Raw genomic sequence first — 230,686 nt, 5'->3', positions numbered from 1 at the left:
CTCTCACAGGATTGGGTGAAGATTTAGGAAGACTAGAAGCTTTAGTCAGTCAGAGTAGCCCAGTTGACACTCAAGTTAAAATAGTTACTTCTGTTCCTGTTTTGCAGGAAACCGTGAAAGCTCTCAATCTTAGAGATAGTTTAGGCAATCCCTTAAGGATTGAAGATTTAGCTGCGGCATTAAGCGTAGTCAGTGTTAAAGGCACAGACCTTTTGGAAATTTATTATGCAGATTCCGATCCTTTAATGGCAGCGCAAGTAGTTAATAAATTAGTTGAAATTTATATAAAGCAGAATATCCAAACTAACAGAGCAGAGGCAGTCTCAGCTCGGAAGTTTATGTGGGAACAAGTACCCAAAACTGAGCAAGCTGTCAAGCAAGCAGAGTCAAACCTACGCAAATTTAAAGAAGCAAACAAAATAGTAGTTCTACAACAAGAAGCTGCTGAAGCGGTTAGTACTATTTCTAAGTTAGAAGATAATATTGCCACAGCACAAGCTCAATTAGTTAACGTCACAGCGCAATCGCAAAAGTTAAAAGAGCAGATAGAAGTTGAATCCCAAAAAGCCATCACCTACGCTGAGTTGAGCCAAATACCTGGAACCCAGCAGTTACTCAGTCAGCTTCAAAAAACACAAGCAGATTTGGAGGTGGCACGAACTCGTTTTCAGCCTGAACATCCTCATATTGTCAATTTAGAAGAACAAGCTTCTGCTTTGGGCCAGGTATTGCAACAACGGGTAGAGCAAGTAGCTGGCAAAAACCAGCAAGTTTCTCTCAAGAATTTGCAAATTGGAGGGGTGCGACAAGCCTTGATTCAAGATTTGGCTAACACAGAAAAAGCACGTCTGGGTTTAGAGAAACAAATTGCTGATTTAAGCAATACTCTGTCTATCTATAAGGAACGAGCAAATATTTTGCCTAAGTTAGAAGAAACTCAGCGGGAGTTAGAACGAAAGGTAAAAGCAGCGCAAACCACCTATGAAAATCTCTTGACAAGAATACAAGAGGTAGATGTAGCAGAAAATCAAAATGTGGGTAATGCGAGTATTATCTCCCCAGCATTGATACCAGATCAACCGAGTGGCCCTCGTAAAACATTGATTATTGCTGCTGGGGGGATTTTAGGCATCTTGTTAGGAGTAGTTGCTGCCTTTAGCTTGGAATTGGTAGACCAATCTGTGAAAACACTTAAAGAAGCTAAGGAGTTGTTTCAATATACTCTGTTGGGAGTTATTCCTAATTTGAGTCGGTATGGCAAAACTTTGACAGGAAAGCTAGATCGACCAATACCCAGAGTGGTAGGTAGAGATATCCATCTGTTTGCGATTCGTGATGCATATCAAATGCTGCAAGCAAACTTAAGGTTCCTTTCAGATAAGCAACTAAAAGCGATCGCCGTCACCAGTTCTGTTGCTAAGGAAGGAAAGTCTGAGGTTTCTGCTAATCTAGCCATAGTCATGGCACAAGTTGGACGTAGAGTGCTGTTGGTAGATGCTGATATGCGTCGTCCATGCCAGCATCACATCTGGGGATTAACAAATGCTCAAGGTTTAAGTAATGCGATCGTTGACGACCAAATTCCCTTGAATACAGTAGTACAGGAAGTGATGCCTAACCTTCATGTACTTCCTTCTGGAGTTATACCTCCTAATCCACTCGCGCTACTAGATTCTCAACGCATGACAGCATTAGTCACTATCTTTGCAAGAAGCTATGATTGCGTCATTTTTGATACACCTCCTCTAGCAGGAACAGCAGATGTTTCGGTTCTAGGTAAGCTAGTTGATGGTCTTTTACTGGTAGTACGCCCAGGCATAGTTAACGCTGCTAATGCTAATGCCGCGAAAGAATTCTTGACACAGTCAGGTCAAAAAGTGTTGGGAATGGTAATTAATGGTGTGAATGTGAAAAACGAGCCTGACAGCTACTTCTACTACACTCAAGAATCGCCTGAATCATTTAGTATTTCTCAAAATTCTGCACGTGTTCGACAAAAACGAGAAAGGGATTTTGGATAAGTTAAGCAGCCCTTACTGAGGTGCGTACAGAAGAGGACAAGGAGAGGAGCCAGTTTTTCCTTGTCCCCTTGTCCTAATTTCCTTCTGCCAGGTTGGTGAGCGAAGTCGAACCACTGCCTTCTACTTAGCTTTACTGTTATAGCTTCAACTAATTAAAACTTCCTCTCATGCAATCATCTAAAGAATCATCAAATTTGCGACAAAAGGCAGTCAAAGGTGTAGTTTGGTCTGCAATTCAGAGTTGGGGTAGCCAAGTAATTTCCTTTGCTGTCTTTTCTTTACTTGCTCGCCTACTTAGCCCTCAAGATTTTGGATTAGTAGCAACAGCTGGTGTTGTTGTTACTTTCATGCAGATTTTTTTGGAGCAGGGATTTAGTGAGGCGATCGTGCAACGGGATAATCTAGAATCAGAACACCTAGACACTGCTTTTTGGACAATTCTTGGCATCGGCACATCACTAACAGTTATTGGCTTTTTAGTCGCAGACATCGTAGCTAATTTCTTCAATCAACCACAGCTAACATTAATTGTTCGTTGTTTATCTTTTAACTTCTTATTTAGTGCTCTAAATAGTGTTCAAGCGGCAATTCTCTCACGCCAACTTCATTTCAAAGCTTTGGCTATACGTTCGCTATTAGCTACGTTAGCCAGTGGTACGGTTGGTATTACAATGGCATTTCAAGGCTTGGGAGTATGGAGTCTTGTCTGTCAGCAATTAAGTTTTGGGTTTGTCGCAGTTATAACTTTATGGCGAGTTAGTGATTGGCGACCGGGATTTAATTTTTCTCAAAAGCACTTTCTGGAAATGTTTTCCTTTGGTGTCAATATTGTAGGTTTTAATTTCCTTAATTTTTTTAGTCGTCATGGTGATGACTTGTTAATTGGATATTTCCTTGGTGCGATCGCTTTAGGGTACTACAATGTCGCCTACCGCATATTATTGGTAATGACACAGCTTTTGGTTCGGATCTTGACTCAGGTTGCATTACCTACATTTTCAAGGTTAAAGCAAGAGCCAGAGAAATTAAGAAATGCATTTTATAGTGCTACTCAGCTATCAAGTTTAATCTCTTTTCCTATTTTTATTAGTGTAGCTGTATTAGCACCAGAAATAGTCAGAGTTGTTTTTGGAAATAAATGGGAATCAAGTATTCCTGTTATGCAGGCTTTATCCCTTGTCGGCCCTCTTCATTGCATTTTTTTCTTCAACGGTTCGTTGATGATAGCTATGGGTAAACCATCTTGGAGATTATGGGTAACTTTTATAAATAGTGTGAGTAACTTTCTTGCATTTTTTCTAGTAGTTAAATGGGGAATTTTAGCTGTGGCAATGGCATATGTAATTCGCAGTTACCTACTTGCACCAATACCATTATTGTTACTCCGTAAATTAATTAAACTTGATTTGATTATTTATTTGCGTCAATATTTAACACAAGTATGTGGTTGTCTGGCTATAGTCGCAATTGTCTTTACATTTAAATACTTTTTTGCGGCATCAATAAGTGCAAATATCATACTTGCCATTTGTATACCACTTGCTGCTTTAACGTATATAGCTGTAATTGCTTTATTAGACAAACAACTTTTTCAGAAACTAAGTGAATTAGCAAAGCTAGCTTTATACAAGCAACAAGGTATTCGGAAAAAAGGTGTGTAATCGGTACTGGCTATGTAGGTAATAGGACGTGTTTTCAAACTTTTATATTTCTCTAGCTCTTTAAAAATGGAGAAAGATTATCTCAGAGTTCAAAGTCTAAACTTGAGAATAAATAATAGTAATTTAAATAGGTAAAATATATGAAAATTGGAATCTTAACTTATCATCACACTCTCAATTATGGTGCAACTCTTCAGGCCTATGCTTTGTATAAAACACTTGAACAATTAGGACATGATGTTGAGATTATTGATTATCGTCCACGTGTAGCAATTAAGTTTTATGCAAAACAGTTGCACCCCATTTGGCGTTCAAGATATAGGTTTTACTTCAATCAACATTTTATACAAAATATAATCAAGTTTTGGAAAATGAGACAATTTTTATCTTCCAAAATGAAGTTAAGTAGTAACACATTTTATTCAAAAAAAGAGCTAAAAATATTTAATAATCAGTATAATGCTGTTGTATGTGGCAGTGATGAATTATGGAACCTCAACTCATTTCGTGGCTTTGATCCATCATTTTTTCTAGATTTTATCAATAGTAAAAATACTTTGAAATTAAGTTATGCAGCAAGTTTTGGTAATACTGAGTCATTAATGGAGCTTAGAAATTATATCTATCAATTGATTAATGACTTTGATGTAATTTCAGTTCGAGATTCAAACAGTCTACGTCTAGTTTCAGAATGCGATCGCCAAGCTGTAAAAGTCCTCGATCCAACCTTTCTGGCTAAATATAATGATATTCTAGTACCTCCAAATATCAAGAAAAAATACTTACTTATTTATGCTACTGACCTTTCAGTTAAGCAAGAAAATTTTGTTAAATCAGTAGCTAATGCTAAAAATTTAATACCAATCTCTATTGGTTATTACAATAAGGTGGCACACTACAATTTCATAGGAGTTAGTCCAGAAGAATGGCTGGGTTATTTTTCTCAAGCAGAGTATGTAGTTACGAGCTTTTATCATGGAACTATATTTTCTTTGATATTTAGAAAACCTTTTACTGTATTTACTAAAACATATAAAGCACATAAAGTTCAAGATTTGCTGAATAATCTAGGTTTAGAAAACCGAATTTTTACAGATACAGACAATGCAGAATTTAGAAAAGAATATTTATTTTCTAATATCTACTCCGATACATTTAACGATAAGCTACAAAAAGCTATAGCAGCGTCTAAAAGTTATTTATTTGAAGTTCTAAGTAATCAATCAACTCTATCTGTATAAATTGGAAAACAATCAAAATTTCGAGGTATCTAGCTGTCTATCCAAGAGAAGATAGACAGCAAAAATCAGAAATAGAGGTAATCATAGTAGCTTTAATGTGTCTCTAGTAATTTCATGTTTACGCAAATACAAAATCCTTTAGTCTCTGTTATAATTCCAGTTTTTAACGATTCTCAACGCCTAAAACTTTGTTTAGATGCTTTGGAAAAACAAACATACCCAAAACATTGCTATGAAGTGATAGTTGTTGATAATGCCTCTGAAGAAAATACTGAGAATGTAGTTAGTCAGTTCAGTCAAGCGACTGTTGCATATGAAAGTAATCCAGGTTCATATGCTGCCAGAAATAAAGGTATATCTCTTGCTAAGGGTGAAATTATTGCTTTTACAGATTCAGACTGTATTCCAGCCCAAAATTGGATTGAAAAAGGAGTAGCACGTCTACTTGAGGCACCTGAATGTGGATTAGTTGGTGGGAAAATACAGCTTTTTTTTAAAAGCCCAAATAAATTAACCCTAGTAGAACTGTATGAGAGTGTAGTTGCTTTTCCACAAAAGCAATATATTCAAGAAATTAGGTTTGCAGCTACAGCAAATCTCTTTACTTTTAAGAAGGTACTAGAAAAAGTAGGTTATTTTGATAGCAATCTTAAATCTAGAGGAGATTTAGAGTGGGGACAACGTGTTTTTCGTGCAGGTTATAAACAAATTTATGCAGATGACGTTTGTGTTATGCATCCTGCTAGATATACATTCTCTCAATTACATCAAAAGATTCAAAGGGTAGCTGGTGGAATTTATGATTTAAAAACAGAAAAGAGTTTATTTAAAAGTTTAAAAGAAGTTTATAGGGATTTAAGACCACCTATAAAATTTATTGTTAAATATTTTCCAGATGAGAAACTACGTGGAATAAATAAAAAAATGCAGTTTACTTTAGTGACTTTATCTATTCATTATCTTCGGGCTTGGGAAAATATGCAATTACGATTGGGTGCCAACTCTAAAAGATAATTTGTAATCATAATTAATGTATTTTAACTATGAAATCTCCTATAGCTTTTATCATTTTTAAGCGACCTCATACAACAGAAAAAGTATTTGAAATAATTCGCCAAGTAAAACCACCAAAGCTTTTTGTGATTGCAGATGGGCCACGTAGCGATCGCCCTAACGAAGCTGAAAAGTGCGAGGCTACTCGTACGATTATTGAGCAAGTTGACTGGGACTGTGAAGTATTAAAGGACTACTCTAATACAAACTTAGGATGTGCAAAACGTGTATCTAGCGGTCTAGATTGGGTTTTCAGTAATGTTGAAGAGGCAATTATTTTAGAGGATGATTGTATTCCTCATCCTAGCTTTTTTCCATTCTGTGAAGAATTACTAGAAAAATATAGATATGATACTAGGATTGGCTCAATTTCTGGGCAGAATGTACAATTTGGGCGTAGGCGAACTAATTACAGTTACTACTTTTCGCGCTACAATCACTGCTGGGGTTGGGCAACATGGAGAAGAGCTTGGCAGTACTTTGATTTTCAAATGAAACTATGGTCTGAAGTAAAAGAGAAAAACCTTTTAGAAGATATCTTACAAAGTACAGAGGCAGTTAACTATTGGCATAATATCCTACAATCGACCCATGAAGGAAAGATAGATAGTTGGGCGTTAAGATGGACACTTGCTTGCTGGTTACAAAGTAGTTTGTGCATAATTTCTAATATCAATTTAGTTTCAAACATTGGTTTTGGTGAAGAAGGAACTCATACTTTAAGCAAAAAAAGCAAGTTTGCTAACATACCAGCTGATGAAATGAGTTTTCCTCTCCAACATCCTCCTTTCTTGGTTCAAAATCGCCAAGCAGATATTTTTACACAGCGTACTTTATACAGTAAACCTCTAATCGTGTCTTTAAAAAAGAAAGTTAAGCAGATGATAAATGTAGGCTAATTATGAATGTTCTACATATTAATATATCTGACATTAATGGTGGTGCAGCTCGTGCCACGTATCGCTTACATAAAGGTTTAGAAAATATCGGTGTCAAATCACAATTACTGGTACAGGAAAAATACAGCGATGACAACATGGTAATTGCGCCAACAATTAAATTATCTCAAGGCATAGCAAGAGCAAAGCAGACAATTGATGCTTTACCACTAAAGTTTTATCACAAACGAATTGCAAGTACATTTTCGCCTCAATGGTTACCAGATAAAGTAGTTCCCAAGGTTGCTCAAATTGCTCCAGATATCATCAATATGCACTGGACTAATGGAGCATTTATGCAAATAGAAACCATTACCAAGCTAAAGCACCCTTTGGTTTGGACACTTCATGATATGTGGGCGTTGACTGGAGGCTGTCACTATAGTGGAGATTGCGATCGCTACACTTTATCCTGTGGTGCCTGCCCTCAACTCGGCAGTAGTCACAATTGGGATTTATCTCGTTGGATATGGCAGCGGAAAGCCAAAGCGTGGAAGAATCTCAATTTAACAATAGTTGCCCTCAGTTCCTGGATGGTTCAATGTATTAGCTCTAGTTCTCTGTTTAAGGAATCACGAATTGAGTTAATTCCCAATGGACTTGATATAGAAAAATACAAACCAATTAGTAAAAAATTAGCACGAGAGTTACTTCACTTACCTCAAGATAAGCAACTCATTCTATTTGGAGCATTAAAAGCAACTAGTGACAAAAGAAAAGGTTTTCATCTGTTGCAAACAGCACTGCAAGAATTAAGTAAATCAGAGTGGCGAGATTGCCTAGAGCTAGTTGTTTTCGGAGCTTCTCAACCTACAAGCTCTGTTGATTTTAGTTTTAAAACTCATTATCTAGGGCATTTACACGACGATATTTCATTAGCACTTGTCTATTCAGCAGCAGATGTCATGGTTATTCCCTCAATTCAAGAATCTTTTGGGCAAACTGCTTCTGAATCTCTTGCTTGCAGTAAACCAGTCGTTGCCTTCAATACAACTGGATTAAAAGATATTATTGAACATCAACGAAATGGCTACCTAGCTCAACCTTTTAAAATTGAAGATTTGGCTCAAGGAATAGCTTGGGTGCTTGAAAATCAAGAGCGGTATCAAAAATTGTCACATCGCGCCCGTGAAAAAGTAGAACAAGAATTTACTACAGAAATACAAGCTAATCGTTACTTGTCTCTTTATAACGAAATTATTGGTAGAGGCGATCGCCAAAAATATGGCTCTTGAATATAGTAGGGTACGTTATAGCGAAGCGCAACGCACAATTCATCAGAAATACGTTACAGCAAAAATATTTTTGTCACTATTTTATGTTATTCGACGCCGTCAAACATAGCAAAACATGAAAAATCAATCGTTTCTGCGTTTGGCAATTTATGTGGAAATATGGCTCACTGGATTATTACTTTTTTATTTCGTCAGTCCTAGTTTTTTTCCTCATACTCTAGCCAAGCTGTTTGATGTATTCAGTTATTTAATAGTTGCACTTTTAATTCTTTTACACTGGAAAAAATTTATTTATGTAGCGACAACAGATATAACCATACTCATTTTATTGGGAATGATTGCAATCTCTGGTTTATGGTCTGTTCTTCCAGATATAACCTCAATCACTTCCAAAGCTATGTTACGTACAATCTTATTTGGAATGTATTTAGCAACACGCTATAGCATTAGAGAGCAGATGAGGTTATTGGCGTGGGTATTTGGGACTGTAGCTATTCTCAGCTTGATACTTCCTATAGCTATCCCAGGTTTTGGTGTATACAGTAATGGTGCATGGAGAGGCATCTTCCCTTACAAAAATTATCTAGCTATCTACATGATTCTAGCAGCCATGCTTTTTCTGCTAGCTGCTCTCAACAACCGCAGGCTACATTGGATCGCTTGGGCTAAATTTGCTATTGCAACTACTCTTGTTTTTCTTAGTCAAGGTAAAGGAGGTTATGTAATCTTTGTTGCTTCATTGTGTTTGCTTCCCCTTCATAAGTTTGTCAAGCAGAATTATAAGTTGCGTTCTGTGCTTCTTACAGGTGCATTAATAATCAGCTGTGTTGTGGCTTTTCTAATTCTGATTAATGAAAAAACCATATTAGTTAATATCTTAGGAAAAGACACTACCTTTAACGGACGAGTACCAATCTGGACATTATGCATTGAGCAGGCATTAAAGCGTCCTTGGCTTGGTTACGGTATTTCGGGTTTTTGGGGTTCTAATGAATCTATTGTTATCCTACGTACTACATGGGCAAAAAATTCTTTATCAATAGACAATTTTCAACTCTTTAATTCCCATAACAGTTACATAGAAGTTCTTCTACAATTAGGATTTTTAGGTCTTTTACTATATATAGTCAACTTTTTATCTACCTTGAGTAGAATAATTTTTTTATGGATGTCAAATCCAGTAACAGAAAATTTTTGGATGTTACAAACCATCATAATTATGTTTTTATTTAACTTTACAGATAATGGTGGAATCATATCAAGAGGAACAATTTGGATAGCATACATCTCGATTTCCCTCTCATCTGCTGTGTCAATCAAGAGAATCAGAAGAAATCGTCCACTTAAAGTGACTGATTGTCATAATTTATTAAGCTCAATCTAAAAATTTTTGAGCTATATATTGATAATTTAGATTCAATTTCAATTCTGTTGAGGAAGTGATAAACATGCAAAATATCCAGGTAAATAAAAATAGCTTATTAAAATCTGATCGTTCAACAGAACTTCCATCTATTTCCATTATTGTACCCAACTATAATGGAGGTGCAACTATTGGAGCAACTCTACAAAGTCTAATCAATCAAAATTACCCAAAACTTGAAATCATTGTCATTGATGGAGGCTCAACAGACAACAGTATTGAGGTAATCAAGCAATTTGAACCATATATTGCTTGGTGGGTGAGTGAGAAGGATAGTGGGCAATCTCATGCTATTAATAAAGGTGTTGCTAAGTGCAATGGTGAGATAGTTAACTGGTTATGCAGCGATGATCTGCTCACACTAGGCGCTTTACATAAAGTTGGTAAAACATTTACAGATTCACCTGAAATTGATGTTCTTGTAGGCCGCTGCCACATGGAATTTATCACAGAGAACGTCAAGCAGCCATTAAAAGGAATCAATTTTTGGATGGTTTTGTTTAATCGGATTTTAGGGACAGGAGAGCGTTCAATTATTCAGGATGAAAGTAATAATCGAGTGTATGTTAAAGCTCCTACACTCAAACAAATTACCTTGATGCCTGCTCATAATCCAATCCCTCAACCGAGCTGCTTTTATCGACGTAGATTATTAGATAGAAACAAACCTGTAGATGAAAGCTACAAGTATGCAATGGATTTCGAGCTATGGAATTATTTTCTATTTCGTGGAGTATGCTGGAAAGTTATCGACGATGTTCTGAGTATCAATCCAATCAGCGGTGAAAATAAAACAAGTATTGCCGGTGTTGAAGCTACTTATGAAGTAGAAAGAATCTACAAAACCTATATCAAGGAATGGATTCCATTAACCTACTGGCACAGACACCTGCGTTACCCTCTAGAGCAATTTATTAAACTTCATCGCGGTGGTATTTGGCTATATATACTAGGGCCAATTTGGGTTGTAATCACATTAATTTTAGCTCCATTTTACGGACTGGAGAGAGTTTGGATTTTGAGGTGGACAAGATAATATTAAGTCAAAAATTAGAAATTTTAATTAACAAAAATAAAGGCAAAGTATGAGCAAAACTATGAGAGAAGTTGGGATATACCGAAAAAGATTTCCCCGTGTATCAGAGACATTTATAACAGAACCAGCTCTAAATTTATCTAAATACGATCCGATATTTATTGCATGTACTCTTTTAAAAGAAGTAGCTTTTCGCAATATTTCAATTAATCAAAGCGATTTTTTGAATATCAAACAATTAATTTATCTAATTACACGTTCTCCTCATCTATTTGGTCATTCTGGTTTACTCAATAATTTAGATCTAATTCATGCTCATTTTGGCCCTGATGGAGTTTATGCAATGGCACTAGCTGAAAAGCTTAAAATACCTTTAATTGTTTCGTTTTGGGGATATGATATTACAATTAATCGTAGAAAAATATGGAGCTATGGAGCTCCTTTATACTATCAACTTATTTTGCATGAAAAGGAACTAAAGGAAAAAGCATCTGCATTTCTTGTTCTCTCTAACTTCTTGCGTAAAAAGCTGATTGAACAAGGATACCCTGAAAAAAAAATAATTTTGTACAATCCTGGCATCAATATTAGAAAATTTTCACCTAGAACAGAAGAAGCTGACGAACGTTTTATTCTCTGTGTGGGTAGGCATACAGAAAAGAAAGGAATTGATACGCTTTTGCGAGCTTTTGCAAGAATTTACAAAAAGCATCCAAATGTCTCACTGATCCAGGTGGGTGCGGGTGATTTAACAGCAGAACTTCATGCATTAAGTCAAAAACTTGGTATTTCTCAATATGTGCGTTTTGTGGGAGCTAAACCTCACGATGAAGTACAAAAATTGATGCGGAATGCAGAAATATTCGCCTTACCTAGTCAGATGGCAGAAAACGGGGATTGTGAAGGTATGCCTTTTGCTATTCTAGAAGCTTGCGCTAGTGGTATTCCTGTTGTTTCTACCTGGCATAGTGGTATTCCTGAAGCAATTTTAGATGGTGAAACAGGGTTTTTGGTGTCAGAGAAAGATGATGTTGCATTGGCTGAAAAGCTTGATATTTTATTATCTGACCGTGCTTTAAGTAAACAAATGGGACAGCGTGGGCGAGAGTATGTTTGTGAGTTATTTGATATTCACAAACAGACTATTAAATTAGAAGCTATTTATGATTCTGTACTAGGAATAAAATAAAATTTTACAGGAATTTACATTTTTTGATTGAATGCTAATTCATAGCAGAAAAAATAGGGATTATTAAATTTAAAAATAGCCTCAATATTTGGGTATTTCTTGAATATCCAATCTGCCATAAAACAATAATCAAGATACCTGAATTATTCTTTAATACTCCCATCCATAATTTTTGATTTCAACCTCATTTCCTATGACTCGCGAGTACACTTACAAAAATTTACCCTGACACTTCATTTATCTAGAAAACGCTGTAATAAAAGTAATGAAAGCTCATAGTAAATTAGATAAAATCCTTATCATTGTCGAAAATCTTCCCATTCCTTTTGATCGACGAGTATGGATGGAAGCCACTACTCTACAAAAGGCAGGTTATCAAGTCTCTACTATTTCTCCAAAAGGAAACGGGTTTGAAAAGGATTACGAAGAAATCGAAGGAATTCATATCTATCGCCATCCTCTTCCCCCGGAAGAGAGTTCTGTTACTGGCTATCTTCGAGAATATGGCTGGGCTGTTTATTGGCAGTTTCGTCTGGCACAACGAGTCTGGCAAGAACAGGGCTTTGATGTGATTCATATTTGCAATCCTCCAGACTTACTCTTCTTGGTAGCAGGATGGTACAAAATTTTTCATGGCATAAAAGTCATCTTCGATCACCACGATCTCAGTCCGGAAATGTATATAGCTAAATACAATCGCCGAGATGTTTTCTACTATGGTTTACGCTTGGCTGAACGTTTGACTTATGCCACAGCAGATTTAGCGATCGCAACAAACGAGTCACACAGAAAGGTAGCTTTGACTAGGGGAGGTAAAAACCCAAAGCAAGTTTTTGTAGTTAGAAGTGCGCCCGACCTTTCACGCTTTCATTTCATATCTCCAAATCCCAGCTACCGCCAAGGTAAAAAATACTTGGTTGGCTATATGGGAGTGATGGGAGAACCAGAGGGAATTGACTATCTACTGAGAATAGTACGTTATCTAGTCACAGACAAGAAACGCAAAGATATTCACTTCATGCTAATTGGGAATGGGCCTGCTGCTGAAAAGCTTAAAGCCTTATCTAAAAAGTTAGAAGTGACTGAGTTCGTGGAATTTACAGGATTTAAAACAGGTAAGGAACTTTTAGAACGGTTGTCTAGCTGTGATGTTTGTGTAGAACCATCTCCCAAGTCTGCTTATAACGACAACTGCACTATGAACAAAATCCTAGAGTACATGGCACTAGGAAAACCTATTGTTCAGTTTGATCTACGAGAGGGAAGACGTTCGGCAGAGGGAGCATCTTTGTATGCTAGACCTAATGATGAGATAGAGTTCGCTCAGAAAATCATCGAACTACTTGATTCTCCTCAACTTCGAGAAAAAATGGGAGCTGAAGGACGAAACAGGATGAAAGACATTCTTGAATGGCGACATCAAGCTCCTAAATTGTTGGAGGCTTATGCCGAAGTTTTGCAATTTCTGTAGGTTCTAGTCAGGAAGATTTTTGACTAATTAGATAATTTAATCGAGGTTAAAACAACATATGCTCAGTCAAGTTATAGAAAAAATTTACGACAATCGTAGATCTGATTCCTTAGCAAGTGATTTAAGAAGAAAACGTTTTGCTTTATTCAACTCTCTAATTAAATCAACAAGAACTCCCTTGAAAATTCTCGATGTTGGAGGTAGACCTAGTTTTTGGGAAAATACAGGTCTTTTCAATCAAGAGAGTTTAGAGCTAGAAATTACTCTACTAAACATAGAGCAAATTAATCATCCAAAGTTTAAATGTGTTGTGGGTGATGCCAGAAAAATGTATCAGTTTAAAGATTTAGAATTTGACATAGTTTTTTCTAATTCTGTTATTGAGCATGTCGGAGATTATAACGAGCAACTTCAGATGGCTAATGAAGTAAAGCGAGTAGGAAAAAAATATTTTATTCAAACACCAAATCTCTATTTTCCCATTGAGCCTCATTTTGTTTTTCCATTCTTTCAATTTCTTCCCATTGTAGTAAGAGTTTGGTTATTAACTCACTTTAATTTAGGATGGAGAAAAAAGACACCTGATAAGCAACAAGCTCTCAGTTCAGTGACTTCAATTAAATTGTTGAGTAAGCAAAAATTGATGAATCTTTTTCCTGAAGGAAAACTTTACGAAGAAAAATTTGGGTACCTTACTAAGTCTTTTATAGTTTACGGCGGTTGGTAATAGTATTGTGATCAATTCTCAAAACTTTTATTCAACTACAGCTAAATACAATTTGTATTAGGTTTAAAATTTGATTAGTTAATTAAAATATGAAAATTCTATTTTTAACGACAATTCTTCTTAGTAAAAACTGTAATGGTGGTGAAGTTGCTTCACAGTGTTTTATTGATGCTCTCAAGTCTCTAGGTCATCAAGTTACAGTTGTTGGTTATCTTCGCAAAGGTGATAGATTTGAACATAATTCCAAGGAAACATTCGTAGTTGATGAGCGACATACAGAAACAAGAAAGTCAAAGTTTTATGCTTTGCTGTGGTTAGCTTTGAGCCTTTGGAAAAGTTTGCCATACTCATCAGCTAAATATTATTCTCATGCATACATTAATCTAATTAATAAAATTATCTTCAGTGAAAAGTATGACAGCATAATTATTGAACATGCTCAGATTGGTTGGATTGAGGCTTATATTCAAGATAAAAATCAAATAATTTTTATTAGTCAGAATGTTGAGCATGAAATGTATGAAGAACAATTTAAAAGAGCTAATAATTTGATATCAAAATTGCTTTACAAGCGAGAAGCTAGATTAATGAAATTGCAAGAAGCAAGGTTATCAAGTTTATCTCAACAAATTTGGACTTTAACAGACCATGATCATAAATCCTTTGCTCACCTTGCCAATGTAAATAGAATTAGAACGTTTGGGATAGCACCTAGTTTTAAAAATTTACAAGAAAAAATAGTTAAGAAGCACTTTGATATTGGTATTTTAGGTAGTTGGACATGGAAGCCAAATATAGAGGGACTGAAATGGTTTATTGAAAATGTTTATTCTTATTTACCAGTTGAACTTTCAATTCATGTAGCTGGTAAAGATGCTGATTGGCTCAATGGTAAATATCCAAATATTTATTATTGTGGTGTTGTACCTGATGCTCAAGAATTCATGGCTCAAGCAAAGGTGGTTGCTATTCCGACATTAAGTGGAGGTGGCATACAAATCAAAACTTTGGATGCGATCGCCTCTGGTTCTCTGATCGTAGCAACTCCAATTGCCTTACGAGGAATTACCCATCCACCATCAACGGTTAGAGTTGCTGAAACACCACAAGAGTTTGCCAATCTGATCATGTCAGCAGTGACTTCAACATCCACGTCAACCACTTTCGATAATGCTAAAAATTGGTATCGTAGCAGACGTGAACAATTTCTCAATGATCTCGCTAGTGCAGTTTCAAGCACGTAGGGAAAATAAAAATCGGTCAGTTTTAGTAGGGTAGGTAAAAAACGGTCAGATGTTCTGCCCACCGAACTTCAGAGCAGCGGAAGCCGCCGCTCTGGGTTCTCGTTTTATTACCGTTGTGTTACGGCTATGTAAAGATTTGAGAGTTTAAGAGAGTTAGAACTAGCCGTAACGCACCGCATGATTGGGGTGCGTTATACATTGCTTTAACACACCATACCATTTAGGGTTTATTGAGTTTAGTTATTGAAGAATAATTTAATAATAAAGAGATGAAAATATCTATTATTACTCCAGTATATAATGCAGTTAGTACAATTGAAAAAACAATACTAAGTGTTATTACACAAGCAATAAAGTCAGAATTAGAATACATCATTATTGATGGAGGCTCTAATGATGGAACTTTAGAGATAATTCATCGTTATGCAGATAAAATTGATATTTTAATTTCGGAAAAAGATAATAGTATTTATGATGCTATGAATAAAGGTATATCTCGTGCAAGCGGAGATATTATTGGTATTATCAATGCTGATGATTGGTATAATGATAAAGCTTTACAAATTATAGAAGATATTTTTTTAAGAGAGTCAAAAATTGATATTATTTATTCTTCTCTGTACAACTATTTTAATGGACAGTATTTAAATACATTCATTCCAGGAAATTTAGATAATTTATTATTTAAATTTACTCTAAATCATCCTAGCTGTTTTGTGAAAAGGGCAGTTTATGAAAAAATAGGATTATTTGATTTAAACTACTCCATAGCAGCTGACTATGATTTCATCTTTCGAGCTTATCTATATGGGTTTTGCTTCCATTATGTTGAAACACCTCTAGCTTCTTATTCACTCAACGGTTTTACCGGACAATCTTGGAATAAATTTATAGAAATTAGTGAAAGTTGGAGAGTAGCCTCTAGTTTTGCTAAACAAACATCCAAGGATTTAGTTAGTAAACGGCAACGATTTTACTTAGTTTGGATTACAAAAGAACTATTGACCTTTATACCTAAAAAATTTATTAAACCATCAATAGCTAAAGACATAAAAGATAAATTTAGAAAAGCAATTGGAAGTTTACCATCTGATCAGTATGGTGTATGGTAAATATTTATTAAATCATACTAATTAATTCAACATAAACAGATACTCAGCTTCTTAGAGAAGCTGAATATTTAATAAAATCTAATATTAAGGCATAAATAAAAGTCACTCATGAAAGAGTCTATGTTAGTGACTAATTAAAAACTTATGAGTTTAATAAGCAGTAAACAAGAATTTGACGAAATTATATTGTTAGGGATTAGATTCCACAAGCTAAAAGTCTATCAACTTATAGATTATATTATTGAGTCGGCAAAACTAAAAAAAAAACTATTGTGGGAAATGTGAATATTCGAGCTATTAATTTTGCATATGAATTGCCTTGGTATAGAAAATTCATTAATGAATCAGATTTAGTGTTTTGTGATGGTTTTGGTGTGTTATGGGGAGCAAAACTTTGTGGATATTGTCTTAAATCAGAATATCGTATGACTTGTCCAGATTATATAGAAAACTTGGCGCTAGCTTGTGAAAGAGAAAATGTATCCTTATTTCTTCTTGCAGGTAAGCCAGGTACAGTCGACAAAGCGATCGCTAAACTCAAAGCAATCGCACCAAATTTAAAAGTCAAAGGACATCACGGTTATTTTGAAAAAATTGGTGAAGAAAATGAAGCGATTATTAGTGAAATTAATAAATTTCGGCCAGATATTTTATATGTTGGTTTTGGTATGCCATTACAAGAACGTTGGATACTTGACAATTGGACTCGAATAAATGCAAAAGTTTTTTTACCTCTAGGAGCCTGCCTTGATTATTATACCGATGCTGTATGCAGAGGGCCGCATTGGATGACTGATCGCGGTTTTGAGTGGTTAACTAGATTAGTTATAGAACCCCAACGTTTATGGCAGCGCTATCTTCTTGGTAATCCGTTATTTTTCTACCGTATCTTTCGAGCATTGATAGCAAATTCTTTGAGAACTTTAGAATTTACTCACAAGTCACGGAAGAATAAAATTACAGAGGCGCAAAGCGCAAGGGGTAATAAGAGTTAGAGAAGTATTTTAAGTAAGTTCATGCAATTTTGCTGAGTAAAGTACCGATTTAAAATGTTTAATCACCAATCAATCGCTAGGCGGCATGCTATCAAACTGGGTTTAGCTGGTTTGCTAGGTATGACGACTGTGACAACAACAGAAGCAATCAATCGAGGAAGGCAAACTCCATTACGTTCTCATCCAAAAAGAGACTTTACAGTGGTTGGGCAAGCTTCTTTAAAACAGCGTGCCGCTGCTAAAGGGTTAATTTTTGGAGCTGCAACTGAGCAACGCATACTGCTGACAAACACCCAATTCGCAAATACTTTTGTTAAAGATTGTGGAATGTTGGTGGCAGAAAATGATTTGAAGTGGTTTACTATTCGCTCCAATCCCCATATCTTTGACTTTACCAAAGGTGATTGGTTAGCAAAGTTTGCTCGCACTCACGGTATGTTATTTCGAGGAACTCCTTTAGTTTGGGAGTTGGGATTGCCTAGATGGTTTAAGAAAAAGGTTAACCATAAAAATGCAGAGCGATTCTTAGTAGAACATATTACGAAAGTTGCCAAGCATTACGCTGGAATTGTTCATTCATGGGATGTTGTCAATGAGGCGATCGCTGTTTCACGTAGCAAGCGCTCAGATGGTTTAAGCCGCTCGCCTTGGTTGGAATTTCTTGGTGAGGGCTATATTGAGCTTGCTTTTCGCACGGCGGCAAAAGCAGATCCGAAGGCGATGCTCGTGTACAATGATCGCTGGCTAGACTATGACACTCCTGTTGGTAATGCTCAAAGAGCAGCTGTATTAAAGTTACTAGAACGTTTAAAGTCTAAAAAAATTCCTGTACACGCTCTTGGTATTCAAGCTCATTTAAAAGCAAGGGAAACTCGCTTTAATGCTGAGAAAATGAGAGGTTTTCTCAAAGATGTTGCCAGCCTTGGCTTAAAAATTCTAATTACCGAGTTGGATGTGCAGGATGAAGGATTACCTGCTGATAGTATGGTACGCGATCGCATTATTGCCGCTGCTTATGAAGACTATCTTTCAGTGGTATTAGATGAAAAAGCAGTAATTGCAGTATTAACTTGGGGATTAAGCGATCGCTACACTTGGCTTTCAAGAACTAGTAAACGTCCTTTATTGTATGACTCATATTTTCAACGCAAGCTAGCATGGAATGCTATTGCTAGAGCTTTTGAGCAAGCTCCTAAACGCTAAATATAAGTAAATTATTATTTGAGTAGGTCATATAAACTTACTTTATAAACAAATTTATTTCTATATCTTTCATTTTCGTCGTGTCAGTCTAGTCGAGTGGGTTAGCAATAGCGTAAACCACCTTTCTTCGAGAGTTGATGGTGCGTTATGACGATAGTCCGTAATGCACCCTAAAAATTGGAGATTTTTTTAATTGGAAGTCCTTAACTCAGATTTAATTAACAAGTCTTGATTCTTTTAAAATCATGAGTTCAAGAGAGAGAATAATTTGTCATGAAGTTCAACAATTATTCACTTTTATCTCATGTGAATGAATCTGTATAAATATCAGGAGCATCGAAATTATGACTGTTAAATCTATACCTGTTGTCAGCTTAAAGCCTGACTTGAGATCCGCTCAAGGTACAAGAGTACAAAAAGGAATAATTATCAGGTTTCTCAGGATAATCTCTCTTATACTCTTAGATATTACTTGTCTTATTTTAGCATGGAATCTAGCAATTATATATGGCGAAGAATCAGATTATCCTTGGGTAGGGAAAAAATCATTATTAGCACTAACTATTGCTTTACAAATAGGAATAATCGCTATCAAAGGTTTATATAAGGGAGGAATTAATCGTCGTAATTATTCAAGTTTATTCAAAGCAATCTCCACATCGCAAATCTTTCTATTAATTATTGCTTTCCTTTACGAATCAAATAACTATATTTCTCGTTCAAGTTTTATAATTTTCTGGTTGTTGTCTGTCATATTTTTATGTTTACAGCGGTATATATTTGACGTTGTTACTAAACATTTACGTAGAAAAGGAGTAATGCGTCATTCTGTATTTTTGATTACTGATCCAGCAGAAAAAGAGAATCACATTAAAATCATAGAACAAGAAAATTGCTACACTGTACAAGGAATTGCCGATTCTAGTTGTCTAGATTTACGTAACCGAGATAAAACCTTTGAATATCTTCGCCGACAGGGAATTGTAGAAGCTTTTGTTTCTTGGAGCGCAATCAAAAATCGTCTGTATCTATGCTGGCATTTCTACACAGCTGGTATTACCTTGCGAATACTGCCAATCAAAAGTGAACATTACCATCCAAAATCCACATTTTGGGTAATTGGTGGAGTTCCTTGTATGACAATTTCAGCACCATTTATTATTGGTACTGACTTTTTGGTAAAACGGGGTTTTGACCTTTGCTGTTCTATTATTTTATTATTGCTACTGTCTCCCATTTATTTATTAATTGCTCTATTAATTAAGTTTGACTCTTCTGGCCCAATCTTCTTTAGACAAGAAAGAATTGGTTTACACGGTCGAAAGTTCAAAATTTGGAAATTTCGTACTATGGTTGCCAATGCAGAGAAATTACAAGCTTCATTAGAAGCAAAAAATGAAATTAAAGATGGTGTTTTATTTAAAATGAAAGATGACCCTCGTGTCACTAGAATTGGCAAATTTTTGCGCCTTTATAGTCTAGATGAATTACCACAATTATTTAATGTTTTTTTGGGAGAAATGAGTCTTGTTGGGCCGCGTCCTCTTCCTCGCAGAGATGTAGAAAAGTTTACAACTCATCACTTTGTCAGACAAGAAGTTCTTCCGGGCATTACTGGATTATGGCAAGTTTCGGGACGCTCTAATATTGATAATTTTGAAGATGCTGTCAAACTAGATATTACTTACATTGAGAATTGGTCACTCTGGCTTGATCTAACAATTTTGCTTAAAACTGTGAGGGTTGTTTTGCAAAAAACAGGTGCATACTAAAAATATAAATTCTCGACATCTTTAAGAGGATGTCTGAAAATTTGTTGGTGTTGTATTCAATACTTTTTGCTCCCCATTATCCTCCTTCAAAAGGGGAAGCAATGCAATGGTAAGCCAGTACTGCCGGAGGGTAATACGAGCGTAGATGACTGGTGTAGACGCGAAGTGGCGTCACCTGCCGTAAACTTTGATTCTATTTCCCCTTTTCCAAGGGGGTTAAGGGGAATCTTACCGTTTAGCTATTATCTTGATTAAAACTGTTGCTCTTCTTCATAAAAGAAGAGTTCTGCTAAAAGTGCTAAACCAATAATCCAAAGAAAGCATAAAAATAACCAAAGTATTCCCATCATAGCGTTTACCTCTAACAAAATCTTTAGTTGACTTTGCCCGATCGCTTCAGAAAAACTTGTTAAATACAATAGTAATAACGGCTGCTAATTCTATAGCCAATAGTGCGCTGCATCTTAAAAAATATTAACTCTCTTGCTAACTGCAATTATTCGTTAATACCTAGTTGCACTTGCAATCCGTCATTGCCATTAATAGATTGAGCAGGTTGAAGGATAATTGGTGAAGTATTAGTCGGTAATAGTGGCTCATCAACTCTTTGTACTCTAACTTTGTTGCTGATTTGCCATATACCTAAGTAGGGATCTACTACATTTTCTCTATTTTCTCTAATGTTAGTACCAGCTTGATTTACGAGATTACTTTCTTTAATAAAAAAATTCGCAAAGTCTTCGTTGGCTGTTCTATTATTGATTCCCGTTAGCGACTCACCAGATAAAGTATATTGTTGTCTTGGATTGGAGATTGGAACTGAGGGTGACTGAGCTTGAACCCTGTTACTTAAGCCAGCGAGAACTGTCACGATAACCAGTGCAGCAACAGATTTGCCGTTCATTTTGATTATCCAAACTCTATAATATACTTGTAATGTAGCTATATTTACTATCGTTAAGCTTTCAACTTCTTTTTAGCTTATTCTAATACACTCTTCTCTAAAAAAAGTCTTTTAATATACGTATCTTAATTAAGTATTGATTCTCTGACCAAAATAATCATATGTTTATGTATGCAATTTCCACTGCCCAGACGCGACATATCTATCATGTCTCTATATCTGGATTCATTTCGCGATTCAGTCATACCCCCATTCATTATTTATTTGTCATTTAGATAACGAAAGAGAAAGGACAATTAACTAATGATGTTTATAAGGTAGACCAAGTTGTAGTTAGAAAAGAACTGCCATACTGAGCAATAAAGATTGCACTTAAGCATCTTAGTAAAAATTTATGGCCATATCCAAATTCACTCTTGGGTATTAGCCAAACTGCTCAGAATGACATGATTAGTCTCATACACGAGAAAATATCTTTTCAAGCTGCCCAGAGTTTGATTAAGGTACTTAGTTCTGCGGTGTTTCTGGAGTAGTTTGCTCAGGTACGGCAGGAGTCGTCTGAGTGTCTGGAGTAGTTTGCTCAGGTACGGCAGGAGTCGTCTGAGTGTCTGGAGTAGTTTGCCCAGGTACGGCAGGAGTCGTCTGAGTGTCTGGAGTAGTTTGCCCAGGTACGGCAGGAGTCGTCTGAGTGTCTGGAGTAGTTTGCTCAGGTGCTGTTTGGGTTGGCTGCTGTTCTAGTCGAGAGGCGATCGTTTGGCGCAACTCTGATGGAAGTAGTACACGATTGACTGCGTGGATGACTCCATTACTAGCCTCGATATTGGGTTCGACGACGCTGGCGTCATTTATAATCACTCGTTGAGGAGTAACACGAACTGCTAAACCACCACCAAGGGTTTTTACTGTTCCAGTTTTTAGCTGGTTAGAAGTTACTTCACGGGGTACAACATGATAAGTGAGAACTTGACGTAACAGATCCTTATTTTCTGGCTGGAGGAGAAATTCCACCGCACCAGCAGGTAAGGAGGTGCTGAAAGCTTGATCTGTGGGTGCAAAAAGTGTGTATTCTCCACTAGAGAGCTTGTCTGCTAATCCAGCTTCTTGTACTGCTTGTGTTAGGGTGCTGAAGGAACCGCTTGCTTGTGCAACTTCTACCAAATTACCTGTAGTAGCACCAGGAGATGGTGTAGCTTCTGGAGTTGGAGTAGTGGCTGGTGTTGTATTTTCGGGTGTTTGATTAGACTGAGCCATGATTGGAGCGCCAACAAAGGCACCTACACCAATAATGCCAGCAATCACAGCCACTTTTTTAGTGAATTTATTAAGGTGGTTAATGTTCATGACGAAATGTTTGCGAGCAATTTTGAATTATTTTTTAGCTTATTGAAGTTTTGTAAATATTCCCTCTTATCTAAGATATAAATATTCAGACATACAAAAAGTTATTGTCTCGCCAACATTATCTAGCCCATGCAATTTGATACTCATTTACTACCTCGAAACTGTGGTAAATCATTACGGGATTATGGTCAACAATATTACATGGATGACAAAGGGAATCGCTTTCCTAGCGTTACCACAATACTTAATGCCACCAAAGCACAAGTAGATCGTGAGAGACTATCAAATTGGAAAGCCCGTATTGGCACAGAAGCAGCAACTCGTATTTCCACAACTGCTAGTCGTAGGGGAACACAAACTCACAAACAAATTGAACGCTACTTACTTGGTGAAAATCCTGTTTGTTCTGAAGCAAGTCGCCCTTATTGGGAAAGTATCAAACCTGTTTTAGAAAAAATTGATGCAGTCAGACTTGTTGAGGGTTCTGTTTTTCACTATGATTTGAGCTATTCGGGAAAAGTTGATTGTGTTGCTAGCTATAAAGGTATTCCCTGTATATGCGAGTGGAAAACAGCAGATCAACCTAAAGGTACAGTAGAGCGTTTATATGAATATCCATTACAATTAACTGCCTACTTGGGTGCAGTGAATGAATACTATCGAGATTACAGTATTGATTTGAATCATGCTTTGTTGGTTATAGCAATACCAGAAACAGAAGCGGAGATATTTTGGTTTGAACCACAAGCGATGAATTCTTTTTGGCAAAAGTGGGAACAAAGAGTAACTGAGTATTGGAAGAGACGGTATCGAGGTTGGCATTGAAAATCTAAGCTTCTAATTCTGTGGGCGATCGCTGTTAGTAAACATGAAGCTCTATCTTAAGGTAAACTAACGCAACGATGAAAAGAGTGTAATTTAATTTTGTATATTTTATAGAGTATTTGTCTGAAAAACAGTCTGGAAAAATCTTTGGCAGATGTTTAAATTTGATTTTCAAGAGTTTTTCTTATCATTCTTCCAGTTTCTCAAAAAACTGCTCCTTGCTCACTGGGGTTCTCTAGTACTGTTATTAATCGGAGTATATTTACCTTTGCAAATCTTTGGGCTACTTGCATTACAACTCCGGGAAAATGAAGGCGGCTTCGCTTTTGATTTACCCATTTTGGTAACTATTCATACAACAGCCCATCCCTATCTTGATGCGATCGCGCTTCGATTAACTAAGCTGGGATCGGTTTGGACTGCATCGCCCATCGTAGCTACAGTTGCACTAATTTTACTATTCTTGAAACGATGGCGATCGCTTATTTATTTACTCATTACTACAATTGGCAGTGCGATCATCAACTTCACTGCCAAAGAAATTATGCATAGAGTGCGTCCTCAACTTTGGCTCTCACCTGCTCCAGAGTTTGATTATTCATTTCCTAGTGGTCACGCCATGACAAGTATGACGTTAGTAGCAGTTTTGGTAATTTTAACTTGGGGAAGTGTATGGAGTTGGATCGTAATGATTTTGGGAGGCTTGTTTGTGGTAGCTATTGCTTGGACGCGACTATACTTAGGAGTTCACTTTCCTAGCGATATTATTGCTGGCTGGTTGGTTTCAATTGCTTGGGCAATAGGCGTGAGTTTGATTATTAAACCTAATTTGACTAAGATAGTTCCCATTCCAGAAATTGTACCAATGGAAGAAACTTCGCTTCTTCCTGAAGAAACACAGTTAGTCGGTGAAGAGTGAAATAGCCCCTTCCATATCTGCGGGAAAGGGCTTATTTAGGAATTGTAAGCAATCAAAACAGATTGGGGAGAATATTTAGAGGCTAATAGCTAATGGCTGATTGCCTTTTGACTATAAACTATTAGCGCTCATCCGGTTTTCATATCTCCAATCGGACTATTGTACTCCTACTCAAAGCGCGATCGCTATTTTTGTGAAAGATTTAACACTAAAGAGTTTGATCCCGCTTATCAATAACTTCAACTACATTGGGATCTGTAGTGGTAGTGGTAGTAGTAGTTCTTTCTTGATACCTCTGTGTAGTACGATCAACACCTGAAGTAGAAGTACTAGCTACATTACCAGAGATATCGTAAATAGCCCAATTACGAATACCTTGATTACTTAAAATAGATGCAGCACGCTGAATTTCGTTATCGGTGCCATCTACAATTACCAAGAATTCTCCTTGGAATACCCGCTCACTATAGGCTCTGGCTTCTTCTTCTGGAATACCCAAACCAGTCAACGCTCCTACTAATCCACCTGTTGCTGCACCAATACCTGCTCCAGCTAAAGTGGTTGCGATCGTTCCGGCTGCAAGAAAAGGGCCCACTCCTGGGATGATTAAGGCTTCCAAACCTACGAGTAAGCCACCTATACCACCTAAAACAGTGCCTGTAACCGCACCAATTCCAGCACCTTCCTGAGCCTCGGTGTCACCGCGATCGCTTAGATCGGATCTATCTGTGACATTAGCTCCACCAATTTGCTCATTGCGATCTGCGTCTTTTGCCAATACAGAAACCCGATCCATGGGGAAACCCGAATCTCTTAGTCTATTTAGCGCATCTTCGGCTGCTTGACGGTTGGAGAATGTACCAACTGCCCGCTGATATCCTTGAATTGCCATTTTTCCCTCCTGGATAAACAACAAATGTGTTTACACATATGTACCTTCTAGTTTCTCTATTGGTATCTAGGTATTCATCAGCCAATAGGTTTAGCTAGTTATCCACCATAAGAGAGGAAAACTCTCTCGTTATCTTGAAAATACATCACAAAACTGCTTGTATAAGACAGTTATTTGATAAGTGGTTAGGCAAAATTAAAGTTATGGGTAGAGGCAAGGGAACAGGGAACAGCAAGAAAATGTGTAATTAATTTTGTTTAGATACTTATCTTGCACCCTTGTTGATCACTGGCGTTGAGCATTGCCCACCTTAGAGGTGGTTCGAAAAGTAGTTGGCTGTGAGTTTCGGCATTATTCTGAGAGCAGATTTTGCAATTTTTGTACTAAACGTTCGGCTGGCATTAAATTCTCGGTTCGCTCTTCCTCAATCCGCCCTATAAGTTGATCATTTTTAAATAGTAACATTGTTGGTAAAGGGTGAACTTGGAAGCGAGAAGCTAAATCAGAATCTTTTTCACTATCAATTCTGACAATCTTAAGTTGTTGTTTCATTTGAGTATTTACTTGCTTCAAAATTGTATCCATGAGATGAGAAGGGCCACACCAAGGAGCATCAAAAACTACTAATACTGGTAGTTCAGAGCTAGATAATAACTCTTCAAAGTTTTGAAAACGGTCTTTGACTAACATAAAGACTCCTGTGAAATATTAAGCGGAGATACAAACATTACTTTTAGTTGCTGATGATGGCATGAGCGCCACAATTAACTAATTTAAAATTTAAATCCAAGCTAATCTTTTTCTATGCTTTTTTGATCAAGAAAGTTGTTCTGTTCACCTCTAAGCTCCAAGAACAGCCAAGTAATCTTAATCTAATTAATTTTTAACCTCAGTATATCTAAGGTAGTAAATTGTGATTTTCTATTTACTAATTAAGTATAACGCTTTTTCTATATAGGGATGAAGTTTATATCTCGCCTGAAAATAGGGTGCTTAGGCACTTAGATTCGGGAAGAGAAGTTTTTACCATTAAATGTTAAATCTCAGAGAAATTTTTGTTCGTAGTTAGCGATTTATCGCTCTGTTGTAAGGTTTTAAAGGGCTAAAGCCCTGACTACGAACTTTTTATGTTGAGTCTTTCTACTTAGTCAAGCTTGGGTAGATGCGATCGCACTTAAGCGAGCAGCCAACAGTAAATTCTGCTTATGTCATCTCTGACTTTTCTTCAAAAAACTGGTTGTTTTGTTGTGCTGCTTTGTCACCTAAGGTTGTTAAAACAGATGGTGAGACTGAAGATGTACTATCTTTCCCTTGAGCGCGATCGCTGCCAATACCACCCGCCTCTGGTAAAAATCTGTTTACCCAACTGAGAATTATAGAAGTAAGTCCAGGAAATAGAGCGTGAAACTTAACACCAATCTGTGCTGGAATTGATAGCACAACTTCTGCATCTCCCCGTTTGATAGCTGAAATAATCTGTTTTGCGGCACTTTCAGCACTCATAGAAAGTATGGGCAGGGAATCACTAATACTAAACCAGGCATATTCTTGACGGTTCTTACCTTTAAAGTAAGCATTATACGCACTGCCTGTACGCATCAAACCAGGGCAGACGGTAGTGACAGCAATTCCATCTTTTGCCAATTCTGCTCGCATTCCTTCTGAGAGTCCTACCAAAGCAAACTTACTGGCACTGTAAGGTAATAGATGCGGTACACTGACCTTACCGCCAATTGAAGAAATATTGACGATACGTCCTTCACCACGTCGGCGCATTTGCGGCAAAACAGCAAAAGTTGTATATAACGGCGCCCAAAAATGAGTTTTGATGGCTTCTTCATAATCATCAAGAGTCATCTCTGCGATCGGCCCTACCTGGATAATACCTGCATTGTTGATCAGTACGTCAATTTCACCAAAGCGATCGCGTACTATCCGGATCGTTTGCTTGACTTCAAATTCATCAGTAACATCGCAAGGCACAGCCAGTACTTCTCCACCACGCTGTTCCAAATCCATACGCGCTTTTTGTAATTCTTCCGCGTCACGCGCACAAATTGCTAGCTTTGCTCCTTGCTTTACCAACTGGCGTGCCATGACTAAACCTAGTCCCCGTGAGCCACCTGTAATTAGTACTGTTTTACCGTTGAAACTATATTGCTGTTCACGCCACCATCGCCCGATTGCTTGAATGCCAAAAAATATACCTATAGTAATGACAGCTAGAACAAGTGGATTTTCATATTTAATATCCATAGTTACATCTCCTTTGATTAGCGATAAGGAACTAGACAGAGGCAGCAGATGTCCGTGGTGCTTCAGTTATACCCTTTGATGTCATCCATATTGATGACAAATTAAATTATTCGGAAAGCCGAGTGTAGAAGTAGTAATTGACAAGTCTGTCAAATCTAGACTTGTAGCATAGTGATAGGTTTGTATAGCTTCATCAAAGTTTTCAAAATATGGGTAGCGATCACGTTATTAGTATCCGAACTGGGCATGAACATCTGATTCAAAACAGACACAAGCTATTCAATTTTGGATGTTAGATTGGGTAATTCTTGTGTATGAATATCAATCTCAAACATCAAGAAAGTACAATCTAAAATTAGTAGCCAACTAAGATTAATCAGGGTTTATGAATAATTTTGACGAGATTTAGGCTTAAGTTTTTACTATATTGGGGTTTCTAGCACAACGATTGATACATGATTTATTCAGTCTCTAAAAATTAGTTATGATATAAAGCTATGTTAAAAATTTAAAAGTCTTTTCTCCTCTTTCTATGGTGGTGTTACTTTAATTACCTCCCTACCAAAAGGTTGAAACTATTCATACCACGAACGATAAGAACCCGAACTTCTTTAAAAAGTCAGGGTTCTGATTTCCTAGATTTTCTGAAATTAAGTATTGTAGTGACTTCCTTAACAATCAAGCGATCGCAGTGAAAATTTGTACACATTCAATTTTCACAGCTAAAAACTTTTGAACCTTAAATTAGCTAAGGATATAGAACTTACGCAAAATCCCTCTAAAATCCTCTTGACTCCGTGTCACGGACACTTGCTACAACGGAGGGAACCTCCGCAACACAGTGTCCTCCCCTGCGTTCTCTGCGGTTTATTATTCCATAACTCGTGCGTAAGTCCTGGGATATAAAGGTAACCAACACCTTTAAAGGTGTGGCTAATCAGACAAAGCCTACCTTTGCAGGCTTTAACCTGTAGACTCAAGTGAACCAAAGCACTGGCTATTCTGTCATTCGATTAGCAGTTACAGCAGTCAGTAAGGCATTCGTTTCTCCCAAATGGGATTGAGCAACAACAACGCGATCGCGCCCGGCTTTCTTGGCAAGGTATAGTGCGGCGTCAGCAGCTTCTATCACTGCTGCACCAGTCGAGCCATGAGCTGGGAACATTGCTACTCCCACTGATAAGGTGATATTGCCAAGTTTCTGATGTTGATGATGAACATCTAGATGCTTCACACATTGCCGTATGCGCTCGGCTCTTTCTTGACAAACTTCTAAGCCAGCTTCTGGCAGAATCAATAATAACTCTTCTCCCCCATAACGACAGGCAATATCAGCTTTACGAATATGTTTTCTTAAAAATATACCGAGTTCTCGCAACACAATATCGCCTGCTTCATGACCATAGGTATCATTGAAGCGTTTAAAGTGGTCTACATCAATCATGATAATCCCCACAGATTGTTGATTGCGTTCGGCTCGGCTGACTTCTCGTTCTAAAGACTCTTCTAAATAGCGGCGATTGAATAAACTAGTTAGGGGATCGCGGATACTTTGCTGTTGTAGGGCTTCATTTAGTCTTAAGTTTGCCAATGCGAGGGCAATGCGTTCGGCAACCGCAGAGGCTAGCCTTTGTTTGGTGATTGTCAATTGTTCTTTGTCTTGGGAATGCAAGTGCAGCATTCCTAAAGCTTCCCCTTGTGCCATCATCGGTACGCAAAGAGCTTCTCCTTTTTCCTCAATATGGCTACACTGCAAACCATGAGCATCAGCTACTGTAAAATGCGATCGCCCACGTCGTAATGCCCAGCATTGCTTAGGAGAAAATACTGTCTTAAAACCAGCATTGACATCACCCCAAGTTGTCACAGCTTCAACTAAGTGTTTTGATGCGCTGATAATAAACACTCCACCAGAAGTATTGGGAAATAAGGGTTGGACTAATTGAGCAATTACCTTATAGGCTTCTTCAACTGTTAAGCATGCTTGCAGGATATCGCTCATTTCACTCAGTAAGGCAATTTCACGATTGCGCTGTTCTAGTTCTTGCACCCACCCAGTCAATTGCTGATTTGCTTGTTGTAAAGCGGCTTCTGCTTGCTTACGTTCTGTAATATTGCGGTTAACCCCAATCGTCGCACTAGGTTGACCATGTTCATTATACAAGGGTACAACTACTGTTTCGCATACACCTTCTGTTCCATCTTTGCGGATAAAGTTAATTTCCCCACTCCACCGACCATTATTGAGCAACTCGTCTAATATTTGCTGGGTTAAGACAGTAGCTTGTTGCGGTTTGTGCAGAATCCCCAATTTTTTACCCAATACTTCTGCTTTACTATAACAAAACATTTTTTCTGCGGCTTTGTTCCAGTCTAGGATTTGACCTAATAAATCTGTTACAATCACGCCATCAGAGATATTTTCAAAAATACAAGCTTGTTGTTGTAGAGTTTTTTCTACCTCTTTACGCTCAGTAATATCTTGAATTTGGGCGATCCAGTACAACGGTTGACCGTGAGCATTACACACTAGCGATATACTCAACAATATCCAGACAACATGTCCAAACTTATGTATGTACCGCTTCTCTATGTGGTAACAACGAATCTCACCATTTAGCAGTTGGGATATATAGTTAAGGTCAATATCTCGGTCGTCTGGATGGGTGATTTCTTCACAAGTTATAGAGCGCAATTCTTGTTCTGAATAACCAACAATTTCGCATAAAGACTGGTTCACTTGCAGCCATTTGCCATCTAATCCCACTAATGCCATACCAATTGCAGCATAGTCAAAGGCATTATGGAAGCGTTCTTTACTTTCGCGTAATGCTTCTTCTGTAAAATGGCGTTCGGTAATTTCTAGTTCTAGTTGTTGATTGGCTTTTTTGAGTTCTGTAAGATTAGGAGTCGTGAGAATTTGAGGAAGCGATCGCATCAGTAATACAGCCGTACCCAATGAGCCAAAAGCTGTAATGGCTTTAATAGTCCCCAATAACCAAGAAACTGGATGCCAGAGCGTCCAAATTTCTACTATATGGAATGTTCCAGCGGCTATAATCCATACTGTAATTAACCGGAATATCCAGTTTAAGGGAAAATCTTGCCACTTACGAACAAAATAAACCAACACTATGGGAATTAAATAATAGGCGAGAGCGATCGCAGAGTCGGATAGAATATTTAGCCACACCAATTCTGGCTGACATTGATAACAATGTCCGTATTGCTGATACACCGAACGCACCTTTGTTTAGCTAGTAAGTGAAAACACGTAGAAAATTATCTATTTACTTGGATAGATGCGTAAATTTTATACCCAGTGTATCTACACAAACGAAATTTTAACTTTTTCTTTAGGCAGAATGTAGTACTTGCAACTTCAAAAATCAAGGATTAATGCTGATTCAGCGGATTAGGGATTGGGTATTAAGATTTTTTTATTCCTAGTCCCCTGTCCCTTGTAACCTGTAACCTATATACCCTATTTTCCGTATATTTAATAAACCATGAATCAGGGACAACAAACGGCAATTGCAGGCATATATGAAGTGTGTATTGGCGTACCAGAGCCGATTTGTGCAATTCAATATTGGAAGCAATTTGGCTATCTCCTTGGTCAAGAGGGAGAATTACCAATAGCTACAGCTAGACAATTATATGGTGTAGACTCATCTTTACGCTCGATTCGCCTTGAGCATCAAGATGCAGATCATGGTTTGATTAGGCTAATGATTTGGCAAAATCCCATGAATCAGGGATTGGGGATGGAGTCAATGAAGGTGAAAGGAAATCGCTGGGCAACAACATTAACAGCCGACATTTTAAATATCCTTAACCACGTAGAAGAAGCAAAAGCAGCTGATTGGGCGATCGCCTGTACTCATCCCCATTGGGAAGTTATCTATAACAAGGAGAGAAAAAATCGTCCGTTTGTTGATCCCACAGTAGGGGTGCGAGAGATGCTGTTATTGCAACCACTGACACGACAAGTTTTGTTTCAAAGGTTTGGCTATACACTTCCTGATTATGGAAAGATTAATAACAATTCTCTGCTGAGGACAAGCCAGTTTACCCATATGGGGATGGTAATTCAGGATGATAGCAAGGAAACGCTAAAATTTTATGACGAAGTGATGGGCTTGTTGCGAGTGCGTGATGATGTCGAGACTAGCTACGAATCATCACTTGCTGGGCGAGAAATTTTTGATCTCCAACCTGGTGAAAAGTTTTTTGTCACTGCCTTTGACGATCCGCGCTCTTCTACAACCAATTTGATGGCGGCACGCAGTGGTAGACTTTATATTATTCGCTTTCCTAGTTCTATAAATATAGAATCGCGATTTGAAGTAGCCAAACCAGGTAGTTTGGGAATGTGTTTGTACACCTATCGAGTGCAGCAACTTGATCAATTTTGCGATCGCATCAAAGCCAGTCGAGTACAAAAGTGTACAAATATCGTGGAAAATGAATTTGGAGAACCAAGTTTCTCTTTTGTGGCACCCGATGGATACTTTTGGACTTTAATTGGACAGTAACAAAGAATGTCATCTCTACAATAAAATCTATATTTTTCACATCAAGACTCCTACCAACTGCCATGATTAAAGTTGCCACTATCAACATCTTGTATGAAATGAACTTCTGGCAGCAACGGCGCGAGTTGCTAGTAGAAGGTTTAGCAGCAGTTGGGGCAGATTTGATTGGATTGCAAGAAACTAATTTGCAAGCAAACACTGGTTTGTGGTTGGCTGAACAGCTTGATATGCCCTATGTCCACTTAGTTGCTGCTCAAGAGCGATCCTATGTATTGAGAACCGAGTACGGAACAGCAATTCTCAGCCGCCATCCATTTATTCAACAAGCCGAACTTGATTTGCAATCTCAGGGGCGGATTGCACAATACGTACAAGTAAAAATAGGCGATCGCTCATTAGTATTTTGCAACGGACATTATTACTGCCAACCCGGTTCTTCTTCTTTGCGAATCAGACAACTACAGTCGTTAGTCAACTGGCTCAGTGCCTTACCTCCAAATCTCCCTGTAGTAGTTGTGGGAGATTTTAACGCTACGCCCGAAACTCCGGAGATCGCATTCATGCGGAAGCAATTTACTTCTGCATACGCCGCCCAGCATGGTTGCGAACCAGAGTATACTTGTCCTACACCCTTATTGCAAGCCCATAGCAAATTATGGCGTCCATTGGGGCTGCGATTGATTAATTTGTGGACTAATCGTACATTCACACCTTGGCGCGGCACACTTGACTACGTATTTGTTAACAAACACTTGAGCGTCTGTGATTGCCAGCTGATTCTGACGGAACCTGCGCCCGATCGCAAAAATATTTATCCATCAGATCATTTCGGCATCGCTGCTGAACTAGAGATAGCACAAGTATGAACCGAAGAGCGATCGCATTCACAAATGATGCCTGATGATGATATCATGCACCCACATGATTTCATCACACAACATTCTCTAGCCTAAGCGTCCCTAGCCCCTATTCTCAGGTGAGATGTCCCTGACGGGTAACATCATCATGCTGTGTAAACACACAATGGCTTGTCGTCAGCTCCCGTCTCCATCTGCCAAGAAGTTTCCTTCAGCATTTGAGTAATTATATCAACAGGAACAGGGCGACTAAAGTAAAATCCCTGCCCTTCGTGACACCCCCGTATTCGCAGATAGTCAAGCTGTTCTTGAGTTTCTACACCCTCTGCTGTGATCGTTAAACGCAAGCTTTGAGCTAGAGCAATGATGGCATTGGTTACAGCTGCACTATCAGGATTTGATGTGACATCCTGTACAAATGACCGATCTATTTTAAGCATATTAATTGGAAGGCGCTTGAAGTAGTTCAGTGAAGAATAGCCTGTACCAAAATCATCTAAAGCTAGGCAGATACCAAGTTCTCGTAATTGTTGGAGGATTTTCACTGAGCGCTGAATGTCACTCATCAAGAAGCTTTCTGTTACCTCTAGTTCCAAGTAAGATGGTTCTAGTTCTGTCCCCTCAAGGATCTGCTTCACAACTTCTACAAGATTTGGTTGTTCAAACTGTCGAGCTGACAAATTCACCGAAATCCGAATTGGGGGGCTGCCAGCCATTTGCCAGGCACGGTTTTGAGCGCAGGCTGTTCGCAAAACCCATTCACCAATTGACACAATTAAACCATTGGCTTCTGCAATTGGAATAAATGTTGCTGGAGAAATCAAACCCCGTGTGGGATGCTGCCAGCGAATTAGCGCTTCTAGAGCCACTACTTGTCTGGAGTGCAAATCAATTAAGGGTTGATAATAAATCAGTATTTCATTGCGTTCAACTGCCCCACGTAAATCATTTTCCAAAACCAGTCGCTCCTGCAACTGAGCATTGATCTCTGGTGAGTAAAATTGGTATTGGCTACGTCCTTGCTGTTTTGCTTGATAGAGCGCCATGTGAGCCTGTTGCAAGAGTTGCTCAACACCATCAGGGTGATCCAGTTCATTAATTGTGATGCCGATACTGGCTGTGATGTGAATGGTTTTACCTTCTAAAAAGAAAGGTTTTGTCAGTGCGCTGAGTATAAGTTGAGATAGCTTAATCACGCTTTCAAAAGAAGAAAAGTCTGTTCGGGCGATCGCAAATTCATCTCGACTCAAATGGGCAAGAATATCTGTTTGAGTAATGCAAGTTTTTAAACGTTGGGCAACTGCTCTTAGTAGTAACTTTTCTTGAGCAATCCAAAATGAGCCAGGAATGAGTAGAGGGAAAGTTTGCGATCGAGCTTCATAAATTCTGAAAAATTAAAAGTTAGCAATTTTAGTTATCAGGTATGTTGTACAGTCATGTTTTTGATTCATAATCCAATCGAATACATTCCATTGAAATATGACATGAGGTAATATATTACACTTACCACTATTGCTGTGTACAGGATAGATATTTCTATATAGATTCGATAAAAATTGCTTTTCAGTCGATTTAGCCAACAAAAATTTTTATCGTATATTTATTGAGTTAAATGTAAAATTTGTATTAATTGAATCTTACTCATTAGATAAACTTAGGTGAGTGAAGGCGATCGCTTTAGATTCAGAAAGGAAGGTGAGTCATACCAATTTTGGATTTTGGATTTTGGATTAAAACCATTGATTAATAAGTTAGTTCAGAATTTTGAAACAAGACTCCCGCTCGCCAACTTGGTATCATAGCGCTTTTCAGAAATAACTCTTCTATGGCAGCTAATAGTTTTAACTTTACCCGACGCCCTTTGACTAGTGCATCACCGCAGCTAATGCTCCTCATATCACACCTGTTAAAGCTCCTAAAGATTTGCCAACTTTCGCTTCTCCCGACGATCTAGTGCAGCCTTAATACAGGTTTCCAGCCAGCCATTACTTATAACTAGGTACTACTAATTGTCATGTATTAACCCATCCCAACAGCAGGGGATGGGTTTTGTTGTGCAAGCAATTAAGGTAGGTATGGTACACCCTACTATGATTTAAGAAGGAGTTTTACAGGAGACACTAATGTTTGGATTAGGATGGACGGAAGTTGGTGTAATCGCGATCGTTGCGCTGCTGATTTTTGGCCCAAAAAAAATTCCCGAACTGGGAAGCTCACTGGGCAAAACCTTGCGCGGTTTTAAAGAAGAATTGAATAAAAATTCTAGTGATGAGAATAGTCTGGAACACAAACAAGGAGAAGAAGAGATCAATAGTTAGGATAGGGGCGGATGAACCTAATCTACGATCAGCCGAGCTACATGGCTATCTCCCCTACACTCGGTAGGGGAGTAAGTTAAAACTTTTGACTTATAAAATTGTATTTACCGTATTTACTACAGAAGGAGTTACTCCTATCTGAGAGTCTACGGTGTTTGAGGTGGTAGTTTGTTGAGTAATCTCTTCTTTTACTACTCCACGTGTCCTAATCAATTGGATAGCACGGCTAACACTTTCTGGCAAAATTACCACCAGACTATGTTCGGGGGCGAGATCCAAGGCTTTATTAATCGCTAGTGTTTCATCCAGAATCGATTCATGTTTGTAGTTAGGATTTACTTCCTTAATACCTTGAATAATCAAATCTGCTGCTGATCCCCGCATTCGTCCGCGAGTATCATCATCTTCTTTGACAATTACATAGTCAAAAATCTCCGCTGCCAGTTTGCCCAATGCGATAAAATCTTGATCGCGGCGATCGCCAGGCCCACCAACCACACCAATGCGTTGTCCATTTGTCCAGTTGCGGACAAACGAACCTAAGGCTTCGTAACTGTGGGGGTTATGTGCATAGTCTACCAGAGCGTGGTAGTTGCCCAAATTAAACAAATTCATCCGTCCTGGCGTTTGGCTGACGGAAGCACGGAAGGTATTTAAGCCAATACGAATTTGTTCAATAGAAACGTTTTGGACAAAAGCCGCTAGTGAAGCTGCCAAAGCATTGGCAATCATAAATGGCGCACGTCCACCCATTGTCAGGGGAATGTTTTCGGCGCGTTCAATCCGGTGTGTCCAATCTCCCTTCAAAATAGACAGAAAACCATTTTCATATACTGCTGCCACTCCTCCCTTTTGGATGTGATTTCGCACCAATTCTGAATTTGGGTTCATGGTAAAGTAGGCAATATTGGCTTTTGTTCTCTCTGTCATTGCTGCCACGCGCGGATCGTCGGCATTGAGGACAGCGTAGCCATCAGGAAAAACAGCTTCAGCTACCACGCTCTTGAGATGTGCCAATTGGTCTATTGTATCAATATCACTAAGTCCCAAGTGATCAGCGGCAACATTTAATACTACACCAACATTTGCGGCTTCAAACGCTAACCCAGAACGGACAATTCCACCTCTAGCCGTTTCCAAAACTGCCACTTCTACCGTTGGATCTTGCAAGATTAATTGAGCACTTTGGGGGCCAGTGTTATCCCCTGCTTCTACCAAGTAATCTCCGATGTAAGTTCCATCAGTAGTTGTATAACCTATTACTTTGCCTGTCTGTTTAAAAATATGTGCTAATAGGCGGGTAGTTGTGGTTTTGCCGTTAGTACCTGTCACCGACAGGATCGGAATGCGGCTGGATTGTTCGTTAGGGAACATCATTTCAATCACAGCTCCAGCAACATTGCGGGAAGTACCTTGACTTGGGGCAACGTGCATTCGGAACCCTGGAGCTGCATTAACTTCTACAATTACACCATCAACTTCTCGTAAGGGACGACTAATATCTGATGTAACAACATCAATCCCCGCAATATCCAGACCTACGATTTTAACTATCCGTTGTGCCAACCAAACGTTTTCGGGGTGAATTTCGTCTGTACGGTCTACGGCAATGCCCCCTGTACTCAAATTTGCCGTTGCCCGCAGGTAACAAATTTCATCTTTAGATAGCACACTATCGAGAGTGTAACCTTGCCTTTCCAATAACTGGTAGCTAGTGCGATCTAACTCTATTTTGGTGAGGACGTTATCATGTCCATCACCGCGATTGGGGTCTTTATTGGTTTCCTCAATCAATTCGGCGATGCTGGATCTACCATCACCAATCACATGAGCTGGCACGCGTTCCGCCACCGCTACGACTTTACCATCTACAACCAGTACCCGATGGTCGCGCCCCTGATAGTACCGCTCGACAATAATTGACCGAGAAACCTGTCTGGCTGCATCATAAGCTGCTTCTGCTTCTTCCCAATTTTGGATATCAATGGTGATGCCACGTCCGTGATTGCCATCTAGGGGTTTAAGCACAATTGGATAGCCACCAACGTATTCTATTGCTTCTTCCAGATCATCCAAAAAGTTAATAACTGTACCTTTGGGAACTGGCACACCCGCATTAGCAAGGACGCGCTTTGTAGCTTCTTTATCACAAGCTAGTTCTACTCCCAAGATGCCAGTTCTGTCCGTCATGGTAGCTTGGATTCGCTTTTGGTTGACGCCATAGCCTAGCTGGATCAAGAAGCGTGCTCCGAGTTGCATCCAAGGGATACCTTTTTTTTCGGCTTCTTTGATGATTGACTCTGTAGAAGGGCCAAGCGCAGCATCACGCCATAAGTCTTTGAGGTCTTGTAAATCTTGCTCTAATTCGGCTTTTGGATAACGACCCCGATCAACAATACTTTGGCACAATCGCACCGCCGCCCTGCCAGCATAGCGTCCCGCTTCCTCATTCAAATACTCGAACACTACTTGATAAACACCCGACGTGGAAGTTTCGCGGGTGCGGCCAAAGCCGACATGCATTCCGACCAGTTCTTGCAGTTCTAAGGCTACGTGTTCCACAATATGACCCATCATGGTGCCTTCACGCACACGCATTAGAAAACCACCACGACAGCCAGGCGAGCAATAATGACCCTCCAGACTAGGCAGAGCCTCAACTAATCCTTCATAAAAGCCAGGGATCTCGTTTGAAGGCGTCTCGGCAAGGTTTTCTAAATCGAGGCGCATGACGATCAGTTTGTGGCGTCGAATGCTCCAGTAGTTGGGGCCGCGTAAGGTCTGGATCTTGAGGATTCTCATGGGAATAGGTAGATGGAGATTCGGAACCAAAATACTAGTTTCTTACTGTAATTGACCGCTAAACTGTTCCTAATGAACAGTTTTTATTCTTAAGTTCGTATTAATCGTACTTTTTGTGCTGCAACTTTAAGTTTAGCGGCCAAATCAGTGTAACTCCAGATACTTGATTGCGTCAGCTGGAAACACGGTAAACAGAAGGTAAAACCGTGCGCTGATAGAGGTGAAAGCGATCGCCGTGGCTGAGGATATGCAGGCGTAAATTGTGAAGATTTAAAGGTTCTGTAGCTCCCACATGAGGTTCGTTAGTATGGGTAACCTCAGTCGGATCGACAATTGTCACGGAACCTTTACCTAAAACTTGTAGCCAACCATCGCGTTCAAACAAGGCACAAGTATCTTCATCAATGCCAATTCCAAGGCGATCAGGATGAGAGGCGATCGCGCTCATCAGTCGTCCCATACGATTGCGATTGTTAAAATGTTGATCTACAATCACCTCCGGTATAAATCCCAAACCTGTTGCCATATCGACAAGGGAACGATTGGGAGACTCGCCACTACCACCCCCTGCAATCATGTGATGTCCCATTACAGCCGCTCCCGCACTAGTACCTGCCAAGGTTAGTTGCCCTGTCCTGACTCGCTGCCGAATGATATCCATCGTTGGTGTGTCTGCTAACACACCACACAATCTCAGCTGGTCGCCTCCCGTTAAAAAAACCCCTGTACAAGCTTCCAGGGTTTGTTGGTAATCGCGGTATTCACACTGCTCTCGTTCGCGAATATCTAAAATCTCAACCTTTTTAGCACCCATATCTTCAAAGATACGAATATACCGGCCACCGATAATTGAGGGTTCGCGAGAGGCAGAGGGAATAATGGCAATATGAGCATCGCTACCGCCAGCACGACCAAAAAAAGTTCGCAGAATTTCACGGCCGTGAACTTTGTCTTCTGCGCCTCCGATAACCAGAACAGCGGTTTTAGTTGCTTGGGGTGTCCTCATTTCCAGCGATTTAGCTTGTAATTCCGGCATTGTGTTTCTCCTGTCAACAACTTCAGGTGAAAATTACAAGGTCAGCAGCCTAATTGTTTTTGCGCTTCGCCTCTTTCAAGGACAGTACTTAACGCCCAATATGCCTCAGTTTGTGGAGTATACATTGCCGTTTCTCGAAGCTAGCACCTTGTTTTTCACCTGTCCCATTTTTCTGAATTGGCAAAATATCAATTGGGAACCAGTGAAAGACACTTGCAAGGTTTTTGTGCTATCCCTAGCATTGTGTCCGTGGTAATCTTTGCTTTTAGGAAACAGAAGCAAGTATTGACACATTTTTGTTTTGAGGCTGGCTTGATGCATCCTGGAAGTTGTTAACTCAGTCAAAATAATAAATTTAAATGTAGATGTGACAATATTTAAACATAAATTAAGTAATTAGAAAAATTTTTGTCTCACCCATAAAATCTACAATTTTCAGTACTCTTAGATAATTTTGAACAAGGGTATATGTGTTTTATGCAACATCGGCTGATTGTCAGTTAAACATTTCAAATTTAAGATTAGTGTTCTTCAATACGAATTACTGTGCGCTTTGATATAGTTACGCTATTTCCTGATTGTTTTACCTCTGTTCTCAGTTCAGGGCTGATTGGCAAAGCTCTGGCAAAACAGATTGCCCAAGTGAATTTAGTTAATCCACGAGATTTTACCACCGATAAACACCGAAAAGTTGATGATGAACCATACGGTGGTGGTGTGGGAATGCTGATGAAGCCAGAACCTATCTTTGCTGCTGTAGAGTCACTGCCTGTTTTGCCCAGAAGAGAGGTGATTTTGATGAGTCCCCAAGGTGAAACCATCAATCAACCTCTGCTGCGAGAATTGGCAAGCAATTATGACCAACTAGTAGTAATTTGCGGTCATTATGAAGGTGTGGATGAGAGAGTATTACATCTAGTTACTCGTGAAATATCTTTGGGTGACTTTATTCTGACTGGAGGAGAAATTCCGGCAATGGCTTTGATTAATGGTGTGGTGCGGCTGTTACCAGGAACTGTCGGAAAAGTCGAATCACTGACCCTAGAAAGTTTTGAGGAGGGTTTGTTGGATTATCCCCAGTACACTCGTCCAGCTAATTTTCGCGGTTGGAAGGTGCCGGATGTACTTTTGTCTGGCAATCATGCCGAAATTGCCAAGTGGCGTTTACAACAACAAATTAAAAGAACGCGCGATCGCCGTCCGGATTTGTTGCAAGCTTGGGAAGAAGCAAAGGGACACGGGGATAAGGAGACAAGGGGACAAGGGGACACCGGGAGTACTACTAACCACTAACTACTGTACGGGCGGGTTTAGAAGATAAATTATCTGTTGCAACCGTTCATATAATCAGCCAAACCCGCCCCCACTAACAAATGACTAATGACTAACCACTTGACTTTTGACCCCTAACCAATCACTAATGACTAATGACTGATGACTAATGACTAAAACATGAACCTTCGTATTGGTAACGGCTACGATATCCACCGACTGGTGAGCGATCGCCCTCTGATTTTGGGTGGTGTCAATATACCTCACTCTTTAGGTTTACTAGGGCATAGCGATGCTGATGTCCTTACGCACGCGATTATGGATGCCATGCTTGGGGCGCTATCTTTAGGCGATATCGGACATTATTTCCCTCCTAGCGATCCACAATGGGCAGGAGCCGATAGCTTAATCCTATTGAGTAAAGTACACCAACTGATTCAACAACAAGGCTGGCAAATTGGCAATATCGACTCGGTAATTGTGGCAGAACGCCCAAAATTAAAACCCCATATTGAGAAAATGCGGGAAAATATAGCGGCGGTTTTGCAATTATTGCCAAATCAGGTAGGAATTAAAGCTACTACCAATGAAAAATTAGGCCCCGTTGGCAGAGAAGAAGGTATATGTGCTTATGCTGTTGTCTTGCTAGTAACTTCCTAGTAACTTTTGTTTACTTGAGCGGGAAGCAATTTCACAATAGCTAGTATGGGATAAATAGGGAACAGCCAACCAACCTTAACATTAGAGCAAGAAAAGAAATATAATCAAGACTTTCTTCGCAGGTTAGACATCCAAAATTAATGAAGCACAAAGAGCTAAGAACTCATCAACTGCAAAATTATTGGGTTCATTGCTAGACCAATCCTGGATTGGTTTTTTTTTAGAGAGGATAAATGATATTAAAAGAAGCTTTTATGTTGCCTTTAACCAACTTACTAGTAAAGCAGAAATGATTACATTAAGTCCTGGCATATTTCAGGAGAGTTTAAATAGGACAATTTTAGAAAAACACGTTATAGACAAAGTAATTTTAGAGTGCATAATAAACCATGCACTCTTTCATCCCAATGATATTAAAGTATTTTTAAGTAACAATTCTAAGGAGTTTGCTCAACGAGAAGTTATAAAAATTTTGCAAGATGCTGGAATACAGTATTTCCAACAAACTCAAAACTTTCTTGGTTGCAAACTCAGTAAAATTAATTCACTATATAGATTTTAAAATGATGGCATTTGCTCGCACCTTTACCATAATTAAGCGTTTTCGCTTACCAGGAATTTTGGCTTTAATCACAGCATTAACTGTTGCTGCTTGCAACCCAGCTAGTTTTCAAACGCAAGCCGCTCAAGTACCGCAATTGGTAACTAGTGTTCTCAGCGATCCTAAAACTTTTAACTATGCTCTCAGTTCCGAAACTCCCAACGTTTTTGGTCTTATTTATGAGGGGTTAATTACTGAAAATCCTATAAGTGGTGAAGTTGAGCCTGCTTTAGCAGAATCTTGGCAAGTTTCTGATGATAAGTTGCGAATTGTGTTGACTCTGCGCAAGGGCTTAAAATGGTCTGATGGCAAACCTTTGACTATAGATGATGTCGTGTTTACCTACAATGACATTTACTTGAATGAAGCTATTCCTACAGATACCAGAGATATTCTGCGAATTGGTGAAAGCAGAAAACTACCTTCTGTACGAAAACTGGATGAGCATCGAGTTGAGTTTACAACGGCCGAACCTTTTAGACCATTTTTACGTGTTCTTGGACTGCCCATTCTTCCTGCCCATTCACTACAAGAATACATAAAACAAAAAGATGGTGAGGGGAAGCCAATCTTTTTACAAAAATTAGGTGTTGATACTCCGCCTGCGCAAATTATCGTTAATGGCCCCTACAAACTAGAACGCTATGATACTAGTCAACGTGTTATATTCCGACGTAATCCTTATTACTGGCGTAAAGATGCTCAAGGGAATTCTCAACCTTACATTGACCGCATAATTTGGCAAATTGTGGAATCGACAGATACTAATTTGCTACAATTTCGTTCTGGCGGCTTGGATTCTATTAGCATATCTCCAGACTATTTTTCTTTATTAAAACGGCAAGAAAAACAAGGTAATTTCAACACTTATAATGGTGGCCCGGCGGCAGGTACTTCGTTTGTTTTATTTAATCTTAATAAAGGTCAAAGGGACGGCAAGCCGCTCGTCAATCCAGTCAAATCACGTTGGTTTAATACAGTCGAATTTCGTCAGGCTGTAGCCTATGCAATCGACCGCCAAACGATGATTAACAATACTTTTCGTGGTTTAGGTCAACCGCAAGATTCACCTATTTCTGTACAAAGTCCCTATTATCTTTCACCGAAAGAAGGCTTAAAAGTTTATGACTATAATCCAGAAAAAGCAAGGCAACTACTGATCAAAGCGGGATTTAAGTATAATGATAGAGGTTTACTATTAGATTCTCAAGGCAATCACGTCCGCTTCACTTTACTGACTAATGCTGGTAACAAAATTCGCGAAGCAATGGGTTCTCAAATTAAACGAGACTTGAGCAAAATCGGTATGACAGTGGATTTTACTCCTATTGCTTGGAATACTTATACAGACAAGCTGTCGAACTCTTTAGATTGGGAAGCTGCTCTACTGGGTTTAACAGGTGGTGTAGAACCAAACGATGGCGCTAATGTTTGGTCTCCGGAAGGTGGATTGCATATGTTTAATCAGAAACCCCAACCAGGACAAAAACCGATTCAGGGTTGGCAGGTGGCTCCTTGGGAAGCACAAATTGGCGAACTTTACATTAAAGGCGCACAGGAATTTGATGAAGCCAAGGTGAAGGAGATTTATGCTAAAACTCAACGTTTAACTCAGGAATATTTACCTTTTATTTACCTGGTTAACCAATACTCAATGGCAGCAGTACGTGATCGCTTTGCAGGCATTCAATACTCTGCTCTTGGTGGTGCTTTCTGGAATATTCATGAAATCAAAGTCACGGATGAATGATTAGTTAGTGGATAGTGGATAGTGGCCAATAGTTAATAGCTAATGGTTAATTGCGATGAAAAATTAAAAATCAACTACTAACCACTAACTACTGTGCGGGCAAGTTTAGAAGATAAATTGTTGGTTTTAACCCAAAGTTAATCAACAAAACCTGCCCCTAATAACTACTAACTACCAACTACTAACCAAATAATGACTGATGAAACTTCTTTGCGATCGCTCTTAGAAAATGTTGCCAATGGTAATATTGCTCCAGATGCGGCTCTAGACAAACTCAAGCATTTCGCATATGAACCTGTAGGTGAGTTTGCCAAAATTGATAATCATCGTGCTTTAAGAACTGGTTTCCCTGAAGTAATTTGGAGTCCAGGCAAAACTCCCGATCAGATTGCTCAAATTATGGAGGTGATGCGCCTCCGGAACCCAGTGGTGATGGCAACTCGCGTTGAAGGGGCAGTATATGCGGCACTGCAATCTAGGGTTAGAGGTTTGCGGTATTACGAGTCGGCGCGAATTTGTGCGATTACACCTCCTGAAATCGAACCACATTATCCGGGTACAATAGGCATTATTTCTGCTGGTACTGCCGATTTACCCGTAGCTGAAGAAGCTGCTGTCACAGCAGAACTTTCTGGCTTTTATGTTCAGCGCCTCTGGGATGTAGGTGTTGCTGGTATTCACCGCTTGCTAAATAACCGTCATGTCCTTGCATCAGCATCGGTTTTAATTGTTGTGGCAGGTATGGAAGGCGCTCTACCTAGCGTAGTTGCCGGTTTGGCAGATTGTCCGGTGATTGCCGTTCCTACTAGCATTGGTTATGGTGCAAGCTTTGGAGGTTTAGCACCGCTATTGACAATGCTAAATTCTTGTGCAGCCGGAGTAGGCGTAGTAAATATTGATAATGGCTTTGGCGCGGCAATTTTAGCCGGACAAATTTTGCGAACAGCCGAGAAATTGCGGTTGGCATCTCCTAATTCTTAAGTTATGACGGTGATATTAATCTAATACGTAAGTAAACAATGAAATATTGGGTAATATTGGCTGCATTTGCTTTAAGTTTTTTACTGACAATTTGTATTTCGACATAAGAGATGGTTAACAGCTAATTATCCACAGCCATTAGCTATTACCTAACTGCTTTCTAAATATTGAGATTTATTAAAAAATATGAACTTTTTTAGCGATATGGCATCTCAGTTAACTGGACATTTACCTATTGATTGGGCAGTTTTGGCTCAAAACATTACCGATCCAGATATATTGGGTCAAATGCAAAGAGCCTTTACTCATTTTCTAAAGACAGGTCAAGCCTGGGCGCTATTGATTGGATTAGCAATTGGTTATATGATTCGGAGTCTGACAAGTTACGGCTAAAAAATGATGAATGATGAATAATGAATTATGAAAAATCTTATCATTCATAATTCATAATTTAGAATTCATCCTTTCCCGATTTATGACTAAACAGCAAACTTGGAGCCAGCGGTTTGAATCAGCACTGCATCCTGCGATCGCTCGCTTTAATGCGAGTATCAATTTTGATATTGAATTAATAGAATATGATTTGACTGGCTCTGTTGCTCATGCTCAAATGCTGAGTAAGTGCGGCATCATTTCTCCAGAAGAAGGGGAGCAATTAGTTGCTGGTTTAGAACAAATTCGCCAAGAATATCGGCAAGGCAAATTTAGCCCTGGTATCGACGCAGAAGATGTCCATTTTGCCGTCGAGCGCCGTCTTGTAGAGATTATCGGTGATGTAGGTAAAAAACTACACACTGCCCGTTCCCGAAATGACCAAGTGGGTACAGATACCAGATTGTATTTGCGCGATCAGATTAAACAAATTCAAAAGCAATTGCAAGAATTTCAAAGCGTTATTTTAGATATTGCCGAAAATAACGTTGAAACCTTAATTCCTGGCTATACTCACCTGCAACGCGCCCAACCCCTAAGTTTAGCCCATCACTTATTAGCATATTTTCAGATGGCACAACGCGACTGGGAACGCTTGAGCGATGTTTATCGCCGGGTAAATATTTCGCCTCTTGGTTGTGGTGCTTTAGCAGGAACTACTTTCCCGATTGACCGCCATTACACAGCCGAACTCTTGCATTTTGATGAAATTTATGCTAACAGTCTGGATGGAGTGAGCGATCGCGACTTTGCGATCGAATTTTTATGTGCTGCTAGTTTAATCATGGTTCACCTCAGCCGCCTTTCAGAAGAAATCATTCTTTGGGCATCGGAAGAATTTGCTTTTGTCACTCTTCAAGATAACTGTGCCACTGGCTCTAGCATCATGCCTCAAAAGAAAAATCCAGATGTACCAGAATTGGTGAGAGGTAAAACAGGTCGTGTCTTTGGTCATCTCCAAGCTTTATTGGTGATTATGAAGGGATTACCCTTGGCATACAATAAAGATCTACAAGAAGATAAAGAAGGCCTTTTTGACACTGTTAATACCGTCAAAGCCTGCTTAGAAGCAATGACAATTTTACTAGGGGAAGGCTTAAAGTTTCGCACTCAGCGTTTAGCACAAGCGGTGGCAGAAGACTTTTCCAATGCCACAGATGTAGCAGATTATCTAGCAGCACGAGGTGTACCTTTTCGAGAAGCCTATAACCTTGTAGGTAAAGCAGTCAAAACCAGCATTGCAGCTGGCAAACTACTTAAAGATTTGACTTTAGAGGAATGGAAACAACTTCATCCAGCTTTTGCAGCCGACATTTACGAAGCGATATCACCCCAGCAAGTAGTAGCTGCCCGTAACAGCTATGGTGGCACAGGCTTTAAGCAAGTTAGAAAAGAACTACTTGCTGCCCGTAGCCAACTTAATCGCTAAACTATTGAATCAAACACTCACAAGGACGATGAAGGCGTACTTTTTGTACGCCAACGCCATTAAAAAGCTTAAAGAGTGAGCATTTCAACAGGCAAACTATTCAGCATCAACAGCTGCTGCTCCCTCATCTTCTTCACTCTTCGGCGGTCTTTGTTGGAACCTTCTTTGGAAACGCCCTGTTGTAGTTCGTTTACGAAACTTTCTGGCATATGCCTGGTTCCGTAGCGCCTTTTCTTTTTTTGGATTGCGGCGCTTAGCCATGTTCACCTCATAAATAAACAACAAAAAGCTTTAGCTAGGCATAATATAGGCAATATCAGCTACCAATGTTTTTGATATGGTTTCAGCCTAGTTTTAGCTATGAACATATTTTAAACAGCAATCTAGATTATCGCATTCTCGTTTATTGTGTCAACGACAATTTAGTGTAGTTACTTGATTCGCTATTCCGTAAGTATAATTTCTAGGGTATATGTATTTATAGTTACTTTTACTTCCAGATGCATATATTTTACATTTTGGGGCAACACCACTGTTGAATCTTAACAATTGCAATTCAAAATACACATATTTATTATTTAGCTATCAAAAATAGATCTAAGCTAGATTTTTAGGTAATTAACCTTAATTTATTAAGTCTTAGGAAGTTTAACTCTTATTTAACAGGACACAAATACATAAGTTAGAATTAAACAGGAATACTTCTTATGGTTGTTGACAAAAATCATATACGCTTGTATCAAAAAACTAATTTGATGAATAATTGAGGAGATCTAAATAGAAATCTGCTTTAAAGTAAAGTAAAACGTACATATTTACTAAGATTAAAAGATTGAATATTCTAGCTTTTTTTACTGTGGCTATCCAATCCACACGTAACTTATGGCGATATGGACAAACTGTACTGGGGATTATTTTCCGTCATCCAATCCCTGGCACAAGCATTATTCCGATTTTGCCTGATGGGCGGATTGTATTGATCCGACGGCGAGACAATGGTCGTTGGGCATTACCAGGAGGCATGGTAGATTGGGGAGAAGATATACCTAATGCAGTTCGACGGGAGTTGATGGAGGAAACAGGGCTAGAGTTAGCGAAGATAAAGCGTTTAGTTGGAGTTTACTCCGCTCCAGATCGCGATCCTAGAATCCATTCGATTTGTATTGTTGTAGAAGCAGAAGTACAAGGAGAAATGGAAATTCAAGACACACTAGAAGTTCTGGAAATTCAGGCTTTTCATCTCAACTCTCTACCCCCAGAACAAATGTCTCACGATCATAGTCGCCAGTTAGAAGATTACTTGCAAGGCTTGACAACTTTGGCATAAGTTATATTGAATTAATTGTTTATTGCTATTAGCTATTAACTATTAACCATTACTAGATTTAAAAATTAATTACTCAACAGTATGAATAATTTATTTCGTAATTCCCGGAGAAAGACTTCTCAAGGGTTAATCTTCTGGTGTGAAGTCGGTGAGGGAATTCCCATAATTTTCCTACATGGTACTTGGAATGATAGTAGCCAATGGGTAGCAGCAATGAAATTACTCTCACAAGATTTTCATTGCTTGTCAGTAGATTTACTTGGATTTGGTGAATCAGATTATCCTAATATCCACTACTCAATAGATTTACAAGTCGAGTGTCTTGCTGAACTTCTGCAAGCTTTGAGGATAGGGAAAATTTACTTAATAGGACATTCGCTCGGAGGTTGGATTGCTGCTAGCTATGCTTTGAAGTATCCAGAACAAATTTATGGCTTGGTACTTTTAGCACCAGAGGGTGTAGAGGTTGAAGGATTAGAACAGTGTTGGCAGACAAAACAGAATTTGATGAAACGCCCTCTTTGGTTATTTAAAGTATTACGGCTATTTCGTCCATTAACTAAGAAACTACGTTTAAATTCTAAATTAGAAGAAGAGTGGCAACAACGACAAATTATGTTGCAGTACACTACAAGTAGTCAGTTATTATTCCTGCGTCAACTGCCAGAAATTCGTGCCGAGTTACTGCAAGATAAATTAAATTTTCTTATAGTTCCAGTGTTAATTTTGCAAGGTGAAAAAGATTCGCCAGATGCTTTAGCTAAAAGCAAAATTTATGCTAGAGAAGCTCCAAAAGCTGAGTTAAAAATTATTGACCACGCCAGAAATAATTTACCAGAAAATTGTACTAAGGTCGTGGTTGAAGATATTAAGGATTTTGTCAAAAGAGTTAGTGATTAATGGTTAGTGGTGAGCCAGCACTGGCTCCGCAACGCGCTGCCTCCCGTACAGTAGTTAGTAGGTAGAAACTTACCAACAACTAATGACCATTGACTAATGACTAATGACTATTTCCCGTATTCCCCAAAATACCAAATTTGGTTCTACCATCAAACCATTGGCAATTTCTGGAAATTGGGATTGAAGATAGTTTACTAACAAAGTGCGATTGCCACCAGTAATCGCAATCTTACTTTCAGGATATGAGCGCCACCATGCTTCTACAAAATCTTTGATTCCAGCTAATAGGGTGTAAATTACCCCGCTTTGCATTGCCTCTGGAGTAGTTAAAGCAAACCGTTGTGGAAGTTGCTGCGGTAAATCCACGTTTGGTAATTGCCCAGTTCTATTAGCAAGAGTTGCCAACTGTAAACCTAATCCCGGAAGAATTGCACCCCCGACAAGATTTCGGTTAGCATCTGCACCAGTAAAAGTCAATGCTGTGCCTGCATCTATTATCAACATAGGAAAACCCCAAGTTTTGCCCGCACCCCACAACGCTAAGGCGCGATCAATTCCCAGAGTCGGATACAATCCCTGGAGGGGTACTTGCTCTAAGGTGATAATCCGAACATTTGGATAAATTTGCCACAGTGCAGTTTGATTGGGAACTACTGAAGCTAAGACGAGAGGAGGGGAGGAAGAAGGGAGGGGGAGAGGGGGAGAGGGAGAGAGGTTTTTTAGTAAGTCGTCCAGCGTTTGATAATTAGCCAAATGATGTACAAAAGATTCAGGTAAGTGATTTGTATCCCAAGTGTGGCAAAGTGTTTTGCCTTCAAACCAACCCCAGTGCAACCGGGAATTGCCAATCGTTAAAGCTAACCACATTTTCGATATGTTGACGCAGCCAATTGCCAAAGATTAGAAAGAAAACAATAGCAATACTATCGTTGCTGGCGACACTCTGAATGTCGCTAAATCAATGCCAGAAGAATACAACTATACATCTGTTCTCTCTCAGCTTTCCCAATTAAGTGATGAACAACTGAAACGGGATTATCTTAATCATCTTCAATGGACAGAACCCATAGCTTTAATGTTGCCCTTATGTAGATGACAAAGCTCAAGCACTGCGGGTAGTGCGGTTGGCACTGGAAGTAGATTTAATTCTTGGTGCGAGGCTAGCAGGAGCAGTGAAGCCGGAATTACAGGAGCAAACCATCAGTTGGATTGCTGATTTGAAAATACCTGAAATACTTAAGGTTGAGTTGTTGGGAAAAACAAAATCAGAAGCGGCGATATCGTTTTTAGAAAGGGTACTCAAAAGTGAAGAGCGTTACATTCGTGCAATTGTTGCTTATGAGTTGTGGGCAAAAGGGGAAATAGATGAACAGCCAGATACAGAATTGTTAAATGAGGCTGAATACTATGAACGCTGTAGCGAGAGAGCCGCTCTTGCACTAGCTGAAATTGGTGGAAACTCACCATCACTACCCCATGTCTAATTCAGTTTTATACTTTTATTTTTTTTAACTTATCTATAGATTTTTTAATAATTATTTACAATTGACTCGTGTCACAATAAAGAAAGAGGAAGAAATACTCATTCGCTATGGAGGGGAGTAATGGTAGCACTCGCCGAAAATCCAAAAAAAAGACTAACTGTCCAGGTTGCTGAAATTGCATCAGAAACAACAACAATTCGTTCTCTAGATTGGGATCGCGATCGCTTCGACATTGAGTTCGGTTTGCAAAACGGTACTACCTACAACTCATTCATCATCCGCGGTGAGCAGACTGCGTTAATCGATACTTCCCATGAAAAGTTTCGTCAGTTATTTTTAGATACACTCAAAAATCAAATTAATCCAGTAGACATTGATTATTTAATTATCAGCCACACCGAGCCAGACCACAGTGGTTTAGTTAAAGACGTGCTGCAACTGGCTCCAGATGTTACCGTTGTTGGTTCTAAGGTGGCGATTCAGTTTTTGGAAGACTTAGTGCATCAGCCCTTCAAGCGGCGGATTGTCAAAAATGGCGATCGCCTAGATTTAGGCAACGGACACGAGCTAGAATTCGTGATTGCACCAAACTTACACTGGCCTGATACTATCTTTACCTACGACCACAAAACCCAAATCCTGTTTACCTGCGATGCATTTGGGTTGCACTATTGCTCGGATGCGACTTTTGATGAAGATTTAGAAGCAATATCACCAGATTTTCAGTTCTACTATGAATGCCTGATGGCTCCTAATGCCCGCTCGGTGCTGTCTGCGATGAAGCGCATGGATGAATTGGAAACAATCGGCATGATTGCTACAGGTCACGGGCCGCTATTATCCCACAATGTCGAAGAACTAACAGGGCGTTATCGGAAATGGAGCCAATCTCAAACCAAAGCAGAAACTGTGGTTGGCATATTTTACGTTTCAGAATACGGCTTTAGCGATCGCCTCGCCCAAAGCATCACTAACGGTATTGCCAAAACAGGTGTGGCAGTAGAATGGGTGGATCTCAAGTCAATAGATTTGCAAGAACTCCAAGAAATTGTCGGTAGGTGTACAGGAATTGTCGTGGGGACACCACCAACGTCTGATACTGCTGCCCAAACTGCTCTCAGTGCGGTTTTAGGTGCTGTCAAAGAAAAACAAGCAGTAGGCATATTTGAAACAGGCGGTGGTGATGATGAGCCAATCGATCCACTTTTAAGTAAATTCCGGGATTTAGGCTTAACACCAGCCTTTCCGGCAATTCGGATCAAAGAAACGCCCACAGACAATATTTATAAGCTGTGTGAAGAAGCAGGTACAGACTTAGGGCAGTGGGTGACACGCGATAAAAGCATCAAAGCGATGAAATCTCTTGGTGCTGATTTAGACAAAGCTTTAGGCAGACTTAGTGGTGGATTGTATATCATCACTGCCAAAAAAGGCGATGTCAAAAGTGCCATGCTTGCTTCTTGGGTAAGTCAAGCCAGCTTCAAGCCTATAGGAATATCAATTGCAGTGGCAAAAGACAGGGCGATTGAATCTCTCATGCAAGTAGGTGATAAATTTGTGCTTAACGTCCTCGAAGAAGGCAATTACCAAGGCTTAATGAAGCATTTCCTCAAGCGTTTTGCCCCTGGAGCTGATCGCTTTGAAGGAGTTAGAACCCAGGCAGCCGAAAATGGTGCGCCTATTCTCACCGATGCATTAGCTTACATGGAGTGTGAAGTCCTAAGCAGAATGGACGGTGGCGATCATTGGATTGTCTACAGCACAGTATATGCGGGACGGGTAAGTAAGCCAGATGCACTGACTGCTGTACATCATCGTAAAGTTGGAAATCATTATTAAGAGGGACTAGGGACTAGGAAGAGGAGGAGAGAGTTAGAGAAAATCCTTGTCTTTGCGTGCCTGTGTCCTTGTGTCCTCTTGTCACTCCTAGCTTCTAGCCCCTAGCCTCTAGCCCCTAACCCCTAGCCCCTATTTCAGCCATGACATCTACAAAACCCCGTGACGTTCAAGTTCTTCCCATTGCTACCGATACGACAATACTGCGATCGCGTAGTTGGACAAGACTACGATTTGAAATTGAATACGCCCTTGCTAAAGGCACAACCGCAAATTCTTATTTAATTAAAGGGGAGAAAATTGCCCTCATTGATCCTCCCGGAGAAACTTTTACGGAAATTTACTTAGACACATTACAGCAGCGGTTTGATTTAAAACAAATTGATTATGTGATTCTCGGTCATATCAATCCTAACCGTGCCGCGACTCTAAAAGTGTTATTAGAACGTGCGCCACAGATCACGTTTGTTTGTTCTAATCCTGGGGCAATCAATTTGCGGGGGGCATTAGAGAACCTAGATTTGCCTATTCTTGTTAAACGTGGCGAAGAAACCCTAGATTTAGGCAAAGGTCATCATTTACAATTCATTCCAACCCCTAACCCACGCTATCCCGATCAGCTTTGCACTTACGATCCGCAAACAGAAATTTTATACACAGATAAACTCTTTGGAGCACATATCTGTAGTGATCAAGTACTTGATGAAGGTTGGCAAATTTTTCTCGAAGACCGACGCTATTATTTTGAGTGTTTGATGGCTCCCCATGCCCGTCAAGTCGAAACTTCCCTGGAAAAGCTTGCTGATTTACAAGTCAGAATGTATGCACCCAATCACGGCCCTTTGGTACGCTATGGCTTAATTGAACTCACCAAAGCGTATCGGGAGTGGAGCCAACAACAAACCTCTCAGGATACGACAGTAGCATTAATTTATGCTTCTGCTTACGGAAATACCGCAACCTTAGCACAAGCGATCGCCCACGGTATTACTAAAGCTGGTATCAGTGTCGAATCTATTAATTGCGAAGTCGCCGCTCCTGAGGAAATTCAAACTGCTGTGGAAAAAGCAGCAGGTTTCATTCTTGGTTCTCCTACTCTCGGTGGTCATGCACCCACACCAGTGCAAACTGCTTTAGGTATTGTACTTTCCACTGCTGCCAAAAACAAACTCGCTGGTGTATTTGGTTCCTATGGTTGGAGTGGCGAGGCTGTTGATTTACTTGAAGGTAAACTCAAAGATGCTGGCTATCAATTTGGTTTTGACACCATCCGAGTCAAATTTAAACCAAATGATGCGACTCTGCAAATGTGCGAAGAAGCAGGAACCGACTTTGCTCAAGCTTTGAAAAAAGCCAAAAAAGTACGCACTCCCAGCCAGCCTGCGACTACGGTTGAACAAGCGGTTGGGCGAGTAGTTGGTTCTTTGTGCGTTCTCACTGCTAAACAGGGCGATGTCTCTAGTGCAATGTTGGCTTCTTGGGTATCGCAAGCCAGTTTTAGTCCTCCCGGTTTTACTGTTGCTGTTGCGAAAGACCGTGCAGTAGAACCACTGACTTATTCAGGTAACAAATTTGTCCTTAACGTCCTCAAAGAAGGCAATCATATAGGTTTGATGAAGCACTTTCTCAAGCCTTTTAGCCCGGCACAAGATCGTTTTGCTGGAGTAGCTACTCAAGAAGCCGGAAATGGTAGCCCTGTTCTTGCAGATGCTTTAGCATACTTAGAATGCACAGTACAAAGCCGAATGGAAGCTGGCGATCACTGGCTTGTGTATGCAACTGTAGATGATGGCAAAGTGCTAAATCCTGATGGTGTAACTGCCGTGCATCATCGCAAATCAGGGAATCATTATTAATTCATGGCTGAATGATTGGGCTGAAGCTATGAGGGTGAGTTGCCTTAGTCTTCGTTCTTTACGAATATCTCTTCTTCAGGCGATCGCCCTTTCAAGCTAGAAAAGGATGGGCTGTAAACCTCTTGTGCTTATTCTATTTTCAAACAGTTCGACCACAGATAAACACAGATGACACAGATTTGATCGGTGTTTATCAGTATCTATCTGTGATTGTAATTAACCTAAATCCTGATTTTTGTTTGCAAAAAGTCTATCTCTACTTATCATTCATTATTAGTTTTGACCACTTGTATGGCTGAAATTCCCTATCTAATGGGGTTTGAGCAATGTGATTTGTATAGTTATGCATGATTTTGATGGCAATGCCCAAAATTACTTCCAGCACTTGTCTTTTGTTATAGCCAGCCGCGAGAAACTCCTCAATTTCACTATCTTTAATCCAGCCACGAGTCTGAATCATCCGTTGGGTAAAATGATGCAATGCTTGTAATTTGGGATGATTTAACGGTGTACCGTTGCGAAGCGCTTGAATATAATCAACTGGCATTCCAATCATTTTTGCCAAGCCAGAATGTGCCGCCATGCAGTAATCACATTCATGCTCATAGTTAGCTGTTAAATAAATCACTTGTTGTTCAATTGAACTGAAACTGGTGGTTGCAAACAAATCCCATAGCGTCATTGAGCTTTTGAGCAAAGTAGGAGCCTCAGCAAAAACACCTTCCAAATTTGGGATAAACCCAAACGTATTTTGGGCATGAACTAAAGCTTCTTTGGAGTCTTGTGGAGCAGTTTCAATTGTGTGAATCGTAAATTCCATAGGTGAAAACCTCCAACTAACACAAAGTAGACAAACTTGTCTACCTAAGATAGGTGCTAGTATATGCCTAAGGAGACAAACTTGTCTACCTATAAGTTTATGGCTTACGAATCTAGTCACACTCGGCAACAAATTTTAGAAACTGCTTCTGAACTTTTTTATCAGAAGGGTATTCAGTATGTAGGCATTAATGAAGTGATTGCTGCTTCAGGCGTTGCCAAACGAACGCTCTATCGTTGGTTTCCTTCCAAAGACAAGCTCATTGAAGAAGTAGTGAAATATCGAGCATCTCAATGGTTGTGTTGGTTTGAAAATGCTGTAACAGAAAGAGGCAATACACCTAAAGAGCGTTTGTTGGCAACCTTTGATGTGTTGCGTGATTGGTACGCCAATCCTAATTTTCGTGGGTGTCCTTTTATTAATGCTGTTCTAGAAATTGCAGATGCATCTCACAAAGTTCATCAGGTTTCCATTGACTTGCGTGAGTCTATTCGACAAATAATTATGCAATTAGCGACTGAGGCTGGCGTGCAAAATCCAGAATTATTTTCGCAGCAGTACCTTCTTTTGATTGGGGGTGCAAGCCTGATGGCAACAATTGAAAAGTCATCTGATGGAGCAACTTTTGCTCAAAGTGTGCTTTCGGTGTTGATTGATGCTAGCTTGCAAAGTTAATAATTATTCGACATAGTGATTGAGCACAAAAGTGTTGATAGGTTTGTAGTAAATACTTTAGTGCTGCAAAATCAAGGAATTACGCCCCACCGTTACTTGTGACACTTGCGTAAGTCCTGGAGTATTATAATTTGAGTAGTTTAACGACTTCGCAGGTCAATAAATTATTAATCAGGTAATTTCATGTAATAGCTATCGATATGGTCAATTGTTGCATCTTTTTCAACGTTTTCTAAATTTTTTTGTTCTTCATTGACTAAGTCTATATAAAACCGTTCATACATTTTGATATCCGATCCCCCTTCATAATCTTTTTCATGCTGAGTATAAGCTGTAATAGAGTTGCCAAAATCTTCTAGCATTACACTTTCATAACCACCAACTTTACTCATCATATAGAGTAATTCTGATAACTCTATTTCAACTTTTACTTTTTTCATCTTTGTACCATATCGAATAAAATCTTGAAAATCTCTTATAGAAACAGCTTCTCTTGCAGTAATTTTATTTAGAAAGTTATCAGAGCAATTGTAGTGAATTCTCATTTTAATTATCCTTTCTACGATTAATAATATTTGCCTAGATGAAGTCTCTACTTAATTTACTAGCTGGGATTTACTAACTTAACACTCAGTTTTTATACATTATAAATATCTGTATAATATTGTGACAAGTATTTTATTTAACAAGTACAATAAATCCTGAATATATCTGTTAGTTAATAGTTATTAAGTATTCTTAAGCAATTATGTTGTAATGTAGATAAAAAATACAAACAAAAATCCTATAACAGTAGAATTAATTAACAAAAAAGCTTGTGAATAACTAGGAATTAATGGTTAACTATTTAAGCTCATTCAGAAGAAATTGAAAATGTTTCCTTAGGATCAATTTGCCAACTTTAACTCTGAACTCATTACTGATTCTTATAAAAATTATGAAAACTAAAAATTTAATGTTTAGATATTCCACTACGAGGACTATCTAGCCAATGCCTTAGCTACGAATAGGTGCGATCGCACTTCCATCAAAAAAATAAAAAATGTTTTGTTTTTTCAATAATTAATAATGATAATGAGCTTGTAAAAAATTTATTTCATCATCTTTAACGAGATACACAATTCTATGTTCTTGTGTCAATCGACGAGACCAAGTATCAGCATCTAAGTATTTTAAAGGTTCAGGCTTACCTTTACCTTTAAAAGGGTCTCGGCAAGCCTCCTCAACGAGTTCCAAAGCTTTTAATGCTACCCGTCGATCAGTTTCAACCCAAAACTTTAGGTCTTCTAAAAATTCAGGCTGAAACACTGTTTTTCTTCGCTTTGGAATTGCTGGAGATTCTTCTTTTGGTTGGTGTTGGCTTTTTGGATTCTTCTTTTTTGTCAAGTCCTAACTCCTTACGAAGATCATCCAAACTTTGAGGTTCTACAACACCTGATTTAGCCCGATCTAAAGCTGTTAAAAGACGTTCGGCATTACGTGGTGAACGTAACAGATAAGCAGTTTCCAAAAGACTCGAAAGCTCATCAACAGGTATCAAAGCCACATTTTCAGCATTCCGACGTGTAATAACCACGAAATCACGCTCTGATGTGACCTTTTGGCATAATTCAGCCAAGCGATCTCGCGCTTGTGTGTAAGTGTAAGTAGCCTTACCGGAAACCATGAGTATTAAGAGCTCCCTTGTCGTACTTTCAAATTCAATCAAGTACATTGTTGCTCAACCTGTACATACTTTATGTACAGGTTGATATTTTTTGATAATAACATGAGAAGTTCTTACTTTTCATAGATTTATATCTATAGCCAAGTATGAAAATTGCTCTCAAAAATCAATGAAAGCTACTAACGTGCGATCGCCAATTCTGCCACTAACAGGAATCGCGATCGCCAGTTGTAATTCTATGCGACAGCACCAGACTGTTGATTTTTCAATGTGGATGTAGCACTATTTGACATCGCTGCAGCCTTTAACAATTGCAATTGGCACAGTTAGGATATGGTAGTTAGCTTTACCAAGGAGTAACGCAAAGGTGTAATTCCACTTAACAATATCTCTATTTTATTTGCAAAAAATTTAATAAAAATTAAGTTTATCCTCTGATTCTGCTAAATAATTTCTACCTCAGATTAGATATATAGGGGTAAGAATATATTTTTAAAAATATATTTTAAGACCTCTAATCACAAAAATTTTATTAAAAAATAATATGAGAAACGATAAAAACGATTGGAAATTTTGGGTATTTTTTACTTTATTTATGATAGTTATTCACAACGTTATGAGAAATTGTAGTAAGCCTTCAAATGTACAGAGAGTATCTAACGACCAAGCACAATACACTCTTGCTAAAGCTTTGATTTTTATAAGAAAACCAGAATTTAACAATGGTTGCAAATGCCCCTACGATGTTGCTATAGATTATGATAGATGTGGTGATAGATCGTCTTGGAGCCGTTCTGGAGGCGAAGAACCTGTATGTTTTTTTGGTGATATTTATGGCTATTCTCGTCAATAGATGAGAATATTTAGCGATTGTTAGAATGATTTCTGTGCCTGCTTTCAAGCATTGCGTTAGTTCTTGCACGGATGCTATTTAAACGTCTGATTTTTAGTTTAAAAACCTGTTTTCTTTTTACTTTGCGTCATTGTGTGTTCTCCACTGATTAATTTCACAAGCTTGTTGATTCTTCAATAGCTTCCAACTAATCAAAGGGTAAACATAAAGTATTGTGATTACAGCTACTACGAATAACTAAGTAAAATAAACCATCCTCATCTTTACGCGAGATGGCTTTGCTCCCATAATAATTCCAATAGAGTTATCTAAATCCTAAATTCTTTTTTCCAAATACTGTCCAATCATCAACTGTTCGCCTGCACGAGAGATAATTGACTGGCGCGTCCGATATTTACTACCAACAAGCTTTAATTCTTCCTCAAATACCGAACCGTTGTACTCAGTCCGCAAACATAGAGTTGTGGGGTTGGGAAAGAAATACTGGGCGGTGACTGGTTTGGTTGTAGCGAAACCACGATCGCGATACAGTATGTTTCCCTTTGCCCCAAATAAGGTTTTTCCCTTAGATTCCTTCCTTCCGGAGATAGAATCAGTGCTTTCCCAAATCACTTCGGCACCACATACCAAACTCACCGCGTCTAGCAAATTGTGCATTTGAGCCAGCTTTTGCAATTCTTCGCATCCCTGCTCTAAATACCGGATGGTAATGATGCTAACCATTTCCTTTGTTTCTCCCTCCGGCAATGTATAGTAGCGCCGTTCTGAACGCCACTTGCCTACTGATGCTTGAAAAAATTCTGCAAGCAGGGATTCGTTAGCTGTTTGTAAAAGTTGTCGCGGTGATGTCACTAGTAGCCTTCCTTGCGCAAAATGAATTCGCACTGAGTTTTGATAGGACATACATGATGTGTGTCCCTCATTTCTAAAACTTTATTTTTCTTAATATAAACTAAATACTTCCAGATTTACTGATAGTTTTGCTACAGTGCGGGAAATGGTTCTATTTGATTAGAGTTCACATTGCTGCGATCGCGTCACCGTATTCTTTAGATGTTGTCTATGATATAGGCTTTTCATCTCAGTCTCAAATTTGTCATAGTAAAAACATGACTTTAGTCACTGTTACATACGTGACTTTCTTGCCATGTGTCTTTCAAGCTTCAGTCTTTAGGATAGTAATTAAGAAACAAGCTAACGGTAAAAGGCTGATTTGATTGATAAAAGCCCTATACCAACAAGCAGATGGAAAGTTAGTTAAAAACATTTATACTTTTTTGAGAATTACTAAATATTTCCATCGATTACCTAGATTTTTCTGTGTATGACCAAATTCAACAATATTGATAATTCTGTAAATTAATCTAAATTTCTGTCAATATTTATACAAGTGTATTATATGAATATTGCTAGTATATTTTTCATTTTACAGAGAATTCTCTAGTGTCTATGTGGCAGGTTAGTTTAGTTGAAATTACTTGGTATATAGACGGGCTTTGTAGCTCAAAACTTCCTTGGTAGGAGCCAAATCAATGATTCGCGAAGGAAAAAAGCCGCCTAAACTTGTGAAAAATCCCGCTTTGAGGTTAGGTTCATCTGTTTATTGGGTAGCTAGCTTGCTAGGTATTGCATTGTTCATGGGAGGTTGCGGCTCGTTTCCCAAAGAATCAGCGGAGGCTCAACAAGAGCGTCGTGGTGTAGCAGGGCAAGCGGGTGGTGCCACGCCTGTAGATGTAGCGATCGCCCGCAAGGATTTATTGCAACAGCAATTAGAGTACACAGGCACTACTACACCATTCCGTACAGTATCGCTGCGATCGCAGGTAGAAGGAAGGCTTGTGGCTTTGAACGTAGATGTGGGAGATACACTCACACAAGGACAAATTGTTGGGCAGGTGGATGATGTACTCCTAAAAACCGCATTAAATCAAGCGGAAGCTGAACTAGCCGCCCTGCAATCAGAAGTAGCCAGAGCAAATACTCAAGTCAGTAATGCTCGTGCGGAAGTGGAAAGGGCGAGACTTGTGGTGACGCAAGCGCAAGCAGATGCCCAAAGGCAAGAGAAACTTTTTAAAGAAGGAGCGATCGCTCAACAAACTGCTGAACAATCACGTACCACAGCCCAAACTGCTGTACAAGCATTGCGTGCCGCCGAAGAGCAAGTGCGCACAGAACAGCAAGCTGTCGCTGCTGCTAAAGGTAGATTAACTGCTCAAAAAGCTGTAGTGGCACAAGCAAGAGAACGTAGATCGTATGCAAGACTTACATCTCCGATTGCTGGTGCAGTTTTAGAAAAGGTGACAGAACCAGGTAACCTTCTCCAACCAGGTAATGAAGTATTAAAAATCGGCGATTTTAGCCGTGTAAAAGTTGCAGTTCAACTTTCTGAATTAGAACTGGCAAATATTCAGGTGGGGCAATCTGTACAAGTGCGCCTAGATGCCTTTCCTGACGAAAAATATATTGGCACAGTAACACGCATCTCTCCAGCAGCCGATACTACTGCTCGCTTAGTACCAGTGGAAATAGTGATTCCCAATAGTGATGGCAGGATTGGTAGTGGGCTGCTAGCCAGAGCAAGTTTTATTAGTAAAGGAGAAGAACAAGTAGTAGTACCGTTAACAGCCGTTCACAAAGCAGAAAAAGAACAAGAAAACCCAAATCCCAAATCGACAGATGAAAATACTCAGGGGCAAGTATTTGTGGTATCAAAAACAAAAGATACGACAAAAGTTACAGCGAGAACCGTGACGTTGGGAAAACAGGGTGATGGCAAAGTAGAAATCATATCTGGTTTGCAACCAGGTGAAGCTTATGTAGTGCGGAGTGGCAAGCCGTTACAAGATGGCAATGCTGTAAGTCTTTCAATTCTCTCTGAGAAATTAGACTCAACTTTGACAGGAAAATAAAAACTGTTTTTGTCTGAATTTTAAATTAGAAAAATGCAGCAAACAAAAAAGATTGGGGGATTTAGTATTAGTGCCATTGCTATCCGCCAACACATTGGCACACTTATGCTTACCTTGGCAGTGATTGTCATGGGTTTCTTTTTCATTACTAAACTACCAGTGGATTTGCTGCCATCAATTACTTATCCCCGGATTGGTGTGCGGGTAGAAGCTCCTGGAATTTCACCTGAGGTAGGAGTTGATGAAATTACCAAACCATTAGAAGAAGCTTTTGCCGCAACTGAGGGTGTAGTACAGGTTTTTTCCCAAACTCGTGAAGGGCAGGTAAATTTGGATCTGTTCTTTCTACCAGGAGGCAATATCGATCAAGCTCTCAATGATGCTACAGCGGCATTTAACAGAGCCAGGAGCGGTTTACCAGATACGATCGAAGAACCCCGGATATTTAAATTCGATCCTTCCCAATCACCTGTTTACGAAATGGCATTAACTTCGCCTTCTTTAGAGGGTGTAGACTTGCGGGTATTTGCAGAAGAAGAATTAGCCCGCGAACTGAGTGTGGTGTCAGGAGTAGCAGGGGTAGATGTATCGGGAGGAGTGCAAGAAGAAGTCAGAGTAAATATTGATTTGGATCGCTTGCAAGCTCTTGGTGTTGGTTTAACAGATGTGCTTAATGAACTGACAAGCCGTAACCAAGATATTTCTGGCGGTAGAATTTTTGGACAAAATTCCGAACCTCTCACCCGTACTGTAGGACGTTTTAAAGACGCTAAAGAAATCCGTAATCTTTCTTTTGAAGTATCTTCTCCAACTTCCTCCACTTCCGCCACTTCAGGGCAGGCACAAAGCACTACTCCTACGACTTCCCCACTTCCCAGGCGTGTGTATTTGCGTGACTTTGCTGAAGTTATTGACGGTACCGAAAACCAACGTTTGTTTGTCTTACTCAACGGAGAATCAGCAGTAAAAATTAGTATTCAAAAACAACCAGACGCCAACACCATCGATGTTGTTGATGGAGTGAAAAAGCGACTGAAAGAACTGAGACAATCTGGTGTTGTTCCACAAGAGGCAGTTCTCACACCTACTTTGGATGAATCGCGGTTTATTCGCAATTCTATTGCTAACGTCACAACTTCCGGTTTGATAGGAGCAGCGCTTGCCGCGATCGCTGTTTTGTTATTTCTCGGTTCAGTAAGGCAAACTTTGATAATTGTGTTTGCGATTCCCTTGGCAACTCTTGCCGCAATTATTTTGATGGGGTTATTTGGCTTATCCCTAAATATTTTTAGCTTGGGTGGTTTGGCATTGGGTGTGGGTATTGTGGTGGATAACTCCATCGTGATGTTGGAGAATATTGCCGAGGGTGCAGGTATGACTCCCGGCAAAGATACGAGAACTCGCCTCAGCCCATTGCGACTTATTCAACAGGCAGAACAAAGTAGCCAGGAAGTAGAATCAGCTTTGGTAGCTTCTACTAGCACTAACTTAGTAGCTGTATTACCGTTTTTGCTGATTGGCGGCTTTATTTCGCTACTATTCAATGAATTAGTTCTCACCATTAGCTTTTCTGTTGCCGCTTCTATCCTGATTGCTGTAACTGTAGTGCCGATGCTCACTTCTCGAATGCTGGCATGGCGTTTTTCCAGTGGTGTAAGTGATTTCTGGTTTTTACGGGAGTTTAATAGTCGTTTTGATGCTGCAACCAGAGGATATGGCGCTTTCTTAAGTAAAATATTACATTTTCGATTATTAACAGTGGCGATCGCAATTATCCTACTTGGTGGTGGCAGTTTGTGGATGATACCGCAAATTTCTCAAGAAATTTTACCCCGTATTAATACCGGACAAGCCAATCTATTCGCTCAGTTTCCTCCGGGTACTCCTTTAGAAAATAATCAAAGAGTCATGGCTGCGGTTAATGACATCCTCAGCCGCCAGCCAGAAACAGAATACGTATTTTCTACTATAGGTGGCGGTTTATTTGGTAGCAATACTACTGAAAACCCTCTGCGGAGTTCTAGTACCATTACCCTCAAACCCGGTTCCAATATAGAAGCCTATGTGGAACGAGTTACTCAAGAGTTTAATAAACTAAATTTAGCTGGTATCCGCTTACGTTTATCTCCCGGACAAGTACGAGGTTTAATTCTCACTAACTCTCCTGTTCGTGGTGCTGAAGTTGATATCATCCTGCAAGGAAATGACGCAGACACCTTACAAAAAGCTGGAGAGCAACTGCTAGCAAATTTGGAAGAAAAAGTCACCTTAGCTAGATTTCGTCCCGATGCAGATGCGCGTCAACCGGAAATTCAGATTCTTCCAGACTGGGAGCGGGTTGCAGCTTTGGGATTAACTACTAGAGAAATTGGTGACACGATCGCAACTGCAATTCAAGGTAGTGTACCCACGCAGTTGCAACGGGGCAATCGTCTTGTAGATGTGCGGGTGCAATTAAATGAAGAATCTGTGCAAACACCTTCGCAACTACAAAGATTACCTTTATTTGTAGAAAATAATCGCCAAGTGCGCCTTAGCGATGTGGCAAGAATTGTAGATGCCCAAGCTCCTGGAGAGATTCAGCGCATCAACCAGCGTCAGGTTTATATTATTGCTGGTAATTTAACTGAAGGAGCAAGTCTCAGTGATGCTCAAGCACAGGTAGAGAGTGTATTAAATGGTTTCCAGTTTCCTCAAGGAGTCAGCGTCTTACCCAGTTCCACCGCAGAATCCAATCGGCAATTGCAAAATTCTCTACAGTTATTGGGCGGATTGGCTAGCTTTTTAGTTTTCGTAGTTATGGCAGTGCAATACAATTCACTGATTGACCCATTGGTAATTATGTTTACAATCCCACTAGCATTAGCTGGGGGTGTTTTTGGTCTTTATATTACCCAAACTGCCATTGGCGCAACGGTGATTGTCGGTGCGGTATTACTTGTTGGTATTGTTGTTAACAATGCCATTATTATGGTGGAATTGGCAAACCAAATTCGGGAACGGGAAGAGATTAGCCGTAAAGCAGCAATTTTACAAGCTGCTCCGCAGCGCTTACGCCCAATCTTGATGACTACAATCACCACTGTTTTAGGTATGTTTCCCTTAGCACTGGGAATTGGTGAAGGCTCAGAATTTCTTCAACCTCTAGGGATTGTGGTGTTTGCAGGGTTGTCTTTGGCAACGCTATTAACGTTGTTTATTATTCCCTGTTTTTATACTCTGCTGCATGATGCTTTGAATTGGAAATGGGTGAAGCCTATGTTAATGCAATTGCGTTTTTTCAAGAAAATGTAATTCCAGAAGCTACCAACTACCACCATCACCACCCCAACTAACACCCATACCCCCATCACTATGAGTAGTCTGAATTAATTCTGGGTATCGACTAGCACATTTATGCACTTCATCTTTTGTGGTTTCGTATACGCGAGAGCGCCCATCAGGTGCAAGTATAAGAGGACGTAATCCTAATGCGAACAGCTTGAGAAATTAAAAATAATACGCCGTTATTTTCTCTTTTTTACCTATTCCCCCAATATTTAAATCATTCTTAAGCAAACTGCCTAGAAGATGAACGACATGCTGTATCAAGTACAGTAACGACAGCAATTTCAGTACTTGTTTTTCTCTCGAATTCAGAAATAATTTTATTTAGTTCAGTCTCTGTGTCAGAACTCAGGGGGTTTGCCATATCCGTTACCCATCCTCCATCAATCAAGTGAGGAGCGGGAACTTCTTGAATAGTTATAGCTTCCGCTGTCAGAGAAATACTAAATAGTATTAAATAAAACAAAAAAGCTAGAAAGCCCGTTTTAAAAATTGATTTTGTTAACTGCATAAATAGCAGATACAATTGCTTTGTCTTTGACTAAGATTTATACCATAACTGAAAAAATAAGTTTTCTCTGAAAAATTAAATTCACCAGACTTATCAAATAACTATACCTTTAGCAGGAGGAAATCTAGATTCCTGTTTAGTTAAAGGTGTAAGGGTGATTTAAAAGTAGGAATCTACTATTTTTTGATTACAATATGTGTGGTATAGGGGCTAAACAAAACAGTGATCATCATTACATTCTTATCTGTGATGATGTTCCCGAAAACTGCTTTTTTCTTGAAACGGTTCTTAAATTGGAGGGTTATGATGTTGAAATTGTAAATAGTGGAACAGCAGCACTGGCTAGAATAGAAGCTAGTCAACCCGCTCTGTTGCTGCTAGATTTGATGATGCCAGACATTGACGGATACGAAGTTGCTCGTCGCATCCAGCAAAACCCTGTTTTTCAATCTCTTCCTATTCTGTTGATTACGGCTTATGAAGAAGCTCTGATCGATGAAGAGTGTGAAGTAAGGTTGGCTGGAATTATCCGAAAGCCTATTGATCCTGATGAATTATTAAATCAGGTTCAGGCAACTTTAATGTCAAAACATTAGTACCATTCTGATTTGAGGCAAAAGATAAAAAACAAATTTTAGTTAATTCTGTATCAACCTTTGGTAATATGTTTACCAAAGGTATGATATTTTTTAACCTTTCTAAGGACAGTAGCTTTCAGGATTCAAAAAAAGTTATTTTTTAGTTGATAAAAACCGCTAGCTAGCATCTATTATACTTAATATTTACCTTATGGATTAATAGGCTTTCAAAAAGGTAGATATAGTTGAAGTAATCCCAAATAAATTCATATTTATAAAAAAGACAGAACTTACCCACGAGTTCACGAGTTATGAAATAATAAACCACTCCAGACGCAGGGAACACGGAGAAAAGAAGATTTGAGAGGAATTTTGCGTAAGTCCTAAAAGTATAGACTTCTGTTTTCTTCACGTTTAACAATTAAGTAGGGTAGCCACAACAGTTATTACATGGTGCAGTATGTAGCTGTGATTAAAGATTACCTCTACTTTTGAGGCTAGCGCGATCGCTAAAATCTAGAATTACTCAACGCATATATTTATATTTTTTCTAGGTATCTGTTAACTTTCGCAACACATACTATCTATACTGATAAAGATTTGAGTATTTATTCTCAAATAATAGTAGTTAATGTAAGTGCTGGTTATAGCATCCAAATAGTCAATAGCTGCATTGCTTACGGGCTACAACTAAGGATAATGCGATCGCCTATATGCAGCTCCTAGCTATCCTACAATAAAAGCATTAGTGATTTAACTAGCTCTTTTACTTCACAAATAGTAATTAACTATACATATAAAATATCAATTCTTTACATACAAGAGTAAGAAAATATAGTAAATTTTTAAACATTCAGAGATTTTCATCATTATGTTAAACAGTTTTTAAACTGATTATATACAGCTAAAATAGTAATGGTTTTTAACCTTACTAGTCATGACTAGTTATAAATCTAACTATAAATCATTTGATATCAAAATTAAGTTAGCAAGAAATAATAATTGTTCTCACTCCAAACTCAAGCAGTAAATAAAAGTTTAGTATTTTTTGCATTTTTAATTCAATTTATTGTAGTCATTTAATTTACGACAAAACACTTTTAGATAAAGTAAAACAGAGGCTTAGGATTCGATGTTGCAATCAACTATTAATAATCGTTATAAGATTGTTAGAGTCTTAGGAGAGGGTGGTTTTGGTAAAACTTTTTTAGCAGAAGATACACATTTACCTTCTAGTCGTTGTTGTGTGATCAAACAACTCAAACCTGTTACTAATAATCCACAAATATACAAAATGGTTCAAGACAGGTTTAGACGAGAAGCAGCAATACTGGAGGATTTAGGAAATAGTAACAATCGAATTCCCAATTTATATGCCTATTTTTCAGAACAAGATAATTTTTATTTAGTCCAAGAATATATTGAAGGCAAAACTCTCACTGAGAAAGTACAAACCGAAGGGGTAATGAATGAGAATGCAGTGCGAGAAATTCTCAAAAGTCTGTTATATGTTCTCAACTTTGTACATAGCAGACATATTATCCACCGGGATATCAAACCAGACAACATAATTCTGAGGAGTTCGGATAACGTACCAGTGCTGATCGATTTTGGTGCAGTGCGAGAATCGATGGGTACAGTAGTAAATTCTCAAGGTAATCCTACCAGTTCGATTGTAATTGGTACACCAGGATTTATGCCTCCAGAGCAGGCAGCCGGCAGACCTGTGTATAGTAGTGATTTATACAGTTTGGCGCTGACAATGATTTATCTACTAACTGGGAAAATGCCCCATGAGTTAGAAACAGATCCAAGAACCGCAAGCATTATCTGGCATCAGTATGCGATGAATATCAGTCCGAATTTACGGATGGTTTTGGATCGGGCGATCGCTTACAATCCCAGCGTTAGTCTAGCTCCTTCGCAGGAAGCTCGCTATGCCACAGCCAGAGAAATGATTGATGCTTTGCAGTCTCCGGCAGCCAATTATGTTACTCCTACAGTACCTTCTCCCCAATACAATACACCAGTATCACCAAACCCTGGTCAATATTATTCTCCACCACCGACAGTTGTAAATTCTGGTGGTAAACCACCTCAATATATTTCACCAAATACACCTGCAAATTCTAATTCTCCTCAGTATGTCTCACCAGGTACACCAGTAAATTCTAACTCGATGTGGATAGGTGGAGGTGGCACATTTAATACCTCTATTCCCGTACCGCCCGAAATTCAAGGCTGGAATTGGGGAGCATTTCTGATATCACCTTTGTGGTGTCTGACTAACCAAGTCTGGATTGGTTTAATTTCCTGGATACCCTATCTTGGTTTACCAATGTCCTTTATTTTGGGTGCAAAAGGAAATGTTTGGGCTTGGAGAAGTAGACAGTGGCGAAGCATACAAGATTTTAAAGCCCATCAAAGAGCTTGGGCAAAAGCAGCGATTATAGTTTACTCAAGCTTGGCAGCAGTATTTGTACTGTTAGCTTTTATTGGCAATCTTCCAGAAGAAGATTCTTCTGATACTAACAACTCAAGCTTGAGCCAATCTAGTTCTAGTTCCAACCCTACTCCCAGTCAATCAGTGCCTCCAACTCCTTCAAACTTAACAACTGAAACAAATACATTCGAGGAAGTTGAAATTAGTAACCTAGAAACTTACACCTACAAAACAGGTTTATTCTCAATAGATATTCCTCAAGAATGGACTCTCAAAGATAATAGTAATGCCAATGAAGTAATTATAAATTGGCTTGATGACACTGAAAATGCTCTAGTTCAAGTTAATGTATTTGTTGTAGAACGTGAGCTAGATCAAGAACAATTAACTACTATATTAAAAAATTTCATCAACAACTTTGCTGCTTCCCAAGCAAACTTGACGATGAATCAACCTGTGCGCCAATCCGACAATAGTGTCAGAATTACTTGGAGGTATACAACTCAAATTCAAGGTGTTTCAGGAAGGCTAACAGTCAATAGTTTTATTAAACATCAGGGTAATAAAGTTTCGATTGACTCCTATGTTGTACCTAGCGAGCAATACGAAAAGCTTCTACCAGCTATTAACCAAGTTATCGGTAGCTACAAGCTTAATGCTTCAGTTCCTTTAAATCTTTAGTGGTTAGTATAGTACAGACGCGATTAATCGCGTCTGTGCATGAGTCGTGAATGGTTAATTTTTTATTACTCCTCATCGTGGTTGATAGTTTATTAAAAATAACTATCCATTAACTGTTAGAAAATCATTTTTCACTAACTCTAAATATACTGCTAGATTTTCCTGATGAACGCGAGTAACATTTAACCATTCTAAGTTTTGATGTGCCTTTATTTTCCACTCATTTAGAGCATCTGAATTACTCAACAAATTTACTAAGGCAACAGCCAAAGCTTTGCTATCTTTTGCTGGGACTAAAATACCGGCTTTTCCATTGTCCAAAGCTTCCGGTATGCCATCTACTTGAGTGGCAATAATAGCACAACCAGCTTCACGTGCTTCTGAAAGCACAAGACCGAAGGGTTCACGGTGAGATGCTAACACAAATATGTCACAAGCTAACAAATAACGTCGAGGTTCAGCTTGAAAGCCTTCAAAATGAATGCGGGAAGCAAATCCTGTTTGGCTTGCCTGTGCCACAAATAAGTGGCGTTCAGGGCCATTGCCAATAATATATAAATGAGCTTCAGGAAAATCTGAGGCAATTTGTTCAAAGGCTGCAATTAACTCAGTAATGCCCTTACGCTGATACATGCCTGCTACAGTAGCGATCGCGGGACGTTGCAAAGGTAAAGGTTGATACTCTTGTAACGGACGACTACGGGGACTACCGAGAGTACCATTGCATATCACTCGCAACTTTTCTGGAGAAACACCACGGCGTGCCATAGACTCGGCAACAGCTTTACTAACAGCAACTACCCTATCGGCAAACCCCATCAAGATACTAGCTCGTTGAAATTCGTTGTGTACGGTGGAAACTAAAGCATACCCACCTTTATTTCTGAGTAAACCTGCTAGCACGACTCCTGTCATCATGTGGGCATGGACTATATCCGGTTGAAACTCTTGTATAATTGCCCGATATCGTACAGCCGCTTTAATAATATTGATTGGTTTTCTACTTTGATCAAGTTGGTAGTGCTTAACGCCAAAGCTTGATAGTAAAGTCTCGTACTCTCCCCCTCCTGAAATGACTGCTACCTCATAACCACTTTTTGCTTGCAAGCAAGCGAGGTCTACAGTTACATTTACAATACCATTACCAATTTCTTGAATGTGATTCAATATATGTATTATTTTCATAACATTTCAGATGAATCTAATCAATTAATATAGCTTTATATACAAATAGCTTAATATTAATTGATGATACGAGTTTAGCTTTATATAAATTTAATAAAACTAGAATTAATATTAAGTCAATATGTAGCTACTGTTTTTAGAAGATAAAAAACAAAAATATGTAAATCAGAGTATAGCAGTTTCAGAGAAAAATAGAAAAACAAAACTAGAAACCGATATCCCCAACTTCTTTAAGAAGTCGGGGTTCTATATCTAACAGAAAATAATAATTTTTCTATATATAATACCTCAATTACTTGACATTATAATTTTTATTAATATGTCCTGTATTGTAAATTTTTAAAAGGAACTATTTAATTAACACATATTTTTGAATTTGAGCACTGTTGGAATTTCGGCGGTTCAATAGGGCATTAAATAAAAGACGCCAGGCTTGCCAAGAAAATATCGCAGGACTAGAAAAAAACATTATATTGTTCAAGCTCTGAAAATTTTTCTGCTTCAAAGCTACAAGCAACCAATGTAATTTCAAATAATTTTGAATATCTTTGAGAGCAGGAATGTGAGCATGGTGCTTTTCATTAACTAAAGCGTAAATCTTCTCCTTCATAACAAGGTTAGTATTTAAGCGCCGAGACAAAGAAAACTTATGATTGCAAGCACCTTGCCATATAGTTCGGTAAGCAAGGCATTGATTGATAAAAATTGCATCACCAAACTTAGCAAGATTAATCCAAGAATCAATATCATCACAATTGGTATCAAGCTTAGAATCCCAACCGCCTGTTTGCAGGAAAACATCACGACGACAAGCTACCTGTACAGGTGTGCCAAATGGGAGAAGTTCGAGCAGCATACCGTAATGAATATCTGCTTGTGGGGTGTAAAAAGCTAACCCGGCACCTAATTGCGGTGTACGGCTAAGTTCAACTTCTTGTTCATTAATTTGAGCAGCCATACAAGATACGATCACAGCTTGAGGGCGAAGTGCGATCGCTCGTGTTATCTCCTCCAGACAATTGGGAGCTAAGTAGTCGTCATCATCCAAAAACTTAATCCAATCTCCAGTAGAATTAAGAACACCAGCATTTACAGTTGCCGCATGACCAGAGTTAACCTCATTGCGATGGTATACAAAGCGAAATTTTCCACTCTCTGAAAATTTTTCTCTACAATTATTTAAGTACTCTTGGGTGCCATCCGAGGAACAGTCATCGGCGACAACCACTTCACATGGAATAGTTTGCCTCACAGCAGAGTCTATCGCTCTTTTGAGCAACTGTAAGCGGTTGTAAGTTGTAATCACAATGCTAAGTTTCATTCGTTTTTACCTATGGCACATTATTGTGACATCACATTTTCTTAATTTGATGACACAACAGGTGAAAACGTCATCAGTTTAATCCACTAGACTGATATAGGGTTGTAGATTTATTATGGATGATTGTGAGTTTTTCTGTAGACTATGAACGCTCAAGAGATAATCCGCTCTATTGAAGCGGAACAGCTAAAATCAAATCTGCCCAATATATATGTGGGCGACACTGTGAAAGTAGGTGTCAAAATTAAAGAAGGAGACAAGTACCGCGTACAGCCCTACGAAGGAGTTGTAATTGCCATGCGTAATGGTGGAATTAATGAAACCATTACAGTTCGCCGTGTATTTCAAGGCATTGGCGTTGAGCGGGTATTTTTGGTTCATTCTCCTCGCATAGACAGTATCAAAGTAGTGCGTCGTGGTAAAGTCCGGCGTGCTAAACTTTACTATCTACGCAATCGCGTTGGCAAAGCTACCCGGATTAAGCAGCGCTTTGACCGTGCTTTGTAATTGATTAAGTAGAGTATGGGACAAGGATTCACAAAAACAGCGGCATTAGCCGCTAATTTGTCTCCTCAAGTCAAAAATAAAGTTAACAAAAAATGCCAAATTGCGTTAAACTAGAAAAAGTCTAAACGCAATAACTGAATCAAAGACAACGTGCGCTCTTAGTTCAGTTGGTAGAACGCAGGTCTCCAAAACCTGATGTCGGGGGTTCAAGTCCTCCAGGGCGCGCTGTAAACAAAGACCCGAATCAAGTGCAATATGTGGTTGATAAAGACAAGCAACCAGCACTTTTGATTTCGGGTATAATTGTTTTATTTGCAGCTTTTTTCAAGCAATTATTTAAGTTCAGGAATAAAGTTGCGATCGCCTATAGAAATTAAATGAAAATTAGCATTTAATGGCTGTATCAGCTATGGGGGGAGTAAAAGTACCGTGGCCAAGAAAAACGAAGCAGAAATCCAAGAAACGACTAACAATGGGTTTAGCTTAGGCAACTTCTTTCAAGGATTGAAAGAAGAATTTGAAAAAGTGGTTTGGCCCAGTCGCAGGCAATTAGTGAGCGAATCAGCAGCTGTCTTGCTGATGGTATCCCTATCGGCATCTGTGCTTTTTTTAGTTGATAAATTTTTTACTTGGGCAGCACAACAGGTATTCGGATGACTTCTGCAACAGACGAAGAACATAATTCTATTGTGCAGTCAGAGGAAACACAGGAAAATACGGCAGCAGAGCATGAAGCTCGCTGGTATGCCGTACAGGTAGCCTCTGGTTGTGAAAAACGTGTGAAGACTAACTTAGAACAGCGCATCCAATCGTTTGATGTAGCTGATAAAATTCTTCAGGTAGAAATTCCGCACACACCAGCAGTCAAAATCCGTAAAGATGGTAGTCGTCAACACACAGAAGAGAAAGTCTTCCCTGGCTATGTGCTAGTCAGGATGGTGATGGATGATGACTCTTGGCAAGTAGTACGGAATACCTCCCACGTGATTAATTTTGTGGGAGCAGAACAAAAGCGTGGCGGTGGCAAAGGCCGCGGTCACGTTAAGCCAGTACCGCTAGGTCATGCAGAAGTAGAACGAATCTTCAAACAGACTAGCGAACAAGAGCCAATTGTCAAAATTGACATGGCGACTGGTGATAAGATAGTCGTGCTTTCTGGCCCATTTAAGGACTTTGAAGGCGAGGTGATAGAAGTTAGTCCAGAACGGAGCAAGCTTAAAGCTTTACTTTCGATTTTTGGGCGAGATACACCAGTAGAATTGGAATTTAATCAGGTTCAAAAACAGAGTTAATTAGAAATGGCGAAAAAAGTAGTAGCGGTCATTAAACTGGCCCTTAATGCTGGGAAAGCCAACCCAGCACCGCCAGTTGGCCCTGCCCTGGGTCAGCATGGCGTTAACATCATGATGTTTTGTAAGGAGTACAACGCCAAAACAGCAGACCAAGCTGGGACGGTAATACCTGTAGAAATTTCGGTTTATGAAGATCGGAGTTTCACATTTGTACTCAAGACACCCCCAGCATCGGTGTTGATTACTAAAGCAGCAAAAATCGATAAAGGTTCTAGTGAACCTAACAAAAGAAAAGTTGGGTCAATTACACAAGAACAACTACGGCAGATTGCTCAAACTAAATTGCCCGATCTCAATGCCAATGATATTGATGCGGCAATGAAAATTATTGCAGGCACTGCCAAGAATATGGGCGTGACTATCACAGATTAGTTAGTGGTTAGTAGTTAGTAGTTAGTGGTAACAAACTAACAACCAACAAGCAAAACTTTATCGGGGGAGAGAATTTACCTCGCTAATTACCCCAGGAGAGAAAAATGGCAAAAAAAGTATCGCGGCGCTTGCAGGCGCTACTAGAAAAAGTTGAAGATAGGGAGTATGCTCCCGTCGATGCTCTAAATCTTTTAAAAGAGACAGCAACAGCCAAATTTCCCGAAGCAGCTGAAGCACACATTCGGTTGGGAATCGATCCAAAGTACACCGATCAACAACTGCGGACAACAGTAGTACTGCCCAAAGGTACTGGACAAGAAGTGCGAGTGGCAGTTATTGCTAGAGGGGAAAAAGTAACAGAAGCAACTAATGCAGGTGCTGATGTTGTCGGTTCCGAAGAACTGATTGACGAAATTCAAAAAGGCAGAATGGACTTTGACAAGCTGATTGCCACACCGGATGTGATGCCGCAAGTGGCAAAGCTTGGTAAATTACTCGGCCCTCGTGGCTTGATGCCATCGCCAAAGGGTGGAACAGTAACATTTGACATCGCAAGTGCGATCGCTGAATTCAAAGCTGGTAAACTAGAATTTCGTGCCGATCGCACAGGTATTGTGCATGTTATGTTTGGTAAGGCATCCTTCTCACCAGAAGATTTACTGGTAAACTTAAAGGCGTTGCAAGAAACTATCGACCGCAACCGTCCTTCAGGAGCCAAAGGCCGTTATTGGCGCACAGTGTATGTGTCTGCCACAATGGGGCCATCAATTAAAGTTGATATCAACGCCCTGCGCGATATGAAATTAACTGAAGCGGCATAAATTAGTCATTAGTCATTGGTAAAAAACAAAGGACAAATGGCAAAGGACAAAACTAAATAACCAAAGCCGGAGACAGCAGGTGCCATTGGCTTAATATCCTGCCGAGGTTTGTATCCCAATTGCTTGAAGTTTCACCTAGTGAAGGTGTGAGCATTCTGGCGTTAGGAATCAGGCGTTTCAAAAATTGCCCCTCAAGTTAAACCCCGGCTTTCGCAGCTGGGGTTTATTGTTTTCGGAGTTGGTTAGTGGTTAGTAGTTAATAGGGGCGGGTTTTGCTGATTATCTTTCGGTTTAAACAGACTATTTATCTTCTAACCCGCCCCTACTCGACAAAACTACTATGTGGACGGGTTGACTTAGTTAATTGCTTATAGCAGAGGAAATCCGCCCCTACTATATACCGACAAAACCCCTTTCAAGGAGGTGAGACAAGAATGGGTAGAACTATAGAAAATAAACAAGCGATCGTGAGTGAACTCAAAGAAACTTTAGGTGAGTCACAATTAGCACTGGTTATTGACTACCAGGGGCTAACGGTTGCCGAAATTACTGACTTGCGTAGGCGCTTACGACCAACTGGTACGGTTTGTAAGGTGACAAAAAATACCCTAATGGGGATTGCCATTCAAGAAGATGAAAAATGGCAACCAATGTCGGAATTGCTCAAGGGTTCTTCCGCCTTTTTGTTAATAAAAGAGGATTTCTCTGCTGCAATTAAGGCTTACCAAGATTTCCAGAAAGCTACCAAGAAGACAGAACTTCGTGGCGGCGTCATGGAAGGGCGTCTGCTCAAAGAACCAGATGTCAAGGCGCTAGGTGATTTACCTTCCAAAGAGCAACTCATGGCGCAAATTGCTGGAGCAATCAACGCTTTGGCAACAAAGATTGCCGTTGGAGTCAACGAGGTTCCCAGTTCGCTGGCTCGTGCTTTACAGGCATATGTCGACAAAGACAAAGGCGGCGAAGAAGTTAGTGGTTAGTAGTAATAAAACAACTACTAACTACTGTAGGGGCGGGTTTAGAAGATAAATCATCGGTTTGAAACGAAAGTAATCAATGAAACCCGCCCCTACAAACAAACAACAAATTCACATTACAGGAGTTATATCAATGTCCGCAGCAACTGATGAAATTTTGGAAAAATTGAAAACCCTAAGTTTGCTGGAAGCCGCTGAGTTAGTCAAGCAAATTGAAGAAGCCTTCGGTGTTAGTGCTGCTGCTCCTGCTGGTGGCATGATGATGATGGCTGCTCCTGGTGCTGCTGCTGCACCTGCTGAAGCACCAGAAGAGAAAACTGAGTTTGATGTAATTCTTGAATCTGTTCCAGCCGATAAGAAGATTGCCGTACTCAAGGTTGTACGGGAATTAACCGGTTTGGGTCTCAAGGAAGCCAAAGATTTGGTAGAATCTGCACCTAAGCCTGTTAAGGAAGCTATTGCTAAGGAAGCTGCCGAAGATGCTAAGAAGCGGATCGAAGAAGCTGGTGCTAAAGTGACTGTGAAATAGTCAATATTTGTCCCAGTTTTGGAAGATTTTACAGGAGCCTAACTGAGGCTCCTTTTTTAAATCCTATAATTTTAGGCTCAACACTTTCTTGCATCAGCAGGATTGACAAAATCATGTAAGTCTGAATCCCATACGCTGATGTAAATCAAGCCACACTCTTGACGTACGATCTGCCCTTTTAAGGAACTGATCGCAAAACGAAAATTATCCAACCGCCGCTGTCGCACTTGTAGCAATCCTTGCCTAATTTCTTCTGTAACTTGACGCCCTAACATTCTCTCCAAAGTTGATAGCATAACTTGAAAGTCTATAGATTGAGCAAAAGCTACCTCTGTTTGGCGAATTCTGCCAGAATTACGGTCAAATAAGTAGCCAAGATGAATGCGATTTGGCACTAATATATAACTGACAGCACGAGTATTGCGCCAAATACCTCTTGAATCTTGGCTTGGTTTGCCAAGGGCAGCTTCTACAATACTTCTTTGCGTACCCACAGAAAATCCTGGGATTTTCTGCGTGCCGATAGTGCTAGATTGATTGCGAGGCACGTTATTTTGTGGTTTAGAAACTGTAGCTGGCGGCGCTGGTGCTACTGGAAATTTAGCAGTATCTTCAGGCTCTGATGGAGTAGGTACAGAAGGTGCAGGATTAGATTGCTGTTGTTTTGGTGGTGATTGCGAATTTACAGGTGGATTAGCTTCCTCAGGATTAGAAGCGGGGAATTTTGGCAAAGGAGATGTATCTGTTGAAAGCGGTGTGGGTAATATTGGTGAGTTGGCAGACTCTGGCTTGCGGGTAATATTAACGATCGCAAGCCCACCAATCAAGCCAGCTGCAACCAAACTGCCAACAATCCAAGTTGGCTTTTGCCACTTTCTAGGAATGGAATAGGTAAGGGTAACTGGAGTTTTGTGATGGGAAGGCAATAGCTGAGTTTCCTGAGATGCTGCACTAAAAGCAGGGATCGAGGTGACAATGGGTTGGGTTGCAGTTGTTGTTGGTGTAGGGGAATAAGACTGCAAAGCATCTAGCATTTTGCTCGCGGTAGTGTAGCGATCGCTAGCTTGGGGTTTAATTGCCCGGTTAAGTATCATTGCCAATGGCGGCGATACCCCAAGAGCATAATGTTGCCAAAGTATTTCACCAGTTTGCGGATTGGTTTTTAGCTCCCGTGGATGTTTGCCAGTCAGTAAATAAATAGCTGTTAAGCCTAAGCTATAAATATCTGTAGCGTAAACTGGACGTCCTACAACTTGTTCGCTGGGCATATATCCTGGTGTACCCATCACCAATGATTGAGTAGTGTATCCTGGCGAATTCTCTACTGAACGTATTGTTTCCTTAACTGCACCAAAATCGATCAGCACGGGCTTGATATTAGAGGAGCAGAGAATGATGTTATCTGGCTTGATATCTCTATGGATGATGCCTTTACTGTGAATGTAATTTAAAACAGGCAGCAAACTTAATAAAATTTCTCTAACTGCTGTTTCGGCCAGTGAACCTTGAGATTTAATAATACTTGAAAGGGTTTGACCTTTAATCCATTCCTGAACAAGATAAAACTGTCCATTTTCAGAAAAGTAAGCATATAGCTTGGGAATTTGATCACTACCTTCACCTAGATACTCTAGAGTGGTTGCTTCCCGTTCAAATCGCCGCTGAATTTTTGGGTAAATTTTTGGATCATTTGTTATTGGTTTGAGCTGCTTAATCACGCAACGACGGCGAGAAGGCAGATGGGTATCTTCTGCCAAAAAGGTTTCACTAAACCCACCAATACCCAGTATCTGGATAACTTGATAGCGATTGTTCAGCAGCTTTGTCATGCTCCATTCATAGTGTTAGTGAAACTCCTCACCATCTTTAAATGTTTATCAAATGCATAGGGACAAAGCTTCCCGTTCAAGAAATAAAGTTCACAGAGAAAAATACTTATTTTGCTATCTATAAAGTCTGCAATTAGGTAGATGAATAGATATGAGTTATGTGATATGCAAATATGCTTCGATATAGTTCAGATTGTCATTTGTCCTTGAATCTTTGATTTTAAAAAAGACAAATCACGAAAGATGACTTAACCAAAAAATGTGCAATTTGACGTATCAGAGTAGAGCAATTACTGCTCCCCGAACCCACCAGCACCCAGTTTCTTAGTAACTGTATAGCGATTGTCCAGCCATGTATATTCTGTCATGTTCTAGTAAAAGCGATCGCCTTCTTCCAGTGTAGCTTAAATGCTCAGGAGACAATTTTTCGCCAAGTAAATAAAGCTACTTCAAAAATTAAATATTTTACAATCTATAGCTCTATAAATAGCTAAATTAAATAGCTCATAAACAATCAATTCTTGAGATAATTTGAGTTTTTTTGAGAAATTTTATAAAAATATAAAAAATTTCAAATTCTCATGGCACAGCAACTTCTTTTACCTTTGCTGTTTTACTCTTGCTCCAAAAAGTAAGAATAATTGAAGCAACTGAGTCGTTAGAGATACTGAATTTAAGATACTTGGTAACACGTAAAATACTACACAAGTAAAGCCTGCATAAGCAGGCTTAGTTTAATGCAAGTCTGCATCCCAGACACCGATATAAATTTGATCCTCTTTGTTGCGTTGAATCACACCTTTTAATCCACCAGTGTTAAAAGAATATTCATTAATTTGACGCTGATATACTTTTTGCAATCCTTGTTTAATTTGACTAGAAGCGCTACCCCCCAACATTCCCTGTAACGTGGATTGCATGACATCTGGTGAGACAGATTGAGCAAAGCTTACTTCCGTTTGCCGTAATACGCCTGAATTACGATCAAATAAATAACCTAAATCAACACGATTTGGCTTTAACCGATAAAGATAAGCACGAGTATTCCATAAACCTCTAGAAACTTTACTTGGTTTGCCTAATGCTTGTGTGATCGTACTTTCAGCAGTACCTGTGGGAAATCCAGGTACTGCGCTACTATTAGTATTTGTTGTGACTTCTGGCTGATTTTCCGGCTTGGGTGGTGGGTTGTCTTGTTGAGGTGGTTTTGGTTCTGATGTAGAAACTGTTGGGGGCTGAGAATCTTGTGGCTGGGGTTCTGGTGCTGGTTCAAAAGTTGTTGGTTGTTGGGGTTGGGGTGTAAAAGCAATTGGAGGTGAAGAAGAAACAGCAATTGGTTTCTGTGGAGAGGTGGGTTCCACTAAGGGAGGTTGGGAAGCAACAGGCGTATCGTCGGGTTCGGTAGTAGGAGCAATAGATTCTGGCGCAACGGTTGGATTTTTTGCAGTAGGTTCTTGTGTAGTTTCAGGTGCGGGTGATGTAGCAATAGTTGTTTCTGGTTGCGGCTGACGAGTGATGTTAGCGATCGCGATCCCACCAATCAAACCACCTATAACCAAACCACCAAAAATTAAAGCGGGTTTTTGCCAATTTCTATCTGTGGTAGAGGCAGGAATAAAAGCAGATTTTTGGGAAGAAGACAATGGCTGAGTTTGTGCAGCAACAGGAGACAAAGCAACTGTACATTGAGTTGACTGATATGACTGTGCCGAAGGAATAGAACCGAGAGATTGCAAAGCATGTAACATTTTGCTCGCAGTGGAGTAGCGATCGCTAGCTTGGGGCTTAATTGCCTGGTTGAGAACCATCGCCAATTGTGTTGATACTCCAGGAGCAAGATGCTGCCACAAAATTTCCCCTGTTTGCAGATTCGTTTGTAACTCGTGGGGCGGCTTGCCAGTCAAAAGATAAATTCCTGTCAAGCCCAAACTATAGATATCAGTAGCATAAACTGGGCGTCCTACAGCTTGTTCGCTAGGCATATATCCAGGTGTACCAATTACCAAAGATTGAGTGAGATGCCCTGGAGAAGTGACTATTGAACGTATCGTTTCCTTAACTGCGCCAAAGTCAATTAAGACAGGTTTACCCCCCCGAACCCCTCCTTGATCAGGGGAGGTACTGGAAGCGGGGGGGTTGCGCAGAATTATGTTGTCTGGTTTGATATCGCGGTGGATAATACCTTTGCTGTGGACATAATCTAGAACTGACAACAAACTCAATAAAATTTCTCTAACCTTATTTTCACTTAATGGCCCTTGAGCCTCGACAATATTTGTTAGAGTTTGACCTTGAATCCATTCCTGAACCAGGTAAAATTGCCCATTCTCTGAAAAGTAGGCATAAAGTTTAGGTATTTGATCGCTGCTTTCACCCAAATACTCTAAAATTGCCGCTTCCCGTTCAAACCTTTGTTGAATCATTTTGTAGGTTTGGGGATCGTTTGTCACTGGTTTGAGTTGTTTAATCACACAGCGACGGCGGGAAGGCATATAAGTATCTTCTGCTAAAAAGGTTTCACCAAACCCACCAGCACCCAGTACCTGAATAACTTGATAGCGATTGTTTAGCTGTGTTATTGTCATGCTCCGTTCAAAGCGTCAGTGAAACACTAACCTAAGGGACTCGTCCTTTCAAATGTATATTCAAATGTATATTAAATACTTAGACGACAGATGCGAGTTAAAAGTTACGGGCAAGCTACTTAGCATCAGCAATAATCCATCCACTATTTTCGGCATCCCATAAAAGGGAAAAGTTTACAGAACTAGGAACTACTCTTCCATTTTTCATCAAATATTTCAACTGAGTATTCACTGTGGCGGTTTGTGTACCTGTTTTTATTAAGTTCACTTTATCTACTTCTATCTGTTGAACCCTAACTCCCCACCAATCGATGTAAGAAAGATAACCTTGAGGGTGAAGACGTTTATTACTTTGGAAACTAATTAAAATTTCTTTCACTGCACTCTCACTCATCAATCTCTGCTGTTGGATTTTCTGTGTCAAAGTTTGTCCCTGAATATACTCTTGTACTAAATAAAATTGCTCATTTTCTAAAAAATAGGCATACAACTGAGGAATTTGTTCGCTACCATCACCCAATTCTTCTAAAATCGCTGCTGTACCAATTGGTGAACTTGAGGATTATCCTGAATCGGTTTTAATTGTTTAATTACACAGCGACGACGAGAGGGCATTTGGGTATCTTCTGCTAAAAATGTTTCTCCAAACCCACCGCTTCCTAAAGTCTGAATTACTTGATAGCGGTTATTGAGCAGCATTGGCATAAAAATCCTTCAGGGTAAGAAAAGAAAGGCAGTTATATATTTTACAAATTTTCTCAAGTTTGACACTTCGTCTTTTGACACTGATAGCGATTAGTGAGAAAATCTTACAAAATCTACAAATAGTGCCATAATGTCGCCGTAATTCCTTATTTTTGGTCAAGCGATAGATCTAGTTTGGAATGCACTAGTTTACATTTTATATGCGACGAAAATATTTGTTCAAAATAGGAACCTTATTTCCTGCGTAAGCTTTGATTTTTTGTAGCGTATACCAAAGGATATTTATATGAATAAAAAAAGTCAATTTTTCTTACTTTCCCTACTAATTACCAACGTTATTATTACAATTTTTCACTACACAGATAATGCCATTTTCATTGATAGATACCCAGCCCCTGAATGGCTATCTAATTCATATACAGTTTATATGGCTTGGTTTGTTTTGACGCTAATTGGGGTAGTTGGCTATTTTCTGTATAGAAGAGGAATGCTGAGAATAGCTTATTTGTTTCTGGCCATATATTCAATCACAGGCTTATTCAGCCCAGGACATTATTTTTATGGAGAACTGTCAAAATTTTCTTTAAAAATGCATACTTTGATTTTGTTTGATTTTATTGCAGGTTTATCGATAATTGGTTTTATTGTCTGGTCAGGATTAATTCTTAAAGAATGGCAAAAAGGTTATGTTTCTAACTAGGTTAAAGTACATTTATTTAATACTAGTATTGACATTATCTTTTGCAATCGCACTCCCTGCACAAGCATTTACCTGTCGTAAACTTAATAATCACTCAATTTGCATTATTAATATCAAACGAAGTGCTAAATACCATTGGGAGTACAGAGCAGATATTAGTGTTGATGGTGTAAAAACACCAACAGAAGTATATAACTGTCGCGATCGCCTGAGAGTTCGTAAAGATGGAACTATTGTATTTTTTGAATCAAATGGAGCTGGAGAATTTATCTGTAATCTACTCGATAAATAGTAATTGATTCGCTAGTATTCCTTCTACCGTCTGCCCTCTACCTTTTGCTTTCTTCTATTTATTTCTTAAAATGCCTGAGATTGTGACGGTCTTGATATTTAGCAATATATTCAACATTTTGCCGTTCTATTTTTGATAATAAATTTGTCGGAAAGTTCTTTGGTGAATACCTTGGACTATACCACGGCTGGCTATCAAAATACTCTTGTAAGCCTGGAGTATCAAAACGCCGACCGTGACGTGCAAAAATAGAATTTCGCATAATATCTAGCTCAAATCCATCTTTATTATTTAAGTCTGCATCTGTTACCAGTCTTTGAGAAAGCCAGAAATAATTGTTGATTGTTGTAGGAATTTCTGGTGGTTTGGATATAGTTACAACAGATGGAGATGGAGTCAATATAGGTTGGCTAATTTGTATAGGTTTTATGTTAGGAGTTTCTATAATTCGAGGTGTTGATTGCAAGTTGGGAGTTTCTATAACTTGAGGTTTAGCGGTTGGTAAATTTACTGAAGGTGAAATTGTTTGCTGTGCTACTGGTTGAAAAGACTTTGTCAAAGCAAAACCGATAATCACAGATCCACCAATTAACCCACCTGCGATCGCACTTGCGATCAAAATATTATTTCTACCTTTATCTTGAGTTGTAGATGGTGTATTTAAACTCACTGTTGCGGGAGAATGGGCAGGTGGTGTAGGTGGAATTGGACTTACTACTGCGCCTTGCAGAGCTTCTAACATTTCTCTGGTACTGCTAAAGCGATCCCGTGGATGATACTGTATGGTTTTATCAATTATTTCTATCAATGCAGGACTAACATTCATAGCATGGCGATGCCAAAGAAGATCTCCTGTTCGTGAGTCTGTCTCTAGTGCTTGTGGTGGTTGCCCTGTCAGCAAATAAATTGCTGTCATTCCTAAACTATATAAATCGCTAGAATACACTGGTCTACCTGCTGCTTGTTCGCTAGGCATATATCCAGGCGTACCAATTACAATCGAACTGGTAGGATTTCCTTGAGAATTTAGCACTGTTCCCATTGATTCTCGTACCGCACCAAAATCAATGAGTACGGGTTTGCCGTCGCGATGACGCAAAATGATATTATCCGGTTTGATGTCACGGTGAATAATCCGCTTCGAGTGTACGTATTCTAAAACTGGTAATAAATTTGCTAATAATTCCCGAACCGCACTTTCGCTAAATAAACCCTGTTGTCTAATTTTTTCCGTAAGTGTGTCACCTTCAATCCACTCTTGAACTAAGTAGAATTGACTATTTAATTTAAAATAAGCATACAAGCAAGGAATCTGGTCAGTAGAGCCGCCTAAGTCTTCTAAAATTGCTGCTTCTCGCCCAAACCGCTCTTGTACTAGTTGGTAAATCTGGGGATTATTTTGAATTGGTTTGAGTTGTTTAATCACACAGCGACGGTGAGAAGGCATTTGGGTATCTTCTGCTAAGAAAGTCTCACCAAATCCACCGCTTCCCAGAGTGCGAATTATTTGATAGCGCTCATTGAGCAGCATCTTAACATCCTCTTGCTGTCAAATTGAAAACATATTTTTCATTATCGTTCCAAGAGAATGCAAAGGTCACTAGGATTTTTGGCTACCAGTAACACTAACTCCAGAAAGAATGACTGGGGTGTCTATGCGATCGCATTGGCATTTCCCATGAATGGGTGTCAGTGATGTAAACTAGCGATCGCACTTCTGGTGATGGGTTTGATGTATGCGATCGCATCTCAACGAGGCAGAATATCATCTAGGCGAAGCTGAAGACGGGGCAAAAGTGGTGAATTAATTAATTGATTGCATCGATATTGTTGTTGAATATGAGTGTCTTCAAGTAATTAACAGACTGTGAAGGTAGGCTGTTCGGGTTTACCAATTAAGTGTGACTCCACTCAATCCTCGATCATCTACAGCCGGATAGTTAGTTGTTCAGCTAAGTAAATTCTGTTGTTCGTCAACAAACTTTTTCCTTGGAAAAACTGAATTGATAGGACTTTATATATAGAGTTACATCAATGCTTCTCCATTAAAAATAAGATGGAACTTTGTCAAAAACAGGCGCAAAAATAAGCGAAAATACTTATTGAGAGTGACTTTTACGTCAAACTCAATAAAAGCAGCGTCAAGTGAAATATGCATCTGTACCAGCAATGCCAAAATGCTTTGAGTCATGGGGTGCTATACAGCATAGCAAGCTACAAAAATTGAATATTTCCTCACAAATGCAAAATATGAGCAAGTTGGTGCCGAGTGGGTTGGCAAAACTTATTCGCAACCGAATTGAGTTGAAATATTTGACTGTAAAGCCAAGGGCTGGTTAAGTTAGAGTGAAAAGAAAGTGTGCGCTCAAACTAGTCCTAAATGCCATTGTCTATTTGTTTCTTGTGATTACAGTATTATTACTTAGTATCAGTTAATTAAAGATTTTTAACGACAGTGGGTGACTAAACTTTTTACAACCTTAGGCGAAACGTTGGAAGCTTTGCGTACAGCTGCTTAATCTTATCCTGAAATTGCCTCAATGCTCACATTAACCTATTTGTCTTCACCGCTTGAATTATAGCTAGATTTAGGCGTAGAATTTTTTAAACTCTCACGCAATTAGTGTATTTTCTTTAAAGATTTTTTCAAACTAATTACAACCGACCCTTACCCAATAGGTAATTCTCGTGTTAGAAGCATGCGTATTCGCAACTATATTGTGCGGATTTTTTGGCATCATTTTTAAAAAGAATCTTGTTATGAAGATCATCTCGATGGATGTGATGAGCACGGGGGTTATCGCCTATTACGTGTTGATTGCATCGCGAAATGGCTTGTTCACACCGATTGCGTCAGATATAAAAAATGGCACCTACTCCGATCCAGTTCCTCAGGCGGTGATTTTGACAGCGATTGTGATCGGCTTTTCGATTCAAGCCTTGATGCTGGTTGGTGTCATGAAGTTGGCACGGGATAATCCAACATTGGAAAGCAACGAAATCGAGAAGAGCAACACCCCATGAGTACCCTTACAATTGCATGGATCGCACTCCCGTTTTTTGTGGGGTTTGTCATTTATCTGCTCCCCAAATTTGACCGATATCTTGCACTGAGCATGGCTGTTGTTTCGGGCGGATATGCGTTGCAACTGTTTGCCGAACGACCACTCACACTGCAATTATTAGATAACTTCGGCGTCACATTGACGATCGACCAGTTGAGCGGCTATTTTATATTGACCAATGCGCTGGTAACAGCAGCAGTGATTCTCTACTGTTGGTACAGTGCGAAGACAGCTTTTTTTTATGCACAGACTATCATTCTGCATGGCAGTGTTAATGCCGCATTCGTCTGTTCAGATTTTATTAGTTTATACGTAGCCCTAGAGGTAATAAGTATTGCCGCGTTTCTGTTGATTGCCTATCCCCGGAGCGATCGCTCGATTTGGGTGGGCTTGCGCTATCTGTTTGTCAGCAACGTGGCAATGCTGTTTTATCTGGTGGGCGCGGTGCTGGTTTATCAGACGCATCATTCATTTGGTTTTGCAGGTTTGCGTGGAGCGCCTCCGGAGGCACTTGCCCTCATCTTTCTGGGACTTTTGGTCAAGGGGGGTATTTTTGTATCGGGATTATGGTTACCCTTGACTCACTCCGAATCGGAAACGCCAGTGTCAGCAATGCTGTCAGGAATTGTGGTAAAGGCTGGTGTCTACCCACTGGTACGTTGTGCTCTGTTTTTGGATGAGATTGATCCAATTGTCAGGATGTTTGGAGTGGGGACGGCGCTTTTGGGAGTGTTCTATGCAGTCTTTGAAAAGGATACCAAGCGGATGCTGGCATTTCACACAGTTTCGCAGTTAGGCTTTATACTTGCGGCACCTGGGGTAGGTGGCTTTTATGCACTGACGCACGGTTTGGTCAAATCGGCGCTGTTTCTAATTGTGGGAGTTTTGCCGAGCCGAAATCTAAAGGAGTTGCAACAGAAGCCTATTGATACCTCAGTCTGGATTGCCTTAGTGATGGCTAGCTTTTCAATATCAGGCTTTCCCTTATTGTCGGGCTTTGGGGCGAAGGTGTTGACGACGAAAAATCTACTACCTTGGCAAGCGATCGCCATGAACATTGCAGCCCTGGGAACTGCCATATCCTTTGCCAAATTCATATTTCTGCCCCATGAGAGACTAAATAGAAAAGGGGACGTACAACCCGGTTTCTGGGCAGCGACAATCTTGTTGATCGGTGGACTCATTTTGGCAAATGTTGTGTATTTTGAGGCATATACTGTTGCAAATATCATCAAACCACTTGCAATCATCGCCGTTGGCTGGTTGGCGTATTTTTTGATTTTTCGACGCTCAGTCCTCAAGCTACCGCGCCTACTTGAGCAATTTGAGCATCTCATTGGTGTGATGAGTTTGATGTTGATCCTGCTGTTCTGGATGGTATTTGCATGATTGGGTATTTGAATCTGATATTGCGGCTAGTCATCTGGTTTTTGCTCACCGCCAATTGGAGTGTGGCAAATATCATCATTGGTATTAGTGTCGCACTCCTATTACCGCACAGACACAAAGCCGCAGGAGCATTGAAAGATTGGCTGCGCGCACTAGGTGAGGTGCTTGTGGCAATTCCCCAGGCATATATTGAGGCATTTGAAATTATCCTCCGTCCGCATAACGAAGAAGATGTCACCCTGGAACGAGTTAAACCACGACGGACACCCGGACTCATATTTCTAGATATATTCCTAATTACCTTTACGCCAAAGACGATTGTCTTGAAGTACCACGAAGATGGCTGGTACGAAGTACACCGGGTTCGACGGAGGAAAAAGGCATGAACCTGAATTTAGTGCTGATTGCAATGATTGTGGCTTTACTCATCCCTATTTATGAGGCATGTAAGGATAACAGTATCTGGCAGAAGATGTTGGCATTTTCAAGTATCGCCACTAAAACGTCAGTCATGATCCTGGTTGTATCCGTCCTGCGCGATGATTGGATGCTCGGTGTTGTCGGGGTAATTATTCTGAGCGTGGGAAATGCCGCATTAATGCTGTTGGCACATGTACTAAAACGAATGAGTGATGTATCAAATTGGTGAGATATGATCAACCTGTTTAGCTATACCTGTATCGGCGTAGGCATCGTCTTTTGGTTTTGGGGAACTTCTCACCTGCTCGGCAAGCGATCGGTATTATTCAAACTGCATAGTCTTTCGGTTGCAGATACCCTCGGATCTATGAGTGTGATCGTCGGGTTGCTTCTGAAGATACCCAGTGAATGGCCATTACTTATCCTTGCCATTATCTCCTTAGCAATTTGGAATACGATGCTAGGGTATGTGTTGGCATATTGTTCTAGTGGCGGAGGCGACAATGAATGACAGCTATGTCTATATCATAGTTGCTCTGCTGCCCTTGGCTGCGTCTATGGTAGTACTTCAAGTTAATCCATATCACGCTTTGGTAATCCGCGGCATCCTCGGAGCAGTGGCAGCGTTAGTATATGTTGTTTTAGGGGCGGCAGATGTTGCTTTAACTGAAGCATTGGTAGGTACCATGCTCGCAATTACTCTCTATGCTGTTGCGGTGCGTTCATCGCTGGTTATGCGTCTTGGCGTGCTTCAAGACGAGTCTAGCGAGGCTGATAACAATCGCTATTGTGGGCAACTGATGGATAACTTCAGAACTATTTTTAGTAAACGCCATATGCGTCTTGAATTGGTGCCGTATACAAATACACAAGCTTTGCACCGGGCGCTGATGGACAAGGAAGTCCATGCGATCTGTACCCCATCGGAACACAGCCAGCAAGACGGTACAGTTTATGGGAACGAAAAGCAACCCTATCACACCGTGACTAGGGTTCAACGCGTCTATGACATCATCCAAAATGAACTTTCATCACCAGGGACAACCCTAACTTATGTAAGTACACCAGACTCAAGGGAGAAGCATCCATGAAATGGCTGTATATCTTAGCAGGGATAGCGCTGTTTATCAAAATGCTCGTCATTCCCAATCCAGCGCCGGACTTGTCAATCTCTATCGTTGAGTCGGTTGTAAGAGATAGTGGGGTGCCTAATGCGGTTTCGGGTATCATTTTTAGGAACCGTCTGTATGACACTATCTATGAGGTAGTAGTATTTACGATTGCGATCTTAGGTGCCAATTTTTTGCTGGCAAATGAAAGGCCATCCTGCACGATCTATCAGTTTACAGATCAACCGTCAATTGTTCTGGCACGTCTGGGAGCGACAATAGCTGCTTTGGTGGGTATCGAGCTGGCGATTCGGGGGCATTTGAGTCCGGGTGGTGGTTTTGCGGCTGGAGTAGCGGGCGGAACGGCGATCGGGCTTGTGGCAATTACCTCTTCATCGGAGTGGATGCAGGCACTCTACAAGCGCTGGCATGCTGCCACATGGGAAAAGATTTCGGTTCTGATTTTCATTGTGCTGGCGGTGATAACTTTGGCAGGAGTAGAATTACCACACGGAGAGTTGGGCGCACTTGTCAGTGGTGGAGTTGTTCCACTGCTCAATATTCTGGTTGCAATCAAAGTCGCATTGGGTTCGTGGGCGGTGATTTTGGTTTTTATTCGCTATCGCGGATTGTTGTGAGAGGGGATAAATCAGCATATTTCCAAGCGGTTACAAAACGTTTTTGCACTACTTGAGCTTCTTTAGTTTTTCCCTGTGCCTCTAGACTTTTTGCAAGTCCAAATAACGACCAGCCATTTTCAGGAAAGCTTTGCAAGTCTTCTCGATATGCAATCTCAGCTTCTTTAGGACGATTAGCCTGAAGTAAAATTGCTCCCAAAGTTTGACGAACTGGATAATGCCAAGGCGGTGGTTCGTCGTAGTTGAGTTTGTCTTCCAAAGTGATTGCCGTTTCAAGATGAGCGATCGCATTTTTGTAATCACCCTGTTTAGCTGCTAGTTTACCTGCCAAAACTTCAGATGCAATGTTCAGCAAACTGCTAGTAATGTTAATATCCCAAATTGTTACTGTTTTCAATGTCGAATCGGCAGCGATCGCTTTTAATTTTTCTAGTTCCTGTTTTGCTTGTTTGAATTGAGCTTTAGCTGTAAAAGCAGTTCCTCGTGCATAATGCCAAACTCCCATAGGATACTTCAAGTCTTTGGCTGGGGCTGGCTGCGCAAGAATATCATCCCACTTGCCAAACCGAGTCTGGGTGTAAAGCGGCATCGAATAGTAATGCTGTAGTGTTCCATATCCAGGTTCCCGCATCTTCTTTTCATCCGCCATCGCTGCGGTATCGCGGGCAGCTTGCATTGCCAATTTTTGGTTCCCTGCCATCGTGGCAGCAGCCCACAGAAAATGGTGATTGTGCGGCATATACGCTAGAGGATACATACCTTGTTTGTGGCATTGGGTAGTATATGCTTTGTCTGCGGCAATGGCTTTTTGGTTGGCAATGGCAGCATCGTGATAGCGCCCGACACGAATGTAGATGTGGGAAGGCATATGCACGAGGTGTCCAGCACCCGGTACTAAATTGCCCAGGCGATCGGCTGCTGCTATACCTAGTTCAGGCTTTGCAGCTTCCACTGCGTGGATATACAAGTGATTTGCCCCAGGATGATTGGGATTTTTTTGTAAAACTGACTCCAAACTCGCAAGCACTTCTTGAGTTTCCGGCTTCGGTTTACCATTTTCTTGCCAGTAATTCCAAGGCATAGTGTTCATTAATGCTTCAGCAAACAAAGTCGCAGCATCTAAGTCATCCGGATAACTTTTCGCTACCTCTCCCATTGCTTTTGCATAAGCAATCTCTAGAGATTTACGGTCTTTCGTCGGTTTTTGCGAGTAGCGCTTTGTCAAAGCCTGGATGTAAGCCTGCTCCTTTTTACTCAGTTTCACTGCTTTGTGCAGTGCTTCCCACGCTACAGACACAGCTTCATCATCCATAGCAGCGTTGATGTTTGAGCCAAGCACGAGGGCAGTTCCCCAGTTACAGATCGCACAATTTGGATCGAGCTTGGCTGCTGCTCGGAAGGAACGTTCGGCCTCGGCATGGTTAAAACCGTAAGCTAAAATTAACCCTTGGTCAAAGTAACGCTGGGCAAGTGGCGATTTTGTAGAAATGGGATGATGATAGTTGCCAAGATTGTTAAACAAAGGGGCAGTATGAGTCTCTGTAGCAGCACCAGATTTGAACGGTAGAAACAGACTTGATATTCCAACCGTTACAATTAGAACCAACGTGAATAGGATGCGGTACACTTTTATATCCTCCGCAAGTAATGAAGTTTGTTTAGATTGTCAGATGGGTTCTAATTTAAACTTCATTTCCAATTCTGTTGATTCTTGAAACAGGGCAGCATAAAACTAGCGATCGCTAATAGTTCTGTATTTGATTGCTACAACTACACCAGTTTGCGGATGAGTGAGGTATAAATCTTCGTCTCAAAGCCTGGTATAACGCCTGTTTTACTTCTGTATTCTGACTTCTGACTTCTACTGTATGTTTCAAACTACTCGTCGCCGTCTTGCTCTTTGGTACACTGCTATAACTGCCGTACTACTGCTATTATTTGCCATTGGCGTATATTTGTATGTCCGCAGCACTTTGATTGAGCGGATTGACGATACTTTGAATCATGTGGTGGAAATAGTAGAGCGATCGCTTGTCATTGAATCTGTTAACTCTGACATTGGTAAATACCGTATAAATGTGGAGGCGAGTTTTCGTGGCAATGCCGATAGCGCAGAAGATGATCATATTGACTTAGAGTGGTTTAGCCCCACTGGTGAATTACTTTGGTCAACTTTATCAGAACCGCTAGATATTCCCATTCACGTCAATCGCACTGGAGAAACTGTGTATGTGGTGAGGAGAGGAGGGTTGGGGGGACAGGGAACAGGGGACAAGGAGAAGAATCTTCCCACTTTCTCACTCATTTCATCTGCTGGCTCAAAATTTCATGCTGAAGAATCAGGAGTTTTATTACGGCAAGTCACGCAACGGGTAGAAATTGGCAAACAGGTGTTAGGATATCTGCGTGTTAGCCATCCCTGGTTTGAAGTTACAAAACCGAGTCGGCAGTTGATTTTTGATTTGGCATTAGGTACTGGGTTAATGGTGGTTTCTGTAGCGGCAAGCGGTTGGTTTCTGTCTGGTAAAGCTATGGAACCTGTACGGGAGTCTTATCAACGTCTCAAGCAGTTTACTGCTGATGCTTCTCACGAACTCAGAAGTCCCATTGCTCTAATTCAAACAAATGTACAAGTTGCCCTGACTGACTTGGAGTTAGCACAGACCGATAGCCCTACACTTTTACATTACAAACAACAATTAAAGTTAATAGAACGGCTAACACAACGCTTAGGTAGATTAGTTAACGATTTACTCTTTTTGGCACGGCAAGATAGCGGTATTAGCAAAGAAAGTTTTTCTCCTTGTCCTTTAGATGCTTTGCTAATGGAAGTGGTAGAAGAACAGCAACTGTTAGCAACTGAAAAAAATATTACTCTTACCTTCAAATTCATTGATCCTCCTAGCCTAGAAATTAGCCCTGAAATACTAGAAGATTGGTTCTCATTTGTGGGCAATTGGGATCAGCTAGTGCGGTTGTTTACAAATTTAATTGGCAATGCCTTACGTTACACTCCGTCTGGTGGACGGGTAAATGTAGAATTAGAACGGATAGAGGGGATAAATCGCGTTTCTGGACTGCGTTACTATAGCGGCCCTCATTTACAAATTAAAATCGGTGATACTGGTATTGGTATTCCAAAAGAAGCCTTACCCCGCTTATTTGACCGTTTTTATCGAGTAGATCCGGCACGCACTCATACTAATGAGAAGACAGCAGCAGAAAATACCACTGGTTCAGGATTAGGGTTAGCGATCGCCCAAGCTATTGTTGAAAATCACCAAGGACAAATCCAAGTTGACAGTGCTGTTGGTATTGGCACAACAATTACCGTCACTTTACCCTTGAAGAAGGCAGAAGATAAAAGGCAGATAGCAGAAGGCAATTAGTAGGAATACCTTCTGCCTGTGCCTTGTCTGAAGACTGGTAAAGTTTGCAGATTTGTTATGGGTGATATTGCAAGATTGCTTTTTGGAAGGTGACTTTATTAATTATATTAATTAAGCCTGTTCCCAAAGTTCACGTACATGTCCGGGGAGCCAACTTGCGATTTCCTGAATCCGTTCCTCGGAAAGCTCATCTTTGGTAGCAGAGAATACGGCTTGTACTGCTTGCTCTCGTTCAACGCTTCTCGGCATCCCTGATTCATTTGCAACCCTAAATAGGAAACGATCAGAATCAATTTTGAAGATGCCTGGGCCTTGCCAAGGTGGACGAACTCTGCTTAAAAATCCCACAATTGGATTAGTGTCTCTCCAGAGTTCAGCAACTTCCATCTGTAGGGCTTTTTCGTTGGTAGGTACAGCCTCTTGATGCAGTTCTGCCTCGACGCGATCTGCGGCTTCTGTCGTCATCAAGTCACGCATGACGCGAAATACAACTTCGGTAAAGTCTCTAGCATCGTACAGGTCTGCAAATCCAGCTTTGACCATAACCTTCTCAAGGAAAGATCTATGCTCATCAGCGATAAAAGTTCTAGTGTCTTCAATCTCTGTTGGATCAATTTCCGGAAGGTCTTTTCTTATTGTTTCGTCTGGCATTGTTTTTTCCTGTGCTTCTTAATATTTACTTTTTTAAGGCGTGTCTGCTTTCTTCTTAACCAAGAGTCGCACAGGTCAAAAATACTTAACATCTTCCAGAAGTTGATGATGTTATGTATCCAAAGTTTGAGTTACGCGATCGCCCATCCGTGTTTGCAAATTGACACACAATTTCTATTAAAAATTTTATTTATAAAGTCATCTACCTTGAGATTTAAAATTCAACTAATACTCAAAGTAGATGTATATTAACAAAATAAAATTATCCTAACTACTCTTAAATATATGATTATATTAACTAATAATTTAGAAAAATAAACAATTAAATATAAAATTTACCAACTTTATCATTCTTTTGGTTGAAACAAAAATATAATTTTTTCTTTAATTACATCTCTTCAGTTAGAGGAATTATATTTTCTTCATTTGTTAATTTATAAATTAATACTTTAGATTTATAGAAATCAAAAATTTTTTAAACAACTTAGTGATTGAGCTTTATTTGATTGTTGTAAGGCTAGAGGTAAATCATGAATAAAACTTTTCGTAAATCTGCTGGGTTAGTAGGTGCTATTGGCGGAGGCTTGCTGATTGGCTTGCCAGCAATACCATACGCAGCTATGGCTCAACAACAGTCTTCGATTCGTTCTGGTTCTCAAGTTAATCCCTGTCCTAGTATTTTTTACGAGGAGCCGCATAATAGTAGAGTTTTAGTTCCGCAAGGATGTCCGCCTAATGCTTTAACGCAGAGAATGCAACCACAGGCTACTGCACCAGCTCTAGAGGCAGGAGTTCAACAAGTAGAACCGGGTACTCCTGGTACATCAACCGCTGTTCCTGTTCAGCCACCTCTGCCACAAACGCAACAAGCGCCCATCGCCACAGTGACGCCCACAGACGGCAGAGTAAATGTGAGAATTAAAAATAATACTAATGCTGTCGTTGCTTATGAAGTGATTGGCCATACTGGAAAGCGTTTGCTCTCTGGTAGAGACGAAGTTGTGCTGCGAGATTTACCAGTAGCAGTTACGATTACTGCTGTTCGCCAAGATCAGGGGTTTTTGAAGTTTACTCCCACGGAATCTGAGTCTGGTTTGTTAGAACTATCTTTAGATGAACAGACAACTGCTACTAACAATCAAGGTGCGATCAGAATCCAAGAAAATGGCAGTGTCTTTTTGAACTAATTCTAATTTACTAGTAGTGACATACTCATTCCCGACGCCGAACTTTAGTAACGGCGCGGGTTTTCTTGTCTAGGGTAAAGGGGGTATTAGATTCGGTAAATTCACTCTTGAGCGTTTCTTTCAAAGATTGATATAAGATAAAACCCCTGATAATACTACCAGGGGTAAATATTCACCAAATTTTTGCTTGAAGGAGTTACTCGATTGTTTTACCCAGCGTAGGGAATTAGAGTACTGGCAAATGTTGGTGTGGTCATAGTAAAGATTAGCCAACACTTGCTAAAAGCAACTCTGGTTTTTCTGACTTGCTTACTATTACCTGACCATCATCGTCAACATCTACAATAGCTGTGTCACCTGCTACGATTTGACCAGATAACATTGCCTCAGCCAGAGAATCTTCTAAGAGGCGCATAATTGCCCGACGTAAAGGTCTTGCACCGTAACTGGGGTTGTAGCCTTCTTGGACTACACGTTCTTGGAAACGTTCTGTAACTTCTAAGGCAATATCCTTTTCAGTTAAGCGGCTAGCAACTTCCTTGAGCATAATCTGTGCGATTTGCTTAACTTCATCTCTCTTGAGTTGAGTGAAGACAATTATCTCGTCTAGACGATTAAGGAATTCTGGACGGAAGTAAGCTTTTAGCTCTTCGTTCACCAAAGACTTAATGCGGTTGTAACTTGCTTCGGCTTCATCTTCGCCAAACTGGAAGCCTAAACCACCGCCGCCTTTTTCAATGACGCGAGAACCGATGTTGGAAGTCAAAATGATCAGTGTGTTTTTAAAGTCCACTACTCGACCTTTGGCATCGGTGAGACGGCCATCATCCATCATTTGCAGCAGCATATTGAATACATCGGGGTGCGCTTTCTCGATTTCGTCGAATAGCAACACTGTGTATGGTCTACGTCGCACTGCTTCGGTTAACTGGCCGCCTTCGTCGTATCCTACGTAACCAGGAGGTGAACCAATCAGCTTGGAGACGGTATGGCGTTCCATAAATTCAGACATATCAAGGCGAATCATTGCTTCTTCAGAACCGAAGAAGTAAGCTGCTAAAGCTTTCGCCAATTCTGTCTTGCCAACTCCAGTCGGGCCAGAGAAAATAAAGCTAGCAATTGGTCGATTCGGATTTTTCAAGCCTACACGAGCGCGGCGGATGGCACGAGATACTGCCGTCACTGCTTGCTCTTGACCGATGAGCCGCTGATGCAGGGTGTCTTCTAAATGCAACAGCATTTCGGACTCAGATTCGGTTAGCTTGTTGACAGGGATGTTAGTCCAAGAAGCGACAATTTGAGCGATGTCTTCTTCATCAACAACAGGTTTGTTGACAGATTGACCATCTTGTGGTTCAGCTAGTTGAGCTTCAATTTCCAACTCGCGATCGCGTAAATTTCCTGCTTTGTCAAAGTTTTGTGCTCTGACGGCTTCGTCTTTGGCTTTGGTAATTGTGGCTAATTCACGTTTGAGTTCGCGATTAGCAACAGCGGTTGAGTGCCGCAAACGGACGCGAGAACCAGCTTCGTCAATCAAGTCGATCGCTTTATCTGGTAAGAAGCGATCACTAATGTAGCGATCAGATAATTGAGCGGCAGCAACTAGGGCTTCATCCAAAATTTGGACTCTATGGTGTTGCTCATAAGCTGAACGTAAGCCATGGAGAATTTCGAGAGTTTCTTCTACCGAGGGTTCGCCAACCATGATTGGTTGAAAACGGCGCTCTAGTGCAGCATCGCGTTCGATATGCTGGCGATACTCATCCAGGGTCGTTGCACCAATACACTGCATTTCTCCCTTTGCCAATGCTGGCTTGAGGATATTAGCAGCATCCATGCCACCTTCTACACCACCTGCTCCAACAAGGGTGTGCATTTCATCAATCACGAGGATGATGTTACCAGTAGAACGGATTTCCTCCATGATTTTTTTGAGACGTTCCTCAAAATCGCCACGGAAGCGAGTGCCTGCTACCAATAAGCCCATATCCAGGCTGATAACTTGCTTGTCTTGGAGAATGTCAGGGACATCTTGGTTGGCAATACGTTGGGCTAAACCTTCGGCGATCGCTGTCTTACCAACTCCAGGTTCGCCAATTAAAACTGGGTTATTCTTTGTGCGACGACCAAGAATTTGGACTGAACGTTCAATTTCCTTTTCGCGACCGACTACAGGATCAAGCTTACCTTCTTGTGCTAGTTTGGTAAGATTTCTACCATATTCTTCTAAAGTAAGCGTTTGGGTACGTCTGGGACTGCCACTGCTACCAGCACCGACAGATGTTACTTCACCCAAACGACGAATTACTATAGTGCGAATTTGTGAGAGATCAACCCCTAAATTTTGTAGTACTTTAGCGGCGACTCCTTCACCTGCCTCAGTTAGCCCCAAAAGCAAGTGTTCAGTACCAATATAATTGTGTCCGAGATTGCGAGCTTCTTTAAATGATTGCTCGAACAAAGTTTTTACTTTCGGGGTAAAAGGAATTTCTGGCGGTACAAAGCCAGAACCCCGACCGATAATTCTTTCGACTTCGCGACGTGCGTCTTTGAGAGTAACGCCCAATTCCGTCAGCACTTTGGCAGCAACCCCAGTTCCTTCTCCTAGCAAACCCAGGAGAATTTGTTCAGTCCCTACAAAGTTGTGACCCAGCCGACGTGCTTCCTCCTGGGCGAGCATAACTACTTTAATAGCTTCGGAAGTAAAATGTTCAAACATAGCGGGTCTTGCTCCCTTGCTGCTTGGGCTATGGGCAAAATTATATTCACCCTCACCTGAACTTTTGTCTAATGATTGTCCTTACGGATAATGTATCTTTATTTCCAGTTTAACCGCAGTGAGGAGAGCCGTAAGGGCAAAGGTGTGTTTGCCACCTATTCCCAGAAGCAGAAAATACAGATGAGGGAGTGGAAAATAGTTAATGGCTAATGGCTAATAGCAATTAACAATTAACAACTACCAACGATATCACACTCAATTATGAGCGCAGAAGCTAAAGATCAACAACATCCCTTATATAATCGCGATCGCCCTTTAGTTGAGAATTTAATGGCTCAGGAAGCGACAGAGTATAATTTAGCAGAACTAGCAAGGCTACGCATTCGCTATCAAGGCTTTCCTGGGGCGCGAGACATTCAACAGGATTTAGATCAAATTATGCAGCAGTGGGGTTTGAGCGAAGCGGAGTTATTCGAGAAAACTCGCGCTCTTCATGATCTAGGCGGAATTTACAAAAGTCGTGCTAAGAGGGAAGAACAAGATTGGAATTAGCCTGTGGTCATTTTTTGGTCACTCCAGCCAATCTGGCAACTGCGGCGGCTAGAGTCTCTGGTTCCAATGGTTTAGGGATGTGCAGTTGAAAACCTGCCGTAAGTGCTTGTTGTTGGTCAAATTCTCCAGCATAGGCTGTAAGTGCAATGGCAGGAATTTGTCCACCATGATCCGCTGTCCTACTTCTAATTTGTCGTAACATTTGATAGCCATCCATCTCAGGCATACCAATATCACTAATAAGAATATCTAGCTTTGAGTGTGCCAAAATTTGTAGCGCTTCAGGTGCCGATGCAGCTTTAATAATTTCTGCCCCATACAATTCCAGCACAAAGCTCACAAAATCCCGCGAATCGGCATCATCATCTACAACTAAAATTTTGATGCCGCTTAAATCCAACGATACATCTTGCCGTTGTTTGTCAACAGAAGTCTCTAAGTGAGGAGTCATTAACGGTAGTCTGACAATGAAAGTAGCTCCCTGCCCCATACCTGGGCTATTAGCCTCAATCATACCGCCGTGTAGTTCTACTAACTTACGGACAATTGCCAGTCCTAACCCTAGTCCGCCAAATTTTCTGGTGGTTGAGGCGTCCTCTTGACAAAAGTAATCAAATATTAGTGGTAAAAATTTTGGATTGATGCCTTTGCCAGTGTCAGTAACGGTAATTTGAGCATCTGCAACTACACGCTCTAGCTTGATTTCCACTCGCCCACCGGTGGAAGTAAATTTGACAGCATTGGACAGGAGATTCCAAACAACTTGTTGTAAGCGGGCAGGATCACCTGCAACTTGCCCTACATTTGGTTCAATAATAGTTTGAATCTGAATTTCTTTTGTTTCGGCTGCTAAACGCACTGTTTCTATAGCTGCTGAAATTATGGATTCTAAATTAATTGTGGAAACATTCAGGGTGAGCTTGCCTTGAAGAATGCGAGACACATCCAGCAAATCCTCAATTAGGTCAACCTGTAATTTGGCATTGCGCTCAATAATATTTAAAGCTTCAGCTGTCTTTTGTGCATTTAACTTGCCGCTTTTAAGTAATTTAGCCCAACCAAGGATGGGGTTAAGCGGCGTACGCAGCTCGTGGGAAAGAACGGCCAGAAATTCATCTTTGACGCGGTTGGCGCGTTCAGCTTGCTCGCGGGCTGCTTGTTCTTGTTGCAACACTCGCTCGCGCTCCGCTAATAGCCGGACGCGATCGCTCACATCTAAAACCAGTGATAGCACTGAAACTAGGTTGCCAGACTCATCTAATAAGGCAGAGTCATACCACTGACAATCAATTACTGTTCCGGCTTTGGTGTAGTTGCGATTCTGGATTGCTACTCGCGGTTCAATACCTTCGGCTAATCGCTTGACTATACTTGTCACTCGTTCGGTATCTTCCTCATAAATGAGCTTCCACTCATCAAATCGCTTGCCTAGTAATTCCTCTGCTTGCCAACCGAAAATGCGTTCGGCTTCTTTTGAGAAGCGCGACACCCGAAAGTCCCGATCCCACTCAATTACTCCTAAGGGGGAGTTCTCAACGTGGAAGTTCAGTTTTTGCAGCACTTGTCGTAACTTAGCTTCATGCTGCTTGCGATCAGTGATTTCCTCACAAACCGTGCTGATGCCAATAATCTGGTTATTAACTTTTAATGGTAAAAAGTGTTCTAACCAAATTCGCTGCACACCAGGTTGAGCCGGAGTTTCCCCATGAATTTCTACATTTAAAAGCGGCTCTCCCGCCAATACCTGGCGTAACAACGGTTCGACTTCATCGGCTAGATGTGGTAGCACCTCTCGTACAGTGCGCCCGATATGTTCTTGTGCAGGCAATCCATTAATTTGTGCCAATCGTTCATTAATCCGCACAAAGCGCAGGTTGGTGTCAATGACGTTTAGTCCAATCGGGGCTGATTGGTAGATAGATTCAATTTCTGCTAGTTGCTGCTGAAGTTGGGCTTGGCTTTGCCGGAGAGCTTCTTCCACCCGTTTACGTTCGCTGATGTCTTCGGCGACGTAGCAAAATCGAGGACACCCAAATAAGGCTGGATCAATGGGGAAGACTGTCACTGACAAGTAACGCAGATTGCTTTGACTATCCTCGTGGATATACTCGAACTGCACTGGTTTTCCCTGCGCCTGTGATTTGTGATACTGGGTAAGCCACGTTTGGATGGCAGTAGGGGGTGCTCCTAGCTCACTGGCAAGTTTTTTGCTTGTACTGCCTGGTTGACGTCCAAAGAAGCGGCAAGTAGCAGCGTTGTCGTAGATGTGAATAATATCGTTCTCAGTCAATTCGACAACTCCCATCTGCATCGGTGCGTTGTCGTAATAAGCCCGCAGTGTTGCCTCGCGTTCAGCAATTGTGGCATTTGCTTGCTGTAACTGGGCAGTGCGTTCTACCACTCGTTGCTCTAACTGCTTGTTTGCTGCTTGCAATGAGGCTTCTAATTTTTGGCGATCGCCTCTAAGGCGCACTCGTTCACTAATATCTCGTCCTTCTGGAATCAACAGACTTACTTGCCCTGACTCATCACGCACAGGTTTGAGGGAGAAATCAATCGTAGTAACTTGCTCGCCTGCTCCCCAGATATCGACTTCATAGCGCACAAATTCTCCGCTTGCAGCTTGAGCGATCGCGGCTTTGAGTTGCTCTTGAGTTTGGGATGAAATTGTCCACCACCGTGTTTCCCAAAAAGGATGATTAATGACATCAGCGTGGGTTAAGCCACCAAAATCGAGTGCTGTCTGATTAACTTCAATCAAGATGCCGTCAATGGTGAGCAGTCCGATAAATTGAAACGTGGAATTAAAAATAGCACGGAAGCGCCGTTCGCTTTCTCGAAGTGCTTCCTCTTCAGATTGCTTAGTTTGGGTAATGTCTCGCCATGCAGCAACAAACCCATCTTCTAATTTAGTGACTCGGATATCGAAAGCTCTAGTGAGCCGTTTGTGTCCGTAAACATCAGAGTAAATAAGTGATTCTTTGACTAGCGGTTCGCCTGTTTCTACAACCCGACAGTATTCTGCAAATAACCCACTCTCGCGATGAGCAGGCAGCAATTCACATAGTCTTTTGCCAAGCTGTTGTTCTTTTGTCATTTGATTGGCTTCACAGGCAGCAGCGTTGACATACTCCACTCGGAAGTCTACGATTTCCCCCACTTCATTGCGAATTGCCGAGTAGATGCCGAAGCAATCAAGCATATTCTCGACTGAGGTGCGGAATCTTTCTTCGCTTTCGTGCAGTGCTCGACGCAATTCGGCATTTTCAATTGCACTTTGCATTGTGTACCGTAACTGCTCTGATGTGAGTTGATCGTAAACAAGATAATCTTCGGCTCCGCCTTTAATTGCCCGCACTGCTATGGCGCTATTGTCACCATCAATAATCACCACAGGAGGACAGGTTTTTCCCAGTTGGGCTTTCAGTGCTGCTAAAACTTCTAATCCATCTCCATCGTTGAGGTGGTATTTTAAGAGAATTACATCAAGTGTGCAAGATTTGCTTCCATTCGCTAAAGTGCAACACAGCGCTAAGGTATCCTTTGCTGATTTTGCCTCCAAGATCGTATAAGTGATGTCTGAATCGGTTGTTAAATAGCACCGATACTTTTCCCGATTGTCTTGTACATCATCGACAATGAGGATCGTATGTTGGCGTTGCGTCAGCATAAACTTGGAGCTGGATCAAGGATAAATTTGTCGATTGACACTAGCAGTCTTGTGTATTGTTCGACTTTGCCAAATCAATTGAGGCTGATTGGATAATTCACAAGGTGTTGCTTGAGGAATAGCAAAGATTGGTTTGCGATCGCTGCTTAAGGAAGCCTATTAGGTACACCAAAATTAGCCTTTTCCTGAAGGTAAACGCTTCTCAGTTATTCAGTATACATCCCCCTATGGGGGGATAAAATTAAATTTATGTCGCAGTCATCAGGATCGGCATTTATAGTTCTATCAAGCGGCGCTAGTCTCTGACTTACAAACCCTCACGTAAACTGATCGCAATCTTACTGTGTTTTTCGATTTGCCCCATTACTTGTTTAGCTCGTTGAATCACCACCTTGGGTAAACCTGCTAATCTTCCTGCTTCTATGCCATAGGACTTGTCAGCACCTCCCGGTTGAACTTGGTGTAAAAAAATAATTTGTTCTGGTAATTCCTTCACTGTCACTTGATAATTTGCCACATTTTCCAACAACGATGCCAATTCATTCAGCTCGTGGTAATGGGTGGCAAAAATTGTTCTAGCTCGAATTTCCGTTGCTAGGTACTCTGCTACCGCCCAAGCAATAGAAAGACCATCGAAAGTTGCCGTTCCGCGCCCAATTTCATCTAGTAATACTAAAGACCGCGATGTAGCATGGTTGAGGATATTCGCCGTTTCGTTCATCTCCACCATGAACGTAGATTGACCGGTGGCTAAATCATCTACCGCACCTACACGAGTAAAAATGCGATCGCATATCCCTAATCGAGCAAAACTAGCAGGTACAAAACTGCCAATTTGCGCCATCAGTTGTATCAATCCCACTTGCCTTAAATAACAACTTTTACCACTCGCATTCGGCCCGGTGAGGATAATTAAGTCGGGAGATGAGGACGCGGGGACGCAGGGACGCGGGGACGCAGGCACTGAAGAGATAACCGCCTCACTTTCTCCGCTTCCTCCTTTCTCCGTATTTCCCTGTTCCCTGTCCCCTGTCCCCTGTCCCCCGTTCCCTAATTGAGTCGAATTCGGCACAAAAAATCCCGCAGGCAAAGACTGTTCTACTACCGGATGCCGTCCATCCACAATATAAATTTCTCGTCCTTCTACCATTTCTGGACAACAATAACCTTGATGCACTGCCAATTCTGCCAAGCCACATAGTACATCTGCTGCTGCCACTGCACGGGAAAGATTGCGGATTACCTCTGCCTGCTGTCCCACCTCTTCTCGTAGTGCTACAAAAATTTCATACTCCATCTGATTTAAATCGTCTCGCGCTGTGAGGATTCGTGCTTCCCGTTCCTTTAGTTCCGGAGTAATGTAGCGTTCCTCATTTGTCAGTGTCTGCTTGCGTATATAATTTGACGGTACTTGGTCAGCTTTAGCACGGGAAATACTGATGTAATAACCGAAAGTTTTGTTAAATCCTACCTTTAGTGTTTGAATTCCCGTTCTTGAGCGTTCGTCTACTTCTAAATTGGCAATCCATTTTTGATCTTCTTCTACCAAAACACGTCTTTCATCCAAGTGCTTGTTCACCCCAGGACGAATTAATCCACCCTCTTTAATATGTACTGGTGGCGTCTCAATCAGATGAGCGCTGATTTTTTGTGCCAATTCTTCCAATACAGGCGGCACTTTTTGTAAGGCTTTAAGAAAAGGAGAACGAGTTTCTGATACTAATAGCGCTAATTCTGGTAATTTAGCAAGCGAATCTGCCAAAGCTACTAAATCTTTGCCGTTAGCAGTACCAGAGCCAGCCCTGCCTGTGAGGCGTTCCAAGTCATAAATTTGCCGTAGCAACTGCCGTAAATCTTGACGTAGGGGAGTATTTTCTACTAATTCTTGAATCGTATCTTGTCGCGCCCGAATCCCTTTGATATCAAGTAGCGGTTGTAATAACCACCGCCGCAAGGCACGACTGCCCATTGCTGTACTAGTTCTATCTAACGCCCACAGCAAGGAACCATGAAAACTGCCATCTCGAACTGTTTGCGTAATTTCCAGGTTGCGGCGTGTTTGATGGTCAACAATTAGGTAATCAGTAATGGTGTAGGTACGGAGGGCTTGGAGCGGAACTGAGTTATGTTTTTGGGTTTCTTCTAAGTATTGCAGAAGACCGCCAGCGGCACGCACTGCTAGGGGAAGATGTTCGCAACCCATACCTTCGAGCGATCGCACTTTAAACTTCTGCAACAATCTGGCTCTGGCTTCTCCTGCCGAGAAAGGAATTTGCGATCGTAAAGCATAACAAAAAGCAGGTGGCAAACATTCCGGCAAATGCTCAGATTTTTCTCCCGGACGTAATAAACCTCCCAAATCAGGAGCATTGGTAGGAATTAGAACTTCCGCTGGCTGTAAGCGCATCAATTCCTGTGTCAAATGTTCCGAATTGCTGCCTTGGGTAGTGAGGAATTCACCTGTAGAGATATCCGCATATGCTAAACCCCAATGCTCCCCTGCAATTACCACAGCTGCCAAGTAATTATTGCGACCAGATTTTAGCATTCCCTCTTCGAGCAAAGTACCGGGAGTGAGAATGCGTGTTATTTCCCGCCGTACCAATCTACCAGCCGCTTCCGCCGCATCTTCTACTTGATCGCAAATGACAACCGCATAGCCTTTTTCTACCAACAAAGTTGCATGACGCTCCCAAGCATGGTGCGGGACACCACTCATTGCTACTCTGCCCACTTCTCCGACTGGCTTGCTAGTCAGGAATAGTTCTAACTCCTGTGCCAAAGTAACAGCATCTTGGAAATAGCATTCAAAGAAATCTCCCACCCGATACAACAACACCGCGTGAGGATGCTTCTCTTTGGTTTCGACATAATGCTGGAACATTTGAGTCAGCTTGCTGCGATCCACGGTTCGATAATCAGAAATAGGCGCAATCGCATTGTTGTTTCCAGTGGGTTGGGATGCAGAGTGAGAAGCAGTCATCGAAGTTTAGCAGTACAGATGGCAACTGACATAAGATACGATGATATCGCGTTATCAGCGATACTTTCATTTTGTTCAAGGTTTGTTAACTAACTCAATACTGTCTTGAAAATGGGTGTGAGGGTGTGGGGGTGTAAGGATGTATTAAGATTCAAATTTTCATGACGAGCGTTGTGGGCTACTTGCCCGTGGGAGTCTAACTTGCTGTTCTCAAACGCTAACCTAGAACTCATACTATTTTTGATTTTAGATTGTGAAAAAATACTGGATAAGCTCTTAAATATTCCATCTGTCGCAATTATTTTTCAAATTAGGAGCAAAAACTCAGCGAGGTTTTAACTTATGATTGCTTCTCCTCAACAAGACTATCTCACTGCCAAGGCATACCTCGAAATGGAGGAACACAGTGATGTCAAGCATGAGTACATTGATGGGTATATCTACGCAATGGCTGGAGCGCTAGATCCTCACGTTACTATTGCCGGAAATTTGTTTGCTCTGCTCCGCAATCATGTACGCGGATCTGGCTGTCGTGTTTATATCTCTGATATGAAAGTACGAATCGAATCCCTGAATCGATTTTACTATCCTGATGTGATGGTTACTTGCGACCAACGAGACCAAGAAACGCCAGCTTATAAAAAATATCCTTGTTTAATTGTCGAAGTTTTATCTGACTCTACTGAAGCCTTCGATCGGGGCGATAAATTCGCTGATTACCAAGTATTGGAGAGCTTACAAGAGTATTTTTTAATCAATACTAAACGTCAGCGAGTGGAGTGCTTCCAGCGTAATAATGAAGGGTTATGGGTTTTGCGATCGTACACTTCGCAGCAAGAATACTTTCGACTAAATAGCATTAATTTTGAAGGAACGATGGCAGCACTTTACGAAGATGTGATTTTTTAATCATGATTCTAGATGTCAAATGTCCACTATTTAACTAACTATAAAGTTTCTATTTTCTCACTGATCACTACAGTTGGTTCTGACTCTATCTCTTCCACTTTCTCAAATTTTCCTTCACGCCAACTATCTGCAACACTTTTAATAAAACTAGCCAAAGGAATTGCAACTAATAATCCCAATAGTCCTCCTAATTTTGCCCCTAAAAGTAAGGAAATAACTACCCACACAGGATTTAAACCAGTTAAATTACCAAGAATACGAGGGGCAACAAAATTAGAATTAAATTGGTCAATTGCTACTGCGACAATTAAAACTTCTACTCCCAACCAAAAGTTATTTAATGCCACTAAAGAGCTAACTATACCAATTCCTATTCCCGTACCAAAAGGGAATAAAGCAAAAAAACCTATTACTAATCCGAATAATAAACCTAATGGAACTTGCAGCACTAAAAATGCTAGTGTAATTCCTGTTGCCAAGATAGTAGCTAAAGTTAATTGACCAAGAAAGTAATTTTGAAAGTCCTCGCGTAGTGATTGACGAATGTATGTTCCGATGTGCGACGGAAACCATAAAAATATTCCGTCCCAGATACTTTCTCCATTTAAGACTAGGTAGAAAGTCAACACTACTGTCAGCAAAATGTTGACGAGACTGCCGATAGTATCTAAAGCAAAGCTTAATATTTTGCCAGTAAAATTTTGAATTTGAGTTGATACTCGGTCGAGAATTTGGGGTAATAATCCACTTAGGTGTACTGGTAATTGTTCTGTTGTTGCCCAGTTTTGAAAATTTTGTAGCTGTTGACTACCAGAATCAATCCAAGTCGGCAAAATATTAGCCAGTTCATTGATTTGCTGTATGATTAGCGGTACCACAGTGATACCTAAAGCCACCAATATAAATGCAGTTAGCAATAAGGCGAGCGTAATAGCAACGTTGCGTTTTATTCCTTGTTTTTGAAAAAATCGGATGGGATAATCTAACAGAAAAGCCAGCAATAAAGCAGCAATTAAAATGCTAACTAATGGCTGAAAATACCTGATTACCTGAAGCAATACCCAGCCGTTGAGGATGACAAGGGGAAATGCCAAGCCAAAGGTTAACCATCGCGGTAGTTTGTTTACTGATTGCATGGCACTGATTCTATATATTCATTTTCTGTATAAAATCTAACAATATACGTTGATGTACGGTTCCTATAGGTCGAACTTCCCCTGCTACTGTTGAGTAACAGCTACCTTGGCTGATGTCTTCCGGTGTAAGTAAGCCCATATCCCAACCTTCGTTAAGAACTAGCTGATCTAATTCCACCAAAAGCGGCGCATGAAAAACGTGACGAATCACCCTATCATCACCATAACAGCCAAACTCATCAAATTTTTGTGGTAGCTCGTAATTAATTTCTTCTAAAATTTCTCGCTTTACTGTTATATCTGGAGTTTCACCGGATTCTATATGTCCGCCAAATAGCGCCCAGTATCCAGGATAAAGAATAGTGGGAATATTATCCCGCAGTTGCATGAGAAACTTGTTTTTTTGGTAGAGAATAGCGATCGCTACATGAGCAGCCATATTTACTACTGTATAAGTATCAACGTTCTTTATTGTCCACATCTTGCTGAAAGACTGACAACCAAAACGTCAGATGTAGGACAACTAGCTAAGATCTATAAAGTTATATTTTGATGTTCTGATTTTTACTTTTCTTCTAGAAATACTTCTCCAAAATCTTTGCCAGCTATAGGTATAGGCTGATATTTAATTTTGCCTTTGATAACTGCGTATTCTCCCTCTTGCAAAGCAGTTTGATTGGTAATAGCCCAAATTTTTCCTGTGGAGTCGTTAATTAAATACGCCTGCCGCTTCAGTAGAGGTACTCGCCTCTCTACTTTGCCTTGAATGTATGCTGTCGTACCGATGCTTGGTTGTGACTGTAGTTCCCGAATTGGAGTTACATTTGCTCCTAGTGCATTTACCTTGGAAAAACTAAACTGACTGCAACCCACTAATCCTGAAGAAAGTATACACATCAAACCCAAATGAGATACCGTAATAATGAGGAATTTTTCTTTTGCCTGTAGCATAAAAGATACCTTTTTCGGAAATTGTGGCATCAGTAGTTGCTTAGTCGCAACTTTAAATGAGTAAATTCCTATCAAGAGGATGTTCTGCGGTATGAGAAAAACACTCCCACCTGAAGCAACCAATCTGAGAAGATAAAGATAGAGATCTGAATCTGATTTGTGAGAGATTGTGTTTTGGTCGTTGTTTTGTTGGTGGTTGGTTAATGTTTCCTACAGCAAATAAACATCAACCAAAAGCTATCAATGAAGCCCTAACTAAAAATCTCACAATTCTTTGAGGAGTCTATATTTGGTGAGTGCTGCTACGGTATCGGACAGCAACGCCGAAGTAAGAGCGTACTTCTAATAATAGAATGGAAACAAAAACTGCCAAGTTACTCGATGGTAAAGCTTTAGCTGCAAAAATTCAGCAAGAGCTTGCTGCTGAGATTACCCAACTACAACCTCAAATAGAACGCCCTCCAGGTTTAGCAGTACTAATGGTTGGCGACAACCCCGCCTCAGCTGCATATGTACGCGGCAAAGAGCGAGCTTGCGCAAAAGTTGGTATTGCCTCTTTTGGTAAGCATTTCCCCACAGAAACTACTCAAGCCGAACTTGAGGAAGCTATTCATACTCTAAACCAGGATGAGCGGGTAGATGGTATTCTAGTGCAGTTACCCCTACCAAACCACCTGGATGCTGTTTCTCTATTACATCAAATTCACCCCGATAAAGATGCTGACGGACTGCACCCAGTAAACATGGGAAAATTAATGCGGGGAGAATCTGGTTTACGCAGTTGTACTCCTGCTGGAGTAATGCGCCTGTTGCAAGAGTATGAAATTCCTTTGCGAGGGAAACAAGCAACAGTATTAGGACGCAGTATTTTGGTGGGCAAACCACTAGCGTTAATGCTATTGGAAGCTGATGCCACAGTGACAGTTGCCCATTCGCGATCGCAAGATCTAGCTGCCATTACCAAAAATGCTGATATTCTAATTGCAGCAGTAGGTCGTCCAGAACTGATTTCAGCACAAATGGTGAAACCTGGCGCTGTTGTGGTAGATGTGGGAATAAATCGCATTACTGATGTCGGTGGCAACAGTCGCCTAGTCGGAGATGTCAATTTTGACTCAGTTGCTGGTGTGGCAGAATTTCTCACCCCAGTTCCTGGTGGTGTTGGTCCTATGACCGTTGCCATGTTATTGCAAAATACCTTTTCTACTTATTTAAGGGTGACAAAATCAAGTTTAAATTAGAGATTTTAAGTTGCCAGTTGCACTTATCAAACCAAAAACTATGGTTAGTTAAGAGTAGAGCCTAAATTCTAAATCTCAAATTACCACAGACCCTTAAAATTGTTACGTGAATAACATAAAACATAAGGAAATATAGGAATGGTAGCAGCGGATAACCTGAAACCGACTCCAAAACAAGCAAATTTTGATCTCATTACCTATTTGAAAGAACGACAACAGCTTTGTGAAGCAGCCCTGGAGCGGACGATTTCCGTGCGCTACCCAGAAAAAATTTACGAAGCGATGCGCTACTCACTCTTAGCTGGAGGTAAGCGTCTGCGTCCCATTCTTTGTCTTGCAACTTGTGAGATGACAGGCGGTACGATCGAAATGGCAATGCCAACAGCATGTGCCTTGGAGATGATCCACACGATGTCATTAATTCACGATGATCTGCCAGCTATGGATAATGATGATTACCGTCGTGGCAAGCTAACAAATCACAAGGTTTATGGAGAAGATGTCGCCATTTTAGCTGGAGATGGCTTGTTGGCTTACGCTTTTGAGTATATTGCCGCTAATACCAAAAATGTACCTCCCGAACGAGTGTTGCAGGTAGTTGCTCATTTGGGACGTGCTGTAGGGGCTGCTGGATTAGTCGGCGGTCAAGTAGTAGATTTAGAATCGGAAGGAAAGTCAGATATTTCTTTAGAAACGCTAAATTTTATTCACAATCACAAAACAGGAGCGCTTTTAAAAGCTTGTATTGTTTGTGGCGGTGTACTCGCAGGAGCATCTGAGAAAGATTTACAAAGATTATTTAGTTATGCTCAGAATATTGGTTTGGCATTTCAGATTATTGATGACGTTCTGGATGTCACTGCTACCCAAGAACAATTAGGTAAAACCGCAGGCAAAGACCAACAAGCCAAAAAAGTGACTTATCCTAGTCTTTGGGGAATTGAAGAATCTCGCAAACAAGCTCAAAAACTTATTGAGGCAGCTTGTGCGGAATTAGAACCTTTTGGAAAGGCGGCAGAACCTTTAGTGGCACTGGCTCACTTTATTACCAGTCGCAATCATTAGGTTAATTTTTGACTTTCTAGGTATTCGCGTGCCAGAAGCAGTCATAAGACACAAGAAATCGAAACTTGGGGAGGTTTCCCCATGCAAAGTAGCGCGATTTTCCTCACACATAAAACCGCTGCTCATAATTTTGTTAACCTGACTAAAATATCATGCAGGACATAGGCGACATTTTAGATAACCAGGTGCTGGTGGTTGCTCTAGTAGCTTGTTTAATTGCTCAAACTTTAAAGCTCGTAATCGAGTTAATTAAGAATCGGAAGCTGAACGTACGCGCCTTAGTGACAACAGGAGGTATGCCCAGCGCTCACTCAGCTCTGGTTACATCACTGGCAGCGGGTGTAGGGCAGACTCGTGGTTGGGCATCCGCAGAATTTGCAGTTGCTACAGTTTTTGCCATTATCGTTATGTACGATGCTGCTGGAGTTCGTCAAGCTGCTGGTAAACAAGCTCGCATTCTCAATCAAATGATTGATGAACTATTTGATGAACACCCAGAGTTTACAGGCGATCGCCTCAAGGAATTACTAGGACATACTCCTTTTCAAGTAATTGCTGGCTCGGCATTGGGTATTACCATTTCTTGGCTGGCACGCTATGCCTATAATTAAATCTCAGTATCATACCATGATTGAGATTTTGAATTGCGAATTTATCAATTTGAAACACTACTAAGCTGTTATGTTATGTATGGCAATAGCCAAAATGGTTAGGATACTAACAGATGATCAAGCTTAGATATCAAAAGACTTTTAACCCTGTCACCTACTATAATTTACACATTTAGGCGCAAGGATTGTCCTTATTTATCTTTAACACAATGATATAGGAGCAATTAATCATAGCGGTTATAAAGTCAAGACATATAACACCGGAAAATAGTTAGTTTACCTACTGCAATTTCTTATTGGTACAAGATTAGCTTTTATAACTATCATTGAGATTTAGTTAGTTGATTTTTTTACTGAAAATGAACTTTGAAGTTACAAGTTAATCTTAAATTCATAAGTTGATTCTAAGAAAATAGAGAAGTTTTTATAATTAATTTCGTTTAAATAAGTAACTATCAACAGCTAGATTATAATTACCCAATTGAACCACATTTTATAAATTTCATTTGATTTTACTAATTAAATTAAAAATTGAACATAGAAGGTGTACATTTTTATTTGTTTTGAATGGATAACTTTAGAATTGGGAATTTGGTAAATTTACTATCGGTCTTAATAACATTACCTTACTACTATCAACAATCACAGCAAAAAAACCGCGTTCTGATAGTTTTTGCAATGTACTGTAAGCATCTTGTTGATTAGTTGTGTAAGTTGCCAACAAGTAAGGGCGTTGTCCGTAGGAAACAAAACCAACGTCACCTCTTACAATTTCTTTGATTTGATTTGCTACCTCTGGACGATTGAAATAATCAACTAAGACTGCAAAACCACGCTTTAGACGTTGGGGTTGATAAGTTGCTGTCTGATTTAGTTGATTGAGCTGATTTAGCTGAGTGGTTGGAGTGGTTGGAGGTGTTGGAAGTGTTGGAGTGGTTGGAGGTGTTGGAAGTGTTGGAGTTTTTGGAGTTGTTTGATTTGCTAAATGCTCTCCCGGACGAGTAGTAATAATGGCAGTTAATCCGACAATACTATTGATATATCTTGCCCAACGATTAGCATCATCTATTTTAGTAAAACCGCCGATTCGCGTAACTGTATCGGTAAGATATCTACAGGTTGTAGTTTTAATTTCATTTGGTAAGGCGCGGCGCAATTGATTTTGATTATCTGGGGTGGGACTGATGACTAACAATAGGTACTCACCAGAATTTGGAGGTTGACAAACGGGAAGGTTTTTTTGCTGGGCAAAGGTAGTATTTATACCTGCCAATAACCAAGCGATCGCCAATAATAAACTACTTCCAACGGTTTTTGACAATTTTTGAGATTTATTTAACCCAATTTTATACATATACCACCGTATTATCTTCAGGATTTGACTATAAATATATATAATTTATTTCCTAGATTTCTAGGTGGGTGAGAAAATATTCTATTCTCCAAACTCCTGCTATGGATCAATCTTCACATCCTCACGTCAAAGGAGATTAGAAATAGGGAGGTGGAGTAGCGGAAAATTGTATAAACTTTTTCTCGCTTCCCCTACTCTCCTTACTCTTAGTTAGGATACAGTAGCTAAGGATGCTAAAGCGTCGGAAATAGTTTCAGAAGGAGCCTGAAACTCTCCTGTTAGTACGTACTCCAAGCGTAATTTTAACCAAGTAATAAATTGGGAATTGGTAGAAATAATTGCTACTGCTGGCTGGGGACACTTAGCTTTCACTGCTACCATCTCTGGCGCTTCTAGGAAAGCGGGTTGCTTGACTACCCAAAAGTCAATTTCTTTTTCTTGTTCGTGGTAATGACGGGTGCGTTCCCGCAGTACTTCCTCCATCGGTTCTTCTTCTAGCAGAAAGCGTTGAGAAGCCAAAACGTAATAGTATGTTTGCATTTTCGTTCGTTGCTAAATGATTAACACTGGCACACAGTAAAATTTACTGTGTCCTTACCGAATTATCTCAGCTTCAATCCCTTGAACCACGAGCTAAAAGGACAACCAGTTGCTTGCTGTTGGTTGGTAGTTTGTTTTCCACTGCTTGTCAGCTTTGCTAAGAACAAGCTGTTGTCGAAGTAGTGTTCGACAGAAAGAATTTTTAAATCCTCAGTCAGGTGGGCAACACTCATGCCGACTATCTCTACTGTTTCTTCTGTAGGTGCATAGTCTTTGTAGTATCCACTAAAAGTTCCCCAATGTCGCCACTTAAATGTAACTTTTGGTGGCGCAGAGTAAACTTCCAGCACTTCCCATAAAAATCCTTTAGGAAATGCTGTGCGGAATAATTTGCCCGAAGATTCAAAGGTTTCCTGAGAAGCTTGATAATTTTCTGTATCACCGATAAATAAATTGTAAGTCCCAGAGGCAGACACTTCTTCGGCTGTATAGGCTTGCCCGCCGTTACTACTCATGCGAAACTTGTCATTGACAACTGACAACCATTGATCTGGGTTGGTTTTAAAAGAAGCCTCCATCTCAAAAGTTCTGACTAAGTTTTGCGCGATCGCTTCTAGAGAACCTTCAACGTGATTGCATTTACTTTCTTGTGCCAAACCCGCTGTTGATTCGGTGTAATCTGGGGGAATACCGTGACGCCAAGTAGCATCAGTACTTTGGGCAATGACTGTATCCCGATCCTGCACCCAAAGTGGAAGGTTTTTAGATGGTGTTGCGCTCATAGAATTATTGGTTACAAATTTGATTTGCTGTATAAGCAAATACCAACATATTTCTAGATTTCGCAGAGAATTTCCCCTCTGATAGTCTGTCAACCAAAAATTAACAGATTGAGGCTGACACGGAGACGCGGAGAATTCGCTGACGCGCGTCTACACACTTCATCCTTTAGAACTGCCCGCGCATGGCAAGTTTCATCTCCCGAACAGCTCTTTCCATCCCGACTAATGCTGCCCGACTAACGATGGTATGACCAATATTAAGTTCTTCCATGCCAGGAAGACAAGCCACAGGATAGACATTCCAGTAGGTAAGTCCATGTCCGGCGTTGACTCTTAATCCGGCTTTAATTGCTTGCTCGCAGCCGGCTGCCAACACATCTAATTCCTGCTTGCGACTTGTTTCGTCTTTAGCCTCAGCATATCGTCCGGTGTGCAGTTCAATAAATTTTGCTTTTACCGTTCGAGATGCTTCAATTTGTGCTGGTTCTGCATCGATAAATAAACTCACTGGGATGCCAGCGCTTTGTAATTTATCAACAACCTCTCTGATTCTAGCAATTTGACCGACAATATCCAGTCCGCCTTCTGTGGTTACTTCTTCCCGCCGTTCGGGAACTAAAGTTACGTAGTCTGGTTTGAGATCGAGGGCGATCGCTACCATTTCATCTGTGGCAGCCATTTCTAAATTCAGGTGCGTTCTGACTGTCTGTCGCAACAGCCGCACATCTCGTTCTTGAATATGCCGCCTATCTTCGCGCAGATGGGCAGTAATTCCGTCTGCACCGCCTAATTCTGCCAGTACCGCCGCCGCTACGGGATCTGGTTCCACCGTCCGTCGCGCTTGCCGGATGGTAGCAATGTGATCGATATTTACGCCAAGTGTAGGCAACCCTAGTTTCTCCCTATCGACTGTCCACAGGAGTTGATTTTACAAGAAATATAGGTAAGAAGGTGAGTGAGAGAACAGCGATCGCTTGATAAAATCTCTTTGATTACTGCGTTTCTCAACTGGTATGATATCTTGCACCATTCTCAAGAAGAGCCAGAGGCTCTAGTTCTCGTTACCAGGTTGAACCTGGTAACGAGGGTTTCGAGGCTTCGCCTCTAGGCTGGCGGGACTGGTGCAAGGTGTGAATCAAATTAAATGACAAAACTTAAACTTTTAGATACTGTCGCGATCCTAAACCCTGTTCTTATTGAGCGATTAACATTATTGCAAAACTTTAATAATTACTAGATCAGTGAGATTGGGTTCATATGAACACTTCTAGAATTTATTTTCCCACTCTCTTAAAATTCTCTGTGCATCCTGACAAAGTATTTCATGGAACTGTCCATTACTAGCTAATAAACCACCCCATTGACTGATATCTCCTGTGTTGTACTGCAATGGCGTTGAGTCAAAATGAGTGAATTTACCACCAGCTTCTGTCAGAATTAATTCTGGTGCAGCTATATCCCAATCTTTAGGAGCAGATTTACCAGAAAGGGAAATATAAACATCTGCTTGATTTTCGACAATTGTGGCAATTTTACAACCAACGCTACCAACAGATTTTTGATTTTGACAAGGTAAATTTTGCAGTAAATAATTTAAGCTTTCGTTGCGATGACTACGACTGACGACGAGAGTTAAATCTTCGATGCGATCGCGTGGTGATAACTTTAAAGTGGTACTTTTACCATCAGAAGCTTCTACAAATGCACCGCCACCTTTACTGGCGTAGTACAATTTTTCTGCTTCCGGAACTGCTACTGTGGCTAGCACCGGACGATGATTTTTTACCAAAGCAATATGAATGGCATATTCACCTGTTTTTTCGATAAAATCTCGCGTTCCATCCAACGGATCAATGATCCATGCCCATGCTGAACTCAACTGCTTGCTTTGTTCTTCTTTGTAGGTTTCTTCGCTAATATAGACAAAATTTTCTTTACCTAAAGCTGCTTGTAGCTTCTCTAAAATATAATTATTTACAGCTACGTCAGCAATGGTAACAGGATCGCTATCTTTATACTGTACTTCTAGAGAATTGTAATTTTTGTGATAGTAAGACCGGAGGATATCCGCTGCTTCCCAACTGATGGAACGAGCTAATAAAAGTATTTCTTGTAAATCTTGCATTCGTTTTGCTCTATATTTAAGATTCCATCCAGCGGCGCGTGCCAAAAAATTGACAGGAAAAAGCAGCAATCTTCGCTGCTGATGCTAAAGCACTGATAAAGTTTTCCCGTAAGATGTAATGGCAAAAAGCACCGTGGAATATATCTCCAGCCCCCAGTGTATCAATAGCCTGAGTTTTTGGAACATTCACAATGCCATTTGTACCTAGCGTCAGATACTGAATTGGTTTTTCGCCGTGCGTAATAGCGATATGAGAAATACCAACTTGAGTGAGATAGGCAAGCATATCTTCCTGTGTGTGGCAGTTGGGAGGATAGAAATTAGCAGAACAAATTGCGTAATCTACCAAGGGTAAGAGTTTGTCAAATCCATGTTTCCAGCTACCACCATCAATGACAATTGGAATATTTTTGGCTTTTGCCATTTGAGCAATTTCGATGCCAACTGCCATTTGATGCCCATCAATCAGCACGATATCAATATTTTGTAAAATTTCTGGCGGAATAGCTTCGCGATCGGCTTGAGTTTTGACAGCGTTGATGGAAACTACAGCTCGTTCACCGCTGGCTTGGGTAACAATTATAGAAGAAACAGGTGGTGGGTTTTTCGTTGTAGAATCCAGATCATTGATTGCTACTCTATATTTTTGCAAGTCTCCACGAATCAATTGCGTTAGCGGATGAGAACCAACTATACCTAACAAGGTAGAGAAATTTTGAGTTTTGTCTGTGCTATCTAAATGGCTAAAAGCGATCGCAGCATTTGTAGCCGGGCCACCTGCTGCGACAATATAGTCTGTGGCAACTATTTTCTGATTGTTCTTAGGGGGAGATTGGGCAAGGTAAATTAAATCCAAAGTTACTAAACCAACAAATAAGCCATGATGAGTCATTGGTTATTGGTTAATTTTCTTAGTAAAACTCAACTACTACCTACTATCTACTAACTACTGTACAGGCGGCTTTTGTTGATAATCTTACCGTTCAAACTGATAATTTATCTTCTAAACCCGCACGGCAGTCGCTCCAACTGGGGGAACCTGACGCCAGGTGACGCCTGGTGCTACAACGCGGGAAACCCGCAAGGGCGCACTGGCTCCGCAACGTGCTGCCTCCCCTACTAACCACTAACTACTAACAATTTCAAATTTCTTTCATGCAAACCGATCCCAAACCAAGAACACTTTACGTTGTCGGCACACCAATTGGCAATCTGGAAGATATGACTTTCCGGGGGGTGCGAATTTTGCAAGCCGTGGATCTAATTGCAGCGGAAGATACACGCCATACAGGAAAATTACTACAGCATTTTCAAATTAAAACTCCCCAAGTGAGTTATCACGAACACAATCGTAACAGCCGTATCCCAGAATTATTGAAGCAGTTGGATGAGGGTAAGGCGATCGCTCTTGTAAGTGATGCGGGTATGCCAGGAATTTCCGATCCTGGGTATGAATTAGTTAAAGCTTGTATTGATGCGGAAATTACGGTAGTACCGATTCCTAGTGCGAGTGCAGCAATTACGGCTCTCAGTGCAGCCGGGTTACCAACGGATAGATTTGTGTTTGAAGGATTTCTGCCTGCAAAAGCCCAAGGACGAAAAGAACACTTAGAAACTTTGAGCAGTGAATCTCGCACTCTCATTTTCTACGAATCTCCCCATCGTTTGCGAGAAACATTACAAGACTTAGCAGATATTTTCGGCAGCGATCGCCAAATTGTACTAGCACGAGAATTAACAAAATTGTATGAGGAATTTTGGCGGGGAAGGCTTGAGCAAGCACTTGTTTTCTGTCGTGATCGCGAGCCTCAAGGCGAATACACTTTAGTAGTGGCAGGAAAGCCACCAACTCCAGTGCAGTTTTCCGAGACTCAATTAAAAATTGAGTTAACAAAACTGATGACTCAGGGAATGTCGCGATCGCAAGCTAGTCGTGAGTTAGCAAAATTCACTTCTCTTCCGCGCCGCCAACTTTACCAGCTTACTCTTACTATCAAGACATTGGAGTAGAAAAGGGTTTAGGGTGTGGGGAAATAACTCTTTTTTATACTTGGTGATAAATTTATTCATTGCAACTGCCTTGCCAAAGCGGGATCAAATGACTTTAAGTCATAAGTATCTTACATAGGTTTCCTCAAGTTGAAGGCGGCATTACAATGAGAGATATTGATAATGAGGAAATGAGGACGAAGCTAGAATGACCCAGGTGGTATTAGGAGAAAATGAGGGAATAGAATCAGCACTGCGTCGCTTTAAGCGCCAGGTGTCCAAAGCTGGGATATTAGCTGATGTTAAGTATCATCGCCACTTTGAAACACCATTAGAAAAGCGCAAACGCAAAGCAGTTGCTGCCAGACGCAAGCGGCGTTTTAAATAAACCTAATTTGGTAATGACGTTGTTTGACAACATCAAATTAAACTAACCACAGCCCCTCTGTTATCATTTTTACAAAAATTGGCAAGAGGAACCGCATCCTTGATAGGGTGCGGTTAATTTGCTGTGAAAAGTCTCAATTATTCTATTCTGGTTATACAGGACAGGCTCTATTGCTGCCCATCAACTCTAAAACAGGAAAATCACAACACAAAATACATCTGTAGCGGTGGTATGAAAAGTAAAGATTGCATCTAAATAAAACTTATAAAAATTAGATAAAAGTTACACAGCTTTCTTTGTAGAAGTTTCAGTTTCTAAAAGAGTTAGAGTACTACTGTTACAACGATTCATTGCTTTTTCTACACCTTGTTTCAGACATAATTCCACGCACTCAATTATAAACTGCAATATCTGGGATACAAACTGAGTTTCAGAGGCAGAAAATTTGCCCAAAACATGGGATACAGCACCGTTTTCGACATCATTAGCAACACCTTTTGGTTTGCCAATGCCAATCCGCAAACGGGGAAAATTTTGCGTACTAAGATGAGCGATCGCGCTTTTCATGCCGTTATGCCCGCCAGCCGAACCAGACAAGCGCAGTCTAGTCTTTCCTAGCGGCAAATCCATATCATCATAAATCACTAATACCGATTCAGGCGGCAATTTATACCAACTTGTGACAGCTTGTATTGCCTGCCCTGAGCGATTCATATAAGTCAATGGTTTGAGCAAGCGGATTTTTTCTGTGTTGGGTGCAACACCTTCCCCATATTCACCCTGAAACTTGCGGTTTTCTGCTAGGGAAATTTTCCAAGCAAGCGATAGAGCATCTACAGCAGCGAAACCGATATTGTGTCGTGTTTGGTGGTATTTAGGCTCTGGATTCCCCAAACCGACAATCAGTTGGGGAATCACCAAAGCTGTTTTGGCAGTAGCTTCTGTCATCTGAAGTATGAATTATGAATTATGAGTTATGAATTATGAAGTAATCAAGTCAAATCTTAACTTCTGCCTCCTAGCTTGAAAAGGGTGTAGGGGAGCCAGTGCGGTGGTGAGCCAGCGCTCTTGGTAGGGCTCCCCGGCATAAAGGAGCCAGCGCGTTGCGGAGAGAAGCGCCGTGCGGGGGTTCCCCCCGTTGAGGCGACTTCGGAGGGTTCCCCCCGTTGAAGCGACTGGCGTCAAGTGGCGTCATCTGGCGTGTATAAGGGTTTAGGGGTGTAGGAGAAAGACATTTTTATGCCTGGCGGTGAATTTTTTTGATCGAGACTGCCTCCTGCCTTCCATATTCAAGCTTCTTCCTTATGAGTTGCCTCTAATTGCTTGGGTTCTAGTTCAGCAGTAGTCTTGACAGCTTCTTCGATTTGAACTGCTTCTTTTTGGAATTCGTTTTGAAACTCCCTAGAAGCTTCTTGAAAACCACGAATGGCTTTTCCCATGCTACGTCCTATTTCTGGCAACTTCTTGGGGCCGAATATTAACAGCGCCACAACCATAATTAAAGCCATTTCTGGTAGACCGATACCAAATACATTCATTTTTCTATCCTGTTAACTAAAAAATTGCTATATAACCCACAAATTTAGTTTAGACAAAGTCAGTGGCTAGTAGATAGTGGGTAGGGGCGTCTACCGACTTGATAAAAAAACCCGGTCGAGCCGGGTGGAGGAGCTTTTTATGCAAGCTTTTGAACTTTTGTATTCGTTAGCGCCCTAAACTCCGCCAATCTACGTTAACGTCTTGAATCGCTATTGACTTGTTATAGAGTTGCAGAATAATCAGCAAAAACACAAAAAACAGCCCCATAAAAACAGCCATCAGGGGGGTAGTACCCCAACCTGGAGCAACTTTACCGTATTCAGAGTTAAGTGGTCTGAGGATATCTCCCAACCGCGTCCGTTGTGCCATATTTCACCTTTAAGATTACTTGCCAAAGCATTTTTTAATCTTCTGTAATATTCTATAAGAATAGCACTCATAATCTATCTTTAAGTTATGGAACCCGCAACAGTTCTTAGCATTTCTGTTGGCGCAATTGTAATTGTGATCACGGCGCTGTCTATTTATACTGCTTTTGGCCCTCCTGCCAAAGAATTAAGTGACCCATTTGAGGATCATGAAGATTAAGCAAGCCTGCTTGCAAAGCTTCTATTTTCAATTCACCTTAAGCAACCCACCCATAGGCTGTCTGGGTGGGGTGATTATTTGGGTTGGAGCGATCGCTTACTTACTCTCATGGGCGCGGACATCAATATATATCCCGCCCCTATTTTTTTTCGGTAGCCTTTTCGTATTCACTTCAAGGTAATTATTATTTCTGTATCTGAAAATTTTCGCTACATCATCAATTGTAGTTAACGAATATTACCTAATTAAAAATCACTAAATATAGAATTTGAAGATATTGCTTACGGATGATTTTTTATATTTGTTTGTATACATGGAAATCAGATTATTTTAAGTTGTGTTCAAGATAACAAAGCTAATTTAATTAAAATTTTTATTTTTATTCCTTTAGTCAGAAGGATGTCCAATTATGAATAATTACTCTAATAGGTATACTCTAAATTAAACTCTTGATTTTGAGAGTTAAATTTGTAGTATCAAATAGAAACATTTTTGGATGATTTATATACAACAGAGCAAATAAGTCTCTGTATCATCACAAAAATTTCAGTGTAATTAATGCAAATTTCTGAGAGAGAAAATGGTTCAAAAACCAACAGAGCAACAAGGCTATTTCCTTAGATACCTTTCCCTTGCGCCTGTCATTGCCGTCCTTGCGGTAGTAATTGCCTTTTCAACTTGGGCTATATTTAACTTTGTTTTCCCAGACTTACTATTTCATCCACTGCCATAAAAATGACATAGCAATTGGGTAAAACGTTATCTCAAAATCAAAACCCATCTTTCATTAATAAACTAATTATTTAAATGAAGGATGGGTAAAATAGATTAAGAGCAATAGAGTGAAGAATCAGTAATTAAGAATTTACAGAATTACTAACTTTAAGTTTAAAATTAACTATTTTCCAGGGATTAATAATGATTTTTTGATTAACAGGTGCAGATTCAGAAGTAGATAAAGAACACTCCAATAAATCTACTGAATCTTCCAAACTTAATTCTAAATTATTCTGCAAAAATAACTCCGCTGTCTCTCCGTGACATTCATAGCATCGAATAATCCAATGTTGTTGATTGTCTTCCGCTTGTTTCAACGCCATTAAGATTAAATTTTCAGCGGATAAATTTAGGAAACTCATTCCGCTTCCGGAAAACTTTTTCGCTGACGACAAGGGTTCAAAGCGAGATTTCTGTGAATGTACCACCACTTGCAAAGGAATATTAAATTCATAGCCACGTCGTACCGTCTCGGCCGATTTCCAGTTACCAGCGTGAGGATACAAAGCATAGGTAAATTCATGCAATCCTTGATCTGCCTGTGGATCTGGCCAATTGGGACTGCGTAGTAAGGTTAGACGTAGTTGATTAGATTGGCTGTCATAACCATATTTACAATCATTGAGCAAACTTACCCCATAAACACTCCCCTCATGGTTCGCACTCAAGTCTGCCCAACGCAAAGCAGGAACTTCCCATTTTGCCTGTTCTGACTTTGTTTGGGGTTTAGTAGGGCGGTTAATTGCCCCACAGGGAATTTCATATGTAGCAAAATCTGCTTCAATATTTAGAGGAAAAGCTGTCTTAACTAATACTTGACGTTCTTGCCAGTCAACTTTGGTGGCAATTTTGAGTATCGGTGACGCTGCTTGTAGGATGTAATCACAGCAAAACTCCGACTTACCAAACTGTTGTACCACACGTAGGCTGCTTTGCACTGGCCCGTTTTCTAACCATTGAATAGATTTGAGGTGAATTGGTGGTAGAGGATGCTGGGCGTAATTAGGATCAATGTTCCATGCATCCCAATATTGACCGCTGTCTTGAAAAGCTTGTAATTTATTTCCACCTGTTTGGTTGAGAACTTCCTTATTATTAACTTTGTCCAAAACACTAGATAAATTACCAGTTTGCTCGTCAATTATTACCCGCAAAAATTCATTTTCTAGAGTCAAATTTTTTGATAAAAATTGTTCTTGCTTTTGCAAACCTAAATTGGTATCTTCATAATAACCCTTACTATGGCCTTTTTTAAGCTGAGAAGCACACAGCCAAAATAGACGATAACCTACAGATGGAATATCACTTGCCACAAATAACAGTGCTCCTGCACTCAACTGAGAAATAACTTTCTTTCCGGCAGTATCGTATATATGCCATTCTTGGTCTGGTGTAGCGTTTGAAGGTAAAGAAACAGAGACAACCTCACACCGTTGCCAATTTAAGGAGTTGAACACTATTACAGGCAGACAATTAGATAGCGGTGGATCTGGGAAGCGAATTTGAGAAGCGATCGCACTCAAAGAGCCTTGTAATATCTCAGTTCCAACTTTTTCTACATCCTGCCACTCTGGTAAAGCATCTTCGTAAACTTCAGTAATCGAAGAGCCAGGCAGAATATCGTGAAATTGATTGAATAATAGCTTCTTCCATGCCGCTTCTAGTTCGGCTTTGGGATAAGTTGCCCCACAGCTAATGCTTGCGATCGCAGCAAACAGTTCCGCTTGGTAAAGCAAACTTTCACAGCGACGATTCCAGCGTTTTTGATCCGCGTGGGTAGTATAGCAGCCGCGATGAAATTCAAGATAAAGTTCGTCGTCCCACGTTGGGAGAGAGGAGGAAGGGGTGATGTTTAAATCTTGAGTATTTTTGGTTGACTGTAATTGCTTTAAATATTTCTCAACCGTCGTGAATTCCAATTGGGGGAAAAAAGAAGATTTCTGCCAACGGCGGGCAACTTCTAACATATCACGGGTGGGGCCACCGCCGTGGTCGCCAACACCAGGAAGCCAAAGCGAGTCAGCAAAACCAGTTTGATTTTGCCATTCAATAGCGTAGTCAGCCATTTTCACAGGTTCTATGCTTTCACCAATCGGTGCAGACATAAAACTGAAGATTTCACTGCTATCTAGAGAACGCCACCAAAAAGCACCATGAGGAAACTTAGTCGTATCATTCCAGCGCAGCTTTTGAGTGACAAAATACTTAATACCTGCCTGTTGTAAAAACTGCGGTAGCGTTGCACAAAAACCAAAACTATCGGGAACCCACTCCACAGTTGAAAGCTTGCCAAACTTTTCCAACACATAACGTTGCCCGTACAACAACTGCCGAACAATCGACTCACCAGCAATCAAATTCAAATCCGGTTCTACCCAAAAGCCGCCAACAACTTCCCAACACCCATCTGCCACCTTTTCTTGAATTCTTTTAAACAAATCCGGACGATTTTTCTCAACCCAAGCATACAAAGCCGGAGTCGAATGGCAGAAAATTAACTCCGAAAAATCTTGCTGAAGCTTGAGAACCGACTCAAAAGTATTTTGTGCCGCCCTCCAAGTTTCACTCACACGCCACAGCCAAGCCATATCCAAATGCGCATGACCCACCAAATAGATTTTAGAATCTAGACTTGAAATTTTAAATTTACTTAAACTCTCCCGCAAAGAAAATAATACTTTCTCAAACTCTCCCTTTTCTTCCTTCGCGTCTTTCGCGCCTCTGCGGTTCATTATTTCTTCCACCACCGCCGCCAAATCATCCAACTTCCCAGGCGCAAAACTCTCCAAATAACGCTGCATTACAGCCAACTCATCAGCTACAAAACCAGGATCAAGACGACTCTCATCAGTAGATTCATAAATCAAAAGCGATCGCAGCAAAGCTCCATCACAATGTTCTGGGCTTACCAAACGTAAAGCCACAAAAAATTCTTCCCCTGGCGTCACTGCCGAAGAGAGTAATACCCGTGGTGAAAAATCAAACAAATCTCCCTCGGCTGCCAAAACTCCATTCACATAAACTTCAACAGAATTTGCCCACCAAACTAACGCCAATCGCAAAGACAAGCCCCCAAGTACATAACCCTCGATATCTTGGGGAATTACAAACTTTTGAGCTAACCACAAAACTTCTTGCCCAGCAGCCCAAGCGATATGTTCCTTAGCATTTAGCTCTACAGGTGTCCAATCAGATAAAGAGGCTGAAGTTACCTCAGTGATAGTTAAATCACCTGCAAAATAACGCCAATTTAGGAGTATATTCTCTTGACAAAAAGAGCGTAGTTTTTCAACTGCTGCCAAGATTAAATTAGTATTGGATTGCGACACGGGAAAGACCATATTTCCGCTATGATGGGGACACTTACAAAGTATGTTGGCATCAAAAAACGTATTTTTCGTGATAATTGTTAGTGGATAGTCATTAGTCATTGGTTATTGGTTATTGGTAAAAACCTAACCACTAACTACTGTACGGGCGAGTTTTGTTGATAATCTTACCGTTCAAACCGATAATTTATCTTCTAAACCCGCACGGCAGTCGCACTCGACGCGCTTAACCCGACGCCAGGTGCTACAAGTCGGCAGAGCCGCAAGGGCGCACTGGCTCCGCAACGAGCTGCCTCCCCTACTAACTACTAACAAACACAATCACATTGTTTGGTGGGAATCAAATAATTCACAAACATCTCAACAAAAATTCACTACCATGCCTCCTGCTTCCTCTGGACGTTATCAAAGCAGACTTTTTAACTTTGTCCACCAACAATCTCGGCGCTGGGGCGAAGGATTGGGACGTACTTTCCGCCATCTGCAAGTAGCTGCCACTTTGTCCCTAGAGGCACTGATGTACCCCTTCTTTCAGCTAATTCAAAAAGCTGTTGAATCAGCTGGTAAACAACTCGATGGTGCACAGGAGCAAAGCAAGCCACAATTAGAAGCATATGATAGTGATTTCCATCCCGAAATTCCTCCAGTAGCTGATACTCCTATTTTGCGAGTCTTACAAATAGTAGAGTATCTGCAAGCAGAGGACGTGGGGACACGGCGCAGGGATATGGCGACGCGGGGAAGAATTATACCCTACAGCCCCACTTCTTTACTCCTCCACTCTCCCACTCTCTCCCAAATTCAAGGCATAGCTTCACAGTTATCGAATCGCCAGTTGGTACTTATGACCCGTGACAATGAAATTTTGGATATTTTGACGCCCAAGCAGCAGCAAATCTTGGAAGAGCGAATCATAACAGAGATTGCTAATTATTGGCGTCGGTGGCGTTTCCTAGCAGCAAAAAAAGAAACAAATATTTTAAGTGAAATTAATTATTTATTAAATAAGCTAAGTTCTAGTAAAACTAACAAAACTCTTCCTTTGCTGCCCTCTGGTGTTACAAAAGATAATATTGAGTATTCATATATTCTGAATCCGGAGCGATCGCTAACATTTTTAGACGCGACTTTTGCCAAGTTGGAATCAAATGCTTTAATGCCGATTTCTCGCGCTAGTTCTGAGCTACTTCAAGTTATCCAAACTCAATTATATATATTTATTTACGGTCAAGAACAGCTGCCTGCTAGCAGTCAAACAACAGTTGCTGTCGATGATTTAAAAAATCAAACACCAAAAATTCAAGCTTTGATTTGGGCGGCACTAAATTTCTTTTTTGGAGAACGCAAGAGCAAAAAACTAGAGCCAAATACATTCGGAAATCAAGCTTCGCCAGCTTTGCCAATTACCCCTGGGGTGAAACCACAAAAGTTAACTAGGCTACCACAAAGTTTTCATTCCCAAACTTTGACGCCAAGTTCTCATATATCCAATAGTTACTTCGTAGATCCTTGGTTAAGCGAGAGTGATTTATTTGGTGAAATTCAAGAGACTAGCAAACCTCTAAATAATCAATTGCTCGAATCTTCCCTAAACAATAATGCTACTCTTCTCCCCAGCCAGAAACTAAATTACCTTTTAAAAAACCTAATTTATCGTTTTAAAGCGATCGCATTGCCACAGCGAAAATTAAAAACCTCTTCAAAATTAGTACAACTTCAACAATCAATCTTTAAATTCACAACCACTCGAAAAACATCTACAGAAGTTGTCACTTCAACACAAACAGCATCCGCTATTGGGCTAGTAAAAAATGGCGCTCCAACTGATCAAATCGAGCCAAAGCCTGACTGGATTGAAATTAAAGCCAAATTAATTGGCTATGAACAGCATCCGCTAGAACTGATTCTAGAATGGTTGGATCAGGTGATGCTCTGGATAGAAAGGTTGTTTATCAACATTTTTTACTTTTTGCAAGGATTTTTCAGAATCCAAAATAAAGGCAGAAGATAGAAGGCAGATGGCAGAAGGGAATATACAATCATTGAGTATAACTTCTCCTTCACAATCACCAAATTTGGTTAGTAAATGGACATAATTAAACATAAAAATGCCAATTACTAGACGGTAGACAAAACAGCTTTTACCTTCTGCCCCCTGCCCTCTGCCTTAATTAATCTTGCTGCTCTACGCCACCAACCACCGGCTTGACTCCAGTAAATGGATTTGTGCCACCAGTCCAATTAAAGTCACTAATCCGAAAGCTAATACCACCTAATTCTAGAACTGGATTGTAACGCAAGGTGATTCCATAAGTGCGGCGGCTATATTCCAAAATGTAGTCGGTGCTACGGCTTTCCCCCGTATCTAAGTTAACAGATGTTTGAAAACCAAGACGAAATGGCCCGTAGATTTGCTGTGTGATTCCAACATTCAAGATTTTAGTATCTACAACGCGGTCGAATAAAAACGGAGATTCGCCGCTGTTAAGACCTTGGGAATAACTGACATTAAAAGCAGTATAGTCAAAAAAGGAACGCGAAAAATTTCCTAATTGTCCTTCTAAACCAATAGTGCCAAATAGAGAATTTTGATTATCGCCGCTTGTGTAGTAACTAGTAGTGCCAGTTACTCCAGCAAATGCCCGCAAGTAAGGAACAACTGGGCTTGGCGTGTATCGTAAACCTTCTGTGGCAGTAGGTGCTAATGGTTTGCCTTGCCATAGTAAAATTCCTCCATTTAGAGCGACGCTGGCTTGAGCACGTCCGAGTGAAATGCGATCATTTTCTCGAATTGTTTCTAGCAAGTCTTGGCGATCAGTTCTGGCATTAATATATTGAGCTCCTCCTTGATAGCTAAGGTTAATACCATTACCTAAAGGAATGACAGGAGAGGTAATCACGCCACCAAGACTACTCTGAACAGTTTGAAACCCAAGGGTACCATTGTAGAGGCGATCGCGGTAACTATACTCCAATGCCAAAGTGTGCGGATTCGTGATATTACCTAGTAGTTGACGCAATCGTAAACTTGCTCGTAGATTGTCTTCTACTTGACTTAAGTCAAAACTGTTTAACCGCCCGCTACCCTCAACTGTTGTCCGTGGACTTAAAGTGGCATTAAGGCTGGTTCTTGCACCAAACAAACCTGGAATGTTACTAACACCTTCTTCTACAACCTTTTGAACTAGAAACTGAGGTGTGAAGCTCCAGTTAACAGTTTCTGTACTGATAGGTTGGAAACTGCGTTCTACAAATAAACCACCTCTATCCTGGCCATCATAGCCAATAGAAGCTAGTCCTGGGGTAACTTCGCGTTCCCTGCGATCAAGCACTTGCTCATCTCTAGGAATGGGTACACTCAAGCCTTGATCAAAGACTAAACGCTGTTTCTCTGTTTTGATCCGATCGCGTAGAGGAGATTCTCGTGTCAATGTGACTTTATTTGCCCTTAAAACTAATTCTGGAGGCGAAAAAGGATCGTTGGTGATCCGAACATCTCTGGCTTGCCAGCCCTGTGGGTAAAAATCAACGTGTGCAGCTTCAAAGCGCAGCCGCCTAACTTGTCCTCCCTGTTGCTGCCCTGCTAAATTTCTAGCGCGAGAGCCAGTGCCGACACCAACATCAATTCCCCCTGAGCTTCCCGCCGTCAACGGTTGATTTTGTCTGATCCGATCGCTAATTGGACGGGCTGGTACTCCACTCGGTGTGATATCAGTAGGCAAGAAAGTAAAATCCTGTCCAACTGTGGGTATAAAAATTTCACCACTACCTGCTGTCAGTTCTCCACTATCTTGAATAAAGTTGTAAGTGAAACGCTCTCCTCGCAATACTTGATCGCCCCTTGTCAGTGCCACATTTCCTTCACCAACGGCGATCAAATTATCTAAATTTACTTGCAGGCGATCAGCATCCACCACTGCTCCATCAAAACGTACAACTACATTACCTTCTGCTGTCACTACCCGCCGCTGTTCGTCGTATTCTTGCCTATCTGCTACTACTTCAACTACTCTTCTATCTTGTGGAGGTGCTGTAGGTGGTTGAGTTAGTTGTCCTGGTGTAGTGTTTGGTGCTGTAGGTGCAGGCTGCGGAGGCTGTTGTGGAATATTAGGATCAGGCGTTGGTAATTGACTTGTAATGCTGCGAGACTTGAAGACTATCGTCGAGGGCTTTGGTGATTCGTTTGTTTTACGGTGGCTGTTGAATTGAATTTTGATAGGTTGTTGCGTCAGTTGAAAAGTTTCTGAGCTTTGAGAATTTGCAGTAGCTGTATCCTTTGGTTGAACTGGGGCTAAATTTTCATCAGAGTTCTCTCCGTTTCCTTTTCTCCGTTCCCTTTGATTCGGCTGAGAGACTTCTATGTGCTGCACCGGATAACCAATAGACAACGGCTCACCTAAAATCACTCTGTTGTTGTTTGATTGTGCAAATTGGAGTGAGCGATCGCTAATAGACAATGGTTCACCCAGTGCTGCCGCATTTCCAGGGATGGGGGGGGTTTCCTGCTGAGTAGGTGCAGGTAATGTCTTGGCAGCTAGTAGCTCATCCTCTTGGTTTGGAAGATTTCCCGTATTGCTAGAAGTTTCCTGTGGTGGTTTTTGTCGTTGCTCCTGAGAATTATCTTTGTTTACTGGTGCTTTGCTATCAGCATCGGTAGTTAATTTAAACTGGCGATCACTAAGGGCGATCGCTAGTAGATTCGTAGATTGTGGAGATTCGAGAATAAGGGGCGGAACGGGCGGCAGAAATGGATGAAGCATATTTCAGCATAGTCAAGCAAACAAATAGCCAAATTAAGAGCCGGAAGGACTAACTAAAAATTTTGCCTTCCGACTTTTGCCTTCTGTCTAACCTTAAGCAAGCCGCCCCAAAGGCGTCTAGTTCTGTTCTACCTTTAGGCAATTTTGGATAACTTGTCTCGATATTACTCTAAGTCCCGACGACCGGGGTTGCGAGCTGGATCGTTTGACAAAAAGCCAAAAACAAACAGAGTCAAGAAGAAGGCAACAACAATATAAACGACGATTTTTAAAGTCAGCATGAAAGATAGCTCCTTTGGGTATGAAAAATTTTTGAGTCTGCCATGCAGATTGAGATAGCTACTTTATCTTACCCAAATCTCATTCTCTTTTTAGACAAGACTGGTATAAGTGAGGAGATAAACTCCACAACTGAGTTGGGTACTCACCACTCACCCAGGTTATCTCATTTGATTATAGGAACAGGTTGCACAGTTATAGGAAAAGAGATTGTTATTCTCTTTTATAAGAGCTTCTCGTCGTTGACTGACTGAGCTTGATTCGTCACTTATAAACTGGTAGCTATTCTGACGTTTACCTTGAGTAGATGTTTCCAGGTTTAAAATAAAGGTATATTTTTGACAATTATTTCTTGCTCTCAAACAGTTTATTTAACAACTGTAATAATACTTAGGTTTAAATGGCTAAAGTTACAATATCTAGTTAAATTTGACTAAATATATTTTTGCTAATTATGAGTAAAATCGAATCTAAAAGTGTTATTAGCTACCAGGTTAAACCTGGTAACTATTTTGGTAAAATGCTGCTTCTGGACTTTTGCAACTTGTCAAAAATGTAAACAAACACACAACAGAAATATAATTTCTCAGTGTCTAGTTATCTTCCTACATTTATTTTGATGAGGCTTTGGCTTACTGAAATTAATAAAAAATAGAGGAACACTCCTGTTCTACGACTTAGTCAATTTCATTTCTGCCTCTCTAGGGTTGATTTGTTGTTTGTTAACTCTTTTTCTAACTACTTTTGCAGGTACTCCTACAGCAATAGAAAAGGAAGGAATGTCTTTAGTAACAACAGCTCCTGCCCCAACAACACTACCTTTACCGATAGTGACTCCATCTAGAACTGTGACTCCATGTCCCAGCCAACAATCATCTTCAATAACAATTCCCTGGCGAGTTATACCTTGATCTGCTATATAACGCAATGGATCTGCAAAAGTATGATTATTGGCAAATATCCCTGAATGGGCTGCAATTAGACAACGTTTTCCTATTTTGATATTTCCTGGGCCTGTAATCGAAACACCCGGCCCTATAAAAGTATCTTGAGCAATTTGTATTGATGTATTGTCTAAACAACCAATATCAACATTTCTCTCAATAGCAACTCCTTGTTCTAATAAAATTTTATTATTGTCTCCTCTTGCATCTATACGCACACCTTTAAAAATATGCACACTATTGCCAATCTCAATACAACTAGCACCGAGAAATTCAACTCCATGTTGGATATAAACTGAGCTACCTATTCGGACAAAAATAAAACGGTATAATAAGTTTCGCAGCTTTGGCCCGAAAATAATAGTTGGAAGTGCTCCTAAAAAGCTAATTAATAAAACTTCCTTAAAACGCTGCCATTTATCAAAAAGTTGTTGCTTATCCATCTAATTTACTCTCCACTTTTTGGCTAACTGGTCAATTCGTGTTGTTAATCTAAATCACCACTATCAATTTCGCAATCATATGTAGATATTTATCAAAGATAAAACTTTTATTTTCTGAGGAATCAACAAAATTACAATCTATTTTCGTTTTGTTTCTTTGAGTGTAATTTTGAAATTCAATTAAGTCTTGATAAATCTCCGACACATAATACACAAAGTTAATTCTATTTGCTTGCAATTAATATCAAGTCTATTGGTGCAGAAAATTTAGTAAGTAAAAATAGTCATAGTAAAATCAATATTTACTTTTACAACTACCCACTTATACTCAACAAACTTGGTATTAAAGTTTTTGCTGGTAACAGAGCTTTGTAAGATAATGTGAAAGTTAGGAACGTAAATAGCAGAGCTTACCTTGCATTAGAGATAATTTATAGTCCAATTCAGCATCTAGAGACTTTTACCATCAAACTAGTAAAGCACAGAAACAGATGATTGAAATAGACTTTTGTGATTTCTCATGCAAAAAGAAAGATTTATATTCACCTGCTAATAAATTCAGTAAAGAATACTGAATTTGCAATACAATTTGCTGCTAGACAGTTTCAATTTTCTCGAAATTCACTTAGAAAAGTTGAATTCCATCTCACTACATGTTTGGAAATATTTATTACCAACATAAGGTTCCTTGTCATTTAATCCAACAATGTAGTTTTTAAATTTTTAATATTTTTGCCCACGTACAATTAAATTTAGGGTGGAGTATCTCCAACCTCAGCCATCACATTCAACTTAACCGTAAAAAGGTAAGCGCTTCCTCGATTTATGTGACGGCTTTCTTGCAGCCAGTTTGTATAAAATGCTGCTTCTGTCATGATGTACGTAGATTACTACAGACCAACCAAATTACTTTATCTTTATCTACAGATTGTTTTTGAGAATAATTATGCTTACATATAGCATAAATTATTTCATTGCTCTGGAATAAAAAATTAACTTAAATATATTAGCTCTTTTATTAAGTTGAGATGAAGTTGGGATTTAAATTGGTTAATCGTAAGTTCGAGCTAATTAACTTAGTAAATAATTGTGTGTAAATTTAAATACTTAAATACTTTTGTCTCAGCATATTTAGAATTTATTTTTGTTACCTCTATTAAGATTTTTTAATAGATTAAATATACATTGACATCCATCTTGAGTATTAATTAGAACGGAGATAGCTTGTTTGTAACTGTCGAAAGGATTGTTGAAACCTCGTCAGATGTAAAATTAAAAGGCAAAGTTCCTTAGTTTTAATAACGATGATTTATTGCAATAGTTAAATCTAATTAGTAAAGCTTAGTATTTTTGATACAGAAAGAAAATTGTAGTTCTAAGTCTAACCAGGAAAATACTTTATCGAGGTAACAACGCCGCAAGTTCACACAATCATATGACTGCCTACTTGTGACAGATTTTTTCTTGTATTAAATGATTTTAACAATCTGACAAGCGGTGAATTTACATATGCTCATTTATACTTCTAGAATTAGTGAAGTGCGATCACTTGTAGATTTATCATTTGCTGTTGGGGTTTTGACTCAAAGTCATTCTGAGCAGATTAGCTGTAATTAACCTGGTATTTTGGCAAATACTGAGTCTGAGAGTTTTTAGCGTGATAAAGACTGAATTATTAACTCTAATAAACACTATACAACTGCTATCACTACAAAGCATACAATTACTAGTAATTATACCTGTTTACTTGTGATTAGCTGTGACTATAAAAATGAAAATTATTTGCAAAACTTCACAATGTCAGCGATAATTTGCAAACACAGTATAAAAAATTGGCAACATTAACAAAAGACAGACAACAATAGCGATAGCTAGACTTGGAGATCTGCTTGCATATGCAGCCAATTCGCACATTCAACGTCTCTCCTGCTTTGCCTCCGCGACTAGAACCGCTGCGGAAGCTTGCATACAACCTGCATTGGGATTGGAACGTTGAGACTAAAGACTTATTTCGCCGTCTAGATCCGGATCTGTGGGAATCTAGCCATCATAATCCGGTTCTGATGCTGGGAACTATCAGCCAAATTAGGTTAACGGAAGTAGTAGAAGATGAAGGTTTTCTGGCACAAATGGATCGTGCCGCTTTGCAGCTAGAAGACTATCTTAAAGAGCGCACTTGGTATCAGAAAACGAGAGAAAAATCGGGAACCAGGGATAAGGGGCAAGGAGGACAAATTCTCGATCCCCGATCCTCAGAATGTTATGCCTATTTTTCTGCTGAATTTGGGCTTGTAGATTGTCTGCCCATCTATTCTGGAGGTTTAGGGGTACTAGCTGGAGATCACCTGAAATCGGCTAGCGATTTAGGGCTACCTTTGGTGGGAGTGGGCTTGCTATACCAACAAGGCTACTTTGCTCAGTATCTCAATGCTGATGGCTGGCAGCAGGAACGCTACCCAATCAACGACTTTTACAATATGCCCATACAACTGGAACGCAATCCTGATGGTTCAGAACTGCGGATTGCGGTAGATTATCCAGGGCGCACCGTATATGCCAGAGTTTGGCGCGTGCAGGTAGGCAGGGTGCCGCTATATATGCTCGATACCAACATTGAACCCAACAATCCCTACGACCACGACATCACAGATCAGTTGTACGGTGGAGATATCGATATGCGTATCCACCAGGAAATGATGTTGGGTATCGGTGGTGTGCGGATGCTGAAAGCGCTGGGATATAATGTTACTGCCTATCACATGAATGAAGGACACGCGGCGTTTTCTGCCCTAGAACGCATTCGCATCCTAATTCAGGAAGAAGGGGTGAGTTTTGATGCCGCAAAACAAGTCGTAGCCTCTACAAATATTTTTACCACCCATACACCAGTACCAGCTGGAATTGACTTATTTCCTCCAGATAAAGTTTTGCACTACTTGGGGCATTATGCAGATGTATTTGGTTTAAATAAAGACCAATTTTTGGCTCTGGGGCGGGAGAACACTGGTGATTTATCTGCGCCTTTTAGTATGGCAGTGTTGGCACTGAAAATGGCTACATTTTCTAACGGTGTGGCACAACTGCATGGTACAGTGTCACGGCAGATGTTTAAAGGTTTGTGGAAAGAATTACCAGTAGAAGAAGTACCAATTAATGCTATTACTAACGGTGTTCATGCCCGCAGTTGCGTTGCTAAATCGACTCAGGAATTATACGATCGCTATTTAGGCCCCAATTGGTCATCTGCATCAACCGATCACCCATTGTGGGATCGTATGGATGCTATTCCTGATGAGGAGTTATGGCGAAATCACGAACGCTGCCGCTTGGATATGGTTTTGTATGTGCGGGAGCGTCTGGTGAAGCATTTGTACGATCGCGGCGCTTCTCCTAGCGAAATTGATCAAGCGCAAGAAGTTCTCGATCCTTATGTTCTAACTATTGGTTTTGCCCGCCGTTTTGCTACTTACAAACGCGCTACCCTGTGGATGCGAGATATTGAACGTATCAAGCGGCTGTTGTTGAGTAACAAACACCGTAAAGTACAGTTCGTCATTGCCGGAAAAGCACACCCTAGAGATATTCCTGGCAAGGAGCTGATCCGCGACATTAATCATTTTATTCGCGAACAAGGCTTGGAAAAACAAGTTGTATTCATTCCCAATTACGACATATATATCTCTCGGTTGATGGTTGCGGGTTGTGATGTATGGTTAAATACACCGCGTCGTCCTCGCGAAGCTTCCGGTACCAGCGGCATGAAGGCAGCAATGAATGGATTGCCCAATTTAAGCGTATTAGATGGCTGGTGGGATGAAGCAGATTATGTCCGTACTGGCTGGGCGATCGGACATGGTGAGATTTACGACGATCCCAATTATCAGGATCAAGTAGAAGCAAATGCTTTGTATGACTTATTAGAAAAAGAAGTTGTACCGCTATTCTATGATCGCGATGCTGATGGCTTGCCAAGACACTGGATTGCCAAAATGAAAGATGCAATCCGCCTAAATTGTCCCTACTTTAACACAGCGCGGATGGTGGGAGAATACGCACAGCGGGCATATTTCCCGGCAAGCGATCGCTACTTGACTCTGACAAAAGAAGATTACGCTCCTGCTAAAGAATTGGCAGCTTGGAAAGCAAAACTCTATGAACACTGGTACGATATCAAAATTAAAGATGTTGATGTATCCTCAGGTACAGACATTAAAGTTAACCAAACTGTTGTTGTTAAAGCCAAGCTTGACTTAGCAACTCTCACAAACGATGACGTACAGGTAGAACTATACCAAGGTGCGATCGATGCCAATGGTGAGATTGTCAATGGTGTACCTGTAGTTATGGAATACCAAGGAGAGGATACACAAGGATTAAGTATTTATACCGCGAATGTCTTGTACACCACCTCTGGTTTGCAAGGCTTATCTTTGCGTGTATTACCTAAACACAAATACCTTTCTAGTTCGTATGAGCCAAGATTGATTGTTTGGGCGCAGTAAAGGGACTAGGGGCTAGAGATTAGGGGCTAGGAAGAGGAGCAGAGGAGCAAAAACGTGATTCACAATTCTCCCCCCATCCTCTTTCTCCGTCTCCCCGTGTCACCGCGTCTCACCTTCTTTGCGTCTTTCTCCCACTCTCCCCCTCCCCCACTCCTCTTGTTTGCGGGATGACAATGTAGCCTGTGGTGCGATCGCCTAGCACCAGGTTACGTTTTTCTCCCCAGTACCACCAGTGGGCAGCGACATAAGCACAAATTAGGCTATCAAGTTTATCTTCGGCAGCTTTGAGTGCTGTACCAGTAGAAGATAAAAGTAAAAAGTCAAAAGGAAAAAGAATAAATTCTTGATTCTTATAAAAGCATAGGCTTGGTTCTAGAAAGGGTAGAGTTTCTGTAATGTAATTCTGGAGTTTTATAAGTTCTAAACGGCGCTCGGCGAGGCGTCCTTTTTTATATTTGAGAATCCGTTCTAAGCCAAATAAATTTACTATTGCAGGGTGGGGAAAAACTTCGATTTGATATCTGCCAAATTTTTGTGGTTCGATGGTAGGCGCGTGATTAAATCCCCTAGATTCTAGTTCTAAGCCAAATTTAACTGTGCGTTCTGCAAAAGGTAAGTTAAGGTTAGCTGGGTAACATCCAGCATGATATTTTCCAAAATACTTATGAGTGAGTTTATCGGGTAGGCGACTTCCGGTTGCGTTGGGGATGATGGTAGGTGCATCTACAGCAATAATGGCATTTTCTTGTGGCTGTACCCAACAATCTATCCAAGTTAGGATGTCTATTATTTGCTCTTTGCGATCAATTTCAAGTATTTGTAGTTGATTGTCTTTCCACTGCAAGCAACATAGCCCACTTGGTTGTGATTTCCAGCCTAAATCTATGCCCAAAAATTTCATTGTTTTTATGCCATAGCAAAGCAACTTTTGGCAGTGTAATCTTTATTAAGAGTTTCAAACCCAGCTCCCCGACTTTACCAAGAAGTCGGGGAGCTAAATAAAATTTTGACAAAAAACCGATCGCCTCTCTCTACACAAAAAGCGATCGCGTTCTACTTCATCAAAAATCAAATATTTAGTTTTTAAATGGTATAGTTGTTAAGTTTGCCAGAAGCCTATTTTTACTCACTAACAATGTGTTTGGCTTCTGGAGTTACAGTGCTACATCTGTTCAAAAAATAATTACATGACTTGAGCGAAGATTGTAGGCTTTAACTACGGAAACCTCTCTTACGCTGTTTTTGCTTGGCTACTGCTTTGCGCTTGCGCTTTTCCAGGGGTGTTTCAAAGTGACGATTCTTCCTCATATCAGGAAAGATCCCTGCCTTAGAAACTTGCCGCTTAAATCGACGTAAGGCTGACTCAATCCCTTCATTCTCACCTACGATGATTTGAGTCATTCTCTCTCCTTCTACTAAATGGACTTAATTTAGATATTAGTGGCTCTGAGCGAAAAAAAAGGCAGACTCTCGTGTCTGCCTTTAAGACCTTAGAGTAAGATAGTTTGTCTTAAGGCTTAGTAGCGTCGAGAGTAACCACCGCCACCACCACGTCTACCACCAGACGAACCTCCGTCTGTCTTAGGTCTGGCTTTATTTACTTTCAAGCTACGACCCATCCATTCTGCGCTGTCTAGAGCATCAATGGCTGCGGCTTCTTCGGCTTCTGTTTCCATTTCTACAAACGCAAAACCTCTCATCCGACCTGTTTCCCGATCAATCGGTACTTGAACGTTCTTGACAGAGCCATATTCTGAAAAAACACGCTTGAGGTCATCTTCTCTAACCTCATAAGATAGATTACCGACATAAATTGACATAGGATATCTCCAGAATCAACGAGTGTAGAGATTTAGATCCGGAGAGGTCTGTAATACAAGTCTTGTGAAAAACAAACAGCACAACCGAATTTAATCTTCCATAAAAAGGTTAACACAAATTTGGAATTTGTATTGTTAAGAAGTGCGATCGCTTTTCATAAATATACAAATAGTAGGATGATCGCTGGCAATAGCTTGGTAATTCTTAGGCTTAGTCATGACTACAGACATAACAAACCAAAATTAGAGATCTAGTTTCTCTATCGTCTGTTGTAAAACTCGGCTAGAATATTGTAAATGCTGTAACTCAGCTTGACTGAGCGAGAGATTTAAAACCCTGGTAACTCCCTGACGATTAACTACGCAAGGCAAGCTCAGGCAGATATTTTGAATTTCATGAATATTCTGGATCAAGGTACTAACAGTTAAAACTCGGTTTTGATTTCGTAAAATAGCTTGTACAATCTGAGCTACACCCAAGCCGATCGCATAGGATGTAGCTCCTTTACGTTGAATAATTTCATAGGCGGCATTTTTCACTTGGGCAAAAATATCCTGTAGCAGCGGATTGATATCTTTGCCTTCTGCTTCCACATCCAGAAGGTTCATACCCGCTATATTCACCTTGCTCCAAACAGGGACTTCACTGTCACCGTGTTCGCCGATCACGTAGGCGTGCAGACTACGGGGATCTAGCTGTAACTTTTGTGCCAGCAAATACCGGAACCGAGCAGTATCTAATACTGTACCCGAACCGAGCACGCTAGAACTAGGTAATCCAGAAAGTTTGAGAGAAACATAAGTCATAATGTCCACTGGATTGGTAACAATCAGTAAAATCGCTTTTGGACAATACTTGACGACTTCCGGGATTAAGCCTTTAAAAACTTCTACATTTCTGTTTACTAAATCCAAACGGGTTTCTCCCGGTTTTTGCTTTGCGCCCGCAGTAATAATGACAATATCCGCATCTTTACCATCTGCCAAAGTTCCTGCACGCACTAATGTTGGTTCTACGAAGGGTAGTCCGTGCAGCAAGTCCATCACTTCCCCTTCTAGCTTGTGCTGATTCACATCGACTATAACCATTTCATCGAAGATATTTTGGATCAGCATCGAGTAAGCACAAGCCATTCCTACTTGCCCTGCACCTACAATTACGCCTTTGCGAGGACGGCGAATAATGGGTGAAGTGGATTCCCCCTCAGATGAAGTTGTAAACAGGTTTTCAAAAAACATATTTGATCTGGGTGATTAGACAGGATCGCTAATCATGTTAACGCTAAGTAGAAGGCAGAAGGCAGAGGGGCAGAGGGGGAGAGTGGGAGAAATATCCTCTCCGTGTCCCCATGTCCTCTTCATCTGTTCCCTTTCATTGCAAACTAGACTCATTTGCTAACATCTCTGGTAATTCTTCACTCTCAATTGAATTGCTGGGATTGGCAGATGTAGTCACAAAACCATCTGTTGCATCTTTAATAAAACCAGCCACAGGTACGGCAATAAGTAACCCCAACACTCCACCCAGATAAGTTCCCACAAGTAAAGAGACTATCACCCAGATTGGTCGAAGCCCTGTAAAACTACCTAAAAGTCGGGGTGCGATCGCTTGGTCTATTAACTGATCGATAATTACAGCTATCACTAAAATCTTGACTGCCAACCAAAAGTTATGGGAAGCAATAATTAAAGTGATGATAGCCAGGCTGACAACATCACCAAAGGGAATCAAGCTCAAGATGCCAATTCCCAAACCAAAAAGTAAACCAAATCGAACGTTCAAAGCTAGAAACATTATAGTTTGTGAGACTCCCATCAACAAAGCCAGAGTCACTTGCCCGATCAAGTAATTTTGGAAATTTTGTTGAAGAGATTGCTGTATTTTTTGAGCAAAACCTAAAGGCAGTTTTTTAAATAGTCCTTCCCAAATTCTTTCACCATCTATTAAAAGATAAATAGTCAATACTACTGTAATTAATGCTTCGGAAAGACCATCAATTGTATCTATAACTATACTAAAAAGCTTATCTCCTATTTGTTCTGCTTCATTTGGTAACTGGTTGAGCAATTGAGAAAATATCTGTCTGAGATTAACATTAAATCTGTTGCCAAACACGCGATCGCTAAAAATTTGGAGATTTTGCTCACTAGAATCAATCCACTGGGGAAATAGTTTAGTCATTTCACTAAACTGTTCTAAAGCTACAGGCATCAAGGTAATGCCCAAGGCAACTAAAACCACCAAAGATGATATAAAAACTAATGCAATAGCATAATTGCGTTTAATTCCTCGTTGCTGGAGAAGGGAAACAGGATAATTTAAAATGAATGCTAGCAAACAAGCTAAGACAAGAATTGTCACTAGAGGTTGAAAATATCGGAAGACTCGAAACGCTAGCCAAATATTGAGAAAGATTAAAGGAAATAACAACGTCAAAATTAACCATTGCAACAGTTTATTTAAAGAAGGCATAATTTTAAATTAGTAATTTGAAAGGGACTAGGGACTAGGAAAAAGCAGGGGAGCACCAGGGGCAGGGGAGCAGAGGAGAAAAACTTCCCCGATCCCCAATCCCTAGTACCCAGTACCCAATCCCAATCCCCAATACCTTTAAAGCCCAGCAAACCATTCGTATCCTTGATCCTCCCAGTAACCTTTACGTGGCAACAAATGACTAACTAGCGTAATTCGAGTCACCCATTTACTCTGCTTGTAACCAAGTTTAATCGCAGAAGCCAAACGTAAAGGCGCGCCGTTATCAGGTGGCAAAGGTTCACCGTTTTTTTGATAAGCTAGTAAAGTTTGAGGATGCATGGCTGAAGCAATATCCCAGCTCGAATAGTAGCCATCGGCTGATTGAAAGTAGGCATACTTAACATTTTCTTGCGGCTGGGCAAGGGCAACAATATCCCGCAGACGTATACCTCCCCATTGCACGATCGCCGCCCAACCTTCTACGCATACATGACGAATAATCATTGATGTCAAAGGCAAAGACTGAATCTCTACCATACTGAGGCTCAGGGGATGATTCACTTCACCGTCAACAATCAAACGATACTTGGCTGGATCGATAATCGGAGTGCCTCTAAAGCTATTGACGATTAAAGCCTGTGGTTGAATTTCACTCTGGCTGAACTCAGGAACAGGCTTTTGCGATTTAAATATTAAAGCTTCAAATTTCTGATTGACGGGTTCAGAAAGTTTGCCCACAACATCTTCTAGTATGGGCGCACCACAGCCACCAAGCAAAAAACTCAGGCTAGATAATCCAGAAATTTGTAAAAATTGACGGCGTGTAAATTGAGAACCATTACCAAAACATCGAATCTGTAAGTTCGGAACCACCAGCTTTACTTCCCAACCACCAATGAACCATAACAAAGATAATAAATAACGGTACTGAAGAAAAGTGAAAAATTCTTAGCTGTTGCCAACCGCCAAACAGATCCACTATCCAGGGAAATTGGGCTGGCTTATACATTCCAATCCCTGTAAATAATGCCAGTAGTAAGATTGGAATAATGCTTGTATAGGCTATACGATGCCAAGCATAAATCAGCCGTTTCGGATTTTGGCTTTTTTGTAATGCCTTGATATCATTGCTACCCACAAACCGATGTCGCCAGCGACGGGTAATTAAAATGTACAAACCATACCAGACAAGATTGAGCGAGAATAGCCACATCGCTGCAAAATGCCAGTGCCTACCTCCTGCCAACCAACCACCCAAGGTAAATAAAGGGGGAATGTGCAAACCCGATCTGCCACCAAACACAGGATTGGCATTGTAAATTTGTAGTCCACTGGTGAGCATGATAAACAGGCTAATGATATTGAGCCAGTGAAAAACTTTAGCTCCTATGGCTTGAGTTGGTAACTTCCGAGGTTTAGAGGGAAGAGTCGAAGTCATGATTTGAAGAAAGGCAGAGGGAAACTAGGGACTAGGGACTAGGGATTTGAGAGAGCCAGAGGCTCTAACTCTCGTTACCAGGTTGAACCTGGTAACGAGAGTTTCGAGGCTATGCCTCCGGCTGTTTTGGTAGGAGTCTTGAACCCAGTTTGAGGGTAGACGCAAGGCGGATGAATGTACCCCAGCGCCTACGGCACCTCCCCTTACTAAGGGGAGGTTGGGAGGGGTTGAATATTTTTGTGGAAATCACGCATAGCTCATCCGCTACATCCGCTATCTACCTTTGCTAAGTTTTGATGATATTTAAACTAACACCTTATTTTTTATACTCTCGCTTTTTGCTGCTGTTGTGTAGCTACATCGTTCAATTTTGCACGTAGTTGTGTCCAGTCAGTATCTGCGAGGTTGGGTAGAACAACGTGAGCCTCTCCCACACGCGAAATAGGGCCAAGTCCTACAGTCCACATTCCAGCCGCTAAAGCTGCTTCTATGCCTGCTTCTGCGTCTTCTACAACCACGCATTGTGCTGGCTCCAATCCTAGCTGGTTGGCTGCATACAAAAATAAATCCGGAGCAGGTTTGGGACGTTGAACGCTATAACCGTCAGCGATCGCATCTATACGATTAGCAATGCCTAGTTTCTCAACAACGGGACGAGCATTTTTGCTGGCGGAACCAAGGGCAATTTTGATCCCGGCTTGGCGCAATTCATCGAGTAAGGTGAGTACACCAGGTAACAAATCTTTGGGCGAGATGTTTTCGATTGAATCTACATAATATTGGTTCTTGCGATCCATCATCTCTTGGAGTTTTTCTTCCGGATAATGTTTGTCTCCCACTATTCTTAACAGCGATTCTCGACGAGATACTCCCCGCAATGCTTCGTTAGCTTCTCGATTAAAGAGCAAACCTTCTTCATCTGCGAGTTTTTGCCAAGCAAGATAGTGATATTCTGCTGTATCTGTTAATACACCATCTAGATCAAAAATGAATCCCCTAATATCTGAAGATTGGATTTTTTCCATGTCCATTGCCTTATGTTCTTTGCCCTTTGTCTCCGTATCCTCTTGTGGACGCAAATCAAATGTATGCCACTTCCCTCGCCAAAGAAAATTGAACTTTAGGCGTCTCCAACCAGGAGGTAGGTGGGGATGAGCGACTGGTTCGTCATTTCCGATTTGAATTCCGCCAAAACCCAAAACTACAGCTTGCCAAACACCACCAGCACTAGCACCATGAATACCATCAGCAGCATTACCACGAACATCTTCTAGATCAACTAATGCTGCTTGCATAAATCTTTCGTAAGCTTCTGCGGTTTTGCCCAAGTCTGAGGCTAAAATAGCGTGAATTGCCGGGCCTAGAGATGAACCATAGGAAATATCTGTGCGGGGTGCGTAGTAATCCCAGTTTTTTTCTAAGGTTTTTTGGTTGTAGGGAAACTCCTGGGATTGCCGCATCAGATACAGCAGCATTAACACATCTGGTTGTTTGAGTACCTGTCGCTTGTTGCCTTCTTCGATACCCAAGATAGCTTGCATGGACTTGGTACGCGGCTCGTATTCTTCTAGATTGATATCTTGGAGTTGGAAAAATCCCTCGAATTGTTCAATCAATCCGGTAGATTCGTCGTAGGGAATCCAAATATTAGCAATAATATCGTTCCAACGCGATCGCCTTCCTGAACTTAGGTTTAGTTTTTGGTCGAGTTCATGCAGTTTTTCAGGAAAGTTATTGCCCAGCCAATCATAAATATGAAGTGCTTTTTCAAGATGCCATTGCACCATCCGGTTAGTGAAGGTGTTGTTGTGGACAAATTCGTGGTATTCATCCGCACCAATCACCTCACGAATTTCGTAGCGTTCGTATTTGGTGTTGTACTCAACCCGGCTACCCCAAAATATAGCGGTGTCTAGAATTATTTCAGCCCCATAGTCCCGCATCCATTCATCATCACCAGTAGCTTGCCAGTAGAACCATGTAGCGTAGGCAACGTCAGCACTAATGTGAATTTCGCGATCGCGGCACCAAATCCTGATGTCTTCACCATAAAAATCGTTGGGAGGTAACCACCGGGGTGTTACCTCATCACCAGTTACTGCACTCTCCCACGCATACATTGCCCCTTTATACCCGTAATGCACTGCTTTGCGCCGCGCTCCTGGTAGAGTATGATAGCGGTACGTCAGCATATTGCGTGCTAATTCGGGTTGAGTGTAGATGAAAAAGGGAAGTATAAAAATTTCTGTATCCCAAAATATATGGCCACGGTAGCCAAACCCCGAAAGTGTTTTCGCTGGAATACTTACTTTATCATTGTTGCGGGGAGCACAAATTAATAACTGAAAGAGGTTGTAGCGAACAGCTAACTGAGCTGTGATATCTCCCTCAATCACAATGTCACTTTTTTGCCAGACTTTATCCCAAGCTTGGACATGAGCATCTAGTAAACTAGAGTATTCTGGTAATTGAGCAAGTTTTTCACAAGCTACTTCGACTGGATTTTCACATTCAAGAGAAGTAAAAACTGTAACTAGTTTATCTACTGTTACAGTCTGCCCTGGAGCAGCCAAAAAAGACGCAGTTAAAGTCGGATAACCGGGTGGATTGGTAACTTGCACAGAGGCTTCGGCTCCCGATACTAGAATGCCAGTTGCCATGCCTAGTTGAATGCGGGAAGAACGAGTACGGAGATTTAACCAAACTCCGTGTTCTACCTTACCCTGATCTAATAATTCCCAGTGGTTGAATCCTTGGTTTTCTGGGTAACCATTAATACTAGCTTGAACTTCGATCGCACTCTCACTATCTACTGGTGTTACCTGACAGTGCAATCCAAGGACGTGTTGATCAGCAATACTTGCAAAGCGCTCAAAAACAATGTCAAGTGTCTTACCACTGGGGCTGCGCCAACGCACTTTACGGCTGAGAACACCCCGCTGCACATCCAACTGCCGTTCGTAACTTAATATCTCACCTCGCTCCAGGCGAAAGCGATCGCCATCTACAATTACTACCAATGGCAACCAGTCTGGGCAGTTAGCGAGTTCAGTGTAGACAATCGGAACTTCATCGTAGACACCGTGGATCAAGGTAGCTGGCAATGCACGAGAATAGCCTTCCTCAAAGCTGCCCCGTGTTCCCAGGTAACCGTTGCCAATTGTAAAAGTTGTTTCGCGAGAGTTAAACCGCTCTGGATCGAACTGAGTTTCACTTACAGTCCAGTCTGTATATGTTAAATGCTGGGAATGGGCTTTTATATCCATCGTCACTGCTGTGGTTAAAGATAGACAGAGGGTTGGACAAAATTGGGAATTGGGGATTGGGGATTGGGTACTGGGGATTAGGTATTAAGATTTCTTTATTCCTAGTTCCTAGTCTCTAATCCCTATCGCTGCATATGCTGTTCCAAGATTTTTTCTGCTTTGGGTTTAAAGACTAGATGGTATAAAGTTTCTACATAACGAAGCAGAGGTTCTTGGTTTTCCTGGGTAACAAAGTCCCAGAATCGATAGATTTTAGAAAGTAGTAATAACTGCTTGCTGTGTACTTGCCAGTTATACCTGTTATGAACTCGCTTGATCACTCCTTCGGAGATTTCATGCCAGTGTTTGGGATTTAGATTGCACTGGTTAATGAAATTCAAAATTCTTTTGGCTGTTCCTTCTAAGTCTGTAGGATTGAGATGAAATTCATCTTCTTCACCTTCAATCAATTCTGCCGCGCCACCAAATTCAGTGACAAAGCTTGGTAAACCAGAACTCATAGCTTCGAGAATGGTTCTTCCAAAAGGTTCAAACAAAGCAAAATGTACATATATACCTTGACGATCTGCGATCGCTCGATAAAGTTCCCCTAGTTCTGGACTCTTGAGGCGCATTCCGAGCCAGCGGACGCGACCGTGAAGATTATACTGATTAATGATGTGATGGATTCTTTCAATTTCTTCTACTTCTTCTGGCTTTGTAGCTCCAGCAGCATTTAACTTGTTGGTAACAAGGATCAAATTGCAATGCTGTTGTAATGCCTCGCTTTTACCAAAGCATTCTGCTAAACCAGAAATATTCTTTACCGAGGTAATGTAAGATACAGCGCAGATTGGTCGCTTGTTGGGATCGTCAAGATGACCGAGAATTTGAGGTTGTTCGCTGCTAAAAAGCAGCTCGTTAATTTTGGTGCGGATATTTTCATCACGCCTGTCTTGTTCGCTGTAGGAGAAGAAAATGTTCTCATCTACTCCTGGCGGTACCAAATTGAACTTGGGACTAAACAAATTAATTCCATCAACCACATGATACAACTGGGGCATAGTAAAACATTTATACGACTCATACTGACCAAGAGCGTCGGGTGTGCCAACAATTTCGTGGTAGGACGAGGTGATAATAAAATCAGCCGCATTCATGTTGATCAAATCGGCTGTGAATTGGGCGCTAAAGTGGTATTGCTCTTCCAAGTCTTGCCAGTAGAGGTTACTGAATAAATGCTTGGGCTTTTCTAAAGAGTGAGCAATGTTGCACAAAGTGACTTTCAGCCGCTGCGTGAGGAGAAAGGCAACTAAATTGCCATCACTGTAGTTACCAATAATTAGATCTGGGCGTCCTCCTAATTGTGCCAAGAGTTCTGGTTCGGCATCAATGGCAAATGTTTCTAGGTAAGGCCAAATTTCGTATCTAGAAATCCAATTTTGGGTAACTTTAGGATTAAATTCCCGGAAGGGAACGCGTAAGATCCAGCTGTTTTCAGTTCCCTCAAGTTTTTCCAAACGCAAATCGCAATGGGTTCCTTCGCAGTTGGGAATCAGGCGAGTAAGAATCAGAACTTGGGGTTGAATACCCAGTAGATCCAAACCAGCAAGCTGGATATCTTGCCGCAGTTGGTTTTCTAAACTGCGAGCTTGTTCTAAAACATAAGCTACTTGACCCATTGTCTCAGGTCTTCCTAGCACATCTTCTTGAGAAATCCAGCCGTGGATAGAAACGAGAACTACACGAAAAACTGCCGGAATACGAGAAACAAAAGCTTCTAGAATAGCGGGTTCGGGAGCATCAAGCAGGCGATCAAATAGTTCTAAGGTTTCGCATACTCGTGATGCAGTGTTACCCCAACCTGGTTCCAAGCCTAGTGTTTGCAAATTTTGGCGGAAATTTTCGTAAGGTTCTTCTGGAGGTAGCTTTCTAATTAATTTAATGGCTTGCTTAATTTGTCTGCATAATTGAGTACCGGAGCGAATGCGATCGCTAGTTAGTAGTGGAGTGCCATTGTAACTAAGCTTGCATAATGCTTCAAACAATACCTCAAACCAGTACTGGCGGTCAATCACAACTTGAGAACACAAATATCGGTTGAGGAATGCTAAACCTTGACCAATTTTTCTCGGATCGTCAATGGAAGGGAAAGATCGGTAAAAAGGGCCAAAATCTACATTTAGAATTTCGCTTTGGTAACGATTGACAAAGCGATCGCGTGCATCGAGCAATGCCTGTGGAGCCATCTGCTCAAAGCTATTCATATTTTCTGACAATAGCCACACTTCTTGAGAAGCAATTCTCGGACGCAACAAAAACCAACTATTGTCATCTTCTAAAAGAATTTCATGGGTATAGTGAATTAATCTACCCAAAGAGGAAGAGTGGAAAAAGTAAGCAGGCTTTTGGAATTGGTGGCAGTACTCAGCAAAAGCTTGCAAAATCTCATTTCTGAGAAAGTAACGCTTACCTAAAGTGTTTAACTCTGATATTAAGTAACGTAGGGCGGTTTTCTCTTCGCTGTTTAAGATAGTCTGAACCAGTTCATGCATGGCAATTATCTGGACTTTAGCTAGCCTACCACCTCATTTTTAATCCTCGACAACTTACACTGTAGGGACGTAAGGGTTTAGGAAGTTATGGGTGTAAGGGAGAGCCGCATCAATCAATTTGGGTGTTCTGTTTTTATTCCCTACATTCCTGCACTCCTATTTTCTTATGCCCGTCTCGTAGCCAGTACTTTTGAGAGTCAGGGACTTAGTGACCTATTTAAAGGTTCTAAAAGAGGTGCTTTAATACTTTTACGTTAGCGTATTGCTGTGGACAATGGATGCACCGCCAGATGTATTACAGCATAAAACATGGAGAGTAAAAGCGGGTTTAACAGATATCCTTTCGTTTTGAGGTAGAGATTGCAAAAAACCCGTTACTACACTATTTTTATAGTCTATTAATCTAAAGTTAGCTTGAAATTTTGGCAGTGAGCGCGCTGGAGTGTGGCGAACAAAAGCTTCTGTATTCTTAGTCAGATGCATTTCGACTAAGCGTTAATGATTTTTGCCAAGCAAGTTTTGAGACAAGTTTCACCAAATCATCAGGATTAAATGGTTTCACCATATATGTAGAGAATCCTGCATTCAGAGCAAGTGGCTCTTGCGTTGCCAATGCTGTCAAAGCGATCGCTGGAATCTGTCCTTCCTCTTGTTTGAGATTTCTGACTTTGCGAATGAAAGCATACCCATCCTCAATTGGCATGGCGATATCGCTAATTAATATATCCGGTTTCCATAGCCGGATCACCTGAAAGGCTTCATTTGTTGATACCGTTGAACTGACTTGTGCATTATATTGTTCAAAGATGAATCTGATTAACTCAAGAGTATCGGCATCATCATCTACCACCAACAGCCGCAAATGGTTTAGGACTTGTAGAATGTTCATATGCCTAAACACCTTTTAGTGATTTGACTCAGAGGTGTTGCCACAGTCAGATTTATGAACTTCATTCGTTAAATCGTATCCAATCTCATCAAACAATCTTTTGGGCCTCTCCTCTGGTATAACTTGACATTTTTAACTGGAATAGTATGGATCTTGCTGGCATACACAAGAGCAATTACAGCAACTCTGGCTGAATCTAGTCTAATTTTTAGCTTTTTTGCCATTATATGATTGTTAATTCCACAATTCTTATAATTTAGTTAAGTCTACTTTAGCAATGTAAAGATGCGCGATTTTAAGCTTACCTACACTAAAAATGCTTAAATAAACCAAATTAATTTATGATATTCTGATTATTTAAAAAGTTTAAAAATCATAGTATTCACGCAGCACCGCAACTAATTTAGATGTCCAGAAATATAGTCACGGGTACGCTCATCAACAGCATGGTTAAAAATTTGAGCTGTTGCTCCAAATTCAATTAATCGCCCAACACGATTATTATCAGTGCCAAAGAAAGCTGTAAAATCAGAAATACGAGCAGCTTGTTGTGTGTTGCGGGTAACCATCACAATTGTCAACTCACTACGCAAACTATGAATTAGTTCCTCGATTTTGATAGTTGCAGTCGGATCAAGCCCTGATGTTGGTTCATCCATTAATAAAACTTTTGGCTTTACTGCTAATGCACGAGCAATGCACAGTCGCTGTTGCTGTCCACTCGAAAGTCCGAGAGCAGATTTATGCAATTTATCTTTGACCTCATCCCACAAAGTAGCAGCTTTGATAGCAGATTCAACAATTTTATCTAATTCTTGTTTCGGATGCCATCCTGCTATTTTTACACCATATGCCACATTATCATAAATATTCACTGGGAAGAGATTTGGCTTCGGCAATACCATACCGATTTGACGACGTAATCGATTCAGGTTAACACGACGACTATAAATATTCTGAGTAAAAAATTCTACCCTACCTTCAACTTTGATTTCTCCTTCTAATTCATTCATGCGATTCAAAGCTTTAATAAAAGTAGATTTACCACACCCACTTGGCCCCATGATTGCAGTTATTTGATTCTGATAAATATCCATTGATATTTCTGCTAAAATTTTTGTTTTGCCATAATAAAAGTTTAGGTTTCTAACTTTAATGGCAGTAATTAGTTTATTCATATTTTTAATATTATGCAAAAGATTAACATATATATTTAGAATCTAACATTTAAATCAAGACTTTAATATCTAATTAATTTTCTATAATAAAATTTTATATGCATAATCATGCTTAAATCAAGACTAGTTAAGTTATCAGTTTTTTCTTGATTTGCTATTTTGACTGTAAATAATTTATGTGTATTATGAGCCAAAATAGACTAATATCGGCATATTACATGAATATTAAAAGTTTATATATTTACTTTTTATTAAAAATATGTAAAAAGATTATAAACTGATTAGCAGTCATATTCACACTAAATTTAGTTAAACAATTGAACTTAAGATTTATGTCTTACTACTACTTTGATACTTAATTAAATAAAAAGTCTGAGATTTGTATTGCTAAGTTAATTAGTTAGAAAACTTAGTAATCTCAGACAAAATTCAAAAAAATATTTATATAAATATAACTATATTAACTTGATATCAAAATTATTTTTTGTTTTAAAACTCCATATTTTGGATGAATAAAACTGCATCCCATTTTATCGGAGTACAAGTAGCTTAAACAAACTACAAACTAGTATAGGTTCTTAAAAAATTTATATCAAAAATTAGCTCATATATTTTAGTCAGATTTGCTTTAACCTGAACTTAACTTTTGCTTAACTTATTTCCATCATTTTTTTACCTGTACTCTACCTTATATTTATCATCTTTTAACCTAGTAAAACTATCCTGCTTTAGGAGCAATCAAACAAAAATTTAACATTTTAAAGTGAAGAGCATCCCTGTGAAAACAATCAACTTGAAGTTTAACAGCTTGACTATACTAGGTGTGATTTCACTGGTAGCAGCTACTTTTAGTGTATCAGTGCCTGCGGTTTACTCCCAAAATCAAGCGACAATTAACATTGATGGTTCCAGCACAGTTTTTCCCGTTACCGAAGCAGTAGCAGAAGAGTTTCAAAAGGCGCAAAAAGGGAAAGTTAGAGTTACTGTTGGTGTGTCTGGCACTGGCGGTGGCTTTAAGAAGTTTTGCCGTGGAGAAACTGATATTTCCAATGCTTCCCGCCCCATTCTTGCAAAGGAAATCGAAGCTTGTAAAGCAGCTGGTATTCGCTATGTTGAGTTACCAGTAGCTTATGATGCCTTAACTGTAGTTGTTAATCCTCAAAACACCTGGGCTAAGAATCTAACAGTTGCAGAATTAAAGAAAATTTGGGAACCAGGAGCACAAAACAAAATAAGCAATTGGAGCCAAGTTCGCCAAGGTTTTCCTAATGCTCCTTTGAAGCTGTTTGGCCCAGGAACAAACTCCGGAACCTTTGATTATTTTACAGAGGCCGTTGTCGGTAAGGCAAAATCTAGTCGGGGTGATTTTACTGCTAGTGAAGATGACAACGTTTTAGTACAGGGCGTGAGCCGTGATAAAAATGCCCTTGGCTACTTTGGTTATGCTTACTATGCAGAAAATCAGAAGAGGCTAAAGGCAGTAGCAGTTAACGGTGTACTACCATCAGAAGCTACAGTCAAAGATGGCAGTTATAATCCTTTATCTCGCCCCATATTTATTTATGTTAGTTCCAAGAGCATAGATAAGCCAGAGGTGAAACAGTTTGTTCAATATTACTTGCAAAATGCAGGTAAATTTGCAACAGAAGTAAAATATGTTGCTTTACCATCCTCGGCATACAACACTGCTTTAAACCACTTCAACAATAAGAGATTTGGTACAGTATTTGGTGGCAAAGAGGCAGTTGGATTGAAAATTGAAGAATTACTAAGTCGTGAAGCCCAATAGTCAGCTTAGTTCTTAGTTCTCCAATCAAAATTTAAAAATTCACAAGGGAGGTGTCGCACCTCTCTTTGTCTATTCATTCACATCTTGCGCCTCGCTCCTAAAACGCCTAGAACTGAAGTACCAGGCTGAGAGTTACTGTCAGTTTTAACTGACTGAAAATCTTACGTAGTCTGCTTGAGCAGACTTTAGCTGTAAGCCAAGAAATAAATTTCTTGGCGGATAAGAGCACAGATGCAAGATATGAGTTCATAAATGTTGATCGCTAAACGCCAAACCCAGCATGACTGTTGCCAAGAAAACTATACTTTTTTCAAAACCCTCTGCCAAGGTAAGGCGCGATTTGCGAGAACGAGCAGTCGAGATTGTCTTGTTTCTTGCAGCATTGACTTCCGTGGCGACTACAATCGCAATCCTCGCTATCTTACTTTACGAATCCATACTTTTTTTTCAGAAAGTACCCTTGTGGAAGTTTATTACAGATACTCAATGGACACCTTTATTTGACGACAAACACTACGGGATTTTGCCACTCATTTCGGGAACTTTGGTTACTACAGTGGTGGCATTGTTAGTAGCAGTGCCTTTAGGAACAATTACCGCGATTTATTTAAGTGAATTCGCGCCTGCCGTAGTGCGAGAAGTAGTTAAGCCAGTTTTAGAGTTACTGGCAGGCATTCCGACTGTGGTATACGGTTACTTTGCATTGTTGTTTGTTACACCTTCATTGCAAGTATTTCTGCCTGATTTACCTGGTTTTAATATGTTGAGCGCAGGGTTAATCATAGGCATTATGATTATCCCTTATGTTAGTTCGCTCAGTGAAGATGCGATGCGTGCAGTTCCCAGTCATCTGCGCGAAGGTTCCTACGCAACAGGAGCTACTCGCCTGCAGACTGCCTTACGAGTAGTACTACCAGCATCAATTTCTGGCATATCAGCGGCTTACATCTTAGCGATTTCTCGTGCTGTCGGCGAAACAATGGTAGTAGCGATCGCTGCTGGCGGGCAACCTAATTTAACTTGGAACCCGATGGAACCTGCTCAGACAATGACAGCTTACATTGTGTCTGTGAGTCTAGGTGACTTACCGCATGGCAGTTTAGAGTATGAAACCATATTTGCAGTCGGACTAACTTTACTGCTAATCACTTTGAGCTTTAACATCATTGGTCATTTTCTCACCAAGCGCTATCGAGAAATCTATTGATCAGTAGCTGGACATAATTAAATGTAAAATGCCAAAAAATGCCAAACTTTGAAACCTGTTTAGAAAGAGCATTTTACCTTCTGCCCTCTGCTATCTGCCTTTTACTTATGACATCTGCAAATACCCATAAGATTCGCAATATTATCAATCGCAACAAGCGAGCAGAATTTATTTTTAGCATCATCGGTTTATTGGCGATGCTAACTGGAATTATCGCCCTCATGGTATTGGTAATTGACTTAGTTAGTGATGGTTTTCCTCGTCTAGACTGGCAATTTTTTACTTCATTTCCTAGTCGTAAACCAGAACAAGCAGGCATTTTTTCGGCTTGGGTGGGAAGTATTTTAGTAATGTTAGTTACAGCTTCAGTAGCAATTCCTGTCGGTATAGCCTCAGGAATTTACTTAGAAGAATATGCCAAAAAAAATTGGTTGTCAGATTTAATCGAAATTAATGTCACCAATTTAGCTGGTGTGCCATCAATTATTTATGGACTTTTGGCTTTAGGCTTATTTGTCTACGGATTAAATTTAGGGCAAAGCATTGTCACTGCTGGATTGACTTTAGCTCTATTGGTTTTACCAGTAGTAATTGTAACTACCCGTGAAGCCCTGCGTGCAGTTCCCGGTAGTATTCGTGAAGCTGCTTATGCGTGTGGAGCAAGTAAGTGGCAAATGATTTGGGATCACGTCTTACGTTACTCCACTGGTACGATTTTGACTGGCATTATTGTGGCATTGGCAAGAGCGATTGGTGAAACTGCACCTTTGGTTACTATTGGTGCGCTCACCTTTATTGCCTTTTTACCAGATCCTCCCCTGCAAGGACAATTTCCCTACATTTCTTTTGCATGGTTACTAGCTCCATTCACAGTTCTGCCAATCCAAATGTTTGATTGGGTATCTCGTCCTCAAGAAGAATTTCAGGTAAATGCAGCAGCAGCAGGAGTTGTGCTAATTGCCCTGACTTTATTAATGAACGCTGTAGCAATTTATTTTCGTTATCGTCTACGTAAGAATATCAAATGGTAGAAACAACATCTCCAACTCTTGAAAAACGCATCAAAGCTGCGGTGAATTATCTGAATTTCTATTATGGTGGCAAAGTCCATGCTCTTAAGGACATTATGATGCCAGTGTACGAAAAACAAGTAACAGCACTAATTGGCCCTTCTGGATGTGGTAAAACTACATTGTTACGCTGTTTCAATCGGATGCACGATCTCTATCCGGGTAACAAGTACCGGGGAGAAATTTCTTTAGAACCCGATGGAATTAATCTTTTGGATAAAAAAGTCGATCCGATAGAAGTTCGGATGCGGATAGGAATGGTGTTTCAAAGACCAAATCCTTTTCCTAAATCAATTTATGAGAATGTTGCCTATGGTTTGAGGGTGCGGGGTGAAAACAGGGGTAGAATTATTGATGAGAAAGTAGAGAAAGCTCTGCGTAGTGCTGCCTTATGGAATGAAGTTAAAGACCGTTTGCACGATTTGGGTACTAACTTGTCTGGTGGACAACAACAGCGCTTATGTATTGCCCGTGCTTTAGCCACAGATCCAGAAATTGTTTTATTTGATGAACCAACATCAGCCCTCGATCCCATCGCTACCACCAGCATTGAAGAGTTGATCGAGGAGTTGAAGCAACAGGTAACAATTTTAATTGTCACTCACAGTATGCAGCAAGCAGCACGCGTATCTGACTATACAGCTTTTATGTATTTAGGGGAATTGGTCGAATTCGATAAAACAGAAATTATTTTTAATCAGCCCTCGAAAAGACAAACAGCAGACTATGTAAGCGGACGTTTTGGTTGATATTAAGAATACAGATCCCGACATCTCAAAGATATCGGGGATCTTGTTTTTCAAATTAGCCTAAGTTAATCTTCACAACCCGATTGCGAACTTCTTCAACCTTAGGCAGACTAAGAGTGAGAATACCATCGTGAAAGTCTGCTTGTACGTTGTCATTCTGCACAGCAACTGGTAGATTGACAACTCGTTGGAACTTACCATAGCGAAATTCTGAATGCAGGTAATTAGCATTTTCGGAGTGGTGTTGGCGCTGACGTTCTCCTGCGATCGCCACAGTGTCACGAGTTACTTGCACATCCAAATTCTTTGCAGCTATACCAGGTAATTGTATTTGTAAAATTAAGCTATCACCTGCATCAATTAACTCTACAGCAGGAGTCCAAGTTGTTGACGTATCGCTAGTTTGAGTAGTTTTTGCTGACAGTTCGTCAAATACTAAATCCATTTGCCGCTTCAAGTTTTCTAGTTCGCGGATGGGTTGGTAGTAGCGAATCATCATAGTATTATTTACCTCTGCATTGATAACTAAATGGCTGTTTTTTAAGATTCAGCAGTTCAAATATCTAGTCATCGCTGACACTTATAATCTTGCAATAAACTTCAAAACAGTGAAAATACAGGGAATACGAATTTTGTGGTGGTGTTTTGCACACCTGGCAATGGAAAGCTATGCAAATGTAATTTTTGTTTTTTAACTAAAACTATACTTAAAACTTCTAATATACAAAATTTTCTTTCTATATTGAGTTCGGTTCCTTCTACTTGATCTGTAGTGCTTACCAGTCTTACAAACAAATTAACATTGTTGCTAAATTTTAAACACGACCTTAACTGTTTCATTCGGAGATTAGATCAGATCAATTCCTTGAGCTATTTCTTACCAATTAGGAGTTTGATATGCGAATTGCTCAAATCGCACCACTGTGGGAAAGAGTTCCTCCTCCTGCATATGGTGGTGTTGAGTTGGTTGTTGGTTTATTGACTGATGAATTAGTCCGACGCGGGCATGAAGTGACGCTATTTGCATCAGGAGACTCAATTACTTTAGCAAAATTAGAGTCCGTTCATCCCCAGGCTTTGCGTTTAGACTCAAACATTAAAGAGTACAACGTCTACGAAACTTTACAACTAAGCCGCACATACCAGCGAGCAGTAGAATTTGATATCATCCATTCTCATGTAGGCTATCCAGCTTTAACTTACGCAGATTTCGTTACAACCCCTACAGTTCATACGCTACACGGTATATTCACCCCAGATAACGAAAAAGTCTTTACAGTAGGTTGTAAACAACCATTTGTCAGTATCTCAAATGCTCAACGGGAGCCTAGATTAGGGCTAAATTATGCTGCAACAGTTTACAATGGCATAGATGTACATAAACATCGTTTCTATCCACAACCACAAGATCCTCCTTATCTAGCATTCTTAGGAAGAATATCTCCGGAAAAAGGAACGCACATCGCCATAGAAATTGCCAAACGAGCAGGCATCCCGCTGAAAATGGCAGGTAAGGTGGATAGAGTGGATGTAGACTATTTCGAGAGTCAGGTTAAACCTCACATCGATGGTAAGCAGATAGAGTTTTTGGGTGAAGCCAGTCACTCTGAAAAGAACGCGCTTTTGGGTGGAGCCTTGGCAATGCTGTTCCCCATTACTTGGCGCGAACCTTTTGGGCTGGTGATGATTGAGTCAATGGCAGCCGGAACTCCCGTACTTGCTAAACCATTGGGATCGGTGCCAGAAGTGATTTTAGATGGTGAAACAGGCCTTTTGTGCAATAGTGTCGATGATTTTATCAATGCGATCGCTCGTGTAGAAAAAATTGATCGTTACGCTTGCCGCACTCATGTGGAGAAAAACTTTAGTATCGAAAGTATGGCAGACGGTTACGAAGCTGTTTATCAGCAAATTTTAGCAGAAAAGTTTGCTCGAAACGGTTATTCCCGCACTGTAGCAAATCAAATTATTAACGGATAACAGCAGGTAAATCTCAGCAAATATACACCTAAGCTGACAATTACTGGAACTGGAGTTAGATTTTGAGTACTTATTCTCTTTCTCCTTTTTCAGTTTTATTATTTGAGCGATCGCTCCGCATCAACTGTATAAAGCGTTATGCTAGTCGCTTGCTGCTAAGACTATCATTAATAACGTTATTTATTTAAAATTGTCTGGCAAGAAATAAATTTCTTGGCTAAAGTTTTTTATCATTCGAGCCTGCGCAAGCAGGCTTTGCCCGTGTAGCCGTAGATTTTAGTCTGTGAGCGCGGGCATAATTCAAATCGCCCGTGAAAATTGTTGCTCTCTTGTTTTCAAACGAGTATCAAAGAGAACGGCAATATTTCTGACTAATAACCTACCAATATCTGTAATCGCAATTTCATCTTTTGATAAGCTCACTAATCCGTCTGCTTCGAGGCGCTTCAATGCTTCTAATTCTTTACCAAAATATTCATCGAAACAGATGTGATATCTGTTTTCTATCTCTTGCTTATGCAATTTTGCGTGTGACATAATTCGCATGATGGCATCCCGTCTAAGAATATCATCCCAAGTTAAATTAATGCCTTTACCGATTGGTAAACTACCTGCATCAATTGCCTCATAATAATCATTTAATCGCTTATGGTTTTGGGCATATGCTTCTTCCAACATACTGACTGATGTGGCACCAAAACCAAAAAGTTCTGCTTGCGCCCAAGTAGTATAGCCTTGGAAGTTGCGTTTAAGAGTGTAATCCCGTTGAGCGATCGCGAGCTCATCATGAAGTTTGGCAAAGTGATCCATACCAATGAAGAGATACTTGTTACTCGTTAACTCCTCAATAGTCATTTTCAATATCTCTAACTTTTCCTGCGCTGGCGGTAGCGCATCTTTGGAAATATTTTTTTGTACTGGCTTTAACCACGGTACATAGGCAAAGTTAAAGACGGCGATGCGATCGGGATCTAATTCAATAGTTTTTTTAATTGTTTGTTGAAAAGTCTGGCGAGTTTGATATGGTAGACCATAAATCAAATCTACATTCACACTTTGAAATCCAGCTTCTCTAATCCAGCCCATCACCTCAAATAGCATTTCTTCTGGCTGAATACGATTTACAGCCGCTTGCACTTCGGCATTAAAATCCTGAATACCAAAACTAATACGGTTAAAGCCAATCTCTTTGAGAAAGAAAATATAGTTCTTATCCACATAACGAGGATTAATCTCAAGGGAGATTTCTGCTGCCGCATCGAAACTGAAGTTACGAGTGATATTGTTCCACAACTTTTCTACCTGTTGCTGACTTAAGTAGTTCGGAGTTCCACCACCCCAATGCATCTGAACTACTTTGCGATCAGAATCTATCAAAGCAGCTGTGTTCTGGATTTCTTTACCCAAATATTCTAGGTATAGTTTGGCAATATTCTTATTGTTAGAAATTACTACATTACAACCGCAAAAGTAGCAAGCGCTCTGGCAAAAGGGAATGTGAAAGTACAAAGAAAGAGGGGTTTTCCTTTGATTTGAAGCCGCGATCGCACTTTGAAAATCAGCTTCTGTGAATGCTTCGTTTAGCTCTGTTGCTGGTGGGTAACTGGTATACCTTGGTGTCGGAATATCGTACTTTTTGATTATATCTAAGTCGAATTTGACTCCGGGAATTTGAAAAACCATTGTGTTGCTTCCATTTAATAGGGGTGGGAATAGGGGTGTAGGGGTGTATGGGTGTAGGGTAATTCCCTTACACCCTTAAACCCTCATACCCTTCACTTGATTGCATTTAGTTTGCTGTAGCGACTTCAGTACTGCCTTGGTTATGGGAGCGAGTCAGGCTATTAAACAAAACTTGTCCGATTGCCTTAATTAAATTTCCTTCTAGCTCTTGCGCCATCTGCATATTAAATTTAAAAGCTTTGTTGGCTTCCGCAACAATGGATTCTGTTGTGGCATCATCGATGGCGATTTTATCTAATGCTTGACGATACTTTTCTTTAAAAGCTTTCTTGTCTGGAATTTGCTCAAAATTGTAAAAAGCTGTGCCTTGATAACCTTCTAACTTCAAGGCTGGTTGAGCAATTTTTTGTAACATTTGTCCACCAGAAAGATCACCCATGTAGCGGGTGTAAGCGTGTCCTATTAATAATTCTGGTGCGGTAGCAGATACTTCACGAATGCGAGCAATATAACTCTGAGCAGCAGGAGAGGGTTTAACTTGCGATCGCCAGTCTTTCCCGTAATAAAACTCCATGTCTTTCTCTAAGGCTGCTTGGCGATTGAGTTCGGGAAAGTAAATAGCGCTGACTGCAAAATGCTCTCGATGGCGCTCTATTTCTGCTTCTAGTTCGCTGTAGACATAGTACAAGTTACCCAAAAACTTGGCAAAACAGCCTCTGTCTACAACCCCTTTGAGAAAGCATTTCATAAATCCCACGTTTTCTGCTGCTGTATGAGATTTTTGGGTTCCTGCACGAAGCTTGATGGCTAAATTGCTACTCATGGTTAGTTCCTTCTTGAAACACAAGCTAGAGAAAGCCAGACTCTACAACCTGGCTATTCTCTGTTAATGCCAGTTCTAAAAAATCACAATTGAAGCTTAGGAAAGGATCTGCATCATTACCTTTAGCAATACCACCACCGATGCAGATCCAAGCCATGTTGATTTCTACCATCATCATTTAACTATTAATAACTAAATAACCATAAAGCTATTAATATTTTTTCATGTTTCTCGGCTTTTAGGTAAATCTCATCCAGTTCAGATAAGTATTTCTACTTTTTAAAAATCATTTTTTAAAATCACTTTAAATATTTTAACGAATCATAGCCCGATAGAACAGATTCATGCTTATATAGCCTTAAAACGATTAAATTAGATCTTCCATGATTAAATCTCTTCCCAATCCAGAGCCAGAGTTGCTCAAGCCAGGTGTGAAAGCCCCAGTCAAGGAAACATTGTTAACACCTCGGTTCTACATTACTGACTTTGACGCAGTGGCGCAGATGGATATTTCGGTGCATAACACTGAGTTGCAAGCAGTTGTAGAGGAGCTACGGGCAGACTATAATCGCCATCACTTTGTACGTGATGAAGAGTTTAAACAGAGTTGGGATTGCATTGACGGGGAGAAGCGTCTGGCTTTCATCGACTTTTTAGAACGTTCTTGCACTTCAGAATTTTCTGGATTTTTGTTGTTCAAAGAGTTATCGCGGCGGATCAAAGACAGAAATCCCTTGTTAGCAGAAGCTTTTAGTTGTATGGCACGGGATGAAGCGCGCCATGCTGGATTTTTGAATAAAGCAATGGCTGATTTTAATCTTTCCCTAGATTTAGGCTATCTGACTAAAAGCCGTACTTATACTTTCTTTCCTCCTGAGTGGATTATCTACACTGTTTATCTCTCAGAGAAAATTGGATATTGGCGCTACATTATCATGTATCGTCACTTAGAGAAACATCCAGAAAACCTGTTTTACCCATTGTTCCGCTACTTTGAAAGTTGGTGTCAGGATGAAAACCGACATGGCGACTTTTTTAAAGCGCTGCTGCGATCGCAACCTCAACTGTGGAACAATTGGAAAGCAAGGTTGTGGGCGCGTTTCTTTTTGTTATCGGTGTTTGCCACTCACACCTTGACAGTATTTGAGCGGGCAAACTTTTATCAATCCATAGGCATAGAACCGCGAGATTACAATATCCAAGTGATCGATAAGACAAACGAAACTTCTGCACGGGCATTTCCAGTGATCTTGAATGTCAATCACCCAGAATTTTTTGAGAGATTGGAGAAGTGTTCAGACAATAATCTCAAGCTGAGTGAGATTGCAAATAGCGATCGCCCGCAGGTTGTGAAATTTTTCCAAAAACTACCCCTCATACTTTCCACAGTCGGGCATTTACTCAAGCTTTATATGCTCAAACCCATCGATGCAGAATCAGTGCGAGAAACTGTGAGTTAAGTGGCGATCGTTCTTCAGATACATCAGGTTGTTTCTTCTGCTCCTTAACGGATGCGATTAGAAGCTATGAGTGTAACTCAAACAATAGTTGCACTTATAGCGCTAACGTTAATTATAAAGATCATCTGGAGAGCAACCTTGCCTAATTTGATTCAAAAAGCACAGCCTGGACTGGAGTTTATTCCCCAACACTTTAACCCAGTTGTACTCCGACTTACCCAGTGGTTGCTGCCGTTTTTGCTACGGTTTCGAGTTCGCCCATGGTTACCCAGCGGAATTTTACGTATTGAAGTCAAGAATGCAGAAGTCTTAGCAGAGCTTTATCAGCAATTCCAAGCTGGGAAAATTCGCTTTTTGATGGCATTTCGCCATCCAGAAGTGGATGATCCGCTATGTATGCTCTACCTACTTTCTCGTGTTATGCCGCGGGTGGCTCGTCAACAAGGAATTCGGCTGCAATACCCAATTCACAGCCATTTTGTCTATGATCGGGGCATGACACTGTGGGTTGGAGACTGGCTTGGTTGGTTTTTCTCCCGATTAGGAGGAATTCCAGTTCGTCGTGGGAAACGATTAGATCTACATGGTATCCATAATGCACGGGATTTGTTTGCGAATGGAAAAATGCCGATCGCAGTTGCTCCAGAGGGTGCAACTAATGGACATAGTGGTATTGTTAGTCCATTAGAGCCGGGTGTTGCTCAGTTAGGATTTTGGTGTGTAGAAGATCTAGTCAAAGCTAACCGTTCGGAAAAAGTTTTAATTGTGCCGATTGGTATTCAATATCGCTATGTTAAGCCACCTTGGTTAAAACTGGATTGGTTGCTGAGTAAATTGGAAGCTGATTGTGGCTTGGCAGTGCAGCCAATTGATGAATTAGATGTGTCTCAACAAGAAGAAATTTACTATCAACGCCTCTTACGTCTAGCTGATTCTCTGCTAACAGAGATGGAAGATTTTTATCGGCGTTTCTATCATCAAGATTTATCTAAACATATTGCTACTGATGAATCAGTGAGTCAAAATCAAACATTAATAACTAGGCTGCAACGCTTACTGGATACGGCTTTAAAAGTTACCGAGCAATATTTTGGACTACAGGCACAGGGTAATTTTATTGATCGCTGTCGTCGTTTGGAAGAAGCAGGTTGGAGTTACATTTACCGAGAAGACTTACCAGACTTAAACGCCTTACCACCCTTGCAACGGGGATTAGCAGACTGGGTTGCATCTGAAGCAGATATGCGAATGCGTCATATGCGTTTAGTAGAAAGTTTTGTCGCAGTCACAGGAAATTATATTAAGGAAAAGCCCACTGCTGAACGCTTCGCAGAAACAGCCCTACTTATATTTGATGTGGTTGCTCGGATTAAGAGTAACACAAAAATATCTGGGCGTCCTCGTTTAGGTTGGCGGCAGACACAGATCACAATTGGTGAACCTATTTCGGTTACAGAATACTGGCCAATTTATCAAACTAACCGTAACTCTGCAAGACAAGCAGTTACTCACCTGACGCAAGATTTACATGATGCTTTAGAAAAGTTAATTACATAATCGCTTGCTTAATTTGTAGTTAATCCCTACCAGAAGGAGTAGAAGTGTTGCTTCGAGTGTAAAAATAGGTTTACTTTTGTCTATTACAATAAAGTACAAAAATTACGCTCGAAGTTTAAATTTAAGTACAAATTATTAGAAGAGAAACTGACTTACCAGTACTTTTATGACTAGATGAGCCAAAACTTTACTTGGATCTAGTGGAAGTTTGTTTACGACAACTAAATAACGTTTACGCTCCTGAATTACTTTTTCATCATCCAGTTCATATACATTTATTAGATCTACTTTATAAGTCGGTTCTAATATTCTCCGATAACTAATAAAAAGAAGTATAACCACCAGATGCTAGATGCAGCCTAGCTTCTGGTGGGATTTCCCCTAATTGTGCGTGCCAATAGGAGATACTAAATGATTGTGTCGAGCAATTCTGATAGTCTTCATCTTAAAAATGATAGAAAAATATTTCAGTCTCTGGATGGTTTGCGGATACTTGTAGTTGATGATAGTGCTGATAGCTGTTTATTAGTTAGTTTCATTCTTGAGGGCTATGGTGTAAAAGTAATGACAGCCACAACAGCCCTAGAAGCACTAGAGGTGATGGAACAATTTAAACCAAATCTTCTGATCAGTGATATTGTTATGCCGGGTGTTGATGGCTATTCATTTATTCGTAGAGTCAGAAACCTTAACCTGACTTTGAGAGCAATTCCGGCTATTGCTGTAACAGCCATGTGTCGCGAGGAAGATCGTAATCTTGCGATCAGTTGTGGGTTTCAGTCATATTTGAGTAAGCCAATAGATCCTACGGATTTAGCACTAGAAGTTTTAAGACTAATTGAATCAGATTACCCTGCTGTTCCCAACAACCCAAACAGTGGTATCCACAACGCTACTCATCTTGATTGCTTACCTTGGGTTTGAATTTGTTAATTACCCAGCCTTGACATTTGTTCAAAACTATTGAGTATTAAATACATAAGTATAATTACTTTAAAAATCTCTCCATTTCCAAACACAAACTTTTTCTCCTAACTCCTAGCCTCGGCGTAATGCCGAGGTTTTTTGTGGCATGAGTGCAACAATTGCCTATTTTTTCAATCACTGCTGGCGATTTGCAATTGCATCTCCATAAATATAGCAATAGTTAGATACTGCCAGCCTTTAGCAACCTATAATCTACTAAATGTTGAAAAACCGAGAGATAAAACTGTGGATGCAGTCTTAGAGCGATCGCACGCACTCAAACAAGCCTTAATTGATTTTGTCTTGGATGCAGATGGCGAACTAGCAGAGGCATTGGAAACCTATGCGGCAGCGCAGTTGCGTAACGGTTCAGGTGATACTGTTCGTCAGGAGTTGACAATTGACTCTTTTGTCACAGAGGGCAAAGTCGCAGAGCAATCACCGCTCCAATTGTTTATCCAAAGTCATCCTGATTTGTCACAGAGCGATCGCAGCTTACTTAATAGTTGGCATGATAGTTTTACTGGTTTATTTGCGATCGTCAAAATTCTACCTGATGGTTTTGAGTTGATGAACTGGCTCACAGCCAAACAATATATTGTTAAACCTAACAACGTCAAAACCCTACAGGAAATGTCTCGCCTTAAAGAAGGAGAAATTTTACTCACTCGGATTTCTCCCGTTACCGAATCCTACTGGACATTTTCTAGTTCCTACACGCAAATGGGGAAATTGGGCAAACCGAAACTTGCAGTTGCAATAGGTAACTTCAAAGAAAACTACAAAAGCCAACTTTACAGCGATGCTCCCGATTTATTAGAAGAAGCTTGGCAGTCGGTAGCAAAATATCATCAGCAATTTATTGAGTTTTTTGGTAGTGATGAAGTAACAATGCCCGGTTACCAACTCAATAAAAAAATAGCAGAGCTGCAAGAAATAGTTGCAAAGAAAAGCTTAGAAGCAGCAGGTATTGATTCCTCAAAGTCACTAGTAGAAATAGCACAAGAAGCAGGAGTTGACGAAGAGGAAATTCAAGCAGCAGCTGAAGAATTTGGTGCTGACTCAAAAGTCGTGTCTCAAATATTAAAAAATAAAAGTACTACTGCCAAGATGGTAGCACCAAAAGTTGATTTGCCTGCCGACTTAAAAAAGGCAGAACAAGTCACAACCCTTTCTCATCCGCGTTGGGGACAGATGTTTTTACCAACCTACAGTAAGGTAAAGGCACTTTTAACAGCAGAAGATTGGCAAAGTATTGAAGGTGCAGAGAAATTAATTCGTCACTATTTAGAAGATTTAAAAATAAATGCCTTCATCTGGCATCGTTTAGCTGCGGAGTATCCCAATCAATTAGAAAAAATATTGCAAACAGTCTTACAACGTCCCCAACTTCGGCTCGATACTGACTTGGATGCAATTTTACAAGAATTCAATAAGCCCCTAGAACCAGAATTACCAGAAACTGCCAGCGTACCCTTACATCTACATAATTTATTTCAAGAAGCAGTTGCAGAAGTACACAAGTCTAAATCTAAGGATAAAGGGCAAAAAAAAGCAGCAAAAGGCTTTCAAAAATTATGAGATGAAATTTCTGGTGCTGTAGGTGAAAACCTCAGCCCAGACTTACTACTAATACGGCTTTTGATGTCTCAGTTAAAACATCTTTTTATCGAACGAAGTTGAACGACGAAGTTAAAGTACTCGCTCATCAAGCTCAAATACTCAATGACGAAGTTTCAATACTCAATCAGGAAGCTCAGAGCCTCAATGACGAGGTTTCAATACTCAATGATGAAGCTTAAAGGCTCGATGACGAAACTCAAATACTCAATGATGAGGTTTTAAACATTACTAAACTGCTGACAAAATAGGAATAACAAATCATGAAGGCAGTTTGCATCCACGATCAAGACAAAATAGCAGCTTTCCTCCACCTCCATCCGTTTCTTCATCTATATTCTCTTGGAGATTTAGATGACTTTTTTTGGCACTACACAACTTGCTACGCTTTCACACAAAACGGAGAGATTAAACAGCTTGCTTTACTCTACACCGGAACATCTTTACCCGTGCTGCTTGGGCTTACCGAAGAACCTACAGATTTGATGAAAGATTTAGTGCGTTCCATTATCTATTTATTGCCAAGATATTTTTATTAGCAAAGCGATCGCCTGTTACACCAATTTGGGTTTTGAACGCATCGCCACATATGAAGAATATTCCCTGAAGTTAAATTGCCTTACACACGCTTTTGAGCATCTGCCGTAACCAAAGATTTGCCCGATCACGATCTGTAAGCTTGCTCCACAGCATAGAAATCATCCACGGTTCAGTTTGGATAGGAAGTTCAAAAATTTTTAGTCTGCCTTGAGCCGCAAATTGTGTTGCCAGTCGTGATGGAATGGCAGTAACCAAGTCACTGGATGCAATGAATTGCTGGCAGTACTAGTAAATGGGCGGTTGTCAGAACAATTCGACGCCGGAGGTTGTTTTGAGCAAGTACTTTGTCGAGTTCACCAACGGCATCTCGTCGCAGAGTGAAAAGAGCATGGGGGAGAGCAGCGAAGGTTTCTGGTGTGATTGCATCTTCGGCGATCGATGCTAAATCAATCGATGGCATTGAGAAATACTATCTATACAATCAATTTGATTAATTTACTTTACTCTATTATTGTGTAAATAAAGCTGCTAACAGTAAAGTTTGTAACATAGAGGTCAATTATATGACCGCAGTATTAGTCATTGTCGGAATGGGAGATGGTAACGGATTGGCGATCGCCCATCGTTTCGCTAAAGAAGGATTTGCGATCGCGATGATTGCTCGCAATCAAAGTAAATTGCAGGGATATCAAGATATATTGCAGGCACAAGGCTTTGCAGCACATTACTTTATTGCAGATGCAGGTGATGAAACTGCGATGAAATCTGCATTTGCCGAACTTCGCGAACAGCTAGGTAATCCAGAAGTGCTGGTTTACAATGCAGCAGTTCCCCGGATGGAGAATGTTCTCAATGAGTCTTTCGAGACACTAATCGATGATTTTAAGGTAAATGTAGCTGGTGCATTAGTAGCTACAAAAGCAGTTTTACCAGGAATGCAAGCACAAGGTAAAGGAACAATTTTGTTTACAGGTGGTGGATTTGCTTTGTATCCTAGTCCTGACTTTGCCTCACTCTCCATTGGTAAGTCTGGTATTCGCAGTCTTGCCAACATCCTGGGAGCAGCGTTAAAAGAACAAAAGATTCGAGTTGGGACTATAACAATCTGCGGTACTGTCAACTCTGCCGATCCTAAGTATAATCCCAACCAAATTGCACAAAAATACTGGGAATTTTATACTGCTCAAAATCCCGAAATAGAAGTGATTTATTAGTAAAACATTTCAGCGTAGTCATCCGATGGGAAATTCCGCAGGCTTACCCCCGATTTACGCAGATACGCCAATTGAGTTAGCACCAGATCAAGTGATTGTCTCGTTTCCAGTCAATACATTTCTAGAAAATTTGGCGATCACCCTAGCTCAAAGCATCTTTGTCACGAATCATGAAGTCGGTGAAATTGTTCGCATTACACCAGATGGGAATATAACCATTATTGCTAAGAATGTGACGGGCAGTATAGCAGTTGCTTTTGGTGAACAACAGAGCGATCGCACTGCAATCTATGTCGTGACTAATGGTGGAATGTTTTTGCCACCTTCCCCAGGAGTCGTTCCAGCTACGGTAGTTCGGTTTGAGGTTACAAAAGCTGGGTATCCGTTGAGTTGAAAATCGCTAATTCGAGTTTGAGATGATACCGATACCGCTCTAATTTTGGCTCCAGATACGTCTGTTGAGATTTAAGTCATCAACAATGCCCAACATCAATTGTATGGTTTCAAAATATTCCCGCATCGGTGTAAAGCTCAACATACTATTGTACAGTTTTGGCTCAAACAAATCCTCTGAAGACTCTACAGCAATATAAATCATATTTTCTACAAAAGAAACATAGATATTTTTACCTGCTTTTTTTCTAAACTTAACTAACTTCTCCATTAAATTTGTAGATAAGATATACCGTGCTTCTACTTGGTTATCTCCGTATACTGTATACAGTTTAGAGAATTCTGGATCTTCTAGCTTGATAACTTTTCCTTGACCTATACTTATAGTATTAATGTTAGCTTTATTTAATTTTGGTAGCACTACTGTTTTACCAGGGAAAGATTTATTAAATTTAGCTCTAAAAAATAAACCTTGGAAAATAGTTTTTCTAGAAAATTCATTATTGATTACTTCTTCTTTAAATCTTTGATAATCAATTTTCTGCCCTTTAATAATTCTGCTTGTCACATAAGGAGTACCTTTAATAAATTGAAAAAGTAAAACAAGAATATATATCGGCAGCATAAAGATAAAAATACGTCTGGTAATCCAAGTAGGAAGAAATGAATTTAGGGCTTGAAGCTGTTGGGTAAAATTTAAGTATCTTGCCCAACCATGACGTATTTCTACTTGAGCAAAGATTTCAGAAAAGAAGATATTCGTTTCACCAATGTCCCCACAAATACAATCTTCTTGCAATATTTTATTAGGTTTTAGTAAACCTTGAAAAAGTTGACTATGCAAAAAAGCAGACATCGTAAAGTTTGTTTCTATATCTGAGGAGACACTAGTATATTTCAATTTGTAATTGGTATTAATGAAATCAAAAATTTTTTCAATAATAATTGATTTAAAACCCCTAGCATAAGTTTCTGTCGCCGAAGTGTAAAAAGCAACTAAAACCCAAAAACAGCCTAAGATAACAAGCAAAAAACAGAAGAGAATTAAGAATGATGTTTGTAATACAATTGGGAAAAACTTAAATAAAAAACCGACTGCAATAAATACAGCTACACTGACAAAAATAATAGACCTAAGAACTTCTTTTCTGGTTGTTTCAATAGTTTTTAAATCGCTGAGTAAAGTCTGCTGACAAAAACTTTTAAATTCATGCAAACTTTTGAGCCTAAATTCAACTTTTGTAGTTGTTTCTGATATTGCTATAGTTTGAGATTGTTCTTGAATCTTTGATTCAGTAGATTCTACAGCTATTTGTGTCGTTGCTGCTGGCAATAAATTGGAGATAAATCGCCGCGCCCAAATCTGCGTTACTTCTTGCTCACTGGTAGTAAGTGTTTGGCACAGTGCGATCGCCTCCTCTAATTGTTCGTTACCCTGATAAGCTTTCACTAGCCACATTTGGGCTTGCCAGTAATCTTTCGTTCCTAGTTCAGTATTTTGACAATATTGTTCGAGTGCTTGAACTGCATCAGCATGGCGTTTGAATTTTAGCGCTTTATGCCCAGCTTGGAGTAATTGGGCTGCTTCTTCTGGCGTCAGAGTTGGTTTTTCGGGTGTGGTTTGGGTTTGTGCTGACTCAGACTTAGCAGACAAAGACGGTAGAACTCGTTGTACCCAAGCTTGTATCTGTGGATTTTGAATCGCTGCTAGTTGCTGACATAGTGCGATCGCTTTTGGTTGTTGTCCGATGTGATGGTAGCCTTTGACTAAGCCCATCTGTGCTTGGATGTATTCTTTACTATTTGTCTTAGAATTGACTTGGCATTGTTGGCAAAAACTTTCTAAAAAGTCAATAGCTTCTAAGTAGCGCCCTGACTGAACAGCATCTAAACCAGATTGAAAATCTCTAGATTCAGCAAACATATATTTTTGAAATAATTATCTTCTATCTATTGCTCAAATAGATTTTTGATATTTACATTTTGTTTTTCTTCTTCTGTGGCTACAAACACTCTTCTCGGACGATAATTCATCGTAGAAGCTATCAAGTTAGTTGGAAACATTTCTAGAGAATTGTTGTAATCAGTTACCGTAGAATTGTAGAAGCGCCTAGCTGCTGATATCTGTTCTTCAATTTCATTTAAAGACTGTAATAGTTGGAGAAAATAGCGATCGGTTTTTAACTCTGGATATGCTTCTAGAGATATGAGAATACTGCCAAGCGTTCTAGATATTTCATTTTCAAAATCCATTGCGCTATTTCTGTTTCCATTTGCTCGTCCAGATATTGCTCTGGATCTTAGCCTGGTTATCTCTGTGAGTATGCTTTCCTCATATTTCATATAATTTTGAGCTACTGCTACCAGATTAGGAATCAAGTCACTTCTTTTTTTGAGAATTACATCTATACTGGCAAAAGCATTATCAACTAGATTCTTCTTGGCAACTAAACCGTTATACAGCGAGATCATAAATAATACAAATACAATTGGTAGTAATAAAAAAATAATTATGAATACTGTTAAAATTGTTTTGAGCATATTTAAAAATATGGAAATTTATTAATTACAAAATACATATAAACTAAATCTGCATATAATCAGCCTTTGCTAACCACAGACTATTACTCAAGCAAATTTGGTCTATTATTCCCTATCTTTTATGTAACAAAAATTGATTGTTACTAATAGCGTAAATAAAATATTTGACTTTTCAAACAGTAAATGTTCGTAAAAATATTTTGATTAAGCCAAGGAGAATTTAGATAATAAAAATACGTAAATTTACTGCTGTAGGGAAATTTTGCACCCTACGAGTCAGAGGCTCTAGTTCTCGTTACCAGGTTGAACCTGGTAACGAGGGTTTCGAGGCTTTGCCTCCAGGCTAATTACTGTTGTGTATCGCTAGATGAGTTAGTAGGGTTCAATGTCTGAACTGTTAACACCTGTGGTGGTGTAGCATCTGGTGGGTAAAGAAAGTCTACTTGCACCAATCTTTGATCGCCTGGATTCATGTTTAATCTCACTAAAGGTTCTCCTGGTTGCCCCCGCTTTTGCACCAAATGCACAAACTGAGTTTGCGGCTTACCTGCATCGTCGTTGTAGCGTACCTGCACTGTGCCACGGAAGAATACTTGCTGTGCTGGTGTACTAAAAAAGCGCAGCCCCGGTTTCACTAATTGGTCTTCTTTCAAGGGTGTTTGTATTGATATATTTACTGTTTGGGGCGTTTTAGTATTGTTATATAGTGGTAATTTCAGGCTGTATTGGATACCGTAATTTCCGTGGGCGCGATATGCGGTGTCAGGATAGCGTGCCAGCATTGGTGCGCTTTGAATTTGATTAGTTCCCAGGGTTCCACGATGCAAAGTACTCAACGCATAGGAATAAGCTTGACCAGACTGAGGAATCGTCAAATACTTTACCTTAGGACTATCTGTAATATTTGCTCGCCAGTGAGAGCCTTGGGCTACTCCAGCAACCCGCCCATAAATTATGGGTTTATCGGTTTTTTCTAAAGGCGTGGGTGTTTTATCTCGTGGGCTAGACAAATCACCATTATTAAGCAAATTTTTCCATTCTTCTAAAGTAGGCGCACGTTCACTGCCATCAGTATTTGTGGGTGCAAACATCGCCAGACTGGCTGCATAAACTGTGCCGTTACTCTGGAGGCGGATTAATGTTGATCTGCCATTCAAAGGTGGAGTTAGTCCTTTAACAGGAATCGGTGTATTCAATAACATCTGACTTTGCCCCGGCAGAATAACTATTTGGGCAGGGAAAATGTCTTGGCGACGCCCCCGTAAAACATCACTCATGACGCGATCGCCAGGCCCTGCGAAAACTGTTCCTGAAGGGTTTAGACTAAAAGATGGCTTCTCAATAAATGGTGCATCCGGTTGGCTCAAATAACTCGCCCCTTGTAAAACATTCACCCTTACTGGTTGCTTGCCTGGGTTATGCAGCATTATTCCCAAATAAAGCGATCGTAAATTATCGGGGGTGGGTGCTTCAGCAACATGATGAGCAAAAATATCAAATCGTCCCCGAAACGGAAAATTCAGATGGGCAGTTGGCACTTTTTTCCCTTGGGAAGGAAAAGTTGAAAGCAAAATTCCTTCTTTGAGAACCTTTTCTGGGCTATTGCTATTAAAAGTTGGTACCCGATTCAGCTTACCTGGTAGAGGACGCACTTGTTGAGTTTGTACTATCTCCTCCTGGGGTGGCAAAGGAGTTGTTTGAGCAATAGGAAGGATAGGAAAAATAGGAAGAATTAGTAAGAATGACAACATAATACCTACATATTTTTTCTTCAATCAGACGCAAACAACTTTACCAAAGTGCCAGCCTATGAATAATTAACAAAAAATCGCTCAGAATAGTGGGTAAATTTTCCTCAGTCAAAATAGGAACGTGGATAAAAATACAAGGAACTTTTAGTTGGCACTGCTGTAGGTAATCTAGTACTGAATAATAAACACCTTCGCAGACAAATTTACCGCAGTTGTGACTGATCTCAACTGCTGCTGTTCCCAGCACCAGCTGCTCTAAATCCACCTTTGTCTGCAACACACTTTCCTCACAACTAGCATTCGATTCCACAGATAATAGCGTTCGCTTTTCGGCCATGCCACAGCAGACGATCCCATCTGGCTTAAGTTCTGTGATTTTTTCAAGTACTTGAGCGCTGGCAAGTTGCACATCTACAGGTAACAGTCGCAAAAAACTTAAAGTATGAGATATCGAGTCAAGTTTGGCAAGTTCAATCAACAAATCATCAGAAGAATTTGACTGTTGATGAGGTAGCCAAGTATCAAAGGAAGTTAATAGAAAACTTCTCTTCATAAGAAATATTATTTAAAATATAAATACCCTCCATATTAAATTTACAGGGAGTAGGTAAATGGCAGTGATTGCAGTCATAGACTACGACATGGGAAACTTGCACTCAGTCTGTAAAGGCTTGGAAAAAGCTGGGGCAAATCCTAAAGTTACAGATTCTCACAAGGATTTGGAAAAAGCAGATGCTATTGTTTTACCTGGGGTTGGTGCATTCGATCCAGCAGTACAACATTTGCGATCGCGTGCTTTAGAAGAACCAATTAAAGCAGCGATCGGATCTGGCAAACCTTTTTTAGGTATTTGTTTAGGACTGCAAATTCTGTTTGAGTCTAGTGAAGAAGGTGTCGAACCAGGATTGGGAATTATTAAAGGCAAAGTCAGAAGATTTCGTCCAGAACCTGGCATTACCATTCCCCATATGGGTTGGAATCAACTTGAATTTACTCAACCCAAATGTCTTTTGTGGGAATATTTATCACCCCAACCTTGGGTATATTTTGTCCATTCCTATTATGTCGATCCAGCCGATCCGCAAGTACGTGCTGCAACAGTTACCCACGGTAGCCAAACTGTCACTGCTGCTATTGCCCATGAAAACTTAATGGCTGTTCAATTCCACCCAGAAAAATCCTCTAATATTGGATTGCAAATTCTGTCTAATTTTGTTGCTCAAGTACGCGAACAAGTTGCTGCTTAAAACTTAATTTCTGTAATATTAATTAATTACCCGCCCTATTTTAATCTCGCCACTAAAGCCTAATGAAGGTAAATAAAAATTTCTACTGAAAGCGTGGTGGAGAATGGTGAATTTGGGGAAGGATGGCTGTCGTCTGTATGCAAATTACCGTAAATTTTTGTTACAAGTTAGTATCGTCGCCTAAGTTTATACCTTTATTTTGAAGTGCTGTTTTGTTCTCAAAAAGTTTCTTAAAATGATCTGGCTGTGTAAACGCCACACAATCAGCCACCACTCTTCTAATTTAAGCCTTATACTAAGGAGCTTGCCATTAAAATCCCTGGAACTGAAGTACCCTACGGGTAGACACGTAGTGGATAAACGCAAGTAGCCGCCCACTCTCCCTTGAAGCTGTACCTACGGAAGCTGTACCTACGCTCTTGCGCGTTCGCCGTCAGGCGTTGCGTTAGCTAGCGACTTCTGAAAGTAGCTGCTCCGCATCTACCGCATCTACCGCGTTTACCGGGCGTCTACCAGGCTTAATAGTTCAAGTCATTTAAAACTGAGTGAAAATCTTACCTAGTCAATTCTAACTGACTTTAGCTTTTAGCCAAGAAATTTATTTCTTAGCGAACAAAAGCGTAGATGCAAGATATTGGTAAGGACTAACTGCGATCGCATAGTTGTGAAAATTGAGAAACTCAGCCTCAAGTTCTTGAAAAAGTAAGGGTTTTACTCAGTTGCATTGAGAATTTCACAAATCCCAAATTTTTGAGACTACATCTTAAGTAGGTAGATATAATTAAACGTAAAATGCTGATTGCCAGAAACTAAATAGGAGAAGCTTTTACCTACTGCCTCCTGCCTCCTGCCTTCTACTTAATCCAGCTACCATGTACTAAGAGCGCAAACTTTAAGCTTTGCATATATGTCTCACAAATTCATCAACAATTTCTTCACTAGTTTTGCCCTAGAATTATGGCTCTTAGAATTTCTGGAAATAGACAGTTAAAAACTTTACCAGGAAAGGAAACCAGACCGACAAGTGCACGGGTGAGGGAAGCAATTTTTAATATTTGGCAGGGAACAGTAGAGGGTTGTCGCTGGCTCGATTTGTGTGCTGGTACAGGTTCAATGGGTGCAGAAGCGTTGTGTAGAGGAGCCTGCCTTGTAGTTGGAATAGAACAATCGAGCCGTGTTTGTAAGATTATTGAACAAAACTGGCAGCAGGTAGCTACTGATGAACAAGAATGGAAAGTGTTGAGAGGAGATGTGCTGCAATGGTTGCCAAAGCTTTCAGGACAAAAATTTGACAGAATTTACTTCGATCCACCTTATGCTAGTGGTTTATACCAACCAGTATTAGAAGCGATCGCTCACTACCAGCTTTTAGATCCTAGTGGCGAAATTGCAGTCGAACATAACTCTCAAAGTTCGACGTCACTAGATATTCTTAGTTTAGAAGTTTGCCGCCAGAAAGTTTACGGCAATACAGCTATCACGTTCTACAGAATTGGGGAGTAAGGGAGAAGAATTTATTAATTAAAAATTAATAATTTTTAATTCTTCTCCAATCCCCTCTCAGCAGTTTAAATACCTAGTTGGTTACCGCGCTTAAATTGCTTGTAAGCAGCGTAGAAAAGTCCACTTAGAGTTACAAAGATAAGGCCTAAGACAATACCATCTAGTAGAGGCTCAACCACTTTAAATCTCCTTGTTGCAATTATTTAAAGATTTATTTCCTTTTCTCAATCTTACCAAATTTAGCATCAATCCCGCGCCTGGAAATGGTTTTGAGTAAAAATTAGACAAAGGAAAAATACAATTTGTGCTTGCAGACACATCAAAGAAATTTTAAGCTATGTGTATGAAATGAAAAATTTTTTGTACACCTAATTTAACAGCAAAAACGTTTGGATAACCAAATTACCCAACCTAAAATTCTGATTCAGCGAATCACCGTAATAGTTCTGGCGATTTTGCTTGCATTTATTTTGGGGATTTTTGCTGTTCGCGCGATCAGAACCTCAGATCCCTACGTCAAGACTGTTTTATCCCTAACAGGTAACGCCGTGCAAGGAAACGCCATCTTTCAAATCAACTGTGCTGGTTGTCATGGATGGCAAGCAGATGGACGTGTTGGCCCTAGTTTACAAGGGGTTTCTAAACGCAAATCCTCCTATGGACTGATTCATCAGGTGATTAGTGGTGATACACCTCCAATGCCAAAATTCCAGCCCAATCCCCAAGAAATGGCAGATCTCCTCAGCTATTTAGAGACGCTTTAGGTGAAGAAGTGGGAGAGGGGGGACAAGGGGACAACAAAGCAGGAGAGCAGGGGAGCAGGGGAGATGAGGAGAGAACAACTAACCACTAACCACTAACTACTAACTAATGACTATTGAAGTAGATTACCGTTTCCCTGCGGGTGTAGATCCTCAAACACAAGCCAAAATCATTGCGGTTGGGCAAACAGTGGGAACTTGGGATGCGCGTTTTGCTCACCGAGAAGCAGCGTTGCAATCTCATCTAGGAGAAGTTACATCAGTACAAACAGAAGCCCAAGCAGGTTATAGTATCGCGACTATTCACTTCCCGGAAGCGAATGTAGAAAATGATATTGCTAGCCTGTTAACGATGGTATTTGGCAAATATTCGATGGCAGGTGCAGCAAAAGTAGTAGCGGTGCGTCTGCCACAAAATTATGGGCTACATCCCAAACTAGGTATTGCTGGAATTCGAGAACGTCTTGGGGTATTTGAGCGTCCCCTAGTTATGGCTATTTTTAAACCAGCGCTAGGATTATCAGCAACCGATCACGCCGCAATCTTAGCAGAAGTTGCTCATGCAGGGCTAGATATTATTAAAGATGATGAGATTCTAGGAGATCTCGATATTGCCCCAACCTTGGAACGCCTCAAAGAGTGTCGCAAAATAATTGAACAGGTCAAGCAAAAAACTGGACACACTATATTATATGCCGTCAACGTCACAGGTAGGGCAGACAAGTTATTAGAGAAAGCCCGTCTTTTGGTGCGCCAAGGTGCAAATGCGCTTTTGGTAAACGTTCTTTCCTATGGATTTTCAGTACTTGAAGCTTTAGCAGCCGATCCAGAAATCAACGTCCCTATTTTTGCCCATCCAGCCCTTGCCGGAGCGATGTGTGCTGCTCCCGATTATGGCATGGCATACTCGGTGGTACTGGGAACCTTAATGGCTCATGCTGGTGCTGATGCTGTGTTGTATCCCGCTCACTACGGCAGTTTACCCTTTGATTCTATTGAGGAAGGTAAGATTCGAGAGATTTTGCGTAGTCGTGGTGTTTTTCCCGTTCCTTCAGCAGGTATTCATCCTGGTATTGTTCCCAAGGCTTTAGCAGATTACGGACAAGATGTCATTTTGAACGCTGGTACAGGCATCATGGATCATCCCGATGGTGCGGCAGCTGGTGTGCAGGCTTTTTTTGAAGCCCTAGAGCGTGCATCTGAGAGCGAATCTTTTGCAATCAATACTTTACCACAAGGGCCGCTGCGTCGCGCTGTAGAAAAATGGGGAAGTTATTAAGAGGGAACGGGCTTGGGGGAACAGATCAAATTACGCCAAAATGCGTGGTAGGGTAAGTTTGGATTTTGATTTTTGCTTGCGATCGCATCTCAACCACCATGCCGAATCCAAGCAGCAGGGAATAAACCCAAAATGATTGAAGAGTATATTGCAGTTTACCTGCCAGCTTTTTCACCAGAAATTGTTCATCGCTACTCTTAAAATTTGACGTATCTACGCATGGCAATATGCAAAAATGAGTGACATGATTCTGGAATTACTAGCAACGATTCTAGAGGAGTGATATTTGTGAGCCAGTCCCCTAACCCAGAAACTAAAAGATTTTTGTATATTATAGGTGTTTCTGTCGGTCTTGCTTTATCGTTAACTGCCATAGTGTATTTCTTGCTGGGAATTGGTGTAATTAAATCAATTCCTACTTATATAGTTTGGGCAATCATTTTGTTTTCAATTGGTGCTGGTATTCTAAGCGGCGCTGGTAGACGAAGTTAATCACTGTAAGCACAACCTTGAGACAATGAAGATGCAGGTTTAGCACTCAGGTGAATTATTCCCTGAGCATCAACTTGCCAACTCTGTGCCTCAACTATGGATTTCATTGTCAAAACCTTGGGTGATTCATCTGTTAAAATCCGCCAATCTTCCCAAGTTGCATCAGGTTTGAGTGTAGCGTTGGGTGTTTCAGGAAGTCCGCCTCTGCCAGTCACGATAAATGAACTATTCTGGCTAATATTACACAGCTGTTGATTAGTTTGTTTTGTTGCATCCACCAGATTTACTGGTAGTTCCGTAATTCCTTGGGTGGGATCGAGATTTAAGGCATCAATTGCGATCGTTCCACTTAAGGTAGGATTAGTTTGAGAAATCGCGCTAATATCGCTAGTTCGCAGTAAACGCGGATCTAAGGGTTGAGAATTTAACAATTGTTGCAAGTCTTCCCAGCTGCGTACAATGAATCCGAAGATATTCTTAGCAGTGATATCAATGCGCCCCCCTCGTCCGTTGAAGGCATTGGCAATAATATCACTGTTTTCGTCTTACCCCCAACATCCCCAGAATATTAGAAGGCGTATTACCCGTAACGCGGGACAGTATATTTTGAATCCCTGCCGGATTCGCAAAATAAACCCGTTCTCCATCCCCAACATTAAATTCCCGAAAACTGTGAAATAAATTTGCGCCGTGAGATAAACTTAGCGGCACCACAAAACACAAATATTTAAAATTCTTTCCCTCCGCGTACCTCTGCGACAACCTCTGCGTACCTTTGCGTTTCAAAAAAATATCTAATCCCGACACCAAAGGATGATTAACATTGCGGCGCTCAAGCAAATTGCCATTTCAACGCAAATTGACAGCTTAAGGTAATTTTACGGCTTTTTTAGCGAAATTTTTCCAACTCGTGATGGTAATGTGAAAACAAAAGTTGAACTACAGAACATTCCTGGCAGTGATGAAAATCTCACTTCGCTGGATAGCGATCGCTCTTTGTACTCTAATTCTGAGTTTGCAAATTCACTGGTTTATCCCTGTTTATGCCCAGACATCCACTGCCAGACTGGTGCAAACTGCAAAAAAATCCTATGATGCAGGGCAATTTTTCCAAGCTGCCCAAACCTTGAAACAAGCTGCCCAGGAGTACGCAACCAAAAACTCTCCTCTACATCAAGCCCAAGCCCTCAGTTTACTTTCCCTGACATATCAAAAGCTGGGACAATGGCAAGCAGCGCAAAACGCGATCGTCCAAAGTTTAACTATTTTGAAATCTGCATCCAGGCAACCAAAACACTCGCAAATACTAGCTCAAGTTCTCAATGCCCAAGGACATCTGCAATTGGCAACCGGACAGTTAGAATCTGCCCTAGAAACTTGGAAACGTGCAGAAACTGCCTACCGCCAAGCAAAAGACTCTGTGGGTGTTATTGGTTGTCGCATCAGCCAAGCCCAAGCCATGCAATCACTCGGTTTTTACAGACGCGCTCAATAGCAATTATTACAAATAGAAAATGATGTGCAGCAAACCAAAGACATATCATTAAGGGCTATCAGTTTGCAAAATCTAGGTAATCTTTACAACCGGGTGGGAGAATTACAAACAGCGAAACGTCTTTTAACTCAAAGTGTAACTTTATCACGACAGATACACAATACAGCCCTAGAGAGTCAAGGATTACTCAGTTTAGGCAATATCGAACGATCAACAGCCAAACAAGCAGAAGTTTTAAACTATCCCGAACAAGTGCAGCGATCGCACACCGCAGCTTTACAACACTATCAACAAGTCGCGGCGATCGCTCCTGAATTGCTAATGTATCTGAAAATCAAGTTGATCGGGCAGTTGCTAATCTCTTAAGTGCCTTGAGAAAACGTAGCACCAGCTTGAGTCAAATTAAAGTCGCATCCAAACAACTTTATGAAACAACTTTATGATTGGTTAATTCAACCTATCGCCGCAGAGTTACAAAATCCCCAAAATCAAATCAAAACCCTAGCACTTGTCATGGATGGATCACTACGAAATATTCCCCCAGCCATGCTTTACGACGGAAAGCAATACTTAATTGAAAATTATGCCGTTGCTGTCACACCTGGTTTGCAGTTATTTTCTTCTTAAACTTGGCGCGATCGCAATTTTAATACTTTACTCGCTGGCGCAACCCAAGCTCCTAGCTTTCAAAAAGAAAGCCTGGGAAATCTCGATAATGTTGCTGTTGAGCTAACAGAAATTAGTAAACAAATCCCTCAAAGTAAGAAACTAGAAAATCAACAATTTATCCAAGAAAACATTCGTCAAAATATTCAGACACAATCATTCAATATTGTCCATATTGCCACCCACGGTAAATTTAGTTCCGATCCCGAACAAACTTACATCCTTGATTGGGAGAAACGCATTAATATCCGAGATTTAGACTCTTTGTTACGTAGCAGTGATGCTCATGAAAATAACCCCATCGAATTGTTAATTCTCAGCGCTTGTGAAACTGCCGTTGGTGACAAACGTGCTGCCCTTGGTTTAGCAGGAATTGCCATTCGTGCAGGTGCGCGTAGTACTCTGGCAACATTGATTCAGATTAATGATGCTTCCACAGCAGAATTTATGAATCGGCTCTATCAGCAATTGAAGAATCCTTCTCTTACCAAAGCTGAAGCCCTCAGAAATACGCAACTAGCTTTTCTAAAAGAATATCCCAACACAGACTACAATCGTCCCTATCACTGGGCGCCTTTTGTTTTAGTAGGGAATTGGTTTTAATATTCAGTTATCAGTTAACAGTTATCAGTTATTAAAGTTAAATGGCAATTCCAACACAGAAAGCTCTGCCTTCAGGTTGGATAAAAGATAACAGCCCACTTATAAGAGTTAGAATAGTTTTAATCAATCCAGATTTCAATGCTTTTGAGTAATGACAATCATCTCAGGCTACATCATTAAGTGAAAGTTTAGGAATTTGATTGTAAACTTCTGCATTCTCTTCAAGAGCTGAATTACTGGCAGTCATCATAATTTATGAAAACCCCGAAATAGAACAAACAAATTCTGTCAATTCCTGTGCATCAAAATCAAGATTTGAAAGTCGGAACTTTGAGAGCTTTGATGAAAATAGCCCAGCTAACTGAGGAAGATTTACTGTGATTTTGATGTTGAAGGATTGTGAGTGATGTCTACGACAAGCTACACTTACGTATCTTACACAGAAGCCTTGTACATATACAAATGTGGTATGTTGCACGAGCGACAATGCGCCCTCCGAGGAATTTGATACTATTAACTAAAGTGGGCGATCGCAAAGCAGCTGATTTGCAAAACACACTATGGCAAAGCGTAAGAAAAGCAATCTCCAATGGATTAAAGAAACGCTTGAATTAAAACCCGATCATCACTGGGAAGCTCCACCAGGCTACAAAATTTTTGTCGGCGATCGGGGGGCTGTTCGTTTTAATGTTCCCCAGAATTGGATTTTGAAGCCCCAAGAAAAATCGTTCAAGTTCCTCGACAAAAAACCGCCGAAAGACGATTGCTGCCTAGAAGTGTCTTTCAACCGTCTGCCGCCCAATGACTGGAGCCAGTTTCCGCTCAAAGCCACCCTGAAGAAAGTGGTAGAAGACGATGATCGCAATGTCATTGAAAAGGGAGAAATCTTTACCGTCAAGCGTCAAACTGCCAGGATTGTGTGGACAGAGATTAAGTTTATCGATACTCAGGAAGAACCACGGGAGGCTTTTTCACGGACTTGCATTGGTTTGGGATCGAATGTTCAGTGCTTGATTACATTCGATTATTGGGCAGATCAGGCAGAGCAGCTCACACCCGTTTGGGATGAAGTGATGCGAAGTCTCACACTAGGGCTATATATCCGCGATCCACTAACTGGTTTGGCTTTCCCAGACTGAACCTGTTCGAGCAGCTTTTTGGGCGTTGTGACCTAGCGTTTTTTACAGCAAAGTTTTTGACAATTAAGGAAATTTATGATAACGCACTCTCTGTGGCCCTGGAGACGGTTCGTATCATTGGCGATCGCTATCATTGTCCTGGCGATCGTAGCTGGTATACAAATAGCTAGTGGTTCTCAACCCACTCAATCTAATAATCAGTGGACGCCCTTGGTAGTGTCCACCCTCATGCCCAAGACTAATGCTGTCCTTGGTGTTGATGGTAAATACCATGTTGTCTATGAATTACAGTTATCTAATTCCAATCCGACAACAGCCACACTTAAAACAATCGAGGTTCTTGATGCCAGTGCTCCATCCCGTGTCATCTTCACTTATGCAGGCAGGGATTTGCTGGGGCGACTGCGAACTCTGGGAAATTCGCCAGCTAGTAGCCCAGACATTGAATTTAATGGGACACGACTGTTTTTGATCGACTTGGCGTTCAACTCGCGTATGGATTTACCATCCCGCCTTTTGCATCGCTTCAATCTGTTAGGAGGAAGCAGCCCTGTTCCAACTCCCCCATCCCCGCTCAACTATACAGCAGCCCCGTTCACCCTCACTCCTCAAACTCCAGTTTTCGGGCCACCACTGGCTGGCAAGGGCTGGGTTGCAATCAATGGATGTTGTGCGCCTAATGTCGGACATCGGAGTACCGGATTGCCCATTGATGGTCAAATCTACTTTGCCCAGCGGTTTGCCATTGATTGGATGCAACTGGACGATCAAGGACGGGTAGTCAAGGGTGATGTAAAGAATCTCTCAAACTTCCCCTCTTATGGGGCTGACGTCCTGGCTATTGCTGATGGGACTGTTGTGGAAACGCTGAATACCCTCTCCGAACAAATTCCACCTAGCCTACCAGACCCCAGCACAATCACTCTAGAAAATCTTTTGGGCAACCATGTCATCCTTAGACTTAGCCCCAATGTCTTTGCACTGTATGCACACCTGCAAAAGAATTCAGTCACAGTTAAATCAGGGGAACGGGTCAGGCGCGGGCAAGTGCTGGGTAAGTTGGGAAATACAGGGAACTCGTCAGCACCACATCTACACTTACACCTGATGAGCGGTTCGTCGCTTGGTTCCGATGGACTTCCCTACGTCATCAATCGCTTCAGTGTAGCAGGTCAAATTCCAGCAGAGGCAACCGATGCGTTCTACGAGCTTAAGGGAGACTGGAGAAAGTATCTGTTGTCAAATCCATCCTCGCGACGCGATCAGTTCCCCCTCCACTTTACAATTGTTGACTTCCCTGACTAAATCAAGGAATCCTCTATTTATTTAATATCCCAATCAATTCTGCCTCAGCAATCTGCTTTAACCCGATCGCAGGATCGGTTAGTAAATGCAACCATACTGTCTGAAAATCTTTATTTTGTGGCTCACTTAACCGCAGTGATGCCAACTCGGTCAACATATCATACCAAATACCTTGCTCTGCATAGGCTGCAACTTTCTCCAAGGGAGAATTAGCTGATTTTAAGGCTTGTGCCAACTTCTCGGAAACAGCCACTCGTTGAACGATCCCAGTGACTGATGCTGGTGTTGCTTCAGCCGTTGCATTTGTCACAGGGCAGTTAATATCAAAATACCAACGGTAGGTTTTACCAATTTGTAGAGATGCAGCCTTTTGAGGTAAGACAACACCGATAATTCCAGGTTTGGCAGAAAGTGGAAACTGGGTGCGATACACTTCATCCTCACCATCATGGAGAGAAAATTCTCCCGATGAGGAATCTTTTGAAGTATAAGGTACGTACACCCAAAAAGTGGGATAGTTGTTGGTAGTTAAACGCGATCGCCCCTCACCTGCCAAACGAGTTAGCGGTGGTTTATTGTTATTAAATACACAGTCACCGCGACTACCAGTACCACCTTCTGTAGTTGGAGTGCCATGATCTGGTGGTTCTAACTCTTTGGAAATAAACTAAATCCGCTTTTGTTGAGTATTACTGCTATTGGATATATTGGATTGCGCTAATGCAGATATGTTGTAGGTTATACCCCAAAACACACAAGCAAGTGCGATCGCTCTGAGAATAGGTTTTTGTAAAGCCATTATTATAATCAATCGAGTTTGTCAAAGATTTACATATCATATATACAACTGCCTAAGGCTGAATTCTAAAATCGTTGACTGCCGATTCTGCCAACACACTACCATCTGCATTCAGCGCTTTTATCTGCCAGCGTAAAGGTTGCCTTGAACGCTCCTTGAGCCAAGGAGGAGCAAAATAGCTGGTTTTACCTGCTGCGAGAATTGCTGACAATATTGAAGTTTCTCCTTGGTATACTTCTAGTTTGTAAGCACTTGCCCCTGCAAATTCCTGCCATACAAAGCGGATAAGTTGTTTCGCTGATAGTATATTCCCTGAGTTTGGTTGTAGCAGTTGCACTTGGGGGGAATTTGGTTTGGCAAAATAACGCAATACAGGCAAGGGAAATCCGGCCACACCACCACTATTAACGATGCCAATTACGTCACGCCCGTTCTCGTGAAAAGGTTTTGCAGCTTTATCTGAGAATTTTGCAACAGGGTAAGGTGATTGCCAAAAATGAACCAGAATATTTAGAGTTGCGGTTATCAGGCTTGGTAATTAAGCAGCAAGGATACTTCCAAGTTTTCAATCGCATTTATCAGTCTGTGTTTCATCGTCAGTGGGTGACGGCAGAACTCAAAGCAATTACAGAGGCAGATGTGCAGTCTCAACCACCAGAAGAAAGAGGTGCTGCATCCCTATCTGATATTGCTTTGGATGAGTTATTAACGAAGTTGGCACAAGCCAAACCGAGAGCAATTGGACTCGATTTGTATCGCGATCGCCCGGTGATCGAAACCTATCCTAACTTGGCACAGCGGATGCAGCAAAATGAGCGATTTTTTGCTATTTGTCAGTACGGTAACCCTGGTGTACCCCCACCTGCGGAAGTTCCTCGCGATCGCCACGGCTTTAATAATGTCTTGCGAGATCCGGATGATATTGTTCGTCGTCAACTGTTGGCGGTGAGTTTTTCGTCTCCTTGTCAAAGCAAATATTCTCTGAGCTTCAAGTTAGCCAAGCGCTATCTGGAGGATGAAGGCATCAAATTCACAATCACACCAGACAATCGCCTCAAGTTGGGGTCAGTCGTCTTCAAAACCTTAGAAAATAACAGTGGCGGCTACCATAATCTAGATGCTAAAGGTCACCAAATTCTCCTCAATTATCGTGCATCCAAAGCGATCGCCCAAACTGTCACTCTCCAGGAAGTTTTAAGTCCCCAATTCAATTTGGCAACCGTTAACAATCGCATTGTCATCATCGGTACTATTGCCCCCAGCTTTAACGATCATCGCTGGTAGACGCCCTACAGTCGCCAGTTGAGCGGGATTCAGACAATTACGGGTATTGAAGTGCAAGCACACATGGTTAGTCAACTTCTTAGTACTGTTTTAGATGGGCGATCGCTGCTGTGGTACTTACCAGAACCCTTAGAAATTCTCTGGATTGGCGTTTGGGCTTTAGGGGGAGGATTCGCAGTCTGGCATCCCCATTCCTTAAGATACACCCTTCTGAAAGTAGGTTTGGTGATTGGTGTTTTGCATAGCAGTTGTATCTGGCTATTAATGATTCCGGGGGGATGGTTTCCGTTGATTCCGGCAGCATTAGCTGCTGCGGTTATGAGTTTAGCTGTTGCGACTAGTAAACGTAAACTTTAATCACCGATGCTGCACAAATTGCACAGTGAACTAACCCTAACCCTTTCAACGTGGGTAAAATTTTTGGTCAAGAAATTCCTCTTTCAACCTATACACTATGTGTACTCTGCGCCTCTGCGGTTAAATAAACGACTTTTAAACCACACAGACACATAGACGCGTAAGCAGCTTACCGCAGGGTAGAACGCTGAGAGAAAAAAGAAATTTGATGTTCAATCATTCCCAGAACCACCGCGTCGATGATTTGCTGCCTGTGTTAACAAAGACTCAGCAAAGGCGATCGCTTCTTGTGCTGATTTACCACCTGCCAATTGTGCTAGTTCTTCTCTACGTTTAGTTAAGTTGTCTAGGGTGATGACACGGACGACTGTACGCTCTTCACTATGGCCGTTGTGTTCTTTTTTGCCTTTGACTTGATTGACTACTTGCTTATCCACCCGGAAATGACGGTCTGCCATTGCCGCTACTAAAGGTTGATGTGTAACAGATAATACTTGGTGGCTTTGACTTAACTGATGTAATTTTTCAGCGATCGCTTGTGCTACCCTTCCAGAAACACCAACATCGATTTCATCAAATACCAGGGTTCCCGTCGCGTCTGCTTGGGAAAAACAAGCTTTTAGGGCTAGTAAAAAACGGCTCATTTCTCCACCAGAGGCGATTTCCGATAAAGGTTGGAGCGGTTCTCCAGGGTTGGGGCTAAACATAAATGTAATTTTGTCTGCTCCGGCGGTGGTGGGGGATGTCGGCACAATTTCTACTTGGAACTGCACCTTCTCCATCGCCAAGGGTTTGAGTTCCTTAAGTAGTTCCGCTTCTAATTCCAGGGCTGCGGTACGACGCAACTGCGTTAACTTGTGGCAAGCTTGAGTGAGCTTTTCCCAACACTCCTGTTCTTGCAATTCGAGACTTTCTATCGATTGTTCGCTATCGTTCAGTTTGGCTAATTCTGCTTGGATGCGCTGATAATATGCGATCGCCTCACTCAAGGTGGGGCCATATTTACGACAAATTTGCTTTAACTCCCGAATCCGCTCTTCTACTTCCTCCAAACGTAGGGGATCTGCTTCTAAACTTTCTCCATAGGTATTAATCTGCCGTGCCACCTCTGTCACGGTTGCTTGAGCATCCCTTACCAAGTCTAATAACACTTGCAGCTGGGCATCGTATTCCGCCATGTCAGTTAGAGTTGCTTCACTGTCTCCCAGCAAGTCTACTGCTGTTGGAGTTTCGCCATCGCTCTGGTACAATGCTTGGTAAGTTTTATAACTCATCTGTTGCAGTTCGACGACATGGTTGAGACGTTGCTGTTCTTGCTGGAGTTGCTCTAATTCATCGGCTTCGCTCAGGTTAGCATCTCCCAGTTCTTTAACTTGATATGTCAGCAAGTCGAGTTGTTGCAGGCGTTCCCGTTCTGACGTGCGGCGTTTTTCTAAGATTTGGTGGGCTTGTTGGTAAGTATTGTAGATATTGGCAACAAAATGTCGCTGCTGCAACATTGATTCACCACCATACAAATCCAGCCAGTCGCGGATTTGGGCAGATTGCCCCACCAAAACAGTTTGCCCTTGGGCGGTAATTTCCACTAAGCGATCACGCAATCCCGCCATTAACTGCTGATTTACCAACACTCCATTCACCCGCGAACGACTGCGAGCTTTTCCGGAGGAGAGTGTAATTTCTCGACTGACAACTACTGAGTTATCATCGATTAAGTCGATTTCCTGTTCGGTTAACCAAGCGGCGAATGCAGAATTAGAAGTAAAAGTTGCTTCTACCATCGCCCGACTGCTACCAGTGCGGATGACGCGACTAGAAACTTTACCTCCCAAGGCTGCATCAATGGCATCTAGAATAATTGACTTGCCTGCGCCGGTTTCACCTGTCAACACATTTAGTCCAGAGCCAAACTCTAGTTCCAGTTTGTCAATGAGGGCAAAATTTTCGATTCGCAACAGAGACAACATCAAGCCAAATTCTCCGTGAGGGTAGACGCCGGCTACTTCCAACATCAGGGATAATGGTATGACTTAGCCAAAGTCAAAAATCCCTTTTTGATCTAGCTTTTGAGCTTTTGCAAGCTACTCGGTTACCCCTGAACAAGCACGCCCAATTGGGTGTACCAAACCTAGTTTAGTGTGACTTTTATCTAGTTAGACGAGGGCGATAGACTTTCTTAATGGCGATCACGTGGTTATCGATAAATTATCGTAGGTAGTAGATGTAAATCAAAATTGCATCTTCTCACCCGATTTATGCCTTTTTCGAGAACCTAAATTCTCAACATATTGTTACAATACTTAACAGTTCGACTCCGATGCGGTGGTAAGTTCATGAATGTAAAGACATCTTCCCCTACTTCCCTGCAAGTAGCTCCTGAAGCAGTAACAGAAGATACTGCAATAGTTTCTGTTGTGAATTTATCAGCGCCGGAGGAAGCCGAAACACATCAAGCATTAGCGATCGCCAAAACCGAACCTGAAGCCGCACTGTATTACGATCCTCTGGCAATCAAGTCTTATTATCAAAGCCGTCCTTTGCAAGTTTTGCAACGCATTATCGCGGTTTTGATGCCAACTATTCGCTTTGCTTTAGGTATATGGTGGGATAGCAAACGGGGAATAGTCGTTAAAAATGATTCCCGTCGAGCAATTCAACTGCGAGAATTACTGACTAGGCTAGGGCCAGCTTATATTAAAATCGGTCAGGCTTTATCTACCAGACCGGATTTAGTTCCACCAGTCTATCTGGAAGAACTAACTCAACTGCAAGATAAATTGCCTCCCTTTGCCAACGAAATAGCTTATCAGTTTATAGAAGAAGAATTAGGCGCACCTCCCCAGGAAGTGTATGCCGAGTTGTCGCCAGAACCAATTGCTGCTGCTTCCTTGGGGCAAGTTTATAAAGGAAAGCTCAAAACTGGTGAAGAAGTCGCCGTTAAAGTTCAACGCCCCGACTTGCGAGAGCGCATCACCGTTGATTTGTATATTCTGCGCCGATTAGCAGGATGGGCGCAGAGAAACTTTAAACGCATCCGCAGTGACTTGGTTGGTATCCTCGATGAATTAGGCGATCGCATCTTTGAAGAGATGGATTATATTCACGAGGGAGAAAACGCCGAGCGGTTTTATCAGCTATATGGTCATATTAAAGACGTTTACGTACCGAAAATTTACTGGGAATATACAAATCGTCGCGTCTTGACGATGGAGTGGATTAACGGTACGAAATTAACCCAGCCAGAAGAAATTCGCGCTCAAGGTATTGATGCTAGATATTTAATCGAGGTGGGAGTGCAGTGTTCGTTGCGACAGTTGCTCGAACATGGATTTTTTCACGCCGATCCCCATCCCGGTAATTTACTAGCTACCACCGATGGCAAATTGGCATACCTAGACTTTGGCATGATGAGTGAAATTAAACCACCACAGCGCTATGGTTTAATTGAAGCAATCGTCCACGTCGTTAATCGTGACTTTGAAGGTTTGGCAAACGACTACGTCAAGTTAGATTTTTTATCACCAGATACAGATTTAACACCGATTATTCCAGCGTTTGCGAAAGTATTTGCCGATGCTCAGGGAGCTAGTGTTGCCGAGTTAAACATTAAAAGTATCACTGATGAACTATCGGCTTTGATGTATGAGTATCCTTTCCGCGTGCCACCTTACTACGCTTTGATTATTCGTTCTTTAGTGACGCTGGAAGGTATAGCTATTTATATAGATCCTAACTTTAAAGTTTTAAGTGAGGCTTATCCTTACGTTGCTAAAAGGTTGTTAACAGATCCTTCACCTGAATTAAGAGCATCACTGCGAGATTTACTTTTTAAGGAAGGAAGTTTCCGCTGGAATCGTCTAGAAAATTTGTTACGCAATGCCCGTAGCAATCAGGACTATGACTTAAACTTAGTTTTGAATCAAGCGGTAGATTTTCTATCTTCAGAACGTGGTGCTTTCATTCGCGATCGCCTACTAGATGAAGTTGTCAAAAGTGCGGAAGCTCTGGGTAAAAATATTTTGCATAACTTCACCTATTTACTGCGAGAACGGGTTGGCGTCACAGCAATCAACGAAACTCCTGCTGCCACAGCCGAGCAACAGCAAACCTTGGAACACATAAAGAGAATTTTAAATATTCTTCGTGAAACTCGTGGCTTCGATCCAGTGCAGATTGCTCCGCAAATTGCCCAAATGTTAGTAAATCCAGGCGTACAACGTTTGGGACAACAAATTGCTAGCCAATTGGCACAAAAAGCACTTACTAGGTTGATTCGAGAATTGTTGGCGTCGGAGGAAGTTGGAAAAAGTGAAAATACTGGCTTAGAACAACCTACAAAGGTTTCTTTACCAGCAAGAGTATAACAATTGTGATGCTACTCAAGCTGTCTGAAGCCCAATATCGAATGTTGCTGCATAACCTTGGCTTGTTTTAGTCAGTGCGAGTAACAATTTGTCTCCACCGCTTTGGAAGATTCCGTCTTGTGCGTTCTTCAACGTGCGCTGTCCCTTGCTGGCATATGGTGCTTGTGTATGCACCCGATCCGTAATCGAATCATCAAAGTACAGCTGTGAGGTAAACTCATAACCTTGCCTTGATGTCCCGTCTGTGCGTACCTTCAAGTGGATATGGACTGTTCTGCCCTGATACCAACCAGGATAGATAGTTGTGAACTCGACGGTTCCATTCCCATCTGTTACTTGATACCCGCGCAGGAACTTTTTGCCGACTGTATTGAAACTTGGATCATTTACGTCCGAATATACGCCTAGCGCGTCACAATGCCAAATATCCACGATCGCACCGACGAGTGGCTTGCAGCTAGTATTAGCGATCGCAGAAACGCGAAGCCTCAGTTGGAGTGGCACACCTTCTTTTACCGAACCGTCGGAGGAATCGGATCGAATATCAGAGCGTTTCAACTTATCATCCACAAAATATGGCCCTTCAGTCTGCTCTGGTATAACTACACATGCGGGTAATTTTGCAGGATTTACTGGAGATGATGTTTGCGCGGTGGTGGGTTTTCTAGGTATGCATCCCACTACAAATATTGCAGTTCCGGCAGCCCTAAACAGAGCTAGCACTTCTCTTCGGTTGAGAATCCAGCATTGGTGAAGATTATTTTTTTCCATTGTACGAGTGATCAGTGGTGAGGATACAATGACAGGGAGAAACTAGCAAAAATATTCTCTGTGTTTGCGCCCCTCTTCTAATTAACTCTCCTCTTTGATGCCGTTTTTCTCTCGTTTGAGGCTTTCTTCTAAGGCTTGAATTTGTTCTCGACGCGCTTCTAATTCCAAACTGCGACGCGCCAAATCTTGAGTTTGCAAAGTTAGGTTTTGTCGCCACTGTTCGGCTCGCTCTGTTTCCTCACGCAAAAACTCAGGAGTAATGCCAGTAGTAAGGTAAGTTTTTACTACCTCTAGCACCCAGTTCGTGGCTTCTTCTAATTTTTCAATCTCACCCGTAGGAGAAAGCTCAACTAAAACGAGCAATTTCTCAGCTAGAGTTTTGCTTTTTCCCAGAAGAATAAAAGCTTCTTCTGGGATGATTGTCCACATGTTTTCAGCTTCCTGCCGTGCCAACAACCGCAACTGAAGTTGATCTAAAAATTCATTTTTATGCACCTGGGCTAGATATAGCATGACCTTTGTTTTGTTGGTTGCGGCTCTACAAGAATTAGATACTTAAAGTTATGCTAGCTGACGCAGGCGATCGCGCAAAATTTCCGCTTGCTTTTGGGCTTCTGCTAAAGCATCCCGCACTCCCTGTACAACTTGCGCTGGTGCTTTATCCACGAAACTAGAATTGCTTAACCTACCATTGAGAGAATTGACTTCTGCTTCTACTTTGTTAAGGCTTTTCTCTAGCTTAGTACGTAGCGCTTCAATATCCACCACTCCAGCTAAGGGAAGTAGAACTTGTATTGTACCCACAACTCCAGCAATGGCTTTTTCTGGTTCTTGTGGTTGTTGTAATTCTACCTGGGGCAGACTATCGTCAACAGTTGTTTGGATAACTTTGGCAAATAACCTTTGTCTAGCTTGAGTGAACAGCAAATAGCGAGCAACAAACCACATTGTATAACCAAGACCGACCATTTTAAAGAAAGTTCCGATTAAGGGAATGTCATCAATGGCATCGGCGATCGCCAGCCCAATTCTGAACAAGTAAATCGCTCCAATAATGGCTGCTATTTTTGTCCAACCAATTCGAGATTTTTGAGCAGTAAATGTTTGTTGTTGTTGCTCACTAACCGCGATCGTTAAATTCTCAACCTTTGCCAAATCCTTAATATAAGACTGCCCAGCAGTGAGAATTTGCCGTTCTTGTTCGCTATCGCTTTGCAAATTCACAGTCACTTTCACACCTGGCTTCACATCCGCCTCAGCTCGCAAGTTACGAATGGTACGGATGGTATTAATCAGCAGTTCAAACTGTTCTTCCAAAGCCAGATCTATTAAATTTGTTTTCGCCTCTGGATAGGTTTGTACAGACAAACTCTGCTTAGAATCAGCAGCTTGTTGAGTGAGAGTATGCCAAATTTCTTCAGTAATATGAGGCATAAAGGGATTGAGTAGTTTTAAAATCCCTTCCAAAACGTATGCCAAGATTTGTTGAGCTACGCGCCGAGAAGATGGATCGGCGTCCTTTTGCAGCCGAGATTTAACTAATTCAATATACCAGTCGCAAAAATCACCCCAAATAAAATCATACAAACCCTTTGCTGCTTCCCCCAAACCGTAATTGTCCATGTAATTATTAGTTTGTTGGACAACTTGGTTATAACGAGAGAGAATCCAGCGATCGCTTAATTCTGTAGCGGATGGTTCTCCCAATTGTTGCGGAGTTTGCTCATCCAAATTCATCATCACAAACCGCGCTGCATTCCAAAGCTTGTTAGCAAAGTTACGAGATGCTTCTACCGATGGCGATTCATCTGATTTGCGATTGTAGTCCAGACGGATATCTTGTCCGGCACCGGCTACCTCTTTAATCAGGGTATACCGCAAAGCATCTGTGCCATATTTATCCATCAATAATAACGGATCGATGCCATTGCCAGCTGATTTGGACATCTTCTTGCCATTCTCATCCAACACCAAACCATGAATGTAAACATCCTCGAATGGCATTTGTCCAGTAAAATGCCCTGCCATCATCGTCATTCTGGCAACCCAGAAAAAGATAATGTCAAAACCTGTGACCAAAGTGCTGGTAGGGTAATATGTAGCTAAATCTTGCGTTTGTTCAGGCCAGCCCAAAGTTGAAAAAGGCCACAATCCAGAAGAAAACCAGGTATCCAAAACATCTGGATCTCGTTCTATCTTGACTCCTTCGCCAAATTGAGATTTTAACTTTTCCTCAGCTTCGGCTTGATTGCGTGCCACTACAAACGGCGTATGATCAGTAATCTCACCACCCGTTTCGCTCACCGCGTACCAAGCAGGAATTTGGTGTCCCCACCAAAGTTGGCGGGAGATACACCAATCCTTCAGTTTCACCAACCAATCACGATAAACCTTCGTCCAGCGTTGAGGGACAAACCGGGGAGAATTCTTTTGCTCAAGAAAATCTAGGCACCGATCTGCCATCGGGCGAATTTTGACAAACCACTGCGTTGATAGCAGAGGCTCAACGGGAACTTTACCGCGATCGCTATAGGGAACTGTGTGCTTATAATCTTCCACCTTCACCAAAAAGCCGTCAGCTTCAAGGCGAGCAACCACATTCTTTCTAGCTACAAAGCGGTCTTGTCCTTGAAATTCCCCGGCATTCTCATTCAGCGTACCGTCCTTATTCATAATATTGATAAACGGCAGATTGTGCCTTTGACCCATTTCAAAATCATTTGGATCGTGGGCAGGCGTCACCTTCACGCAACCCGTCCCAAAAGCGGGATCAACCAACTCATCACCAATAATAGGAATTTCCCGATTCATAATTGGCAGCGTGACTGTTTTCCCAATCAGATTTTTGTAGCGTTCATCATTGGGATTTACAGCCACTGCTGTATCGCCGAGCATCGTTTCCGGACGAGTTGTCGCCACTTCCACATGACCCGAACCATCCGTAAGCGGATAGCGGAAGTGCCAGAGATTACCATTCACCTCTTTGGCTTCCACCTCTAAATCTGAAACCGCAGATTGTGACTCTGGACACCAGTTAACTAAGTATTTCCCGCGATAAATCAACTCCTCTTCGTAGAGACGATTAAAAGCTTCCGAAACAGCTTTGGATAAACCTTCATCCAGAGTAAAACGTTCCCGCGTCCAGTCTACAGAAACACCTAAACGTCGCAACTGTCCAACAATTGTCCCCTTAGATTCTTCCTTCCATTGCCAAGCGCGTTCTAGAAACTTCTCGCGCCCTAATTCGTAGCGAGTTTTGCCTTCAGCCTTAAGTTGTTTTTCAAGAACAGTGTGTACGGCGATGCTGGCATGATCTGTTCCTGGCAGATAAAGGGCATTGCGCCCTTTCATCCGGTGGTAGCGCACTAAAACGTCAATCAGGCTATTGTCAAAGGCGTGTCCCATATGCAAACTGCCAGTGACGTTAGGCGGTGGAATAACGATGCAATAGGGTTTACCACCTTTATTTGGATCTGCTTTGTAAATGTGGTTTTCTTCCCAAAATTTTTGCCACTTCGCTTCAGTGGTAAAGGGTTCGTATTGACTGGGGAGGTTAGTAATTGCGATCATGCTGGGAAAAATAAGTGTGGAAGGTTTCTAAGAAGGACTCTAATAAATTTTGCCACAGGGTTGGAGAGGGTTTTATGGGAATGAACCACAAAGGACACAAAGGACACGAAGAAAAAAGGATTTAGTAGAGATGAGACAGTTAACAGATGAGGTTGAGCAATTAGCTTATGCTGTAATTGGTGCCGCTATTGAAGTGTACAGAGTGTTGGGTTCTGGATATTTGGAGGAGGTTTATCATAGGGCACTACAAGAAGAATTTTTGCTGCGAGGAATACCTCATAGGTTTGAGCATCCAGTAGTAGTCACTTACAAGGGTCGTACAGTAGGTGAAGGCAAATTAGATTTTTTGCTTGGGAATTCTCTAATTGTGGAATTGAAAGCTGTCCAAAACTTAACCAGAATTCATGAAGCCCAAGTCCTCTCTTATCTCAAAATTACCGGATATCCTCTCGCCCTTCTCGTCAACTTTAACGTTACTCTTCTCAAAGACGGCATCAAACGCATAATCCTTTAAATACTTTCTTTGTGACGGACATCCACTGCCTACGTCAGTGTCTTTCTCTTTGTGTACTTTGTGTACTTTGTGGTTCGTTAATTCTATAAATATCTTGGTGTTCAATTAGTTGTTAAGGTATAAAAGAACTGCTTCACACTCTTTGCCTCTTTGCCAATTTATGCTTAAAAGAAGCATATTTCTTTCTCCTTGGACTTTTATCCCAACTTTATATTTTGCCTCTGGCATACCCTATGTGATTATCAACACTGTTTCTGTAATATTTTACAAACGAATGGGTGTAGATAATGCTCAAATTACCTTATGGACAAGTTTTCTTTATTTACCCTGGGTAATTAAAATGTTTTGGGGGCCTGTAGTAGATATTTACTCTACCAAACGAACATGGATAATTACCAGCCAAATTGCTATGTTTTTGTGTTTGGTTTTAGTAGCCTTTTCATTACAATTGCCAAACTTCTTTTTCATCTCCTTAGTTGTATTAACCTTAGGAGCATTTATTTCTGCTACCTATGATATTGCTACAGATGGTTTTTATTTGCTTGCTCTAAAGCCAGAGCAACAAGCATTTTTTGTTGGTATCCGTTCACTTTTTTATCGACTAGCCATTATTTTTTGTTCTGGAATTTTAGTCTTTTTAGCTGGTAAACTAGAAATATATTTTAAAAACATACCTTTAGCTTGGACACTTATTATTGGTTTTTCATCTGCCATTTTATTAATAATATTTATTTTTCATCGCCTAATTTTACCCTTTCCTGATGAAGATGCTACACATCAATACACAGCAAGAGAAAAAATTCCATTTTTACAGATAATTACCTCGTATTTCACTCAAGAAAAGATTGTATCTATCTTAGCATTTATCTTACTCTATAGATTTGGTGAGGCAATGTTGGTTAAAATAGCGTCTTTATTTTTATTAGATAAGCTGGAAGTTGGAGGGCTAGGTTTGTCAACATCAGATTTAGGTTTAGTTTATGGTACTTCTGGAGTAGTCTCTCTAATTTTAGGAGGTATTTTAGGAGGTATAGTTATTTCTAAATATGGATTAAAAAAATGTATTTGGCCTATGGCTTTAGCTATGAACTTACCTAATATTTTTTATGTCTACATGGCTTATACTCAACCTTCACTAACATTAATATCTCCATTGGTTTCCTTAGAACAATTTGGATATGGTTTTGGATTCACAGCTTTTAGCGTGTATTTAATGTATATTTCCCAAGGTGAATATAAAACCTCTCATTTTGCTATCTCGACAGGCATCATGGCTTTAGGAATGATGCTACCAGGATTAATTAGTGGTTATCTTCAACAAGCAGTCGGATATCCTATATTTTTTATTTTAGTTTGTTTATTCACAATTCCGGGGATGATTTCTATGTTGTTTATTCCTTTAAAGGAAGAAGCAAATCCTACAGCAAGATAATAGAATTACTAATAATCCATCAATTCTCTTTGCTCTGCCTTCTAACCTGCGGGTAGACACGTAGACGCGGTAGACGCGTTCGCCGTCAGGCGTTGCGTTAGCTAGCGGCTTCCGTAGGTAGTGGCTTCTGTACACCGAAGGTGTTCCCGAAGGGTAAGTAGCCGCTTACGCGTCTATGCGTCTCTGCGGTTATTAAAAAAATATTGGCACTTATGCACAAATTATCGAATAATAAAACCACAGAAGCACAGGGAACACAGAGGAATAAGAGCTAGAGAGGTATTTTGTGTAAGTCCTGACCAACCCCCTTCGGGGCGGGTGTAGGGGTGCAGGGGAGCCACTGCGGTGGACGGGTTTCCCGGCATAAAGCATGTGGCGTTGTAGGGGTGTAAAGCGATTAGCCCCGAAGAAAAGGATACAAGCCCCTGCTTTTAAGCATGGAGAAGAAAAGAAGATGTATTTCGAGATACGTAGTACGAGAAATACGGCGTCCTTGTTTCAAGCCCCTAAATTTATTTATGGGTTCCCTTACACCCCTATACCCTTATCCCCTTACACCCCTAATTCTTGACATTAGATAAGAATACTATATGATGAGTTGTATTTTAGGAATAGACGGTGGAGGAAGTAAAACAGTCTGTATTTTGATGAATGCATTTGGAAAAGTTTTAGGACGTGGTGAAGCTGGAGAATCTAATTATCAGAGTGTAGGTATTAAAGCAGCTTTGGAATCAATTAAATGTGCAGTTAATGCAGCCATAATTGAAGGGTTAAAGTTAACAGATTCTATTAAAATAGAAGCTATTTGCTTTGGTTTAGCAGGTGTAGGTCGTTCTCAAGATATTGAAGTAGTAAAAAATATTTTTGAATATTTAAAAAATAATCATTTTTTTCCATTGATTGGGCAGTAAGTCAATCTAATATTGTAATTTGTAATGATGCTTTGATTGCTTTAGTAGGCGGAATTGGTAATGATGTTGGAATTGTAGCCGCAGCAGGAACAGGTTCTATAGTTTTTGGTCGAAATTCTCAGGGAAAAACTAAGCGAGTCGGTGGTTGGGGTTATATTTTAGGAGATGAAGGTAGCGCCTATAAAATTGCTGTTGCTGGTATGCAAGCTGCATTAAAAGCCTATGATGGACGTGAGATGTCAACGACAATTATAGAAGATTTGCAGCAACATCTTGGTCTAGCAAGTATAGAAGATTTAATAGAAGTAATCTATCGGCGAGGATGGGGTGTTAAAGAGATAGCGGCTTTGGCACCAATTGTTGATTATGCAGCCGCACAAGGAGATGAAGTAGCAAATAAAATTATTAATGAGGCTGTAGAAGAACTAGTTAAAGCTACTTCTACAGTTATGAATGCTATTTTTAGCCCTAGCGAATTTATTGAAGTAGTAACAACTGGAAGTGTATGGCAAAGTAAGTGCAAGATGCGGGAAAGATTTACAGCATCTATTGTCACAAAATTTCCTGCCGTGAAGGTGATTTTACCAAGGTATGAACCTGCTTATGGAGCTTGTTTATTGGCGTTAAAGAAGTTAGTAGGTGAAAAGGAAATTTAAGAGGCGATCGCTCTTTGGTTCTGAGCAAAGGGAAACTCGCTTTTAATATTCCACCGCTTACCGTCGTGAAATAGCAATGTTAAACTGTTTGCAGTAAACTCAAAATAAAGCTCCCGCTTTTCAAATTCTGGCCAAGCAGCTTTAAAGTTCTGTTTTGTTAAGTCTTTAAATGCCACTGTCATGTGGGGAGCAAAGGGGCGCGTTTTAGAAACTTTATCAACAATTTCCAGTTTGCTTTCTAAATGCGCCATTAAATTAGCTTGTAAAGCCAACAGTTCTGGACTTCTAACTACATTAATATATATGACACGAGGTACAAAGGCAGCATAACCATTTAGGGTAATTGGCAATGCCTTGTGCTGACTGGCAAATTCTTGCAAACATTCTTCTAATGCTGGCACGTTTTCATCTGCCCATTCAAAGGGTGGTTGTAGGGTAATGTGAGGTGGAGATTTTTGAGCGTGCCGACTAGCGTACTTATCTGCAAAGTATTGCTTGATTTGGTTGGCGTAGTCTTGAATTTCTTGTGATGGTAGCAGAGCAATGAAAAAGAGGTGTTGTGTTTTCTGCATAACCCTAAATTCCCCATCGCCAACTCGGTGTTTTGACAGGTGCATCCCATAGCCGAATCATTTCATCATCGAGCTTGAGTAGGGTAATTGAACAACCTTGCATTTCCAGGGAAGTTATATAAGCACCAATCAAGTTTCGGACTATTTGCAAACCATGCTTTTGACAAATTTCTGCTAGTTTGCGGTAAATAACATAAAGTTCGGAAACAGGAGTGCCACCCATACTATTCACAAAAGCTAGCACGCGATCACCTTTTGTAAATGCTGGATCTATTAGTTCTACATCCACCCATTCGCCTTTAGTTTCATCCCACTCTCGTACTGTACGGCTATAGGATTTATCTTCAATAATCGATAGCGCTAACATTTCAGCAATCTCATTTGCTGATTTTATACTCATGCGCTCTCTTCCGGGTTCACCGTGAATGCCGATACCCATTTCGATTTCTTGGTGACTAAGCTCAAATGTCGGTGTACCCTTGGCTGGTGTTGTGCAGGAAGTTAATGCTACACCCATACTCCGTCCATTTAGGTTAACTCGCCTGCACAAATTTGCGAGTTGCTGCAAATCGTATCTTTGTTCGGCTGCGGCTCCACAAATTTTTTCTGCCAGAACTGTAGTTCCGACACCCCGACGCCCTTGCGTATAAAGACTATCTTTTACCGCTACATCATCGTCAATCAAAATATTTAGCACCCGCATACCCTCACTTTGGGCTAACTCGGTTGCCATTTCAAAATTCATCACATCACCAGAATAATTTTTGACGATGGATAAAATACCAGCTCCACTATCCACAGCTTTCGTCGCAGCTAGCATCTGATCGGGGGTGGGTGAAGTGAAAACCTCTCCTGGGCAGGCAGCATCGAGCATTCCCATCCCCACAAAACCAGCGTGCATCGGTTCATGCCCACTACCACCTCCAGAAATAATTGCTACCTTACCTTTGATAGGTGCATCAGCACGATAGACAAAATTGGGATCAAAATTTACCTTAATTAAATCTGGATGAGCGGCTAACATACCTTCTAGACTTTCGCGTACAAAGTCTTCTGGTGTATTGATTAGTTTTTTCATCCTCAGCTCTCCCTTTTGAAGGTTATACTTCCTTCCTGCTCTCAAGTTACTGCATTTGGGAGACCTTAATAATATGAAAGTTTACTCATTTGTAGACTGGGGTTGATTTGTACCGTGTAATTTAATAAAACTATCAAAGGCATACCATGCCAACACGTACCAAGGAATTATTTCTAATTGTAGTCCTTTAGCAAATAACTGCCGGATTGAAAGGGTAGCAAGTCCTAAAGGAAAAAGGAAGCGCAGATCAACTACACCGTTTGTTGCTTCTTTAACTCGCTTATTCAAATCAACAACTGCATTTGATACTCCCGCTGCTACTTCAGATTTTCCTCCTGTAGTTTCAGCAAAACCTGTAATGTCAGCGAAAATTACACCTAAATCCTGTAATGTAGTAATAACATTTTTGAAGCTGTCCTCATTACCATCATGCTGGATAGTAATACTTCCGTTCTGAAGATTCATCCGTACCTGACTAATGTTAGGCTGGGCTTCAAGAGTTTTGAGTATATGTTGCATTTTTGTAGCCCAACGCTGGGGTTGAGCAACTCTCAAACGCAAACGCCCTGGAGTATTACTTACAATTTTTGTCAATATCGGTTTGGATGGTTTTTCTAAGGCTGTTTCCTGCATACTTTTTGGGATGTAGCTAAGGTTGCCATAACCATTTTTCCGCACGTCACCACTCTCCTTAGCAATTACAAATTTAATTAAAAGTACCCATGAGGCTTGATATTCTGAAAAAAGATCCGAGGTAGTAAATCCCTGACTACTACCTTTGTACTCTTCAACTCTCGTTACCCGGTTCAACCTAGTTACAAGAACTAGAGCCAGAACGCTCTCTCAAAAAATCCCCATCCAAAATTGATCAACTGAATCATAATTTTGGAGATGGGTAAGTTACCCATCCCTACGATATAAACTTTCACAACTATGGTTGTTGAAGTTTAGCCAACCTTATCTCCATTATCAACACCAGCTTCAACAGCTGGTAGTTGCTTTGATTCAGCTAGTTCTGCTCTTGCTTCAGCAACAATGTCTTCCCAGGTTTCACCCAGTTCTGCAAAGGCTCCTCTGCTCTTTTCGTAAATGCTAATTCCACCTTTAATCAGGGTTTTAGCGATGGGTTTACCTACTCCAGCTACGACTGGAATCACTACAGGTGCTAGAAGAACTGCACCGATACCGGCTATAATTCCAGGTGCGCCAGCTTCTTCGACAAAGTCAGTTATTTTGGGTGCCATAATTTTTACCTCAAGTAAATCAGTAAATTCCACTAAAACTCTCTATCTTATTTCAGTAGAGATAGATATCTCATCTTACTGTTGGTAGAGTTTTTGTTTTGCGGCTTTTCAAAACAGGACGCAAACCGTTTACTCCTGCAACCACTGTAGAGCCATTGTTGACTACCGTTGCTGCTAAAGGATTTAAACCGAAGAAAACGGCGATCGCTAATGCAGCTAGGTTAGGTACGGCAACAATACCCGTGTTTTGCTGAATTAGTTGCTTGGTTTGGCGGGCGAGCGCGATCGCTTCCAATAAACCATGCAAGTCATTCTTCATCAGCACTAAGTCGGCTGTCTCACGGGCAATATCGGAACCGTTGGCAAAAGATACAGAAACATCGGCGTAGGCTAAAGCTGGCGAATCATTGATACCATCGCCAACAAATGCAACGGTCTTTCCTTGCTCGTGCAATTCGCGTACAACTGTTGCTTTTTGTTCAGGAAATGCTTCTGCGTGGGTATTAGTTGGGATAATACCAAGTTGCGCGGCTACAGTGCTAGCAGTGCGCTTGTTGTCTCCGGTGAGCATGTGGACTTCTACACCCTCGACCGTCAACAGTCTATGAATGACTTCCCGACTTTCAGGACGGAGCAAGTCACAATACTCTATTATACCTTGAAGTTCACCGTTGGTGGCAACATAAATTGCAGAGGCAGGTTTTTGTTTTCCTTCTAATCCCGACAGATCCACATTTTTGTGGCGCAGAAAACGCTTGCTACCTACATAAACAAGTTCTCCATCAATCTGTGCTTGTACGCCCAAGCCAAGTTGATACTCCCACTTGCTACGCGGCAAAATTTCTACGTTGTGAGTTTCGGCATAACGCATGACTGCCTCTGCGACTGGATGAGTTAAGCACTGTTCGGCGGTAGCAGCTAGTTGCAATACCCGCATACTTGAAATTGCTGAATTGAAACTCTCAACCCCGACAACAGCCGCTTCACCTTGAGTCAGCGTGCCTGTTTTATCAAAGACGACAGTATCTACCTGTGCTAGCAGTTCTAACGCTCTGCCACTGCGAATCAGAACACCGCGCTGGGCTGCATGGGTAAGTGCTGCCAAAACTGCTGTTGGCACAGAGACTCGAATTCCCGTTGCAAAATCAAGGCTGAAAATACTAGCTGCACGCGCCGGGTTACGGGTGATGGCAAGTACTGTCCCTCCCAGTAACAAAGTTGGCAACACTGCTTTCTCGGCAATTTTCACAGCATCGTTCCCCATGCGGGTATCGTGAACTGGGGCTTGTTGCATTAACTGCAAGCTTTTCCCAGCTTTAGTATCGTTGCCGATTCCTTCTGCCAGGATATAAATTCGTCCTTCCCGCACCAAGGTGGAAGCAAATACTTGTTGTCCCTTTGTTTTGAAAACAGGCACAGATTCGCCAGTTAGTTTTTGCTCATCTAACAGCGCTTTACCTCGCAGGATTTTACCGTCAACGGGTACTTGTTCCCCTGGATAGACAATGACTGTATCTCCACACTGCACTTCTTGGATGGAAATTTGTTGCTTGTTGCCGCCTCGTTCCACCCACACTAACTGCCCTAAAGAACTCAATAGATCCAGGGTTTGCTGTGCCGATGAACGAGCTGTGCGATCGCGTATCTTTTCACCAATCTCAATTAAACTCAGCATCAGTGCTGGCGTGATAAATTGACCTTGAAAGGTGGTAATGGCGATCGCAATAAAATCCAAAAAGTCTATATTCAGTTTTCGCTCTACGACAATTCCCTTCCAAGCGCGTTGAACAATTGGCAATGTAGCAAGAGTAATGGTTCCTACCATCAACATTGATGGAATGGGTAATCCCAAAGGCCCACCCAACACAGCTAAGGTGGTAATAGCACCAGAAAGTTGTACTCCCGGCCAAAATTTCTCTGTTTGTTCCGTTGTTTGTAGTGTTGCAGATTTGAGGACAACAAGTTCACCAGCTGCTTGGATTAAATGGCTAAGATGGTGGCGTAACTTGAATTCTGAAACTTTCCTGGGATTGTAAGTAATAGCAACCGAGGCTGCCGCAGGCTTGAGCCGGATACTTGTAACTAATGCATCTGCTTCTAGCAGAATTTGGAGGCGCTGTGCATAGTCAGGATCGTAGCGCAAGCGTGGCACTTGCAAGCGAATTCTACCTGTAATTGCATGGACAACACTATGAGGAACTTTGGGAAGATGCGTGCGTGAGTGTGTGTTGAGTTCGACTAAATGAGCTTTCCCATTCTTTTGAGCCGCTGTCACTTGAGACAACTGACTTGCGGAGGATGGTAAACCCACCTTAACTTGTACCATTGCTTCTCTCTCATACAGATAATTTTTGAACTGAAAGCGACAAGAAGGCTATCCAGTTTGGCAAGGATAGTGAAAAGAGTAAACAAACTCCCCATCCTGCTAGACTGGCTAGTTGTCTTCAGGTCTTGATTTGTGAGTTGTGAAAGGCTGATAGATGTGTTTTGACAGTTAGGCGATCGCGCTTATAGTTGCATCTTGAAGCAAACTCACTAAATGTGATATTGCTGCTTCCATCACACTGCGTTTTTGATTTTGAGTATTGAGGTTGAACGCAGATTTATATGTGATCACAATTGATGCGCAACAGCGATTTACTCGTTCGCCAATTACCGTTGGATCTGCTTTGAGCAAAGCTTCCAAACGTTGCACGTATTTCGGATCTTGGGCAATCCGAGGCACATGAAATCTAACTCGTCCCGGAATGGAGTGAGCAATACTATAAGCTAATTTTGCTGGCTGCTTTGCTTGCTCTTTAGTTTTTCCAGGAGAAGTCGCAGATTGAGGGCGAGACGAGGACACGGAATGGTTAGCACTGGCACAAACGGGAGGAGTTTTCAATTTCTCCTTGGTTTTTTTTGTGCTTGTTTCCTTGTCTTGCTCTTGTCTACTTTTGGTTTTACTTGCAGTTTGTTTGGGAGTTGGTTCTGCAATGAGTGGATTGCCCTCTGACTGAATCAGATTGATTAAATGCGATCGCATTTCAAAATCTGACATTGCTCCAGACTGATACATTACCACAATCGAGCCAGCAGTGTTATTTACTTCCACTTTCGTGACTAAACTCTCTGCCTTCAACAACGCTACCAGTCTTTGACTGTATTTTGGTTCTTGGGTAATGCGAGGTACACAAAATCCCACTTGCCCTGGAATCGCATGAGCAATGCTATAAGCTACTTTGTTTTGCTCTTGCCTGATTTTGGTTTGGTTTGCAACTGAATGTGAAAAAGCTGGTTGTATCTGCACTTTTTGATCTGCAATTAATGCATCGCTAGCAGCGTGAATCAGATCAATTAGATGCGTTCGCATCTCAAAGTCTGACATGGTTCCAGGCTTGTAGGCGATCGCGATTGAGCCAGCAGTGTCATTTACTTGCACTCTCGTGACTAAATTCTCTGCTTGCAGCAAAGATACCAGTTTTTTACTGTATTCTAGTTCTTTAGCAATGCGAGGTACACAAAATCCTACTTGCCCTGGAAGCGCATAAGTAATGCTATAAACTTCCTTCGACGACCGCTTCCCGACGTAATTTCTATCGGGAGTAACAACTGCCTGGGTTTTTTTTTCTCTAGCAGTTGCCAATTGCAATTGCGAAATCGATCCAACCATTACTTTCCCTCCTCAGTCGGGGCCTGCATTTAAAGGGAATTTCGCCATAAAGGCGAGAGCATAAGACAAAGCGGGTGTTTTGAAATTACCCCATAAAGTAGATGCTTCTGGAGTAATATCTTCACTTGCTGTCTTTAGTTCTTGAGATTGAGACAGTTGACTAACTTCCTCTGTTGAAGTTTGCGTTGCTGTTGCAAATTCTTGAGGTTGATAATACTGACGTTCTTCTTTTGGTGTATGCTCTGCTGTTCTAATAGGAATTACCTGAGTAACAGTTTTGTTGTCAGCCAAATCTATTAAGCTAGCCCAGTGGGATACTGGAATGTTACCTGGTTGATAAGCGATCACCACTGATACCGCATCACAATTTACACGCACGTTTGTGACTTGGGAATCGCTTTTGAGCAACTTTTCCAGTCGTCGTGCATAGGCGCGATCAGAACCTAAGCGAGGTACATTTAAGCGCACGCGTCCTGGAACTGAATGAACAACACTGTAAGCATTTTTTGCAGATTGTGCTGCTAAATTATTAGCCCTGTCTACAGTATTTGTTGCAGAAATTTCCTTTTTTAAAGCTGTTGTTTGCTCCACTTTCTCTAAAGAAGCCTCAGAATTTACCTGGCGATTTTTTGTAGAAACACTATGAAGTTGTTTGTTATTTTTTAATGCCGATAGTTGCGGCTGTATATAGTCAATCACGCGACGGGTTGCATCTGCTGTAATCATGTATACAGGAATTGATACCAATCCGCTGATTCCTAATGCACCTGTCACTCCTAGCCCTGTAAACAAAGGAATAAAAGATATTCCCTGTTCTGTCCAAAAATCAATAGATTTCCATGCTGCAAAGGGATCTGTATGATTTGTGGAATCAGAAGAATTTTGCTGTCCGACGCCAAATCTCTCAAGCAACGCCAGTATTTCAGGTAAGGAAAGTTGATTTTCATCAAATGTAACTACTAAGCTACTAGTTTGCCGATTAATAGCAACTTCCTTAAGTCCCTTTTGCTGTCGTAAATACTCAGAAACACTTTGTAGTATTGAGTTATGACTACCATCAGTAGCGCGAATACGCACACGACCCGGAGTTGCATGGACAACTCTCAAACTACCAAACATTTGTTGTGTTGGTGAATGCACAGATTCCTTGCCAGTGTCATTGTTTGCTTCATCGCTGTGCTGTTGAGCCAAGATTAAGTCAGACAAGATTTGTGGCGGATGACCTAATCTCCCGCGACTACTAGTGGTCTTTGTCATTTACCCGATAACGACCTCAAGCCAAAAGGTTAACAATAGATAAAATGTAACTTACTTTTCCGGTTATTGTATAGTTCTTTAGAAATATTTATTGTCAAATATTCTTAACAATCATTTTTTGATACTCTTGCTCAGTAATAATATCTAGGCTACTCTCCAGCCGATCTAAAAATACTAATCCCTCAAAATGGTCATATTCATGCTGAAAGATCCGAGCAACAAAATCAGTTAATTGTTGTTTTTGCAGCTTGCCATTTCTATCCGTATACTCGATTTCTATTGCTTGGTATCTGGGTACTAACCCTCTGATACCCGGAATACTTAAACAACCTTCCCAACCTTTGACAACTTCAGTAGAATGAGCAATGATTTTCGGATTAATCATGGCAGTAGGTTCCATTTGTGGAGCGTTAGGATACCTAAGGTTAGGACGAGAGGCTACAATCATCAAGCGGCATGATTGGGCAACTTGCGGTGCAGCAATGCCAACACCATTAGCCTCGATAACTGTGGCAATTAAATCATCAATTAGTTTTTGAATATTTTCATCTTGAATATTTTCAATTACAGCTGCTTTTTGCCGTAAGCTCGGATTACCTAATTGAATCACAGGAAGTTGTTCAGCCATAACATTAAATCTTTTTTGATATAAAAATATTTTATTTATAAGTAGCCTTCATAAACTGCATACAGAAGAGGACAAGGAGATTGAGAGAGTAGGAGTAAGGGAAAATTTTTCATGTACATTCTCCGCGTTTTTGCGTCTTTGTGTCCCCGCGTCCCAATTCCCCACTGCCCTCTGCCTTGTGCCTTGTGCCTGCTACTTACACTAACCTTCTTTTTGAATTGGTAAGGGTGCTGGTTTAACTGCTACTTGGGCAGTTTGTCCGTTACGCTGTATTTGTAATTGTAAAGGAATTCCTATTTTACTGTTTTCCACTAGCTTCTGCACTTCTTCTATATTGGCAACAGATTGGTTGTTGATACTTTGAATAACATCACCCTCTCGCAGCCCCGCTGCTGCTGCTGGCGAACTTGGCACAACATCAATTAGTAAAACGCCGCGATCGCTTGTGACATTCAGTCCTAATCTATCTATTCTTTCTTTTACTTCCGGTGTCAGCGTTACCATTTGAATACCCAAATAAGGATGATCTACTTTCCCGTTAGCAATTAATTCCTTACCAATTCGTTGTGCTGTGTTGATAGGAATAGCAAATCCCAATCCTTGAGCGCCTTGGAGGATGGCAGTATTCATGCCAATAACTTCACCACGAGCATTTAGTAAAGGCCCTCCAGAGTTACCGGGGTTAATCGCAGCATCGGTTTGAATGTAATCAACCCGTTTATCACTAGCACCAATGGCACTGCTAGAACGACCTGTAGCGCTGATAATACCAGAGGTTACAGTATTATCTAAACCCAATGGATTGCCGATCGCAATTACTGGTTCTCCTGGTTGTAAAGTCTCGGAATTGCCCAAAGCAATTGTCGGCAAGTTATTTGCATCAATTTTAATCACAGCTACATCGGTAATGGGGTCTTCACCCAGCACGCGTCCATCAAAAGTACGGCCATCTTTGAGCCGAACAGTTACAATATCAGCACCATTGACGACGTGCGAGTTAGTTAAAATTTGACCATTACCACTGATCATAAATCCGGAGCCGCTACCTCTTTCTACTCTCGGTCTAGAACGAGATGGTGAATCGCCAAAAAAGCGTCGTAAAAATGGATCACTAAATTCATCTGGTGAGCGAGAAATGATTGTTCTAGCAGCATCGATTCTCACAACAGCAGGCCCCACCTTTTGCACAACTTTGACTACAAAGTTAGGATCTCCTGAGGATTGAAAAATGGCAGGAGGGGCAGGAGCAGCGACAATTGGGGTATTAGTTGGGTTTTGAGCTTGAGTGTTGGGGCTTTGAGTCTCTAATGTGTTGGTGGGTATGGCACAGCCACCTAAAGATACTGCTACGCCACTCAGTAGCATTAACAATAAATTTGTCTTCATCGGTATTCGCTTCTCCGTGTGAATCCTTGAGTGGTAGGATATTGCCTACCAGGAAAGTCCAAAAATGATAACAACCTAAAGCTCATCCCTGGTCTAGAGTACATTTTGCTAAATTGGTGCTTGCTTAATATTATTGTGACGGTTACCAGCAAAGGTGGTAGATCATGACAATTCCCATAGAAAGTCTGTGGAGTCAAGTTCTAGAGCGATTGCAGCTAGAGTTGTCTCGTCCTACCTTTGAGACTTGGATCAAAACTGCTAGTGCCGAGCGATTAGAAAATAATTGCTTGGTAATTCGTACTCCTAATCCCTTTGCTCGTAATTGGTTACAAAAGTACTACATTAAAACCATTGCCAATGTGGTTCAAGACATTCTTGGCCATCCTGTAGGAATTTATATTACTGTTACTCAAGGTGAAGATGTTTCTCAATTTAATGAACGAGAAACTAGTTGGGTAGTCACAACTCAAAATAGTAGTGCCGAGACCACAGCTAAAAATAGACCAAAGGCTACAGAATTAAATCTCAAGTATGTATTTTCTCGATTCGTGGTGGGAGCTAACAATCGTATGGCTCACGCTGCATCCTTGGCAGTTGCAGAATCTCCAGGCAGAGAGTTTAATCCCTTATTTTTATGTGGTGGTGTGGGTTTGGGAAAAACTCACTTGATGCAGGCGATCGGACACTATCGGCTGGAAATTTGTCCTGATTCAAAAATATTTTATGTTTCTACCGAGCAGTTTACTAATGATTTAATTACTGCCATTCGTAAAGACAGTATGCAAAGTTTTCGCGAACATTACCGCGCTGCTGATGTAATTTTAGTAGATGACATTCAGTTTATTGAAGGTAAAGAATACACCCAAGAAGAATTCTTCCATACTTTTAATACTCTACACGAAGCCGGTAAGCAAGTCGTGCTAGCTTCTGATCGTCCGCCAAATCAAATACCCAGTCTGCAAGAACGTTTGTGTTCTCGATTTTCTATGGGACTCATTGCTGATATTCAACCGCCAGATTTAGAAACTAGAATGGCAATTCTGCAAAAAAAGGCTGAGTATGAAAATATCCGTCTACCAAGGGATGTAATTGAATATATTGCTTATCATTACACTTCCAATATTCGAGAGCTAGAAGGTGCATTAATTCGGGCGTTGGCATATATTTCTATTTGGGGCTTGTCTATGACGGTAGAAAATATTGCCCCAGTTTTAGAGCCACCAACCGAAAAAGTAAACACAACCCCAGAAGCTATTTTGACGATTGTTGCCGAAGAGTTAAATGTGACAATTGAAGACTTAAAGAGCAACTCGCGACGAAGAGAAATTAGCTGGGCGCGTCAGATCGGAATGTATTTAATGCGGCAACATACGGAACTTAGTTTGCCGAGAATCGGAGAAGAGTTTGGTGGTAAAGATCACACAACTGTTATGTACAGTTGTGAAAAAATTGCTCAATTGAAACAAACTGATCAAGACTTGGCACAAACTCTCCGCAAATTGAGCGATCGCATTAATATAACTAGCCGTTCCAACAAAACATAAATTGAGATACTTCTGATTATTTTTCCACAACCAAAAGTTGCAATTTTTTAAGTAAAGTATAAAAAATTATTAAGAGAACATTACCTTGTGGAAAAAGTCATGATTTTTTGTGGAAAACTCCCATACAATCTGTGGAAAACTTCATTAATTTAATTATTAATAACTACGACTGTGGAAAAATACTCTAGTTTTTCCACAGGTTTTCCACAGGCAGATACTTATAGAATAATCAATCAAATAAACGCATATCACATTTTCCACAATTTCCACAGCAGAAAAGGACGCGGGGAATGAAGAGGATACGAGGACGCAAAGACGCGGGAATTGTGAATCAGGTTCGATCTCCTTGTCTTCATTTCTCTCCGTGTCACCGCGTCTCACCGTCACCGCGTCAGCCTAAACGAGCAGACACGATTTAACACAACGGTGCTACCATATCCAACACACAAGCTGAATCCGACCATGAAATTAGTTTGCACCCAAGGCGATCTGAGTACTCATCTTTCACTAACTAGCCGTGCTGTACCAACACGTCCAACTCATCCAGTACTTGCGAATGTACTCTTGCAGGCAGATGCTGAAACTAACTCTGTTAGCCTGACAGCGTTTGATCTCAGCTTGGGTATCCGTACCAGTTTTAGTGCTGAAGTTTTAGAAGGAGGAGCGATCGCTTTACCTGCTAAACTCCTCAATGATATCGTTTCCCGTCTGAGCGAAGGAGAAATTACTCTGGATGCTCAATCATCCCCAGATTCAGAGAATTTACCGGGCTTTAATAGTTTAATTGTTACACTTACACCCAAGAGCGGACGCTATCAAATCCGAGCTATGGGAGCGGAAGAGTTTCCGGAACTACCTGTAATTGAAGATGCTCAAGCTACGCAGTTTAGAGCTGATGCCTTGATCGAGGGATTGCGGGGATCGCTGTTTGCTACCAGTGCTGATGAAACTAAACAGGTACTTACCGGTGTACATTTAACAGTTAAACAAGATATTCTCGAATTTGCTGCCACTGATGGACATCGCCTTGCGGTTGTAGAGACTACAAATGATAGTTCAGAAACAAACAATGAAGGCAGCTTGGAGGTAACAGTACCAGCAAAAGCTTTGCGTGAACTAGAAAGGTTGTTAGCTCATAGTGCTGTATCCGAAGAACCAGTAGCTTTATATTTCGATCAAGGTCAAGTTGTGTTTGAATGGCAAAATCAACGCTTGACTAGCCGTACTCTAGAAGGACAATATCCCGCTTACCATTTACTCATTCCTAAGCAATTTCAGCGAGAATTAATTTTGGATCGGCGACAATTTTTAAGCGCTTTAGAGCGAATTGCTGTCTTAGCCGATCAGAAAAATAATTTAGTTAAGCTTTCAATTGATAGTGCAGCCCAAGAAATCACCTTATCTGTAGAAGCTCAAGATGTAGGTAGTGCGATGGAGTCAATGCCAGCACAAGTTTCCGGAGAAGATTTAGACATTGCTTTTAACATCAAGTATTTGATGGATGGCTTAAAAAATATCCAATCTTCGGAAATTCAAATGCAATTAAATACAAATTTGACTCCAGTCATTTTTAAACCACTGGGTGAGTTGAAGATGACTTATTTAGCTATGCCGGTACAACTTAGGACTTAGACTGAATTGCAGATTGTGACATGGGAATTTCGATCCAAAATTCTGTACCTTCTCCTGGCTGTGAATAACATTTAAAGATACCACCGTGCTTATCAACAACAATTTGATAACTAATTGACAACCCTAAGCCAGTACCATGCCCTACTGGCTTAGTGGTGAAAAATGGATCGAAGATGCGTGCTAGGGAATCTTTTGGTATTCCTGGGCCGTTATCGGCAATGCGAATTACTACACTGGGAATACTGTCGGAGAAAATTTGACCAATAGCTGTTTTAATTTTAATTTGAGCGGAATAATTTTCTGATACAGATTGCTTGTGCTGCTCTAAGGCATCAAGGGCATTGCTCAGAACATTCATAAAAACTTGATTAATTTGTCCGGCATAGCACTCAACCAAGGGGAGATCGCCATATTCTTTAACGATGTCAATGCCAGAACTGTCAGATTTGGCTTTGAGACGATGCTGTAAAATCAGCAGTGTACTGTCAATTCCTTCATGAATGTCAACAGGCTTCATCTCGGCTTGATCTAGTCTGGAGAAATTCCTCAAAGATAGGACAATCTGTCGGATGCGCTCGGTTCCAATTTGCATCGAAGATAGAATTCTTGGTAAATCTTCGACAATAAAATCCAAATCTATCTCTTCCGCTCGCTCTAAAATATCAGGACTGGGATTAGAGCAGCACTGCTGATAGAGAGCCAACATCTCAAGCAAATCTCCAGTATATTCCTTGATATGACTGATATTGCCATGTATAAAATTAACAGGATTGTTGATTTCATGAGCAACACCTGCTACCAGCTGACCTAGTGAAGACATTTTCTCACTTTGAATCAACTGAGTCTGCATTTGTTTCATATTTTGCAACGTTTGAGCAAGTTGCTCTGTCTGTTGTCTAGTTTGATTTAGTAAGTCAGCTTGCTCTAGTGCAACAGAAAGTTGAGCTGCGACTTGGGTAACAAACTGCATTTCTGAAAGCTGCCATTGGCGGGTATCGGCGCACTGGTGAATGCACAATAAGCCCCAGAGTTGATCAGCTTTAGCTAGTGGCACAACTAGGTTGGCTTGAATCTGAAGTTGATCCAGCATTTGCACATAACAAGGATTCAGATTGGCGTTGTGAATATCAGCGATCGCATGAACGCTTCCCTGCCGATATAAAGCAGCATACTTTTTCTTAAAGCAGTTATCTTGGATTTTTAAACTTAAAGCAGAAGTAAATTCTGGTAGAAAATCTTCTGAAACAATTTCACCCTCATCAAATTCGGAATCAGGATCGAAACGATAAATTACTACTCGATCTGCATTTAGAGAGTGGCGAACCTCACTAACAGTGGCAGCAAACATAGTATCTAGATCAAGAGAACCCCGCATCTTAGCCACTACTTCAAAAAGTATTTGCTGTTGCTGTGCCACCAGTCGCAAATTCATCGCCTGCTGTTGTGTCTGTGCGAGTAATTCAGCTTGTTGTAGTGCTACTCCTAGTTGAGCGGCAATTTGAGTAATGAAGTTTACTTCGTTGTCTTTCCATTCGCGGGGGCCGGAGTGTTGATAAACTGTTAGCAAACCCCAAAGTTTTTCTCCAACAAAGATGGGAGCAAGTACAAAAGCTCGAATCTCATATTGCTCCAAATTTTCGATGTGACACTGAGCAAAACCCATTTTGTAAATGTCATCAACTGCAAATGTTTCATTGTGGCGGTAGCGTCCCCCTTCTGTATCTTGTAAATAGGTATCATTCCAAACTGTATTTACGCCTAATTTAGATATACCCGACCAATTGGGACTAGTAATTTCAAAATCACCTACAAATTCACCACCCCATTCTGAATTGAAACGATAAACAGAAACACGTTCAGCTCGTAGTAAGTGACAAACTTCTTTGGTGGTTGTTTGAAAAATGGTATTGGCATCAAGAGATTGACGAAAATTGGCAACGACTCCAAATACAGCTTGTTGTTGTTCAGTTACCTGCTGTAGTTGCTTCATGCGTCGTTTCACTTGCTTTTCTAAATCGGTATTTAAGGCTTGCACCTGTTGATAGAGTTCGTACTGCTGAATTGCCGACGCAAATTGTTTACCAATTTCTCTTGCCAGTTCTATTTCTTCAACTGTCCATTGCCGAGCTTGTGCTTGTTTTGATTCGCGCCAAACTGCAAATGATTGACGGGGGAAACTTTGCCTCTCATCAGGATCGAAATGTCCAGCCCATAAAGTTTCTGTGTCTATTTCGTCTCGGAAAATACTTAAATATCCTATTAATTGCTGACGATAATGGAGTGGGATGATTAAAATGCTGCGAATTTTAGTTGCACCAAAGGCAGCTTGTAAACTTCGCAAACTGGAGGATTGATAAATATCTGAAATTGCCCAAATGTCGTATTCATAACCCTTGTAATGTTCTTGCCAGACGTTATATTGCTCTATCAACGGATATATAGTTTGTTCTGGGATCGCAGGTTGCTGTCCACAAATATAAAGCTTGAGACAATCACTTCCAGGTGTTAAACACTCAACGAAGCTTTTTGTAGTGGCATTCTGAAAATTAGAAGTGTCATACCTCATACACAACCTGCCACCAGATCCACCAAAGGCGGCAACTGTTGCTTCTAAGGCTGATTGTAATGCAATTGTTGGTAACGAATGCAGCAGGGAAGCTACACGATTAACAATCGCTTCTCGTTCGGCTTTTTCACGGGCTTGAGAGAGCAGACTACTGTGGGCGATCGCAATTGAAAGTTGATCAACCACCATCTGTACTACTTCGATTTCATCTTCTGTAACTTGGCGTGGTTGGGAATGATGAGATACCAGCAATCCCCAAAGCTTTTCTTGATGTAGTATTGGTGTTACAAGAGAAGACTTCACGCCCATTGCTGTTAAATATTCTACATGACAAGGGTCTACAGGACGATAACAAATATCCTCTGAGACAAATTCTCCAGTTTTCATGTTACGTACTGGACTATGACCAATCTGCTGATTACTAACATCAACAACCGAACGTACCCGTAACTTCACAAATAATTCACGGGCATGGAGTGGAATATCATCAGCAGGAAAATTTAATCCTAGCAATGATGGTAATTGATCATCATTTATAGACTCAGCGATAACTTGGCCGCTATCATCACTATGAAACTTGTAAATCATTACTCGGTCTGTACCGAAAAATAAACGTAATTCTGCTACTGTTGTTGTCAGAATTTCTTGTAAGTCTAGTGATAGACGAATTCGGTTAATGATACGATGTATCAGGTGTTCTTGTTCAATATTTACCCGTAAATTGAATTCTTGAGATAGAGTCATTTTTGTCCAAATCAATAACTTATAAGCCAGATAACTAGCAGTACTAAAAATATTGTTCAAATTATTGAATATATTTGTCTACAGTAGGATTACCAAAACCTGCCTTTATGATTTATTTATAAATCTCAAGTAAATACTTTTAATATATGTTTATCTAGCTTAACATTCTAGTCATAAAAAGATATTTGTAAAACCAAAATCTGAATATAAATCTAAAATAAACAGACAGATCCCCGACTTCTCTAAGGAGTCGGGAATCTGACACTTAAAACTATTAAAGGTGAGTACTACCCACCTGACAATATTAAATTTTTACAGTTTCAGCAAAGCGAATTTTAAGATAGTCATCTTCCATTTTTGCTCCTGCTGGTTGTAGTGTAGCTAAGGCTTGCGGCAAGACTAAATTCCGGCGATGATTACCAATCGTGATATTTAATTCATCACCTGTTTTACTTAATTGAACTTGGTTTTTGGGAATGCCTGGTAAGTACAATTCCAGACTATACTGATTTTTGTCTTGTACAACTCTGATTGTGGTTTCTTTGTAATAAACCTGAGTGGGATCTTCGTCTTGGTAGAGGGTTGTTTTGAGACGCTCTAATGCCTCCAAGCCACACATCTCTTCTGAGAAAAGAGGTATTTCCTTCACTGGTAGGGGATGAAAATTCTCATGAATTTCTTGACGATATTGCTGTTGATTTTCTTTCCAACGTTGGAAAAATGGATCTTGAACTTCACTAGGGATGATGCGATTAGCTACGACTAAATCAGTTGCAACATTATACAAACTTAGATAAGCATGAGCACGAAGAGATTCTTTAATTACCATTTTTTCTGGATTGGTAATGAGACGTACCGAGGTTTGTGTATTGTCTGTTAATACTTTCTCTAACGCTTCAATTTGTTCATAAAACTCATAAGGTGCGTCCATTACTTCTTTGTCAGGCAAAGAAAAACCAGCAATTGGTTTAAAAAGAGGCTCTACTAAAGGTCTAAGTGCAACTGAAATATTTTGAAACGGCTTGTAAAAACGGCGCATATACCAACCGCTAACTTCTGGTAGACTCAGCAGTCGCAACGCCGTGCCTGTTGGTGCAGAGTCGATAATTAAAACATCAAAATCGCCTTCATCGTAATGGCGTTTCATCCTCACCAAGCCAAAAATCTCATCCATGCCTGGTAGAATTGCCAATTCTTCTGCTTGTACTCCGTCTAATCCTCGTGCTTGCAATACCTGGGTAATATAACGCTTTACAGCACCCCAGTTTCCCTCTAATTCTTGCAGTGCGTCTAGTTCTGCACCCCATAAATTGGGACGAATTTGTCTAGGAGTATGTTCCAGTTCCAAGTCAAAGCTATCTGCTAAGGAGTGAGCAGGATCTGTACTCAACACCAATGTACGATAGCCTAGTTCTGCACAACGAAGTCCCGTAGCGGCGGCAACGGATGTTTTACCTACACCGCCTTTCCCTGTCATCAAAATTACACGCATGAATGATTCTGTCTTGGCTGAGAAGAGTTTACATTTATTTACATTATCGACTGTTTAAGGGAAATAAATGCTGTTTTAAGACATCTATTCGCGAACAGTTCCAGTAATCAATGTGAGAAACAATCATTCCTTCAGAATTTAGGCGTAATTCACTCCAGCCAGGGATAGAAATACGTGGTTTCCAAGGAAGAGGTGTATTCCAGCTGAGTGTCCACTTGGTTTTGATCGTGTCTCCCTCTAGTTGGATATCATGCAAGTCCATTTTGGGATTTAAAAAGAAAGTCTCGATGAATTTAATCATCTGTTTATATCGCTTAACGCCGGAAAATTTGTTAAGTGGATCTTGAAAATAAACATCTTCGGCGTAGATGCTATAAGTCTGATTAACTGGAAATCTTTGATAGTCTTCTTTGAGAATTTTAATAATGTCCATAGTGAAGTATGGGACTGGATTTATCTGTGTTGATTTGGTTCTTTAGTACCTTCAATCAGCCAGGAACTTGAGTTCCTGGTAATCTATTCCCTATTCCCTGTTCCCTCTATCAACCTCTTAATATTAAAGATAGATAAAAAAATACATACTTGAGCCTTTATACAAACACCTAATTTTCTATGACTATTGAACGAGTGCCACCGTCAAATTACCCCAAAGTAGAATTTGGACGACGAATTGCAGCTTTTAGTCTTGATTTCCTTTTAATCTGGATGATTAGCTCCCTGCTTGGAAGTAATAGGCTCGGTATCCAAGTGATGCAAATACTGGTTTTTGCAATCACTTGGCTAGTTTTGCGAGTACTCGTTGTATATAACAATCAAGGACAAAGTCTAGGACGTTATGCTCTTGACATGAAGGTGTTAGAAGTCGAGCGGGGAAGAGTTCCAGATTTACAGACTCTTTTAAAACGAGAAGCGATCGTTGGTTTGGGTGCGCTGTTGCTTTCTGTTGCTTTAAATAACATCATACGCAATCCCGCTGCTATACTGCTAATACTTCCCTTAGCGATTGACTGTGGTGCTGCCTTATCTGATACTCAGTTACGGCAAACTTGGCATGATCGTTATGTTAAGACTATGATTGCTTCGTCGCGTCGTGGCTACTCGCTAGATATAAAAGTCAAGCAATTAGTTGATAGTGTGCGTCGAAATGTGAGATAATAGCAATTTGTGTTAATTGTCGGACTTCAATTTTTTGTAAGATTATGGCTAAGGCTAAAGGTGTCCGGATCATAGTGACATTGGAATGTACAGAGTGTCGTACAAATCCAGATAAGCGTTCTCCTGGTGTTTCGCGTTATACCTCAACTAAAAATCGCCGCAACACCACTAACCGTTTAGAACTGAAAAAGTTCTGTCCTCACTGCAACAAGCACACTGTTCATAAGGAAATTAAATAGGCAATCATGAGTTATTATCGTCGTCGTTTGTCTCCGATTAAGCCAGGAGAACCTATTGATTACAAAGATGTAGATTTATTGCGTAAGTTTATCACCGAACGCGGTAAAATATTGCCGCGTCGGATTACTGGACTGACGGCTAAACAACAGCGAGATTTGACACTCGCGATTAAACGCGCTCGAATTTTGGCTTTGTTGCCGTTCATCAACGCAGAAGGCTAATAACATTTATGAATGATGAGTGTTGAGTGATGAGTTAATTTGTACTCAAAACTCAAAACTCAAAATTGCAAAGATTTAAAACTCTATTTAAGAAAATGCAAGGCTTGTGGAGAAGGGGACATTAGTTGAATTTAGAATTGGTGGCGATCGTCGTCTGGCTGTAGTTGATCGTCCAGATGGTAAAACCCGTTGGTTCGTGATAGATGAACGGGGGCAATCTCACAGTCTCATGCCGCGACAAATCACCTATACAGTTACTAAAGAAACCTACAAGCCTTTGCAGATTCCCAGTTTTCTGGAAGAAGTAAAGCCTTACTTAGATCCATCCAGCTTAGAAGTAGCTTGGGAATTACTGGTGGAAAGTGGGGAAACAGTCACGCCAGAAGAAATGGCTAATCTGCTGTTTTCGGAATCAGAACCGCCTCAATGTTATGCTGCTTATTGCTTGTTATCAGATGACAAAATTTATTTCAAGCAAAAGGGAGACTCTTACGAAGCCCGAACAGTAGCTCAAGTAGCAGAACGCAAACACCAGTTAGAAGTAGAGGCACTTAAAGCTAAAGGACAGCAGGAATTCTTGGCTCGTGTAGAGCAGGCGCTCAAAGGTGTACCAGTAGAGTGGCAAAGACATGATCGCCATCGTTTGGAAGCCTTGGAAAAATATGCAGCGCTGCTTGCTGATGTTGTGCGTGTAGGTATAAATTATGAGTCTCTGGCTCGTGCATATCCACCGCCAGCGCCAGTTCTGGAAACAATGAATATGTTGGGACGTTCTGCAACTCCCCAAGGAGCTTTTCAACTATTAGTGGACTTGAGTTGGTGGAGTCCTCACGAAAACCTGTTTCTGCGTCGTTCGTCAATTCCTGTTCAATTCCCCAGCAAGGTATTAGAAGTGGCGCAACAGCAATTGGAATTTCCACCACCAGATCCAGACACAAATCGCTTGGATCTCACCCATCTCAAGGTATATACAATTGATGATGAAAGTACTACTGAAATAGATGATGGTTTAAGCTGGGAATTACTTCCAGATGGACGAGAAAGATTGTGGGTACACATAGCTGATCCTACTCGTTGGTTAATGCCAGAGGACGAATTGGATCTGGAAGCCAGAAAGCGAGGTAGTACAGTATATTTACCGACGGGGATGATTCCTATGTTCCCTGAGGTGTTGGCAACCGGGCCGATGAGTTTGGTACAGGGTCAGGTTTGTTACGCTCTCAGCTTTGGTATAATTTTAGACGAATCAGGTGGAGTAGAAGACTACAGCATCCACGCCAGTTTAATTAAGCCTACTTATCGCCTCACCTACGAAGATGTAGATGAAATGCTGGAGTTGGATGTACAAGCAGAACCAGAAATTGCAGCGATCGCCAGATTGGCAAATAAGCGCAAAGTTTGGCGGTACAATCAAGGAGCCATCAGCATTAATATGCCTGAGGCAATGATTAAAGTCAAAGATGACGATATCAATATATATGTTTTAGATGACTCTTACTCAAGGCAACTAGTAGCTGAAATGATGATTGTTGCCGGCGAGGTTGCTGCCCGTTACGGTCAAGCTCATAATATTCCCTTACCGTTTCGCGGTCAACCACAACCAGAATTACCGAGAGAAGAGGAATTACTCCAACTGCCAGCAGGCTTTGTTCGTGCCTGTGCGATGCGTCGCTGTATGCCCAAGAGTGAGATGAGCATTACACCGATGCGTCATGCTGGTTTGGGGTTGAATACCTATACACAAGCGACTTCTCCGATCCGCCGTTACAGTGACTTGCTGACTCACTTTCAACTGAAAGCTCACCTGCGAGGTGATGCTCCACCCTTTTCGGCAGAACAGCTTAAAGAAGTGATGCTAACTGTCAGCACCATCACCCAAGAGGCAACGATGGTGGAAAGGCAAACTAATAGATATTGGGCTTTAGAATATTTGCGCCGTTATCCAGAGATAAGTTGGCAAGCAACAGTACTGATGTGGTTAAGGGAAGATAGCAATTTAGCATTAATTCTCTTAGAAGATTTGGGCTTGCAGTTGCCAATGTCTTTCCGACGTCTTGTGAAGCTAGGCGAACATATTTTAGTGAAAGTTGCCCATGCCGATCCGCACAAAGATGTCATTCAGTTTCAAGAAACAATTTATCAAGAAGCACAGACTGCGGTTCATTAAAGAGGACAAGGGTAGGGAGAGACACGGAGATACGAGGAATCAAGAGGACACGGGGACACGGGGAATATGAATAAAAGTTTCTCCGCGTCACCGCGTCTTACTGTCTGCGCGTCTTCCTCCCAATCACCAATCCCCAATCTTGCTATAGTTATAGACTGCCCGCTGCTTCTTATATAATTCGCAGCCCCAAAATTGCTAAGTCACGTTCTACCTCATCAAGTTCTGCAACTTTGGGTAAGTATCCCCAACGCTGAAAGCCAAATTTCTCAAACAGTTTTAAGCTGGGGTGGTTGTGGGCAAAAATGAAACAAACTAAATTTTTGAAACCCAAAGTTGAGCTTTGTTTGATTGCTTGGGTTAGCAGTTGCTTTCCCAATCCACAGTGATGATATTCTGGGGCAATGTAAATACTAATTTCTGCTGTGGCATTATAGGCTGGGCGTCCGTAAAAAGATTGGAAACTCAGCCATCCAGCTACTACACCCTCTACTTCAATTACCCAAAGCGGATTTTTGAGTGGCGATCGCCCATTAAACCAAGCGATGCGACTTTCCACAGAGACTGGTTCTAAATCAGCGGTTGCCATGCGGCTGGGAATTGCAGCATTATAAATTGCCACAATTTTTGGTAAGTCAGTTTCGGTAGCATGGCGAATATTTGTTGCTGCCTTCTGTGTCATGTTCAGGCTCGTGCTAACAAGGGAGCGGCGGCTAGTAAAGTTTTGGTGTAAGGATGCTGGGGATTAGCAAAAATTTCTTTTGTGGAGCCAATTTCGACAATCTTGCCACCATTCATGACGGCAATGCGATCGCATAAAAATCTCGCTAACCACAGATCGTGAGTGATAAACAAATACGTCAATTCAAACTCTGCTTTTAATTCCAGCATCAAATCCAGCACTTGCGACTGCACACTAGCGTCTAACATACTTACAGGTTCATCACAAATCAAAAGTTTCGGATGAGTAATTAAAGCACGAGCAATTGCCACTCTTTGCTGCTGCCCCCCAGATAAATCTGAGGCATAACGCTGATAGTAAACTTCTGGAGGTTTTAAGCCTACTTTCTCCAGCATCCAAAAAACCTGTTTTTTTGCTTCTGTGGGAGTAGCTAGCTTATGAATCAACAATGGATCTGTAATGCTTTGCCCTACTGTCATCGCTGGATTTAGGCAGGCATGGGGATCTTGAAACACCATTTGCATTTGTCGCCTTTGGGTGCGCATTTCCTGCCGGGATAGGTGAGTGATCTCCTTTCCTAAAAACTCGACTTTTCCAGCAGTAGGAGGAATTAACTGCAAAATTGTCCGCGATAAAGTACTTTTGCCGCAACCAGACTCCCCGACTAATCCTAAAATTTCTCCAGGATATAATTCGAGATTAATGCCATCTACTGCTTTAATTGTCTGAGATTGCCCTTTGAACAAGCGTTCAATTAAGTTAGGCTCGATTGTATAGTGCTGTTTTAAGTCTACGACGCGCAAAATTGGGGATTGGGAGGAAGACGCACAGACAGTAAGACGCGGTGACGCGGAGAAACTTTTATTCATATTCCCCATGTCTGGGTGTCTGGGTGTCCCCGTGTCTGGGTGTCCTCTTGATTCCCCGTGTCTGGGTGTCTGGGTGTCCTCTTGATTCCCCGTGTCCGTTCCTTCTCCTGCCTGAATATGCAAAGCCGCTTTTAGGAGCGATCGCGTGTATTCGTGTTGGGGTTGTTTAAATACAGATTCGGTGGTACCCATTTCCACCATTTTGCCGTCATACATAACGCCAATGCGATCGCAATACTCTGCTACCATTGCTAAATCGTGGGAGATCAGTAGTAGTGCCATATTTTCTTCGGCACACAGTCGTGTCAGTTCTTGCAAAATCTGTGCTGCTACAGTGACATCTAAGCTAGTGGTTGGTTCATCGGCAACAATCATCTTCGGTTGCAATAACAAAGCTAGGGCAATTGCTACTCGTTGTCGCATTCCTCCACTAAATTCATGGGGGTACTGGTTCCAGCGACTGGCGGGAATATTAACCTTTGCCAAAGTAGCGATCGCCTTTTCTTTAGCTTCCCGTGTTGATAATTTCGGAGAGTGCGCCTTTAGCGTCTCGATACAGTGGTTACCTATAGTCATCAAAGGATCGAGACGTGTCATGGGATCTTGAAACACCAACGCTACTGCCTCTCCTCGAAACTTGCGCATTGGAGTTGGTGTTAAAGCAAACACCGATTGTCCTTGAAATGTGACTTGTCCTTCAACGCGAGTGGATGGTGGTAGCAACCGCATTGCTGCTCTTCCCAAAGTTGACTTACCACATCCTGATTCTCCCACTAATCCCATTTTTTCGCCTGGTTGCAGGTTAAAAGAAACATCATCAACTGCCCAATGTGTTTCTTCGTCGCTACGATGAGGATAGGCAACCCGCAAATGTTCGATAGTAAATAAGGCGTTACTCATACTTTATTTAGTTATTGGCGTTGAAGTTATAAGTTTTAGATAATGTATCAGATTATATTCGTGATGCTTGTTGTCTATGTATCTTTATTTTTACAGGCTTCTATTATACTTTGTATAATAATTCATCTTTGAAAAAATATTTGTCATTTATGAAATCAGTATTTTCTCAAATCAATTATCCATTCAACTAGATTTTTGTTCTAAAAATTATATCTAATATTTTTAATTAATATTAGATGAAGAATCAAATTTAAAAGTTAGATATTATCCGATTTATTTAAAATTATCTAATTTAATATAAATATAAAAATCTAGATTAAATTTTTGATGAATCTAATTTAATTAGAAGTTATTACTGTTATTTCTGTGTATTATTTTAACTTTAACGCTTGCTACTAATATCGACAAACAGCAATATTATTTAATATTTTTTCACGATATTAAATAAACTATTTTGTGAGATTTATTACTTTAACAGTAATAAAATAAAGTTGTAAGAATAAGAGAGGTAAAAACACTATGGGAGTTAAAGTTTTACCAGATGTTGGAGATGTAGCCGAAAATCTTGGTGTTACAGGTATTTTAGGAGTTGTGCTTCTGCCTGTGTTCTTGCCAGTGTTAGCTGGTGTTGGTAAGCCTATTGCCAAGGGAATTATCAAAGGTGGAATCATTTTCTATGAAAAGAGCAGGGGAGCGATCGCAGAAGTTGGCGAAACTTGGGAAGATATTGTCGCAGAAGCAAGGGCTGAACTTGGTGAGTCGCGCATGAAGTCAGCTGAACCGATTGAAGAGACTCAGGCTTGATGACTCAAGGAAGAGCCATGCTAATCTCGAATTTTGCAGTGAACTTTCGCATCACTATCGAAGATGATTTTCAAGGATGGAGATTTTACCCATCCTTTTTTTAATTGCTATTGACACTTTATGCAAAAGTTCCCAGTTGCAGACGCTATGCTCTTAGTAATATTGTTTTATTTATGCTGTATTAAGCCTTAAATCCAAAATAAATCAACCAATGCTCATTTCTGCTGATTCACGCATTCCTTTCCCATGCTCCCTTGTCTATACTACCTATCGCGACAAGCTAGTTGAACTTATTCCCTATATGCCGAATGTACGTTCCATTCAAGTGAAATCTCGTAGTGAGGAAGATGGATTAGTTCACAGTGTCAATGAGTGGCATGGAGGTGGAGAAATTCCAGTAGCGGCAAGGGCAGTAATTAGTGAAGATATGCTCTCCTGGACAGAATACAACACGTGGTATGAGGATAAGTTGATTGTGGAATGGCAAATAAAAACCCACGCCTTTAGCGAAGCAGTTCATTGCGCGGGGAAGAACCGCTTCCTTGCAGATGGTAATACAACGATTGTAGAGAGTCGTGGTGAACTAATTATTGATCCCAAGGAAATCAAGGGAGTTCCTCAATTCCTTGTTCGCAGTGTAGTGCATTTAGTCCAAGATTTTCTTGCTAAAAAAATTGAACCCAATCTGTTGCAATTGAGCGAGGGAGTACGTCAATATTTAGAGAAAAATAACAGTTGAATTAAAGTACTTATAGGGAAAATTAGAGAAGTCCAATTTATCCATTTAGTACTTAGTTTCTGATAGTATATATTTGTTTATCTAATTCTTTGGTCTTAATCTTATTACTTTTTCTTTCAGCGCAGAAGTATTCCCTACTAAGCTATAATCGGAATTGAGAGTGTTATAGATTAGCGTAGTGATATAAAGATAACTTCCCAGAAAGTACTGGTTTTTGTTAATCTAATAAGTAATATTTTTGCTCTCAAATAGCATTTTCATGGTATAAATCGTATACCTTGTCTTTCATCTTGAATATCATAAAATCTTGACAACAAAAACTCCTACTACCCAGGTGATTCTATGGTTATTGTAGTTGCAAAATCGCTTTACAGTAATCTGTAAGTGTTGTCAAGCGATCGCTTATAGTTTTGCGTCGCTCGGATGCAGTAGCAGATTGGCGCGCTCCTTGGTAAAACATCACATCGATTTCTAATAGACGCAATTGCTTGCTCATTTCTGTTCGATAGGATTGCTCTCGTGATTTTTCTTCTGTCAAAGGTAAAATTTGCTGCTGAAAAAATTGCTTTAACGAGACAAGGTGCTGCTGCATTCCGGGTGCATCTAGTTGTTTAGTAACAACCTCAGAATGGAATTGCTCCAATAATGTTGCGAAGGTTTGATATTTGTCCTGATGGAAAGACATTCAGCGCTGATTGAGATACTATTAATGTCAAGTAATCTTTCTTATACAATAAAAATTTTAGCCTTTAGCTTATCTTGTTGCCCTAAAAATTATAGTTTAGGGCTTGATTTATCATCAATCGATTTTCGGGATGATTATGCTTGAAGTATGAACAGGACGATTTCCACAAACTTTACGAGCAATCATTCTGCGATCGCTTTTGGGCTTTGCGTATCAACGGCAAATTCTTTTGGCAGTGATGTCGTCAATTGCATCTAATTCCCTATAAAGGTGGGTTTCGCCAATCAAACCTCGCTCATACAGCAACTTTTTTGCTAAACCCTTCCCTCGTAACCACCAATCACCCTCAGTTCCGATCCTATGATGAGCACCACAGTTGTCAACGAACCAACGGATATTACTCTTCCAGAATGGCTCAAGAGTTGCTTATACGCACCATCTACGAGCGGTGGTGAAACAGAAGAAGACCGAAAGTACTATGATACAGATTTAATTTGCCGTGCATTTCGATTTGCCTATCAGTTGCATCAAGGGCAATACCGCAAGTCAGGAGAACCTTACATTTGTCATCCGATTGCTGTTGCTGGAATGCTACATGATTTAGGAGGCAGTGCTGCTATGATAGCAGCTGGATTTTTACATGATGTAGTTGAGGATACAGATGTCACAATTGAAGATATAGAACAGCGTTTTGGGGCAGAAGTTAGGTGTTTAGTCGAAGGAGTGACTAAGCTTTCTAAAATTAACTTCAAAAGTAAAACAGAAAGCCAAGCGGAAAATTTTCGGCGGATGTTTTTAGCAATGGCGCAGGATATCCGCGTGATTGTGGTGAAGTTGGCAGATCGCTTGCATAATATGCGAACATTAGAATTTATGCCAGATGAAAAACGCCGACGCACTGCTTTAGAAACAAGGGAAATTTTTGCTCCCCTAGCCAATCGCTTGGGGATTTGGCGTTTTAAATGGGAATTGGAAGATTTGGCGTTTAAGTATTTGGAACCTGAGCCTTTTCGCCAAATTCAGCAGCTGGTTTCGGAAAAAAGAACGGCACGAGAAGAGAGATTGGATAAAGTTTCTGAAACTTTGCGAGAACGACTGGCAGAAGCAGGAATTCGTTGTCTCGATATCAGCGGGCGTCCCAAGCATCTTTATAGTATCTACCAGAAGATGCAGCGCCAAAATAAGGAGTTTCACGAAATTTATGATCTGGCAGCACTGCGGATAATTGTTCAAACTAATGAAGAGTGTTATCGTGCTCTGGCAGTAGTTCACGATGTATTTCGTCCAATTCCTGGTAGATTTAAAGATTATATTGGTCTGCCCAAGCCCAATCGCTATCAATCGCTGCATACTGGAGTGATTGGGCCTTGGGGACGACCTTTGGAAGTGCAAATCAGAACACTGGAGATGCATCGAATCGCCGAGTACGGGATCGCGGCTCACTGGAAGTATAAAGAAACTGGCGGTTCTAACATTACGCATTTAAATGCGGCAGATGAAAAATTTACTTGGTTGCGGCAGTTACTAGAATGGCAAAACGATCTCAAAGATGCTCAAGAATATTTAGAGAGCATCAAAGATAATCTATTTGAAGATGATGTTTATGTCTTCACTCCAAAGGGAGATTTAGTTGCTTTGAACCCCGGTTCTACTACAGTGGATTTTGCTTATCGCATTCACACAGAAGTTGGAAACCACTGTGCCGGAGCTAGGGTAAACGGGAGGATGGTTCCACTTTCGACACGACTGCACAATGGTGACATAGTTGATATTATTACTCAAAAAAATAGCCATCCTAGTTTGGATTGGTTAAATTTTGTCAGGACAAGTGCAGCTAAAAACCGGATTAAGCAGTGGTACAAGCGATCGCGCCGGGAAGAAAATGTGGCTCGCGGTAAAGAAATTTTAGAAAAAGAACTCGGCAAAACAGGTTTTGATAGTTTCTTGAAGTCAGAGCCAATGCAGGCGGTAGCAGAAAAGTGTAACTACCATTCTGTTGAAGATTTGCTTGCTGGTTTGGGCTATGGAGAAGTAACCCTAAATTTAGTACTTAACCGTTGGCGAGAAATCGTAAAGGCACAACAGCCTGTAGTTAATGAACCTGAGATTCCCCCAAATCTGCCAACTACAGCCAAAGCCGCACTAAGAGATGGAACCACGACGACTTCACGCTCTACTGATTCGCCAATTGTGGGAGTTGAAGGATTGATGTATTATTTGGCTGGGTGTTGTACTCCTATCCCTGGCGAACAAATTATTGGTGTAGTTACGCGGGGTAAGGGAATTTCCATCCATCGCCAAGGATGTCACAACGTAGAAAAAGTAGAGTGTGATCGCCTTGTACCAGTAAGTTGGAATCAAGCAGCAGAAAATAACGGTCGTCCTCAAACTTATCAGGTAAACGTGCAAATTGAAGCTTTGGATCGGGTGGGAGTGTTAAAAGATATTTTGTCGCGACTAAGCGATCAAGGTATCAACGTCCGCCATGCTAATGTAAAAACTGCTTTTGGTCAACCGGCATTAATTGATTTGGGGATCGAAATCCGCGATCGCGCTCAATTGGAACATATATTCGTTCAAATTAAGAAAATGAGCGATATTCTTAATATCCGTCGTGTCGGACAAATTGACGAATAATTTAGTTGCATAATTAATTCAAAGTTACAGGGTGCTTTTCGAGGCGGTATCATTTACCATGATGTAGATTCGCGTGTTTTTTACTAAATCAAATCTAGCGATGGAGAAAAGATTTGAAAATCAATAAATAAAGTTTCTATAAAGGAACTTTAGCTAGTCAAAAATTTAAATATTTAAGTAATGCAAGAAATCAGATTTATCTCCTGATTTATATTCCTTGATGAAAACTTGAATGTTTATTATCTTGGAGAATAGAGGCTGAATAAAAATAGCCAATAACCACCATTAATTAAAGCAGTGAGAACTGCACCGATAATAACTCCGTGCATCAAAGCTGTTCGTTTTTGTCTGTTTAGCTTTAAAGCAACAGGGATAATATATATAATTTGAGTTATGCCAATACCAAAAAAATATATTATAAAAATTTGCTCGATAATATTTATTTGTGTATAGTTAATCATTGATAGTAACAACACAAGAGCAAATAAAGTTGAAGTTACTACAAGATGCATTCCTATTACTAGGATAATACCTGCAATCAGGTTACTAAATTTGGTTCTTCGTGACATTGAATTTTTTAATCAAATAGGTAATTTTTTGAAACGCAGAGGAACACAGAGGAAGCGCAGAGGGGCGCAGATATTTTTTTGAATCATTCCGTTACTGAAAACAGAAACAATTAATTTTTAGAGATTTTAATTGGGTTCCGTCATAAGTAGAAGGCAGATGGCAGTAGAAGCGGTAGACGCGTTCGCCGTAAGGCGTTGCGTTAGCTAGCGGCTTCCGTTCAGCGAAGCTGTTCCCGTTCCCCGAAAGGGGTTCCCGCAGGGTAGGGTAGGTACGGCTTCCGTAGGTAGGCAGAAGGTAAAAGGTTGTTTCCACCTACTTAATTACTCTGACTTCTTTGAACAAACACTATTTGTCAAAGCGCAAAATAGGTAATTGCGGGTAGGAATAGAAATTCATCAAACTTATTTTCAGCTCGGTGGGAATGGATTAGTAACCATTAAATAAATAAGTAAATTTTCCTATCAGTATTCACGATAGTTCTTCCAGGAAACATGAGTTTTAAAGTTCAGATTTTTTACCTTCTGAGGCAAGCCGCGAAAGAGTATTTCCTGTAATTTCTAGTAGCTGATTTAGTAAAAATCCAATTGTGCCGACGTAAATTATACCTTCGATCAGGCTACTATTGTTACCGGATCTATAACTATTCCAAATAAAAAAACCTAATCCCTTACCAACTGTCAACATTTCTATAGCAATGACTGTAAACCAAGCTACCCAGACACCAATCTTTAAGGCATCAAATATACAATTTATTGCGATCCTAAGACTATTACCTTCAATTCGAGATTTTCGCATACCAGCAGCCGTTTTAATAGTTAATGGCCAAACAGCACTTGAGAATACAACGACACTTGTTGCTACTTCTAATTCTCGAAACAAGATTAAAGCAAGCGGTACTAAAGCTATAGAAGGCATACTGTAAGGGATTTGTAAAAAACGCTTACTTACTTGATAAACCACTGGATTAGTTCCAATTAAACTTCCAATTAAAATTCCTAAAATTGCGGCAGGAATGTAGCCAACAAATAATAATTGTAAGCTAGATAAAAAGTCTAAAAATATACTATGTCCCATGCTTTATGCTTTTAATCGTAACATCTGAGGAATAGTGCGCCAATAATACACGATAGCGCATAGACAGGCAATTTGAATTGCACTCATCCCCAAAAAAATACGAAAATCTGGTTTTATAAAATCTATCAAAAATCTAAAGATTAAATATAAAACTAAATAAAATTTAAATAAATCATCTTCCTTGTATTGGTAGTTACTACGAAGACGTATAAATATTAATAAGATGATTAAAAATATAATTTCATACAACTGTGTAGGATGGCGAAGAATGCCATCACCAAAATCCACACCCCAAGGTAATGTGGTTGCTATTCCGTAAGTGCGATCGCTCAATCCGGTAAGAAAACAACCAATGCGTCCAATTGCTGTTCCTATAATGAGTGGATAAACAAATACATCATCTGTAGAGCGATTAATACCAATAATTTTTTTAGTAATTTCTACACCAATTACTGCGCCTAAGAGCGCCCCTACTATGGTTTTTCCTTGTAGAGATAGTAATAAAAAAAGCTGGGAATTTTTCCACAATAAATCAATATATTGTAGTAAAACTAGTACTTTCGCACCAACAAGAGCACCGAACATTCCAATAACAATAATAGAAGTCCGTTGCGCTGGTGTAATAGAATCATTACGGACATTACGTAATATTAAACGTAACGCTATAGTATAAGCCAAAGATTCAAAGAAAATATGCGGATGTATCCGCAAAGACCCCAAATAAAAATAAACTGGGAATGTCATAAAATTTTAGATTTTGGATTGAAAATCACTATGGTGCGTCTGAATTGTATCAAGGCATCCATCACAATGATTTGTCAGTAGATGCATAGAATATGTAGCGCGATCGCACTCACTGTTACAGTTATTAGGTATGATGGCATCGATCGCGATCATGGCGATCAGCAAATCTGTCCCGATTATCGTGTTAAACACAGCACTCTTTGACTGCTTGCTCAAACTACATCTCTCAAGAGGCTCGTGATGACAACTCTTCATTCAGACGCACTTGTATTTTTTGGGGCGACAGGCGATCTTGCCTACAAGAAAATTTTTCCCAGTCTTCAGGCAATGGTACGGCGGGGTAATCTTAATGCCCCGGTGATTGGGGTTGCCGGGCGAGCTTGGACGACAGATCAACTGAGAGAACGAGCGCGTGATAGCCTAGAACATCATAGTGGTGTAAATCAAGCAGCATTTGAGAAACTTTCTTCACTGCTCCAGTACGTTTCTGGTGACTACAACAAACCAGAAACTTACGAAAAATTACGTCAAGCCCTTGGTAATGCCACTTGTCCACTCTACTACCTAGCAATTCCGCCCAGCCTGTTTGCACAAGTAGTAGAAGGATTAGGTAAGTCAGGCTGTGCTAAAAATGCCCGCGTGGTTATTGAAAAACCATTCGGAAGGGATTTGGAATCAGCACGCGAGTTAAATCAAATTCTCGGATCGGTTTTTCCCGAATCATCGATCTACCGGATCGATCACTATCTAGGTAAAGAACCACTGCTGAACTTGCTCTATTTTCGATTTGCCAACTCCTTTCTAGAACCTATTTGGAATCGCAACTACATCGAAAGCGTGCAAATTGTCATGGCAGAGAACTTTGGCATTCAAGGAAGGGGAAAGTTCTATGATGAAACAGGCGCAATTCGAGATGTGGTACAAAACCATATGCTGCAAGTGCTAGCTTCAGTTTGCATGGATGCTCCCGCCAGTACCGCAACCGATGCCATCCGAGATGAAAAAGTGCGGATTCTTAAAGCAGTGCGATCGCTCGAACCCAATGACATAATTCGCGGACAGTTTCAGGGTTATCGCCATGAGGAGGGTGTAGCTGCTGATTCCCAGGTAGAAACCTTTGCTGCCGTTCGTCTATTTATCGATACCTGGCAATGGTCAGGAATTCCCATTTATATTAGAGCTGGAAAAAAATTGCCTGTCAAGACTACTGAGGTGATGGTTAAGCTCAAGTGTCCACCTCTAGATGTGTTTAAGGAGGGAGGAAAAGAAAACACCAATTATGTTCGTTTTCTATTAGATCCGGAGGTAATCGTGGGATTGGGCGCTCGCACTAAAATCCCAGGAGAAGCCATGATCGGATCTGCGGTGGAACTGTTGGCGTTTTATGGAGGTGGCGACGAGATGGAACCTTATGAACGTTTATTGGGCGATGCGATGCGGGGCGATCCGACTTTGTTTGTACGAGAGGATACCGTAGAAGAGGAATGGCGAATAGTTCAGCCAATTCTCGATAACGTCACACCCGTTTACGAGTACGAGCCGAATACCTGGGGGCCACCAGAAGCAGATAAACTGTTGTTGGCAGGCGATCGCTGGTACAATTCATTGCCAAGGGAGTAATCTTCTGTAAGATCCCGACTTTTATAAAAGCTTGTCATTACCCACATCTTTTAATCTCTCGCTTCGTTGCTATAGCGCCAGAGAATAAATTCTCTGACTAATAGTTAAAGTCTACTGAAGTAGACTCAACAAAAATTTCAGTCCACTTGAGTGGCTTATGCTATCAGCCCAGAACTTAAGTTCTAGGCGGGATGACTTATAAAAGTCGGGGATCTGTGTTTTTGTGTTGGCTGATTTAGGAGTGCGATCGCTTTTATAAATGCGCAATTTACTGAAATGAGAAAGCGATCAACCTTTTTGCTGGTTAGAACTTACAGTAAATTTCATTTATTTGAACCACAATTTTTTGTCGGAGCGAGTTTAGCAGATATCCTTTCGGTTTGAGCTAGAGATTGAAACAAAACCCGCCCTTGTAATTTACAACTATACTAGGATGATGCGTTGCGCTACGCGACAACACATCCTACAACTGGTTGTAGCTCTTGGAGAAGTTTAACTGCATAAAATAGCTGTGTGATCGCTTCGGACTAGTTACCAATTCAAGCAGCCCCAAATCTAGTAAAACAGGTAGTTAGCTGATACCTTATTTTTAGCCTATGTAAGCAGGCTTTGGTTGTCTAGCTTCACCCTTATAGGGTGCAGGTGCAAGATATGACTTTCCACAGAAAACCTATAAAATAGAGACAAAAAGTTTACGCCCTCTGCCTCCTGTCTTCTCATCCCTACTTTCCCATATTCCGCTTCATCTGTTCCAACTCAGCCTCTGTTTCCCAACGCCGGAATTTCTCCTCTAGGGGATCGTAGCCACTGTAATCAGTTTGGGGTTGATTCCACCAACCAGAAGTTTCTAAGCGTTGCTGGGCTTGAGCTTTGGCACGCGCTGTCTGGGCTTCGGCGGCTTTTGCTTGTACTTCCTGTCGCCGTTGTTGAATTTTTCGCAGTAAATCTTGTGCTTGGCTGATGCGTTCCTTCAATCCTTGCATATGTCCCCAAAGCTGATTGCCTTGGCGTAACAGTGTGGCTTCTCGCTCACCTGCCGCCGCCGCTAAATCTTGTCTATTATTCGCTTTGGCTTTTTGGACGCGGATGTGCCACTTTTGGATTTCTTGAGCAGTGGAGAGAATTTCTTCTTGCGATCGCTTCTCTTGCAATTGCAAATCTGCAATCAGCTTTAAAGTGTCTTCTTCTTGCTCGCGTAGTTGTTCTAACAACGCTTCTAGCTCCAAATGTGGGTTACTTCGCAAGAATTCTTCTAAACGATTTTCTAGAAATCGACTCAAATCATCAAATAAGCCCACTGCCAGAACTCCACCTCAGGTATCTCATCTTTATTGTAGTCGTTATTATCGTAGCCCAAACCTACTCAGGTGATTATTTTTATCTCTATGCCAAAGTTCTCTCTCTAGGTTGAAGTTTTCAACCATTACTGATTCTTATCGTTTGATTAAAAAAGTGGCTTGTAGATTGAGCGATCGCAAAAGCCAACTTCTGTTTTAAATGAGTGGGAAGATATCATTACTTTGGCATAACATCATGAATTATCTTGTTGCAGTTTTACCAGATAGAATTAGAGCCGAGGAAGCCTACTCTGCTTTAGAAAAAGAAGGTTTACCTACAAACCAAGTGGATATTTTAGGTCAAGGTTACAAAAGCGCTGATGAGTATGGGCTAATAAACCCCAATTTACAAGCAAAAAAAGGAGCAAAGCGCCTTTCAATCTGGCTGATTCCTTTCGGTTTTATAGCAGGTTATGCCTTTAACGTTTTAACAGGCATCGAAATATTTCCTATTGGCAGCTTTGGCAATCATATTTTCGGTGGAATTTTAGGAGCCGCTGCTGGTGCTTTGGGTGCATACTTAGTCGGTGGAGAAGTCGGCTTGACTGTTGGTAGTGGGGATGCGCTGCCTTACCGCAACCGCTTGAATGAGGGCAAATATCTGATTGTTGTTAAAGGTACTGAAGAATTAACTCGTCAGGCAACCCGAATTCTACGTCAATTTGAACCAGAGAATTTGCAAGGCTATGTCGAACCAACAGGGGCGGCGTAAATTAATCTATTTGTAATTCGTAATGCAGTAATTACGAATTACGAATGAGTTAATTACATTTTTGAACGCAACTTTGGTAAACGAATATGTTCGTTTAGTTGCTGCTTGTTCTTAAAGTCATCAAATATGGTGACTTTGCCATTTTGAGCTAACCGTTCTGCCACAATTTGTCGATAGACAGCTTCATAGCCATCTACCATTTTTTGTACGCTGAAATTGTTCTCAACGTGCTCTCGGCAGACATGACGATCTAACTCAGTTACTTTGCTCACAGCACTGACACATTCTTCAATGCTGTTACAAATAAAGCCAGTTTTACCGTGGGCAATTACTTCTGGAACAGAGCCAAAATTCATGGCGATAACTGGTGTTCCTGCTGCCATTGACTCTACCATCACTAATCCAAACGGTTCTCGCCAGGTGATAGTAAATAGAGTTGCTACTGCACCTCCCATCAGGGCGTTTTTCTGAACATGATTTGCTTCGCCCAAGTACTGAATTTGCTCGCCATCAATGAAAGGCTTAATCTCCCGCTCAAAATACTCCACATCAACAACATCCACCTTACCCGCCATTTTTAATCGCCAACCAGCTTGTTTAGCTATTTGTATGGCTATGTGCGTTCCCTTCTCTGGTGAAATTCGACCTAAAAATGCTAGGTAAGGCTCTTGTTCTGGTTGGGGATGAAATTTATGGCTGCTGACATCAATGCCATTATATACAGTTGCTGCATAGTTCAACCCTAATCTTGGTTCGCGCTGTGCATTAGAAATACTTACGTAGGGTTGAGATTTTGCATGTTGAAACATCTTTTCGTTGTCAGGTGTAAAGATACCATGCAACGTAGTAATTGTGGGTGTATTTACTAATTTTGTATAAGGTAGAGCACTACAACCCATGTGTGAGTGAATCACATCAAACTCTTCTGCCCGTTCAAATACCCAAGCTAGTTGCAACATTTCATAAATGCCGTACTCTTTTACTGTAGAGTCTAGTCTTAATGCACGGGGATGAACTGATTCAAGCTTGGCTAATGTAATAGAGTCTCCTGATGCAAATAGCCTGACTTCATGTCCACGTCGGACTAGTTCATCGGTTAGCAACCCCACTACTAGTTCTGTACCGCCATAGCCTGGAGGTGGAACTCTCTCCCAAAGCGGGGCAATCTGAGCAATTCGCATAAAAGACTCCTGAAAGTTAAGATGAGAATTAAAATGAGTTTATTTTTCTCGAAAAAGTGTTTTTAAGCGACTCACTTAATCTGAGAGCTTGATTAGCACACTTTCTCGAATTGGGAATAATACAAACTTTATAGTTTCTCCAAGAAAAAATTTGTCTACCCAAGGTGAGGAAATCATATTCTCCCAGGAGGAAAAAGTTATTTTAATTAACTTAAAATCTTCTGTACGTTCATATTGTTTATATCTTATGGGAGATGACAACTTAATTCATCAAATATATTTATGATAAATATAAATAGTCTGGAGTACATGAGATATAAAAATGTAACTTCACTGAAATTATATACATAAATAACAAAGTTAGAAGAAATAATAATCTGAAACTTAATCTCAGAATTCACTCTTAAATTGAATTGATGGTACTTTGATCATATTGTCACTTAATGCTGATAGCCAAAAAATCATCTTTACTATTTTTGTAATTAGATTGCGAAAATAAGTGTTTTTATCCTGCAAAATACAGGTGAAATCGTTAGAATATAGATAACTAGCACTTGCGAGGCAATTGACAAGCCAATAAAAATGGTTAACGCCGCCGCAATTACTGCTGCTAGGGTAAGAGACTTTGATAACTAATCGGGAATAGGGGTAGCCTTTGCTTAATTCTAAAGAAGAAGGTGAGGTATAGGGCGATAGATTAACGTCCTATTCCTTAATCCCTTGTACTGAATCTACTCATTCAAAATCGATTCTAAAAACACGCCTATGAACCGTCTCACAAATTTATTTCAAAACAAAGCTGTTGTGTGGATAAGTGTTTTGCTCGTACTAGTTCTTTACTGGACTGTAGTTAATATAGCCATGTAAATCAAAAGGGAACAGTGAACAGGGGTTTGGAATGGGGATTACAAACCCAATACTGTCCTTGTACCAAGCGCTCCGATGGGATTTTGTACTTCCTATCGGAGCACAGATAAATTAAAACAATATACTGGTCTTTCCTTCTAGAAAAAACCAGTCATTGTTATTTTTAAAGAGAACATCTCCAGAATTAAATTCAAGGGATTTATATCATGTCCGGTTAATCAAATTGAATAAAAAATGTTTGCTCGTAGTGAAGACTTTAGTTCTCAAACTAGGACTGAAGTCCTTACCACGAACAAAAATTATCACCGAAAGCAATGACTATTTATATGCAAAATTTAAGAGTGCTTTGATGGGATTTGTGGATGATGTAGAATTTTTTGTAGATCGCAATGCCAATCT

201 protein-coding genes, 1 tRNA gene, 9 pseudogenes and 1 other annotated feature (1 of these 212 cut by a window edge) are annotated in these 230,686 nt (G+C 40.7%); of the genes and pseudogenes, 111 read left to right on the top strand and 100 right to left on the bottom strand.

All coding sequences use genetic code 11. The features are described from left to right. The 16 genes from U2718_RS07890 to U2718_RS07815 all read left to right on the top strand — a co-directional run. Positions 1-2,021, top strand: the 3' portion of a protein-coding gene (locus U2718_RS07890) for a polysaccharide biosynthesis tyrosine autokinase (protein WP_341993367.1). 196 nt of this gene lie to the left of the window's left edge; the window shows 2,021 of its 2,217 coding nt (coding positions 197-2,217); the start codon falls outside the window, past its left edge; its stop codon occupies positions 2,019-2,021. A gap of 167 nt (positions 2,022-2,188) precedes the next feature. Further along, entirely contained in the window at positions 2,189-3,682 is a 1,494-nt protein-coding gene (locus U2718_RS07885) for an MOP flippase family protein (protein ID WP_341993366.1), read from the top strand. A 140-nt stretch (positions 3,683-3,822) separates the two neighbouring features. Further along, positions 3,823-4,923 carry a polysaccharide pyruvyl transferase family protein gene (locus tag U2718_RS07880; protein WP_341993365.1) on the top strand — a complete coding sequence of 367 codons (1,101 nt, stop codon included), beginning with the start codon at positions 3,823-3,825 and terminating at the stop codon, positions 4,921-4,923. Positions 4,924-5,037: 114 nt separating this feature from the next. Continuing rightward, positions 5,038-5,937, top strand: coding sequence for a glycosyltransferase (locus U2718_RS07875; RefSeq protein WP_341993364.1), 900 nt, complete (start codon positions 5,038-5,040; stop codon positions 5,935-5,937). Between the two features lie 29 nt (positions 5,938-5,966). Continuing rightward, positions 5,967-6,875 carry a glycosyltransferase family 2 protein gene (locus tag U2718_RS07870; RefSeq protein WP_341993363.1) on the top strand — a complete coding sequence of 303 codons (909 nt, stop codon included), beginning with the start codon at positions 5,967-5,969 and terminating at the stop codon, positions 6,873-6,875. 2 nt (positions 6,876-6,877) lie between these two features. Further along, a complete protein-coding gene (locus U2718_RS07865) occupies positions 6,878-8,149 on the top strand; it encodes a glycosyltransferase family 4 protein (RefSeq protein WP_341993362.1) in 1,272 nt (423 codons plus the stop codon). A gap of 115 nt (positions 8,150-8,264) precedes the next feature. Further along, positions 8,265-9,533, top strand: a complete 1,269-nt coding sequence (locus U2718_RS07860; protein ID WP_341993361.1) for an O-antigen ligase family protein — start codon at positions 8,265-8,267, stop codon at positions 9,531-9,533. 64 nt (positions 9,534-9,597) lie between these two features. After that, entirely contained in the window at positions 9,598-10,608 is a 1,011-nt protein-coding gene (locus U2718_RS07855; RefSeq protein WP_341993360.1) for a glycosyltransferase family 2 protein, read from the top strand. A 49-nt stretch (positions 10,609-10,657) separates the two neighbouring features. Beyond that, positions 10,658-11,797, top strand: coding sequence for a glycosyltransferase (locus U2718_RS07850; protein WP_411813245.1), 1,140 nt, complete (start codon positions 10,658-10,660; stop codon positions 11,795-11,797). A 265-nt stretch (positions 11,798-12,062) separates the two neighbouring features. Next, positions 12,063-13,268 (top strand): glycosyltransferase family 4 protein, encoded by a 1,206-nt coding sequence (locus U2718_RS07845; protein ID WP_341993358.1) that lies wholly within the window; start codon positions 12,063-12,065, stop codon positions 13,266-13,268. A gap of 58 nt (positions 13,269-13,326) precedes the next feature. After that, complete coding sequence (locus U2718_RS07840) at positions 13,327-13,995, top strand: methyltransferase domain-containing protein (protein WP_341993357.1); 669 nt, start codon at positions 13,327-13,329, stop codon at positions 13,993-13,995. Between the two features lie 89 nt (positions 13,996-14,084). Then, positions 14,085-15,239 (top strand): glycosyltransferase family 4 protein, encoded by a 1,155-nt coding sequence (locus U2718_RS07835; RefSeq protein ID WP_341993356.1) that lies wholly within the window; start codon positions 14,085-14,087, stop codon positions 15,237-15,239. 269 nt (positions 15,240-15,508) lie between these two features. Next, positions 15,509-16,351: a glycosyltransferase family 2 protein gene (locus U2718_RS07830; protein ID WP_341993355.1), complete on the top strand. Its 843-nt coding sequence runs from the start codon at positions 15,509-15,511 to the stop codon at positions 16,349-16,351. 281 nt (positions 16,352-16,632) lie between these two features. Continuing rightward, positions 16,633-17,346, top strand: coding sequence for a WecB/TagA/CpsF family glycosyltransferase (locus U2718_RS07825; protein ID WP_341993354.1), 714 nt, complete (start codon positions 16,633-16,635; stop codon positions 17,344-17,346). A 54-nt stretch (positions 17,347-17,400) separates the two neighbouring features. After that, entirely contained in the window at positions 17,401-18,549 is a 1,149-nt protein-coding gene (locus U2718_RS07820; protein ID WP_341993353.1) for an endo-1,4-beta-xylanase, read from the top strand. A 344-nt stretch (positions 18,550-18,893) separates the two neighbouring features. Further along, entirely contained in the window at positions 18,894-20,321 is a 1,428-nt protein-coding gene (locus tag U2718_RS07815) for a sugar transferase (protein WP_341993352.1), read from the top strand. A 496-nt stretch (positions 20,322-20,817) separates the two neighbouring features. On the opposite strand, the gene U2718_RS07810 is transcribed toward U2718_RS07815, so the two are convergent. Together U2718_RS07810 and U2718_RS07805 are read right to left on the bottom strand one after the other, a co-directional pair. After that, on the bottom strand, positions 20,818-21,225 hold the full coding sequence (locus tag U2718_RS07810; RefSeq protein ID WP_341993351.1) for a hypothetical protein: 408 nt from the start codon (positions 21,223-21,225) through the stop codon (positions 20,818-20,820). A 507-nt stretch (positions 21,226-21,732) separates the two neighbouring features. Next, positions 21,733-22,566 carry a fasciclin domain-containing protein gene (locus U2718_RS07805; protein ID WP_341993350.1) on the bottom strand — a complete coding sequence of 278 codons (834 nt, stop codon included), beginning with the start codon at positions 22,564-22,566 and terminating at the stop codon, positions 21,733-21,735. Between the two features lie 129 nt (positions 22,567-22,695). On the opposite strand from U2718_RS07805, the gene U2718_RS07800 reads away from it, so the two are divergent. Together U2718_RS07800 and U2718_RS07795 are read left to right on the top strand one after the other, a co-directional pair. Further along, complete coding sequence (locus U2718_RS07800; RefSeq protein ID WP_341993349.1) at positions 22,696-23,391, top strand: PD-(D/E)XK nuclease family protein; 696 nt, start codon at positions 22,696-22,698, stop codon at positions 23,389-23,391. Between the two features lie 154 nt (positions 23,392-23,545). Beyond that, positions 23,546-24,310, top strand: a complete 765-nt coding sequence (locus U2718_RS07795; RefSeq protein ID WP_341993348.1) for a phosphatase PAP2 family protein — start codon at positions 23,546-23,548, stop codon at positions 24,308-24,310. 208 nt (positions 24,311-24,518) lie between these two features. On the opposite strand, the gene U2718_RS07790 is transcribed toward U2718_RS07795, so the two are convergent. From U2718_RS07790 to U2718_RS07775, 4 genes are all read right to left on the bottom strand, one after another. Beyond that, complete coding sequence (locus U2718_RS07790) at positions 24,519-25,202, bottom strand: general stress protein (RefSeq protein WP_341993347.1); 684 nt, start codon at positions 25,200-25,202, stop codon at positions 24,519-24,521. A gap of 351 nt (positions 25,203-25,553) precedes the next feature. Next, entirely contained in the window at positions 25,554-25,892 is a 339-nt protein-coding gene (locus U2718_RS07785; protein ID WP_341993346.1) for a thioredoxin family protein, read from the bottom strand. 513 nt (positions 25,893-26,405) lie between these two features. Next, on the bottom strand, positions 26,406-27,458 hold the full coding sequence (locus U2718_RS07780; RefSeq protein ID WP_341993345.1) for an SDR family oxidoreductase: 1,053 nt from the start codon (positions 27,456-27,458) through the stop codon (positions 26,406-26,408). Between the two features lie 997 nt (positions 27,459-28,455). Then, positions 28,456-30,696 carry a diguanylate cyclase gene (locus U2718_RS07775; RefSeq protein ID WP_341993490.1) on the bottom strand — a complete coding sequence of 747 codons (2,241 nt, stop codon included), beginning with the start codon at positions 30,694-30,696 and terminating at the stop codon, positions 28,456-28,458. Positions 30,697-30,967: 271 nt separating this feature from the next. Between U2718_RS07775 and U2718_RS07770 the strand changes: the two genes are divergently transcribed. Together U2718_RS07770 and U2718_RS07765 are read left to right on the top strand one after the other, a co-directional pair. Beyond that, entirely contained in the window at positions 30,968-31,996 is a 1,029-nt protein-coding gene (locus U2718_RS07770; protein ID WP_341993344.1) for a VOC family protein, read from the top strand. 62 nt (positions 31,997-32,058) lie between these two features. Continuing rightward, on the top strand, positions 32,059-32,862 hold the full coding sequence (locus U2718_RS07765) for an endonuclease/exonuclease/phosphatase family protein (protein WP_341993343.1): 804 nt from the start codon (positions 32,059-32,061) through the stop codon (positions 32,860-32,862). A gap of 137 nt (positions 32,863-32,999) precedes the next feature. On the opposite strand, the pseudogene U2718_RS07760 reads toward U2718_RS07765, so the two are convergent. Together U2718_RS07760 and U2718_RS07755 are read right to left on the bottom strand one after the other, a co-directional pair. Further along, positions 33,000-34,169: pseudogene (locus U2718_RS07760) on the bottom strand (putative bifunctional diguanylate cyclase/phosphodiesterase); the annotation flags it as partial. Positions 34,170-34,596: 427 nt separating this feature from the next. Continuing rightward, complete coding sequence (locus tag U2718_RS07755; RefSeq protein ID WP_411813244.1) at positions 34,597-34,749, bottom strand: hypothetical protein; 153 nt, start codon at positions 34,747-34,749, stop codon at positions 34,597-34,599. Between the two features lie 227 nt (positions 34,750-34,976). Between U2718_RS07755 and tatA the strand changes: the two genes are divergently transcribed. Further along, complete coding sequence (gene tatA / locus U2718_RS07750) at positions 34,977-35,171, top strand: twin-arginine translocase TatA/TatE family subunit (RefSeq protein WP_341993342.1); 195 nt, start codon at positions 34,977-34,979, stop codon at positions 35,169-35,171. Between the two features lie 90 nt (positions 35,172-35,261). Here the strand turns inward: tatA and cphA are convergent, their stop codons facing one another. Both cphA and U2718_RS07740 read right to left on the bottom strand, forming a co-directional pair. Further along, positions 35,262-37,973: a cyanophycin synthetase gene (gene cphA / locus U2718_RS07745; RefSeq protein WP_341993341.1), complete on the bottom strand. Its 2,712-nt coding sequence runs from the start codon at positions 37,971-37,973 to the stop codon at positions 35,262-35,264. Positions 37,974-38,145: 172 nt separating this feature from the next. Further along, positions 38,146-39,009 (bottom strand): cyanophycinase, encoded by an 864-nt coding sequence (locus U2718_RS07740; protein WP_289790101.1) that lies wholly within the window; start codon positions 39,007-39,009, stop codon positions 38,146-38,148. A 546-nt stretch (positions 39,010-39,555) separates the two neighbouring features. Here U2718_RS07740 and trmD point away from each other — a divergent pair. The 7 genes from trmD to argH all read left to right on the top strand — a co-directional run bounded on the left by trmD (position 39,556) and on the right by argH (position 46,134). After that, positions 39,556-40,302: a tRNA (guanosine(37)-N1)-methyltransferase TrmD gene (gene trmD / locus U2718_RS07735; RefSeq protein ID WP_341993340.1), complete on the top strand. Its 747-nt coding sequence runs from the start codon at positions 39,556-39,558 to the stop codon at positions 40,300-40,302. Between the two features lie 159 nt (positions 40,303-40,461). Next, positions 40,462-40,941 carry a 2-C-methyl-D-erythritol 2,4-cyclodiphosphate synthase gene (ispF, locus tag U2718_RS07730; RefSeq protein ID WP_341993339.1) on the top strand — a complete coding sequence of 160 codons (480 nt, stop codon included), beginning with the start codon at positions 40,462-40,464 and terminating at the stop codon, positions 40,939-40,941. 181 nt (positions 40,942-41,122) lie between these two features. Continuing rightward, positions 41,123-41,503, top strand: a complete 381-nt coding sequence (locus U2718_RS07725) for a hypothetical protein (RefSeq protein ID WP_341993337.1) — start codon at positions 41,123-41,125, stop codon at positions 41,501-41,503. A 4-nt stretch (positions 41,504-41,507) separates the two neighbouring features. Beyond that, the gene (locus U2718_RS07720) at positions 41,508-43,292 is read left to right on the top strand and encodes an ABC transporter substrate-binding protein (protein ID WP_341993489.1); all 1,785 of its coding nucleotides are present in this window, start codon (positions 41,508-41,510) and stop codon (positions 43,290-43,292) included. Positions 43,293-43,484: 192 nt separating this feature from the next. Continuing rightward, entirely contained in the window at positions 43,485-44,273 is a 789-nt protein-coding gene (gene larB, locus U2718_RS07715; protein WP_341993336.1) for a nickel pincer cofactor biosynthesis protein LarB, read from the top strand. Between the two features lie 186 nt (positions 44,274-44,459). Further along, entirely contained in the window at positions 44,460-44,666 is a 207-nt protein-coding gene (locus tag U2718_RS07710) for a hypothetical protein (RefSeq protein ID WP_341993335.1), read from the top strand. 82 nt (positions 44,667-44,748) lie between these two features. Next, positions 44,749-46,134, top strand: a complete 1,386-nt coding sequence (gene argH / locus U2718_RS07705; protein WP_341993334.1) for an argininosuccinate lyase — start codon at positions 44,749-44,751, stop codon at positions 46,132-46,134. 96 nt (positions 46,135-46,230) lie between these two features. Here argH and U2718_RS07700 read toward each other — a convergent pair whose 3' ends face one another. After that, positions 46,231-46,395, bottom strand: coding sequence for a hypothetical protein (locus U2718_RS07700; protein ID WP_016875490.1), 165 nt, complete (start codon positions 46,393-46,395; stop codon positions 46,231-46,233). 571 nt (positions 46,396-46,966) lie between these two features. Here U2718_RS07700 and U2718_RS07695 point away from each other — a divergent pair. Together U2718_RS07695 and U2718_RS07690 are read left to right on the top strand one after the other, a co-directional pair. After that, positions 46,967-47,461, top strand: coding sequence for an NUDIX hydrolase (locus U2718_RS07695; protein ID WP_341993333.1), 495 nt, complete (start codon positions 46,967-46,969; stop codon positions 47,459-47,461). Between the two features lie 81 nt (positions 47,462-47,542). Further along, positions 47,543-48,361: an alpha/beta hydrolase gene (locus tag U2718_RS07690; RefSeq protein WP_341993332.1), complete on the top strand. Its 819-nt coding sequence runs from the start codon at positions 47,543-47,545 to the stop codon at positions 48,359-48,361. Positions 48,362-48,454: 93 nt separating this feature from the next. Here U2718_RS07690 and U2718_RS07685 read toward each other — a convergent pair whose 3' ends face one another. Further along, on the bottom strand, positions 48,455-49,228 hold the full coding sequence (locus U2718_RS07685; RefSeq protein WP_341993331.1) for a pantothenate kinase: 774 nt from the start codon (positions 49,226-49,228) through the stop codon (positions 48,455-48,457). A 257-nt stretch (positions 49,229-49,485) separates the two neighbouring features. Between U2718_RS07685 and U2718_RS07680 the strand changes: the two genes are divergently transcribed. The 3 genes from U2718_RS07680 (at position 49,486) to U2718_RS07670 (ending at position 53,537) form a co-directional block, all read left to right on the top strand. Continuing rightward, complete coding sequence (locus U2718_RS07680) at positions 49,486-49,845, top strand: hypothetical protein (protein ID WP_411813243.1); 360 nt, start codon at positions 49,486-49,488, stop codon at positions 49,843-49,845. A gap of 120 nt (positions 49,846-49,965) precedes the next feature. Further along, on the top strand, positions 49,966-51,684 hold the full coding sequence (locus U2718_RS07675; protein WP_341993329.1) for a diflavin flavoprotein: 1,719 nt from the start codon (positions 49,966-49,968) through the stop codon (positions 51,682-51,684). 140 nt (positions 51,685-51,824) lie between these two features. Further along, a complete protein-coding gene (locus tag U2718_RS07670; protein ID WP_341993328.1) occupies positions 51,825-53,537 on the top strand; it encodes a diflavin flavoprotein in 1,713 nt (570 codons plus the stop codon). 256 nt (positions 53,538-53,793) lie between these two features. Here the strand turns inward: U2718_RS07670 and U2718_RS07665 are convergent, their stop codons facing one another. After that, positions 53,794-54,357: a carboxymuconolactone decarboxylase family protein gene (locus U2718_RS07665; RefSeq protein WP_341993327.1), complete on the bottom strand. Its 564-nt coding sequence runs from the start codon at positions 54,355-54,357 to the stop codon at positions 53,794-53,796. Between the two features lie 99 nt (positions 54,358-54,456). Between U2718_RS07665 and U2718_RS07660 the strand changes: the two genes are divergently transcribed. Further along, entirely contained in the window at positions 54,457-55,032 is a 576-nt protein-coding gene (locus U2718_RS07660; protein ID WP_341993488.1) for a TetR/AcrR family transcriptional regulator, read from the top strand. A 167-nt stretch (positions 55,033-55,199) separates the two neighbouring features. Here the strand turns inward: U2718_RS07660 and U2718_RS07655 are convergent, their stop codons facing one another. From U2718_RS07655 to U2718_RS07645, 3 genes are all read right to left on the bottom strand, one after another. Then, complete coding sequence (locus U2718_RS07655; protein ID WP_341993326.1) at positions 55,200-55,577, bottom strand: hypothetical protein; 378 nt, start codon at positions 55,575-55,577, stop codon at positions 55,200-55,202. A gap of 517 nt (positions 55,578-56,094) precedes the next feature. Further along, positions 56,095-56,340 carry a Txe/YoeB family addiction module toxin gene (locus U2718_RS07650; protein WP_341993325.1) on the bottom strand — a complete coding sequence of 82 codons (246 nt, stop codon included), beginning with the start codon at positions 56,338-56,340 and terminating at the stop codon, positions 56,095-56,097. Beyond that, positions 56,327-56,746, bottom strand: coding sequence for a type II toxin-antitoxin system Phd/YefM family antitoxin (locus tag U2718_RS07645; RefSeq protein WP_341993324.1), 420 nt, complete (start codon positions 56,744-56,746; stop codon positions 56,327-56,329). Before U2718_RS07645 ends, U2718_RS07650 begins: the two co-directional genes overlap by 14 nt. Before the next feature lie 496 nt (positions 56,747-57,242). On the opposite strand from U2718_RS07645, the gene U2718_RS07640 reads away from it, so the two are divergent. After that, positions 57,243-57,551: a hypothetical protein gene (locus tag U2718_RS07640; RefSeq protein WP_341993323.1), complete on the top strand. Its 309-nt coding sequence runs from the start codon at positions 57,243-57,245 to the stop codon at positions 57,549-57,551. 315 nt (positions 57,552-57,866) lie between these two features. Here the strand turns inward: U2718_RS07640 and U2718_RS07635 are convergent, their stop codons facing one another. Beyond that, positions 57,867-58,403: a phycobiliprotein lyase gene (locus U2718_RS07635; protein ID WP_341993322.1), complete on the bottom strand. Its 537-nt coding sequence runs from the start codon at positions 58,401-58,403 to the stop codon at positions 57,867-57,869. Between the two features lie 680 nt (positions 58,404-59,083). Here U2718_RS07635 and U2718_RS07630 point away from each other — a divergent pair. Together U2718_RS07630 and U2718_RS07625 are read left to right on the top strand one after the other, a co-directional pair. Further along, a complete protein-coding gene (locus U2718_RS07630; protein ID WP_341993321.1) occupies positions 59,084-60,460 on the top strand; it encodes an efflux RND transporter periplasmic adaptor subunit in 1,377 nt (458 codons plus the stop codon). Positions 60,461-60,493: 33 nt separating this feature from the next. Beyond that, complete coding sequence (locus U2718_RS07625; protein WP_341993320.1) at positions 60,494-63,754, top strand: efflux RND transporter permease subunit; 3,261 nt, start codon at positions 60,494-60,496, stop codon at positions 63,752-63,754. Between the two features lie 256 nt (positions 63,755-64,010). On the opposite strand, the gene U2718_RS07620 is transcribed toward U2718_RS07625, so the two are convergent. Then, a complete protein-coding gene (locus tag U2718_RS07620) occupies positions 64,011-64,298 on the bottom strand; it encodes a TPM domain-containing protein (protein WP_341993319.1) in 288 nt (95 codons plus the stop codon). Between the two features lie 194 nt (positions 64,299-64,492). Here U2718_RS07620 and U2718_RS07615 point away from each other — a divergent pair, with 194 nt between their 5' ends. Together U2718_RS07615 and U2718_RS07610 are read left to right on the top strand one after the other, a co-directional pair. Continuing rightward, a complete protein-coding gene (locus tag U2718_RS07615) occupies positions 64,493-64,894 on the top strand; it encodes a response regulator (RefSeq protein ID WP_341993318.1) in 402 nt (133 codons plus the stop codon). A gap of 1,114 nt (positions 64,895-66,008) precedes the next feature. Continuing rightward, positions 66,009-68,000: a protein kinase domain-containing protein gene (locus U2718_RS07610; RefSeq protein WP_341993317.1), complete on the top strand. Its 1,992-nt coding sequence runs from the start codon at positions 66,009-66,011 to the stop codon at positions 67,998-68,000. 102 nt (positions 68,001-68,102) lie between these two features. On the opposite strand, the gene U2718_RS07605 is transcribed toward U2718_RS07610, so the two are convergent. Both U2718_RS07605 and U2718_RS07600 read right to left on the bottom strand, forming a co-directional pair. Continuing rightward, positions 68,103-69,185 (bottom strand): glycosyltransferase, encoded by a 1,083-nt coding sequence (locus U2718_RS07605; RefSeq protein WP_341993316.1) that lies wholly within the window; start codon positions 69,183-69,185, stop codon positions 68,103-68,105. Between the two features lie 349 nt (positions 69,186-69,534). Then, positions 69,535-70,506 carry a glycosyltransferase family 2 protein gene (locus U2718_RS07600; RefSeq protein WP_341993315.1) on the bottom strand — a complete coding sequence of 324 codons (972 nt, stop codon included), beginning with the start codon at positions 70,504-70,506 and terminating at the stop codon, positions 69,535-69,537. 144 nt (positions 70,507-70,650) lie between these two features. On the opposite strand from U2718_RS07600, the gene rplS reads away from it, so the two are divergent. From rplS to rplL, 8 genes are all read left to right on the top strand, one after another. Beyond that, positions 70,651-71,013 carry a 50S ribosomal protein L19 gene (gene rplS / locus U2718_RS07595; protein ID WP_289790127.1) on the top strand — a complete coding sequence of 121 codons (363 nt, stop codon included), beginning with the start codon at positions 70,651-70,653 and terminating at the stop codon, positions 71,011-71,013. A gap of 152 nt (positions 71,014-71,165) precedes the next feature. After that, a tRNA-Trp gene (locus tag U2718_RS07590) sits at positions 71,166-71,238 on the top strand. Between the two features lie 204 nt (positions 71,239-71,442). Further along, a complete protein-coding gene (secE, locus tag U2718_RS07585; RefSeq protein WP_341993314.1) occupies positions 71,443-71,670 on the top strand; it encodes a preprotein translocase subunit SecE in 228 nt (75 codons plus the stop codon). Beyond that, positions 71,667-72,305 carry a transcription termination/antitermination protein NusG gene (nusG, locus tag U2718_RS07580; protein ID WP_341993313.1) on the top strand — a complete coding sequence of 213 codons (639 nt, stop codon included), beginning with the start codon at positions 71,667-71,669 and terminating at the stop codon, positions 72,303-72,305. Before secE ends, nusG begins: the two co-directional genes overlap by 4 nt. A gap of 6 nt (positions 72,306-72,311) precedes the next feature. After that, a complete protein-coding gene (gene rplK / locus U2718_RS07575) occupies positions 72,312-72,737 on the top strand; it encodes a 50S ribosomal protein L11 (protein ID WP_341993312.1) in 426 nt (141 codons plus the stop codon). Positions 72,738-72,841: 104 nt separating this feature from the next. Then, positions 72,842-73,558, top strand: a complete 717-nt coding sequence (rplA, locus tag U2718_RS07570) for a 50S ribosomal protein L1 (RefSeq protein WP_016875458.1) — start codon at positions 72,842-72,844, stop codon at positions 73,556-73,558. Between the two features lie 48 nt (positions 73,559-73,606). Continuing rightward, positions 73,607-73,795: a sequence feature (ribosomal protein L10 leader region), on the top strand. A gap of 197 nt (positions 73,796-73,992) precedes the next feature. Then, positions 73,993-74,538, top strand: coding sequence for a 50S ribosomal protein L10 (rplJ, locus tag U2718_RS07565; protein WP_341993311.1), 546 nt, complete (start codon positions 73,993-73,995; stop codon positions 74,536-74,538). Between the two features lie 130 nt (positions 74,539-74,668). Next, positions 74,669-75,064, top strand: coding sequence for a 50S ribosomal protein L7/L12 (rplL, locus tag U2718_RS07560; RefSeq protein ID WP_341993310.1), 396 nt, complete (start codon positions 74,669-74,671; stop codon positions 75,062-75,064). Between the two features lie 77 nt (positions 75,065-75,141). Here rplL and U2718_RS07555 read toward each other — a convergent pair whose 3' ends face one another. The 3 genes and pseudogenes from U2718_RS07555 to U2718_RS07545 form a co-directional block, all read right to left on the bottom strand. After that, positions 75,142-76,893 carry a protein kinase domain-containing protein gene (locus tag U2718_RS07555; protein WP_341993309.1) on the bottom strand — a complete coding sequence of 584 codons (1,752 nt, stop codon included), beginning with the start codon at positions 76,891-76,893 and terminating at the stop codon, positions 75,142-75,144. Positions 76,894-77,627: 734 nt separating this feature from the next. Continuing rightward, entirely contained in the window at positions 77,628-79,478 is a 1,851-nt protein-coding gene (locus U2718_RS07550; RefSeq protein ID WP_341993308.1) for a serine/threonine protein kinase, read from the bottom strand. A gap of 358 nt (positions 79,479-79,836) precedes the next feature. Continuing rightward, positions 79,837-80,183, bottom strand: a pseudogene (locus tag U2718_RS07545) (protein kinase domain-containing protein); the annotation flags it as partial. 286 nt (positions 80,184-80,469) lie between these two features. Between U2718_RS07545 and U2718_RS07540 the strand changes: the two are divergent. Continuing rightward, positions 80,470-80,883: a hypothetical protein gene (locus U2718_RS07540; protein WP_341993307.1), complete on the top strand. Its 414-nt coding sequence runs from the start codon at positions 80,470-80,472 to the stop codon at positions 80,881-80,883. After that, positions 80,870-81,175 carry a hypothetical protein gene (locus U2718_RS07535; RefSeq protein ID WP_341993306.1) on the top strand — a complete coding sequence of 102 codons (306 nt, stop codon included), beginning with the start codon at positions 80,870-80,872 and terminating at the stop codon, positions 81,173-81,175. Before U2718_RS07540 ends, U2718_RS07535 begins: the two co-directional genes overlap by 14 nt. Positions 81,176-81,233: 58 nt before the next feature. Here the strand turns inward: U2718_RS07535 and U2718_RS07530 are convergent, their stop codons facing one another. The 4 genes and pseudogenes from U2718_RS07530 to U2718_RS07515 form a co-directional block, all read right to left on the bottom strand. After that, positions 81,234-82,706, bottom strand: coding sequence for a protein kinase domain-containing protein (locus U2718_RS07530; protein WP_341993305.1), 1,473 nt, complete (start codon positions 82,704-82,706; stop codon positions 81,234-81,236). Between the two features lie 94 nt (positions 82,707-82,800). Continuing rightward, the gene (locus U2718_RS07525) at positions 82,801-82,944 is read right to left on the bottom strand and encodes a hypothetical protein (RefSeq protein ID WP_341993304.1); all 144 of its coding nucleotides are present in this window, start codon (positions 82,942-82,944) and stop codon (positions 82,801-82,803) included. Further along, positions 82,925-83,114, bottom strand: a pseudogene (locus U2718_RS07520) (Uma2 family endonuclease); the annotation flags it as partial. The pseudogene U2718_RS07520 and the gene U2718_RS07525, both read right to left, overlap by 20 nt. Positions 83,115-83,201: 87 nt before the next feature. After that, positions 83,202-83,366: a hypothetical protein gene (locus U2718_RS07515; protein ID WP_411813242.1), complete on the bottom strand. Its 165-nt coding sequence runs from the start codon at positions 83,364-83,366 to the stop codon at positions 83,202-83,204. A 497-nt stretch (positions 83,367-83,863) separates the two neighbouring features. Here U2718_RS07515 and U2718_RS07510 point away from each other — a divergent pair, with 497 nt between their 5' ends. From U2718_RS07510 to U2718_RS07480, 7 genes are read left to right on the top strand one after another with little or no spacing between them, the layout of a single operon-like run. Further along, entirely contained in the window at positions 83,864-84,199 is a 336-nt protein-coding gene (locus tag U2718_RS07510) for a cation:proton antiporter subunit C (protein ID WP_341993302.1), read from the top strand. Then, a complete protein-coding gene (locus tag U2718_RS07505; RefSeq protein ID WP_341993301.1) occupies positions 84,196-85,629 on the top strand; it encodes a cation:proton antiporter in 1,434 nt (477 codons plus the stop codon). The genes U2718_RS07510 and U2718_RS07505 overlap by 4 nt, the downstream gene beginning before the upstream one ends. Next, a complete protein-coding gene (locus tag U2718_RS07500; RefSeq protein ID WP_341993300.1) occupies positions 85,626-86,015 on the top strand; it encodes a Na+/H+ antiporter subunit E in 390 nt (129 codons plus the stop codon). Before U2718_RS07505 ends, U2718_RS07500 begins: the two co-directional genes overlap by 4 nt. Continuing rightward, the gene (locus U2718_RS07495) at positions 86,012-86,278 is read left to right on the top strand and encodes a hypothetical protein (protein WP_341993299.1); all 267 of its coding nucleotides are present in this window, start codon (positions 86,012-86,014) and stop codon (positions 86,276-86,278) included. The genes U2718_RS07500 and U2718_RS07495 overlap by 4 nt, the downstream gene beginning before the upstream one ends. 3 nt (positions 86,279-86,281) lie before the next feature. Continuing rightward, positions 86,282-86,560 (top strand): monovalent cation/H(+) antiporter subunit G, encoded by a 279-nt coding sequence (locus U2718_RS07490; RefSeq protein ID WP_341993298.1) that lies wholly within the window; start codon positions 86,282-86,284, stop codon positions 86,558-86,560. After that, positions 86,553-87,140, top strand: coding sequence for a DUF4040 domain-containing protein (locus tag U2718_RS07485; RefSeq protein WP_341993297.1), 588 nt, complete (start codon positions 86,553-86,555; stop codon positions 87,138-87,140). The genes U2718_RS07490 and U2718_RS07485 overlap by 8 nt, the downstream gene beginning before the upstream one ends. Continuing rightward, a complete protein-coding gene (locus U2718_RS07480) occupies positions 87,137-87,796 on the top strand; it encodes a Na(+)/H(+) antiporter subunit B (protein ID WP_341993296.1) in 660 nt (219 codons plus the stop codon). Before U2718_RS07485 ends, U2718_RS07480 begins: the two co-directional genes overlap by 4 nt. Here the strand turns inward: U2718_RS07480 and U2718_RS07475 are convergent. Next, complete coding sequence (locus U2718_RS07475) at positions 87,771-89,423, bottom strand: hypothetical protein (protein WP_341993295.1); 1,653 nt, start codon at positions 89,421-89,423, stop codon at positions 87,771-87,773. The two genes, U2718_RS07480 and U2718_RS07475, sit on opposite strands and share 26 nt — an antisense overlap. Positions 89,424-89,664: 241 nt before the next feature. On the opposite strand from U2718_RS07475, the gene U2718_RS07470 reads away from it, so the two are divergent. After that, complete coding sequence (locus tag U2718_RS07470) at positions 89,665-91,185, top strand: HAMP domain-containing sensor histidine kinase (protein WP_341993294.1); 1,521 nt, start codon at positions 89,665-89,667, stop codon at positions 91,183-91,185. A 111-nt stretch (positions 91,186-91,296) separates the two neighbouring features. Here the strand turns inward: U2718_RS07470 and U2718_RS07465 are convergent, their stop codons facing one another. Further along, a complete protein-coding gene (locus tag U2718_RS07465; protein ID WP_341993293.1) occupies positions 91,297-91,836 on the bottom strand; it encodes a DUF2267 domain-containing protein in 540 nt (179 codons plus the stop codon). Between the two features lie 530 nt (positions 91,837-92,366). Between U2718_RS07465 and U2718_RS07460 the strand changes: the two genes are divergently transcribed. Then, complete coding sequence (locus tag U2718_RS07460) at positions 92,367-93,023, top strand: hypothetical protein (protein ID WP_341993292.1); 657 nt, start codon at positions 92,367-92,369, stop codon at positions 93,021-93,023. A 265-nt stretch (positions 93,024-93,288) separates the two neighbouring features. Here the strand turns inward: U2718_RS07460 and U2718_RS07455 are convergent, their stop codons facing one another. Then, entirely contained in the window at positions 93,289-95,742 is a 2,454-nt protein-coding gene (locus tag U2718_RS07455) for an ATP-dependent Clp protease ATP-binding subunit (protein WP_341993291.1), read from the bottom strand. Positions 95,743-96,003: 261 nt separating this feature from the next. On the opposite strand from U2718_RS07455, the gene U2718_RS07450 reads away from it, so the two are divergent. Then, entirely contained in the window at positions 96,004-96,294 is a 291-nt protein-coding gene (locus tag U2718_RS07450; RefSeq protein ID WP_341993290.1) for a DUF3288 family protein, read from the top strand. A 7-nt stretch (positions 96,295-96,301) separates the two neighbouring features. Here U2718_RS07450 and U2718_RS07445 read toward each other — a convergent pair whose 3' ends face one another. Together U2718_RS07445 and mutS are read right to left on the bottom strand one after the other, a co-directional pair. Beyond that, positions 96,302-99,964: a PAS domain-containing protein gene (locus U2718_RS07445; protein ID WP_341993289.1), complete on the bottom strand. Its 3,663-nt coding sequence runs from the start codon at positions 99,962-99,964 to the stop codon at positions 96,302-96,304. A gap of 307 nt (positions 99,965-100,271) precedes the next feature. Continuing rightward, complete coding sequence (mutS, locus tag U2718_RS07440) at positions 100,272-102,947, bottom strand: DNA mismatch repair protein MutS (protein ID WP_341993288.1); 2,676 nt, start codon at positions 102,945-102,947, stop codon at positions 100,272-100,274. A gap of 342 nt (positions 102,948-103,289) precedes the next feature. On the opposite strand from mutS, the gene U2718_RS07435 reads away from it, so the two are divergent. Next, positions 103,290-103,856 (top strand): Uma2 family endonuclease, encoded by a 567-nt coding sequence (locus U2718_RS07435; RefSeq protein WP_341993287.1) that lies wholly within the window; start codon positions 103,290-103,292, stop codon positions 103,854-103,856. Positions 103,857-103,894: 38 nt separating this feature from the next. On the opposite strand, the gene U2718_RS07430 is transcribed toward U2718_RS07435, so the two are convergent. The 3 genes from U2718_RS07430 to U2718_RS07420 form a co-directional block, all read right to left on the bottom strand. After that, positions 103,895-104,992 (bottom strand): AI-2E family transporter, encoded by a 1,098-nt coding sequence (locus U2718_RS07430; RefSeq protein WP_341993286.1) that lies wholly within the window; start codon positions 104,990-104,992, stop codon positions 103,895-103,897. Between the two features lie 10 nt (positions 104,993-105,002). Then, positions 105,003-105,431: an NUDIX hydrolase gene (locus U2718_RS07425; protein ID WP_341993487.1), complete on the bottom strand. Its 429-nt coding sequence runs from the start codon at positions 105,429-105,431 to the stop codon at positions 105,003-105,005. Between the two features lie 125 nt (positions 105,432-105,556). Then, positions 105,557-105,943 (bottom strand): hypothetical protein, encoded by a 387-nt coding sequence (locus U2718_RS07420; protein WP_341993285.1) that lies wholly within the window; start codon positions 105,941-105,943, stop codon positions 105,557-105,559. 353 nt (positions 105,944-106,296) lie between these two features. Between U2718_RS07420 and folD the strand changes: the two genes are divergently transcribed. The 3 genes from folD to U2718_RS07405 all read left to right on the top strand — a co-directional run bounded on the left by folD (position 106,297) and on the right by U2718_RS07405 (position 108,860). After that, positions 106,297-107,184, top strand: coding sequence for a bifunctional methylenetetrahydrofolate dehydrogenase/methenyltetrahydrofolate cyclohydrolase FolD (folD, locus tag U2718_RS07415; protein WP_341993284.1), 888 nt, complete (start codon positions 106,297-106,299; stop codon positions 107,182-107,184). A 138-nt stretch (positions 107,185-107,322) separates the two neighbouring features. Beyond that, positions 107,323-108,249 carry a geranylgeranyl diphosphate synthase CrtE gene (gene crtE, locus U2718_RS07410; RefSeq protein WP_341993283.1) on the top strand — a complete coding sequence of 309 codons (927 nt, stop codon included), beginning with the start codon at positions 107,323-107,325 and terminating at the stop codon, positions 108,247-108,249. A gap of 152 nt (positions 108,250-108,401) precedes the next feature. Beyond that, positions 108,402-108,860: a divergent PAP2 family protein gene (locus U2718_RS07405; RefSeq protein WP_289790167.1), complete on the top strand. Its 459-nt coding sequence runs from the start codon at positions 108,402-108,404 to the stop codon at positions 108,858-108,860. A 577-nt stretch (positions 108,861-109,437) separates the two neighbouring features. Here U2718_RS07405 and U2718_RS07400 read toward each other — a convergent pair. The 6 genes from U2718_RS07400 to U2718_RS07375 form a co-directional block, all read right to left on the bottom strand. Next, positions 109,438-110,214, bottom strand: coding sequence for a hypothetical protein (locus U2718_RS07400; RefSeq protein WP_341993281.1), 777 nt, complete (start codon positions 110,212-110,214; stop codon positions 109,438-109,440). Between the two features lie 210 nt (positions 110,215-110,424). Beyond that, positions 110,425-110,754: an MgPME-cyclase complex family protein gene (locus U2718_RS07395; protein WP_341993280.1), complete on the bottom strand. Its 330-nt coding sequence runs from the start codon at positions 110,752-110,754 to the stop codon at positions 110,425-110,427. Positions 110,755-110,816: 62 nt separating this feature from the next. Further along, positions 110,817-111,536, bottom strand: a complete 720-nt coding sequence (locus U2718_RS07390) for a SnoaL-like polyketide cyclase (RefSeq protein WP_341993279.1) — start codon at positions 111,534-111,536, stop codon at positions 110,817-110,819. A 166-nt stretch (positions 111,537-111,702) separates the two neighbouring features. Continuing rightward, complete coding sequence (locus tag U2718_RS07385) at positions 111,703-112,425, bottom strand: pyridoxine 5'-phosphate synthase (protein WP_341993278.1); 723 nt, start codon at positions 112,423-112,425, stop codon at positions 111,703-111,705. Positions 112,426-112,803: 378 nt separating this feature from the next. Then, positions 112,804-113,661 carry a 3'(2'),5'-bisphosphate nucleotidase CysQ gene (locus U2718_RS07380; protein WP_341993277.1) on the bottom strand — a complete coding sequence of 286 codons (858 nt, stop codon included), beginning with the start codon at positions 113,659-113,661 and terminating at the stop codon, positions 112,804-112,806. A gap of 16 nt (positions 113,662-113,677) precedes the next feature. Further along, positions 113,678-114,553, bottom strand: coding sequence for a sugar kinase (locus U2718_RS07375; protein ID WP_341993276.1), 876 nt, complete (start codon positions 114,551-114,553; stop codon positions 113,678-113,680). A gap of 263 nt (positions 114,554-114,816) precedes the next feature. Between U2718_RS07375 and rsmI the strand changes: the two genes are divergently transcribed. Both rsmI and rpsU (U2718_RS07365) read left to right on the top strand, forming a co-directional pair. Next, on the top strand, positions 114,817-115,671 hold the full coding sequence (gene rsmI / locus U2718_RS07370; protein WP_341993275.1) for a 16S rRNA (cytidine(1402)-2'-O)-methyltransferase: 855 nt from the start codon (positions 114,817-114,819) through the stop codon (positions 115,669-115,671). Positions 115,672-115,858: 187 nt separating this feature from the next. Next, the gene (gene rpsU, locus U2718_RS07365; RefSeq protein WP_009459242.1) at positions 115,859-116,038 is read left to right on the top strand and encodes a 30S ribosomal protein S21; all 180 of its coding nucleotides are present in this window, start codon (positions 115,859-115,861) and stop codon (positions 116,036-116,038) included. Between the two features lie 282 nt (positions 116,039-116,320). On the opposite strand, the gene pth is transcribed toward rpsU (U2718_RS07365), so the two are convergent. The 3 genes from pth to psbH all read right to left on the bottom strand — a co-directional run bounded on the left by pth (position 116,321) and on the right by psbH (position 117,946). Then, positions 116,321-116,986, bottom strand: a complete 666-nt coding sequence (gene pth / locus U2718_RS07360; RefSeq protein ID WP_341993274.1) for an aminoacyl-tRNA hydrolase — start codon at positions 116,984-116,986, stop codon at positions 116,321-116,323. 341 nt (positions 116,987-117,327) lie between these two features. Continuing rightward, positions 117,328-117,576, bottom strand: a complete 249-nt coding sequence (locus tag U2718_RS07355) for a TatA/E family twin arginine-targeting protein translocase (protein WP_341993273.1) — start codon at positions 117,574-117,576, stop codon at positions 117,328-117,330. Positions 117,577-117,742: 166 nt separating this feature from the next. Then, complete coding sequence (gene psbH, locus U2718_RS07350) at positions 117,743-117,946, bottom strand: photosystem II reaction center phosphoprotein PsbH (protein WP_289790178.1); 204 nt, start codon at positions 117,944-117,946, stop codon at positions 117,743-117,745. A gap of 87 nt (positions 117,947-118,033) precedes the next feature. Between psbH and psbN the strand changes: the two genes are divergently transcribed. Both psbN and U2718_RS07340 read left to right on the top strand, forming a co-directional pair. Next, entirely contained in the window at positions 118,034-118,165 is a 132-nt protein-coding gene (gene psbN, locus U2718_RS07345; protein ID WP_016875718.1) for a photosystem II reaction center protein PsbN, read from the top strand. 580 nt (positions 118,166-118,745) lie between these two features. Further along, entirely contained in the window at positions 118,746-118,898 is a 153-nt protein-coding gene (locus U2718_RS07340; RefSeq protein ID WP_341993272.1) for a PsaJ protein, read from the top strand. A 124-nt stretch (positions 118,899-119,022) separates the two neighbouring features. Here the strand turns inward: U2718_RS07340 and U2718_RS07335 are convergent, their stop codons facing one another. After that, complete coding sequence (locus U2718_RS07335) at positions 119,023-122,283, bottom strand: alpha-mannosidase (protein WP_341993486.1); 3,261 nt, start codon at positions 122,281-122,283, stop codon at positions 119,023-119,025. Positions 122,284-122,512: 229 nt separating this feature from the next. Between U2718_RS07335 and U2718_RS07330 the strand changes: the two genes are divergently transcribed. Continuing rightward, complete coding sequence (locus tag U2718_RS07330) at positions 122,513-124,282, top strand: hypothetical protein (RefSeq protein WP_341993271.1); 1,770 nt, start codon at positions 122,513-122,515, stop codon at positions 124,280-124,282. A 160-nt stretch (positions 124,283-124,442) separates the two neighbouring features. On the opposite strand, the gene U2718_RS07325 is transcribed toward U2718_RS07330, so the two are convergent. The 4 genes from U2718_RS07325 to U2718_RS07310 all read right to left on the bottom strand — a co-directional run bounded on the left by U2718_RS07325 (position 124,443) and on the right by U2718_RS07310 (position 129,572). Continuing rightward, complete coding sequence (locus U2718_RS07325) at positions 124,443-127,031, bottom strand: DUF3769 domain-containing protein (RefSeq protein ID WP_341993270.1); 2,589 nt, start codon at positions 127,029-127,031, stop codon at positions 124,443-124,445. 164 nt (positions 127,032-127,195) lie between these two features. Further along, the gene (locus U2718_RS07320) at positions 127,196-127,312 is read right to left on the bottom strand and encodes a photosystem II reaction center protein I (protein ID WP_289790183.1); all 117 of its coding nucleotides are present in this window, start codon (positions 127,310-127,312) and stop codon (positions 127,196-127,198) included. A 668-nt stretch (positions 127,313-127,980) separates the two neighbouring features. Further along, positions 127,981-128,697 carry an acyltransferase gene (locus tag U2718_RS07315; protein WP_341993269.1) on the bottom strand — a complete coding sequence of 239 codons (717 nt, stop codon included), beginning with the start codon at positions 128,695-128,697 and terminating at the stop codon, positions 127,981-127,983. A 752-nt stretch (positions 128,698-129,449) separates the two neighbouring features. Beyond that, positions 129,450-129,572 (bottom strand): hypothetical protein, encoded by a 123-nt coding sequence (locus U2718_RS07310; RefSeq protein ID WP_341993268.1) that lies wholly within the window; start codon positions 129,570-129,572, stop codon positions 129,450-129,452. 1,020 nt (positions 129,573-130,592) lie between these two features. Between U2718_RS07310 and glgP the strand changes: the two genes are divergently transcribed. Further along, positions 130,593-133,199, top strand: coding sequence for an alpha-glucan family phosphorylase (glgP, locus tag U2718_RS07305; protein WP_341993485.1), 2,607 nt, complete (start codon positions 130,593-130,595; stop codon positions 133,197-133,199). Positions 133,200-133,308: 109 nt separating this feature from the next. Here glgP and U2718_RS07300 read toward each other — a convergent pair whose 3' ends face one another. The 11 genes from U2718_RS07300 to pstB (U2718_RS07250) all read right to left on the bottom strand — a co-directional run bounded on the left by U2718_RS07300 (position 133,309) and on the right by pstB (U2718_RS07250) (position 146,800). Further along, the gene (locus U2718_RS07300) at positions 133,309-134,100 is read right to left on the bottom strand and encodes a DUF429 domain-containing protein (RefSeq protein ID WP_341993267.1); all 792 of its coding nucleotides are present in this window, start codon (positions 134,098-134,100) and stop codon (positions 133,309-133,311) included. A gap of 311 nt (positions 134,101-134,411) precedes the next feature. Continuing rightward, a complete protein-coding gene (gene rpsU / locus U2718_RS07295) occupies positions 134,412-134,600 on the bottom strand; it encodes a 30S ribosomal protein S21 (RefSeq protein ID WP_341993266.1) in 189 nt (62 codons plus the stop codon). Positions 134,601-134,716: 116 nt separating this feature from the next. Continuing rightward, positions 134,717-135,019 carry an RNA recognition motif domain-containing protein gene (locus U2718_RS07290; RefSeq protein ID WP_289790188.1) on the bottom strand — a complete coding sequence of 101 codons (303 nt, stop codon included), beginning with the start codon at positions 135,017-135,019 and terminating at the stop codon, positions 134,717-134,719. A 243-nt stretch (positions 135,020-135,262) separates the two neighbouring features. After that, complete coding sequence (locus U2718_RS07285) at positions 135,263-136,258, bottom strand: L-lactate dehydrogenase (protein ID WP_341993264.1); 996 nt, start codon at positions 136,256-136,258, stop codon at positions 135,263-135,265. A 133-nt stretch (positions 136,259-136,391) separates the two neighbouring features. Next, positions 136,392-137,492, bottom strand: coding sequence for an AI-2E family transporter (locus tag U2718_RS07280; protein WP_341993263.1), 1,101 nt, complete (start codon positions 137,490-137,492; stop codon positions 136,392-136,394). 138 nt (positions 137,493-137,630) lie between these two features. Continuing rightward, entirely contained in the window at positions 137,631-138,368 is a 738-nt protein-coding gene (locus U2718_RS07275; RefSeq protein WP_341993262.1) for a molybdopterin-dependent oxidoreductase, read from the bottom strand. Continuing rightward, a complete protein-coding gene (locus U2718_RS07270; protein ID WP_341993261.1) occupies positions 138,334-138,933 on the bottom strand; it encodes a cytochrome b/b6 domain-containing protein in 600 nt (199 codons plus the stop codon). Before U2718_RS07270 ends, U2718_RS07275 begins: the two co-directional genes overlap by 35 nt. A 323-nt stretch (positions 138,934-139,256) precedes the next feature. Then, positions 139,257-142,199 carry a beta-phosphoglucomutase gene (pgmB, locus tag U2718_RS07265; RefSeq protein ID WP_341993260.1) on the bottom strand — a complete coding sequence of 981 codons (2,943 nt, stop codon included), beginning with the start codon at positions 142,197-142,199 and terminating at the stop codon, positions 139,257-139,259. Between the two features lie 122 nt (positions 142,200-142,321). After that, a complete protein-coding gene (locus tag U2718_RS07260; protein ID WP_341993259.1) occupies positions 142,322-144,733 on the bottom strand; it encodes a sucrose synthase in 2,412 nt (803 codons plus the stop codon). A 469-nt stretch (positions 144,734-145,202) separates the two neighbouring features. Then, the gene (locus tag U2718_RS07255) at positions 145,203-145,622 is read right to left on the bottom strand and encodes a response regulator (RefSeq protein WP_341993258.1); all 420 of its coding nucleotides are present in this window, start codon (positions 145,620-145,622) and stop codon (positions 145,203-145,205) included. A gap of 398 nt (positions 145,623-146,020) precedes the next feature. After that, positions 146,021-146,800, bottom strand: coding sequence for a phosphate ABC transporter ATP-binding protein PstB (gene pstB / locus U2718_RS07250; protein ID WP_341993257.1), 780 nt, complete (start codon positions 146,798-146,800; stop codon positions 146,021-146,023). A gap of 778 nt (positions 146,801-147,578) precedes the next feature. Here pstB (U2718_RS07250) and U2718_RS07245 point away from each other — a divergent pair. The 4 genes from U2718_RS07245 (at position 147,579) to pstB (U2718_RS07230) (ending at position 151,615) form a co-directional block, all read left to right on the top strand. Next, on the top strand, positions 147,579-148,589 hold the full coding sequence (locus tag U2718_RS07245; RefSeq protein WP_341993256.1) for a PstS family phosphate ABC transporter substrate-binding protein: 1,011 nt from the start codon (positions 147,579-147,581) through the stop codon (positions 148,587-148,589). A 280-nt stretch (positions 148,590-148,869) separates the two neighbouring features. After that, entirely contained in the window at positions 148,870-149,796 is a 927-nt protein-coding gene (pstC, locus tag U2718_RS07240; RefSeq protein WP_341993255.1) for a phosphate ABC transporter permease subunit PstC, read from the top strand. A gap of 107 nt (positions 149,797-149,903) precedes the next feature. After that, the gene (gene pstA, locus U2718_RS07235) at positions 149,904-150,827 is read left to right on the top strand and encodes a phosphate ABC transporter permease PstA (RefSeq protein WP_341993254.1); all 924 of its coding nucleotides are present in this window, start codon (positions 149,904-149,906) and stop codon (positions 150,825-150,827) included. Continuing rightward, a complete protein-coding gene (pstB, locus tag U2718_RS07230; protein WP_341993253.1) occupies positions 150,821-151,615 on the top strand; it encodes a phosphate ABC transporter ATP-binding protein PstB in 795 nt (264 codons plus the stop codon). The genes pstA and pstB (U2718_RS07230) overlap by 7 nt, the downstream gene beginning before the upstream one ends. Before the next feature lie 55 nt (positions 151,616-151,670). On the opposite strand, the gene U2718_RS07225 is transcribed toward pstB (U2718_RS07230), so the two are convergent. Then, positions 151,671-152,114, bottom strand: coding sequence for an Hsp20/alpha crystallin family protein (locus tag U2718_RS07225; protein WP_341993252.1), 444 nt, complete (start codon positions 152,112-152,114; stop codon positions 151,671-151,673). Between the two features lie 398 nt (positions 152,115-152,512). On the opposite strand from U2718_RS07225, the gene U2718_RS07220 reads away from it, so the two are divergent. Then, the gene (locus U2718_RS07220) at positions 152,513-153,595 is read left to right on the top strand and encodes a glycosyltransferase family 4 protein (RefSeq protein ID WP_341993251.1); all 1,083 of its coding nucleotides are present in this window, start codon (positions 152,513-152,515) and stop codon (positions 153,593-153,595) included. Positions 153,596-153,895: 300 nt separating this feature from the next. On the opposite strand, the gene hemN is transcribed toward U2718_RS07220, so the two are convergent. The 3 genes from hemN to U2718_RS07205 form a co-directional block, all read right to left on the bottom strand. Continuing rightward, on the bottom strand, positions 153,896-155,278 hold the full coding sequence (gene hemN, locus U2718_RS07215) for an oxygen-independent coproporphyrinogen III oxidase (protein ID WP_341993250.1): 1,383 nt from the start codon (positions 155,276-155,278) through the stop codon (positions 153,896-153,898). A gap of 106 nt (positions 155,279-155,384) precedes the next feature. Then, positions 155,385-156,101, bottom strand: coding sequence for a heme oxygenase (biliverdin-producing) (locus U2718_RS07210; RefSeq protein WP_341993249.1), 717 nt, complete (start codon positions 156,099-156,101; stop codon positions 155,385-155,387). Between the two features lie 25 nt (positions 156,102-156,126). Then, positions 156,127-156,279 carry a hypothetical protein gene (locus tag U2718_RS07205; RefSeq protein ID WP_341993248.1) on the bottom strand — a complete coding sequence of 51 codons (153 nt, stop codon included), beginning with the start codon at positions 156,277-156,279 and terminating at the stop codon, positions 156,127-156,129. A gap of 205 nt (positions 156,280-156,484) precedes the next feature. Between U2718_RS07205 and acsF the strand changes: the two genes are divergently transcribed. From acsF to U2718_RS07175, 6 genes are all read left to right on the top strand, one after another. Next, positions 156,485-157,561, top strand: coding sequence for a magnesium-protoporphyrin IX monomethyl ester (oxidative) cyclase (gene acsF / locus U2718_RS07200; protein WP_341993247.1), 1,077 nt, complete (start codon positions 156,485-156,487; stop codon positions 157,559-157,561). A 138-nt stretch (positions 157,562-157,699) separates the two neighbouring features. After that, a complete protein-coding gene (locus tag U2718_RS07195; protein ID WP_341993246.1) occupies positions 157,700-159,118 on the top strand; it encodes a 1-acyl-sn-glycerol-3-phosphate acyltransferase in 1,419 nt (472 codons plus the stop codon). Between the two features lie 411 nt (positions 159,119-159,529). Next, positions 159,530-160,042, top strand: coding sequence for a response regulator (locus tag U2718_RS07190; protein WP_341993245.1), 513 nt, complete (start codon positions 159,530-159,532; stop codon positions 160,040-160,042). 288 nt (positions 160,043-160,330) lie between these two features. After that, on the top strand, positions 160,331-161,665 hold the full coding sequence (locus U2718_RS07185) for a hypothetical protein (RefSeq protein ID WP_341993244.1): 1,335 nt from the start codon (positions 160,331-160,333) through the stop codon (positions 161,663-161,665). A 98-nt stretch (positions 161,666-161,763) separates the two neighbouring features. Continuing rightward, positions 161,764-161,886 carry a hypothetical protein gene (locus U2718_RS07180; protein ID WP_341993243.1) on the top strand — a complete coding sequence of 41 codons (123 nt, stop codon included), beginning with the start codon at positions 161,764-161,766 and terminating at the stop codon, positions 161,884-161,886. An 81-nt stretch (positions 161,887-161,967) separates the two neighbouring features. Then, positions 161,968-162,243, top strand: coding sequence for a hypothetical protein (locus U2718_RS07175; protein WP_341993242.1), 276 nt, complete (start codon positions 161,968-161,970; stop codon positions 162,241-162,243). Positions 162,244-162,313: 70 nt separating this feature from the next. Here U2718_RS07175 and U2718_RS07170 read toward each other — a convergent pair. After that, positions 162,314-162,680 (bottom strand): annotated as a pseudogene (locus U2718_RS07170) (LysR substrate-binding domain-containing protein); the annotation flags it as partial. Between the two features lie 127 nt (positions 162,681-162,807). On the opposite strand from U2718_RS07170, the gene U2718_RS07165 reads away from it, so the two are divergent. Both U2718_RS07165 and U2718_RS07160 read left to right on the top strand, forming a co-directional pair. Beyond that, complete coding sequence (locus U2718_RS07165) at positions 162,808-163,458, top strand: SDR family NAD(P)-dependent oxidoreductase (protein ID WP_341993240.1); 651 nt, start codon at positions 162,808-162,810, stop codon at positions 163,456-163,458. Positions 163,459-163,483: 25 nt separating this feature from the next. After that, positions 163,484-163,852, top strand: coding sequence for a hypothetical protein (locus U2718_RS07160; protein ID WP_341993239.1), 369 nt, complete (start codon positions 163,484-163,486; stop codon positions 163,850-163,852). 39 nt (positions 163,853-163,891) lie between these two features. Here the strand turns inward: U2718_RS07160 and U2718_RS07155 are convergent, their stop codons facing one another. The 4 genes from U2718_RS07155 to U2718_RS07140 all read right to left on the bottom strand — a co-directional run bounded on the left by U2718_RS07155 (position 163,892) and on the right by U2718_RS07140 (position 168,696). Next, positions 163,892-165,775: a DUF3137 domain-containing protein gene (locus U2718_RS07155; RefSeq protein WP_341993238.1), complete on the bottom strand. Its 1,884-nt coding sequence runs from the start codon at positions 165,773-165,775 to the stop codon at positions 163,892-163,894. A gap of 26 nt (positions 165,776-165,801) precedes the next feature. After that, on the bottom strand, positions 165,802-166,323 hold the full coding sequence (locus tag U2718_RS07150; protein ID WP_341993237.1) for a LemA family protein: 522 nt from the start codon (positions 166,321-166,323) through the stop codon (positions 165,802-165,804). Between the two features lie 416 nt (positions 166,324-166,739). Continuing rightward, a complete protein-coding gene (locus U2718_RS07145) occupies positions 166,740-168,143 on the bottom strand; it encodes a DUF3370 domain-containing protein (RefSeq protein ID WP_341993236.1) in 1,404 nt (467 codons plus the stop codon). Positions 168,144-168,183: 40 nt separating this feature from the next. Continuing rightward, entirely contained in the window at positions 168,184-168,696 is a 513-nt protein-coding gene (locus tag U2718_RS07140; protein ID WP_341993235.1) for a peptidase C15, read from the bottom strand. 58 nt (positions 168,697-168,754) lie between these two features. Here U2718_RS07140 and hisH point away from each other — a divergent pair, with 58 nt between their 5' ends. Both hisH and rsmD read left to right on the top strand, forming a co-directional pair. Then, on the top strand, positions 168,755-169,390 hold the full coding sequence (gene hisH, locus U2718_RS07135; protein ID WP_341993234.1) for an imidazole glycerol phosphate synthase subunit HisH: 636 nt from the start codon (positions 168,755-168,757) through the stop codon (positions 169,388-169,390). 957 nt (positions 169,391-170,347) lie between these two features. Continuing rightward, positions 170,348-170,893, top strand: a complete 546-nt coding sequence (gene rsmD, locus U2718_RS07130) for a 16S rRNA (guanine(966)-N(2))-methyltransferase RsmD (protein WP_341993233.1) — start codon at positions 170,348-170,350, stop codon at positions 170,891-170,893. A 65-nt stretch (positions 170,894-170,958) separates the two neighbouring features. Here rsmD and petG read toward each other — a convergent pair whose 3' ends face one another. Continuing rightward, on the bottom strand, positions 170,959-171,072 hold the full coding sequence (petG, locus tag U2718_RS07125; RefSeq protein ID WP_289790218.1) for a cytochrome b6-f complex subunit V: 114 nt from the start codon (positions 171,070-171,072) through the stop codon (positions 170,959-170,961). Positions 171,073-171,282: 210 nt separating this feature from the next. Here petG and U2718_RS07120 point away from each other — a divergent pair, with 210 nt between their 5' ends. Both U2718_RS07120 and U2718_RS07115 read left to right on the top strand, forming a co-directional pair. Further along, positions 171,283-171,657 carry a cytochrome c gene (locus tag U2718_RS07120; protein ID WP_341993232.1) on the top strand — a complete coding sequence of 125 codons (375 nt, stop codon included), beginning with the start codon at positions 171,283-171,285 and terminating at the stop codon, positions 171,655-171,657. Positions 171,658-171,763: 106 nt separating this feature from the next. Further along, the gene (locus U2718_RS07115) at positions 171,764-172,933 is read left to right on the top strand and encodes a RuBisCO large subunit C-terminal-like domain-containing protein (RefSeq protein ID WP_341993231.1); all 1,170 of its coding nucleotides are present in this window, start codon (positions 171,764-171,766) and stop codon (positions 172,931-172,933) included. Positions 172,934-172,958: 25 nt separating this feature from the next. On the opposite strand, the gene U2718_RS07110 is transcribed toward U2718_RS07115, so the two are convergent. Continuing rightward, positions 172,959-173,108 (bottom strand): hypothetical protein, encoded by a 150-nt coding sequence (locus U2718_RS07110; RefSeq protein ID WP_341993230.1) that lies wholly within the window; start codon positions 173,106-173,108, stop codon positions 172,959-172,961. A 113-nt stretch (positions 173,109-173,221) separates the two neighbouring features. Here U2718_RS07110 and U2718_RS07105 point away from each other — a divergent pair, with 113 nt between their 5' ends. Next, a complete protein-coding gene (locus U2718_RS07105; protein WP_341993229.1) occupies positions 173,222-173,425 on the top strand; it encodes a hypothetical protein in 204 nt (67 codons plus the stop codon). Here the strand turns inward: U2718_RS07105 and U2718_RS07100 are convergent. Both U2718_RS07100 and U2718_RS07095 read right to left on the bottom strand, forming a co-directional pair. Next, entirely contained in the window at positions 173,422-173,865 is a 444-nt protein-coding gene (locus U2718_RS07100; RefSeq protein ID WP_341993228.1) for a hypothetical protein, read from the bottom strand. The genes U2718_RS07105 and U2718_RS07100 overlap by 4 nt on opposite strands. 106 nt (positions 173,866-173,971) lie before the next feature. Further along, positions 173,972-174,115 (bottom strand): annotated as a pseudogene (locus U2718_RS07095) (filamentous hemagglutinin N-terminal domain-containing protein); the annotation flags it as partial. A gap of 271 nt (positions 174,116-174,386) precedes the next feature. Here U2718_RS07095 and U2718_RS07090 point away from each other — a divergent pair. The 6 genes and pseudogenes from U2718_RS07090 (at position 174,387) to U2718_RS07065 (ending at position 178,633) form a co-directional block, all read left to right on the top strand. Continuing rightward, entirely contained in the window at positions 174,387-174,920 is a 534-nt protein-coding gene (locus tag U2718_RS07090; RefSeq protein WP_341993226.1) for a hypothetical protein, read from the top strand. A 24-nt stretch (positions 174,921-174,944) separates the two neighbouring features. Further along, positions 174,945-175,286: a hypothetical protein gene (locus U2718_RS07085; protein WP_341993225.1), complete on the top strand. Its 342-nt coding sequence runs from the start codon at positions 174,945-174,947 to the stop codon at positions 175,284-175,286. A gap of 60 nt (positions 175,287-175,346) precedes the next feature. After that, a pseudogene (locus tag U2718_RS07080) lies at positions 175,347-176,189 on the top strand (CHAT domain-containing protein). Between the two features lie 297 nt (positions 176,190-176,486). Further along, positions 176,487-176,570 (top strand): hypothetical protein, encoded by an 84-nt coding sequence (locus U2718_RS07075; RefSeq protein WP_411813246.1) that lies wholly within the window; start codon positions 176,487-176,489, stop codon positions 176,568-176,570. A 179-nt stretch (positions 176,571-176,749) separates the two neighbouring features. Beyond that, positions 176,750-177,328, top strand: coding sequence for a hypothetical protein (locus tag U2718_RS07070; protein WP_341993224.1), 579 nt, complete (start codon positions 176,750-176,752; stop codon positions 177,326-177,328). Positions 177,329-177,403: 75 nt separating this feature from the next. Continuing rightward, the gene (locus tag U2718_RS07065) at positions 177,404-178,633 is read left to right on the top strand and encodes a M23 family metallopeptidase (RefSeq protein ID WP_341993223.1); all 1,230 of its coding nucleotides are present in this window, start codon (positions 177,404-177,406) and stop codon (positions 178,631-178,633) included. Positions 178,634-178,646: 13 nt separating this feature from the next. Here the strand turns inward: U2718_RS07065 and U2718_RS07060 are convergent, their stop codons facing one another. The 3 genes from U2718_RS07060 to U2718_RS07050 form a co-directional block, all read right to left on the bottom strand. Next, complete coding sequence (locus U2718_RS07060; protein ID WP_341993222.1) at positions 178,647-179,189, bottom strand: DUF928 domain-containing protein; 543 nt, start codon at positions 179,187-179,189, stop codon at positions 178,647-178,649. A gap of 111 nt (positions 179,190-179,300) precedes the next feature. Continuing rightward, positions 179,301-179,432 carry a hypothetical protein gene (locus tag U2718_RS07055; protein ID WP_341993221.1) on the bottom strand — a complete coding sequence of 44 codons (132 nt, stop codon included), beginning with the start codon at positions 179,430-179,432 and terminating at the stop codon, positions 179,301-179,303. A 52-nt stretch (positions 179,433-179,484) separates the two neighbouring features. Further along, positions 179,485-179,826 carry a hypothetical protein gene (locus U2718_RS07050; RefSeq protein ID WP_341993220.1) on the bottom strand — a complete coding sequence of 114 codons (342 nt, stop codon included), beginning with the start codon at positions 179,824-179,826 and terminating at the stop codon, positions 179,485-179,487. A gap of 89 nt (positions 179,827-179,915) precedes the next feature. On the opposite strand from U2718_RS07050, the pseudogene U2718_RS07045 reads away from it, so the two are divergent. Continuing rightward, positions 179,916-181,073: pseudogene (locus tag U2718_RS07045) on the top strand (CHASE2 domain-containing protein). 212 nt (positions 181,074-181,285) lie between these two features. Here U2718_RS07045 and recN read toward each other — a convergent pair. Continuing rightward, the gene (gene recN, locus U2718_RS07040) at positions 181,286-183,040 is read right to left on the bottom strand and encodes a DNA repair protein RecN (protein ID WP_341993484.1); all 1,755 of its coding nucleotides are present in this window, start codon (positions 183,038-183,040) and stop codon (positions 181,286-181,288) included. Between the two features lie 366 nt (positions 183,041-183,406). Here recN and U2718_RS07035 point away from each other — a divergent pair, with 366 nt between their 5' ends. Beyond that, positions 183,407-185,437 carry an AarF/ABC1/UbiB kinase family protein gene (locus tag U2718_RS07035; protein WP_341993219.1) on the top strand — a complete coding sequence of 677 codons (2,031 nt, stop codon included), beginning with the start codon at positions 183,407-183,409 and terminating at the stop codon, positions 185,435-185,437. A gap of 15 nt (positions 185,438-185,452) precedes the next feature. Here U2718_RS07035 and U2718_RS07030 read toward each other — a convergent pair whose 3' ends face one another. The 3 genes from U2718_RS07030 to U2718_RS07020 form a co-directional block, all read right to left on the bottom strand. Next, the gene (locus U2718_RS07030; protein WP_341993218.1) at positions 185,453-186,160 is read right to left on the bottom strand and encodes an intradiol ring-cleavage dioxygenase; all 708 of its coding nucleotides are present in this window, start codon (positions 186,158-186,160) and stop codon (positions 185,453-185,455) included. A 129-nt stretch (positions 186,161-186,289) separates the two neighbouring features. Next, positions 186,290-186,721, bottom strand: a complete 432-nt coding sequence (locus tag U2718_RS07025) for a hypothetical protein (protein WP_341993217.1) — start codon at positions 186,719-186,721, stop codon at positions 186,290-186,292. Between the two features lie 48 nt (positions 186,722-186,769). Continuing rightward, positions 186,770-189,778 (bottom strand): valine--tRNA ligase, encoded by a 3,009-nt coding sequence (locus tag U2718_RS07020; RefSeq protein ID WP_341993216.1) that lies wholly within the window; start codon positions 189,776-189,778, stop codon positions 186,770-186,772. Between the two features lie 130 nt (positions 189,779-189,908). Here U2718_RS07020 and U2718_RS07015 point away from each other — a divergent pair, with 130 nt between their 5' ends. The 3 genes and pseudogenes from U2718_RS07015 (at position 189,909) to U2718_RS07005 (ending at position 193,291) form a co-directional block, all read left to right on the top strand. Beyond that, positions 189,909-190,292, top strand: a complete 384-nt coding sequence (locus tag U2718_RS07015; RefSeq protein ID WP_341993215.1) for a GxxExxY protein — start codon at positions 189,909-189,911, stop codon at positions 190,290-190,292. A 160-nt stretch (positions 190,293-190,452) separates the two neighbouring features. Beyond that, positions 190,453-191,724, top strand: coding sequence for an MFS transporter (locus U2718_RS07010; protein ID WP_341993483.1), 1,272 nt, complete (start codon positions 190,453-190,455; stop codon positions 191,722-191,724). A gap of 593 nt (positions 191,725-192,317) precedes the next feature. Then, a pseudogene (locus U2718_RS07005) lies at positions 192,318-193,291 on the top strand (N-acetylglucosamine kinase). Here the strand turns inward: U2718_RS07005 and U2718_RS07000 are convergent. The 9 genes from U2718_RS07000 to U2718_RS06960 form a co-directional block, all read right to left on the bottom strand. Further along, positions 193,288-193,863 carry a 2'-5' RNA ligase family protein gene (locus tag U2718_RS07000; RefSeq protein ID WP_341993214.1) on the bottom strand — a complete coding sequence of 192 codons (576 nt, stop codon included), beginning with the start codon at positions 193,861-193,863 and terminating at the stop codon, positions 193,288-193,290. The pseudogene U2718_RS07005 and the gene U2718_RS07000 sit on opposite strands and share 4 nt — an antisense overlap. A 4-nt stretch (positions 193,864-193,867) precedes the next feature. Beyond that, on the bottom strand, positions 193,868-194,941 hold the full coding sequence (dhaK, locus tag U2718_RS06995) for a dihydroxyacetone kinase subunit DhaK (protein WP_341993213.1): 1,074 nt from the start codon (positions 194,939-194,941) through the stop codon (positions 193,868-193,870). A gap of 81 nt (positions 194,942-195,022) precedes the next feature. After that, complete coding sequence (locus U2718_RS06990) at positions 195,023-195,619, bottom strand: HMA2 domain-containing protein (RefSeq protein ID WP_341993212.1); 597 nt, start codon at positions 195,617-195,619, stop codon at positions 195,023-195,025. Positions 195,620-195,888: 269 nt separating this feature from the next. After that, entirely contained in the window at positions 195,889-196,185 is a 297-nt protein-coding gene (locus U2718_RS06985) for a DUF5132 domain-containing protein (RefSeq protein ID WP_289790238.1), read from the bottom strand. A 70-nt stretch (positions 196,186-196,255) separates the two neighbouring features. Then, positions 196,256-198,511 (bottom strand): heavy metal translocating P-type ATPase, encoded by a 2,256-nt coding sequence (locus U2718_RS06980; RefSeq protein WP_341993211.1) that lies wholly within the window; start codon positions 198,509-198,511, stop codon positions 196,256-196,258. Positions 198,512-198,679: 168 nt separating this feature from the next. Next, on the bottom strand, positions 198,680-199,837 hold the full coding sequence (locus U2718_RS06975) for an HMA2 domain-containing protein (RefSeq protein ID WP_341993210.1): 1,158 nt from the start codon (positions 199,835-199,837) through the stop codon (positions 198,680-198,682). A 12-nt stretch (positions 199,838-199,849) separates the two neighbouring features. Continuing rightward, positions 199,850-201,094 carry an HMA2 domain-containing protein gene (locus U2718_RS06970; RefSeq protein WP_341993209.1) on the bottom strand — a complete coding sequence of 415 codons (1,245 nt, stop codon included), beginning with the start codon at positions 201,092-201,094 and terminating at the stop codon, positions 199,850-199,852. A gap of 94 nt (positions 201,095-201,188) precedes the next feature. After that, positions 201,189-201,722 carry a peptide deformylase gene (gene def, locus U2718_RS06965; RefSeq protein ID WP_341993208.1) on the bottom strand — a complete coding sequence of 178 codons (534 nt, stop codon included), beginning with the start codon at positions 201,720-201,722 and terminating at the stop codon, positions 201,189-201,191. 201 nt (positions 201,723-201,923) lie between these two features. Then, positions 201,924-203,108: an HhoA/HhoB/HtrA family serine endopeptidase gene (locus U2718_RS06960; protein WP_341993207.1), complete on the bottom strand. Its 1,185-nt coding sequence runs from the start codon at positions 203,106-203,108 to the stop codon at positions 201,924-201,926. Between the two features lie 164 nt (positions 203,109-203,272). On the opposite strand from U2718_RS06960, the gene dnaA reads away from it, so the two are divergent. Further along, positions 203,273-204,652, top strand: coding sequence for a chromosomal replication initiator protein DnaA (dnaA, locus tag U2718_RS06955; protein WP_341993206.1), 1,380 nt, complete (start codon positions 203,273-203,275; stop codon positions 204,650-204,652). A gap of 462 nt (positions 204,653-205,114) precedes the next feature. After that, complete coding sequence (gene dnaN, locus U2718_RS06950) at positions 205,115-206,284, top strand: DNA polymerase III subunit beta (protein ID WP_341993205.1); 1,170 nt, start codon at positions 205,115-205,117, stop codon at positions 206,282-206,284. Here the strand turns inward: dnaN and U2718_RS06945 are convergent. The 3 genes from U2718_RS06945 to U2718_RS06935 form a co-directional block, all read right to left on the bottom strand. Beyond that, positions 206,274-209,594: a GAF domain-containing protein gene (locus U2718_RS06945; protein WP_341993482.1), complete on the bottom strand. Its 3,321-nt coding sequence runs from the start codon at positions 209,592-209,594 to the stop codon at positions 206,274-206,276. The two genes, dnaN and U2718_RS06945, sit on opposite strands and share 11 nt — an antisense overlap. Positions 209,595-209,898: 304 nt before the next feature. Further along, positions 209,899-211,086 (bottom strand): TRC40/GET3/ArsA family transport-energizing ATPase, encoded by a 1,188-nt coding sequence (locus tag U2718_RS06940; protein WP_341993204.1) that lies wholly within the window; start codon positions 211,084-211,086, stop codon positions 209,899-209,901. A 43-nt stretch (positions 211,087-211,129) separates the two neighbouring features. After that, on the bottom strand, positions 211,130-211,519 hold the full coding sequence (locus U2718_RS06935) for a DUF2358 domain-containing protein (protein WP_341993203.1): 390 nt from the start codon (positions 211,517-211,519) through the stop codon (positions 211,130-211,132). Positions 211,520-211,698: 179 nt separating this feature from the next. Here U2718_RS06935 and U2718_RS06930 point away from each other — a divergent pair, with 179 nt between their 5' ends. The 4 genes from U2718_RS06930 to U2718_RS06915 all read left to right on the top strand — a co-directional run bounded on the left by U2718_RS06930 (position 211,699) and on the right by U2718_RS06915 (position 214,869). Next, entirely contained in the window at positions 211,699-212,241 is a 543-nt protein-coding gene (locus U2718_RS06930; protein ID WP_341993202.1) for an RDD family protein, read from the top strand. Positions 212,242-212,285: 44 nt separating this feature from the next. Continuing rightward, positions 212,286-212,480 carry a 50S ribosomal protein L33 gene (rpmG, locus tag U2718_RS06925; RefSeq protein ID WP_009453780.1) on the top strand — a complete coding sequence of 65 codons (195 nt, stop codon included), beginning with the start codon at positions 212,286-212,288 and terminating at the stop codon, positions 212,478-212,480. A 6-nt stretch (positions 212,481-212,486) separates the two neighbouring features. Further along, positions 212,487-212,702 (top strand): 30S ribosomal protein S18, encoded by a 216-nt coding sequence (gene rpsR, locus U2718_RS06920; protein WP_289790250.1) that lies wholly within the window; start codon positions 212,487-212,489, stop codon positions 212,700-212,702. A 106-nt stretch (positions 212,703-212,808) separates the two neighbouring features. Then, positions 212,809-214,869 carry a ribonuclease R family protein gene (locus U2718_RS06915; protein WP_341993201.1) on the top strand — a complete coding sequence of 687 codons (2,061 nt, stop codon included), beginning with the start codon at positions 212,809-212,811 and terminating at the stop codon, positions 214,867-214,869. Positions 214,870-215,038: 169 nt separating this feature from the next. Here the strand turns inward: U2718_RS06915 and U2718_RS06910 are convergent, their stop codons facing one another. Together U2718_RS06910 and U2718_RS06905 are read right to left on the bottom strand one after the other, a co-directional pair. Then, complete coding sequence (locus U2718_RS06910) at positions 215,039-215,548, bottom strand: N-acetyltransferase family protein (protein ID WP_341993200.1); 510 nt, start codon at positions 215,546-215,548, stop codon at positions 215,039-215,041. Between the two features lie 2 nt (positions 215,549-215,550). Continuing rightward, entirely contained in the window at positions 215,551-217,317 is a 1,767-nt protein-coding gene (locus U2718_RS06905) for an ABC transporter ATP-binding protein (protein WP_341993199.1), read from the bottom strand. A 519-nt stretch (positions 217,318-217,836) separates the two neighbouring features. Between U2718_RS06905 and U2718_RS06900 the strand changes: the two genes are divergently transcribed. Further along, on the top strand, positions 217,837-218,121 hold the full coding sequence (locus U2718_RS06900) for a DUF5132 domain-containing protein (RefSeq protein WP_341993198.1): 285 nt from the start codon (positions 217,837-217,839) through the stop codon (positions 218,119-218,121). A gap of 211 nt (positions 218,122-218,332) precedes the next feature. Then, positions 218,333-218,860 carry a hypothetical protein gene (locus tag U2718_RS06895; RefSeq protein WP_341993197.1) on the top strand — a complete coding sequence of 176 codons (528 nt, stop codon included), beginning with the start codon at positions 218,333-218,335 and terminating at the stop codon, positions 218,858-218,860. 346 nt (positions 218,861-219,206) lie between these two features. On the opposite strand, the gene patD is transcribed toward U2718_RS06895, so the two are convergent. Next, complete coding sequence (gene patD / locus U2718_RS06890) at positions 219,207-219,545, bottom strand: heterocyst frequency control protein PatD (protein ID WP_341993196.1); 339 nt, start codon at positions 219,543-219,545, stop codon at positions 219,207-219,209. 363 nt (positions 219,546-219,908) lie between these two features. On the opposite strand from patD, the gene U2718_RS06885 reads away from it, so the two are divergent. Continuing rightward, positions 219,909-222,182, top strand: a complete 2,274-nt coding sequence (locus U2718_RS06885; RefSeq protein ID WP_341993481.1) for a bifunctional (p)ppGpp synthetase/guanosine-3',5'-bis(diphosphate) 3'-pyrophosphohydrolase — start codon at positions 219,909-219,911, stop codon at positions 222,180-222,182. Between the two features lie 239 nt (positions 222,183-222,421). Here U2718_RS06885 and U2718_RS06880 read toward each other — a convergent pair whose 3' ends face one another. The 3 genes from U2718_RS06880 to U2718_RS06870 form a co-directional block, all read right to left on the bottom strand. Then, entirely contained in the window at positions 222,422-222,751 is a 330-nt protein-coding gene (locus tag U2718_RS06880) for a hypothetical protein (protein ID WP_341993195.1), read from the bottom strand. Positions 222,752-223,250: 499 nt separating this feature from the next. Continuing rightward, positions 223,251-223,826: a nitrate transporter gene (locus tag U2718_RS06875; protein WP_341993194.1), complete on the bottom strand. Its 576-nt coding sequence runs from the start codon at positions 223,824-223,826 to the stop codon at positions 223,251-223,253. Between the two features lie 3 nt (positions 223,827-223,829). Beyond that, positions 223,830-224,570: a prolipoprotein diacylglyceryl transferase gene (locus tag U2718_RS06870; protein ID WP_341993193.1), complete on the bottom strand. Its 741-nt coding sequence runs from the start codon at positions 224,568-224,570 to the stop codon at positions 223,830-223,832. 81 nt (positions 224,571-224,651) lie between these two features. On the opposite strand from U2718_RS06870, the gene U2718_RS06865 reads away from it, so the two are divergent. Together U2718_RS06865 and zwf are read left to right on the top strand one after the other, a co-directional pair. Continuing rightward, positions 224,652-224,774 (top strand): hypothetical protein, encoded by a 123-nt coding sequence (locus tag U2718_RS06865; RefSeq protein ID WP_341993192.1) that lies wholly within the window; start codon positions 224,652-224,654, stop codon positions 224,772-224,774. 36 nt (positions 224,775-224,810) lie between these two features. Further along, positions 224,811-226,190, top strand: a complete 1,380-nt coding sequence (zwf, locus tag U2718_RS06860; RefSeq protein WP_341993191.1) for a glucose-6-phosphate dehydrogenase — start codon at positions 224,811-224,813, stop codon at positions 226,188-226,190. A 722-nt stretch (positions 226,191-226,912) separates the two neighbouring features. Here the strand turns inward: zwf and U2718_RS06855 are convergent. Continuing rightward, a complete protein-coding gene (locus tag U2718_RS06855) occupies positions 226,913-227,488 on the bottom strand; it encodes a TIGR04376 family protein (protein WP_341993190.1) in 576 nt (191 codons plus the stop codon). Positions 227,489-227,723: 235 nt separating this feature from the next. Here U2718_RS06855 and U2718_RS06850 point away from each other — a divergent pair, with 235 nt between their 5' ends. Beyond that, positions 227,724-228,239, top strand: coding sequence for a hypothetical protein (locus U2718_RS06850; RefSeq protein ID WP_341993189.1), 516 nt, complete (start codon positions 227,724-227,726; stop codon positions 228,237-228,239). 53 nt (positions 228,240-228,292) lie between these two features. Here the strand turns inward: U2718_RS06850 and U2718_RS06845 are convergent, their stop codons facing one another. Next, positions 228,293-229,420 (bottom strand): glycosyltransferase family 4 protein, encoded by a 1,128-nt coding sequence (locus tag U2718_RS06845; protein ID WP_341993188.1) that lies wholly within the window; start codon positions 229,418-229,420, stop codon positions 228,293-228,295. Between the two features lie 1,141 nt (positions 229,421-230,561). Between U2718_RS06845 and U2718_RS06840 the strand changes: the two are divergent. After that, positions 230,562-230,686, top strand: a pseudogene (locus U2718_RS06840) (DUF1499 domain-containing protein); the annotation flags it as partial.

Source organism: Chlorogloeopsis sp. ULAP02 (genome assembly GCF_038404745.2).
GTDB lineage: Bacteria > Cyanobacteriota > Cyanobacteriia > Cyanobacteriales > Nostocaceae > Chlorogloeopsis.
This window is presented reverse-complemented; position numbering and strand designations above follow the sequence as displayed.

What these genes read in the sequence shown, in the direction of transcription:
- U2718_RS07885 (WP_341993366.1), top strand. Translation starts at nt 2,189, where the DNA reads ATGCAATCATCTAAAGAATCATCAAATTTGCGACAAAAGGCAGTCAAA.
- U2718_RS07880 (WP_341993365.1), top strand. Translation starts at nt 3,823, where the DNA reads ATGAAAATTGGAATCTTAACTTATCATCACACTCTCAATTATGGTGCA.
- U2718_RS07875 (WP_341993364.1), top strand. Translation starts at nt 5,038, where the DNA reads ATGTTTACGCAAATACAAAATCCTTTAGTCTCTGTTATAATTCCAGTT.
- U2718_RS07870 (WP_341993363.1), top strand. Translation starts at nt 5,967, where the DNA reads ATGAAATCTCCTATAGCTTTTATCATTTTTAAGCGACCTCATACAACA.
- U2718_RS07865 (WP_341993362.1), top strand. Translation starts at nt 6,878, where the DNA reads ATGAATGTTCTACATATTAATATATCTGACATTAATGGTGGTGCAGCT.
- U2718_RS07860 (WP_341993361.1), top strand. Translation starts at nt 8,265, where the DNA reads ATGAAAAATCAATCGTTTCTGCGTTTGGCAATTTATGTGGAAATATGG.
- U2718_RS07855 (WP_341993360.1), top strand. Translation starts at nt 9,598, where the DNA reads ATGCAAAATATCCAGGTAAATAAAAATAGCTTATTAAAATCTGATCGT.
- U2718_RS07850 (WP_411813245.1), top strand. Translation starts at nt 10,658, where the DNA reads ATGAGCAAAACTATGAGAGAAGTTGGGATATACCGAAAAAGATTTCCC.
- U2718_RS07845 (WP_341993358.1), top strand. Translation starts at nt 12,063, where the DNA reads ATGAAAGCTCATAGTAAATTAGATAAAATCCTTATCATTGTCGAAAAT.
- U2718_RS07840 (WP_341993357.1), top strand. Translation starts at nt 13,327, where the DNA reads ATGCTCAGTCAAGTTATAGAAAAAATTTACGACAATCGTAGATCTGAT.
- U2718_RS07835 (WP_341993356.1), top strand. Translation starts at nt 14,085, where the DNA reads ATGAAAATTCTATTTTTAACGACAATTCTTCTTAGTAAAAACTGTAAT.
- U2718_RS07830 (WP_341993355.1), top strand. Translation starts at nt 15,509, where the DNA reads ATGAAAATATCTATTATTACTCCAGTATATAATGCAGTTAGTACAATT.
- U2718_RS07820 (WP_341993353.1), top strand. Translation starts at nt 17,401, where the DNA reads ATGTTTAATCACCAATCAATCGCTAGGCGGCATGCTATCAAACTGGGT.
- U2718_RS07815 (WP_341993352.1), top strand. Translation starts at nt 18,894, where the DNA reads ATGACTGTTAAATCTATACCTGTTGTCAGCTTAAAGCCTGACTTGAGA.
- U2718_RS07810 (WP_341993351.1), bottom strand. Translation starts at nt 21,225, where the DNA reads ATGAACGGCAAATCTGTTGCTGCACTGGTTATCGTGACAGTTCTCGCT.
- U2718_RS07805 (WP_341993350.1), bottom strand. Translation starts at nt 22,566, where the DNA reads ATGAACATTAACCACCTTAATAAATTCACTAAAAAAGTGGCTGTGATT.
- U2718_RS07800 (WP_341993349.1), top strand. Translation starts at nt 22,696, where the DNA reads ATGCAATTTGATACTCATTTACTACCTCGAAACTGTGGTAAATCATTA.
- U2718_RS07795 (WP_341993348.1), top strand. Translation starts at nt 23,546, where the DNA reads ATGTTTAAATTTGATTTTCAAGAGTTTTTCTTATCATTCTTCCAGTTT.
- U2718_RS07790 (WP_341993347.1), bottom strand. Translation starts at nt 25,202, where the DNA reads ATGGCAATTCAAGGATATCAGCGGGCAGTTGGTACATTCTCCAACCGT.
- U2718_RS07785 (WP_341993346.1), bottom strand. Translation starts at nt 25,892, where the DNA reads ATGTTAGTCAAAGACCGTTTTCAAAACTTTGAAGAGTTATTATCTAGC.
- U2718_RS07780 (WP_341993345.1), bottom strand. Translation starts at nt 27,458, where the DNA reads ATGGATATTAAATATGAAAATCCACTTGTTCTAGCTGTCATTACTATA.
- U2718_RS07770 (WP_341993344.1), top strand. Translation starts at nt 30,968, where the DNA reads ATGAATCAGGGACAACAAACGGCAATTGCAGGCATATATGAAGTGTGT.
- U2718_RS07765 (WP_341993343.1), top strand. Translation starts at nt 32,059, where the DNA reads ATGATTAAAGTTGCCACTATCAACATCTTGTATGAAATGAACTTCTGG.
- U2718_RS07755 (WP_411813244.1), bottom strand. Translation starts at nt 34,749, where the DNA reads ATGAGGAGCATTAGCTGCGGTGATGCACTAGTCAAAGGGCGTCGGGTA.
- tatA (WP_341993342.1), top strand. Translation starts at nt 34,977, where the DNA reads ATGTTTGGATTAGGATGGACGGAAGTTGGTGTAATCGCGATCGTTGCG.
- cphA (WP_341993341.1), bottom strand. Translation starts at nt 37,973, where the DNA reads ATGAGAATCCTCAAGATCCAGACCTTACGCGGCCCCAACTACTGGAGC.
- U2718_RS07740 (WP_289790101.1), bottom strand. Translation starts at nt 39,009, where the DNA reads ATGCCGGAATTACAAGCTAAATCGCTGGAAATGAGGACACCCCAAGCA.
- ispF (WP_341993339.1), top strand. Translation starts at nt 40,462, where the DNA reads ATGAACCTTCGTATTGGTAACGGCTACGATATCCACCGACTGGTGAGC.
- U2718_RS07720 (WP_341993489.1), top strand. Translation starts at nt 41,508, where the DNA reads ATGGCATTTGCTCGCACCTTTACCATAATTAAGCGTTTTCGCTTACCA.
- larB (WP_341993336.1), top strand. Translation starts at nt 43,485, where the DNA reads ATGACTGATGAAACTTCTTTGCGATCGCTCTTAGAAAATGTTGCCAAT.
- U2718_RS07710 (WP_341993335.1), top strand. Translation starts at nt 44,460, where the DNA reads ATGAACTTTTTTAGCGATATGGCATCTCAGTTAACTGGACATTTACCT.
- argH (WP_341993334.1), top strand. Translation starts at nt 44,749, where the DNA reads ATGACTAAACAGCAAACTTGGAGCCAGCGGTTTGAATCAGCACTGCAT.
- U2718_RS07700 (WP_016875490.1), bottom strand. Translation starts at nt 46,395, where the DNA reads ATGGCTAAGCGCCGCAATCCAAAAAAAGAAAAGGCGCTACGGAACCAG.
- U2718_RS07690 (WP_341993332.1), top strand. Translation starts at nt 47,543, where the DNA reads ATGAATAATTTATTTCGTAATTCCCGGAGAAAGACTTCTCAAGGGTTA.
- U2718_RS07685 (WP_341993331.1), bottom strand. Translation starts at nt 49,228, where the DNA reads ATGTGGTTAGCTTTAACGATTGGCAATTCCCGGTTGCACTGGGGTTGG.
- U2718_RS07675 (WP_341993329.1), top strand. Translation starts at nt 49,966, where the DNA reads ATGGTAGCACTCGCCGAAAATCCAAAAAAAAGACTAACTGTCCAGGTT.
- U2718_RS07670 (WP_341993328.1), top strand. Translation starts at nt 51,825, where the DNA reads ATGACATCTACAAAACCCCGTGACGTTCAAGTTCTTCCCATTGCTACC.
- U2718_RS07665 (WP_341993327.1), bottom strand. Translation starts at nt 54,357, where the DNA reads ATGGAATTTACGATTCACACAATTGAAACTGCTCCACAAGACTCCAAA.
- U2718_RS07660 (WP_341993488.1), top strand. Translation starts at nt 54,457, where the DNA reads ATGGCTTACGAATCTAGTCACACTCGGCAACAAATTTTAGAAACTGCT.
- U2718_RS07655 (WP_341993326.1), bottom strand. Translation starts at nt 55,577, where the DNA reads ATGAGAATTCACTACAATTGCTCTGATAACTTTCTAAATAAAATTACT.
- U2718_RS07645 (WP_341993324.1), bottom strand. Translation starts at nt 56,746, where the DNA reads ATGTACTTGATTGAATTTGAAAGTACGACAAGGGAGCTCTTAATACTC.
- U2718_RS07640 (WP_341993323.1), top strand. Translation starts at nt 57,243, where the DNA reads ATGAGAAACGATAAAAACGATTGGAAATTTTGGGTATTTTTTACTTTA.
- U2718_RS07630 (WP_341993321.1), top strand. Translation starts at nt 59,084, where the DNA reads ATGATTCGCGAAGGAAAAAAGCCGCCTAAACTTGTGAAAAATCCCGCT.
- U2718_RS07625 (WP_341993320.1), top strand. Translation starts at nt 60,494, where the DNA reads ATGCAGCAAACAAAAAAGATTGGGGGATTTAGTATTAGTGCCATTGCT.
- U2718_RS07620 (WP_341993319.1), bottom strand. Translation starts at nt 64,298, where the DNA reads ATGCAGTTAACAAAATCAATTTTTAAAACGGGCTTTCTAGCTTTTTTG.
- U2718_RS07615 (WP_341993318.1), top strand. Translation starts at nt 64,493, where the DNA reads ATGTGTGGTATAGGGGCTAAACAAAACAGTGATCATCATTACATTCTT.
- U2718_RS07610 (WP_341993317.1), top strand. Translation starts at nt 66,009, where the DNA reads ATGTTGCAATCAACTATTAATAATCGTTATAAGATTGTTAGAGTCTTA.
- U2718_RS07605 (WP_341993316.1), bottom strand. Translation starts at nt 69,185, where the DNA reads ATGAAAATAATACATATATTGAATCACATTCAAGAAATTGGTAATGGT.
- U2718_RS07600 (WP_341993315.1), bottom strand. Translation starts at nt 70,506, where the DNA reads ATGAAACTTAGCATTGTGATTACAACTTACAACCGCTTACAGTTGCTC.
- rplS (WP_289790127.1), top strand. Translation starts at nt 70,651, where the DNA reads ATGAACGCTCAAGAGATAATCCGCTCTATTGAAGCGGAACAGCTAAAA.
- nusG (WP_341993313.1), top strand. Translation starts at nt 71,667, where the DNA reads ATGACTTCTGCAACAGACGAAGAACATAATTCTATTGTGCAGTCAGAG.
- rplK (WP_341993312.1), top strand. Translation starts at nt 72,312, where the DNA reads ATGGCGAAAAAAGTAGTAGCGGTCATTAAACTGGCCCTTAATGCTGGG.
- rplA (WP_016875458.1), top strand. Translation starts at nt 72,842, where the DNA reads ATGGCAAAAAAAGTATCGCGGCGCTTGCAGGCGCTACTAGAAAAAGTT.
- rplJ (WP_341993311.1), top strand. Translation starts at nt 73,993, where the DNA reads ATGGGTAGAACTATAGAAAATAAACAAGCGATCGTGAGTGAACTCAAA.
- rplL (WP_341993310.1), top strand. Translation starts at nt 74,669, where the DNA reads ATGTCCGCAGCAACTGATGAAATTTTGGAAAAATTGAAAACCCTAAGT.
- U2718_RS07555 (WP_341993309.1), bottom strand. Translation starts at nt 76,893, where the DNA reads ATGACAAAGCTGCTGAACAATCGCTATCAAGTTATCCAGATACTGGGT.
- U2718_RS07550 (WP_341993308.1), bottom strand. Translation starts at nt 79,478, where the DNA reads ATGACAATAACACAGCTAAACAATCGCTATCAAGTTATTCAGGTACTG.
- U2718_RS07540 (WP_341993307.1), top strand. Translation starts at nt 80,470, where the DNA reads ATGAATAAAAAAAGTCAATTTTTCTTACTTTCCCTACTAATTACCAAC.
- U2718_RS07535 (WP_341993306.1), top strand. Translation starts at nt 80,870, where the DNA reads ATGTTTCTAACTAGGTTAAAGTACATTTATTTAATACTAGTATTGACA.
- U2718_RS07530 (WP_341993305.1), bottom strand. Translation starts at nt 82,706, where the DNA reads ATGCTGCTCAATGAGCGCTATCAAATAATTCGCACTCTGGGAAGCGGT.
- U2718_RS07525 (WP_341993304.1), bottom strand. Translation starts at nt 82,944, where the DNA reads ATGATATTCTGCCTCGTTGAGATGCGATCGCATACATCAAACCCATCA.
- U2718_RS07515 (WP_411813242.1), bottom strand. Translation starts at nt 83,366, where the DNA reads ATGACTCAAAGCATTTTGGCATTGCTGGTACAGATGCATATTTCACTT.
- U2718_RS07505 (WP_341993301.1), top strand. Translation starts at nt 84,196, where the DNA reads ATGAGTACCCTTACAATTGCATGGATCGCACTCCCGTTTTTTGTGGGG.
- U2718_RS07500 (WP_341993300.1), top strand. Translation starts at nt 85,626, where the DNA reads ATGATTGGGTATTTGAATCTGATATTGCGGCTAGTCATCTGGTTTTTG.
- U2718_RS07495 (WP_341993299.1), top strand. Translation starts at nt 86,012, where the DNA reads ATGAACCTGAATTTAGTGCTGATTGCAATGATTGTGGCTTTACTCATC.
- U2718_RS07490 (WP_341993298.1), top strand. Translation starts at nt 86,282, where the DNA reads ATGATCAACCTGTTTAGCTATACCTGTATCGGCGTAGGCATCGTCTTT.
- U2718_RS07485 (WP_341993297.1), top strand. Translation starts at nt 86,553, where the DNA reads ATGAATGACAGCTATGTCTATATCATAGTTGCTCTGCTGCCCTTGGCT.
- U2718_RS07480 (WP_341993296.1), top strand. Translation starts at nt 87,137, where the DNA reads ATGAAATGGCTGTATATCTTAGCAGGGATAGCGCTGTTTATCAAAATG.
- U2718_RS07470 (WP_341993294.1), top strand. Translation starts at nt 89,665, where the DNA reads ATGTTTCAAACTACTCGTCGCCGTCTTGCTCTTTGGTACACTGCTATA.
- U2718_RS07465 (WP_341993293.1), bottom strand. Translation starts at nt 91,836, where the DNA reads ATGCCAGACGAAACAATAAGAAAAGACCTTCCGGAAATTGATCCAACA.
- U2718_RS07460 (WP_341993292.1), top strand. Translation starts at nt 92,367, where the DNA reads ATGAATAAAACTTTTCGTAAATCTGCTGGGTTAGTAGGTGCTATTGGC.
- U2718_RS07455 (WP_341993291.1), bottom strand. Translation starts at nt 95,742, where the DNA reads ATGTTTGAACATTTTACTTCCGAAGCTATTAAAGTAGTTATGCTCGCC.
- U2718_RS07450 (WP_341993290.1), top strand. Translation starts at nt 96,004, where the DNA reads ATGAGCGCAGAAGCTAAAGATCAACAACATCCCTTATATAATCGCGAT.
- U2718_RS07445 (WP_341993289.1), bottom strand. Translation starts at nt 99,964, where the DNA reads ATGCTGACGCAACGCCAACATACGATCCTCATTGTCGATGATGTACAA.
- mutS (WP_341993288.1), bottom strand. Translation starts at nt 102,947, where the DNA reads ATGACTGCTTCTCACTCTGCATCCCAACCCACTGGAAACAACAATGCG.
- U2718_RS07435 (WP_341993287.1), top strand. Translation starts at nt 103,290, where the DNA reads ATGATTGCTTCTCCTCAACAAGACTATCTCACTGCCAAGGCATACCTC.
- U2718_RS07430 (WP_341993286.1), bottom strand. Translation starts at nt 104,992, where the DNA reads ATGCAATCAGTAAACAAACTACCGCGATGGTTAACCTTTGGCTTGGCA.
- U2718_RS07425 (WP_341993487.1), bottom strand. Translation starts at nt 105,431, where the DNA reads ATGGCTGCTCATGTAGCGATCGCTATTCTCTACCAAAAAAACAAGTTT.
- U2718_RS07420 (WP_341993285.1), bottom strand. Translation starts at nt 105,943, where the DNA reads ATGCTACAGGCAAAAGAAAAATTCCTCATTATTACGGTATCTCATTTG.
- folD (WP_341993284.1), top strand. Translation starts at nt 106,297, where the DNA reads ATGGAAACAAAAACTGCCAAGTTACTCGATGGTAAAGCTTTAGCTGCA.
- crtE (WP_341993283.1), top strand. Translation starts at nt 107,323, where the DNA reads ATGGTAGCAGCGGATAACCTGAAACCGACTCCAAAACAAGCAAATTTT.
- U2718_RS07405 (WP_289790167.1), top strand. Translation starts at nt 108,402, where the DNA reads ATGCAGGACATAGGCGACATTTTAGATAACCAGGTGCTGGTGGTTGCT.
- U2718_RS07400 (WP_341993281.1), bottom strand. Translation starts at nt 110,214, where the DNA reads ATGTATAAAATTGGGTTAAATAAATCTCAAAAATTGTCAAAAACCGTT.
- U2718_RS07395 (WP_341993280.1), bottom strand. Translation starts at nt 110,754, where the DNA reads ATGCAAACATACTATTACGTTTTGGCTTCTCAACGCTTTCTGCTAGAA.
- U2718_RS07390 (WP_341993279.1), bottom strand. Translation starts at nt 111,536, where the DNA reads ATGAGCGCAACACCATCTAAAAACCTTCCACTTTGGGTGCAGGATCGG.
- U2718_RS07380 (WP_341993277.1), bottom strand. Translation starts at nt 113,661, where the DNA reads ATGCAAGATTTACAAGAAATACTTTTATTAGCTCGTTCCATCAGTTGG.
- U2718_RS07375 (WP_341993276.1), bottom strand. Translation starts at nt 114,553, where the DNA reads ATGACTCATCATGGCTTATTTGTTGGTTTAGTAACTTTGGATTTAATT.
- rsmI (WP_341993275.1), top strand. Translation starts at nt 114,817, where the DNA reads ATGCAAACCGATCCCAAACCAAGAACACTTTACGTTGTCGGCACACCA.
- rpsU (WP_009459242.1), top strand. Translation starts at nt 115,859, where the DNA reads ATGACCCAGGTGGTATTAGGAGAAAATGAGGGAATAGAATCAGCACTG.
- pth (WP_341993274.1), bottom strand. Translation starts at nt 116,986, where the DNA reads ATGACAGAAGCTACTGCCAAAACAGCTTTGGTGATTCCCCAACTGATT.
- U2718_RS07355 (WP_341993273.1), bottom strand. Translation starts at nt 117,576, where the DNA reads ATGAATGTATTTGGTATCGGTCTACCAGAAATGGCTTTAATTATGGTT.
- psbH (WP_289790178.1), bottom strand. Translation starts at nt 117,946, where the DNA reads ATGGCACAACGGACGCGGTTGGGAGATATCCTCAGACCACTTAACTCT.
- psbN (WP_016875718.1), top strand. Translation starts at nt 118,034, where the DNA reads ATGGAACCCGCAACAGTTCTTAGCATTTCTGTTGGCGCAATTGTAATT.
- U2718_RS07340 (WP_341993272.1), top strand. Translation starts at nt 118,746, where the DNA reads ATGGTTCAAAAACCAACAGAGCAACAAGGCTATTTCCTTAGATACCTT.
- U2718_RS07335 (WP_341993486.1), bottom strand. Translation starts at nt 122,283, where the DNA reads ATGGTCTTTCCCGTGTCGCAATCCAATACTAATTTAATCTTGGCAGCA.
- U2718_RS07325 (WP_341993270.1), bottom strand. Translation starts at nt 127,031, where the DNA reads ATGCTTCATCCATTTCTGCCGCCCGTTCCGCCCCTTATTCTCGAATCT.
- U2718_RS07320 (WP_289790183.1), bottom strand. Translation starts at nt 127,312, where the DNA reads ATGCTGACTTTAAAAATCGTCGTTTATATTGTTGTTGCCTTCTTCTTG.
- U2718_RS07315 (WP_341993269.1), bottom strand. Translation starts at nt 128,697, where the DNA reads ATGGATAAGCAACAACTTTTTGATAAATGGCAGCGTTTTAAGGAAGTT.
- U2718_RS07310 (WP_341993268.1), bottom strand. Translation starts at nt 129,572, where the DNA reads ATGACAGAAGCAGCATTTTATACAAACTGGCTGCAAGAAAGCCGTCAC.
- glgP (WP_341993485.1), top strand. Translation starts at nt 130,593, where the DNA reads ATGCAGCCAATTCGCACATTCAACGTCTCTCCTGCTTTGCCTCCGCGA.
- U2718_RS07300 (WP_341993267.1), bottom strand. Translation starts at nt 134,100, where the DNA reads ATGAAATTTTTGGGCATAGATTTAGGCTGGAAATCACAACCAAGTGGG.
- rpsU (WP_341993266.1), bottom strand. Translation starts at nt 134,600, where the DNA reads ATGACTCAAATCATCGTAGGTGAGAATGAAGGGATTGAGTCAGCCTTA.
- U2718_RS07290 (WP_289790188.1), bottom strand. Translation starts at nt 135,019, where the DNA reads ATGTCAATTTATGTCGGTAATCTATCTTATGAGGTTAGAGAAGATGAC.
- U2718_RS07285 (WP_341993264.1), bottom strand. Translation starts at nt 136,258, where the DNA reads ATGTTTTTTGAAAACCTGTTTACAACTTCATCTGAGGGGGAATCCACT.
- U2718_RS07280 (WP_341993263.1), bottom strand. Translation starts at nt 137,492, where the DNA reads ATGCCTTCTTTAAATAAACTGTTGCAATGGTTAATTTTGACGTTGTTA.
- U2718_RS07270 (WP_341993261.1), bottom strand. Translation starts at nt 138,933, where the DNA reads ATGACTTCGACTCTTCCCTCTAAACCTCGGAAGTTACCAACTCAAGCC.
- pgmB (WP_341993260.1), bottom strand. Translation starts at nt 142,199, where the DNA reads ATGGATATAAAAGCCCATTCCCAGCATTTAACATATACAGACTGGACT.
- U2718_RS07260 (WP_341993259.1), bottom strand. Translation starts at nt 144,733, where the DNA reads ATGCATGAACTGGTTCAGACTATCTTAAACAGCGAAGAGAAAACCGCC.
- U2718_RS07255 (WP_341993258.1), bottom strand. Translation starts at nt 145,622, where the DNA reads ATGAACATTCTACAAGTCCTAAACCATTTGCGGCTGTTGGTGGTAGAT.
- pstB (WP_341993257.1), bottom strand. Translation starts at nt 146,800, where the DNA reads ATGAATAAACTAATTACTGCCATTAAAGTTAGAAACCTAAACTTTTAT.
- pstC (WP_341993255.1), top strand. Translation starts at nt 148,870, where the DNA reads ATGACTGTTGCCAAGAAAACTATACTTTTTTCAAAACCCTCTGCCAAG.
- pstA (WP_341993254.1), top strand. Translation starts at nt 149,904, where the DNA reads ATGACATCTGCAAATACCCATAAGATTCGCAATATTATCAATCGCAAC.
- pstB (WP_341993253.1), top strand. Translation starts at nt 150,821, where the DNA reads ATGGTAGAAACAACATCTCCAACTCTTGAAAAACGCATCAAAGCTGCG.
- U2718_RS07225 (WP_341993252.1), bottom strand. Translation starts at nt 152,114, where the DNA reads ATGATGATTCGCTACTACCAACCCATCCGCGAACTAGAAAACTTGAAG.
- U2718_RS07220 (WP_341993251.1), top strand. Translation starts at nt 152,513, where the DNA reads ATGCGAATTGCTCAAATCGCACCACTGTGGGAAAGAGTTCCTCCTCCT.
- hemN (WP_341993250.1), bottom strand. Translation starts at nt 155,278, where the DNA reads ATGGTTTTTCAAATTCCCGGAGTCAAATTCGACTTAGATATAATCAAA.
- U2718_RS07210 (WP_341993249.1), bottom strand. Translation starts at nt 156,101, where the DNA reads ATGAGTAGCAATTTAGCCATCAAGCTTCGTGCAGGAACCCAAAAATCT.
- U2718_RS07205 (WP_341993248.1), bottom strand. Translation starts at nt 156,279, where the DNA reads ATGATGATGGTAGAAATCAACATGGCTTGGATCTGCATCGGTGGTGGT.
- acsF (WP_341993247.1), top strand. Translation starts at nt 156,485, where the DNA reads ATGATTAAATCTCTTCCCAATCCAGAGCCAGAGTTGCTCAAGCCAGGT.
- U2718_RS07190 (WP_341993245.1), top strand. Translation starts at nt 159,530, where the DNA reads ATGATTGTGTCGAGCAATTCTGATAGTCTTCATCTTAAAAATGATAGA.
- U2718_RS07175 (WP_341993242.1), top strand. Translation starts at nt 161,968, where the DNA reads ATGAAGGCAGTTTGCATCCACGATCAAGACAAAATAGCAGCTTTCCTC.
- U2718_RS07165 (WP_341993240.1), top strand. Translation starts at nt 162,808, where the DNA reads ATGACCGCAGTATTAGTCATTGTCGGAATGGGAGATGGTAACGGATTG.
- U2718_RS07160 (WP_341993239.1), top strand. Translation starts at nt 163,484, where the DNA reads ATGGGAAATTCCGCAGGCTTACCCCCGATTTACGCAGATACGCCAATT.
- U2718_RS07155 (WP_341993238.1), bottom strand. Translation starts at nt 165,775, where the DNA reads ATGTTTGCTGAATCTAGAGATTTTCAATCTGGTTTAGATGCTGTTCAG.
- U2718_RS07150 (WP_341993237.1), bottom strand. Translation starts at nt 166,323, where the DNA reads ATGATCTCGCTGTATAACGGTTTAGTTGCCAAGAAGAATCTAGTTGAT.
- U2718_RS07145 (WP_341993236.1), bottom strand. Translation starts at nt 168,143, where the DNA reads ATGTTGTCATTCTTACTAATTCTTCCTATTTTTCCTATCCTTCCTATT.
- U2718_RS07140 (WP_341993235.1), bottom strand. Translation starts at nt 168,696, where the DNA reads ATGAAGAGAAGTTTTCTATTAACTTCCTTTGATACTTGGCTACCTCAT.
- hisH (WP_341993234.1), top strand. Translation starts at nt 168,755, where the DNA reads ATGGCAGTGATTGCAGTCATAGACTACGACATGGGAAACTTGCACTCA.
- rsmD (WP_341993233.1), top strand. Translation starts at nt 170,348, where the DNA reads ATGGCTCTTAGAATTTCTGGAAATAGACAGTTAAAAACTTTACCAGGA.
- U2718_RS07115 (WP_341993231.1), top strand. Translation starts at nt 171,764, where the DNA reads ATGACTATTGAAGTAGATTACCGTTTCCCTGCGGGTGTAGATCCTCAA.
- U2718_RS07090 (WP_341993226.1), top strand. Translation starts at nt 174,387, where the DNA reads ATGAAAATCTCACTTCGCTGGATAGCGATCGCTCTTTGTACTCTAATT.
- U2718_RS07070 (WP_341993224.1), top strand. Translation starts at nt 176,750, where the DNA reads ATGGCAAAGCGTAAGAAAAGCAATCTCCAATGGATTAAAGAAACGCTT.
- U2718_RS07065 (WP_341993223.1), top strand. Translation starts at nt 177,404, where the DNA reads ATGATAACGCACTCTCTGTGGCCCTGGAGACGGTTCGTATCATTGGCG.
- U2718_RS07055 (WP_341993221.1), bottom strand. Translation starts at nt 179,432, where the DNA reads ATGGCTTTACAAAAACCTATTCTCAGAGCGATCGCACTTGCTTGTGTG.
- recN (WP_341993484.1), bottom strand. Translation starts at nt 183,040, where the DNA reads ATGTTGTCTCTGTTGCGAATCGAAAATTTTGCCCTCATTGACAAACTG.
- U2718_RS07035 (WP_341993219.1), top strand. Translation starts at nt 183,407, where the DNA reads ATGAATGTAAAGACATCTTCCCCTACTTCCCTGCAAGTAGCTCCTGAA.
- U2718_RS07025 (WP_341993217.1), bottom strand. Translation starts at nt 186,721, where the DNA reads ATGCTATATCTAGCCCAGGTGCATAAAAATGAATTTTTAGATCAACTT.
- U2718_RS07020 (WP_341993216.1), bottom strand. Translation starts at nt 189,778, where the DNA reads ATGATCGCAATTACTAACCTCCCCAGTCAATACGAACCCTTTACCACT.
- U2718_RS07015 (WP_341993215.1), top strand. Translation starts at nt 189,909, where the DNA reads ATGAGACAGTTAACAGATGAGGTTGAGCAATTAGCTTATGCTGTAATT.
- U2718_RS07010 (WP_341993483.1), top strand. Translation starts at nt 190,453, where the DNA reads ATGCTTAAAAGAAGCATATTTCTTTCTCCTTGGACTTTTATCCCAACT.
- U2718_RS07000 (WP_341993214.1), bottom strand. Translation starts at nt 193,863, where the DNA reads ATGCAGAAAACACAACACCTCTTTTTCATTGCTCTGCTACCATCACAA.
- dhaK (WP_341993213.1), bottom strand. Translation starts at nt 194,941, where the DNA reads ATGAAAAAACTAATCAATACACCAGAAGACTTTGTACGCGAAAGTCTA.
- U2718_RS06985 (WP_289790238.1), bottom strand. Translation starts at nt 196,185, where the DNA reads ATGGCACCCAAAATAACTGACTTTGTCGAAGAAGCTGGCGCACCTGGA.
- U2718_RS06980 (WP_341993211.1), bottom strand. Translation starts at nt 198,511, where the DNA reads ATGGTACAAGTTAAGGTGGGTTTACCATCCTCCGCAAGTCAGTTGTCT.
- U2718_RS06975 (WP_341993210.1), bottom strand. Translation starts at nt 199,837, where the DNA reads ATGGTTGGATCGATTTCGCAATTGCAATTGGCAACTGCTAGAGAAAAA.
- U2718_RS06970 (WP_341993209.1), bottom strand. Translation starts at nt 201,094, where the DNA reads ATGACAAAGACCACTAGTAGTCGCGGGAGATTAGGTCATCCGCCACAA.
- def (WP_341993208.1), bottom strand. Translation starts at nt 201,722, where the DNA reads ATGGCTGAACAACTTCCTGTGATTCAATTAGGTAATCCGAGCTTACGG.
- U2718_RS06960 (WP_341993207.1), bottom strand. Translation starts at nt 203,108, where the DNA reads ATGAAGACAAATTTATTGTTAATGCTACTGAGTGGCGTAGCAGTATCT.
- dnaA (WP_341993206.1), top strand. Translation starts at nt 203,273, where the DNA reads ATGACAATTCCCATAGAAAGTCTGTGGAGTCAAGTTCTAGAGCGATTG.
- dnaN (WP_341993205.1), top strand. Translation starts at nt 205,115, where the DNA reads ATGAAATTAGTTTGCACCCAAGGCGATCTGAGTACTCATCTTTCACTA.
- U2718_RS06945 (WP_341993482.1), bottom strand. Translation starts at nt 209,594, where the DNA reads ATGACTCTATCTCAAGAATTCAATTTACGGGTAAATATTGAACAAGAA.
- U2718_RS06940 (WP_341993204.1), bottom strand. Translation starts at nt 211,086, where the DNA reads ATGCGTGTAATTTTGATGACAGGGAAAGGCGGTGTAGGTAAAACATCC.
- U2718_RS06935 (WP_341993203.1), bottom strand. Translation starts at nt 211,519, where the DNA reads ATGGACATTATTAAAATTCTCAAAGAAGACTATCAAAGATTTCCAGTT.
- U2718_RS06930 (WP_341993202.1), top strand. Translation starts at nt 211,699, where the DNA reads ATGACTATTGAACGAGTGCCACCGTCAAATTACCCCAAAGTAGAATTT.
- rpmG (WP_009453780.1), top strand. Translation starts at nt 212,286, where the DNA reads ATGGCTAAGGCTAAAGGTGTCCGGATCATAGTGACATTGGAATGTACA.
- rpsR (WP_289790250.1), top strand. Translation starts at nt 212,487, where the DNA reads ATGAGTTATTATCGTCGTCGTTTGTCTCCGATTAAGCCAGGAGAACCT.
- U2718_RS06910 (WP_341993200.1), bottom strand. Translation starts at nt 215,548, where the DNA reads ATGACACAGAAGGCAGCAACAAATATTCGCCATGCTACCGAAACTGAC.
- U2718_RS06905 (WP_341993199.1), bottom strand. Translation starts at nt 217,317, where the DNA reads ATGAGTAACGCCTTATTTACTATCGAACATTTGCGGGTTGCCTATCCT.
- U2718_RS06900 (WP_341993198.1), top strand. Translation starts at nt 217,837, where the DNA reads ATGGGAGTTAAAGTTTTACCAGATGTTGGAGATGTAGCCGAAAATCTT.
- U2718_RS06895 (WP_341993197.1), top strand. Translation starts at nt 218,333, where the DNA reads ATGCTCATTTCTGCTGATTCACGCATTCCTTTCCCATGCTCCCTTGTC.
- patD (WP_341993196.1), bottom strand. Translation starts at nt 219,545, where the DNA reads ATGTCTTTCCATCAGGACAAATATCAAACCTTCGCAACATTATTGGAG.
- U2718_RS06885 (WP_341993481.1), top strand. Translation starts at nt 219,909, where the DNA reads ATGAGCACCACAGTTGTCAACGAACCAACGGATATTACTCTTCCAGAA.
- U2718_RS06880 (WP_341993195.1), bottom strand. Translation starts at nt 222,751, where the DNA reads ATGTCACGAAGAACCAAATTTAGTAACCTGATTGCAGGTATTATCCTA.
- U2718_RS06875 (WP_341993194.1), bottom strand. Translation starts at nt 223,826, where the DNA reads ATGGGACATAGTATATTTTTAGACTTTTTATCTAGCTTACAATTATTA.
- U2718_RS06870 (WP_341993193.1), bottom strand. Translation starts at nt 224,570, where the DNA reads ATGACATTCCCAGTTTATTTTTATTTGGGGTCTTTGCGGATACATCCG.
- U2718_RS06865 (WP_341993192.1), top strand. Translation starts at nt 224,652, where the DNA reads ATGCATAGAATATGTAGCGCGATCGCACTCACTGTTACAGTTATTAGG.
- zwf (WP_341993191.1), top strand. Translation starts at nt 224,811, where the DNA reads ATGACAACTCTTCATTCAGACGCACTTGTATTTTTTGGGGCGACAGGC.
- U2718_RS06850 (WP_341993189.1), top strand. Translation starts at nt 227,724, where the DNA reads ATGAATTATCTTGTTGCAGTTTTACCAGATAGAATTAGAGCCGAGGAA.
- U2718_RS06845 (WP_341993188.1), bottom strand. Translation starts at nt 229,420, where the DNA reads ATGCGAATTGCTCAGATTGCCCCGCTTTGGGAGAGAGTTCCACCTCCA.